This is a genomic window from Bacillus sp. 275, from assembly GCF_001999205.1.
In the GTDB taxonomy this organism is placed as follows: Bacteria; Bacillota; Bacilli; order Bacillales; family Bacillaceae; genus Bacillus; species Bacillus velezensis.
The window spans coordinates 1,209,464-1,392,500 of the sequence record NZ_CP019626.1 but is presented as its reverse complement, the minus strand read 5'-3'; the positions used below and the strand labels follow the sequence as shown (position 1 = coordinate 1,392,500).

Genomic DNA, 183,037 nt, shown 5'->3' with positions numbered 1-183,037 from the left:
TAGGTGCGGGAAAAACGACTTTTACAAAGGGTTTTGCCGAAGGACTGGGAATCACGAGAGTGGTAAACAGCCCGACTTTTACAATTATAAAAGAATACCATGACGGTTCGCTTCCTCTATATCATATGGATGTGTATCGTATGGAGGATGAAAGCGAAGACTTAGGGCTTGAAGAATATTTTGAGGGACAAGGCGTCTGTTTAATTGAATGGGCTCATTTAATTCAGGATCAGCTGCCTGCTGAACGGCTGCAGATCGTCATCACAAGAGCCGGTGATGAGGCAAGGGACATTACCTTTACGGCTTGCGGAACACGGTATGAAACGCTTTGTGAGGAGATAAATAAACATGACAATACTGGCAATTGATACGTCAAATTACACACTGGGTGCCGCGCTCGTTCGTGACAAAACGGTGATGGCGGAGTATATTACATATTTAAAAAAGAATCATTCCGTGCGGGCCATGCCTGCTGTCAATTCATTGCTGAAGGATTGCGGCCTAACACCGCAGGACCTTACGAAAATAGCGGTGGCGAAAGGACCGGGTTCGTACACAGGTGTCAGAATCGGTGTGACGCTGGCAAAAACATTGGCATGGTCGCTGAAGCTTCCGGTTTCCGCTGTCTCGAGTCTGGAGGTGCTGGCGGCTAACGGACGGCACTTTCAAGGACTGATCTGCCCGTTATTTGATGCCCGGCGCGGACAGGTATATACGGGGCTTTATGAATATCAGGACGGCCGATTACGATCCGTTATTCCTGATCAGAATGTCCTTTTGACTGATTGGCTCGGCATGCTGAAAGAAAAAGCGTCTCCGGTTTTATTTTTAGGGCACGATACAGCCATTCATGAAGAAACCATTCTTCATGAATTGACATCTCAAGCAGTGATTGGAACGGCTGCACAGCATAATCCGCGGCCGTCAGAGCTGGCGTTTTTAGGCTTGGAAAAAGAGGAAGCGGATGTCCACAGCCTTGTTCCGGATTATTTGCGTCTGGCAGAGGCTGAAGCGAAATGGATGGAATCTCAAAAATAGGGTGATAGGGATGAAAACGAAAACGGCGATTCGAAGCATGCGTCCGGAAGATATTGATCAAATTTATGAAATTGAAACAGCATCCTTTACTTCTCCGTGGACGAAGGATTCATTTTATCATGAGCTTTTGGAAAATCCGTATGCCCACTACCTTGTCATTGAAAAGGACGGCTGTCTGGCGGGGTATTGCGGAATCTGGATTATTATAGATGACGCGCAGATTACGAACATAGCCATTAAGCCGGAATATCGGGGCCAATCATTGGGAGAAGCGCTGTTTCGCTCTGCGATAGAATTGTGCAGAGAAAAAAAGGCAAGAAGGCTCTCTCTCGAAGTCAGGGTCTCAAATCATCCCGCCCAATCCTTATATAAAAAATTCGGTCTTCAGGCCGGAGGAATCAGAAAACAATACTATACAGATAACGGAGAAGATGCGTTATTAATGTGGGTGACATTACATGAGTGAAAAACAGGATATTTATGTATTAGGAATCGAAACAAGCTGTGATGAAACAGCGGCCTCAGTCGTAAAAAACGGGAATGAAATTATTTCAAACGTTGTCGCTTCTCAAATTGAAAGCCATAAACGTTTCGGCGGGGTCGTGCCTGAAATAGCGTCCAGACATCATGTGGAGCAGATTACCCTTGTAATTGAGGAAGCTCTTTCAAAAGCGGAGATGGGCTTTGATGATCTTGATGCGATTGCCGTAACGGAAGGACCCGGACTTGTCGGAGCCCTGTTAATCGGAGTCAATGCGGCAAAGGCGTTAAGCTTTGCCCATCAAATACCGCTAGTCGGCGTTCATCACATCGCGGGTCATATTTATGCAAACAGGCTGATAGGAGAGCTTCAATTCCCGGCGCTTGCTTTGGTTGTGTCAGGCGGACATACGGAATTGGTTTATATGAAAGAGCACGGTTCATTCGAGGTTATCGGTGAAACACTGGATGATGCCGCAGGCGAAGCTTACGATAAAGTGGCAAGAACGATGGGGCTTCCTTATCCGGGAGGGCCGCAGATTGATAAGCTGGCTGCTGTGGGAACGGATTCCATTCCGCTTCCGCGTGCGTGGCTGGAAGAAGGGTCTTACAATTTCAGCTTCAGCGGCCTGAAGTCAGCCGTGATTAACACGCTTCATAACGCCTCGCAAAAAAATGAGGTGATTCCTCCGGAGGATCTTGCCGCAAGCTTTCAGCAGAGTGTCATTGATGTACTGACGGCAAAAACCTCTAAAGCCGCGAAAGAATACGGGGTTAAACAAGTGCTGCTGGCAGGGGGCGTAGCCGCTAACAAAGGGCTGAGAGCCGCACTGCAGCAGGAATTCAGCCATTCGGGAGATCCCGAGCTTATCATCCCGCCGCTTTCTTTATGCACGGACAATGCAGCGATGATTGCGGCTGCCGGAACCGTTGCTTTTGAAAAGGGGATTCGGGGCTCATATGATATGAACGGACAGCCCGGTTTGGAATTAACATCCTTTGATCGTCTCACGTTGTAAAACGTGAGGCTTTTTTTTACTTATTAACAGATAATTCTAACATATCCACAGGATTGTGAATATATCCAAAAATCCAGGCTGGATAAGGGGCTGTAAGTTGTTAGTAAAGTGGATAAAGTCAGAAAATTTTGTGGATAGTGTGTATAAAACGTTTACCTACATGGCTGACAAGGAGGATAGCTGTGGATAAAAAAGCACCCCTTAAAGAGGTGCTTGACTTTTTCTATTCTTCTGAGGAGAGTTCCTCCCATTCTGCTAATAAGTTTTCGAGCTCTTGATTCAGAGCTTCATTCTCCGCGTGAATGGTCTGTACCTTTTCATGATCCTGATACACGTCAGGATCGCACAGCAGCTCCTCATTGGCGCTGATTTTCTCTTCGGCGGATGAGACGGCAGCTTCAATTTCTTCAATGCGTCTCAGGCGCTGCCGTTCTTTCTTCTTCCATTCTTTTTCTTCCTCGTAAGTTCTTTTCGTATCCTGTTTGACCTTGCCGGCAGGCTGAGCCTGCTCTTTTTCCTGCCGCTTCATTTCTTCCAGTTCCAGCTGCTGGGCTTTTTTCTCGGTGTAATAGTCATAGTCACCCAAATATTCTTCTGCATGATCAGGTGACAGCTCCAGCACTCTTGTGGCGATCCTGTTAATAAAGTAGCGGTCATGCGATACAAATAACAGTGTTCCCGGGTAATCGATCAGGGCGTTTTCCAGCACCTCTTTACTGTCCAGGTCAAGGTGGTTTGTCGGTTCATCAAGGATGAGGAAGTTTGCTTTTTGCAGCATCAGCTTGGCAAGCGCGACTCTTGCTTTCTCACCGCCGCTTAGAGAACGGACAGGTTTCAGGACATCGTCTCCGCTGAACAGGAAGTTGCCGAGGCATGTCCTGATCTCTTTTTCCGGCATGTCCGGATATTCATCCCACAGCTCGTCCAGCACGCGTTTGGACGAGGTCAGTTCAGCCTGCTCCTGATCATAATAGCCGATTGTGACATTGGAACCGTACGTGATCGATCCGGATTCGGGGCTGAGCGTGTTCATAATGGTTTTCAGCAAGGTTGATTTGCCGATTCCGTTCGGTCCGACGAGGGCGGCGCTTTCGCCTCTTGTAATGCCGAAGGTCAGGTTTTTCAAGAGCGGCGGCTGGCCGTCATAGCTGATGGAAACATCCTGTACGCGCAGGACGTCGTTTCCGCTCTGTTTTGTAATGTCAAAACGGAAGGCGGCTGATTTTTCATCACCGAGCGGCTTTGCCATGACGTCCATCCGTTCAAGCTGTTTTCGTCTGCTTTGGGCTCTTTTCGTTGTAGAAGCTCTGGCCAGATTGCGGTCGACAAAATCTTGAAGCTTGGCGATTTCGTCCTGCTGTTTTTCATACAGCTTCAGGTCTTTCTCGTACTGCTCAGCTTTTTGTTCTAAATAGGCGCTGTAGTTGCCGAGATATTTTTTACTTTCTGTCCGTGAGACCTCATACACTTGGCTGACGACTTTATCAAGAAAGTATCTGTCGTGGGAGACGATCAGAATGGCGCCTGAATATCCCTGTAAATAATGCTCAAGCCATGTAAGCGTATCGATGTCGAGATGGTTCGTCGGTTCATCCAGAATAAGCAGATCAGGCTGGGTCAGCAGCAGTTTTCCGAGCGCAAGTCTTGTTTTCTGGCCGCCGCTCAGGCTTTGCACTTTCACGGAATCGTCAAATTTTCCGAAGCCGAGGCCGTGAAGGATAGATCGGACATCCGCTTCATATTGATAGCCGCCTTTATCCTTGAAATCCTGCTGAAGCCTGTCATAGGTTTTCATCAGCGTCTCAAGCTCCGCGGGGGCGGCCGTGGCCATCTTTTCTTCAATAGAGCGCATCTCTTTTTCCATTGCTTTCAGGAAATCAAAAACGCTCAGCAGTTCTTCTTTTATGGTAAGCTGGGATTCCAAGCCTGTGTGCTGGGCAAGGTATCCCATCGTTAATTCTTTCGGTTTGATTAATTCACCCTTTTCATATGAAAGGTGACCTGCGATAATTTTAAGGAGAGTTGATTTGCCGGCTCCGTTTCTGCCTACTATGGCGATGCGATCCCGAGATCTGACTTCAAGCTTTATATTGTTTAAAATAGGATCAGCGCCAAAAGATTTGGATAGCTGATTAATTTGTAAGATCATCATATTATTTCACCTCTGTTATAATAAGTTAAGTGTAGCTTATCAACCTGCTGTCAGCAAACAATACATCAGAATTGGAACATTATAGGATAAGACATCAGGGAGAAAATAGTGTATGATCAGAAGTAAGGAGAGTTTAAATATGAATGGATTTTCTCATTTTAATGAAGAAGGCCGTGCCCGCATGGTGGATATAAGCGATAAATCTTCAACAGTCCGTACTGCCGCTGCGATATCCAGCGTACACATGAAGCATGACGTGTACAGCAGAATCAAAAACCGCGAGATCGGAAAAGGAGACGTGCTGGCTGTCGCACAGGTGGCAGGAATTATGGCCGCAAAGCAGACGTCAGCGATTATCCCGATGTGCCACCCGCTTTCTTTAAGCAGCGTCGACATTTCATTCGGCTGGGAGGAAAAGGATTCCGAAGCCGTTCTTCATATACAGGCAAGCGTAAAAACGAAAGGGAGTACAGGTGTGGAAATGGAAGCGCTAACTTCCGCTTCAGTCTGCGCTTTGACCGTGTATGACATGTGCAAGGCGCTGGATAAAGGAATGGTCATCGGCCCGACCTGCCTCATGGAAAAAACAGGAGGCAAAAACGGTGATTTTAAAAGAGATGCATCTGAGTATAAAGTGGAGGACCAATCATGAACAAGGATCAATCAAAAATTCCACAGGCGACGGCAAAACGGCTGCCGCTTTATTATCGCTTTTTAAAGAATTTACACGCGTCAGGAAAACAGCGCGTTTCATCAGCTGAACTGAGCGACGCGGTAAAAGTCGATTCGGCCACGATCCGCCGGGATTTTTCCTATTTCGGGGCGCTCGGCAAAAAAGGATACGGCTATAATGTGGATTACCTGCTGTCATTTTTCAGAAAAACACTGGATCAGGATGAAACGACGAACGTCATTTTGATCGGTGTCGGGAATTTAGGGACGGCGTTTCTTCACTATAATTTCACAAAAAATAATAACACAAAAATATCTATGGCTTTTGATGTGAATCAGAGTAAAATAGGAACTGAGGTAGGCGGTGTGCCTGTCTTTGATCTTAATGATTTAGAGCTTCACATTAAGGATGAACCCGTGGCGATTCTTACCGTTCCTGCGGTTGCCGCCCAGTCAATCACCGACCGGCTCGTGTCGCTCGGAATCAAGGGGATCCTTAACTTTACGCCGGCCCGTTTGAATGTGCCGGATCACATTCGAATTCATCATATAGATTTAGCTGTAGAGCTTCAATCATTGGTTTATTTCTTGAAGCATTATTCTGTTTTGGAAGAAATTGAATAGCGAAAGGAGGAGCTGCACATGATCGGTCCTGGAAGCCTGGCGGTTATCGGTGTGGTAGCGGTGATTATTTTCGGTCCGAAGAAGCTTCCCGAATTAGGAAAAGCGGCGGGGGACACGCTTCGTGAATTTAAGAACGCTACTAAGGGATTAGCCGGTGAAGAAGAGGAAAAAAAGAAAGAAGAACAGTAAGATAGGATGACGCGTATGAGAGTGAATCAAATGACGCTTGTGGAGCATATTGCCGAACTTCGGAAACGATTGCTGATTGTGGCGTTATCCTTTACGGTTTTCTTTATTGCCGGCTTTTTTCTGGCAAAACCTATCATTGTGTATCTTCAAAAAGCCGATGAAGTAAAAGAGCTCACCCTTAATGCTTTTAACCTGACGGATCCGCTGTTTATCTTTTTGCAGTTCGCGTTTATCATCGGCATCATTTTGACTTCGCCGATTATTCTCTATCAGATTTGGGCGTTTGTCAGCCCGGGCCTGTATGAGAAGGAGCGCAAAGTAACACTCAGCTATATTCCGATTTCGATCGTGCTGTTTGTCGGCGGTGTGTCGTTTTCTTATTATATTTTATTTCCGCTGGTCGTTGATTTTATGAAGCGGGTCTCGAATGACCTCGATGTCAACCAGGTGATCGGGATCACCGAGTACTTTCATTTTCTGCTGCAGCTGACGATTCCGTTCGGACTGCTGTTTCAGATGCCGGTGCTGATCATGTTTTTAACGAGACTCGGTGTTATCACGCCGATGTTTTTATCGAAGATCAGGAAGTACGCGTATTTTGTGCTGCTTGTGATCGCCGCGATGATTGCGCCGCCTGAGCTGCTGTCTCACTTGATGATTACCATTCCGCTTTGCATTTTATATGAGATCAGCATTCTTATCTCAAAAGCGGCGTATCGGAAAAGGCAGACCAGCAGTGAATCCGATCAGGACGTATCAGCATAAAAAAAGCCATTTCTCAATGATGAGAAATGGCTTTTCTTTTATTTTTGATTTTTCTTCACTTTAAATGAGAAAGCGAACATTTTAAACGAGATGCTGATATTATAAGCGGCGAAAACCATCAGCAGTATGGAATAAAAAGACCACATGCTTCCCGGAGAGCTTGCGGCCAAATACGTAAAGATACAGCCGACTGCGAAATAAATCAAGCCCCAAGTCATTGGGTTCCTCATACAAACAATCCTCCAATAATTAATTGCATTTGCTCACTATGCTGTTCAATATATTTTTGGGCGGGGCCGAGCTGCATGACCACGACAATGGTATTCATCATGACATGGGCGAATATCGGCACAATAATCCGTTTCGTCTGCACATACAAGAACGCAAAGGTAAAGCCCATGGCCGTATACAGCAGCAGGTGCGTGAGGTCTTGATGCACAATGCCGAAAATGACGGAACTGATCAGTCCGGCGATAAAGAAATTCGTTTTTTCATATAATACACCGAAAATGATCTTCCGGAAAATGATTTCTTCAAGAATCGGCCCGACGATAGAAGAAACGATAATCATGAGCGGCATGGCTTTAATAATGTTAAGAATGGCTTTCGTGTTTTCGGAACCGCTGCCCACATGAAAGACATACTGCTCAATCATCCCGGCGATTCCCTGAGAAAATAAAGCGAGCCATATTCCCGCGACCGCCCAGAGAATGGACATGCCGGCGGATGCTTTCTTCCCGTTTCTTAATGTCTGCTTCGGCGCGGTTCTCAAAATCAAGAGAACGATAATAAGGCAGATGAAAAAGCTTACGACGGAATAAATCCCCTGAGCCATGGTGAGATTCGCATTCGTAGGGTGCCCGCCCGCATAGCCGAATTTGTACATTAAAGGAATGCCGATCAATGCGGAAAGCTGCATGATAACATATGTCAAAATGATATACCAATACTGTTTTCTCAAATGATATGTACTCCTTTATCCTATAAAATCAACTTATTTGTTCTTATTGTAACACAAGTGAACTTGACGTGAAAAAAGGAGAAAATCAGTGTGAGAGAGAATCATGTAAGCGTGAAAATTTTTTATTCTTATGACTTGAAATTGGAAGTGAGATTCTTTATTATAATAACTGTGTTAGCACTCTTTAGAGCTGAGTGCTAAAATTACATATTCATACTATTGAGGAGGTTATTACATTGTTAAAGCCATTAGGTGATCGCGTTGTCATTGAACTCGTAGAATCTGAAGAAAAAACTGCCAGCGGAATCGTATTACCGGATTCTGCAAAAGAAAAGCCGCAAGAAGGCAAAATCGTGGCAGCCGGTTCAGGTCGCGTGTTGGAAAGCGGAGAGCGCGTTGCTTTAGAAGTAAAAGAGGGCGACCGCATTATCTTCTCAAAATACGCCGGTACTGAAGTGAAATACGAAGGTACTGAATACTTAATCTTACGTGAAAGCGACATTTTAGCTGTAATCGGCTAAGCAAATAAATATTTTTAAAAATTCGAGGAGGTTTCGTTAACATGGCAAAAGATATTAAGTTTAGTGAAGAAGCACGCCGCGCTATGCTTCGCGGTGTCGATGCGCTTGCTGACGCTGTAAAAGTAACTTTAGGGCCAAAAGGACGCAACGTGGTTCTGGAGAAAAAATTCGGTTCTCCGTTAATTACAAATGACGGTGTGACAATCGCAAAAGAAATTGAACTTGAAGATGCGTTTGAAAACATGGGTGCGAAGCTTGTAGCTGAAGTAGCCAGCAAAACAAACGACGTTGCCGGTGACGGTACGACGACTGCGACTGTACTTGCGCAGGCTATGATCCGCGAAGGCCTTAAAAACGTAACTGCGGGGGCTAACCCTGTCGGCGTGCGTAAAGGTATGGAACAAGCCGTGACTGTAGCAATCGAAAACTTAAAAGAAATTTCTAAGCCGATCGAAGGCAAAGAGTCTATCGCTCAGGTTGCTGCGATCTCTGCTGCTGATGAGGAAGTCGGAAGCCTTATCGCTGAAGCAATGGAGCGCGTAGGAAACGACGGGGTCATCACAATCGAAGAGTCTAAAGGATTCACAACTGAGCTTGAAGTTGTTGAAGGTATGCAATTCGACCGCGGATATGCGTCTCCTTACATGGTGACTGACTCTGATAAGATGGAAGCGGTTCTTGACAATCCTTACATCTTAATCACAGACAAAAAAATCACAAACATTCAAGAAATCCTTCCTGTGCTTGAGCAAGTTGTACAGCAAGGCAAACCATTGCTTCTGATCGCTGAAGATGTTGAAGGTGAAGCTCTTGCTACACTCGTTGTCAACAAACTTCGCGGCACATTCAACGCTGTTGCCGTTAAAGCTCCTGGCTTCGGTGACCGCCGTAAAGCAATGCTTGAAGACATCTCTGTTCTTACAGGCGGAGAAGTAATCACAGAAGACTTAGGCCTTGACCTGAAATCTACTGAAATCGGACAATTGGGACGCGCTTCTAAAGTTGTGGTAACGAAAGAAAACACAACAATCGTAGAAGGCGCCGGCGATACTGAAAAAATCGCTGCACGCGTCAACCAAATCCGCGCTCAAGTGGAAGAAACAACTTCTGAATTCGACAGAGAAAAATTACAAGAGCGTCTTGCGAAACTTGCCGGCGGCGTAGCTGTCATCAAAGTCGGCGCTGCGACTGAAACTGAGCTGAAAGAGCGTAAACTTCGCATCGAAGACGCCCTCAACTCCACTCGCGCAGCTGTTGAAGAAGGTATCGTATCCGGCGGTGGTACAGCGCTTGTCAACGTATACAACAAAGTCGCTGCAGTGGAAGCTGAAGGCGATGCGCAAACAGGTATCAACATCGTGCTTCGCGCGCTTGAAGAGCCGATCCGTCAAATCGCACACAATGCAGGTCTTGAAGGATCTGTCATCGTTGAGCGCTTGAAAAACGAAAAAATCGGCGTAGGCTTCAACGCTGCAACCGGCGAATGGGTAAACATGATCGAAAAAGGTATCGTTGACCCGACAAAAGTTACACGTTCTGCTCTGCAAAACGCAGCTTCTGTAGCAGCAATGCTCTTAACAACTGAAGCCGTTGTCGCTGACAAACCGGAAGAAAACGCCGGCGGCGCAGGAATGCCTGACATGGGCGGCATGGGCGGTATGGGTGGAATGATGTAATTAAACGGCGAAAACTCTTGATATAACAAGGGTTTGACCGTTGACTTCATCTGGAAAGCGCCAAATCCCTAGATTAGGATTTGGCGCTTTTTTCTTGTTTGACTCTCTACTTATTCGATTAGAATACTCCCATTCGTTTTGTTAAAGAAGCCTAATATCTCTAAAAAATAAAGGTGAGTTGTTCTTTTAGTTCGCGATATTTACTTCGACTTACATTTATAGTCTTTGGACAGTCTTTAATTTTTAAATTGTAAGATTTCATATAGGTGTCTTGGATAACCTCTTCAATTTTGTCCAATGGGACAAGAAATGACTGGTGGCTTCTAAAAAAGTTGCTGTCTTTTAACATTTCCTCAAGAATGGTCAACCCTTGGTTACATTCAATAATCCTTCCATTTTCAAGGTTGATGCATGATTTTCTTCCGACTTTTTCAATATAAAGAATGGATTCTATATCTATGAGATGAATTTTACCATTTGAGCTAATACTGATCTTTTTTTTTCGCCTACTTTTATGATTGTTCACTAAACTTACTGTCGATTTTAGTCTCAAAAGGTTAACAGGTTTCACCATAAAATCCATTGGATAATACTTATATCCATCTAACGCATAATCCGGAAGATAACTCATGAAAATAATACTGGTGAAGGGGTAATGAATATTTATATACTCAGCCACATCGAATCCATTATTTTGAGGCATATTAACATCAATGATGACTAGATCTACTTCTTGCGTAGATTCTAGATGTGAGATTAGATCACTTATCTTGCTAGTTATTAGATCAAATCTCGCTTGACTGATCTCATTTGAAATCTTCTTAAAGAAATTTAGTATCTCTTGATCATCGTCAATAACACATATTCTGACGGTCAATGTTCATCACTCTTTTGATTTTGGGGTAATTCGGGTTCATAAGCAAACCAGAAACAACTGCTTGCTGTTGTAAGCGAATTGAAAAACAAAGCGGTTAAGCCAATTATATAACTGATGCATTTTAACATACTCCTTACTCCTTTAACCATTTATTTAAAATCTCTTATCAAGTGATAAGAGGATTTTATCCCATATGTTAGTCAAAGTGATGCTTTGCAGGATAAGTGCCATCCATATGCCGTATTTATGATGGTCATCTCCCATAAGGCTGATTAATAGGAGACAAGAAAAAATGCCAATTGAACCAATTTTGAGCTTTTTCTTATGATCAGGAGTAAATAAATGTTTCTTTTTTTGAAGCTTTGGAGAATTTTTAAATGTGATAAAAAATGAAAAGACTAATAAAATTTTCAACACAGACTTAGTCCAGAAGGTGAAATGTGATTCAAACTCTATTGATATGTATGTTATAAACAAGATTTGCAGGGTGCTGAAGATTAAACATAAATTATAGTTTTTAAAATGGCTTCCCCCAGATATCATTCTAAATAATCCACCACTGGCTAAAACAATTAAAGCTTGTGCTAAATAACCGAAAAATTCTGCTAATATAATAACTATAAATACTTGATTGACAGTAGCAAGCATCCATTCTAAACCATAGCGTATGTTATCTTGCAGTCGGCGAAACTCAGGGTTAAAATGTATAATATGTTTTGATATTTTTTTCGCCAGTTTATGAGGTGTTAGATCAAACATAGTCTGCCTCCTTTGGTATCCTGACTTTGAAAATGATCATTCGATCAATGATTTCTGTAAAAATGAAACCATTATATTTCTCAACAACTGACTTTACAATATGAAGACCATAACCTCTACCTACTTTGTCTTTCGTGGAGAATCCTTCTTCAAAAATCCTCTCGATAACTTCTGAAAACCGTTCAATATCTCCAAAATTTGAAACATCAATTCTATAGTAATTCTCAGTTGCATTAATATGCACATATACTGCCCGTTTCGGGAGTTCATCTATTTCTTTAACAGCATCTAGTGCATTTGTAATTAGATTGCCTAATATTCTGTTTGTTTCAAATAATTTGCACGGAAAACCTCTTAAACTATCACTGATTTTGTATTGAATATGTATATTTTCTTTTAAACCTTTGTCTTTATAAGAAAGAAGTAATCCACTAATTGCCACTGAATGTAAAGGAAGAATATCACTTATTTGAGCAGAATCATTTAACACATCGCTGAGGTACTGATAACTTTCTTTGGAGTAACCTTTTTCAAGCATTTGCTTGATGGTAATAAGATGATGCATATGGTCATGGTTATGCCTTTGAATAAAGTGAATGTACTTACCCACCTCTTCATATTGTTCCTCTAAATAATCCTCTGCGTCCCGAAGGTTTTGAAGAAAGATACCTCTAATCATAAAAAAAATAAACATGGTCAATGTTATAAGTGCTACTCCCCAAAATAAATTAATGTATTCGTCAACTTTCTTATTTTTATATATAACGATGTAGTAGAGAAACAGTATGGAGAATGAAAGAATTGAAATTAATAATAATTGCTTACGTAATCTCTTAGTTTGTTTCTTTAGAATGATTAGACTTATCCTATATTTTCGAATCAGCCATAATATAAATGTAAGAATGATAAGGTGAGGCAAGGCGATGGCAAGAACTGGTGCCTCATTTAGATTTACACTGAAAAATGGTTGGATAGATTTTAATATTGAAAAACCAATGACTTCAGCTACAAGTAAACAAACTGAACCTAGTGAAATACAGATCATTGATAATGAGATTTTTAGTTTAAATAAGAATGACACTAAAAAACCAATTGCCCAAATTACTATGAATAAATATATTGGCGGAGGGAAAACGTTTTTTGCCAAAAATAAAACGATGCTTCCATAAAAACTTATAAGAAGTAGCGGCAGGAATTTTCTTTTACAGTCGAAATTCACTAGAGATGTTCCAATCGTAATGATTAAAAATGTTTCTAATAGACCTCCTATTAACTGGTTTATCAGATTCATTTCAACACTCCTACAATTTTTAAGTTATGCTTCAACCCAATTATACAAAAAAAGATAATATATGTAAATTTAAATTCGGATATTTTAATATATAGGGCAGAATTTTGTAGAAAATCGGCTGTTTATACATGAATTATGCCCAGATAAACCAAATTAATCCATAGTTCCTAAAAAAGTGTTAAGATAAAGCCAAGCTCCCAAAAAAAATTAAGAGGTGAATGAAAATGTCAATTATTGAAACGTGGAAAAACCCTGCTTTACGAATGAATAGTCAAGTAGTAAATCCAGCTGGTGATCTGATGGAAGAGCTATCAGACGATGAAATGGAAATGTTAGCGGGCGGGTGTGCTTGGTACGACATCAGTTGCAAGTTAGGTAATAAAGGTGCATGGTGCACTCTTACTGTGGAATGTCAAAGTAGCTGTAATTAGTAGAACTTAATTTAAGGCCGGTGTTTTTACCGGCCTATGAATATAAAGGTAAAGGTAAGGAGTGAAACAAGAGGTATGGACTTAGCACAGGAACATCAATCAAATTCCAATAAGTTGATTATTGGAAATGACGCCGCTCGAAAGCAGCAAATTGAATATTGGAGCAAATTCTTTTTCAATAACAGGGATTATATGGAAAGAAGTTTGAATGCTGTATCCAGAGTAAATACCGAGCAGGCGGTATCATTGAAGTTTACTGGTAAGGATCTGGAATCTGGTATAGTAAATTCCCACACCTGGTCTAAAGAATGGGATTTAATCTTAAATGGGGAACTTGAAGACTTGCCAGCCTCTTGGATTAAAAGGGAAAAAAAATTTAATACTTTCATCGAACAATTCATAAAACTGGCCTTTACTAAATTAAAAGATTTGCAGATATATAAACAACAATTGTTTTTACAAGATAGTTTTTTTTTAAATCTTCTAGATCATATAGGACATACAATTTATTCTTTGTGCAATAAGACCCTTGTACTTGAAATGAACGTATGCAGAGAGAAGGGGGTCCTGAAAGGATCCACTTCTGAAGAGCGCTATCACTTTTTTGAAAATGAAATATTGGCTGATCGTGATTTTTTATCATCAATAGCTAGCGAGTATAAGTGCCTTATTGCACTGCTAATAGGGACAGTGAATAACTTTGTTGATTTTATCAGAAATATTCTCAGGCATCTAGGTGAGGATTGGGGAATTTTAACTGAAGTTTTCGCTGATCTCGGAATGGTTAAGAAACTGCATCTTGGCAAGGGAGATACACATAACTGTGGAAAAAGTGTTTCAATATTAGAGTTTGAAAGTGGTCAAAAGCTAGTCTATAAGCCAAGATCTCTTGACGTTGATCAACAATATCAGGAGCTAGTATCCTGGTTGAACCAGCAGGAAAAAAGTACTCCTACTATCTATAATGTTAAGGTGATCAGTAAGGAAGATCATGGATGGTCTGAGTTTATACCTTATACAGCCTGCCAATCGGCCAAGGAGATCAAAGATTTTTATAGACGAATGGGTGCTCAGCTTGCCCTATTGTATGTGTTAAACGCAACAGATTTTCATTATGGAAATATTATCGCAATGGGTGAGCATCCAGTCTTTATCGATATGGAATCTTTGTTTCACCAAAATATATATGAAGATAACTATAAAGAGGATGCGCTTGGCAGGGCAGAGCACATGCTATCCAAATCAATTATGGCTTCCGGCATGTTGCCTAATTTGTTATATCAGCGGAATGATCAAGATAATTCAGGTATTGACTTAAGTGGACTAGGGGGGAAAGGAAACCAGCAGCTTCCTTTTCAAATTTCCCAAATTGCCGATAAGGGTACTGACCAGGCGTATTTGAAAAAAGGAATTGCTTTTTTAGAGGCAGGTCTTAATCTGCCAAGCTATGAAGGTGAGTTTGTGAATCTTCATGATTATGTACCAGAAATTATAGATGGTTTTAAAACTGTGTATAGGTTTATGGCAGAGAATAAAGAACAGCTTATTGCCCAAGTTGAAAAATTCGGAAGAGTCCCTGTTAGAACAATTTTAAGGCCGACCGCGATATACGGAGAATTCTTGCGTAGTTTAGTACATCCAGATTTGTTGAGAGATGAATTTGATCGGAAAGTGTTTCTGCACAGGCTGTGGCTTAAATGTTTGAATGTTCCGAAAATGGAGTCGGTTCTTATTGATGAGATGGAGGAGTTGCTTCGTTATGACGTTCCTTTATTCACGTCCAGACCTGGTGAGCGGCATTTATGGACTTCGAACGGAAGAGTGGTTACTGATTTCTTTTCCCGCCCTGCCTTTGACCTTGTTCTGGACAAAATTCGAAATCTTAGCGAATCGGACTTATACGGGCAGTTGCAAGTATTAAATATGGTAATGCTTGCCTCAAATGCGGATCATTATGCTGATGTTGAGCAAATTAGTCCATTTGAAAATAGGATATTGAAAGACAAGAAAGATTTTTTAGTACATGCAATGGATATAGGGGATTATCTATTAAAAACTAAGATAGAAGGCATAAATGGAATTGAGAAAGATATAACCTGGGTTAGTACGGTTCTGGAAGGTAGCAGAGAAGTAGCTTGGAATATTTCACCGGTTGGTCTTGATTTTTATAACGGTAATAGCGGAATAGCTCTTTTTTTGGCGTACCTTGCTCATTTTACAGGCGAAACACGATTTAAAGAGGCAGCAGCGCAGGCTTTGGTTCCCATTGTCAATGACATGAAGCAATATGGACAAAACCCGTCTTGGAGCTTAGGAGCTTATAGTGGTGTTGGAGGAAGCTTATTTACAGTTAATCTGATTGCTGGTCTTTGGAATGATAGTTCTCTTTATCAACAGGTGGAAGAGGCTTTGCCGGGGTATATTGAGATGGTTAATCAAGATACCATTTTTGATTATATTGGTGGCTCAACAGGTGCGCTCGATATTCTGCTGTGTATTTATCATCATACGGGAAATCTAGATGCTTTAAAAGGAGCTATTTTGTGCGGCGATCATTTAATAGCGCATAGTAAAGAAATGGAACATGGAGGGCTAGGCTGGCCTACTATGTTGAATGGCGTAGCACTGACTGGATATTCACACGGTAACAGTGGTATCGCAGCTGCGTTTTCCTCTCTTTATCAAGTAACGGAAAACAAAAAGTATCTTACATATATATCAAAAGCATTGGAATATGAAAGGACATTTTATGATGCAAAGGAAAAAAATTGGCGTACACCAGGAAGAGAAAAAATTTCATATGCTTGGTGTCATGGAGCACCAGGAGTTCTTCTTTCAAGACTTAGGTTAAAGGAAAATGGTTACCGCGATCATTTGCTTAATCAGGAGATTAAAGCTTCTCTTACGACCACCTTGGATAAGGGGTTTGGCAATAACCGATCCTATTGTCATGGTGACTTTGGACAGTTAGAAATTCTTCTTTACGCTGACAAAGTACTGCAAAATAATGATTTAAGTGTCAATATTCAGTCAGTAGGCTCGCAATTACTGGAAACAATTGATAAAAGAATGTGGAATTATGGGGTTTCTAGAGGAACTGAATCAAAGGGTTTGATGTGTGGTTTAGCTGGTATAGGGATGGGATTACTAAAGCAATATGACAGTGAAACCGTACCTAATATTCTTAATTTAGAAAACAGACTGCTCAAAAGGAGGTGAAGCTATGACAAAACAAGAAAAAGCAGCTATCTATCGTGATGTAAACAAGCATAGCGAGCTAGGGCTCGAGAGTCCTGTGGGGGAGGTCAACGAGGAAGAATTGAAAAACCTTGCAGGTGCTAAAAATGTGAATCAGGAAGAACCTCTTTCTTCATTCATACCCGGGCCCGGTACTTGTCTCACAGCAGCTATTTGCCCAACTACCGGGATGTGCAACATTTATTAATTGAAAGGAGGTGATATTATGTCAAATCGTGAAAAAGCAGAACTCTACCGTAATGCTAGTAAACGTACAGAGCTTGGATTCGTTAACCCAGTAGGTGAAGTGAGCGAGGATGAATTGCGAAATCTTGCAGGTGCAGCCGATGTTACTCCGCATACCACTCCTTCCTCACTGCCTTGCGGAGTATTTGTCACAGCAGCTTTTTGTCCTTCTACCAAATGTACATCAAGCTGCTAATCTTACCAATGATAAGTATGGGGAGGATTGGTAGGGAGCTCAATCCTTCTTCTTACATAACATTGAGACAGATCACAAAAAACAAAGAGCGGTTGGTCATGTTTATGCGCGACCAGCCGTTTCTTTATCTATTGTAATCGGCTTTTTAGAATTTATACATAAAGGAATGGAGAGGTTTTCATGATTGAGGCTTTTAAACGTTCTGCTTACCTAAATGAACGAGAGACAGTTCGCAAAACTACAACACTAGATCATATAAAAGAATTGAGTGAATGGACTAATGCAATTCCACATGAGATGCTCGAGAAGCGGCTCGAAAAGGATCATTTGACCAGAGAGCAACTAATGTTGCACATAGAACAGAAGGATTCACCTTTTATAAAGAAGGAATTAAAGTGGATTGAGACTTTTGAAGAACTTATGGATACATATGAAACTTCCCCTTTAGATTACCTCAGTTTTCAGTCTTTAATTCACCCTTTTATCATATATGCTAAAAAACAAATTGAATGTCTTTTTAAAAAAGTCACCAGCAATTTAATTAATATTGAAACGGTCACTCAATCGATTACAGATGCCCTTTATGCGCGACTTCATATCATGGTGATGAAGTGTGTAATTCTAGAAGTAAATATAGCCAGAAAGATAGAGGTCTTGGAAGGGGATACAAGTGAAGAGCGGTTTCAATATTTTATGCGTCAATTCAATGAGGACTCTGAAATGAGGATGGAGTTTTTTGAAAACTATCCAGTACTATCTCGGTTAATGACTGAGAGCACGAAAAACTATTTAATTATAACGGAAGAGCTTATAGAACGTTTTTTATGTGATTATGAAAAAATTAAAGATAATTTTGAAGGTGAATTTACTCGTCTTGAAAGGATAAAAATGGATTTAGGAGATACTCATCAAAATGGGAGAACTGTAGCAATATTAGAGTTCGAATCTGGCGAAAAACTTGTTTATAAGCCTCGGCAAATTTTGATATACAAATGTTTTGAATCATTACTGGACTGGTTGAATGATAGAGGATTGAAGCATAAGCTCAAAGCAGCTAAAAGTCTTGATTGTCAAACATATGGATGGCAGGAATTTGTTCCTTTTAAGGAATGTATTCTAAAAGAGGAAATACGTCGGTTTTATTATCGACAAGGGGTATATACAGCCTTGTTTTATGTATTGGGTTCCTCTGATTTCCATGCTGAAAATATTATAGCAAATAGTGAATACCCAGTTCCTATAGATCTTGAAACTCTCTTTAGTCAGAATCTTGAAATGACGAAAAAACTAAATTTTCAAAGTCAATTAGCTGTTGAATTAAACGATTCAGTCTTTTCTACTCTCATGCTTCCACTTCCGTCACTTGAACATTCAATTATTGATTTCGATCTGAGTGCGCTTGGGGCAATAGAAAACCAGGTATCAGAAAAGATAAAAAGCATAAGGATAGAAGGAGAGGGAACAGATGAAATTAGAATAACGCGCGGGCCTGCAAAATCAGGGCAGTATCATAATAGACCAGTGCTTGAAGGTGAAACACTTTCGCCTTCCGATTATATCACTGACCTTGAGGAGGGATTTACAGACCTGTACCGTCTGTTTCTTAAACATAAAAATGAGTTTATTAGCGATGATGGGCCTCTACAACCATTTGGCAAAGCCCATGTCCGTCAGGTCTTTCGTCCAACTCATGTGTACAGTGAATTTTTGCAAAACAGTTTACATCCTGATTATGTTCAAAACGGTCTTGATCGAGTGCAATTGTTTGATATTCTTTGGCAAATTTATAAACAATCTTCTAAGTTTGAAGAATTGGTTATCTATGAAACAAAGGATCTGCTAAGACATGATATTCCTTATTTTTATTTTAAGTTAAACAGTAGAGATCTCTATGATAGTAATGGAAATCTTATACCAAACTTCTTTACGGAAACAGGACTTGAGGCTGTTTTTAAAAAGGTCAGCCAACTCAATAGAATTGACCTTGAAAAGCAAAAACAATATGTGAGATGGTCTCTTGTATCCATGTTAGGGGAAGTATGGAGATTCCCAGAAAAAGTGTTAACATTTCAAGAAAGGACGGAAGAATCTAGTAGTTCTTTTACTCAAGAAGCTCTTGAAATTGGCCGTCTATTAGTGGATAGAGCAATAACTGAGGAAAACATGGAAGTGAACTGGATAGGATTAAATTTGAATGATAAGGCAGGACTCAGTGTATCTGTAAAGGGCCCTGATTTGTACGATGGATTAATCGGATATGCAATGTTTTTGGCTTACTTATCCAAAGAAACAAACAATCAAGAATACGAAAAAATGAGTCGAGGTGCAATTCAAACTGTGATACGTAAAGTTGGTAACAAACCACTTAACGAATCTATTTCGGCTTTTAGCGGTGAAGGAGCACTTATTTACGGACTAGTTCATTTAGGGTTACTTTGGAATGATCAGGAATTAATTAAACAAGCAAAGGTTAGGTTACATTATGTTTGTGATATCGTAAGAAAAGAAAAAAGCCTTGATTTTTCAGGGGGACTTGCTGGTTTTATTGTACTTTGCCTAAATATCTTTAACGAAATTAGGGATTATGACTATTTGAATGTGGCTTTGCAAGCTGGAGATCAACTGATGATTAAGATGGATGACACTGCCAGAAAACCAGGACTTGCACATGGAATAGCAGGATACGCTTGGGCGCTTGGTTTGCTTGGTGAAGTATCTCAGGAAGAGAAATACCAAATTGAGGCTCAAAAACTGCTTGTATATGAAAATACTTTTTATGATGGAAGCACGGGCAATTGGGAAGAAAGTGAATCCAAGAAAAAAAGTGAACGAAAAAGGGTCTATTGGTGTCATGGGGCGCCTGGCATTGCTCTTTCGCGGATAATGTTAAAAGACATTATAAATTCTAAAGACATTAAAGAGGATATTGACGTGGCCTTAAAGACGCTGATTTCAGAAGGAGGAATAGAAAGCCATTGTCTATGCCATGGGACAATGGGGAATGTCGACATTCTATTGACAGCTGCCAAAGAGTTGAATGAAGAATTGTTTATGATACAGGCATTAGAATTAACCAAAATTGCACTGGATCAGAAAAAGGTGCATGGTTGGGTTCATGGCTTGGATCCTCGTGCGGAAATGGATGGTTTTATGCTAGGGAGAACGGGAATCGGATATTGTCTGCTCAGATTGAAAAATCCGAGTATTCCTTCTGTACTTGCTTTGCAGTTACCAAAAGGAGAAAACTTATGAAGAAGAGGTCTCCTTTTAAAACACGTAGCCGCATTCCGTTTATAGAGCAAATGCAACAGACAGAATGTGCCCTTTGTTGTATGGCTATGATAGCGAGTTACTATAAAAATGATTTGTCCATGTACGAGCTTCGTGAGCGGCTGGGGAACGGTCGCGATGGTACAACCTTGTTGCATTTGAGGAATATGGCAAAACAATTAAAATTCGAAACTAAAACCTATAAAGCTGATACTAAACAATTAAGGAATCTCGTTTTGCCCGCTATACTTTACTGGGATAACAACCATTTCGTTATCCTTGAAAAAATCACCTCACATGCTTTAATTATCGTTGATCCTGGTTCTGGGAGAAAGAAGGTCAAGGAAAAGGATTTTACAGAAAAATATTCTGGATATGCGCTTACTTTGTATCCAGGTAATGGTTTTGAGCAACGGAAAAGAAAAAATATTTGGACATCTTTTTCTTTTTTAGTAACGAATCGGCCTAAAATCTTCAGCGCCATTCTGTTTCTTACGTTTCTTCTTCAACTGTTTACAGTGGCGATGCCTGTTTTAATTCAGTTTGTAATTGATCGCATTATTGTACCTGACTACAGGGAACTGCTTAATGCATTTTTGATAGGAATTTGTGGAATAATCTTGTTCCATTCCTTATTTTCTTTCATACGAGGTAAAATTCTCATTAACCTTCATAATGTATTAGATTACGATATACAGTCAAGATTTTTCAAACACCTACTCAAACTGCCATATCAATTCTTTTTATTGCGCTCCTTTGGAGATTTACTTTTTAGGGCAAACAGTATGAAGGTGATACGTGATCAGATTGTCAATCAGGTTGTTAAAGGTCTTTTAGATTCTGCTGTCATACTGGTGATCTTGCTGTATATGCTTATACAATCGCCATTATTGGCTGTTATTGTTTTCTTAATAGGCACTTCTAATGTATTGCTGATTGCGCTTAGCCAACGATACATTTCGGAAGCCAATCAGATGGAAATTAAAGGGCACACCGAAGTTCAGGGAGCCCAGACGGAAATGTTATATGGTATTTTCGGAGTTAAGACATCTGGTGTCGAGAAAATGATTTACGATAGATGGCTTTATCGTTTCAAAAATTTATTGTGTGCATATCGTAAAAAGGAAAATGTATTAAATTATGTAAATACAGCTAGCAGTACATTACAATTAATGGCTCCACTTATCATTTTGTGGGTTGGGGCACATCAAGTATTTACAGGAAGTATCACACTAGGAATGTTGGTTGCTTTCCATTCAATTTCAACCCAATTTTTTATGCTAAGCGGTAATATTGTTCAGACCATCAATTCTTTCATTTTGACTACTTCTTATTTAAAGAGAGTTGGGGATGTACTCGACGCTCCCACAGAATCAAGAGAAGACAAGATGAAGAAGACGCTAAATGGTGATATTCAATTGAAGAATGTCACTTTTGCTTATTCTAAATATAGTGAAAATGTAATAAATAATGTTTCCCTCAATATAAAAAAAGGGCAGAAAGTTGCTCTTGTAGGACAGTCAGGGGCAGGAAAGACGACAATAGCCAACATGATTATCGGGTTGTTTAGTCCGACTGATGGAGAAATCTATTATGATGGCATTAGTATTAATGAACTTGATCTGGGCCATCTTCGCCGTCAAATTGGTACAGTGCCGCAAAACGTAATGCTCTTTAATAGAAGCATTTATGATAATATTACTCTCCATAATCCTGAAGCGACGCCAGAGCAAGTAATTGAAGCTGCGAAGGCAGCTCAAATTCATGACGAGATTATGAATATGCCAATGCAGTATCATACGATGGTGTCGGAGATGGGGATGAACATATCGGGTGGACAACGGCAAAGAATTGCTCTTGCGAAGGCCCTTCTTGGGAAGCCATCAATTTTAGTTTTAGATGAAGCGACTAGTTCGTTAGATCACTTGAATGAGTCAAAAATTGACGCGTATCTGTCGGGTATAAATTGCACCAGAGTAGTAATTGCGCATAGGTTAACAACGGTGATGAATTGTGACTTAATTGTTGTTGTAGATAAAGGAAGAATCATTGAATCAGGTAGCCATCATGAATTGTTGCGAATTTCGAGTTTCTATAGCCAATTTTATAAAGAAATGATTTCTTGAAACGCTTCTTGATAAACAAGAAGCGTTTTCGGTTTGTAAAGTAGGCTTTACAAATAGTAAAATAAACGTTACAATTTAACTGAAATATCTAATTACGGAGGTTGATCACAATGAGTATTGAAGAAATTGCGAAATACGGAAATAGTATAGGAGGGGTAATTGTTCTCCTGTGTGTTGCAATTATTTGGGTAGTTTCGAAGCAGATGGGAAAGGATGAACGTTCAAACGCAATTTTCCTCAGAGTGTACTGCTTTATGTTTTATGTGCTGGCCGGACTTATTTTACTGAGTATTTTCTTTGAAATCGGTGAAGGTATCAGTGGTCAGGTGTACCAAGAGTTGACAGTTTTAATGTTTGCTCTAAGCACATTGTTTGGAACCATCTATCTGTTCATTTTGAAAAAAAAGTTCTGAATATGTTTTGTTTGTAAAACGATGGGTCAAAAATTCAGGCAAGGGACTGGTTAAATTTGGGTAGAAATCGATATATTGTAGAGACACATGGTTTAACGAAAACATATAGAGGAACAGATGTAGTTAAATCGTTGAATTTGAAACTTCGTGAGGGAGAAATTTATGGATTTCTTGGTCCCAATGGGGCAGGAAAAACGACGACAATTCGTATGTTGCTCGGACTCATCAATCCGTCAAAAGGGGAAACGAGAATATTTGGGAAGGAATTGAAAAATAATCGGCTTGAAATTTTACAAAGTGTCGGTTCACTTGTGGAATCGCCCTCCTATTATCCACATCTCACAGGCGAGGAAAATCTAGAGACTGTAAGAAGGATATTGAATATTCCTAAAAAAAATATAACTGATGTTCTCGAACTGGTTAGATTAACAAAAATGGCAGACAGGAAAGTCGGTGAATATTCATTAGGGATGAAGCAGCGCCTTGGAATAGCGGCTGCCCTGCTTGGAAATCCAAAGCTTGTAATTCTCGATGAGCCAACAAATGGACTTGATCCAGCTGGTATTCTTGAAATACGGAAACTGATCCTCAAACTGCCGTCTGAATATGGCATCACCGTTATGATCTCCTCACATTTGCTATCGGAGATAGAGCAGGTAGCCACTCAAGTAGGTATCATTGCCAATGGAGAGATGCTGTTTCAGGACGATATTGCAACCCTGCGTTCAAGGGCTGATACTAAGATTGTATTTTCGACAAGTGACTCGGATAAGGCGTTGAAAGTATTTTTAAAAGAAGGAGTAGAGGCAATCAAAACACAGCATGGTCTAATGATTGAAGAAAGAACGGATAAGGAAATTTCAGAACTTGCTAAAAAACTTGTTCATAATGAGATAGATATCTTTCGAATATCTGACGAAGCGAAGTCACTTGAAGATATTTTTCTTGAAATGACAAGAGGGGGAGAGACCTTGTGATCGCTAAATTGCTAAAATCAGAAATACTGAAAATTAGGAATCTGACATGGCTCATAGTCATCTTAGGCCCTCTTGGAGTAGTTGTGATGCAAGCAGCCAATTACACGATGCGATTTGATTATCTTATGTCTAAAAGCTCTGATAAATGGATGTTTCTATTAGAAAATATTCATTCTTACTGGCCCTCAGCACTCCTATTAGAGATTACAATTGTAAACTCTCTTTTGGCAGGTATAGAACACCATGGTGGGATGTGGAAGAAGATCTTTTCGCTTCCTGTTTCACATTGGAAAGTATATCAGTCTAAGGTAATTATAATTGTTACCATGTTGATAATATCGACAGTAATACTTGCAGGAGGGACCTTTCTGCTTGGAAAGTTGATCGGGTTTCACGAAACTTTTCCATTTGGGAGTACACTGAAAATGAGCTTTTATACATTTATTGCCGCTCTTCCTTTTGTATTTATGCAGTTTTGGCTGTCCATAAATTACCGGAACCAAGGGATTGCTTTAACAATTGGTATTGCAAGTGCCGTGTTTATCATGTATGCTCAGGGATTGCCTGATTGGATGCCATGGAAATGGCCAATGTTAATAGAGGGGATTGGAGAAAGTATCCTTTCAGTAATTAAAGGTTTGGTCTTCGGGCTGTTTTTATACTCAATTATTATGGTATCTCTGTCACGAAAGGATGTGGCTTAATTTGTTCTTTCAATTATTAGACACAGAGTGGCTGAAGTTAAAACATTCGAAGATCTGGTTTATTGTGCTAGCTAGTCCTGTTCTAGCTGCAATTATTGGTTTTTTTCCGGTTTTTAAAATTGGAACAAATGAATGGCTCACACTTTGCACTCAAATGATCCTAGCACACAGTGCGTTGTTTTTACCCTTATTGACGGGTGTTCTTGCTGCACTGATATGTAGTAACGAGCATGCCTATGGAGGGTGGAAGCAGTTGTTAGCACTTCCGGTAAAGCGTATTCAAGTATATGTGGCTAAATATGTAATAGTTATGTTCATGCTTTTGTGGACTCAGATCTTTTTCATTATCAGTGTTTGGTTTGTCGGAACAGTAAAAGGATTTAGTTCGCCGTTTCCTTGGAATGGTGTTATTATGAGCGCTCTTATGGGATGGGTGTCATGCTTTCCATTAGCTGCTCTTCAATTTTGGTTGGCAACATATTTTAGGAGTTTTGCGGGTCCTAGTACTGTCAATGTAATGTTAACATTGCCGGCCATTATCATTGCTAATTCAAAGTTTATGGGTCCGCTTTATCCATGGGCTCATCCAATGCTCAGCATGACACAGGCATTCTCGGCTGCCATAGGAGGGAATGCGGGCTTTTTAGAAAATGAACCTACTTTTTATGTAACGCTGATCGTAAGTTTCATTTTATTTTTCTTCGGCGGAGCTTTATATTTCCATAAGAAGCAATGGACATAGTTATGCAAACAATGGAGGATTGTTATGCAAAAAAATAAACAATCGAAAAAGTTGACGAATCGACTCCCTGAGTGGCGGGCACGTACTAAGTTGACGCAGCAGCAACTAGCGGAGAAAACTGGGGTTAGTAGACAAACGATTATCTCAATAGAAAAAATGAAATACACCCCTTCACTAGCACTCGCATTCGAAATTGCCCAAGCACTTAGTTGTTCGATAGATGACGTGTTCCAATATAATGAGGAAAATGAATAGAAAATTAGAAAGGAGAGAATATTTTTGATTATTGAAACGAAAGGTGTGACAAAGAGTTACAATCGCGTTGATGTCGTACATGAAGTTGATATGATGGTACCTGAAGGTGAAATATATGGGTTCCTTGGACCGAATGGTTCTGGAAAGACGACGATGATGCGGATGCTGCTTGGCTTGGTTCGACCGAATAGAGGGGTTATCCGTATGTTTGGAAAAAAGATGCCTGAAGATCGAATTTCCATATTAGCCAAAACAGGTGCCTTAATTGAGAAGCCTGCCTACTATGAACATCTGGATGGACGAGATAATTTAAGGGTATTAGCAGCACTGCGCGGTATCAATGATAATAAAACAATTGATCGGGCGCTAGAGAGGGTTAACCTCCATAGAGTCGGGAGAAAAAAAGTCAAATCATATTCGCTTGGCATGAAGCAGCGGCTTGGTATTGCAAGCGCCATGTTGCATAATCCTAGGATTCTTCTACTTGATGAACCAACGAATGGTTTAGATCCAGAAGGAATATTTGAGATTCGTGAACTAATTCGAAATTTGTCTGAAAAAGAAGGAGTTACTGTTCTTATATCTAGCCATCTGCTTGGAGAGATTGAGCATGCTGCTAGTCGGATAGGGATCATTTACAATGGAAATCTATTGTACCAAGGAAAAATGAATGAACTGCTTACACATCAAAAAATGGGTTCTTTTATTATCGAGTCAAACATGATCGAGCTAATCATCAATGCTCTGCAAGCATATGATATTCAAACTAGTTTAGACGGTGAAGGGAAGGTGCAAGTGCGGGGATCAGAAGCAGATAGAGATAGAATAAAAAAAATCTTGGTAGAGAAGGGATTAACCGATTTCCATATATATGATTCGATGAGGACTCTGGAAGAAGCCTACTTAGAATTAATCCGTTCACAAAAGGTGTCAGTATGAAAAACATCATTAAAGCTGAGTGGCGGAAAAAGAGATCGACTGTTTTTCTAATACCATTGTTAGTCGGATCATTACTGATTTTTGCAATCTGCGGTTCTATAATGCTTTCCTTGACAAAAAACGGACAATCAATTGATCGAGCATTTGAGGTGCTTTATGAGCTTTGTGTAACAAATTGGAACTATCTTGTCATTCTTGTTGTCATTACATTCTCATTGCTTGCTACTGAAATGGAGCATAGATTGGGTATGTGGCCGACTTTGCTTACTACGCCACATTCAAAGTGGAAACACTTTTTTGTGAAAGTAATTACTGCGGTTGGGTTTATACAGCTATTTGGACTATGTGTTTGTCTTTATTTAAGCGGTTTGGGCTTCTTATACGGAAAGTCTTTTTTTGAATATATAAAAATATCTTTGGAATTATTATATTTGCCCTTTCTTCTTGCAATCCCATTTGTAATCACCCAGACGCTTATATCGATTATAATAGTAAATCCTTATATCTCTGTAGGTATCGGCATGGCGGTTTTCCTTTTTCATGCTATGCTGCCTTATTGGTGGCTTCCTTGGGGAGCACTTGCTTACATGCAATCCAATACCAGAATAATAGAAGTTTTTCCGTTACTCATTTCGTTGTCATTGGGATATGGTGTATTATCCATTTTTGTTTTTTGCCGAAAAATGTTTTCTTCTGGGGGGGAGTGAATTGGTAGGTTTCCAACAGGTTTTTTTTGCGGAGTGGATTAAAATCAAAAAAAAGAAAAGTTTGCTTCTCATTATTATTTTGGTTGCACTTCCAGTTATATACGGATGGATTATTCATACAAAAGTCATGATTGAAACATATGGTTATGACGAAGGGAATTCCTGGAAGGTGCTAATCATGATGACTCAAATGTTTTATGGAACAGTTTTCTTTCCGATTATTATTTCTCTTGTAACGGGAACTCTAACTGGATATGAACAGCGAGCTAATAGTTGGGAGCATTTGCTGATGACTCCCGTAAAAGGGGTACTATTCTTTTTCAGCAAAATGGCTTGGGCTGGCATTATCATTCTGTCTACACAATTGCTTATGATAGGGTTACTGATCGTTCTTGGCTATACAGCAGGCTATACAGATAAGTTACCAATGGATATATTCTTATTCACAGTACTTTTTGGAACTGTGGGAGGAATAAGCCTTGGGACACTTTTATTTTATTTTTATTTACGAATGAAATCTATCAGACAGTCACTGTTGATCAGTATTTTTTTGAGTTTTCCTTCTTTTCTGGCATTTTCGAATAGTTCGGGATCCTGGATTCCTATGTTATATCCATGGGCTCTTCCTCTTTATGGAATGACGAATGTATACGCTGATTGGGGGAGGGTGGGTATATTTATCATTGTTTGCGTAACAATGACCATTGTTTTCTCACTTCTTAGTGTTAGGTTACTGAATCGAAAAGTTATAGACTTGAAAAATTGAAAAAAAATCTAAGATGATGAATAGCTTACTGAACCTCTAGGAAATTTTCACATCATGAAGAGATGAATAGTAGGCTTCGGGGGGAATATTCGCATTGAACCGAGTTTATATTTTAATGTTACTGCTTCTAGGATGTGTCTTAGTTATACCACATCATGCTTTAGCTGAGGACAATCGACTGAACACATACACGGTTTTTTTAAAGAGTCCCACTTATGAAAAAAACTGGATCAAAGCACTTGAGAGAAAGGGGATAAAACTTGAATACGACGTCGAAGAAATAGGTCTGTATGAGGTGAAAGCGGAACGTGAAAAATTTGAGGCTTTGATGGCTGATATAAATTATGTAGATAGTTACAATGAAGCTGTTTCAATAAAGCCGGCTGAGCTCACTAGGATTAGCAAAGAGAACTTTACGGACCAAGATGAAGATAATTCTTTGTGGGAATATCAGTGGGATATGAAAAAGGCAACAAATAATGGCAGAACATATGAAATTACTAAAGGGAGTAAGAAAACGGTTGTTGGCATAATTGACTCTGGCATTGATAAGAACCATCCCGATTTAAAAGATAATGTTCTTTCGGTCAGCAATTTTGTGCCGAAAGGAGGATTAAGAGGACAGGAACCATATGAAAATGGTGAGATTAATAACTCTACAGATTATCTGGGACATGGAACATTTGTAGCCGGACAAATAGCTGCTAATGGACAGATGAAAGGAATCGCACCGGAAACAGGGATCAGATCATATAGAGTATTTGGTGGAAAAAGCGCTGATACAGTTTGGATTATTAATGCTATCATTCAGGCTGCAAAGGATGACGTTGATGTTATCAATATCAGTCTAGGTACTTTCCTTGTTAATAGTAAAGGAAAAAATAATGGAAAACCAGTTACGGATGATTTGGCTGAAATCAAAGCTTTCAGAAAAGCGGTGGCTTTTGCTCATAGAAAGGGAAGTGCTGTAGTAGCTTCGATAGGTAATGAAGGACTTAATTTAAAGGATAAAAAAGCTGTATATGATTATTGGAAAAATAACATAAATCAAGAAGGGCGTTTTATGAATGCCAAAGTAATTTTAATTCCAGCTCAACTCCCAAATGTAGTGACTGTAGCCTCTGTTGGTCCAAATGGAAACAGATCGGTTTTTTCTAACTATGGTAAAAATATTGCTGATATTGCTGCTGATGGAGGGGATCATCGTATTTTGAATGAAGTTGGAGCCGAGAAGTATTATCAAGAAGGACTGTTTAGACAAGAATATATCCTAGGAGCGGCTCCGGGAAGCTCATACACTTTTTCGGTAGGGACTTCGATAGCAGCCCCGAAAATCTCTGGCGCTTTGGCTCTTTTAATCGACCAGCGCTATTTACATGATAAACCAGATAAAGGAATTCGAATTTTACTTAAAAACGCTGATAAATACGATTCCAATGACTATATTGGTAAGGGTGTATTGAATATTTATAAGGCATTAATTGATTAGATGTTAACATTAGAAATGTAATAGGATATCATTAATAAGCTAATAAATCTGTAATTAGGTAACAATCAAACTTTTAATTATACAAGAGTTTGATTGTTACTTTGGTCCTTTGTATAGTATCCAAGATGAAATTACGCTCTACACTGCCTGTCGAAAAATAGGCTACACGTATAAGAGGAATAGTACTAGCCCGTGTTAAACTCACTTATACAATCTATTACATTATAGGTAATTTATATCAATTTTTTAAATCGCTCCACCTCACCCCGAATCCCAATCCCAGGCTCCCACGAATCAATCAAACGCATCGCCTTCTGATTCGATTCCATCGCTTTCTTATTTTCTCCTTTACGATACAAGAGCTGTGCCATTCCGTAATAATAGTAGATGAGTTCAACTTGATTGGCGTTATGTTTGTCATAGAGCATTTGTTCAAAGGCTTTTTCCGCTTTTTCAAGCTGATCACACTTCACGTAAGCCATGCCGAGGTTGAAATAGGCTTCTATCGTTTTTTCGCCGCCGTATGCAGCGCTGGTTGTGTTTGCCGCTTCGTATAATGTGATGGCTTCTTCGTAGTGAGAGCGGGCGAAACTCAGGTCGCCGCGGACCAGAAGAACCCTGTGCCGGATAATGGGCGAGACGGGCTGATCTTTGATGCCGTCCAGCATTGCTGCCGCTTTGTCCGGTTCTCCGATTTTTAACAGCAGCCTCGATTGCAGGGCGGTTCCCCATACTTTCAAGTCGTCGTGATCCGGCGCGCCTGATTGTTCGAGTATCTTCAGGCCGGCTTCTATTTGCCTGAGAGCTCCGTCTGAATCATTGACTTCCATCAGCGCCCAGCCTGCCGTGTCGATCCGAAAGTAAGCTTCCCGCGTGTGTTCGCCTGATTGACGGGCGGCATCGGCGGCTTTTAATCCGTATTCGATTCGCAGAGGCAGGTTGATTCTGCTTAGAAAATGGCTGATGCGGATGATGAGTTTAATCAGGATGTCATGTTGTCCGGTTTCGCCCGACCATTCGATGACCTTTAGGATGTTCGGCCATTCCTTTTTCATTAGCTCTAAATTCCGTCCCAGCAGATAGCTCCAATAGACGGAATTCGGCTTTTCCCGTTTTATATGGGTTTCCGCATAATCCATATAATAATGCGCCCAGCGGCTTCGGGCTTCTTTTGCAAAATCATGATTTTCAGATAAGTGCTGTTCTCCGTAAGCGACAACGGTTTGATGGGCTGCGTATTGAATTCTTCCTGCGCTTCGTTCCGGCTGTATTAAAGCATATGACCGCATTTGCTCAATCGCGTAATGAAACCGCCGGACGTCTAATCCGGCCGCTTGAGCCAAGCTTTTTTCATCAGGGGGCTTAGCGAAAAAGCAAAGCGTCTGCCATAGTTTTCGTGTGTCTTCATGACATCTGTCCCATGTGCGGCCAAAGAGAACCTCAAACAATTCCAATAATGAGTAGCCCGCTTGTTTAAGTTCTTGAATGAGCTGCGGAGCGGGGATGTCGTCGTCTGACATGTAAGCGATGCTCAGTGCCATGGCCTTCGGGTTGCCGGCGGCTGCTAAGATGAATTCATTTTTAAGGTCAGGCGATAGCTCCAACAGCTGCTCCAGCTTTTCCCGTTTTTGCGGGAGGTTGCATGTTTGCAGACAGCGGTGCACTTCTTGATGGAAAAATTCAAGGGCATCCGTTTGTTCAAGGCCGCTCAGCTGGATGGCCGCCAGTTCCCCGAGGCCGTCCCGGTATGTCTGTTTTACGTTTTCCCGTGCGGTAAGGAGGACTTTTACGCCTTGCGGAAGGCCGATGATAAATTCGTGAATGTCACGTTCCGCTGTATCGATGCTGTCAACGATCAGCAATACCGGTTTTTTATTTGAATGAGCGGCTAATGCATTGCGGACGACGAACCGTTTTTCGTTGATTGATTTATCGATTTGTTCGGTGCGTCCGAGCTGATAGGCGATCGTGTTTAAAAAATCGCTGAAGCTCAATCCTTTCCAGTCAGCGCTGATCCAGATGATGCTGTTGAATGCTGGCCAGTCTGGTGAACTGCCGGCACAAAGGTAGGCTGCTTCAAGAGCGATCGTTGTTTTCCCCATGCCGGCCCAGCCTGTGATTAAACAGACCGGTGACGGAGACAGCATCCATTGCCGGATCGCCTCTATATCAAAGTCGCGGCCGATAAAGTTTCCCGTCCGGCGTGACGGTAAGTTATGCGTGACGGAGTTTCTTGTAAGCGCATTCGTTTCGTGGCTTGGTCTGTCATGAAACAGCCGCTTTACTGCTTTTTCAACATCGTCATCACTCGGCGCTCCGAATGATCCGTCTTTCCGGAGTATTTTTGCTTTTTTTAGACAAGACGCCGTCCAAACGGGCAATGCGGGTTTGATGACGGGAATGGTGGTGGTTTCCAGAAGATCGGTCAGCCATTCAGAATCCATATCAGTCTTTTCTATAATGATCCAGATCATGCCGAACAGCTTTCCGTCGTCAATTCGTCCGGGAATGTAGTTTCCGCCCATCTGTCCGATCCAGCTTTTGATCGTGTTAGAGGAAACGCCTAATCGGAGTGCGATTTGATCTATATAAGACTGTCCTGTTTTTTCGTTCTTTTTCCTTCTGACTTTATAATCAGGATGAAGTTTCAGCGATTTGACGGCAGGTGCCAGCAGTTCTGCAAAATGTGTCCGGTTTTCAAGTTCAGCCATTAGCCTGCACCTCCTATTAGTACTATTTTATCAATTCAGTGTTTTTTGTATATGAAAAAATAAAAAGTACAGTGCGGCTGTCCTTTTATACAGCAGGAAAGGCTGTTGAACGTATGGAAAAGCAGATAAAATAGGGACAGTAATAGAGAAAACAAAAATGTATGCACTTACATTTCAGAGCAGAGAAAGGATTTTGCCAAATGACTCACACAGTGCCTCAAAACATGAAAGCGGCGGTTATGCACAACACGAGAGAAATCAAAATCGAAACATTGCCCGTGCCTGACATCAATCATGATGAAGTGTTGATTAAGGTGATGGCTGTCGGAATTTGCGGATCTGATCTGCATTACTATACAAATGGCAGAATAGGCAATTATGTAGTGGAAAAACCATTTATCCTCGGTCATGAATGTGCGGGAGAAATTGCCGCCGTCGGATCGTCTGTCGATCAATTCAAGGTGGGAGACTGTGTCGCCGTCGAACCCGGTGTCACATGCGGACGCTGTGAGGCGTGTAAGGAAGGGCGTTATAACCTTTGCCCGGATGTACAGTTTTTGGCGACACCGCCGGTTGACGGCGCGTTTGTCCAATATATCAAAATGCGCCAGGACTTTGTTTTCTCGATTCCGGATTCACTATCCTATGAAGATGCGGCTTTGATTGAACCGTTTTCTGTCGGCATTCATGCGGCCGCGAGAACGAAGCTTCAGCCCGGTTCAACAGTTGCGATCATGGGAATGGGTCCTGTGGGGCTGATGGCCGTTGCGGCAGCGAAAGCATACGGGGCAGGCACAATCATTGTGACCGACTTGGAGCTGCTGCGGTTAGATGCCGCGAAAAAAATGGGAGCGACGCATGTCATTAATGTACGGGAACAGGACGCCGGTGAAGAAATCAAAACGATCACGAATGGCAGAGGCGTTGATGCTGCCTGGGAAACAGCGGGGAATCCGGCGGCATTGCAATCCGCACTGGCTTCCGTGCGCCGGGGCGGAAAACTGGCGATTGTCGGTTTGCCTTCTCAGAACGAGATTCCGCTCAATGTGCCGTTTATTGCAGATAACGAGATTGATATATACGGAATCTTCCGTTATGCGAATACGTATCCGAAGGGAATTGAATTTCTCGCTTCCGGCATAGTGGACACGAAGCATCTTGTAACGGACCAATATCCGCTGGAGCAGACGCAAGAGGCGATGGAACGGGCCTTTCAATACAAAAATGAATGCTTAAAAGTGATGGTGTATCCAAATCGCTGAGTGAACGGGGAGGATCTTTGCATTCTCCCTCTTGCTTATCAAAAATGAAAACGGATTCTTGGGGTGGGAAATGATGATTGAAACAGAAAAAGCAGCGGCAGTAAAGACGAAATATCGCGGCCTGTCCTGGATGGAACGGATCGGCTACGGATTCGGCGATATGTCGTACAATATTATCTTTCAGTTTGTAAACGCATACTTATTATTCTACTATACAGACGTCGGCGGCATTAAGCCTGCGGTCATCGCAGCTTTGTTTCTTATCGTAAGGGTGCTGGACGCTGTTTTTGACCCGATTATGGGCGTGATTTTAGACAAGACGAATACAAGATGGGGAAAGGCAAGGCCGTATCTTTTGTGGGTGGCGTTTCCTTTTGCGCTATTTACGTTCTTATGCTTCACGACCCCTCATTTCGGCGAGACGGGGAATATGGTTTATGCGTACATCACTTATATTCTGCTTGGGATGTCCTTCAGCATGCAGACGATTCCGGTCAACAGCTTAACGGGGCGGATGACGAATTCCGTGGAGGAACGGACGGTTCTGACGACGACCCGGATGATTTTGGTTTATATCGGAATTCTGTTATCGATTTCCTGTGCGACACCGCTTGCGGACGCCATCGGCGGGAAAGATCAGGCGTTTGGATTTCAGATGACGGCGCTCATCTATGCGGCTGTCAGCATCGTTTTGAATCTATTTAGTTTCTTTACTGTGCGGGAACGGATTCAGCCTGAAAAAAGAAAAAAACAAGGAGTGAAAAAGACGTTGTCTGTTTTGTTCCGAAACAAGCCTTTGCTCATTTTGGTTTCTGCATTTTTGGCGTTTGCGATTGGGTTTAACATTAAGCTCAGTACGATGGTGTACTATTTTACGTATAACGTCAGCCATAAGGAATTTGTGTTTTTAGGAACTGTATTATTTTTCGGCGCGGCGCTGATCAGCAATCTGTTTATTCCTTTCTTTTCTGAGAAGCGGGGCCGGAAGCAGGTTATGATCATCACGGCGGCGCTATCGCTGATTTCTTATGCGGGCCTTCAGTTTACATCGTATTCTTCGCTGCCGCTTATTTTCTTTTGGCTTTTCGTTTCGGGATTTTTCACAACGCCTTTAAATACGCTTGCTTGGGGAATGGTTGCCGATTGTGTCGATTATGCGGAATGGAAAACCGGAGTCCGGGCTGATGGCGTGGTGATTTCGAGTATGAGTTTCATCAATAAGCTCGGAGTTGCGTTAGCCGGGTCATTTTCGGCCGTTTATCTCGGAATCGCCGGATATGCCGCGAATACCGATCAGACGGCCTCGTCATTGAATGCGATTAAAAATATGAATGCGCTCATTCCGGGATTGTTCATTCTGCTGTCTATTATTCTTATTTCTTTTTATCCTTTAACTGAAAAAAAATATCAGCAGATGATGTCTGATCTGGAGCAAAGAGCTGCAAGATAAGTATACGTAAAATTTAAAATATTCTATGTAAACGGTTGTATTTATGACAGAAAGCACTATACTGAAACTATAATCGAGAATTGATAAATGAGTGTGATAATGTGGGAAGCCAATCTGTTATTTGTATTGGGGAATTGTTAATTGATTTCTTTTGTACCGATGTGGATGTTGATTTGACGGAAGGGCGCAATTTCTTAAAAAGTGCCGGCGGCGCACCGGCGAATGTGTCGGCAGCGATTGCTAAGCTGGGCGGAGACGCGGCTTTCAGCGGAAAAACAGGCAAAGATCCGTTCGGGTATTTTCTGAAGCAGACATTGGATGCCGCACATGTCGATACCTCTATGCTCGTCATGGATGAGAAAGCGCCTACAACGCTTGCGTTTGTTTCATTAAAACAAAATGGGGAGCGCGACTTTGTGTTTAACAGAGGAGCGGACGCTTTGTTAACTCTGGATGATATTGATCTGGAAAAGGTAAACGATGCGAAAATCCTTCATTTCGGATCAGCGACGGCATTGTTATCTGATCCGTTTTGCTCAGCCTATTTACGGCTGATGTCGATTGCGAAAGACAATGGACAGTTTATTTCCTTCGATCCTAACTACCGTGAGGATTTATGGAAAGGAAGAGTTTCAGAGTTTATAAACACCGCAAAAAAAGCCGTTGCCGTAAGTGATTTTGTGAAAGTCAGTGACGAAGAGCTTGAGATCATCAGCGGTGCGAAGGATCATAAAGAAGGTGTTGCGGTTCTTCATGAGCTCGGGGCCGGTATTGTGGCGGTGACACTCGGGAAAAGCGGGACCCTTCTTTCAAATGGGAAGGATATTGACATCATTCCGAGCATTCCGGTGACATCAATAGACTCAACGGGAGCGGGAGATGCGTTTGTCGGCGCGGCGCTGTTTCAACTGGCGCGCACGGATGAGATTCAGACGGCAGCCGAAGATTTTGCGAAGCTGCGTGATATTGTCTCATTTGCCAATAAGGTGGGGGCGCTCGTGTGCACCAAAATCGGTGCGATCGATGCTCTGCCGAGTTTAAAAGAGGTTGAAGTATCACTGTAAAGTATGGAGGATGTTTCTTGAAAGTCATCGGACTTCGGGAAGCATCCTCTTTATTTAGGTCTGAAACTCTTTACGATATACGGTATACTTTAGAAAGGCATCCAGTAAATTGAACCGATGTGAAGTACATACAATCACGTTTTTATCAGTTCTGAGTAAAACCAAGTTTCTGCTGCTGCCGTCATGTATAGTATGACGGCCTATGATATTGAACCGCGGAGGAATGTTTTTCATGAAACATGTTTTTCTTATTGTGCAATGCGCGTTTTCTGTTTTTTGTTTTCTTTGTCTCGCCGCTGTCAATTGGTATCAGGGGAGTGAGCTTGTTTCTGATTCGTTTGATTGGAATGATACGGCGAAATTTTCAAAGCTTTTGAATGGGACGGATACGATTACAAGTCCTGAACAGATTTCGCAGCTTGATTTCTTTGTGTATGCGGCGAAACATTATCCGTTAGTGAGCGGGTTGATGATCGGGCTGTTTGTTTATTTTTTGTTCTCACTGTATCTGGTCATAAAGAATTTCCGCCGGCACAAATGGGCTGAATGAGACTATTTTCATATAAAAATACATAAATTAAAGAGAAAATGAAACTTTTTTTGAAAAAAATCAGTATATATAACTGTGAACTTGTTACTATTTAATTTTGGGAGGAAAATGAAAAATGAGTATTTTAGGAAGATTTAAAGACATCATGTCAAGCAATATCAATGCGCTGCTGGATAAAGCTGAAAACCCTGAAAAAATGGTTGATCAATATTTGCGGAATCTGAACAGTGATTTAGGAAAAGTGAAAGCGGAGACGGCTTCTGTCATGGCTGAGGAACAGCGGGCGAAAAGAGCGTTAACAGAATGCCAGGCTGATGCCGAAAAGATGGAAAATTATGCGATGAAAGCATTGCAGGCCGGCAATGAAGCTGATGCGCGGACATTTTTGGAAAGGAAAGCGGCTGTTGAATCAAGACTGACCGAGCTGCAGACGGCTTATCAGCTCGCTTCTTCCAACGCGTCTCAAATGCGCAAAATGCATGACAAGCTTGTCGCTGATATCGGAGAGCTTGAGTCGCGCCGAAATGCCATCAAAGCGAAGTGGTCTGTGGCAAAAACGCAGGAGAGAATGAACAAATTGGGGTCCTCTGTGTCAAATGCGGGCCAATCGATGACAGCTTTCGGCAGAATGGAAGACAAGGTCAACCAAGCGCTTGATCATGCCAATGCGATGGCTGAGCTGAACGCGTCTCCGAAAGACGATATTGACGAGCTGACGGCTAAATATGACAGCAATCAAAGCAGTGTCGATGATGAATTGGCGGCGCTTAAGCAGAAAATGCTTTTCAGTAAAGATCAATAGACAGCGGGCTGCAGCTTTGTCCGATATAAAGAGAAAGTGAGAGAAACAGAATGATCATTTCTTATAAATGCCCGAACTGCGGCGATGATATGGTCTTTGACAGTTCATCCGGCATGCTGACATGTCACAGCTGCGGGCGGCAGGATCAGATTGAAAGCCTGCCAAAAGAGTATATAACGACGAGATTTTCAGAAAATGAGGCGAATGAGTACCGGTGTGAGAATTGCGGTGCGGTATTATTGACTGAGGCGGAAACGACGGCCACGACGTGCGGGTTTTGCGGAGGAGCCGCCGTTCTCGCCGACCGATTGTCGGGAAATCTCGCGCCTTCGATGGTGATCCCTTTTACGATCAGCAAGGAAGAAGCCATGAGCGCTTTTAAAAAGTGGTGCCGAAACGGCCGTCTGACACCGAAAGGATTTATGACTGCCGATCGGGTGAAGAGCATAACCGGCATGTACGTGCCGTTTTGGATGTTTGACTTAAACAGCAAGGTTCAGGTCAATGCCGTTTGTACGAGAGTGCATCACTATGAAGATGGAGAATACCGGGTGACGGAGACCGAGTATTACAACGCGTACCGCGATATCAATCTTGATTATCTCAAAATTCCGGTCGACGCTTCAGAAAAAATGAATGATGAATTAATGGACAAATTGGAGCCTTACTCATACAGTGAGCTGAAGGAGTTTAATACGGCCTATTTAGCGGGATATATAGCGGAAAAGTACAATTATACCGATGACGATCTCTTTCCGCGGGCGAAGGATAAAATCAGCCATTATATTGATTCTTATATCAGATCCACCTTCTCCGGATATACGACGGCTGACATTACGGATGAGCAGATTCAGACCGATAAAATCAGCAGCTTTTACGTACTGCTTCCGGTCTGGATGGTCAGCTACGACTATGAGCGGGCTGAACACATTTTTGCGATGAACGGGCAGACGGGCAAGGTTGTCGGCAAACCGCCGATCAGTGCCGGAAAAGTGGCCGCGTGGTTCGGCGGCATAACCGCCGGTGCGTTTTTAGCATTAAGACTCGTCTCACTTATGATAGGAGGCGGTTTTTGATGAAAGTATCGATAAAAAAAGCGTGTCTCTTCTGCTTCGTCCTTTTTCTGATGCTGTCTTTTGGTTTACATACATCGGCGTCTGCCGCGGAACAGAAGCAATATGTTTATGACAATGCTCATTTATTAACGAAGGATGAAACGAAGAAACTTGAGGAATTGGCCGGGAAGCTCGGGGCAAAGCGCCATACCGATTTTATCATTCTTACCGCAAACGGAACGGGCGGTAAGGACATCGAGCAGTACGCCGGTGATTTTTATGACAGTCATTTTAGCGGAAACACGGCGATTTTGACCATTGATATGAAAAATCGGGAAGTATTTATCTCCGGGTATAAAAAGGCGGAGACGTATTTGAATAACAGCCGGCTGAATACGATCAGAAATACGATCTCGTCAGATATTTCCGCAGGCCATTATGAAAAGGCGTTTCAGACCTACATCAAGATGGCTTATAAAGATATGGGGAAAAGCCCGGACGACAAGTCTGACAATCTGCTGCTCACATGGTGGTTTCAGCTGATTATTGCCGCAGCCGCGGCCGGAATCGCCGTCACCGTGATGGTGTACAATTCCGGCGGCAAGGTCACCGTCACCGGCAGCACGTATATGAATCACGATACGTCTGAAGTGCTGAGCCAGCACGACACATATATCCGAACCGACGTTACAAGGGAAAAAAAGCCTGATAAAGATAATGACAATGACGGCGGAGTCACGAGGGGCGGCACGAGTTACAGCGGAAGCAAGGGAAGTTTTTAATTATATGTAAAGGATTTGAGCATACATGGGTTTTTTCAGAAATCAGTTAGCAAATGTGGTGGAATGGGAAGAATTCAGAGACGACATGGTTTTCTATAAATGGAACAACCGTGAAATTAAAAAAGGCAGCCGTCTGATCATCCGGCCGGGACAGGATGCCATCTTTTTATACAACGGGAAGATTGAAGGGATTTTCCGTGATGACGGCGATTATGATATCGAATCAGAAATCATTCCGTTTCTATCTACACTAAAAGGGTTTAAGTTTGGCTTTAACAGCGGCATGCGGGCTGAAGTGCTGTTTGTGAATACGAAGGAGTTCACCGTGAAGTGGGGCACAAAAAACGCTATCAACATTCCGGCGGCAGGTATGCCGGGCGGTATGCCGATCCGCGCAAACGGCACATTTAACTTCAAGGTCATTGACTACATCGGATTGATTGATAAGATTGCTGGTGTCAAAGACAGCTATTTAGTGGAGGACATTAAAATCCGGATTACGTCTATTCTCGATCAGCTTTTGATGAAATGGATCACCAGAGAAGGAAAAGACATGTTCAATCTGCAGTCGAATTCCTTTGAAATAGGAAAAGGGATTCAAGAAGATCTTGATATGCAGCTGATCGGAGACGGCATGTCGATTACGGGCTTCAATATTATGAGCTTTAATTATCCGCAGGAAGTTCAGGATATGATTACGAAAAACGCTTCTTACGGCATGGTGGGCGATGTGAACCGCTATCAGCAGATTTCCATGACGGACGGAATGTCATCCGGCAAAATGAGCGGAAGCGGCGCCGCCTCAGACATGGCGGGCATGATGATGGGAATGAATGCGGCAAATCAAATGATGAACCAAATGAACCAAAATCAGCAGAACCAGCCGCAGCAAAATCAAAGTCAGCAGAATCAGGGGACGGCACCGGCGAACGGCTCGGAAGGAGCGGCTAAGCCGAAATTTTGTCCGAACTGCGGAACGAAAACGGAAGGCGCGAATTTTTGCCCGAATTGCGGACAGAAGCTTGCCTGACGATATACGAAAAAGAGGCCTTTTTGGGGCCTCTTTTTTTGTCATGATTTCATTGTTTGAACGATGAGGGATGTCAGCGCTTTAGACCCCTCAGGTATGAGATGGACGCCGTCCGGTGTGAAGTATTCAGGGTGCTGCAATGCTTTTGCGTGCCAATCGACAAGCGTCACATTTTTCCGTGACTCGGCTTGCCGGCGCAATGACTCGTTTACTTTGCTTTCCCACTGCCGCGGCACACGTGTGTTGACAAGATAGATATCGGCTTTTGAAAAGGAGCTGATCAGTGATTCAATTTGGCTGTTTGTGAAATAGCCGTTCGTCCCTAACTCGATGATGACCGCTTTGTTCGGCTGATTAAATGACGCATATTCCGAAGTGAGCTGGAGTGCTTGAGAGACTTGTCTTCCTACCTTTCCGTCGATGGTGACATGAGGGAGGGACTGCCGCAGGTATGACGCAATGTCCAGCATCACCGAGTCACCGATAGCCAGCACGTCTTGCTGAGGCTGTGTTTGTTTTGGATCAGCCGTTTTTTGAGATGACCGTTCCTTTTTCTCTTCGTTTTTCTTTGTATTTGATTTGTCTGTTGGTTCTTTCTTGTTTTTGTCTGACGCGGTGTCTGTTTTTTCGCCGCCGTGTTTTTTCTTGCTGTCATCTTCTTTTGCCGGTTGATCGTGATCGGCCGTCTTGTGCGAAGAGGCGGCGGTTTCTTGCTGATCATTTTGCGCGTACGTCCATTGCGGCTGTTTTTTCTCTTCGGCTATTCCTGACAGCCCGCCCGCAAATACGAGAATGGCGGCAAGAATGAGGCCGAGCGACATTCTGCTGATGACAGAGGACGTCTTCCATTCCAGAAAGCGGTTCAGAAACACGCGGCGTAAAAATGGCCGGAAGCCCGCAGTGCGGATCGGCTGTTCAATGAAATGGTAAGACAGCTCGGCAAGAATGAAAGTGGCGCCGATTCTGACGGCGCAGTGCCAATAAACCGGATTTCCGATTTCCTGCACGGGTGTGCTCAGTACGATAACCGGGTAATGCCAAAGATAGATTCCGTATGATCTCGTTCCGATCCAGCGAAGCGGCTTCCATGAAAGAACATGTCCCAAAAAGCTGCTCGGATGGCATAAACATGCGACAAGAACCGCTGCGGTGATGCTGATCAAAAGCATGCCGCCCTTGTACAGGAAGGGTTCATATTCATCCGTGTAAAAGACGCAAAGCAGCAGCGCGGCAAAAGCGGCAAGCTCCGTCCCGTGAAGCAGGTGTTTCATGCTGCTCGGCAGCCGTTTGGAAGATAATCGTTTCATCGGCCACACTAAAGCTAAAGCGCAGCCGATCAGCAATTCAAATGAGCGGGTATCCGTCCCGTAATAAACGCGGCTCGGATCTCCGCCGGGCACATACATCATACTCATTACGACTGCCGAACATAACGCGAGGAACATGACCGCGGCCGCAAGCCGGGCCCGTGTTTTACATATGTACATTCCCGCAAGCAGCAGGAAGGGCCATATGATATAAAACTGTTCTTCAATCGCCAGCGACCAAAGGTTTTTTAATGGCGAAGGGGAGCCGAAGCTGTCGAAATAAGAAAGCTGATGAAAGATAAACCACCAATTGCTTATGTAAAAAAGTGAGGAGACCGCATCCCCGCGTACGGTATGCAGGAGCTCGCTGTTAAACAATACGACCCAAATGACCGTCGTGATAATCATGAGATAAGCCGCCGGCAGAAGCCGCCTGATCCGGCGCACCCAAAAATCACGCAAATCAAGGGTGATGGCATTGCCTTGGGCAGGCAATATAATAGATGTAATTAAATACCCCGATAAAACAAAAAAGATATCAACACCAATGAAACCGCCGTCGGCCCAGTTAAAATTCAGATGATATGCGATAACTGCGAGGACGGCAAAGGCGCGAAGTCCATCCAGTCCGGGAATATAGCGGTGATGCAGTGACTTGTCTGACATGGTATTCCTCCAATAATGTGTGCGGAAATTCTCGCTGTTTTGCGGATGGCTATGGCAGATTTCTGTACAGTCTTCCATTTGTTCCGTTAATTAGACGCATTCGGAAGGGGATTTTGTTTCAGAAAAAATGAATGAAATGCTGTGATTTTCTTAAACTTTTCAGCCCCCGTCCGGCGTCTGTTATATGAAAAGGGTCCCTTGTGCATCTTGGCTGTTGTGGGACGAAAGAAAAAATCCATGATCTGCGGATATCATGGATTTTTTTCTTTCTTTATCTGATGTAGCGGTCTCCGACAAGCAGCTTGGAGATGATGGAGGTCGGTATTGTAAACTCTGTAACGCCCATATATCCGGGTGCCGCTTCATATTCGTCAAATGAGATGACAAGTTTGTGCTTATCTGTAATATAAAAATTCTGGTCGGCGCGGATGGCTTTAAAAGGCTCCGACATATCATTATCTTCGACCCAGTATATTTTATTCGGATCTTCTTTCATCTGTTTTTTCATTTGTTCTTTAATATTTTGGCTGATGACTTTAATATAACGGTCATCTTTAAATAAACTCTTTAACGTAAGCACGGCCTCATTCTTTTTATCAATCGTGATGTAACGGCTTTGCGTATAAGATGAAGCTTGCGTTTTTTCGATATCACGGCGGATTGAGATCAAATCCGCTGTGTCAGTAACGGTTTCATAATCGCTGTAAATACTAAGGTGGCCTTTTTTGCTTTTTGAGGTCGCCTTCATAAATTCCTGATACAGCTCTTTGCTTTCTTTCATATAATGCCGGTTGATGCTGTCTTCGAGTTTATGATCGGAAAGGCCGGACAGAGCGGGCGTTTTCACATCAATGCTTGATTGGTTCTTTTCTTCCTTCATCTCCGTGAATGTGATGGCTTGGACGACTTTGCCGATGACGGGGATTTTAGACATGGCTTGTGCGGCATCCGGGTTGATATTGACAACGGCGGTAAATAAGACGGCCGCAGCGACTGCCGCGGATGTCGGCCACATCACGATTCGTTTTTTCTTCGGTTTCTGCTGAAGGGCTTTTTCGACAATGCTGTCCAGTTCCTTAGGAATGGGCACACTTTTATACTCTTCTCTTAATTGTTCTAATCTCTTTTCCATTAAGAAAGATCCTCCTTCGTCAGCTGAATGCGCATGAGCTTCAGCCCCCTGTAAAGGCGTGTTTTGACGGTGTTGATGTTTTCCCCCGTGATGTCCGCGATTTCTTCTAATTTCAGGTCTTCAAAGAAACGCAGAATGATAATAGTTTTATATTGATGCGGCAGGTCATCAAGCGCTTCGTGAAGGTCGGTGTCTTTGTAGTGATCTTCCTTTCCGCGGCTTAAAAACTCGATCGTTTCATCGTCCATCACTTTCAGTTTTTTCTGTTTGCGGAGAAAATCAATGGCCGTGCGCACTAAAATTTTATAAAACCAGCTTTTGATCACATCGGGGTTTTTGACGGATTCGACCGATGTCAGCGCTTTTTGAATTGATTCCTGAACAATATCTAACGCGTCATCCTTGTTCTTTACGTAACTGTACGCAAGCCGGTAAAAGTCTTCCTTGCGCTCAGTTATGCACGTCACAAGCGACGCTTTGGCTGTTTCGTTCTTCATTGCTTCAAAGGGCTCCTTTTTTAAAAATACGTATCATAGGCTGCTGCCTAAGGATAGACGGGACAGGGTGAAAAATAGTTTGCGCAGAGGGGATCATTTTTAAAAGGAAAAGGAAGGAAAGACGAAGAGATGAAAAAAAGAGCCAGAACGGCTCTTTTTCCGATGTGTCCGGTATCAGCGGGACAACTTAGTTCGGTTTGACTAAGATTTTCACTTGGTTTTTCTCTTTGATTAAAGCGCCGAAGCCTTCTTCAATCAGATCGTCGAGCACGATTTTTTTCGTGACGAGCTTATCTGCTGAGAAGTAGCCCTCTTTCATCAATGCAAGAACGGAAGGGAAGATGTCGCGGTATCCGATAATGCCTTTTACGGTCCGTTCTTTGATGACGATATCGTTCGGATGAATTTCCGCTCCTTTTTCCCAGATGCTGACGATAACCGTTTCACCGGCAATGTTTGTTGACTGGATCGCCTGGCGGAGAACGACAGGAACGCCTGTTACTTCATAAGAAACATCAACGCCGCCGTTTGTGCGTTTAGCGATTTCTTCAACGACATCGTCCGTTTTTAACGGATCAATGATGATAGCGCCGAGTTCTTTCGCTTTTTCCTGACGTTCCGGTGAAAGTTCAATCGCGTAAATATCTGTGGCGCCGGCCGCTTTCAGGGCTTCAATCACAAGCAGCCCGATCGGTCCGCAGCCAAAAACCGCCGCCTTGTCGCCCGCTTTTAATTTGCTTTGGCGGACGGCGTAAAGCGCTACCGCTGACGGCTCAACAAGCGCGCCCTGTTCGTAAGAAAGCTCTTCAGGAAGCTTAAACAGCAATTCTTCGTCAACGGATACATATTCAGAAAATCCGCCGCCGCCTCCAGCTAAGCCTAAGAATCCCATTTGTTCATCAAGGTTATAGGCTCCCTGATGTCCGTGTGTGGCAAAAATCGGTTCCACGACGACACGGTCTCCGACGCTGTAATTTTTGACGCCTTCGCCCACTTCAACGACTTCTCCTGAGAATTCGTGACCCATCGTGACGGGCGCCATTTCGTTTGTTAACGGATGAGGTTTGCCGACCGGAATAAAGATCGGGCCTCCCAAATATTCATGAAGGTCGCTTCCGCAAATCCCGCACCATTTGACTTTAATTTTGACTTTACCCGGTTCTGCTTTAGGTTCATCAATGTTTTCGATTCGAATGTCTTTTTGATTGTGCCATCTTGCCGCTTTCATTGATTATCACTCCTAGTCTGATTGAAACGAGTATAGGTACATGATCAATATGAACCACGGTTAAAAGGAATAAAGTGCCTGCTTCCTAAAGCCTGATTTCTCAAAATATATCATATTATGCAACTATCAATAGGCCTTATAAAAAGTCCATATTGAATGCAGAAATACTCTATGAATATTATAACGCTAATGAATTAAATTTTGTAGTATAATTTACCATGGAATTATATAGAACGGGAAATTGTGCCGTCGTTATGTGCATGTCTCATCACGTTGTAATGAACATGTAAAGTGATTGAAATATTATAATCGTCTTCTTGGTGTATAATTTTGCCTAGAATAAAGAATCAGGAGGACGAAAGCTTGAAGAAGTTATTCTTAGCCTTATTGATTTTAGCAGGAAGCACGCTGGGAGCGATCAGTTACTCTTCTGATGCAAGTGCTAAAAAAGTGAACGGAAATATTACATGGTATAATGGAGTCGGTAAAAAAGGATCTTCCGGTAAAAAACTGGGGCACTGGGATTGCGCGACAAAATTAGGATTTGACGTTCCGAGAAACGGAACGAAAATCAGAGCTTATGCGAAAGCAAAACCGAAAAAGGTTATCACCGTATACAAAAATGATGTAGGCCGTCTGCCGAATGCCGTATTGGATGTCAGCCCGAAAGCGTTCAAAGCGCTCGGATATCCATTAAGCAAAGGAAGAGTATCCGGACACTACAGCTATTAAAATAGACCATCTTAAAAAGCAAGGACACTGATTCTTGCTTTTTCTGATTGACGGAGAGATTGATAATGAAGAAGAAACGATGGATCTGGATGTTGCTGGCTGCCGTTTTGGCGGCGGCGGTCATCGCGTCCGTTTTACTGATTAAAGGAAAAAGCGACGGCGGCGGGAAAGCCGTTGTCTCCGGCGGCCATGACAAGCTGCTTGTTTCCATTACAGACAAAGATCTGATGACGAAATATTACGAGGACGGCCGCGTGCTGTACGAGGAAAAGCTTTCGGCATATCCGGCGTTTGCGCTGGATGACGCCCATCAGGTGCTCTATTTTGTCGGGAATAATGACCAAAATGAGATGCGTCTCTATAAGCTTGATCTGAAGACGAAAAAGAAGACGGTGCTTTATAAAGGAACGGCAAGCGCTGACAGTCTGTTTTTATCAAAGGATCTGACGCACATTTATTTCCGTCTCGGAAAAGCGGATGAAGATATTTTCCGTCTCGCATCTTTTGATTTGAAAACGAAACGTTATGAAAATCTGTATCCCGCCGCCGATGAGAAAGACGACAGTGTGAGCAGCTTCTTTTATAACCGCAGCCAAAACGATTTTGCGCTTCTGCATTATTCCGTAAAAGAGGATTATCAAAAAACGGATGAGGCAAATGAGAAGGGGATTGACCCTGAACCGACGAATATCCGGTTTGCAGCAGGAGCGGGCGAACACCTTCAGGATCTGACAAACCTTGAACAGTTTATCAGCGACGTGGCGGTGTCACCGGACGGAAAGAACCTTGTCTTTACATCTTATACCCAAAAAGGGACGGAACAAAAAGCGTCCATCCGTCTGATGAATGTCAAAACGAAAAAAGATGAAACGATTATCTCAAACGGGAAGGACTTCGCTCCGCTGATTGATGCCCAGCCTCAGTTTTCTAAAGACGGCAGCATCATTTATTTCATGGCGGAAGCAAAAGGCGCTAAGCGTCTGAAGGATGAAACGGGGCGGAATGCGAAGGTCCGGACCATTTATGCTTATCATTTGGATACGAAAAAATGCGAAAAAGTCTGGGAAAATGACAACGGCATTATCAACAGTTTTTCCGTCATCCAATCATGAAAAAAACACTCAGCGCCCGCTGGGTGTTTTTTAATGAACAAAGCTGGCTGCGGCTGAGGCGAGCCATTTGAAAAAACGGAGAATCGGAACGGCAAAATGAAGCGTTTCGATGAATGACTGTGCGGCAAGGTTCATTTTCCGCCGTTTTGCCATTTCCTTCAGATCTTTCTGCTGCCGATCGTTTTTCATGTTCAATGCTCCTTTGCATCATAAAAGGACATGATAACGCAAAGGCCTCTCATGAGACATGGAGGCCTTCTCTATGTTGAGACTCGTAAAAGGGAGGTCTAACTTGATGCCGTTTGGTTATTGTTTTGGAGATTTACCAACGAACGGACGCCGTCGATCATTTTACTGCCGCAAAGGGGGCAAGTCGGGGTATCACTGCCGGCAAAATTCTTTCTGCTCCAGCCGATACAGTCCTCTTTTGTGCATTCCCACGTACTGACATCTTCTTTAGGCAGCGGTTCCTGATTACGTTTGTTGTAGTAAGACATAAAGTCACTTCTTCCCTTATGAATTTTCGTGCACTCCTTCATTGTCTCATACTTTTCCCTAATCTCCTAATTCCTTTTTCTATCCAGATTTCCAATGAGGGTGCATCGTCTTCCTGTTATTACAGTATATGCAAATAAGTGTCTTCTTATTTTTTCTTTTTGGATAAATAAAAAAGCCCCTTCTCTAAAAGGGGTGATATTTGTTTACTGCTTATCCGTGACGTCCATCGGTCTCATCATGTCGTAATCTTCATGTTCTAAAATATGACAGTGCCATACGTAGCGTCCGCTGTAAGGAGCGAAGGTCGCCGCGATTCTGATGACCTCTCCCGAGTGCGCCTGCACGGTATCTTTCCAGCCTTTCTCACTTGGAGGAGGCGGGACGGCGGGGCCTGTATACACAATGTCGCCGAATTTGTTATAACGCTCTAAGTCAAAAGGACGCCGGTCAAGGATTTGGAAGGAAACAAGGTGCAGGTGTATCGGATGGGTTCCCCCCATCGGATTGATAATCGACCAGATTTCCGTTGTGCCGAGCTTCGGCGCTTCTGTCACAGGATCATGCCATCGCTTGTTATTCAGCGTCAAAACGGGCCGGCCGTATTTGTCTTGCGTATTTGTAAGTTTAAGCGTCCTGATATTGTGTATTCTCTTTGATGTCACATTAGGCATTGTTGAAAGATATTTAGGCTTCCGGCTTGTCTCTGCTCCCTTCAGCGGTTTTGTGACGCGGAATTGCATCACATTGGCGTCTGTATCCGGATCGGCGTCGCCCCCGCAGCCGGTGCCGTTCGTTAAAATGATATGTTCTCCGTCAAAGGCGGAGAAATCGATGAGCACATCATACCGCTCTGCCGGGGCTAAGCTGATAGATTGTGTTTTGACAGAGCGGGGAAGCAGTCCGCCGTCAGAACCGATTTGGATAAACTTCCCGCCGTTATTGAGCGAGAGAGAAAATGTTCTCGTATTGGAGGCATTAAGGATGCGGAAACGATATGTCCGCGGTTCAACTTCCATATACGGCCACGCTTTACCATTGACGAGAATGGTATTTCCGCAAAAAAACGGGACGATGGAAGGGTCGGGCAGCGTTTCGGAAGGGTTAGCAGGTCCGCTCGGATAAGACAAGGAACCGTCGTCATTTAATGTGCGGTCCAAAATCATAAGCGGTACGTCGTACTCTCCGGAGGGAAGCTTCAGCTGCTTTTCTTTTCGCTCGCGGATGATATACATCCCGGCAAGCCCGGCGTACACATTGAGCCTCGTAATCGCCATGGCGTGATCGTGATACCATAACAGAGCCCCGCGCTGTTTGTTTGGATAATGGTATACCTCTCTCTCAAAATAAGGACCCGTTTCCTTAAAATCCTTTGTGAACCATGCTTCCGGGTAGCCGTCGCTGTCCGGCGGCGTTGCTCCGCCGTGTAAATGGACGACGGTTTTGACATCGGGTTCCTGATGGCCGCTTTCTGAATGGTGAATGGTATGATCCACTGGCAGAAAATGCTTATCCGGAAGGTCATTCATCCATTTAATATAGACGTTTTCATCTTGGTTCACGTCGATCGTCGGGCCGGGAAATAAACCGTTATACCCCCACAGCCGGGTCGGCGGGAGATCGCGGTGCAGCTTGTGAAAGCATTCCTTCATGGTGACTTCATAATACGTGCTGCCGTCTGATTTCTTCTGCGGCTGGAGTGTTTCGATAATCGGCAGTTCATCTGCAAATTTTTCTAGTGCCATTTTTCATCCTGTCCTTATCATTTATTGAAATCCTGTACTACAGTTAATGCTGCCTTGAACAGGTTGGTTAAAAAAACACCCGCCCTTTTTTGAGGGGGGTGTTTGCGGTTATTGCGCAATCCGGCTTTCGGAAGCGCTCTCTTTCGGTTTTTGTTTTTTGCGGAATACATATGAGGCAAGTACCAGCAGAGTAATAAATCCTGTCAGCAGAAATTCAGACCGCATTGAACTGATAAACAGCATAGATAACAAGATGGCGCAAATGGCGATGATCGTCAGGTAGGTTAAGTACGGATAAAACCACATTTTGATTTTAAGAGATTCAGGGTTTGTCCGTTCGATTTTCTTTCTCATTCTCAGATGCGAGACGGCGATGACGAGATAGACGAGCAGTGCGATCGCCCCTGATGAATTGACCAGGAACAAAAATACGGAGTCGGGAGAAAAGTAGTTCATAACAACGGCAATATAGGAGAAAAAGGTGCCGGCGATAATGGCTTGAACCGGTACGCCTCTTTTACTCAGTTTCATAAAACGCCGCGGCGCTTCATTTCGCTCCGCCAGTGAATACAGCATCCGTGACGTCGTATAAAGCCCGGAGTTCAGGCAGGACAGAACGGCTGTCAGGACGATAAAATTCATGATTTGAGCGGCAGCGGGAACCCCGATATGGCTCAAAACGGCAACGAAGGGGCTTTCCAAAATATTGGCTGAATCCCACGGCAGCAGTGTGACCACAACCGCAATGGAACCGACGTAAAAAATAATGATCCGCCAAACGACTGAGCGGGTCGCCTTTGTGACGGATTCGACCGGATTTGACGTTTCTCCCGCTGCGATTGCGACGATTTCAGATCCCATGAAAGAAAAAATGACAACGACGATGCCGAGCAGAACGGAACTTGGACCTTTAGGGAAAAATCCGCCGCTGCCCGCCAGATTTTCCAGCCCGACCGGCTTGCTGCCGGGGACGATTCCGAAAATGAACGCAAATCCCGCGATTAAGAAGACAACGATCGTCGCTACCTTCACTAAGGAAAGCCAGTATTCAAATTCGCCGAACGATTTAACTGAATAAATATTCGTCAGTGTTAACAGCACGGTCAGAAGCAGACTCGTCAGCCATAACGGAATGCCCGGGAACCAGTACTGTATGATTCCGGCGCCTGCAATGGCTTCAATGGCAATGACGATGACCCAGAAAAACCAATACAGCCATCCGATCGTAAAACCGGCCCAAGGACCGATGGCGTCATGCGCGTACTGTGAAAACGAACCGCTTGTCGGGTTGACGGAGGACATTTCCCCCAGCATTCTCATAATAAAAATCACTAATAATCCTGCTAAAGCGTAGGAGACAATCGCTCCGGGTCCGGTGGAATGAATGACGGATCCGCTTCCGACAAATAATCCGGCGCCGATCACGCCGGCAATTGAAATCATAGTCATATGCCGGGTTTTTAATCCCTTTGATAAAGAGTTAGGCTGATTCATTCTTTGCCTCCTTTTGGTTTGTTTATGCTGAATATTCCGACAAGTATTATTCTATCATAAATGCCACAGGCAGTTGAAAATGATGTAAGAAAATATGACATTTTTTCTCGTCCGTACAGCAGAAAGTGCCGGAAGGAAAAAAAATAATTTTCTGTTATTTCTGTGTTTTAATGGTTTTGAAAATAATTCCATGAACGTGGGTTGGCGAGAATCCTTGATACGATTGGGATGAGAGGGGTTTTGTGAATGAAAATAAGTTTCCTGAGTGCATAAATGTTCTATGCTTACTATTTTTCTGTGGAAAGTGAATCATGTTTCTATAGACCCACTGTGTCCTCGCTTTGTATGATAATGAAGGAAAAATTGAACGGGAAGGAGGATTTTCAGTGGAGAGATATCATGAATTGAAAAAAGGCGAAACCGGAGCGATTGTCAGTATTGGCGCATATGCGGCATTGTCGGCTGTGAAGCTTGTGATCGGTTATTTGTTTCACTCAGAAGCGCTTCAGGCCGACGGTTTAAATAATACGACTGATATCGCGGCATCTGCGGCTGTTTTCATCGGTTTGCGCATCTCTCAGAAACCTCCTGACGAAGATCATCCTTACGGCCATTTTCGGGCGGAGACCGTCGCGTCCCTCATCGCTTCCATTATTATGATGTTTGTCGGAATGCAAGTGCTGTTCAGCGCCGCGCAATCTATTTTTTCCGTTAAAGAGGAAACGCCGGATATGATAGCCGCCTGGACGGCCGCGGGGAGCGCCGTCGTGATGCTGATGGTCTGCCGCTATACGAAAGGGCTTGCCAAAAAGGTAAACAGCCAGGCCCTTTCAGCTGCGGCCGCTGATAATAAATCAGATGCGCTCGTCAGTATCGGCACGTTTATCGGAATTTTTGCTTCACAGTTCCATTTGGCTTGGGTGGATACGGTTACCGCGTTTATCATCGGGTTGATCATCTGCAAAACCGCGTGGGATATTTTTAAGGAATCCTCTCATTCGCTGACTGACGGTTTTGATGTCAAACATATTTCTGATTATAAAAAGACGATTGAACAGATTGCGGGCGTCAGCCGTTTAAAAGATATTAAAGCGAGATATCTGGGCAGCTCCGTTCATATTGATGTCGTCATTGAAGTGCCGTCAGATCTGAACATTAAAGAGAGTCATGAGATCGCAAATGAGGTAGAACGCAAGATGAAAGAGGAACATGCCATTGACCATTCACACGTTCATATGGAGCCTCTCCAGCTGAAATAAAGCTTCCTTTCTAAAGGGAGCTTTTTCCTTTTTTAGACTGGAAACAATTCGCTGGAAACGTTTTTTTATACTGTTTATATTTTGTGGTAAAGTTAGGTTACGATAATTGAAATTTGAGAGATGACTAGGAGGAGAAGAATGGCTTATAAAGAAGAGCTGCATCCGCTGCTGGAGAAAGCCGTTGAGCATATTGAAAACATCATCATAGGAAAACGGGATATCGCCATACTCAGTCTGGCCGCCATTCTCGCAAAAGGGCATGTGCTGCTGGAAGACGTGCCGGGAGTCGGAAAAACGATGATGGTCCGCGCTTTGGCCAAGCTGATCGGAGCTGACTTTAAGAGGATTCAGTTCACGCCGGATCTTCTGCCGTCAGATGTGACGGGTGTCTCTATTTATAATACGAAAACGATGGAATTTGAATACCGCCCTGGACCGATCATGGGGAATATCGTGCTGGCTGATGAAATTAACAGAACCTCTCCAAAAACGCAGTCTTCCCTGCTTGAGGCAATGGAGGAAGGGAATGTCACGATTGACGGAAAGACAATGCGGCTGGCTGAGCCGTTTTTCGTCATGGCCACACAAAACCCGGTTGAATATGAAGGAACGTATCCGCTTCCCGAAGCCCAGCTTGACCGGTTTTTATTTAAGCTGCGCATGGGCTATCCGACTGCCGAGGAAGAGCTTCAAGTTCTGTCTTTGCAGGAAGGGCGCAATCCGCTTGAAACAATCGAGCCCGTCATTTCTAAAGAACAGTTTATCAGCCTTCAGCAAAAATTGGAGCAGGTGCGGGTGGATGATGGAATTAAAGCGTATATCGTCGGCATTACTCAGCATACCCGCCGGCATCCGTCCGTACATCTGGGCGTAAGTCCGCGCGGTTCAATCTCATTAATGAAAGCCGCGCAGGCGTACGCGCTGCTTCATGACCGCGATTACGTCATTCCTGATGACGTCCAGTATTTGGCTCCGTATACGCTGCCGCACAGAATGATCTTGACCGCCGAGGCGAAATTTAACGACGTGACGCCGGAAGCGGTTATAGAAGACATCATGCAAACGGAAAAAGTGCCCGTTCAAAGGATGTCGGTCCGCTAATGAGAAAGAAGATGCATTGGCTTCTATATGGCTGGAAGCTGCTTATGTTGGCCGTACTGACGGCGGCTGTCTTTTCTTATGCCATGTTTCAGGGCGGATTTGTGAGCTGGTTTTTATTTTATGCGTTTTTGCCATTTACCGTTTACGCCGGGCTGGTCGCTGTGTACCCGCTGCGGGCGTTTCAGGTGACGCGTGACGTGTCCTCCGCCCAGTTAACCTCAGGCGACAGGCTGTCTGTCACCATCAGGCTGACGAGGCGCCTGCCGTTTCCGCTGACATATATGGTCATTGAAGATGTGATGCCGGAAACGCTTGGCGAGAGGCGCAGTGCGAAACAGCTCGTGTTTCCGTGGTTTCAAAGGAAGCTGACGTTACAATATGAGCTGCCGCAGGTGCCGCGCGGAGAGCATCATTTACATACGATAAGAGTGCGGACGGGAGATGTTCTCGGGCTTTTGGACAAGACGGCGTCGTTTTCCGTTACGGATACGGTTCTGGTTTTTCCGGCGTACGGGTCTGTTCACTATAAGCCGCAGGCCGCATCCGGAGAAGAGGGTGCGGCTGCCGGCGCTCCGTTTCAGGTACACCGCTCCGCAATGGCTGCGAGCGTCAGAAATTATCAGCCGGGCGACCGGTTTTCCGCACTTGACTGGAAAACATCGGCGCGGCGAAATGAGCTGATGACGAAGGAATTTGACCCGCTGCAGAGTGTGAATATGACTCTCCTTTTGGACTGCAGGCCGTCCCCATCGTTTGAAGCCGCGGTATCAGCTTCGGCATCCCTGCTTTACACGGCGCTTGTGAAGGGCTCTCCCACAGGATTTATTTCATTGGGGAGCGACCGGACCGTATTTCCCGTCCGGGAGGGAGACCGGCATTTCAGAAAGATGCTGCGTTACCTGGCATCAGCTTCAGAATCGGAAGAAGCCGATGCAGGCGGGCGTTTAGGAAAAGAGCTGGCGGATCCGCGCGTCCGCAAAGCTTCCATTGCCGTCGTGACGGGCAGTCTTACAGAAGACCTTCTCAAACAGGCTGAGCCCGGCCGTGCTGACATGACGGTGTTTTTGGCGAAAGAAACGAATGCCGCGCTTTCGGAGAAAGAACGGAAACTCGCTCTCATCTTCGCTCAAAAAAATATTAAGGTGCAAATGATCAGGGACAAACGGGTGTCCCATGTTGTTTAGAAAGAGAGGTGGCGCGCCATGCCGCATGACGAGAACCAGGGAAGCAGGCTGAGTCTGCTGCTGTTTTATTTTCTCGCTTTTTTATTGTTATGGGAATGGCTCAGGCCGCTGCACAATTTTACAGATACAAAACATACCGGTTTTTTCATCGTTTTTATCGGTTTGGCATTTCTGCTGTCATTCTTCCGGATGAGGTGGTACGTCACCGTGCCGTCCTGCATTCTGTTTACGTTGATCAGTATTCACATCTTGTTTTATAAAGGTTCGGTTTTTCAGCCGGAATGGCTCGTTTCTTTTTTGCGGGACGTGATGCAAAATGCCCGCCACATCGGGTCCGGAAGATGGAATGACATGAATCCGTCATTCCGCACATTGCTGTTTTTTGTGCTTTTATGGCTGCTCGTGTATTTGCTGCATTACTGGGTGATCTATCAGCGGAAAATATTATTCTTTTTTATCATGACGGTGGCGTATATCACCGTGCTTGATACGTTTACTCCTTATGCTGCCGCGTACGCCGTCATCCGGATCGTCTTTATCGGCTTTTTGATGATGGGGCTTTTGTATATGGAGCGCATCCGGCTTACGGAACACATAGCGTTTAAAAAAAGATTGATACTCAAATGGTTTCTGCCGCTGATGCTGTTTATCTGCGCTTCCGTCGTGTTCGGTCTGGCGGCTCCGAAATCAGACCCGAACTGGCCGGACCCCGTGCCGTTTCTTAAAAAAATAACAAACCACAAAGAAGTGCCCGCCGCCGAAAGCAAAATCGGCTACGGCAATCATGATGAAACATTGGGCGGCCCTTTTCAGCAGGATGATACGCCGGTTTTCACATGGAAGGGAAAAGAACGGGCGTACTTCCGGGTGGAAACGAAGGATACATACACGGGGAAAGGCTGGGTGGAGACCGATCAGGGCATGTCCTATAAACTGAACGGCGGCAACGTGGAAGATATATGGTTTGACCGGAGTGTGCAGACGAGACGGTATACGGCACAGGTGTCCATTGATGAAAATTATCTCTATAATCACGTCATGTATCCGATCGGCGTCTCCAATATTAAACCGAAGCACTCGATTCAGCTTGAAATGAACGGAAACACCGAGCAAATTACGCCGGTCAGTGAACAAGTGGGCAACATCCGCAATATGGGACGGTACACGGTGACTTTTCAGGCGCCCGTCTTTAAGCTGAATGATCTCAGAAAAGTGAAAGTGAAACGATACCGTGAGCAGAATCAATTCAATGACCGGTATTTACAGGTCCCCGACAGCCTTCCGAAAAGAGTGAGACAGCTTGCGGACAGACTGACACGGGATCACCATAATATGTTCGATAAAGCGAAGGCGATCGAGGATTATCTCGGATCTTCCGCATTTTCGTATAATACACAGGATGTCGCGGTTCCGGAGCACAATCAGGATTATGTCGATCAATTTCTGTTTGAAACGAAAAGAGGATATTGTGATAACTTTTCATCGGCAATGGCCGTGCTGCTCCGCTCTGCGGGAATCCCCGCCCGTTGGGTGAAGGGCTATACATCCGGCGAATATAAAGGGGCAGGCGACCATAACGGCCACATTTATGAAGTCACAAACAACAACGCCCATTCGTGGGTAGAAGTGTATTTTCCCGATCAGGGCTGGGTGACGTTTGAGCCGACAAAAGGCTTCACCAATCCGACGGAGTTTACGTCAGAGCAAAATCATACGGCGGCAAAAGACAGCGGAGGCTCAGCGGGAAATTCGGATGAACCGTCTGACAAGCAGCGTCAGGAAACAAAGCCGGAAAAAGAGGAAAAGCCGAAAAAGCGGGATCACAGCGCGGCACCGCAGCCTGTGATCCGCAACAAAACCGCGGCACAGCTATGGCCGTATGCAGCCATCGTCATCGTGATTTCAGCCGCGGCGGCACTCGCCTGGGTGCTCCGGGCGCGCTGGATTCCGCACGTTACAGCAGCCAGATTGAAGCGGCGTACGGATGAAGACGTCTTTTTCGACGCATATGCCGCGCTGCTCCGCCAGCTGAAACGAAAAGGATTCAGCAGGGGAGACGGAGAAACACTGCGCGATTTTGCCGCGAGGATTGACGAGGCGTACCATACAAACGACATGTCCGAGCTGACGCTGCTCTATGAGCGGGCCTTATACCGCAGGGATAATGCAGCGGAGCTTTGGAATGAATCGGGACAGTTGTGGGAAAATATAATTAAAACAAGATAGTCTTGACCGCATATCGTCCTGTTGTTAGAATAAATGAATGTTAAATGGGAGCCCGGGAGCGTTAAAAAGCCGGGCTTCCGGACAAGTCTTGCGCGACAGAGGGCTGAACGTTTGTCCTCCGTTTTTTCTGTGTCAAAAACTTAGAGGAGATTAGGTGACAACCATGACGAAGTTAGTGAATGAAATGATTCTTGTTCTTGATTTCGGCAGTCAGTATAACCAGCTGATTACCCGCCGGATCCGTGAATTTGGCGTATATAGCGAGCTGCACCCCCATACGTTGACAGCTGAGGAAATCAAAGAAATGAATCCAAAAGGAATTATCCTTTCAGGCGGACCGAACAGTGTATATGATGAAGGATCTTTCCGCTGTGACGAAAAAATCTTTGAACTAGATATTCCTGTATTAGGCATCTGCTACGGCATGCAGCTGATGACTCATTATCTCGGAGGAAAAGTCGAGGCGGCAAGCCAGCGCGAATACGGAAAAGCCAACATTCAGATTCAAGGAACTCCTGACTTGTTCAAAGATCTTCCGGAAGAACAAGTTGTCTGGATGAGCCACGGCGATTTGGTTGTAGAAGTTCCAGAAGGCTTCACTGTTGACGCAACAAGCCATCACTGTCCGAATTCAGCGATGAGCAAAGCGGACAAGAATTGGTACGGCGTTCAGTTCCACCCGGAAGTGCGCCACTCTGAATACGGCAATGATCTTCTGAAAAACTTTGTATTCGGCGTTTGCGATTGTGAAGGCAAATGGTCAATGGAAAACTTTATCGAAATCGAAATGCAAAAAATCCGTGAAACAGTCGGAGACAAGCAGGTTCTTTGCGCGCTAAGCGGCGGTGTTGATTCCTCTGTTGTGGCTGCTTTAATTCATAAAGCGATCGGCGACCAGCTGACTTGTATTTTCGTCGATCACGGCCTGCTTCGTAAAGGCGAAGCGGAAGGCGTCATGAAAACGTTCAGCGAAGGCTTTAATATGAATGTCATTAAAGTTGATGCGAAAGACAGATTCTTAAACAAGCTGAAAGGTGTTTCTGATCCTGAGCAAAAACGCAAAATCATCGGCAACGAATTCATTTACGTATTTGATGATGAAGCGGACAAGCTTAAAGGCATCGATTATCTAGCGCAAGGAACGCTTTACACGGATATTATCGAGAGCGGTACTGCAACGGCGCAAACGATCAAATCGCATCACAATGTCGGCGGACTTCCTGAAGATATGCAGTTTGAACTGATCGAGCCGCTGAACACCCTTTTCAAAGACGAAGTGCGCGCGCTTGGCACAGAGCTCGGCCTTCCGGATGATATCGTATGGCGTCAGCCGTTCCCGGGCCCTGGACTTGGCATCCGCGTACTCGGCGAAGTAACGGAAGAAAAACTTGAGATCGTTCGTGAATCAGACGCGATTCTGCGTGAAGAAGTGGCGAACCACGGCCTTGAGCGCGACATCTGGCAGTACTTCACGGTTCTTCCTGACATCCGCAGCGTCGGCGTCATGGGAGATGCGAGAACGTATGATTACACAATCGGTATCCGTGCCGTAACATCAATTGACGGCATGACATCTGACTGGGCGCGTATCCCTTGGGATGTGCTTGAAGTGATTTCGACACGGATCGTCAATGAAGTGAAACACATCAACCGCGTCGTGTATGACATTACGAGCAAGCCGCCTGCAACGATTGAGTGGGAATAGTCAAAAGAAGCTTAGAATCCTTGGTTTATAAGGGTTCTAAGCTCTTTTTTCTTTTATAGCAACAATTGATCCAATATTATTAATTGAACCGTGAATTTTAAAGAAAAAGTATTCCACAATGGGATAATAATTAATGTTGTTTTAGAATAAAGTTTGTTCAAATTAAGCAAATTAAAGAAACCCTCTATTCAAATACAACCATTTCTCCGACATCTATAAATCCAAATCGCTTATAGATATTTTTTCCATCCTCTGAAGCCTGTAATACAACTGGTTTTTGTTTATCCTTTGTTTGCTTTAGAAGAAATTGAAACATTTCACTGCCAATTCCTTTACCTCTAAATGTTTCTTTTGTCATCACATCATAAATACCATAGCTATCTTTGGTTTCTATTAATAAACCGGTAGTTACAGGCATTTCATCTATGCATCCAATAAACATCTGAACTTCTGAACCTAATTTTACTTGTGAAAACGTATTAAAATAACTTTCTAGTGCATCTTTTTCTGGTGTACCCTCAAATAAGCTCATGAATACGTCTATATATTTTAAAAGTTCTTCATCATTTTTCACAGCAGTAATCATAAGCTGATGGGAAATTCTTTGCCCAACATTAAGAGTATTTTCAAGTTTCATCATTACATTACGTTCCGCTTCTTTTAGATCATATTCTTGTATAAGTTTTGTCCAATCCTCAGTTAAATACTGAGCATCAATCCAAATACTAAAGGGATATTTTTTATATGAAAAATTATCGATTCCATGTCTGATCTTAACTGTATTTTTGATATTTGGAGATTTCGGTAATATTACATTGAATGTATCAGTGGGGATTTTTGTATTTGCTATGATGAAATCTTCTTCCTTTGTAAGCTCTCCGCTAACTGTATGGGTAAATGATTTTAATTTTTCTTCCAAATTGTTTATGACTAATTGTTGATTTGTAATCATGTTTTTGCACCTTTCAATTCGATTTAGTGCGCTTTTTTTATTATAAGGTCAACTAAAACACTAAATCACAGTATTTACCCCCTCCCATAATATTCAGAACACGGGGGAGCAATATTTTTAATGGTAACTTCTAAATCAAGGAACTACAAACCCCAAAAGGCTTGATATTCAATAAATTAATTCTTATAATGTTTAGAAAGCATTGAATGGGAATAAATCAAGATAAAAAAACGTCTCTTTTAAAAAAGAGGCGTTTTTTTTTCATCTTTTTGAAACCGTTTTGCCCTGATTCATATCTAACAGCATAGGAGGTGGATAAGGTGAAGGAAGAACGATTGATCAAAAAGGCGAAAAAAGGTGATGCCGCAGCCTTTGAAAAACTGATCACAGCTCATCAGGAGACTTTATATAAAACAGCTTATCTCTATTTGCATCACAAGGAAGATACGCTGGACGCAGTGCAGGAAACGGTTTACAAGGCTTTTCTGCATATCGCGCAGCTGAAGGAGCCGAAATATTTTAAAACGTGGCTGATCCGGATTTTGCTTCATACGATTTTTGCGATGAGGAAAAAGCACGGAGACGTCATCCCGTTTGAGCCGCAACATGATACACGCGCGGAGAATAAGAACATTGAAGAATACATAGATCTTCGGAATGCCCTGGAAACGCTTGACGAACATATACAGCTGACCATTCAGCTTTATTATTTTCAAGATTTCTCGATTGCTATGATCGCTGAACAGACCGGAATGGCGGAAGGCACTGTAAAAACGCATCTCCACAGGGCGAGAAAAGCATTGAAGCAGGAGCTGGAAAAGGAGGATAAATATATATGGAAAAGCATCAAATGAAGCAATTGTATCAGGACATTGACGTGCCGAAAGCTGAATTGAAAAACGTGATACACAGCGCTGCTGTCCGTGCCGGAAAAGAAGGCGCCGTCAGACGGAGATGGGGACGAAAAGTGATAAACGGCCTCGCGGTTGCTGCTGCTTTGTTTATTCTGTATTTGTCCTCAGGTTTATTCATGCCCTCCGTTAATACGGCTATGGGAAACATTCCTGTTGCCGGACAAATTTACAGTCTGTTTCAGGATAAGGCAGGTTCTGCGCTGTTTAAAAGCAATTTGGTGACAAAACTGAATGAGAAAGCGGAATCACGCGGGATTACGGTGACAGTGAAAAGTGTGTATTACGACAGCGGACAGCTCGTTTACAATTTTACCGTTGACAATTTGAAATCAGATGAGGACAGCATCTCTTTTCAAGTTGATTATAAAGATCCACGGAATATGTTAGCAGAGGATTATGACAGCAGTGATATGAAAAAAATGAAAGACGGACGGTACGCGGGGCAGCTTCGCCTGTTCACGGACGGCTCAAAGCTGAAAGACGGTGATAAGCTTCCGCTTGTCATTACACAAATTAAGGATATCCCCGGAAACTGGCGCTTTACACTTCCGATCAAAAAACAAAAGTCCGTTTCTCTTGAAGGAACGAAAGCTGTGAATGTAAATCACGGATTATACCGCTTTTTCGATATCCGGGCGGAAAACGGAACGATGGGATCGGCTCTCCTGTATTCTATCGACTTTCAAGATGCAGCTAAAAATGATGCCATCTCGATTGACGAAGCAACGGATGATGCAGGAAATCATTATGAAATGACGATGTCGAATATTGAACTTGGCGGCAGAAAGAATCTTCCCGGAGGCGGGAAAAGAATACGCGGCCAAACTCAATTCAGCAAACCGATAGACCCGAAAGCGAAAACACTTTTCATAACGGGTAATTTAAAATCAGAATCAGAGCCGGGAGAAATCGTGCTTCTGAAAACAAAACTGCCTGTCAGTTATGAAACGAAACATCATCATGTCGGCATTACCGTCAAAAAGATCAAACAGCAAGGCAGACGGGTGATCGTCGATTATCAATTCAGCGGAATTGATGTAAGCAAAACGGATAAAGATCAGCTGATCAATGTCGGTGAATCAATCGGTCTCGGCAATACGAAAAAAATGAAAACCTGGCCATCAGTTGATGAGTATGAAAAAGGCTATTATCTGAAAGGAAATAAGGCGAAAGTCACGAATCTTAAAACGGGTGAAATGGAATCCGTTTTTGAATTGGATGATTCATCCGATAAAGATTATTCATTGCGCGGTTTCTCATTCGATTCATACGCTTTGTACGTCAATCAAACGGTTATGAACTTGCTGGCGGATGACAAGGGGGTCACATTCGCGGTGCCGGTTCGGCCTGCGGACGGAAAATGATGTCTGGAAGGCGGCTTTTGCCGTCTTCCATTTTTGGTCAATTAACGAATAAACCAAATTTTTTTAACGGGATTGTTCGTTTTTTTTATTGAGTTTTCAAAATTGAATTGATACAATAGACTCAGAAATCAAATATGCAGATATCGTATAATGGCGGGGATATGGCCCGCAAGTTTCTACCAAGCTACCGTAAATGGCTTGACTACGGATCAATCTCAATCGTTTGATATAAATAATCCATTCTTATTTATTCAGACTGAACGTATGTAGTCAAGCGTCCCAAATGTATTTGGGGCGTTTTTTATTTGGCGGATAACGGGCAGAATAAATGGGAGAGAATGAAGGAGGCAATTGGCTTGAAGCAATTTTTTCAGTTTGATGAGCTGGGGACAAGCTATCGTAATGAAATCATCGGCGGTTTAACGACCTTTTTGTCAATGGCGTACATTCTGTTCGTCAATCCGCTGACATTGTCTTTAAACGGTGTGAAAGGATTTCCCGAAGCATTAAAAATTGATCAGGGCGCGGTGTTCACCGCTACAGCATTGGCATCTGCGGCCGGCTGTATTTTAATGGGGCTCATTGCAAAGTATCCGATCGCGATTGCGCCGGGTATGGGATTAAATGCGTTTTTTGCTTTCTCTGTCGTACTCGGCATGGGGATTTCATGGCAGGCTGCGCTTTCCGGCGTCTTGATTTCCGGAATTATTTTCGTGGCGCTTTCGCTGACGGGACTGCGGGAAAAAATCATTAATGCGATTCCGCCTGAGCTGAAATTGGCGGTCGGCGCGGGTATCGGTTTGTTTATCACATTTGTCGGTTTGCAGGGTTCGGGCATTATTGAAGCGAACTCATCGACTTTGGTGTCTATCGGCAATATTCACAGCGGCCCTGTGCTGCTGACGGTTTTCGGTGTTATTGTGACGGTCATTCTGATGGTGCTTCGCGTAAACGGCGGCGTATTTATCGGAATGCTTCTGACGGCGGTTGCCGGCATGGTCTGCGGACTGATTCCGGTTCCGACGCACATTGTCGGCAGCGTGCCGAGTCTTGCGCCGACTTTCGGACAGGCGTGGATGCATCTTCCGGATATCTTCTCCGTCCAAATGCTGATTGTCATTTTAACGTTCCTGTTCGTCGGGTTTTTTGATACGGCCGGTACGCTGGTAGCTGTAGCGACACAGGCCGGGCTGATGAAGGAAAACAAACTTCCGCGTGCGGGAAGAGCGCTTCTGGCGGATTCAACATCAATCGTTATCGGAGCCGTACTCGGTACGTCTACAACGACTTCTTATGTTGAATCCAGCTCAGGCGTTGCGGCGGGGGCGCGCTCCGGCTTCGCGGCTGTTGTGACGGGCATTCTCTTTTTGCTGGCGATGTTTTTCTCGCCGCTTCTGTCAGTTGTCACCACGAATGTGACGGCTCCGGCTTTAATTATTGTCGGCGCGCTGATGGTGGCGCCGCTCGGTAAGATCGCCTGGGATAAATTCGAGGTGGCTGTGCCGGCATTTTTAACAATGATTATGATGCCGCTGACGTACAGCATTGCGACGGGGATTGCGATCGGTTTTATATTTTACCCGATTACAATGATCTGCAAAGGAAAAGGAAAAAGCGTTCACCCGATTATGTACGGGCTGTTCGTCATCTTTATCCTGTATTTCATCTTCTTGAAATAACGGAAAAACCGGCTGAGGACAGCCGGTTTTTTGTTTTTGTCCTATTCCGTAAAACCAATACATACTATAAAACGTCATGTGGGTGTCCGGGTGAAGAAAACCGCTTGACTGTTTGAGGACGCTTCGGTACCTTATATAAGTGTTTTATTTTCTTGTTTAACAAATTCCGCCGTATTTTTTTGATAGGAGTTGCTGACATGACGGAAGAAAGAAAAGAAACGTTGGAAGAAGAAAAACAGCATCAGGGGACTGATGAAGAACCGCTGTCGAGAATGTCCAGAAATGCGGGACGTTATCAAAAGCAAAAGAAAAAAGATAAGGAACGGCGCCCGGCTCCGGCTTTTACGGAAAAACTCGCTTCTGCATGGGCCGCGGTTAAACGTTATTGCCGTTTCGCGCTGCGCATTTTGACATCACCGGTGAAGGTCGTTGGGGAAGACGGCTTTTCCCGCTTTAAATATGCTCTTATTTCAATGCTTGTATTCAGTATCTTTTTCTCAATCGGAAATTGGTTTCAGCTGAGGGCAAGCCAGCAAAGGCCTCTCGGATACGGAGAGCGGCATCATACGTTTTTTGACGGTTTTACCGTCGTTCTCGTGTATACGCTCGTCTTTTTTGCCGCTGCGGCCGGCGCGGTCTGGCTTGTATCACGTTATATGATGAAACAGAAAATCACGATGCGGGATGCGGCCGCGGGGGTCGGATCACTTTTGGTTCCGGCTGTCGCCTGCTCTATCGTGTGGATGATTTTCGCGATATTGAATCTGCCGGTCATCACCGTGGTGTTTACGGCGCTGACCTTGTTTCTGGCCGCCTCGGCGATGGTGCAGTTTGTGCAGATTCTATACAAATCGGCTGAAAAGCCTGCGGCTGACGTGATGTACTGTATTTCCGCGGCGGTCATCATCATGCTCGTTTTTACGGCTGTGACATGGCCGCTTATTTCAGAGTACTTTACTGCTTCGCTGATCCCTTTATAAGTCGAAATTTGTCTTTCACAATGTTTACAAATATTTCTAATAAAGCGTGTTGTTTTGAAAAGCCGTCCGATATATGATGGGATCAACAGAAATTGGAAAGCGGCATTAATCTTTATGATTCGGAAAGGGATGATGAAGATGGCCCCGTTGTTGCGAGAAGCCATTAATCGGAAAAAACAGCACCTGAGGACAAAACTGATCCGCTCAGGGTTTTATCAAGACCATGTTCAGGAACTGTCCGGATACACGCTGAGTGAACTTGAGAAGGAATATGAAGCCGTCAAACGATTGAAAAAAGCCGAGCTTCACTGATAAGAGCTTGAAAGTCTGCCTTGCGGGGCGGGCTTTTTTTTCTTTTGAAAATGATGAAAAGAGGGTAAACTATCCTTAATTGAAAGATTGGCTTTTCAAATTATCAGAGGAGGGGGAATCAATGATGCAGACGATTTTATCCAACAGTATAGGTATGGTTCTCATTATTCTCATCATTAACATTATATATGTCTCTTTCTTTACGATCAGGATGATTCTGACATTAAAGGGACAGCGCTATTTCGCCGCAGGCATCAGTACGATTGAAATCCTTGTGTATGTAACCGGCCTGAGTCTCGTGCTCGGCAATCTGAATCAAATTCAAAACGTCATTGCCTATGCGCTCGGCTACGGCCTCGGCGTCATAGTGGGAATGAAAATTGAAGAAAAACTGGCGCTCGGCTACATAACAGTCAACGTCATTACGAAAGAGCTTGATCTGGACCTGCCGAAACAGCTCCGGGAAAAAGGATACGGAGTCACAAGCTGGGTCGCGGGCGGCCTTGAAGGGGACCGGACCGCCATGCAGATTCTGACGCCGCGCAAATATGAGCTTCAGCTGTATGATACGATTAAAACGCTCGATGAAAAAGCGTTTATCATCGCTTTTGAGCCGAAAGCGATCCACGGCGGATTCTGGGTGAAAGCAGTGAAGAAGAGGAGAATTAAGGAATGACAAAGCCAAAGAAGAAACGGTTTGAAGTAACGGAACATGAAACGATCGACACCATTCTCACTTTAATGAAGGAAGAGGGTTATATGCCCGTCCGGCGGATGGAAGAGCCGATCTTTACAGAAAAGAAAGAAAATGGATCAATTCAAGTCGTTCCTTGCGGGAAAAAAATCGTATTTGAAGGGAAATTGATCTAAACACGAACATTAAAAGAAAGAATTTTTATATCGTTCGATTATGTCGTTGACATTATCCAAGTCCGTTGTTAAGATAAACATGAAATCAAAACACGACCTCATATAATCTTGGGAATATGGCCCATAAGTTTCTACCCGGCTGCCGTAAACGGCCGGACTATGCAGGAAAGTGATAAACAGCTGACATGGATATCGCAGAAGCGAACGACTGACGATACGCGCGCCATGCCCGGTTTGTATTGCTTCCTCATAGTTGCAATATAAGCCGGGCTTTTTTTTCTGAAAAACAAAGCATGAGAAGGTGGGAACAGAATGCAGCCGCTAGCAGGAATCATCATGGGAAGCACTTCCGATTGGGAGACAATGAAACATGCATGCGACATACTTGACGAACTTCACATTCCTTATGAAAAACAGGTGGTATCCGCGCACCGGACGCCTGATTTGATGTTTGAATATGCAGAAAGCGCCAGAGACAGGGGCTTAAAAGTCATTATTGCCGGAGCCGGGGGAGCGGCGCATCTGCCGGGTATGACGGCGGCCAAAACGACACTGCCGGTGATCGGCGTACCGGTTCAGACAAAATCGCTTAACGGGCTTGATTCTCTTCTGTCTATCGTACAGATGCCCGGCGGCGTGCCGGTCGCGACGACTGCGATCGGGAAAGCGGGCGCAGTGAACGCGGGTCTGTTAGCCGCGCAAATTTTGTCGGCATTTGACGATGACATTGCGGATAAACTAGAGGCGAGAAGAAATGCGACAAAACAAACGGTGCTGGAAAGCAGTGATCATCTTGTCTGATAAAAAAACGATTTACCCCGGCGCCGTCATCGGCATTATCGGAGGCGGACAGCTCGGAAAAATGATGGCTGTCGCCGCAAAACAGATGGGCTATAAAGTCGCTGTCGTCGATCCCGTGAAAGACTCGCCATGCGGACAGATCGCCGATATTGAGATTACCGCCCAGTACAATGACCGTGAAGCGATTCAAAAATTGGCCGGAGTCAGTGACATCATTACGTACGAATTTGAAAATATCGATTACGAGGCGCTCAACTGGCTCAAAGAACATGCATATCTTCCCCAGGGAAGCGAGTTGCTGCTCATCACCCAAAACAGGGAAACGGAAAAAAAGGCGATCCAGTCAGCAGGCTGTCAAGTCGCGCCTTATCGGATCGTAAACAGCGGACGGGAGCTTGAGGAAGCCGTTCAGGCACTGGGGCTCCCGGCGGTGCTGAAAACATGCCGCGGCGGATATGACGGCAAAGGCCAATTTGTCATTAAGGAAGAAGGACAGACAGATGAAGCGGCTGCGCTGTTAGAAAACGGCACGTGCATACTGGAAAGCTGGGTATCGTTCCGGATGGAGCTTTCCGTTATCGTGACGAGATCGGTGCACGGTGAGATTTCAACCTTTCCGGCTGCTGAAAATATCCACAAAAATAATATTCTGTTCCAAAGCATCGTGCCCGCGAGAGCGGAGGAAACGGTTCAGAAGCGGGCAGAGGCGCTTGCCGTTCAGCTCGCGGAGAAATTGGAACTTGTCGGGCCGCTTGCGGTGGAAATGTTCGTCACGGAAGACGGAGACCTTTTGATTAATGAACTGGCGCCGCGTCCTCACAATTCAGGGCATTATACGCTCGACCTTTGTGAAACGAGCCAATTCGAACAGCATATCAGAGCGGTCTGCGGACTTCCTCTCGGCAGAACCGATCTTCTCAAACCGGGAATGATGGTGAATCTGCTCGGTGATGAAGTGAAGCTTGCGGAGGAGCATACGGAGCTTTTAAAGGAAGCCAAACTGTACCTGTACGGAAAACATGAGATTAAAAAAGGCCGCAAAATGGGGCATATGACATTTTTGCGGAAGCCTGATGAAACATGGATTCAAGACATCACGAACATATGGATGAAAAGAGACGGAGGACGAGCATAATGATCGAACGTTATTCAAGACCTGAAATGTCCGCGATCTGGACGGACGAAAACAGATACCAGGCATGGCTGGAAGTCGAGATTTTAGCCTGTGAAGCCTGGGCTGAGCTTGGCGTCATTCCGAAAGAAGACGTCAAAGTCATGCGCGAAAACGCGTCTTTCGACATCAACCGCATTTTGGAAATCGAGCAGGATACGCGCCATGACGTCGTTGCATTCACCCGCGCGGTTTCAGAATCATTAGGCGAAGAAAGAAAATGGGTTCACTACGGCCTGACGTCAACAGATGTCGTGGATACCGCTCTTTCCTATCTATTAAAACAGGCGAATGAGATCTTGCTCAAGGACATTGAGAGATTTGTTGACATTATAAAAGAAAAAGCGAAAGAACATAAATACACGGTCATGATGGGCCGCACGCACGGCGTACACGCGGAACCGACGACATTCGGCCTGAAACTCGCGCTTTGGCACGAAGAAATGAAACGCAACCTTGAACGTTTCAAGCAGGCAAAAGAAGGGATCGAAGTCGGGAAGCTTTCCGGCGCGGTCGGCACATATGCAAATATTGATCCGTTCGTAGAACAGTATGTCTGTGAAAAACTCGGCCTGAAAGCGGCGCCGATTTCCACTCAGACATTACAGCGCGACCGACATGCGGATTACATGGCGGCACTGGCTTTGATCGCGACGAGCATTGAAAAATTCGCAGTGGAAATCCGCGGTCTGCAAAAGAGTGAAACACGTGAAGTGGAAGAGTTTTTTGCTAAAGGACAAAAAGGCTCATCGGCTATGCCTCATAAGCGGAATCCGATCGGGTCGGAAAATATGACGGGCATGGCGCGTGTGATCCGCGGATACATGCTGACGGCATACGAAAATGTACCGTTATGGCATGAGCGTGATATTTCTCATTCATCAGCTGAGCGCATCATTCTCCCTGACGCGACAATCGCGCTGAATTACATGCTGAACCGATTCGGCAATATCGTCAAAAACTTAACGGTATTCCCGGAAAATATGAAACGCAACATGGACCGCACACTCGGTTTGATCTATTCTCAACGCGTGCTGCTTGCTTTAATCGACACGGGTCTGCCTCGTGAAGAAGCATATGACACGGTTCAGCCGAAAGCGATGGAAGCGTGGGAAAAACAAGTGCCGTTCCGTCAGCTTGTCGAAGCGGAGGAAAAAATCACGTCCCGTCTCACACCGGAACAGATTGCCGATTGCTTTGACTACAATTATCATTTGAAAAACGTCGACTTGATCTTTGAGCGTTTAGGTTTATAGAAGAAGCCAGCCGGAGGCGGCTTCTTCAGCCGCTATAGATTGAATATTCCCAACATTCGGGTTAGGAGGCCTTCCGTGAATATTGTGAACAATAATCTTCTTTATGAAGGAAAAGCGAAACGAATTTATCAAACTGAAGACGAACAGATTCTCCGCGTGGTCTACAAGGATTCCGCAACAGCCTTTAACGGTGAGAAAAAAGCGGAGATCAGCGGAAAGGGCCGTCTGAACAATGAAATTTCAAGCCTGATTTTCAAACATCTGCACGCCAAAGGAATTGACAACCACTTTGTGGAGCGTGTTTCAGAATCAGAGCAGCTTATCAAAAAAGTGACCATCATTCCCCTTGAAGTCGTGGTCAGAAACATTGCCGCCGGAAGTATGTCGAAACGTCTCGGCATCCCGGAAGGAACTGAGCTTCCGCAGCCGATTATCGAATTTTACTATAAAGATGACGCACTCGGCGATCCGCTCATCACAGAAGATCATATCTGGCTTTTAAAAGCGGCGGCTCCTGAGCAGGTGGAAACGATCAAATCGATTACAAAACAGGTGAATCAAGAGCTGCAGCATATTTTTGAAGACTGCGGCGTCAGATTAATAGATTTTAAGCTGGAATTCGGCTTAGACGCAGAGGGACGGGTGCTTTTAGCGGATGAAATTTCTCCTGACACGTGCCGTCTGTGGGACAAAGACACAAACGAAAAGCTTGATAAAGATTTGTTCAGACGGAACCTGGGAAGCTTAACCGACGCATATGAAGAGATTTTCAAAAGACTGGGAGGCATTTCATAATGTATAAAGTGAAAGTTTATGTCAGCTTAAAAGAAAGTGTGCTCGATCCTCAAGGAAGCGCGGTGCAGCATGCATTGCACAGCATGACCTACAATGAAGTGCAGGATGTGCGCATCGGAAAATACATGGAGCTGACGATTGAAAAATCTGACCGCGATCTTGACGCGCTCGTGAAAGAAATGTGTGAAAAGCTTCTTGCCAATACAGTCATTGAAGACTACCGATATGAAGTTGAGGAGGTTGTCGCACAGTGAAATTTGCGGTGATTGTGTTACCCGGCTCCAACTGTGATATTGATATGTTCCACGCCGTAAAGGACGAACTCGGCGAAGAAGTCGAGTATGTCTGGCACGAGGAAACAAGCCTTGACGGATTTGACGGCGTGCTCATCCCCGGCGGGTTTTCATACGGCGACTACTTGAGATGCGGCGCCATCGCCAGATTCGCAAACATCATGCCGGCCGTGAAAAAAGCAGCTGCCGAAGGAAAACCGGTTCTCGGCGTCTGCAACGGATTCCAGATTCTGCAGGAGCTCGGACTTCTGCCCGGCGCGATGAGACGCAACAAAGATTTAAAGTTCATCTGCCGACCGGTTGAATTAATCGTGCAGAACGGCGGCACGTTATTCACATCTTCCTATGAAAAAGGACAATCGATTACGATTCCGGTTGCCCACGGCGAAGGCAATTTCTACTGTGATGACGAAACGCTTGAAAGATTAAAAGAAAACAATCAAATCGCCTTCACATACGGCGGCGATATTAACGGAAGCGTCAGCGGCATTGCCGGCGTCGTGAATGAGAAAGGCAACGTATTAGGCATGATGCCTCACCCTGAGCGCGCAGTCGATGAACTGCTCGGCAGCGCAGACGGTCTTACATTGTTCCGGTCTATCGTGAAAAATTGGAGGGAAACTCATGTCGCTACTGCTTGAACCAAGTAAAGAACAAATAAAAGAAGAGAAACTCTATCAGCAAATGGGTGTCAGTGATGACGAGTTCGCACTCATTGAATCTATTATCGGAAGATTGCCGAACTACACGGAAATCGGGATTTTTTCCGTCATGTGGTCAGAGCACTGCAGCTATAAAAACTCAAAACCGGTTTTACGCAAATTCCCGACTAGCGGCGAACGCGTGCTGCAGGGTCCCGGAGAAGGCGCGGGAATCGTTGACATCGGTGACAATCAGGCGGTCGTGTTCAAAATTGAATCTCATAACCATCCGTCAGCGATTGAGCCATACCAAGGTGCTGCGACGGGAGTGGGCGGCATCATCCGTGACGTTTTCTCAATGGGCGCCCGTCCGATAGCTGTATTAAACTCTCTTCGATTTGGTGAGCTCACTTCACCTCGTGTGAAGTACTTGTTTGAAGAAGTAGTGGCGGGAATCGCGGGATACGGAAACTGTATCGGAATTCCGACGGTCGGCGGAGAAGTGCAGTTTGACGCAAGCTATGAGGGCAATCCGCTTGTCAATGCAATGTGCGTCGGCTTAATTGATCATAAAGATATTAAAAAAGGCCAGGCGAAAGGTGTCGGCAACACGGTCATGTACGTCGGCGCTAAAACGGGCCGCGACGGCATACACGGCGCTACTTTCGCATCGGAAGAAATGTCAGATTCATCTGAAGAAAAACGTTCCGCGGTGCAGGTCGGCGATCCTTTCATGGAAAAACTTCTCCTGGAAGCATGCCTTGAAGTCATCCAATGCGACGCCTTAGTCGGCATTCAGGATATGGGGGCGGCCGGTCTGACAAGTTCGAGTGCTGAAATGGCAAGCAAAGCCGGCTCAGGCATTGAAATGAACCTTGATCTCATTCCGCAGCGGGAAACAGGTATGACCGCTTACGAAATGATGCTTTCCGAGTCTCAGGAACGCATGCTTCTCGTCATTGAACGCGGACGTGAACAGGAAATTGTCGATATTTTTGATAAATATGATCTTGAAGCGGTTTCCGTAGGTCATGTTACGGATGATAAAATGCTCCGCCTCCGCCATAACGGAGAGGTTGTTTGCGAGCTTCCGGTCGACGCGCTGGCGGAAGAAGCGCCTGTATACCACAAGCCGTCAGCAGAACCCGCGTACTACCGCGAGTTTCAGGAAACGGAAGTTCCCGCGCCTGAAGTAAAAGATGCGACAGAGACGCTTTTTGCCCTGCTGCAGCAGCCGACAATTGCCAGCAAAGAGTGGGTGTACGATCAATATGACTACATGGTGCGCACAAATACGGTGGTCGCTCCGGGCTCTGACGCGGGAGTGCTCAGAATCCGCGGCACGAAAAAAGCGCTGGCGATGACGACGGATTGCAACGCCCGTTATTTATATCTTGATCCAGAAGAAGGCGGGAAAATCGCCGTTGCCGAAGCGGCGCGCAACATCGTATGCTCAGGCGCCGAACCGCTTGCGGTCACGGATAATCTGAATTTCGGAAACCCGGAAAAACCTGAAATTTTCTGGCAGATCGAAAAAGCGGCCGACGGCATCAGCGAGGCGTGCAATGTTCTCAGCACACCCGTCATCGGCGGAAACGTATCACTTTATAATGAATCGAACGGAACGGCGATCTACCCGACGCCTGTTATCGGCATGGTCGGCTTAATTGAAGATACCGCTCATATTACGACACAGCATTTCAAACAAGCGGGGGATCTTGTATACGTGATCGGCGAAACAAAACCTGAGTTTGCCGGAAGCGAACTGCAAAAAATGACAGAAGGCCGCATTTACGGCAAAGCGCCGCAAATCGATCTTGATATAGAGCTGTCACGCCAAAAAGCATTGCTTGACGCGATTAAAAAAGGCTTCGTTCAATCAGCGCATGATGTGTCTGAAGGCGGCTTAGGCGTAGCGATTGCAGAAAGCGTCATGACGACGGAAAACCTTGGCGCCAACGTGACTGTAGAAGGGGAAGCGGCATTATTATTCTCTGAATCTCAATCCCGCTTCGTCGTTTCAGTGAAAAAAGAACACCATGAGGCGTTTGAAGCGGCTGCGGCCGATGCGGTTCATATCGGCGAGGTAACGGCTGACGGACTTCTGGCGATTCAAAACCAGGACGGACAACAATTGGTTCACGCGCAAACGAAAGAACTTGAGCGCGCGTGGAAAGGAGCTATTCCATGCTTGCTGAAATCAAAGGCCTGAATGAAGAATGCGGTGTGTTTGGCATCTGGGGACATGAAGAAGCTCCGCAGATCACATATTACGGCCTGCACAGCCTCCAGCACAGAGGACAGGAAGGCGCGGGAATTGTCGCGACTGACGGTGAAAAACTGACGGCGCATAAAGGACAGGGGCTTATTACCGAGGTTTTTCAAAACGGCGAACTGAGCAAAGTGAAGGGAAAAGGCGCGATCGGGCACGTCCGTTATGCGACGGCAGGCGGAGGCGGATATGAAAATGTCCAGCCGCTCCTGTTCCGTTCGCAAAACAACGGCAGCCTCGCGCTCGCCCATAACGGCAACTTGGTCAACGCCACACAGTTGAAGCAGCAGCTTGAAAACCAAGGGAGCATCTTTCAGACTTCCTCCGATACGGAAGTGCTGGCTCATCTGATTAAACGCAGCGGACACTTTTCGCTGAAGGATCAAATCAAAAATTCGCTATCTATGCTGAAAGGCGCTTATGCCTTTTTAATCATGACTGAAACAGAAATGATCGTAGCGCTTGACCCGAACGGACTCAGACCGCTGTCAATCGGCATGATGGGCGATGCTTACGTCGTCGCATCAGAAACATGCGCATTCGATGTGGTCGGCGCGACATACCTTCGCGAAGTAGAGCCGGGCGAAATGCTGATCATCAATGATGAAGGCATGAAATCAGAGCGTTTCTCCATGAATATCAACCGTTCCATCTGCAGCATGGAGTACATTTATTTCTCAAGGCCTGACAGCAATATCGACGGCATTAACGTGCACAGCGCCCGGAAAAACCTCGGGAAAATGCTTGCCCAGGAGTCCGCGGTTGAAGCGGATGTCGTCACAGGCGTGCCTGATTCCAGTATTTCTGCGGCCATCGGCTATGCCGAGGCAACGGGCATCCCGTACGAACTCGGTCTCATTAAAAACCGTTATGTCGGCAGAACGTTTATCCAGCCGTCACAGGCTCTCCGTGAGCAAGGCGTGAGAATGAAGCTGTCCGCCGTCCGCGGTGTTGTCGAAGGAAAACGGGTCGTCATGGTTGATGATTCCATCGTGCGCGGGACGACAAGCCGCCGGATTGTCACAATGCTCAGAGAAGCGGGGGCGACAGAGGTGCACGTCAAGATCAGTTCACCGCCGATCGCTCATCCGTGCTTCTACGGCATCGACACATCAACCCATGAGGAGCTGATCGCTTCTTCTCATTCCGTGGAAGAAATCCGCCAGATCATCGGTGCCGACACGCTTTCTTTCTTAAGTGTAGACGGATTGTTAAAAGGAGTCGGCCGAAAATTTGAAGACACCAATTGCGGACAATGCCTCGCTTGTTTTACGGGCAAATATCCGACGGAAATTTATCAGGATACAGTGCTTCCTCACGTAAAAGAAGCGGTGCTGACAAAATAAAATGTGAAAATGACATAAAGGCAGCGGGAATTCAGGCTGCCTTTCTCTTTCTGCCTTTTAAGGAGAAACGAATTGACAAGGAGTGATAGGGATGTCTGATGCTTATAAAAATGCCGGAGTTGACATCGAAGCCGGGTATGAAGCCGTCAAACGAATGAAAAAACACGTGGAGCGCACGAAAAGGCTCGGCGTTATGGGAAGCCTGGGCGGTTTTGGCGGAATGTTTGATCTGTCAGAGCTTCCGTATCAAAAGCCTGTTTTAATTTCCGGAACAGACGGTGTCGGCACCAAGCTGAAACTCGCATTTTCAATGGATAAGCATGACACGATCGGCGTCGATGCGGTCGCGATGTGTGTAAACGATGTGCTTGCCCAAGGAGCGGAGCCGCTGTTTTTCCTTGATTATTTAGCGGTCGGCAAGGCCGATCCGGTAAAAATTGAGCAGATCGTTCAGGGCGTGGCGGACGGATGCGAGCAGTCAGGATCAGCGCTTATCGGCGGTGAGACGGCGGAAATGCCGGGGCTGTATACGGCTGATGAATACGATATTGCGGGCTTTTCAGTCGGCGTCGCGGAAAAAGACGAAATCGTCACCGGTGAACATATCGAAGAGGGGCATCTCTTAATCGGACTTACTTCAAGCGGCCTTCACAGCAACGGGTTTTCCCTAGTGAGAAAAGTGCTTCTTGATGACGGCGGACTTGATTTGGAGACTGTCTATGAACCGTTTGCGCGTCCTCTCGGAGAAGAATTGCTGGAACCGACGAGAATATATGTGAAGCCGGTGCTCAAGGCGGTGAAAAGCGGTAAGGTGGACGGCATGGCGCATGTGACAGGCGGAGGATTCATCGAGAACATCCCGCGGATGCTGCCGGACGGATTGAGCGCGGAAATTGATCACGGATCATGGCCGATCCCGCCGATTTTTCCGTTTCTGCAGGAGCACGGCAAGCTGAAAGAAGAAGAAATGTTCAATGTCTTTAATATGGGCATCGGTTTTGTCCTTGCTGTTAAAGAAGAGGACTTGACAGACGTTATCGACACGCTTGAAGCTCAGGGCGAGAAGGCTTATTTGATCGGCCGGGTCAAGCGGGGCGAAGGCATTTCTTTCGGCGGTGCGGCTCTTTCATGAAAAAGTTTGCGGTATTTGCTTCAGGAAACGGATCGAACTTCGAGGCCATTGCCAAACGCATGAGAGAAGAGAAGTGGGATGCGGAGCTCTCGCTTCTCGTGACGGATAAGCCTCAGGCAAAGGCGGTGGAAAGGGCGGAGGCTTTACACATTCCGTCATTCGCCTTTCAACCGTCATCTTTTGAAAACAAAGCGGCCTTTGAACGGGCCGTTATTGAACAGCTGCGCCTGCACGGGGCGGAATTAATCGTTCTCGCCGGCTATATGAGACTGATTGGAGATACGCTGCTTGAAGCATACGGGGGCCGCATTATTAATATACATCCCTCGCTTCTTCCGGCATTCCCCGGGATTGACGCTGTCGGACAGGCGTATCGGGCCGGTGTGAAAGTGGCGGGCATTACCGTTCATTACGTCGACGAAGGCATGGACACCGGACCGATTATCGCGCAAAAAGCATTCGAAATACAGGAAAACGATACGCTTGAAAACATAGAGCATACAATACACGAGCTTGAGCACAAATGGTATCCGAGCGTTGTGAAACAGCTGCTGGGACTAAATAACAGAGGTGAAAAGGCATGACAATCAAACGCGCACTAATCAGTGTTTCTGATAAAACAAATCTCGTACCTTTCGTAAAGGAACTGACAGAGCTCGGCGTCGAAGTCATTTCGACCGGAGGAACAAAAAAACTTCTTCAGGAAAACGGTGTGGATGTCATCGGCATTTCAGAAGTGACCGGATTTCCTGAAATTATGGACGGACGGTTAAAAACGCTCCATCCTAATATTCACGGCGGACTGCTTGCCGTAAGAGACAATGAAGAGCATATGGCGCAGATCAATGAGCATGGCATTGCCCCCATTGACCTTGTGGTCGTCAACCTTTACCCGTTTAAAGAAACGATTTCGAAAGAAGACGTAACATACGATGAAGCGATAGAAAACATTGATATCGGCGGTCCCGGCATGCTGCGCGCCGCATCGAAAAACCATCAGGATGTGACGGTCATCACAGATCCGGCCGATTACAGCTCCGTGCTCAATGAGATGAAAGAACACGGCGGCGTTTCGCTTAAAAGAAAACGCGAGCTTGCGGCCAAAGTATTCCGCCATACCGCGGCATATGACGCATTAATCGCTGATTACTTAACACGCGAGGCCGGTGAGAAAGACCCTGAGCAATTCACCGTTACATTTGAGAAAAAACAATCGCTCCGCTATGGTGAAAACCCTCACCAAGAGGCTGTTTTCTATCAAAGCGCACTTCCCGTCTCCGGTTCCATCGCGGCGGCAAAACAGCTTCACGGCAAAGAGCTTTCTTACAACAATATTAAGGACGCAGATGCGGCCGTTCAAATCGTCCGGGAATTTACAGATCCCGCAGCTGTTGCCGTTAAACATATGAACCCGTGCGGAGTCGGTACGGGAGCTTCAATTGAGGAAGCATTCAATAAAGCGTATGAAGCTGATAAAACCTCCATTTTCGGCGGCATCATCGCGCTGAACCGTGAAGTTGATCAGGCAACGGCTGAAGCCCTTCACGGCATCTTTTTAGAAATCATTATCGCCCCTTCTTTCAGTGAAGAAGCGCTGAACGTACTGACGGCGAAGAAAAACCTTCGTCTGCTCACGCTTGACGTGTCCGCATCAGGGAAGAAAGAAAAACAGCTGACATCCGTACAGGGCGGCCTTTTGATTCAAGATTTAGACGTCCATGGATTTGATGACGCCGACATCAGCATCCCGACAAAAAGAGAGCCGAGCGAGCAGGAATGGGAAGATCTGAAGCTGGCCTGGAAAGTCGTCAAACACGTGAAATCCAACGCGATCGTTCTTGCAAAAGACCATATGACGGTCGGTGTGGGAGCGGGACAGATGAATCGCGTCGGTTCAGCTAAAATCGCCATTGAGCAGGCCGGAGAAAAAGCAAAAGGCAGCGCGCTCGGATCAGACGCGTTTTTCCCGATGCCGGATACAGTCGAAGAAGCCGCAAAAGCGGGCGTCACGGCGATTATCCAGCCCGGCGGATCGGTCCGCGATGAAGATTCGATTAAAAAAGCGGATGAATACGGGATCGCCATGGTATTCACCGGCATCAGACATTTCAAACATTAAGAGGGGGAACGAAGCGTGAATGTATTGATTATCGGAAAAGGCGGCAGAGAGCACACACTGGCTTGGAAAACGGCGCAAAGCCCGCTTGTTGACACGGTGTACGCCGCGCCCGGAAATGACGGTATGGCAGACTGCGCGACGCTGGTCAACATTGAAGAAAGCGATCATGCCGCACTCATTGCGTTTGCGAAAGAACATCATGTCGGCCTGACGATTATCGGCCCTGAAGTTCCTCTGATTGAAGGGATAGCCGACGAGTTTGAAAAAGCCGGACTGCTTGTTTTCGGACCGTCTGAAAAAGCGGCTATCATTGAAGGGAGCAAACAGTTTGCCAAGGATTTAATGAAAAAATACGGCATTCCGACGGCGGAGTACGAGACGTTTACTTCATTTGAAGAGGCGAAAGCATATGTGCAGCAAAAAGGCGCGCCGATTGTCATTAAAGCGGACGGGCTTGCCGCCGGAAAAGGTGTCACGGTCGCGATGACGGAAGAAGAAGCGATTGAATGCCTGCACGATTTTCTTGAGGATGAGAAATTCGGGGAGGCGAGCGCATCTGTTGTCATTGAAGAGTTTCTCGCCGGCGAAGAATTTTCTTTAATGGCGTTTGTAAAAGGGGAGACCGTCTATCCGATGGTCATCGCTCAAGATCATAAACGCGCCTTCGATGGAGACAAAGGGCCGAATACGGGCGGAATGGGAGCCTACTCACCGGTGCCGCACATTTCCGATGATATCGTCAGAAGCGCAGTCGAAACGATTGTGAAGCCGGCGGCAAAAGCAATGGTCAAAGAGGGGCGCTCCTTCACGGGCGTGCTGTACGCGGGGCTGATTCTGACGGAAAACGGATCAAAAGTCATTGAATTCAACGCGCGCTTCGGAGATCCGGAAACACAGGTTGTCGTGCCGAGAATGGAATCCGACCTCATTCAGGTGCTCTTAGATCTTCTGCATGAGAAGGATGTTGACCTAAGGTGGAAGGATACGGCCGCCGTCAGCGTTGTGCTGGCTTCTGAAGGCTATCCGGAAGGCTATGCGAAAGGCACTCCGATCGGCAGTTTGACGTCCGCTGAAGACGGGATCGCCGTTTTTCATGCCGGAACGAAAAAAGACGGCGGACAATTTGTTACAAACGGCGGCCGGGTCGCCAATGTCACGGCATTTGCTGAGACATTTGAAGCGGCGAGAGATAAAGTGTACAGCGCCGTTTCAGGGCTGACAAAACCCGGACTGTTTTACAGAAGCGACATCGGCGCCCGTGCGCTGAAAGCATCGCAGCGATAAAGAGGAAACCCCCGCGTCATATAAGATGCGGGTTTTCTTCTGAAAAGACGACTAAGACTGTCGGCTTACCGTGTGACACGCAGTCATCGATGAAGTCTTCCGGCGTATAGACGGATTCTTCTCAGACTCGCGGGACAGGAGAAATTAAATAACAAGCCGAAACGGCTTGTTATTTTTCTTGCTGATGGCTGTCATCCTGATTCATTCCGGTTTGGAACATATATGTCACCGGACAGAAGCGGAGGATGCCGGATGCCGCTTTCATCGCGCCCATCATCATACAGAAGAGATGCATCTTGCACCAAGGTTTTCTCGTGTATTTCGCTGAAGCAGCAGACAAAATGGTGAGGCCGCAAGTGATGCGCATAACGGCATTTAATAAACTGATATTCGGTTTCATCATTTCAGCTCCCTTAGAAAAAGTTTTTCATTCATCTTCAATAATTTGTAACGTTTTAGCCGTGCGATAATTGTGCGGATGTGATACGATGGGTCTAATATAAGCGAAGGAGAGTATGTGAATGTCCGAACGTACCTTTAACTGGAAAAATAAAGACATCAGATCACAGGCGGATGTTGTAGACTCAAAGCTGCTTCCAACGCTACTTTTACGGGATGCTCTCGTATTAAATCCTTTTTTAAAACAATGGCTGAAAAAGAATGTCTGGATTTACGGAGATCGAATTGTATATGTTGGTCATGAGCTTCCTGATGCAGCAGAGCACATTCATACCATAAATTGTGAAGGAAAATACATTGTGCCAGGTTACATTGAACCGCATACACATCCTTTTCAAATATATAATCCCCAAACGCTCGCCGAATATGTGTCTCAATTCGGAACAACGACGTTTGTTAATGATAACTTGTTTTTTCTTTTGCACAGCGGTAAAAAGAAAGCGCTTACTATATTGGAGGAACTGAAAAAACAGCCGGTGCAATATTTCTGGTGGTCCAGATATGATCTGCAGACTGAAGTGCTGAATGAGGATCAGCTTCTTTCTTTTGATGTCCGAAAGCAATGGATTGAGCACCCGGATGTCATTCAAGGCGGAGAATTGACCGGATGGCCGCGCCTCATGGACGGCGATGACCTGATGCTTCATTGCATGCAGGCGACAAAAAAACTGCGCAAACGGATAGAAGGGCATTTTCCCGGAGCCTCTGAAAAAACACTGACGAAGATGAAACTGTTCGGAGCTGATTCCGACCACGAGGCGATGAATGGCGGCGAGGTGATGAGACGGCTTGAATTGGGCTACTATGTTTCGCTCAGACATTCATCCATCCGCCCTGATTTGAGAACGATTTTGCAGGATCTCCATCAAAAAGGCTTCCGGCATTATGATCATTTCTTCTACACGACGGATGGAGCGACGCCGCATTTTTATAAAGGCGGCATGACGAATGAATTAATCAAAATCGCTTTGGAGGAAGGAGTTCCGGCGATCGATGCCTACAATATGGCCTCCTTTAATATCGCGAAGTATTATCAGATGGACGACTATCTCGGTGTGGTCGGTCCGGGACGGCTTGCTTCATTGAACATTCTCGATGACCCGATGAATCCGGACCCGGTCACGGTGATCTCCAAAGGCATCCTGCTGAGGGAAGACGGCCGAAATATGAATGCGTTTACAGAAACGGATTGGAAAAAGGGCGGTCTTGTCCCTCTTGAGCTTTCATATGATATGACGATGGATGATTTACAGTTTTCAATGCCGATGGGTGTGACCATGCGCAACGCGGTCATTATGGAGCCGTATATGATTGCGATTGATAATTCTGTTGACCAGCTTTCTTTTGATCATGATGAATGCTATCTCACGCTTCTCGATAAGCATGGAAAATGGCGGGTCAATACAATGCTGAAAGGTTTTGCCGATCGGGTGCAGGGCTTTGTCAGTTCCTACACGACAACCGGAGATATTATCGCTGCCGGAAAAAATAAAGAAGATATCCTGCTCGCTTTCTCACGGATGAAAGAAATCGGCGGCGGAATCGTGCTTGCCGAAAACGGGAAGATTCTGCATGAGATTCCCCTCGCCTTAAACGGTTCTGCATCTGCGGAGAAGTATGAAGAAGTGCTTGAGAAAGAGCAAAAACTGAGGACGCTGCTGGAGGAGCGGGGCTACCGATTCTGCGATCCGATCTATACGCTGCTCTTTTTGCAGAGCACACACCTGCCTTATATCCGCATTACGCCGAGAGGAATATTCGACGTGATGAAAAAAACTGTACTCTTTCCATCGATAATGCGTTAAAATATAAAAGCAGGGAGCCGACATATGAAAAGATGGAAAACCGTTTGTATGCTTTGTTTTGCGTTTTTGCTGCTTGCCGCCTGCCGGCAGAACAATGCCGATCAGGTGCAGCCGAAAGAAGCGGAAGCTCCTTTAACGGGGCTGAAAACTGAGCAGAAGCTTGCAGAACGCCGTCCGATTGCAGTCGCAGTGAACAATCATCCGAAGGCGAGGCCCCAATCCGGGCTGTCAAAGGCGGATGTTGTCATCGAAGCGCTCGCGGAGGGCCGGATTACGCGGTTTCTCGCGATTTTTCAAAGTGAGATGCCGGAAACGGTCGGGCCTGTGCGGAGCGCGAGGGAATATTTTGTCACGCTCAGCAGCGGGTTTAACAGCATATTTGTCCATCATGGCTGGAGTCCCGGCGCAAAAAAGCAGCTGGAGTCCGGAGCTTACGATTATATAAACGGTTTGGATTTTGACGGAAGCCTGTTTTGGAGAGCCGATTTCAGCAAGCCGCCCCACAATTCCTACACGTCGTATGACAATATCAGGAAGGCGGCGGAACAAAAAGGATACAAGCTGAACGGAAAAACAGAACCGCTCCCATTTCAGACATCAGATGCAAAACCAGGAAATGAAACCTACAATATTCGGATAGATTATGGAACACAAAACATTACAAATCTTGTCGAATACGATTATGATAAAAAAGCTGATGCTTATACAAGAAGCTCTGATGGTGTGAAAGCGACAGACCGGGAGACCGGAAAGCCTTTAGCCATGCACAACATTTTTATTGTTGAAGCCGGCCATCGCATGACAGACAAAGATGGAAGGCGGGCCATCGATATTCAGTCAGGGGGGAAGGGCCTCCTGCTTCAGCACGGCGATGTTATAGAGTCAGACTGGGAATATAAAGACGGCCGTATTCTGCCCGTAAAAGGCGGTGAGATTCTTCCGTTTGTGCCAGGAAAGACATGGATTAATATCGTGCCTGATCTCGATGCAGCTTCCATTAGTAAAGGAGAAGGTGTTTGACGATGCAAATCGATAAATTACGCGGAAAAGAACTGGACCAGTTATTTTTATCTATTTTATCGCTGAAAGATCTGGAGGAATGCTATCGTTTCTTTGACGATCTTTGTACGATTAATGAAATCCAATCGCTGGCGCAGCGTTTGGAAGTGGCAAGAATGCTCCGCGAAGGAAATACGTATCACAAAATTGAAAGCGAAACGGGTGCTTCCACAGCGACGATTTCCCGGGTGAAGAGATGCTTAAATTACGGTAACGACGCCTATGAAATGGCGCTTGACCGCGTAAACAAAGGAGAATCCTCCTCAGCTACGTAAAAAACCGCTCTGCCGATGACGGCAGGCGGTTTTTTTATGCGTGCTGATTCAAAAGGCCGGGAAGTTCCCTCAGGCTTCCGTCTTCCTCCCGGTATACAATGTGTTCAGCTGAAAAATGAATCGGTGAGCTGATGCCCGCCGCCGCGGCGAGGTGAAACAGCCCTTCACGCAACGAGAGCACGTAGTTGCAGACGCGGTGCTGTTTATCCTCGATACTGAGCGCGCGCTGAAGTTTTGGGTCGGTTGTCGCCACTCCGACAGGACAATGATTGGTGTGGCATACTTGAGCGCGGATACAGCCGACTGAAAACATCATTCCCCGGGCAATATTGACAAAATCCGCGCCTAACGCGAGGGCAACGGCAATCTTATCCGGAGTGAGCAGCTTTCCGGATGCGAAAATTTTCAGCTTATCTCTTATCCCGTATGTCTTCAAAAGGCCGTCAACAAGGGGAAGGCCGGTCAGAATCGGCAGGCCGACAGAATCCGCCAGCTCATGGAAAGAAGCTCCCGTTCCCCCTTCACTGCCGTCAATCGTAATAAAGTCGGGAAGTTTGCCTGATGAACTCATACAGGAAATAAGGTCTTCAAGGTCTTTGCGGCTGCCCGGGACAATTTTGATGCCGACCGGTTTTTCACCGACAGTCCTTAATTTCTCAATGAAATCAAGCATGTCCGGAACATTTGAGAACTCGTTGAATCGGTTTGGGCTGTCAATGGATTGTCCGGGCTGCACATTTCTGATGGCGGCAATTTCTTCGGTCACCTTTGAACCGTCAATATGCCCGCCTCTTGCTTTCGCCCCTTGCGCAAGCTTTAATTCAAAGGCTTTAATCTGCTCGAGGCGGCTTTTTTTCTTGAATTCTTCCCATGAAAATTCTCCATCTTCAGTGCGCACGCCGAACAGCCCGGGGCCGATTTGGCAGATAATATCCGCGCCGCCTTTCAGGTGATACTCAGACAGGCCGCCTTCGCCTGTATTCATCCATGTGCCGCCGGCCTGGTGCAGCCCTTTTGACAGGGCGGTGATTGCCCTGTCGCCAAGTGAGCCGTAGCTCATCGCTGATTGTCCGATTAACCCTTTCACATAAAACGGCTTCTTGCATGTGTCGCGGCCGATCACTTGCACATCGTCCGGATGCAGGTAATAAGGGTCCGCTTTTGCCTTTTCGCGGTGTTCGCTGCGTTTCAGCAGGTTGTCTTTGTCAATCTTGTATACCATCGTGTCGATCTTCGGCGTCTGATCTGCGCGCAGCTCCTCCCTTTGTTTCGGGAAGAGGGCGTTACGGATATAATAGCCTGGCTGATTGAAATCCCGTTCTGAGCCGAAGCCCATCATTCTGCTCTTATACTTTCCCGACATGACCGTCTGTTCATATTCTCTCCGGGAAAACGGCTGTTCTTCGTTATCATTGCTGAATAAATACTGCCGCAGCTCAGGTCCGATTTTTTCAAATATGTAGCGCAGTTTTCCCGCTACGGGATAATTGCGCAGCACTGAATGTTCTTCCTGCTTTTCGTCTCTTATGTATATCCAGAGAAACAATGCGGCGGGAACTAAAATAATAAAAATCAATATACAAATCAGTACGATAATGGCTTGTTCCATTGAGATCAGACTCCTTGTCTTTTTTCTCTTTGACATTCCACATATTGTCTGTTTTCAAACATAGCCGTTTCCCGTCCGGCGGAGCGCAATCTTTTTTTGTGAATCAGGTGAATGACGTCTTTTTCCGTTTTTCCGGGCCAAACGAATTTGTTATAATGTTTAAATGGCAAGAAACGAATGGAGGAACGAAAACGCATGTACGATGTTAACGAGTGGAAGCATGTTTTTAAACTCGATCCGAATAAAGATTTACCGGATGAACAGCTGGAACGGCTTTGTGAATCAGGGACTGACGCCATTGTGATCGGAGGAAGCGACAATATCACCGAGGACAATGTGCTGAGACTGATGTCAAAGGTGCGGCGGTTTTTAGTGCCGTGCGTACTTGAGGTGTCGACGATTGATTCCATTGTGCCCGGGTTTGATCTTTATTTCATTCCGAGTGTGCTCAACAGCAAAAAGGCGGACTGGATTGTCGGCATGCATCATCAGGCGATGAAAGAATACGGAGAGCTCATGTCAATGGAGGAAATCGTGACGGAGGGCTACTGCATCGTCAACCCCGATTGTAAGGCGGCCGCTTTGACGGAGGCGGATACACATATAGAAACAGAAGATATTCTCGCCTATGCGCGGGTCGCGGAACATTTGCTTCATCTCCCGATTTTTTATCTGGAATACAGCGGGATGCTGGCGGACATAGAAACGGTGGAGAAAACGAAGGCTGTGCTGGACAAGTCCGTCCTGTTTTACGGAGGCGGCATTAAAGACGCGGAAACGGCGGAACGGTTCGGCCGTCATGCCGATGTCATCGTTGTCGGAAATGCCGTATATGAAGATTTTGATCAGGCGATTAAAACGGTGGCGGCTGTAAAGACAAAGTAGCCAAGCGGACGAAATTGATTTATGATAGAACATATGTTTGATAGGCGGTGAACGGATATGAATTACATTAGCAATCAATTATTAAGCGGATTAAATCCCGTTCAGCAGGAAGCGGTCAAGACGACGGACGGTCCGCTGCTTCTGATGGCGGGCGCGGGAAGCGGAAAAACACGTGTGCTGACGCACAGAATCGCATACTTAATGGCGGAAAAACACGTGGCGCCATGGAACATTCTGGCGATTACATTTACAAATAAAGCCGCCAGAGAAATGAAGGAGCGGGTGGAGAGCATTCTCGGACCCGGCGCGGATGAAATCTGGATATCCACTTTCCACAGCATGTGCGTGCGGATTCTGCGCAGGGATATTGACAGAATCGGCATCAACCGAAATTTCTCCATTCTTGATACGGCTGATCAGCTTTCCGTTATTAAAGGGATTCTGAAAGAGCGGAATATCGATCCGAAAAAGTTTGATCCGAGAAGTATTTTAGGCTCCATCAGCAGCGCAAAAAACGAGCTGATCGAACCTGAGGAATTCGCAAAATCGGCCGGCGGCTACTACGATCAGGTCACGAGTGACGTGTATACCGATTATCAGAAAAAACTGCTGAAAAACCAATCGCTCGATTTTGATGATTTAATCATGACGACGATTAAGCTTTTCGAGCGTGTGCCGGAAGTGCTTGAGTTTTATCAGCGCAAATTCCAGTACATTCACGTAGACGAGTATCAGGATACGAACAGGGCGCAATACCTGCTTGTGAAGCAGCTTGCGGCCCGTCTTGAAAATATCTGCGTCGTCGGTGACTCCGACCAGTCCATTTACAGATGGCGCGGGGCGGATATCGCGAATATCCTTTCCTTTGAAAAAGATTATCCGAGCGCAAACGTGATTCTGCTCGAGCAAAACTACCGCTCAACAAAGCGGATTCTGCAGGCGGCTAACGAAGTGATCAAAAACAACTCAAACCGCAAGCCGAAAAACCTGTGGACGGAAAATGACGAAGGCATCAAGCTTTCTTATTACAGCGGCGACAATGAATTCGGCGAAGGCCAATTCGTCGCGGGCAAAATTTACGAGCTGCACAGCTCGGGCCGGCGGAAGCTTTCCGATATCGCGATTTTATACCGGACAAACGCCCAGTCGCGCGTCATTGAGGAAACCCTTTTAAAATCCGGACTGAACTACAATATCGTAGGCGGAACCAAGTTCTACGACAGGAAAGAAATTAAAGACATTCTCGCATACCTGCGCCTTGTGTCAAACCCGGACGACGACATCAGTTTTACGCGGATCGTCAATGTGCCGAAGCGGGGCGTCGGCGCCACTTCGCTAGAAAAAATCGCTTCATATGCGGCGATGAACGGAATGTCAATGTTCCAGGCGATCAAACAGGTTGATTTCATTGGCGTCAGCGCGAAAGCGGCAAACGCGCTTGACGGCTTTGGCGCGATGATTGAAAATCTGACGAACATGCAGGATTACCTGTCCATTACGGAACTCACGGAAGAAATTCTCGAGAAAACGGAATACAGAGAAATGCTGAAGGCCGAAAAATCAATCGAAGCCCAAAGCCGCCTTGAAAATATCGACGAGTTTCTTTCCGTGACGAAAAACTTCGAACAAAAAAGCGAAGACAAGTCTCTCGTCGCGTTTCTGACTGATTTGGCGCTGATTGCGGATATTGACCAGCTCGACCAGAAGGAAGAGGAATCAGGCGGAAAGGATGCCGTCACTTTAATGACACTGCACGCCGCTAAGGGGCTTGAATTTCCTGTCGTGTTCTTAATGGGCATGGAAGAAGGCGTGTTCCCGCACAGCCGCTCCCTGATGGAAGAAGCCGAGATGGAAGAAGAACGCAGGCTCGCATATGTAGGCATTACGAGGGCGGAAGAAGAACTGTATTTAACGAATGCCAAAATGCGCACCTTATTCGGCCGCACCAATATGAATCCGGAATCCCGCTTTATCAGGGAAATACCTGGCGATTTATTGGAGAACCTAAATGAGAAGAAAACACCCCGCATGCAGCCGGGAAGAAAAGTGCAGCCGAAACGCGGGCCCGTATCCCGTCCCGTTTCCTATGCGAACAAAACAGGCGGCGACTCGCTCAGCTGGGCGGTCGGCGATAAAGCGGGCCATAAAAAATGGGGCACCGGAACGGTTGTCAGCGTAAAAGGAGAAGGCGAAAGCACCGAGCTTGATATCGCATTCCCGAGCCCAGTCGGCGTGAAGCGTCTGCTTGCCGCTTTTGCGCCGATTGAAAAGCAGTAACCTGAAGAGGAAAGGAAGAACATGATGGACAAAGAAACAGCGAAACACCGGGCAGAAGAATTGCGCCGCACCATCGATCAGTACAGTTATGAATATTACACCTTAGATGAACCGAGCGTGCCGGATTCCGAGTACGACAGACTGATGCAGGAGCTGATTGCCATAGAGGAAGAGCACCCGGAGCTCAGAACGCCTGATTCGCCCACACAGCGGGTCGGGGGAGCGGTGCTTGAATCGTTTCAAAAGGTGCAGCACGGCACGCCGATGCTCAGTCTCGGCAACGCATTTAACGATGATGATCTCCGCGATTTTGACCGCCGGGTCCGTCAGGCTGTCGGTGACGGCGTCGCTTATAATGTGGAGCTGAAAATAGACGGTCTTGCTGTTTCTCTCCGTTATGAAGACGGCTATTTCGTCAGAGGCGCGACAAGAGGAGACGGAACGACGGGCGAAGATATCACGGAAAACTTAAAAACGATCCGCAACATTCCGCTGAAAATGAAACGGAATCTTTCCATAGAAGTGCGCGGAGAGGCGTACATGCCGAAACAGTCATTTGAAGCGCTCAATGAAGAAAGGCTGAAACATGAAGAGGAGCCGTTCGCAAATCCCCGGAACGCGGCTGCGGGCTCACTCAGACAGCTCGATCCGAAAATTGCAGCGAAACGAAATCTTGACATCTTCGTCTACAGTATAGCGGAGCTTGACGAGATGGGTGTGGAAACACAGAGTCAGGGCCTGAATTTTCTGGATGAGCTCGGTTTTAAAACAAACCAGGAACGGAAAAAATGCGCCACGATAGATGAAGTCATTGAAATGATCGAAGAGCTGCAGGCGAAGCGGGCCGATCTCCCGTATGAAATTGACGGAATCGTCATCAAAGTCGATTCGCTCGACCAGCAGGAAGAGCTCGGGTATACGGCAAAAAGCCCGCGCTGGGCGATTGCTTATAAATTCCCGGCGGAAGAGGTCGTGACAAAACTGCTCGATATCGAACTGAATGTCGGAAGAACGGGCGTCATTACGCCGACCGCCGTTCTGGAACCGGTAAAAGTCGCGGGAACGACGGTCTCAAGAGCATCCCTTCACAACGAAGATTTAATTAAAGAGAAGGATATCCGCATTCTCGATAAAGTGGTCGTCAAAAAAGCGGGCGACATCATCCCTGAGGTCGTCAATGTCTTAATCGAACAGCGGTCCGGGGAAGAAAAGGAATTCAATATGCCGACCAGCTGCCCTGAGTGCGAAAGCGAACTTGTCCGCATTGAAGGGGAAGTCGCGCTGCGTTGCATCAATCCGGAATGTCCGGCGCAGATCAGAGAAGGCCTGATTCACTTTGTCTCACGCAACGCGATGAATATTGACGGACTCGGAGAACGTGTCATCACACAGCTTTTCCGTGAACATCTCGTCCGTAATGTCGCTGATTTGTATAAGCTGACGAAAGAGCAGGTCATCCGGCTTGAGCGGATGGGGGAAAAATCAACTGACAATCTGATCAGCTCCATCCAAAAGTCGAAAGAGAATTCGCTGGAGCGCCTGCTGTTCGGTCTCGGCATCCGTTTTATCGGCTCAAAAGCGGCCAAAACACTCGCCATGCATTTTGAAAGCCTGGAAAATCTGAAACAAGCCACGGAAGAAGAGCTGCTTGCGGTAGATGAAATCGGCGAAAAGATGGCCGATGCCGTTATCACCTATTTCCGCAAAGAAGAAATGCTTGAGCTATTGAATGAGCTTGAGGAACTCGGTGTGAACACACTCTACAAAGGCCCGAAAAAAGTAAAAGCGGAGGACAGCGACTCTTATTTTGCCGGCAAAACCATCGTATTAACCGGAAAGCTTGAAGAGCTGTCCAGAAATGAAGCCAAGGCGCAGATTGAAGCGCTCGGCGGAAAGCTGACGGGATCTGTCAGCAAAAAAACAGACTTGCTGATTGCCGGAGAAGCGGCCGGAAGCAAGCTGACAAAAGCGCAGGAATTAAACATTGAAGTATGGAATGAAGCACAGCTATTGGGAGAGCTAAAGAAATAAGAGGAGTGTTTTCTATTGAAAAAGATGTTGGCATTGGCGGCGACGGCAACGGCGGCAGTACTCATGCTGTCGGCCTGTTCGCCGAGTTTCGGGGGAAAAAAAGAGGAAGAGATCACGCAGAAAACGGCAAAGTCTTCTGAAAAAGCGATCATACCGAAATATAATATCTCTGATTCCTACTATAAAATGGTGCTCCCGTTTAAGGCCGGAAAAGCGCGCGGCCTGACCGCGGACCGGCTGAACACGAGGCTGGACATCGATGAATTCGAGACGGGTCTGATGCGGCTCGCTCAAGACACGTTCCCGACGGATGACTATTTGTATCAGGAAGGCCAGTATTTAGATGAGGACACGGTACTCAGCTGGCTTGACCGCAAAAAAGAGGGCAGTGATCTGAAAAAGGCGAAAAAGGCAGACGCCAATTTCCAGAATCTCGGCTTAAACCCCGTGCTGCCAAGCTCGGGATCGGCAAAAGAGAAAAATGAAAACAGCCCGATTTACTTAGCGTCCATGCTTGAGCAGGATTACTTAGTAAGAAAAGATAAAAATTCCATCCAGCTTGGCGGTATCATGATCGGTCTCGCTCTCAACTCTGTATACTATTACCGTGAAAACACAGGTGATCCGCAGCAGGAAGTGGAGCTCAGCGACAAAACGATCCGCAGCCACGGTGAAGAAATCGCCCAGGAAGTCGTTAACCGCCTTCGGAAAATGGATAACCTGAAAAATGTGCCGATTACCGTCGCCCTTTATAAACAAGCGCCGAAAACATCAATCGTACCGGGGAATTACATTGCAAAAACAGAAGTCAAAGCCGGCTCATCCACCATTTCAAACTGGGATGATGTCAAAGAAAAGTACGTCTTCTATCCGGCGGATACAGACACGGCAAAGAAATACCCTGATGATTCCGAAGTATTTAAACGCTTCAAAAACGCCATCGACAGCTACTTCCCGAATTACACCGGAGTCGTCGGAACGGCAATGTACGAAAACGATGAAATGAGAAAAATGAAGATTGAAATCCCGATGCAATTTTACGGGAAAAGCGAAGTCATCGCCTTCACCCAATACTTAACAGGTGAGCTGATGGATTATTATTCAAAAGGCTCAGTTGATGTCGAAATTAACATTACCTCGTCTGACGGGCAGGAAGCGCTGATCGTCCGCAATGCGGGTGACAAAGAACCGACCGTCCATATTTACGATTAACCAAGATGCCCTTGTTCATTTCTGTATGAGCAAGGGTTTTTTTATTGTGAATATCGTTGGAGCGAGGAATGAGGTATGTTAAGATATTTGTATAATCAGGAATTAACAGGAAAACACATTTCATTTCTAAGCGGATGTTACTAATCTGCTGTGAAAAAAGAAGGGCAGGAATGTTGATGAATGACATTTGCTGAGTACACACACCGCCTACAAACGTTATGAAAAGGGTGAATCAGCATGCATAAAGATATTAAAGCGATTTTTGAGGAAGATAAGGTGCTGGCTGAGGCCGGTGAAATATACGGCTTTACCAAATTTCAATTTATTGCGGACGCAGAGAACTACGTATATGAAATTGTGAAAGATAACGAACCGTATATCTTAAAAATTACGCATACGATCAGAAGAACACCGGAATATATTCTCGGAGAAATGGAATGGCTTCATCATCTGGCAAGGGGAGGGCTTTCAGCAGCAAAGCCGATTCCTTCATTAAATGGCAAAGATGTCGAAGAAGTGCCGGATGGAAAAGGCGGAGCGTTTTTAGTAAGAGTCTATGAAAAAGCGCCCGGACGCAAAGTGGAGGAATCAGACTGGAACGGAACCCTGTTTTACGAGCTTGGAAAGTACACGGGGAACATGCACCGGCTGACGAAAAGCTACCGTCTGAGCGATCCGTTATATAAAAGGCAGGAATGGGATGAAGAGGAGCAGCTGAAGCTGAGAAAATACGTACCCGCAGATCAGCATCTCGTATTTGAGCGGGCGGATGCTCTAATGGAAAAACTGCGCCGTTTGCCGAAGAACCCTGAAAACTACGGCCTTGTGCACGCCGATCTGCACCACGGCAATTTCAATTGGGACAACGGAAAAATCACTGCTTTTGATTTTGATGATATCGGCTACAATTGGTTTGTGAATGATATCAGTATTCTGCTGTACAACATGTTGTGGTATCCGGTCATCCCGTATGAAGACAAGGCCGCGTTTACGGGTGAATTCATGACTCACTTTATGAAAGGCTACAGAGAAGAAAATGACCTTGATCCCGCCTGGCTTGAACACATCCCGGATTTCCTCCGGCTGCGCCATATGCTGATCTACGGATTATTGCATCAGGCGTTTGACCTCAATGCACTCGGGGACGAGGAACTTGAGATGCTGAAGACCTTCAGGCGCGATATCGAAAACGAAACCCCGATTACGGAGTATAACTTTTCTGCATTCGTATAAATAGAAAAACGCCGGCTGAATCCAGCCCGGCGTTTTTTATAACGTATCACACTTCACTCCGACGACACCCTGAATTTCTTTAATATCATAATAGACGTCAGTGGTGTAGCGGTTTTTATGAACACTGACTTTCACTTCCATAATCGGAAATTCTTTTTCGCCCAGATCATCAATCCGGACGGAGTGAATGCGGAGCTGTTTGCTTTTCATTTCCTTTAAAATCTCGGTCATTTTGTCTTTATCGGAAAGAGACATTCTCACGCGGATATCTTTTTCCTTCAAGCGGTTGGGACCGATTTTTCTGATCAGCCACGGAAGAAATTCGACACTGATCAGGATAAACAAGAGGCTTGCGAACGCCTCTTTATAAAAGCCGGCGCCTGTAGCCAGACCGAGCCCGGCTGCGCCCCAGATGATGGCCGATGTCGTCAGGCCGGATATGACGTCATTGCTCTTACGCAGGATCACGCCCGCGCCGATAAAACCGACGCCGGAAATGATTTGGGCGGGAAGGCGGAGCGGATCCATCATGATACGGTAATATTTTGGGAAATGATATGCCGCATTAATGCTGACGATCGTCAGCATACAGGAGCTGACGGCGATGACGATACAGGTTTTCAGTCCGAGCGGTTTGTTTTTCAGCTCGCGTTCAAGACCGATGATCATGCCGATCAGCGTGGCAATGCCCAGCTTTAATAAAATGTCTGGTTCGATAGGCCAGCTCAATTTGCACAGCACCTCCGCAATTTTTCTTATAATAAATTGATATGATTTTCTCACAGTATTTATAGCAGGACAAGTGCGGAAGAAAAAAGCCGTCAGGGATAAAATCTGACGGCTTTTTGTCTATTTCTTGTTTTTCAAAAGAGCTTCCATCCGGCTGAACAGCTGATAAGAAGCATCGGCCGGTTTTTTGGTCAGCAGGCTGACGGCAATACCGGCAATCAGACTGAGGAAGAACCCCGGAATGATTTCGTATACGCCGGTTGAAGCGGCAAGCCCTGTCGTGATCCAGATTAAAACGGCCGCGGCCCCGGTAATCATCGCCGCAAGCGCTCCCCATTCATTCATCCGTTTCCAGTACAGACTGAGCAAGAGCGCCGGGCCGATAGCCGAACCGAAGCCTGCCCACGCATATCCGACCAGATCAAGAATGGTGCTGTTCGGATTCATGGAAAGCAAAATGGCGATAACGGCCACGATCAATACCGACAGGCGTCCGGTCATGACCAATTCTTTATCGCTCGCTTCCCGTCTGAAAAAGGCGCGGTATAAATCTTCCGTAATGGCGCTTGCCGTTACGAGAAGCTGTGAGGAAATGGAACTCATGATCGCCGCTAAAATCGCGGACAGCAAGAAGCCCGTAATCAGCGGATGGAACAAGATTTTAGAAAAAATAATGAAAATCGTTTCCGGATCTTTTACGGAGACTCCGAAGTGATGAGAATACGCAACCCCGATAATCCCGGTAAGCAATGAACCGACAACTGAAATAGCCATCCAGCTCATCCCGATTCTGCGGGCGGGTTTTAAATCTTTCACTTCTTTAATCGCCATAAATCGTACGATGATATGAGGCTGGCCGTAATAGCCGAGTCCCCATGCCAAGTATGAAATAATGCTAATGACGCTCGCGCCTTTAAAGATATCCAATAGTTTCGGGTTAACGGCGTTGATCGAATCAATCGTCGTTGAAACGCTCCCGAGCTGGGTAAAAGCAACGATCGGCACAAGCACTAATGCCGCAAACATGATCGCTCCCTGTACAAAGTCAGTCAGACTGACAGCGAGGAAACCGCCAAACAGCGTGTAAAGCACAACAACACAGGCCGTTAAAAACAAACCGAATTTGTAGTCGGCGCCGAATGCCGATTCAAATAACCTGCCTCCGGATACCATCCCGGACGATGTGTACAGTGTGAAAAAGATCATAATAATCACGGCGGAAACAATTTTCAGCAATGATGACGAGTGGCGGAACCGTTTATCGAAAAAATCGGGAATCGTAATCGCATCATCCGCAACTTCCGTGTAAGCGCGCAGCCTCGGAGCAAGCAGCAGATAATTTGAATACGCGCCGATCGTCAAACCGAGCGCCAGCCATAAGGTCGATAACCCCGTTGCGAACATTGCGCCGGGAACTCCCATCAGCATCCATGCGCTCATATCGGCCGCACCTGCGGACAGCGCCGTTACGAACGGGCCGAGTCCTCTTCCGCCCAGCATGTAATCATTAATATTCGTTGTCTTCCTGAATGCGTACCAGCCGATTAACAGCATGGCAGCAAAGTAAATGCCAAGAGATATAATTAGTTCAATACTCACGTTTTTGGACCCTCTCTTCTTTCATGTAAATGTTGCATCACCTCTGTAGATTAGTAGTGCCGGAATATGCGCCGGCGATCCAGCCTTTAGTCATCATTCCATGCGGATCGCATGATTCAGTGCTGGCTATGGTTACTAAACCTAACAAAGTATCCCCGATCAATCAACTCTCGAAACCTGGCCCGCTCAAGGAAAAAACCCCCGCCAACATAGAACAGCTTAGAGATGAAAACGCTACCAATAAATTATAAAAGTAAAAATTTTCTGACATATAATTCGTTTCTCTTTCTCCCCGATTTAGGATAAAATAGAGAGGGTTTCATCATGCCTCAGAAGGCGGCGTTTTGTTGCTTTAGAGGGCTCGTTTTTGATATGATCAGTATTATATGACGAAACGGAGAATTATGCGGAGGTGGATCTTATGTCACGAATTTCTATAGAAGAAGTAAAGCATGTCGCTCATTTGGCGAGACTCGCCATTACGGATGAAGAAGCTGAAATGTTCACAGAACAGCTTGACAGCATCATCTCGTTTGCCGAGGAGCTTAATGAAGTGGACACGGATAACGTGGAACCGACAACACACGTGCTGAAAATGAAAAACGTAATGAGAGAAGATGAAGCGGGTAAAGGCCTTCCGGTCGAGGATGTCATGAAAAATGCTCCCGATCATAAAGACGGCTATGTCCGTGTGCCATCTATTCTGGATTAAAGGAGGGAGACAGTATGTCATTATTTGATCACAAAATCACAGAACTGAAACAAATGATACATAAAAAAGAAATCAAGATTTCCGATCTTGTTGATGAATCTTACAAACGGATCGCATCCGTGGATGATAAGGTGCAGGCGTTTTTACAGCTTGATGAAGAAAGAGCCCGCGCTTACGCGAAAGAACTTGACGAAGCGGTTGACGGACGGTCTGAACACGGTCTTCTCTTCGGAATGCCGATCGGCGTCAAGGACAACATCGTGACCAAAGGGCTTCGCACAACATGCTCAAGCAAAATCCTCGAAAACTTCGATCCGATTTACGATGCGACGGTTGTGGAGCGCCTTCAAGCCGCTGAAGCCGTCACGATCGGAAAGCTGAATATGGATGAGTTCGCGATGGGTTCTTCTACTGAAAACTCCGCGTACAAAGCGACGAAAAACCCTTGGAATCTCGATACGGTTCCCGGCGGATCAAGCGGCGGTTCCGCAGCGGCGGTTGCCGCGGGCGAAGTGCCGTTTTCACTCGGATCTGATACGGGCGGCTCCATCCGCCAGCCGGCTTCTTTCTGCGGCGTCGTCGGATTAAAGCCTACATACGGACGCGTGTCGCGTTACGGTTTGGTCGCTTTTGCGTCTTCACTGGACCAGATCGGACCGATCACAAGAACCGTAGAAGATAACGCATTCCTGCTTCAGGCGATTTCAGGCCCGGACAAAATGGACTCTACGAGCGCCAATGTCGAAGTGCCGGACTTTCTTTCTTCATTAACTGGCGATATTAAAGGCTTAAAAATCGCCGTACCGAAAGAATATCTCGGAGAAGGCGTCGGCAAAGAAGCGAAAGAATCGGTTTTAGCCGCTTTAAAAGTGCTTGAAGACCTCGGAGCGACATGGGAAGAAGTATCTCTGCCGCACAGCAAATACGCGCTTGCGACGTATTATCTGCTGTCTTCTTCCGAAGCGTCTGCAAACCTTGCGCGCTTTGACGGCATCCGCTACGGCTACCGCTCAGACAATGCGGACAACCTGATCGACCTTTATAAACAGACACGCTCTGAAGGCTTCGGCAATGAAGTGAAGCGCCGCATCATGCTCGGCACCTTCGCGCTCAGCTCCGGCTACTATGACGCGTATTACAAAAAAGCGCAAAAAGTGCGCACGCTTATTAAGAAAGATTTTGAAGACGTATTTGAGAAATACGATGTCATCGTCGGACCGACAACGCCGACACCGGCATTCAAAATCGGCGAAAAAACCAGCGATCCGCTCACAATGTACGCCAACGATATTTTAACGATCCCTGTCAACCTCGCGGGTGTGCCGGGAATCAGCGTGCCGTGCGGATTTGCGGACGGACTGCCGCTCGGACTGCAAATCATCGGAAAACACTTCGATGAAGGCACTGTATACCGCGTCGCTCATGCTTTTGAGCAGGCAACAGATCATCATAAAGCGAAACCTGAACTGTAAGGGGTGAAATGAAGTGAACTTTGAAACGGTAATCGGACTTGAAGTCCATGTGGAATTAAAAACAAAATCTAAAATTTTCTCAAGCTCACCGACGCCATTCGGCGCGGAAGCGAATACCCAAACGAGCGTCATCGACCTCGGCTATCCCGGCGTGCTGCCCGTTTTGAACAAAGAAGCGGTCGAATTCGCGATGAAAGCCGCAATGGCTTTGAACTGCGAAATCGCAACGGATACGAAGTTTGACCGAAAAAACTATTTCTATCCGGACAACCCGAAGGCATATCAAATTTCTCAATTTGACAAGCCGATCGGCGAAAACGGCTGGATCGAAATCGAAGTCGGCGGAAAAACGAAAAAAATCGGCATTACCCGTCTTCACCTTGAAGAAGATGCGGGAAAACTGACGCATACGGGCGACGGCTATTCCCTCGTTGACTTCAACCGCCAGGGCACGCCGCTTGTCGAGATTGTATCTGAGCCGGATATCCGCACACCGGAGGAAGCTTACGCATATCTCGAAAAGCTGAAATCAATTATCCAATACACAGGCGTTTCCGACTGTAAAATGGAAGAAGGTTCACTGCGCTGTGACGCCAACATTTCCCTCCGTCCGATCGGCCAGGAGAAATTCGGCACAAAAACGGAGTTGAAAAACCTGAACTCCTTCGCGTTCGTGCAAAAAGGACTTGAGCATGAAGAAAAACGCCAGGAGCAGGTGCTTCTGTCAGGCGGAGTCATTCAGCAGGAGACGCGCCGTTACGATGAAGCGACGAAAAAAACCATTTTGATGCGTGTCAAAGAAGGTTCGGACGACTATCGCTATTTCCCTGAGCCTGACCTTGTCGAGCTCTACATCGATGACGAATGGAAAGAACGCGTAAGAGCAACCATTCCTGAGCTTCCGGACGAGCGCCGCAAGCGTTATATCGAAGAGCTCGGCCTGCCGGCTTATGACGCAATGGTTCTGACGCTGACGAAAGAAATGGCTGATTTCTTCGAAGAAACGGTCAATAAAGGCGCAGAAGCCAAGCAGGCATCAAACTGGCTGATGGGTGAAGTCTCAGCTTACCTGAACGCCGAACAAAAAGAGCTTGAGGATGTCGCACTGACTCCTGAAGGCCTTGCCGGCATGATTAAGCTGATTGAAAAAGGAACCATCTCGTCTAAAATCGCGAAGAAAGTCTTTAAAGAATTAATTGAAAAAGGCGGCGACGCAGAAAAAATCGTCAAAGAAAAAGGCCTCGTGCAGATTTCTGACGAAAGCGTGCTTCTGAAGCTGGTAACAGATGCGCTTGACAGCAACCCGCAGTCAATTGAAGACTTCAAAAACGGAAAAGACCGCGCGATCGGCTTCCTTGTCGGGCAGATTATGAAAGCCTCAAAAGGACAGGCCAACCCGCCGATGGTCAACAAGATCTTACTTGAAGAAATCAAAAAACGATAAAAAAAGCAGCCGCCTCTAAGGGCGCTGCTGACACGGAGACCGGTAAGCGCCGGTCTCTTTTTTTATAAGATGAAATAGGTTTCAATGGAAGCCTGCAGCGTTTCAATCTGCTCATTTCCGCTGCCTGCCAAGTTGGACAGCATTCCTTTAATAATCGGTTTTCGCGGCTCTTCCTTTGCACATTCCTCTTCAATGACTTCAAGCGATACGAGGACGTCCTCAGGCAGCCCCTGCTGTGCTTTTATCTTTTGAATATCCGCAAGCAGTCTTTCTCTGTCCGCCGCGGGCTGAGTGAAGATATCCTCAGGCAGCAGCGGATCGGGATTGTCTCTTATCAGTCCCGTAATCAGATCATCAATTCTGGCAATCAGAAAGGCCGCCACGTTTTCCGTCCGGAATGCCGTATGTTCATTAAAAATCAAGAAATGAATATAGGAGCTCACAATTCCTTGCGCCATAACGGACGCATCCGCTAAAAACGGTGTGACGGCATCTCCGTAAACGGAGAGCAACGCATCCCGATACAGCATGTTAAATTGAATATTGGCCTCATGAAAATACTGTTTGACCTTTTGATTTTCAGGAATGACCTTTTCGCTCAGCAAGAGGATGATAAAGTCCTTGTGTTCCATAAATTCCTGGAATTGATATGCGATTTGTTTTCGGAATACGTCCTTAGGCGGTTTATGCTGATGTTCTGTTTTGATTTTCTTTATTTCTTCCATAGACATGCCGATGTAATACTCACATGCTGACAGCAAAAGGTCTTCTTTTGATTTGAAATGGAGATAGAAGGCTCCTTTTGAAATTCCGCATTCGCCGGCGATTTCCTGAATGGTTGTTGAAGAAAACCCTTTTTTGGCAAATAAATGGATGCCTGTTTTTATGATTTTCTCTTTTTTTTCGTTCATGACGTGCTTCCCCTTAATCCTGAAAAATTTAGAAAAATTTACTGCCTTATTAGTTGACGATGTTGAGTTATACCGTTTAGTATTATATAGAATGACCAGTCAGTCAATAAAAATTAACGGAGGACATGATGAACCACATTATTAACTTTGTACTGAAGAACAAATTCGCAGTTTGGCTGATGACGATTATCGTTACTGTAGCAGGGCTGTATGCCGGTATGAATATGAAGCAGGAATCCATACCGGACGTCAACATGCCTTACCTTTCAGTAAATACGACTTATCCCGGAGCTGCTCCGAGTCAAGTTGCGGATGACGTGACAAAACCGATCGAGCAGGCGGTCCAGAATTTAGAAGGAGTGAGCGTCGTAACGTCCACATCCTCTGAAAACGTCTCATCGGTTATGATTGAATATGATTACAACAAGGATATGGACAAGGCGAAAACCGAAGTCGCTGAAGCGCTGGACAGTGTCAGCCTTCCTGACGACGCGAAAAAACCTGACATTTCCCGTTACAGCCTCAACTCTTTCCCGATTTTGACGCTCAGTGTGACAAGCGGCAAAAGCTCGCTTGAAGACCTGACCAAAAATGTGGAAAACACTCTCGTTCCTAAGCTTGAAGGCATTCAGGGCGTTGCGTCTGTGCAAGTTTCCGGACAGCAGGAAGAGCAGGTGGAATTCTCTTTCAAAGACAAAAAAATGAAAGAGTACGGACTTGATGAAGATACCGTCAAGAAAGTGATCCAAGGCTCTGACGTCAATACGCCGCTTGGATTGTATACGTTCGGCAACAAAGAAAAATCAGTTGTCGTTAACGGAGATATTACGTCAATTAAAGATCTGAAAGATATGAGGATTCCGGTCACATCTTCTTCTGCCGCTCAAGGTCAAGCGGGCGGAGCCGGTGCGGCATCTGCGGCGGACGCTCAGGCTATGCAGCAGGCACAGCAAAGCGCGTCAGCAGGGGTGCCGACAGTCAAGCTTTCTGACATTGCCGACATTAAAGATGTGAAAAAAGCTGAATCCATTTCCCGCACGAACGGAAAGGACAGCATCGGAATTAATATCGTAAAAGCCAATGACGCCAACACGGTAGAAGTGGCCGATGCGATTAAAGATGAACTGAATCAATACAAAAAAGACCATAAAGGGTTCAAGTACAGCTCGACTCTTGATATGGCAGAGCCGATTACAGAGTCGGTGGATACGATGTTAAGCAAAGCGATTTTCGGCGCGATTTTTGCGGTCGTGATCATTCTCTTATTCTTAAGAGATATTAAATCAACGATGATTTCTATCGTTTCCATCCCGCTGTCACTGCTGATTGCGCTTCTTGTGCTGAATCAGCTTGATGTCACATTAAACATAATGACGCTCGGTGCGATGACGGTCGCCATCGGACGGGTAGTCGACGACTCGATTGTCGTGATCGAAAACATTTACCGCCGCATGAGGCTGAAAGATGAACCTTTACGCGGGAAGCAATTGGTGCGTGAAGCGACGAAAGAAATGTTTAAACCGATCATGTCATCAACGATCGTAACCATTGCCGTATTCCTGCCGCTTGCCATGGTCGGCGGACAGATCGGCGAACTGTTTATGCCGTTTGCATTAACAATCGTCTTCGCGCTTGCCGCATCACTGTTGATTTCGATCACACTGGTGCCGATGCTTGCGCACAGCTTATTCAAAAAATCGCTCACAGGCGCGCCTGTTAAAGCGAAAGAGCATAAGCCGGGCAGATTGGCCAATTTCTATAAAAAAGTGCTGCATTGGTCATTAAGACATAAATGGATTACATCTATCATCGCGGTTCTGATGCTTGTCGGCAGTTTGTTCCTCGTACCTCTGATCGGCGCGAGCTACCTGCCTGCGCAAGCGGACAAAACGATGCAGCTCACATACACGCCTGAACCGGGCGAAACGAAAAGCGAAGCTGAAAAAGCTGCGCAAAAAGCGGAAGACATGCTGCTTAAACGCAAACATGTCGATACCGTTCAGTATTCATTAGGCTCGCAAAGTCCGCTCGGCGGAAGCTCAAACGGCGCATTGTTCTACGTGAAATACGAGGATGACACGCCTGATTTTGACAAAGAAAAAGACAATGTCTTAAAAGAAATCAAAAAAACATCCAGCCGCGGCGAATGGAAATCACAAAATTTCAGTTCGTCAGGCAACAACAACGAATTAACGTACTATGTGTACGGAGATTCAGAGTCTGATATTAAAGGCACGGTCAAAGACATCGAAGGCATCATGAAAAAGCAGAAAGATCTGAAAGACGTCAACTCAGGCCTTTCCAGCACATATGATGAGTACACGTTCGTCGCTGACCAGGAGAAACTCAGCAAGCAGGGCCTGACGGCTTCGCAAATCTCCCAAGCCCTGATGTCCCAAACGTCACAGTCTCCTTTGACAACGGTGAAAAAGGACGGCAAAGAGCTTGATGTGAACATCAAAACAGAAAAAGACCAGTATAAGAGTGTAAAAGAATTAGAGGATAAAACCATCACATCGCCTGCAGGCCAAGAAGTAAAAATCGGCGATGTGGCGAAAGTGAAAAACGGCACGACATCCGATACCATTTCCAAACGCGACGGCAAAGTGTACGCTGACGTAACGGCAACCGTCACTTCTGACAACGTCACGAAGGTGTCATCAGCCGTTCAAAAGAAAGTTGACAAACTGGATCACCCGGACAATGTATCGATTGATACCGGCGGTGTATCAGCGGATATTGCTGATTCCTTTACGAAACTCGGCTTAGCAATGCTTGCCGCAATCGCCATCGTATACCTCGTTCTTGTGATCACGTTCGGCGGAGCATTAGCGCCGTTTGCGATTCTGTTCTCGCTTCCGTTTACAGTCATCGGCGCATTAGCCGGACTGTATGTATCCGGAGAGACGATCAGTCTGAATGCCATGATCGGTATGCTGATGCTGATCGGAATCGTCGTCACAAATGCGATTGTGTTAATTGACCGCGTCATCCATAAAGAAGCGGAAGGCTTATCGACGAGAGAAGCGCTCCTGGAAGCCGGCTCTACGAGATTGCGTCCGATTCTGATGACGGCGATCGCGACAATCGGCGCCCTGCTTCCATTGGCATTGGGCTTCGAAGGCGGAAGCCAGGTCATTTCTAAAGGACTCGGTGTCACTGTTATCGGCGGTTTAATCAGTTCGACTCTGCTTACCCTTCTGATTGTGCCGATCGTATATGAAGTATTAGCGAAATTTCGTAAGAAAAAACCTGGAACGGAAGAAGAGTAAGACAGCGGGCCTTGGCTCCTTAAACGGAGCCGGGGCCTTTTTTCTTCTGGCAATTCCTGTACATATTGTTGCGATTTTCTCAAGTCATAGTATAATTAAAGGTTGTTAGTGTTAATAATGGATCGGATACTCTTAAGTAGGATGATGAGATAATGAAACGTGCACGCATAATATACAATCCGACTTCAGGACGGGAGCTTTTTAAGAAAAATCTTGCCCAGGTCCTGCAAAAATTTGAACAAGCCGGTTATGAAACCTCCACCCATGCCACCACATGCGCGGGGGATGCCACCAACGCCGCAAAAGAAGCCGCTTTGCGGGAGTTTGACTTGATTATCGCAGCCGGCGGAGACGGAACGATTAATGAAGTCGTCAACGGCCTTGCGCCGTTAGACAAACGCCCGACACTCGGCATCATTCCGGTCGGCACGACAAATGACTTCGCCAGAGCGCTGGGCATTCCGAGAGAGAATATACTGAATGCCGCTGATACCGTCATTAACGGCGTAGCCCGCCCGATCGACATCGGACAGGTGAACGGTCAGTATTTTATCAACATCGCCGGCGGAGGCCGTCTGACGGAGCTGACGTATGATGTGCCGAGCAAACTGAAAACGATGCTCGGCCAGCTTGCTTATTATTTAAAGGGAATGGAAATGCTGCCTTCACTTCGACCGACAGAAGTCGAGATTGAATATGACGGCAAGCTGTTTCAAGGCGAAATTATGCTGTTTTTAGTGACGCTGACCAACTCGGTCGGCGGATTCGAGAAGCTGGCCCCTGATTCCAGCCTAAATGACGGCATGTTTGATTTAATTATTTTGAAAAAAGCCAATCTCGCGGAGTTTATCAGAGTCGCGAGCATGGCGCTCAGAGGCGATCATATTAACGATCAGCACATTATTTACACAAAAGCGAACCGTGTGAAAGTCAATGTATCAGAAAAGATGCAGCTGAACCTGGACGGCGAGTACGGCGGCATGCTGCCGGGCGAATTCGTGAACCTGTACCGGCATATTCACGTCATCATGCCGAAGGAGAAAGCGGAACAGCTGGATGATTAATACGCGGACAAAATCCTAAAACAGTATTCGTTTTAGGATTTTGTCATCTTTTCAGCGTGATCGGAAACCTTTGAAGGCTGACATTGAATTTGAAGGTTTGCCAGCACGCTGAAACAAGGCTATTGGTAAAACTAGAGGTGATTATAGATGAAAATGAAACCCCCGATAGAAAAAAATGAATACTATGATGTGACATTTGAGGATTTGACGCACGAAGGAGCGGGCGTCGCAAAGGTTCAGGGCTTCCCGATTTTCGTGCCGAACGCCCTGCCTGAGGAAAAAGCGCAAATCAAAGTGACACGCGTCAAAAAAGGCTTCGCTTTCGGCCGCTTAATCGAGCTGAAGGAAGAAAGCCCGCACAGAACGGATGCCCCGTGCCCAATCTACAAACAATGCGGCGGCTGCCAGCTTCAGCACATGACCTATGAAGGCCAGCTCTTGTTTAAACAGAAACAAGTCAAAGACGTCTTAGAACGGATCGGCAAGCTGGATCTGTCCAATGTCACCGTGCACCCGACGCTCGGCATGGAAGACCCGTGGAACTACAGAAACAAAGCGCAGGTGCCGGTAGGAGAAAGAGAAGGCGGACTCGTCGCCGGATTCTATCAGCAAAGAAGCCATGACATCATCGATATGAGCGCCTGCCTGATCCAGCAATCCAAAAACGACGAAGCCGTTCAAGCTGTCAAAGATATTTGCGCCTCATACGGCGTCAAAGCCTACAACGAAGAACGCCACAAAGGCTGGCTCCGCCACATCATGGTCAGATACGGCGTCGTCACGGGCGAAATGATGATCGTCTTCATCACAAGAACAAGCGATTTCCCGCATAAAGCGAAGATCATCGAAGACATCACGACGCAATTCCCGCACGTCAAATCAATCGTGCAGAACATCAACCCAAATAAAACAAACGTCATCTTTGGGGACGAAACAAACGTCATCTGGGGCGAAGAATACATCTACGACCTCATCGGAGACGTCAAATTCGCCATCTCCGCCAGATCGTTCTATCAGGTCAACCCGGAACAGACAAAAGTGCTCTACGACAAAGCGCTTGAGTACGCGGAGCTGCAAGGGGAAGAAACCGTCATCGACGCCTACTGCGGCATCGGAACGATTTCTCTCTTCTTAGCGGAGCAGGCGAAGAAAGTATACGGCGTCGAAATCGTGCCGGAAGCCATTGAGGATGCAAAACGCAACGCTGAGCTGAACGGCATCACGAACGCGGAATTCGCAGTCGGAGAAGCGGAAACCGTCATTCCAAAGTGGTACGAAGAAGGCATCACGGCAGATACGCTAGTCGTCGACCCGCCAAGAAAAGGCTGCGACGAAGCGCTGTTGCGCACAATCATCGACATGAAACCGAAGCGGGTGGTGTACGTCTCCTGCAACCCAGGAACGCTTGCAAGAGATCTGCGGGTGCTTGAGGATGGCGGGTATCAGACGCTCGAAGTGCAGCCTGTGGATATGTTTCCGCATACGAATCATGTGGAGTGTGTGGCTGTGCTGGAATTAAGAGAAGGCAACTAACCCTTAGGGATGGTTGCCTTTTTTTAATCCGCATTTTTTTGCATTCAGGACGAACTCGTGACATGAGAGGAGTACCAGAAGATGTTTGGCTAACGCCTATAATATAGCTTTCTATACATCTCTTTATGTAATAAAGGGTACCTTTTTAGGAACCCTTTATTAATATTCATCTAGAGGGGCAGCTTTTTTAATACACTTTCATATCTTGTTTTTTCTCCTTACTAATCATTACTTTTTCTAAATAACTCTTAAGAAATACATTATCTATCCTATCCGGAATGTAACCCAGACGTTTATTTAATATATTCTCTATGATATACATTTTCTTTGTGTAATATTGGTAACTATCCGTTGCAATTTGAACATTTTCTGATTCATTTCCCTTTTCTGATTCAAGTCGAGATTTATATAGCTGATCATACTTCTGTTTGCGTATTTTTCTTGAGAGCCGCAGTAAATGAAATAATTCAATTGTTGGCAGAGTCATTAGTTCTGGTGTAGACTTATCCAAATCTAATTCAGAAGTATGCTCACGATATTCTATGATTTCACGTTTGCCATCTCTCTGAACATTATGTATGTACATTAAGCAAAAACTACAGTAATACTGATTATCCTTTTGAATTGAAGTTGCACAATAAGGGCATGTTTCCATTACGTTCTCCTTTCTGAATATTCTAAGATAATATGTATTTCGGTTACAAACAAGAATTTTAAATAGTATTAGAGATTCTTAACAAAACCCTTTTTATGATAAAGGGTTTATTGATTACAGCATGTATAAGTTTCATGCAAAATCAATAAGTGATCCCTATGTATAGAAAATCCACCGAGCCTAAACCCAATAACAAAACGCGAAAATAATAAATTATATTGTTATAATCATGATAATTATTTATAAAAAGATAATAAAGTTGGATAAAAATGAGAAAATCCTGGCGGAAATGACGATATAAAGTTAGTGAACAACGGTATAGACTCTTACTTTTCGAGGTGAACAGAATGGGAGAAGAACAAGACATTATTACAGTAACCGATCTGCGCAAAAAATATGGATCATTTGAAGCAGTGAAAGGGGTATCCTTTTCTGTCAAACGCGGCGAGCTGTTTGCATTTCTGGGAACGAACGGTGCAGGGAAATCGACCACTATCGATATTCTCTGTACGCTGATTAAAAAGACATCCGGAAAAGTGGTAATAGACGGTTATACGCTTGGTGAGGGGAAAGAGAATAATCATATCCGCAAAAAGATTGGGGTTGTCTTTCAAGAGAGCATTTTGGATGAACGATTGACCGTTTATGAAAATATCATGAACCGCGGACAATATTATCATTTAAGCAAGGCACAAGTGCAAGAGAACTATCAGTTTGTAACAGACTATTTAAAATTGGATGATATTAAGGAGAAAAAATACAGCGATTTGTCAGGCGGACAAAGAAGAAGAGCGGATATTGCCCGTGCTATCATCCATAAACCGACAATATTATTTTTAGATGAGCCTACTACAGGCCTTGATCCGCAAACGAGAGTTTTTGTTTGGAATGCGATTAAAAGGCTGCAGGAAGAAACAAACATGACGATCTTTTTAACGACCCATTACATGGAGGAGGCCGCTGTGGCTGATAACGTTGTGGTCATCAAAGAAGGACGTCTGATCGCAGAGGGTACACCGAGTCAGCTGAAAGATCAATATGCGTTTGACAGTCTGCATATGATGTTTAAGCAAGGCGTTGATCCGACTGCATGGTTTGAAAATAAACAACTGGATTTTACGGTTAAAAACTCTATTTATTCCCTTCGTGTAGAGTCCACTCTCCAAGCGTTTGACATTTTGAAAGGTCTTGAAGGAAAAATCGAATCTTTCGAGGTGATTAAAGGGAATATGGATGATGTGTTTATCCATATTATCGAAGAACAAGGAAGCAGTTTGCCAGTAAAGGGGAGCATTGCATAAATGAAGTCTTTATCCAGTTTAATCAGCAGAAATATAAAAATATACTTCCGTGATCGAACACTTTTGCTTCTTTCTTTGCTGTCAGTATTTATCGTCATTCTGTTATATGCCGTGTTCTTACAGCAGACACAGCTGGACGCCATTAAGGCCTTGGTCGGTTCGACAGATGATTCCAAAGCAATGGTGAACGAATGGATGGTGGCGGGATTGCTGTCCATTACAGCTGTGACAACGACTTTAGGCGCTTTCGGAATTATGGTGAAAGATAAAGAAAGCAAGAGAACGTATGACTTTTTAACAGCTCCTTTATCAAGGGCGACCATCCAATTGAGCTACGTCATTCATTCATTTGTCATCGGCTTGATCTTTTCATTCATCGCCTTTTTAGGCTGTGAAATTTTTCTCGTTTCAACAGGCAGCAAACTTTTAAGCGGAACAGATATACTTGAAGTATTGGGGATCATTATTCTTTCAGTTGCACTGTCAAGTTCCATAAATTTATTTTTAACGCTGTTTATTCATACACAAAATGCATTTTCGACGTTAAGTACGATTGTCGGAACAGCCATCGGTTTTTTATGCGGAGTATATGTGCCGATCGGCGGCGTACCGGTGTTTGTGCAGAAGATTATTATGTACTTCCCTATCAGCCACACCGCCGTTCTGTTCAGAAAAGCGTTTATGACAGACTCAGTTGATAAGGTATTTAAACATGCCTCTGCGGACCAAATACAGGAATATGAAAAGCATTACGGGATCGTCTACAAGTTAAACGGCCATTTTATCAGTACGGCAGCAAGCTTGTGGATCATTGTCATTACAGCCATCATATTTACCGTCATATCTATTTTCATATTTAAAAAACAAAATAAATAACTTCTTCAGACGATACATAACGATGTAACAGGCAGCATCCGTTTACTGGATGCTGTCTGTTTTGTTTATCATTATTCTTTTTGTGCTCAATTCTAAAGAGTTCTCGGATTTCTCTTGAAAAGTGTTGAAGATATCTTTATTTACACTGTATCGGGCTGGTATATCTTGTGAATAAATAAGTTGATGTTTTTCTGGTGTCGTGAAGTGAAAGAGGACCATGGTAGAGTCACTTCTGCATAAAGATATATTTTTGTCCATTCACAAGGTATGATGTCATTTAATTTCTTACTAATAAGCTGGTACAGATCTTGCATTTTCCAACCTTTTCACCTTCAATCGTCGAGAAATCCTAGTTATAAAAAATAGCCCAGCAGAGAAGCGCTGAGCCATTATTGATTTATAGACCGAAGTAGCTTATTACAAATTCTTTATCGTCCTCATCTTCAGGCAAAATCCCCAAGTTTTGATATTCCCATATTGCGATTCTTTCATATCCATCTAAATCTGATGCTAAAATATCATCATAATTATAATCTAATTGGAATTCTCCGCTACGATCCAATGTTAGTGTAAGGTTAGTCCAAACATCATCGTTATTATTTCTGTGTTCAGTTTTTAATTCTTCAAAAAGTTCTCTTAGTTCTCTTAACAACGTCTTGAAAATGTCCTTGCTTACGTTGTAATGGCTAGGTATATCTTGTGAATAAATAATTTGATTATTTTCGGGTGTTCTGAAGTGAAAAAGAACCATTGTGGAATCATCTAATACTTCTGCATAAAGATATATCTTTGTCCATTCACCAGGTATAATGTCATTTAGTTTTTCTCCAATAAGTTGATATAAATCTTGCATTCTCTTAGTTTCCATTAGGTTAACCCCCTCGCTGATTTTTAATAGAGACGCTTATTTCTTTTCTGCTCCCAATTTTGTAGGTTACATCGAAATATGATGGTCTAAGTGAATCTCCAGAATAGACTGGTTCTATTTGAACTGCTACTTTTTTAGGTGGTTTTTTGCTTAGGGCTTTTGCCCACTCTTGCTCCATCTCGTACCATTTCCCGCCGCTCCTATTAATCTGAGAATTCATCGGCACGATGTTGTCGAACTGGCCTGAGCCTTTGAATTGGGTGGCGATTAGGTGGCCTCCGTCGTCATCTGTCAGACGGTCTGGTTTACCTGCTTTTGACTGTGCATATTGGTTGCGTTTTGTTTCTCCCAGCTGCAAGTCTGCTTTGACACTTGTAATTCTACCATAGTTGTCAGTGGTGTACGTGTAGCCTTCTTTTGTTTTGTAGATGACATTCGGCTTCAATACTTTCTTTCTGGTCCATTTCGCAAAATGCTCGCCGTATTTGACCGTTACCGGCGGTACATGCGGTGCCGGTGTCCGTCTGCCGCTTGCGGAGGTTCCGTACGGTTTCGGCAGGATGACCTTGGCGAATTTCTGAAGTCCTTCTTTAAGTGTGACCCCGTTGACTGCGTTGTAAGGAACGCCTGCCGGCACTAAGTCGTGACGCGGATGATACGGGAGAATATCAGCCAGGGTGAGATCTCCGATTTGATTTAACTTGGTTTTGACACGTTTTTTTGATACTTCGATGCCTGTGTTTACTTTTTGTTTGATGTGATCAACGGTTTGTTTTGAGACCGTTATCGCTTTTTGTGCTGTGGCGGATTTGCTTGCTGCTGTTTTGACTTTGGTTGTCACTTTGGCGGCTGTGCCTGTTTTTGAGACGGCGCCGACGCCTTTTGTGCCGACAACTGATGTCACAACGGTGCCCACTGCATATGACACCCATCTTGCTCTGGAGTAGGTGTCGCCATTCACCATGTCTTTTTGGTACGATTCTTCGATTGCCGCTGAAATGGCTTCATACGTTTTGATCGGGTGAGCCACCGCTCCTGTAATGGCTTCAACCGTTCCGCCCGGATCTGTGACCATATCCCACAGGCCTGTGACCGCGTCTTTTCCGGAATCATAAAGGCCGACGGCAACGCCTTTGAAACCGTCTGTAAGTTCACGCGTGTTTTCAATTTGAGTGAAGTAGCGCTGCTGTTCTTTTGTCAGGTTTTTATAGCCGATTGTTTTGGCCATTGAGTAGAATTCATCGGCATTCGCATAATCGTAGTTTTTCAGTCTTTCTTTCAGTTTTTCAATCTCCCGCTCTTTCGCCTCTTCCTTCTTAATCGTCAAATAAGCATCCGAATGTCTTGCAATCTCGTCTTTTTTCTTATGGATGTCGCTTTCACGGTACGCTTTGGCGTTGTAGTGAAGCGGCGTGGCGCTTTTTCCTTTGCCTGTTGCGTTTTGAAGCTGCTGGAAGTCAGCTTGGATAAAATGTTCATTTGCTTCGGTTTCTGCGTATTCTTTCGTTAGATCGTGATCAAGCTTGCCGAGCTTATGTATCGTTTCGCTTCTTTTTTTGTCAGCTGAAGAGAGCTTCTGATCTGTGCTTTCGGTTGAAAACAGATCAAGCGAGATGATGTCTTCGATCTCTCCGAGGATGGAGCGCATGTCCTTTTTCTGCTCTTCCATAATCGCCTTTGATTTACTGAGGGCGTGGGTGAGCTCATGCTCCAGAAATGATTCCTCCACATGCGAATTAGAAAGTCCGGCATCTTCGACCTTACCGGGAAGGCTTGTGAGAAATGCGATTTTCATATCGATCAGATCAAGCCAGCTGTCTGTGACGCCGGCGTGGTCCTTGAAAAAAGCTTTGATGTTATTGGCGCCCCGGCCAGAGAAATCATTGTCACCAAGATCAGCCATACCTTGAAACGCTTTTTTTAGATTGACCATCTGGCCGCGCAGTTCTTTGTATTCACTCGCACGCTGTTTGGCAGCTGTCAACAAGCTGTTTGCTTCGAAAACTTTCATGACCATATCCTTTCTTTTGTTCGATATCAAAATTTTACCACGTAAGTCAGGATATACAGTGTAGGAAATAGGTAATAAGAATAAAATGAATCTTTTGGCTTGCGACTTCCTTCCTGTATGAAGGGAGGCTTTTTATGTTTTGTATAATAACCCTCACATTCGGCTTACTGTTTTAAGCGTGCCTGTTTTTTCTAATGTCTTACACTCGAAACAACCCAACCGCTGAGGTATAATAGAAGCAGAGTATTTATCATACAGATTCAATTCGTGAAAGAGAGTGGAACAAAATGGGCCGTAAGTGGAACAATATTAAAGAAAAGAAAGCATCGAAGGACGCAAATACGAGCCGGATTTACGCGAAGTTCGGCCGTGAGATTTATGTGGCGGCAAAACAAGGCGAGCCAGATCCGGAATCGAACCAGGCGTTAAAAGTGGTGCTTGAGCGCGCGAAGACGTACAGCGTGCCGAAAAATATTATTGAGCGTGCGATTGAAAAGGCGAAAGGCGGCGCGGAGGAGAACTTTGACGAGCTGCGTTACGAAGGTTTCGGGCCGAACGGTTCAATGATCATCGTTGATGCGTTAACGAATAATGTAAACCGCACGGCGCCTGAAGTGCGCGCCGCATTCGGGAAAAACGGCGGAAATATGGGTGTGAGCGGGTCTGTCGCTTACATGTTCGATGCGACTGCCGTTATCGGCGTTGAAGGCAAGACGGCGGATGAAGCGCTGGAATTGCTGATGGAAGCTGATGTGGACGTGCGCGATATTTTAGAAGAGGATGACAGTGTGATCGTGTATGCCGAGCCTGACCAATTCCATGCCGTGCAGGAGGCATTCAAAAATGCCGGCGTTGAAGAGTTCACGGTTGCGGAGCTGACGATGCTTGCGCAAAATGAAGTCGAGCTTCCGGAAGATGCGAAAGCTCAATTTGAAAAGCTGATCGATGTGCTGGAAGACCTCGAAGACGTACAGCAGGTTTATCACAATGTAGATTTAGGCGAATAAAGACAAAAAGGCCGGGGCGGCATAAGTCCCAGCCTTTTTATTTTGCTTAAGCGGTCAGCCTGTATCGTATTTTTCTCCGTAAGCAATTATTGATTATTTCGCCAAAACTGGGCGGATGCCCATACGTTTCCTTCCGGATGTCATAAACTGGACTGTAACCTATGTGAAGGAGCGATAAATCATGAATGAAAGAAGACCGATTTACGGCGGCGGCTATGGCGGCGGCTATGGCGGCTACGGAGGCTACCCGGGGTACGGTTTTGGCGGCTACGGCGGCTTCGGAGGATATCCGGGATACGGTTTCGGCGGAGGCTACGGCTACCCGGGATACGGTTTTGGCGGTTACGGCGGCTACGGCGGCTACGGAGGCTTCGGGGGATATCCGGGATACGGTTTTGGCGGCTATGGCGGAGGCTACGGCGGCTATCCGTTCCATCATCATCATCGGGAAAGCCAATATATCTGACCATTCGGGAAAAAGCACTCTTGGAACAGCAAGAGTGTTTTTTTGTGACCGTTTCTAAGCGCTGGCTTTTTTATTATCTTACAGGGCATAAATGCCGATACGGATTCATACCTATTAAGGTCATGGTTTAGGAAAGGAGGATCGTAATGAAAGAAAATCAGCCGTTTACACCGGTCAAATCCTATAAACCCTTCCACAGCCGGTTTGATCCCTGCCCGCCGATCGGGAGAAAATACTACAGAACGCCGCCGCATCTTTATATGCGGTTTCAGCCGTATCACTTGGAGCAGTTTTCTCCGATGGAGGCATTGAGAAAAGGGACCCTTTGGAAGGATCTTTACGATTTCTATGATAATCCTTATCGGGGGGGAATCGAATATGGCGAAAAAGATTGATGATGAATATTATCGGCTGCTGGAGCAAATCCAGGCGGCGGACTTTGTCTTGGTGGAGCTGACGCTTTATCTGGATACGCATCCCCATGACCGTCTCGCGCTTCAGCAGTTTCATGAATATTCCCGGTACTCAAGACAGCTGAGAAAGCGGTTTGAGCCTGAGTACGGACCGCTTCTGCAATTCGGCGTGAGTCAGGTCGGCGCTCAATGGGACTGGGGCCGCGGTCCTTGGCCATGGCAAGTATAAGGAGGGATCTGTAAATGTGGGTATATGAAAAAAAGCTGCAGTATCCGGTTAAAGTCAGTACATGCAACCCGATGCTGGCTAAGTTTCTCATTGAACAATACGGCGGGGCGGACGGCGAATTGGCCGCAGCGCTCCGGTACTTAAACCAGCGTTACACGATTCCTGACAAGGTGATCGGCCTGCTGACGGATATCGGCACGGAGGAGTTTGCGCATTTAGAAATGATTGCGACGATGATTTATAAGCTGACAAAAGATGCGACCCCGGAGCAGCTGCGTGATGCAGGGCTCAGCGATCATTACGTCAACCATGACAGCGCGCTGTTTTATCACAATGCGGCCGGAGTTCCGTTCACAGCGTCTTACATACAGGCGAAGGGAGATCCGATCGCTGATTTATATGAAGATATTGCGGCTGAAGAAAAGGCGAGAGCGACGTATCAATGGATTATTGATATTTCCGATGATCCTGACCTGAATGATTCACTCCGTTTTCTGCGTGAGCGTGAAATCGTCCACTCTATGCGTTTCAGGGAAGCGGTTGAGATTTTAAAAGAAGAACGTGATAAGAAGAAAATTTTTTAAACGGCCCTCAAACATGACGGCTGTTTTTTTCCTTTCTGCGTTTGGTCTATAATGAAGGTGTCGAATATTCTGATTACGGGAGGCTTTTATGACACCATTTACGATCACGGAGGAGAAGGCGGGGGCATTCCGGGTCACCTCCGCCCGGAAAGATGATGCAAAAGAGGTCATGGATCTGCTCGTGCAAGCGGCAGAATGGCTTCGCGGTAAAGGGTCGAACCAGTGGAGCGGCCTTCTGCAAGGGGAAGATACCCACAATATGCGGGAGGCGATCGCCCAAGGGTATGTTTTTTTATTCAGGCAGAATGAAGAGCTGGCCGGCGTCGTCATGCTGCTTCCCGAAGCAAGCGGGTGGGACAGACGTCTTTGGGGCGATGAAGGACATGAGGAGTCCGTATATCTCCACCGGCTGGCGATTAACAGGCGGTTTGCAGGGGCGGGGCTCGGCCGGACAATCATGACTTGGGCGGAAACGGGTGTGTCTTGTCCGGGAAAAACGAAAATCCGGCTCGATTGCGTGTCCGAAAACAAGGCGCTTCAGTCGTTTTACAGCGGAATGGGTTACGAATCAAAAGGACCCGCGCCGGGTTATCATTTGTTTGAAAAAAAGGTGAGTAAATAAAAAGCTTCTCATGACGGAGGTAAAAGATATGGGTTTTTTTTATCTGATCTGTCTGGCCGCATTTTGTCTTAACTTTGCCGTATCGGCTGTGCTCCGCAAGAAATGGCCGAAAAAGATGTGGCCTGAGTGCCTTTTGGCGGTGCTGGGCCTGACTGCTTTCGGTACGGTTGTTTACAGCATTTTCGGTGTCGGCGGCTGGGAAGGAATGGGCTTGGGGCTTGCCGCGATGTTTGCGGGTTCCGGAGCGGCCGCCGGTTATGCCGCTGAGGTGTGCTTACGGGTCGTCAGATCGAATCAAAAACAGTAAGCAGAAGTGAAAAAACGCGGCCGCGGCTGCGTTTTTTTGTGTGTTGCCGGCCGCTGTATAGAAAACAGGCGAATGTCCATAATGGTAATGACTTTTAAGAAGAAGGTGCGAATATGGGACATTTACTTACAGTGGCTTGGGAGTTAGTATGCGGTTTGGGTATTTTATTTGTGATTTTAAAATTGCTTGGAAAAACTCAATTCTCACAAATTACGCCGTTTGATTTTATTTCCGCGCTCATCCTCGGCGAACTGGTCGGAAATGCGGTGTATGATAAAGGCGTCAGGATTTTTGAAATCATTTTTGCCTCTCTGTTATGGGGGGGTTTAATTTATCTCATTGAACTGATTACGCAGAAAGTAAAAAGCTCCAGAAAGCTGTTGGAAGGCGAGCCGAGTATTATCATCCATAAAGGAAAACTGAAATATGGTGTGCTGAAAAAGAATAAGCTGGACATTAATCAATTGCAAAGCCTTCTCAGACAGGCGAATTGCTTTTCCATACAGGAAGCGGAGTACGCGATTTTAGAAACAAACGGGATGGTCAGCGTCCTGCCGAAATTTCAATATGACACGACGAAAAACGGCGACATGCAAATAAAGCCGAAGCAGGTCTCTTTGCCGGTCACGCTGATTATTGACGGCGAAGTGCTGTATGAAAATCTGAAAGAAGCCGGGCTGGAAGAAAAGCAGCTGAATCAGGAGCTGAAAAAGCTGAACATCAAAAAAACGGAGGACGTGCTGTATGCGGAATGGAAGCCCGATAAACCGCTGTTTGTCCTGCCGTATGAGGAGAAAAAATAAAAAGAGCATTGCCCTGGGGCAAATGCTCTTTATTATTTTTCGTGTACGCCTGTTTTAACGGCTCTGACATGATACATACCGACATCCGTCCCAAGCATATAATCAGGTTTCGGCTTGCCTTGGTTTGCTTTGTGGGCCGCGATGTGGTCTTCGCTTTTTTCCCATTGTTTCCAATGGTCTTCTGACTCCCAGCGGATTAACACGACGACTTCTTCATCACCGCGGCGGACTTTTTTTTCCAGGACCGTTACGTCTATCAAACCTTCCTGCTTTTCAATCACGCCTTCTGAACTGAAGCGTTCGATTACTTTGTCGGCATGTCCTTCTTTTACGGTCATTTTTCTGATTTGCACGAACATCTGGCAACTCTCCAATCCTTTTCACGCTTTATCCAACATTTTAAATGAAAATGATTCTCAAAGTCAATTAAGATGCCTGACGGATTACGATTTCAGGAGAAAGACATGACCATCCTCATCTTTAAATTGCACGAAGCTGCCCCATTCCATTTGTTTCGGTTCATCTAAAAAGGTGATACCGTTCTTTTTCATCTGTTCGTATGCGGCAAAGACATCTTCACACTCAAATACGATAGAAGCCTTCATATGCTCGGCTCCTTTCATCATTGATTTCGGATAAATCACCAAATGAGTGGCGGCCCCTTTGGGCGCTACCTCAAGCCAGAAGGCGCCCGGGCCCATCGGATGCTCGGCGACGGTTTCAAACCCCGCTTTTTCCGTCCAGAATGTTTTCGCTTTTTGCTGATCATCAGTGTATACGGCGACTGTCGCAATTTTTTTGATCATCATACTGACCTCCTGTTTCATTTCTTTTATAGTGTATCCTCCTGCCGAAAAAAGCAATCAACAGCTTTAATGTGCAGGTTTTTTTAATTTCTCTAGTGCGATCGGCGATTCCGATTTATAATTTAGACAAAAGTACATATTCTTGAAAGAGGAGACGGCAGTGAACAAAGACCAATTACTTCATGATTATATTATTACACATTCGGCAGAGCTGACGGAAAAATGGCTCAAGCTGAGACGGAAGCTGAGAGGGCGTTTTTATTCTGCGGATCAATTAAGTGAGGAAATGAAACGGCTGCTGATCGAGCAGCATACCTTTACAAACACGGTCATCGCAAGCGCTTTTTTGGAAGATCCGGCCGTTTTTCAGCATAACAAAGAAAAATGGGCCGCACAGGTAGCGAAAAGCAGAGTGGAGCAAGACGCGGAGGTTCATGAGGTCGTTGAGGCGATCGGCAATTCAAGAACCGTCTTTTGGGAGGCGGTCACCCGTTTTATGGATGAGCATCAGGACATCGTAACAAACGAGGATGCCCGCCGCTGGAATCACCTTGTCAACGGCTCGTTTGATCAGCTGATGACGGATTTTACTGAACAGTTTCAGAAATTAATGATCGCGAGGCTGTCATCTCAGCAGGAGCTTATTTCCGAATTGAGCTGTCCCGTTATTTTAATCGCGGATACGATCGGCACTCTGCCGCTCATCGGCGCGATTGATACGAGACGGGCGCGCGTGATTTTGGAGTCGGTGCCGGAAAACTGTGTCTCCAAACGGATCACAAACCTTGTGATTGATCTGTCCGGTGTGCCCATTGTCGATACGATGGTGGCGCAGCAATTGTATATGCTGTCGAAAACGTTATTTCTACTCGGCATCAGAACCGTGTTTTCCGGCATTCGGCCTGATGTGGCACAGACTTCTATCCAATTGGGGCTTGATTTTTCAGAGTATCAAACTTACGGCTCCCTGGAGCAGGCGCTCGCCAGCATGGGTGTCACATGTGTGATCGAGGAAGCAAAAGCATAGGAAAAAGGTGCTCCGGCCAGAGGCGGGGCGCTTTTTTTTGTCAGCGGAAAACAATGTAAATATGTCGGAACGTGAAGATTGCGTTCTTAAAAACAGCTATATGACGCCTTGGGAGTCGATTTCGGGATGACACGGTTTATATCAAAGCGAAGGAAGTGACAGTTTTCGCAAAGAAAACATATCCAAAAATTGTGTAAATGTTATTGATTTCTGAATGAAAACATAATAGTATAATTATATATTTCTTATCAGAATAGTATGAATTAAAACACTCATTGTCAAAAGACGCACGGCCAGACATAAAGGGGGAGCATGATGACGTCCAAAGGAAACGTAGATCCGCATGTGATCGAAAAGATTATCAGCGCGCTGGAAACGCTCGATTTCGGGACAGTTCAGATTACGGTTCATAATTCCCAAGTGACACAAATTGATAAGGTGGAGAAATATCGATTTTCCCTGAAGAGCAAAGAAGTAAAACAATCTTAAAAAACAGCCAATGACAGGAGGCGGTACATATGAAGCATTCAACTGTTCCTTTCCGGGAGAGCCGGTATCTGCACCTGCCCGAAGTGCGCTTTCTGCATTGGTGCACGAAGCAATACGGCATTAACAAAGGCGTGCTCAATACAATTGACGGCTGGTTTTATGATGCGGGCGTCATTCCGATTCCCGTCAGGCGTCTTTATGTGCTGGCATTTCTCGATTTCGCGAAAACGCCGGGGCAGAAGGGGAAGATCCGATTCGGGCACGGCGGCTTGACGAAAAAACTGCATGATTTCATGGATATGCAGGAATGCGCAGCAAAACGTCAGGCCTGACATCCTTAAAATCTTCTTAAAATCATACAAATTTCTCCCATTTTATTTATAATAGACCTATCAAGATCATTTTTTTGGGAGGACTTTTGACATGCAAACTGCTGCTTATGAGAGCAAACAATCTATTATGCAGCGCATTATAACGGTATTTGTGTTTACACTGTTAGTTGCGACAATCGGCCTGTATACGGGCCAGTTCATTCCGCCGGCATTGATGCTGCCGCTGTCGGTCTTAGAGGTCGTCATGATCATCGCCGCATTTTGGCTGCGCCGAAAAAAAGCCGTCGGATATGTGTTTGTGTTTTCATTCGCTTTCATTTCCGGAATGACGCTGTTTCCGATTATCAGCCATTATGCGTCCGCGGCGGGGGCCTATGTCGTATTGGAGGCATTCGGTTCATCGTTTGTGATTTTTGCGGTGCTCGGCACGATCGGCGCTAAGACGAAAAAGGACTTGTCGTTTTTATGGTCCTTCTTGCTTGTCGCTGTTATCGCGCTTCTCGCAGTGGGGATCTTTAATATTTTCAGCCCGCTGAATTCCGCCGCCATGATGGCGTATTCCGTCATCGGAACGATTGTGTTTTCAATGTACATCTTATACGATCTGAACCAGATCAAGCACCGGGACATCACGGCTGACCTGATTCCTTTGATGGCATTGACGCTTTATATCGACTTTATTAACTTGTTTATCAACCTGCTACGGTTTTTCGGAATTTTAAACAGTGATGATTAACCGCGCGAAAAAGGCGCCCTGCTGAGAGGGGCGCCTTTTTATGTTCTGCCGCCGGAAAACAGCAGAAGCTTATCAAATAATACTTCAAGCATTTTTGTCAATTCCGCTTTTTGTTCAGCGGTGAAGCTTTCCATGACTCCTGAAATATTGGAGAAGTGGCCGGGAAGAAACAGCATCAGCTTTTCTTTTCCTTCTATTGTGAGTTCGATGCTGATTTTTCGTCTGTCGCCGGTATGCCGGCTGCGGTTTACAAAGCCGTCCCGTGCGAGTCCGTCGATCAATCCGGTGATGGTCGCTTTGGTGACATTGGATTTTTTTGCCAGCTCCGTCGGACTCAGGCTGTGGCCGGGTGCGTCAAACAGAAACATTAAAATTTTGAATTTCCCTTCGGACAATCCGTGACTTGAGAAATAATGCTCCATGACCTGATTCATTTTTTTAGACATATCAAATAACGTCAAAAATGTTTTCAATGATTCAGCATCCATATCGGCGTAAATCTCAGCGCGTCCGGCAATCTGCGAGTAATCCGGCAAATGTCTCAACTCCATTTTTGTAAGCCTCCGTACCATTTTAGTGATTCAAAGTATAAGCTTGCCGGATTCAAAAGGCAACCTATAAAGATTGACAGTTTTTCAGCCTATATAGTAAGGTGGCTAATAGTTAATAAGTGATAAATAAATAGAGAAGGCGGTATCGTGATGAACCATGAAGTGAAAAAGATCATCATAGCGGGCGGAGGGATCGGCGGCCTGTCCGCAGCGATTTCTCTCGGCAGAGCGGGTTTTGAAGTGACCCTTTGCGAGGCGGCGTCCGGCATGCGAAAAAGCGGAGCGGGCATTCTCCAGCCTCAAAATGCGCTGCGGGTGCTTCGGGAAATCGGTGTGTATGATGAATGCTGTCAACACGGCTTTCAAACGGAATGGCTGAAGCAGCATGATGAAAACGGAACGCTGCAGTTTAAAGTGAATGAGGCGTTTTTAGATGATTCATTGCCGGGGCGGAATAATATATTGCGGCAAACGTTAAACGATATCCTCAAAAAGCATGCTGAAGCGGCGGGGGTCACGATTCTGCTCGGTAAAAAAGTCGTGTCTTACGAAGAAACGGCAGGTGAAATAACGGTGCATTGTGCAGACGGAACCATGATGACGGCTGACATTCTCGCCGGCTTTGACGGCATCCGCTCCGCTGTCCGCGATCAAATGCTGCAAAGAGAAGTGAAAACAGAGTATCTCGGCATGGGAGCGCACAGATTTTACATTTCTTTTCCCGAGCCGATATTTCATGATTCGACACTGATGTATAAAAAAGGGCAGACGCAGGTCGGAGTCGTGCCGCTCTCTGAAAAAACAGGATACGTATTTATCATCCGGCCGTATGACGCTGACTTCAGGGATGACGAGGACACGCGTTTTGAACGGGTGAAAGACTTGCTGCGCAGAATTCCGGGAGTAAAGTTTGTGACAGAGAATATGTCAAAGGAATATCCCGTTTTGTTTCATAAGATTGAGCAGATGGCGGTCAAAGAACCGTGGCACAGAGGCCGCGTCGTTCTGGGCGGGGATGCCGTCCATGCAGGAGCGCCGACATTGGCGCAGGGAGCGGCGATGGCGATTGAAGACGCGATTGTGCTTAGTGAAGAACTGCGAAAACACGAAAACCATGAAACTGCATGTCAAGCATACTTCGAAAGACGGGCGGAGCGGGCATTACAGGTGCAGAATCTCTCATCTGAAATCGTCCGCCGCGAGATAAAGGGAACGCCCGGCGTCCAAGACATCATCGGTGCATGCTATCGATTGCTCAAAGAGCCTTATTAAATAAAGAAAGTCCAGAACATGGCGTCTGGACTTTTGTCAGTCTTGTTCAGATTTATTCCGTATCCGTTCAATCACCTCATGCAGCCCCTCAGGCTTGTGAAACTCCACCGGCGAACTGCCTTTTTCAAACGAGATCGTCTCCGCCTCAATGAGCGCGACATAGCGCCCGTTCACTTTTGCGAGATGGATGGATTCGCCGAAATCAGCCAGTAATCCTTTAATCTCTGTTTCTCCTACTTTCATTTTCAGCTCGGCTTCCGGCGTGTGTTCAATGATCTGCGCGGATGCCTCGATGACTTGATGGGTGTCGAGGCGCTCCTGAATTTCCCGCTTTTCACTTGCTTCCCAAATTTCAATGTCGTGCTCAAACTGCTGAAGCTCTTCGCTGTTTTCTTCAAAAGTTTCATACACGTGTTCCTGCACCATGTTCATGACTTGGCTTTTCATGATTTCCGGCATCGATTCGCCATATTCGACAAATTTGAGAAAATCTTCGAAATAACGGGCGTGCGAGGCCTGGTGGATTTTCAGCTCATGCTCTTCCGTCATGCCTTCTTCCGGCATATACGGATATTGAATGCTTTTCATGTTTTTTGTCGTGATGGCCATTTCGACCTTTTTAATGAGAGACGAGGCGTCTGAGATGCGGGCGACCTTCGGCTCGAAATCGCATTTCATCATAAAGACGAATTTGTCTTCAAAATACTTGCGCGGAACGGCCGATGCCACGATAAAAACACCGCCGCGCACGGCGCTCGTGTCAAGGTAAGTGCGGACGAACTGCTCGCTTGCTTCGATAAATGCTTCCTTCGTATCCGCAAGTCTGGCGCGGTTGAAAAGGTTGTAATTCGGATTTGAATCAAGCTCATGGCCCGGCTCCGTGATAAAATGGCCGATTTTTGTTGGGACTTGCTCGGATTGCGGATGCCGTTCGGCTTTCCGTTTGACGATTTTCTTCAATTCCCCGTCAAGAAAATCCTTCAGCTCGCTTTCTTCAAATTCTTCCGTGTCAAGGGTCTGGAAATGTTTGAACTGTTTGTTTGCCTGTTCGTCTTTTCCTTCCACTTGAATGACATAAAACGATAAAAACTTGATTTCAAAATCCATATGTGAACTCACCTTATTTCTGTATTTAACAAGCCTCTCCAGTATAGAAAAAACCGTTATCGATCGTCAATCCGATGATTGATCCGTGACGGCGGATAATCGGCCGGTGAAAAGGGCACTGTAGTTGGAAGGAACGCATCAATGTGTTAGAAAGGGTGTTATTCATGAAGGAAACAGGTCCGATTCCGCAGCCGAAGACATTCGGCCCGCTCGGCAATCTTCCTTTGCTTGATAAAGACAAGCCTACAATGTCGCTAATCAAACTGGCAAACGAGCAGGGGCCTATTTTTCAGCTGCATACCTCGGCGGGCGCCATTATCGTCGTGTCCGGCCATGAACTGGTGAAAGAGGTTTGTGATGAAGAACGGTTCGATAAAAGCATTGAAGGAGCTTTGGAGAAAGTCCGGGCGTTTTCCGGTGACGGGCTGTTTACAAGCTGGACGCATGAGCCTAACTGGCGAAAGGCGCATCATATTCTGATGCCGACTTTCAGCCAGCGCGCGATGAAAGATTATCATTCGATGATGACTGATATCGCGGTGCAGCTGATTCAAAAATGGGCTAGGCTGAACCCGGATGAGGCCGTTGATGTGCCTGCTGATATGACCCGCCTGACGCTTGATACGATCGGGCTTTGCGGCTTTAACTATCGATTTAACAGCTATTACAGGGAAACGCCTCATCCGTTTATCAACAGCATGGTGCGCGCCCTTGATGAAGCGATGCACCAAATGCAGCGCCTTGATGTTCAGGATAAGCTTATGATCAGGACGAAGCGCCAATTTCATCATGACATTCAGGCGATGTTTTCGTTAGTAGACAGTATTATCGCAGAGCGCCGGTCAGGCGGCCGGGATGAAAAGGATCTGCTGGCCAGAATGCTGAATGTGGAAGACCCGGAAACGGGCGAAAAACTTGATGATGAAAATATCCGGTTTCAAATCATCACGTTTTTAATTGCCGGCCATGAAACGACAAGCGGCCTGCTTTCCTTTGCCATCTACTTTTTGCTGAAACATCCCCGTGTTTTGGAAAAAGCCTATGAAGAAGCTGATCGGGTATTGACCGATCCCGTTCCTTCATATAAACAAGTGCTGGATCTTACTTATATCCGAATGATTTTGCAGGAGTCATTGCGCTTATGGCCGACCGCGCCTGCGTTCAGCCTTTATGCGAAAGAGGATACGGTGATCGGCGGGAAATATCCGATCACGCCGAAAGACAGAATTTCCGTCTTAATTCCCCAGCTTCACCGTGATAAAGACGCGTGGGGAGACAATGCGGAGGAATTTTATCCGGAGCGGTTTGAACATCCTGATCAAGTGCCTCACCATGCGTATAAGCCGTTCGGAAACGGTCAGAGGGCGTGTATCGGTATGCAGTTCGCCCTGCATGAAGCAACTCTTGTTCTGGGGATGATTCTGCAGCATTTTACCTTTATCGATCACACCGATTATGAGCTCGATATTAAACAGACACTGACGATCAAGCCCGGCGACTTTCATATCCGGGTGCGGCCGAGAAACAAAGAAGCCGTTGCGGCTGCTCTCCCGGCGGCTGAAAAAGCGGCGGAAGACGTCGAAAAAGAAAAACGGGAAACAAAAGGCGCATCCATTATCGGGCTTGATAACCGACCGCTTCTGATTCTGTACGGCTCAGATACGGGAACCGCAGAAGGCGTGGCGCGGGAGCTTGCCGATACTGCCGGGATGCACGGCGTCCGGACTGAAACGGCGCCTTTAAATGACCGGATCGGAAAACTGCCGAAAGAAGGAGCTCTCTTGATCATTACGTCCTCTTATAACGGAAAGCCTCCGAGCAACGCGGGACAATTCGTTCAATGGCTTGAAGAAGTCAAACCCGGGGAGCTGGAAGGCGTCCGGTATGCCGTCTTCGGCTGCGGTGATCATAACTGGGCGGCGACATATCAGGCTGTGCCGAGACTGATTGATGAGAAGCTTGCCGAAAAAGGGGCGGAACGCTTTTCCTCCCGAGGCGAGGGGGACGTCAGCGGCGATTTTGAAGGAAAGCTTGATGAATGGAAAAAAAGCATGTGGACGGACGCCATAAAGGCATTCGGTCTCAAGCTGAATGAAAATGCCGAAAAAGAGCGAAGTGCGCTGGGCCTTCAATTTGTCAGCGGGCTTGGCGGGTCTCCTTTGGCACAGACGTATGAAGCGGTTTACGCATCCGTTGCGGAAAACAGGGAACTTCAGGCGCCGGAAAGCGGCCGGAGCACAAGGCATATCGAAATCACTCTGCCGAAAGAGGCTGCCTATCATGAAGGGGATCATCTCGGCGTGCTGCCGGTAAACAGCAAAGAGCAGGTCAGCCGTGTTCTCCGCCGGTTCAATCTGAACGGGAATGATCAAGTGCTGCTGACGGCCAGCGGACAGAGCGCGGTTCATCTCCCGCTCGATCGGCCGGTCAGGCTGCATGATCTTCTGAGCAGCTGTGTCGAATTGCAGGAAGCGGCATCAAGGGCTCAAATCCGGGAAATGGCCGCTTATACGGTCTGCCCGCCGCACAAACGGGATTTGGAAGATTTTCTGGAGGAGGGCGTCTATCAGGAGCAAATCTTAACATCGCGCGTCTCGATGCTCGATCTCCTTGAAAAATATGAAGCGTGTGAACTTCCGTTTGAGCGATTTCTGGAGCTTTTGCGCCCGTTGAAGCCGCGGTATTATTCGATTTCAAGTTCGCCCCGGAAACATCCCGGGCAGGCTTCAATTACCGTCGGCGTCGTTCGCGGCCCCGCCCGGAGCGGTTTGGGGGAGTATCGCGGTGTCGCTTCGAATTATTTAGCGGACCGCGGCCCTGAGGATGGTATCGTAATGTTTGTCCGCACTCCGGAAACACGATTCCGGCTGCCGGAAGATCCGGAAAAACCGATTATTATGGTCGGTCCCGGCACAGGAGTCGCCCCGTTCCGCGGATTTCTGCAAGCCCGGGCGGCGTTAAAAAAAGAAGGAAAAGAGCTGGGGGAGGCTCATCTGTATTTCGGATGCAGAAACGATCATGATTTTATTTACCGTGACGAGCTTGAAGCTTATGAAAAAGACGGAATCGTGACGCTTCATACGGCTTTCTCCCGCAAAGAAGGCGTACCGAAAACGTATGTGCAGCACTTAATGGCGAAAGACGCCGGTGCTTTAATTTCCATCCTCGGCCGGGGAGGGCACCTCTACGTATGCGGCGACGGCAGCAAAATGGCGCCCGATGTAGAGGCAACGCTGCAAAAAGCGTATCAGTCGGTCCACGAAACAGACGAACGGCAAGCGCAAGAATGGCTTTTGGACCTCCAGACAAAAGGCATTTACGCAAAAGATGTTTGGGCGGGGATTTGACAGGTAAAGGACTGGATGACTCCAGTCCTTTTTTTACATCAGCCAAAAAAACCTTCAAGTTTTTCAACCCCTTTGCATACAATAACTTCAGCCCGCCTGTTGGGCGGCTGTCTTTGATATTCATTTTTCGTTTTTAGAAGTTTGTGTTATTCTTATATTTGGTATCTCCTATTTTCAGACCCGGTCTGATACGGTACCTTTTAATGCCAGAAAAAAATGTGAAACGAAGAACGGATATCCTGCGTCTAATGGCTGGCGGGATAAGATGTTCAATGGGCATGACACGAATGATAAATATATCGTTTTTATAAATGGTGTGTTTATGGGGCTGTGTGATGCTTTCGTTTTGCTCGGAAAGCAGGAATTGAAGCAAAAAGTAAGAATACAGATTTAAAGTGTTTAGGAAAGTAGAGGTTGCCATGAAGAAATTATTTTCTTACAGACTTAGTTTTTTTGTACTGGCTATTATTTTGTTTTGGGCCAAAACGTATTTAGCCTATCATGCTGAATTCAACCTTGGGGTGAAGGGTCCGACGCAGCAGTTTCTGCTTGTGATCAATCCGTTCTCAAGCGCCATTTTCTTTTTAGGACTGGCATTGTTTGCGAAAGGCCGCAAATCAGCGATTATCATGGTGATTATTGATTTCATCATGACGTTTATTTTGTATGCAAATATCCTATTCTATCGATTCTTCGATGATTTCTTGACATTCCCTAACTTAAAGCAATCCGGTAATGTGGGAAATATGGGAGACGGCATCTTCAGCATTATGTCCGGCCATGATATTTTATACTTTGTTGATATTATTATTTTAATCGCGCTTCTGGTGTGGAGACGTGAGCTGAAGGAATTCAAGCTGAAAAAACGGTATACGTCATTAATTATCGTGACGGGTATTGTTTTGTTCTTCGTGAACCTGGCGATTGCCGAAGAGGACCGCCCGGAGCTGCTGACAAGAACGTTTGACCGCAATTACATTGTAAAATACTTAGGCCTTTATAATTACACGATTTATGACGGCGTACAGACGGCGCAGACGGAATCCCAGCGGGCATATGCCAGCAGCGATGACCTGACGAGCGTTGAAAACTACACATCGTCGCATTATGCGAAGCCGAACGCCGAGTATTTCGGCAAGGCCAAAGGCAAAAACATTATTAAGATTCACTTGGAAAGTTTCCAATCGTTTTTGATCAACTACAAACTTGACGGAAAAGAAGTCACGCCGTTCCTGAATAAACTCGCCCGCGGCGGAGAGGACATGACGTACTTTGATAACTTTTTCCACCAAACGGGCCAAGGTAAAACATCTGACGCCGAGCTGATGATGGATAACAGCCTGTTCGGACTGCCTGAAGGGTCAGCCTTCGTGACAAAAGGGGAAAACACGTATCAATCGCTTCCTGCCATCCTTGACCAAAGTGAGGGCTATACAAGCGCCGTTTTACACGGTGACTACAAATCATTCTGGAACCGTGACCAGATTTACAAACATATCGGCTACGATAAATTCTTTGACGCCAGCACATACGATATGTCTGATGACAACCTTGTCAATATGGGACTGAAGGATAAACCATTCTTCAAAGAATCCATTCCGAAGCTTCAATCGCTGAAACAGCCGTTCTACGCGCATTTGCTCACGCTGACGAACCATTATCCGTTTACGCTTGATGAAAAAGACGCAACGATCGAAAAAGCGAAAACGGGCGACGCGACTGTGGATGACTATTTCCAGACGGCGCGTTATCTCGACGAGGCGCTTGAACAGTTCTTTAAAGATCTGAAGTCATCCGGTTTATATGACAACTCGGTGATTATGCTTTACGGAGACCACTACGGAATCTCTGAAAACCATAACCGCGCGATGAAAGAAATTCTCGGCAAAGAAATTACGCCTTATCAAAACGCGCAGAATCAGCGTGTGCCGCTTATGCTTCGCATCCCCGGCAAAAAAGGCGGGGTGAACCATACGTACGGCGGTGAAATGGACGTTGTGCCGACGATCCTTCACTTGGAAGGCATCGATTCTAAGAAATATATTAATTTCGGCACCGATCTCTTCTCGAAAGACCATGATGATACGGTGACGTTCCGTAACGGAGATTACGTCACGCCGAAATATACTTCCATCTCCAATGTCGTATACGATACGAAGACAGGAAAAGAACTGAAAGGCAATCAGGAAACGAAAAACCTGAAAGCCAGAGTCACAGAGCAGCTGAAGCTGTCTGACAGCGTGATGTACAAAGACTTGCTCAGATTCCACAAATTGAGCGACTTTACGCCGGTTGATCCGTCTAAATATCATTACGGCAAAGAAAAGCTAAATCAGGATAATAAATAATAGAAAGAGCCTTACGGAATTTCCGTGAGGCTCTTTTTTTTGTGTGTATCTTCACCAATCTGAAAAAAGAGAGAGCTTTTGGTCACAAAGGGCGCCAATCTCTCATATCTTACAGTAGATTTTGAAACCGGTGATAGAGAATCGGACAAATTATCGGGTTGGTTTCTCTTATACGGGCGGTTTCGAATCCAATATTCACAGAGAAGAGGGGTAGAGATGAAAGCAGTCATTCTCTGCGGCGGAAAAGGAACGAGAATGAGCGAAATCACCAATGAACGTCCCAAACCGCTCGCCATGATAGGCGGCAAACCGATTCTATGGCATATTATGAAACTCTATCAATACTATGGCGTGAACGAATTTATCCTGCTTCTTGGTTTCAAAGGAGAGATGATTAAGGAATATTTCTTAGATTATGACTGGAAGAATCACAGCATGACGCTGGACAGCTCTACCGGAGAAGTACGGATATTGGGAAAATCCGAGCCGTGGAAAATCACTTTTTTAGACACGGGGGAACACACGCAGACAGCGGGGCGGCTTTTACAGGCAAAGGACATCATCGGTGATGAAACCTTTCTTATGACGTACGGGGACGGACTGGCCAACATCAACCTGTTTCATCTGATCAGCTATCATCAATCAAAAGGGGCAGCGGTGACCGTCACCGGTATAGAAAAGTCCTCGCAATTCGGAACGCTGACGGTTGAAGACGGCATGGCGAAAAGCTTTTCTGAAAAAACCTCGAGTGACGGCATCATCAACGGCGGATTTTTCGTGCTCAGCCCGAAGGTATTTGATTATCTGCCGAAAGACAGGGATGTCATGTTTGAAGAAGAACCGCTGAAGGAGCTGGCGAAAGACGGCGAATTGGCGGTATACCGGCATTACGGTTTCTGGACGGCGATCGATACGTATAAAAACCTGCTGGAAATCAACAAGATGTGGGACCGGGGACAACATGTATGGAAGGTATGGTGATCAAGTTTGAGTTTCTGGAAAAATAAAAATGTGTTTGTGACGGGATGTACAGGTCTTTTAGGAAGCTGCTTGGTGAAGGAACTGATCGATCAGGGGGCCAATGTGACGGGACTTGTCCGTGACACTGTGCCCAAGTCGAACCTGTATCAGGGAGAACAAGTGAAGCAAATGAATATCGTGCAGGGTGCGCTTGAAGATCTGGATGTGATTGAGCGGGCGCTGGGCGAATATGAAATTGACACGGTCTTTCATTTAGCCGCTCAGGCGATCGTCGGCGTCGCAAACCGCAATCCGATTTCCACATTTGAAGCCAATATTCTCGGCACATGGAACATCCTTGAAGCGTGCCGCAGGCATCCGCTCATCAAGCGGGTGATCGTCGCGTCCAGTGATAAAGCGTACGGCGACCAGCCGACACTGCCGTACGATGAAAACATGCCTCTTCAGGGCAAACATCCGTATGACGTATCAAAAAGCTGTGCCGATTTGTTAAGCCACACATATTTTAATACGTACGGACTTCCGGTCTGTATTACGCGCTGCGGCAACTTGTACGGCGGCGGAGATTTGAACTTTAACCGGATTATTCCGCAGACGATTCAGCTCGTGCTGAACGGTGAAGCGCCGGAAATCCGCAGCGACGGCACATTTATCCGTGATTATTTTTACATCGAGGATGCGGTCGAGGCATACCTTTTGCTGGCGGAAAAGATGGAGGAGCTCAATCTTGCGGGAGAAGCGTTCAACTTCAGCAATGAGATTCAGCTGACGGTGCTGGAGCTTGTAGAAAAAATTCTTAAGGCCATGGACAGTGACCTCAAGCCGAAAGTGCTCAACCAGGGAAGCCATGAAATCAAACACCAATATTTATCGGCGGAAAAGGCGAGGAAGCTTCTGAATTGGACGCCCGCGCATACCATTGATGAAGGATTGGAAAAAACGATCGAATGGTATAAAGCCTTTTTTCAAAAGTAACAGAAACAGAGGTGAGAGAAAGACGTGACAAGCGCATATTGCACAGTTTTATCAAAAGGAAGGCTGTATCAGGCTATCGCTTTGTTCGGCTCATTGAAAGCGGTTCAGGCGGACGCCCCCATTTTTACTTTGTGTATGGACCAAGACACCTATGACGTGCTTCAGGCAATGCGGCAGGATAATGTCACCTTGATTCAGGTGTCCGCACTGGAAAATGAGGAGCTCCTTGAACTGAAGCGGACGAGGGATCAGAGCGAATACTGCTGGACGGTGAAGCCGGTATTTCTCGAATTCGTGCTGGACGGACATCCGGAATTAGAGCGTGTCACGTACATTGATGCCGATTTGTTTTTCTTCGCCGATCCGCGCGCGATTTTTGACAATCAGCCGGATTGTTCGGTGCTTCTGTCACGGGGCGATATCGTCATTCCCTCATTTGGAAAACAGGAAATCGACATGCTGCAGCGTCTTTTAGGCCGGTATAATTCCGGTTTTCTCAGCTTCAAAACCGACAGTGCCGGTACAGATTGTCTCAGATGGTGGAAAGAACGCTGCCTGGAAGAATGCAAAAATGCGCCGGGCGAAGGAAAATTCGGAGATCAAGGCTACTTGGATTACATGTCCGGCCTGTTCCCGAATGTGTGTGACATCACCACGCCCGGCGTGAATATCGGCCATTGGAATTACGGCCGCCACACGTTTTCATGGAAGGACGGGCGTCTTGTGCTCGAAGACGGAAGTCCGCTGATTTTCTATCATTTCAGCGGATACCGGATCGTTACAGCCGGCGACATTCGGCAGATTCATGAGGCGGACCGGACCGACCTGCCGTTTGTCCATCAGCTTTATCAGGACATTCTGAAGCGGGTGATCGGGACGGTCAGCGCCGTCTGCCCGGAGTTCAGCGGCTTTGCATCTGAGGATGATAACAAATAAATGATCATATACAGGAAGTGAACGAAAAGTGAAGGCAAGCGTCATTGTTCCCGCATATAATTCCAAGGAGCGGCTTTATAACAGCCTGCTGTCCCTGAATGAACAGGAATGCACAGAGCCGTTCGAAGTGATTGTGGCTGACAACGGTTCGGAAGACGGAACCTTATCCATGCTTGAATCATTCAGCGCGAATTTTCCGCTGATTTTTGTGAGAATTAAAGAAAACAGAGGGATCGCTTACGGACGGAATCAGGCGGTCCGCAATGCCCGAGGCGATATTTTGATCTTCCATGACAGCGACATGCTTGCCGAAAAGGATTTGGTGGCGAAGCATATCAAGGCTCATGAGAACCGGGACGATCTTGTCGTATGCGGTATGTTCTGGAAGCGGATTTACAGCTTTTATTATGACCGTTTTGAAAAAGAGCATAAAGAGAAACTCGCCGAACTGTATGAAGAGCTGCCGGGCGATAAAGAGCCGCTCCTTGATGAAAGTGATATCAGAGACGGAAGTTTTCTTGACCAATGCTTTGATTTAGATACCGACTTTATCCGTGTGCTGAAAAGCATTTTGGAAAAATACGGAGATGATTTGAAAGGCTACCGTCTGCCGTGGCGTTTTTTCATTACGAACAATTCGTCAGTCAAGAGACAGCACGTGGCAGATCTCGGGCTGTTTGATGAAGGCATTGTCAGATACGGCTTTGAAGATTATGATCTCGGCATCAGGCTTCATCAGTCGGGAATGAGATTTCAGCTGCGGCGCGATATCATGAGCGTCCATCAGGAGCATCCGAGCAACTGCGCTTCCGTTGATGATATCAGGGCGAATATCGCGTACATGTGCGACAAGTACAATGACATTCATTCGCTTGACGTGCACCTCGCGTTTAACGGCCCGTTTGACGCGGAGTTAACCAACAGCATGATGGCAGACATCGAAGTGCTGCTTGATTATGAGAAATATGAAAGCCTGCTGCACATTTTTCTCGAACTGCTGCACGCGGTTAAAGACCGCAACCTCGACCCGGACTGGAAGACGAAAAGCCCGCGGATCACGGCGAACAGCTTCAATCTGCCGGAGGTCGGAAAGCTTTTGGCAAAAGCGGAAAAAAAGCTGGGCGTCACGCACTTTGCAAGGGCGTTCAAAGCGCTGGCTGCTGATTTACTGCATGTGGATCTTAAATAAATTGGATGTGATATGGTGAGTAAATATCATTTTTCAACCATTGTTTCCAGAACGCATATCTTTAAACTGATGCCGATGATTCATTCTCTCCATGAGCATTGCCGGGATTTTCATCTGTATGTGCTGTGTGTCGATCAGAAAGCGTACGAACTGCTTCAGCAGGTGCCGTGGGAACATATCACGGCGGTTCAGCTCCATGAAATGGAGGACCCGGAGCTGCTTGAAGCAAAGGGCGGCCGGACGTTTCATGAATATTGCTGGACGCTGAAACCGGCATTTCTGTTCCATGTGATGACGGAGTATGATGAAGCCGAATATTTTGCCCACTTGGACACCGATCTCTTTTTCTTCTCAGATGCGGGCGAGCTGTTTGCGGAAAAGCCGGATGCTTCCCTTTTTCTGACGGATCACCGCAATTCAGAACGGTTTGCGTCTTATTACAAGCTGACAGGGCAGTACAACACCGGGTTTGTCGGCGCGCGGAATACCGGGGAAGCGTACCGGGCGGTCTGGCAGTGGAGGCAGGATTGCATCTCCTATTGTACGGTGGAGATGAATGAAGAAAAAAAGACATACGGTGATCAAAGGTATGTTGAAAAGTGGCCCGCGCAGTTTGAAGACGTTCATGTCACGGAGTCGATCGGCGCGAATGCGGCGCTGTGGAATATTGAGCAATATGACGTCAGCCTGCGCGGCGGGGCTGTATATGTCAATGACACCCCGCTGATTTTTTATCATTTTTCAGGCTTTACGCTCGTCACGGAGAACGAATTCAATCTGTGCTGGTACTATCACATTGATGACGAGGCGACAGTCAATATGATTTACGTACCGTACATCAAAAACGTAAAAAAATGGATTGATGAAATTCAAAAAGCGTTTCCTGATTTCAAAGACGGGTTTATTCCGAAATACGCGGTTCCTGATACTCATTTTTATACGGTTGAAACATAAAATCCCTGCCTTTTCGGCAGGGATTGTTTTTATGAATGCCATTCTTTTAATGTTTTGTCGCTCGGCAGGACAAAGGCGAGCAGACCTAAAACGGGCAGAAAGGCGACGGCTGTCATGGTCGGCGTCAATCCCGCTGAATCAATAAGAGCTCCGAGCGCAACGGCTCCGATCGCGCCCATTCCGAAGGCGAGCCCGACCGTAAGCCCTGACATCGTTCCGATTTTGCCTGGAACAAGCTCCTGCGCGTAGACAACCGTCACGGAGAAGCTGGACATCAGAACAACGCCGATCAGCGCCAGTACGCCATAGGCGATGACAGGCCCCGCAAACGGAAGGAAAATCGTCAAGGGAGCCGATGCTATCATCGAAACGATGATGACGTTCCGCTTTCCGAAACGATCTGCAAGCGGCCCGCCGAGAAACGTTCCGACAGCTCCGAAAAATAAAAAGACGAAGATATAGCTCTGTGCCTGCTGAATGCTGACATGATAGGCATTCATCGCATAGAACGTATAAAAGTTGCCGATCGCGCTCACATACCAGGAGCGCGCGAAAATTAAGAAGATAATCATGATAAGGGCGAGAATAATCGGTTTTGTAATCACGGTCTGCACGGCGGAGGCCGGTGATTTTTTACTTACGGCGCGCAAATGAATAAGGCGGCCTTTATACCATTTGGCGATATAAATGAGAAACAGTACAGCGATTGCGGCGACTAGCGTAAACCAGACAGAGCCGAATTGACCGAGCGGAACGAGAATCAGCGCGGTAATCAAGGGCGCCATCGCCTGGCCGGTATTCCCTCCGACTTGGTAAATCGATTGCGCCAACCCGCGCTTTTCGCCGGCGGCCATGTAGGCGACACGCGATCCTTCAGGATGAAAGACGGCGGAGCCAAGGCCGATAAAAAAGACACAGCATAAAATCGTCAGAAAAGACGGGGCGAACGCGAGACCTAAAATGCCGAGCATGCTTGCGGTGAGTCCGAGCGGCAAGGCATACGGCATCGGGCGTTTATCCGTATACCAGCCGATGACGGGCTGCATCACGGAAGACACCATATTCAGCGTAAAGGCGATCATTCCGAGCTGCGTAAATGTAAGATTCATGGAACGTTCCAAAATCGGAAACATCGCCGGAATCACCGCTTGCAGTGAATCGTTCAGCAGATGACAGATCCCGATAATGAACAAAATAGAATACATGGTTGTCTCGGGACGATGGACAGGTTTTTCTTTAAGCGGGGCGGCAATTGCCAAAGTGATTCTCCTCCTTTTTATGTAAACGAAGCATACACCATATTATTCATAAGGTGAATGAATTATCAAGTGCAAAAAAGGCTCTTCTTTCTCAAACAGAAAAAAGAGCCTTCCTTTTTTATTTATTTAACAAACTGTGTTTTCTCGAATACATCATATAAACGACGATCCCGGCGGCGATCCAGATGACAAAGGCGAGCCATGTCACGCCCGGCAGGCTGCTTGCGAGATACAGGCATAAGCATGCGCTGATGATCGGTACAAAAGGCACGAAAGGAACACGGAAGGAAGATTTGATCTCCGGATGTTTCTTTCTTAAAACGATGACGGCGATCGCAATGACCGTAAAGGCCGCCAAGGTTCCCATGTTGACGAGATGCGCCAAGGTTCCCAAATCAATAAAACCCGCGATCCCGGCGGCAGCGATCCCCGTCACCCATGTGTTTTGAAACGGTGTTTTAAAACGCGGGTGAACTTTGGAAAACATGCGGGGCAAAAGGCCGTCTCTGCTCATCGCAAATGTAAGGCGCACCTGAGCGTAAAGCAGAGCGAGCATGACCGTTGTAATCCCGATAATCGCGCCGACGGAAATAATGCCTGCTATCTTGTTCTGGCCGACAAATTGGAGCGCGAAAGATACCGGATCTCCGACATTCAGCTTAGTGTACGAAAGCATTCCCGTCAGGACGAGCGATACCGTAATGTAAAGGACGGTGCAGACGGCGAGCGCGCCGATGATTCCGACCGGCATTGATTTCTGCGGGTTTTTCACTTCTTCCGACGCGTTTGATACGGCATCAAATCCGAGATACGCGAAGAAAACGGTCGCGGCGCTCGTGATGACGCCTTTCATTCCGAACGGCATAAACGGCGACCAGTTTTCCGGTTTCACGTAGCCGAAACCGACGATGATAAACAGCAGAATGATCGCAATTTTCATCAATACAATGACATTGTTAAAGCGGGTGCTTTCTTTCACGCCCCTTGAAACAATCGCGGTAATGACCAAAATAATGATAACGGCCGGCAGGTTGAACACGGCACCCGTTTTGCTGCCGGGTGCGGCGGTCAGCGCCTCCGGAAGATGCAGCCCGAAGCCCGCAAGAAGCGACTGGAAATAGGATGACCAGCCGGTTGCGACGGCGGCGAGCGCGATGACATATTCAAGCATTAAGTCCCATCCGATTAAAAACGCGAGACACTCCCCGAGAGTGACATATGAATACGTATATACGCTGCCTGAAATCGGAATGGATGAAGAAAATTCCGCATAACAAAACGCGGCGAGCGCGCAGGCAAGGCCCGCGAGCACAAACGACAGAATCAAAGCCGGTCCTGCGCCTGTCGCGGCCACAGTCCCGGTAATCACAAAAATCCCCGTGCCGACAACACAGCCGATTCCGAGCAAAACCAAGTCAAAAGCGCTTAACGAGCGGGACAGACTGGTCTGTTTGCTCTGAGCCTTTAAGTCGGCCAGCGGCTTTTTCCGAAATAGTAAAGACATATGGGTCCTCCTGAAAATTCATAATATTCTTATCATTATATACACTGACGTTTGTATTATATTGTCGAAATTTCTCGCAGTCAATTAAAGAATTTTCCACTTTAAAAGGACAAAGCTAAAAAGCGTCGATGCACGGAAGGAACGGGAATTTTATTGTGAAATAGTTCAATTTTCTCACCTTAAGACCGATACAAAAGATGACTCATCAACTAATTTCAAGTTTCGGTGAAAGGGAGATGTTTTTACATGTTTCAATATGAAGAACTAAATAAGCAGTTTATCGGCGGCCGATGGAGGGATGGGAGCAGCCGGAACGTATTGGAAAACAGAAATCCTTATACTCAAAAAGTCATCACCTCATTCCAAAAAGCGACGTCTGATGATGTGGATGCGGCATATCGCGCCGCGGCTCTTGCGAAACAAGAATGGGACAAAGTAAACCCTTTTAAAAAGCGGGCCATTTTGGAAAAAGCCGTTTCTTTCATTGAAGAGCACGAAGAAGCGATTATTTACTTAATCATGGAGGAGCTTGGCGGAACACGGCTGAAGGCTGAGTTTGAAATCGGACTTGTCAAAAATATGATAAAAGAAGCCGCAACATTTCCGGTGCGGATGGAAGGGAAAATTCTCCCGTCCACGATTGACGGAAAAGAAAACAGACTGTACAGAATACCCGCCGGAGTCGTGGGGGTGATCAGCCCGTTTAATTTCCCGTTTTTCCTTTCGATGAAATCTGTTGCGCCGGCACTCGGCGCGGGGAACGGCGTCGTGCTGAAGCCTCATGAAGAAACACCGATCTGCGGCGGAACGCTTATCGCGAAAATTTTTGAAGCGGCCGGCGTACCGGACGGGCTGCTGAATGTTATCGTGACGGATATCGGGGAGATCGGCGACAGCTTTGTTGAGCATCCCGTCCCGCGGATTATCTCATTTACAGGCTCAACCGGAGTGGGCAGCTATATCGGACAGCTTGCGGTCAAACACTTTAAAAAACCGCTGTTGGAGCTTGGCGGAAACAGCGCGCTGATCGTGCTTGAGGATGCTGATCTTGAATACGCCGTCAATGCGGCCGTATTCAGCCGGTTTACGCATCAAGGCCAGATCTGTATGTCGGCGAACCGCGTGCTCGTTCACACATCTGTATATGACAAATTTACAGAGCTTTACGAAGCGAAAGTGTCATCGCTGAAAGTCGGCGATCCGATGGACCCTGATACGGTTATCGGCCCTTTAATCAATGAGAGACAGGCGGAAGGTCTGAGACGGTCTGTCGAAAAAGCGATAGAAGAGGGAGCGGTTCCGGTGCTGTCCGGCCGATTCAGCGGAACGGTCGCTGAGCCCGTCATTTTAAAAGATGTGAAACCTGAGATGAGCATTGCGAAGGAGGAGCTGTTCGGACCGGCCGTCTGCATCATGCCGTTTGAAACGGAGGATGAAGCGGTAAGCATCGCAAACGCGACACCGTTCGGTTTAAGCGGAGCCGTGCATACGGCAAACGTTGAGCGCGGCGTTGAGTTTGCTAAGCGGATCGAAACCGGCATGATTCACGTCAACGATACGACCATTAATGATGAACCGAACGTCGCGTTCGGCGGCGAGAAGCAATCAGGTCTCGGCAGGCTGAACGGCGAATGGAGCCTAGAAGAATTCACCACGCTGAAATGGATTTCGGTTCAGCATGAAAAACGGCAATTCCCATATTAAGAAGGAGTGAAAGAAATGAGTATACAGACGGAGCAGCAAACGCACAGCCTGCTTGACGCATTTGTCAAAGTTGCGCCTTTTTTAAACAGCCTGATCCAAGATGACATCACCATCGGAATTTATGATACAGAAAAATTAATCGTGAATATTCCGGCTAAAACGTTTTCTCTTAACGTAAAGCCGGGAGACCCGCTGCAAAAAGGGGACATCATTACAGACGCGATCCGCATGAATCAGAAGAAGACAAGCATGGTGCCGAAAGAGCTGTTCGGATTTCCGCTGATCGCCAGAGCGATTCCGCTTCACGATGAAAACGGAAAAGTCATCGGCGGCGTCGGTCTCGGCACGAGCCTTGAAAAATCAGCCAAGCTTCATGATGTCGCTGAAAGCCTGTCCGCCGTCGTGGAACAGACCGCTTCGGCCATCGCGGATATCTCAGAATCCATCAGCGGTTTCTCAGCACAGATGACCGGGATTTCCGTTCAGGCGAAACAAGTCAGTGAAAGCGCGGGAGAAATCGCCGACATTTCCGTCACTGTCAAGGGCATCTCGGATCAAAGCAATCTGCTCGGTTTGAATGCGGCCATTGAAGCCGCGAGAGCAGGAGAATCCGGCAAGGGCTTTTCCGTGGTGGCGGATGAGATCCGCAAGCTTGCCACTCATTCAAAAGACAACGTCGGCCAAATTGACCAGATTACGAAAAAAATCCACAGCCTGCTGAAAGGGCTGGAGGACTCTATTGAATCCATCAACCAGAACACGGACGGCCAAGCGGCGGCGGTTGAACAAATTTCTGCCACGATGCAGGAAATTTCGGGAAGCGCCCAGCATTTAGCGAAAATGGCTGAAAACGTACTCGGAGAGTCATAAAAAAAGGGAGCTTACGGGCTCCTTTTTTGTTTTTCCTTTATCAATCGGAAACTGCACTTACACGTTTGATCCGTCATGCTAAAGGGGTACACATACGAATACATCACCAATGATAAAGGAGAGTCTTGTATGTCTGATGCAAATCTGCACAACCCGCTGACGAAATATGATCATGATGAATTTCCAAAACAATATCAAGAACCGCCCGGTTTGCAAAAAGAGATGAAGCCTGTGCCGGACTGCGGTGAAACGAGCTATAAAGGAGCCGGCAAGCTGAAGGGAAGAAAAGCCCTCGTCACCGGCGGCGATTCAGGTATCGGCCGGGCCGCCGCGATTGCTTATGCCCGGGAAGGGGCGGATGTGGCGATTAACTATCTGCCTGAGGAACAGCCGGATGCTGAAGAAGTGAAAGCGTTAATTGAAAAAGAGGGAAGAAAAGCCGTTCTGCTGCCGGGAGATTTAAGCGATGAAGCGTTTTGCGGAGAATTGGCGGAAAAAGCGTATCAAGAGCTTGGCGGTCTTGACACGCTCGCTCTTGTCGCCGGCAAACAGCAGGCAGTGGATGATATCAGCGATCTTACTACAGAACAAATCTATCAAACATTTGAAGTCAACGTATTCTCGCTGTATTGGCTCGTCAAAGCCGCGCTTCCGTATCTGCCGGAAGGCGCGTCTATTATCACGACAACGTCCGTAGAAGGTTATAATCCAAGCCCGATGCTGTTGGATTATGCCGCGACGAAACATGCCATTATCGGTTTTACCGTCGGCTTAGGAAAACAGCTGGCGAATAAAGGAATCAGAGTCAACTCGGTAGCGCCGGGGCCGATCTGGACGCCTCTGCAGATTTCGGGAGGACAGCCCGGTGAAAACATTCCGAAATTCGGCAAGGAAACACCGGCCGTTCCATTAAAGCGCGCCGGACAGCCGGCGGAGCTAGCAGGGATTTATGTCTTTTTGGCCTCAGAAGAATCGAGCTATGTGACATCCCAGATTTACAGTGTAAGCGGAGGAATTCCGACAGCGTAATCAATAAGGAGCTGCCCTTCATACGGGGCAGCTCTTTTTTTCGATGTTATGTGCCGAGCACGTTTTGATTATACAGGACACTCGGATGTGACGGATGATAGGAGGCGGCTTTGTCGTTATGAATCTTCGCTTTTTCTCTGTCGCCGAGCTGCCAGTGGCAGACGCAGAGCTGCAGATGGGGATACCAGGTGGAATATTCGAGCTGGGTAAAGCCTGCATCACTGCTTTTGGCGGATAGGGCGAGCTCATACCAAAACACACCCTGCAGGTATTGCCGTTTCTCCGCAAAATAGTCGCCGAGCCTGCAGCAGAACTCCGGCCGCGGACAATCGATCAGAAATGATTTTAAGAGAGACGTCATGGCGGCCTCTTCATGGCCGACCGCCCTGTAGCAATCGGATAGATATTGGCACGTTCTGATCTCGTCTTCGATCCAGCACTGTTTTGTGGAAAGAAAATGGTGATAATACGTGATGGCGCGCTGATACTGGCCGTGATCCTTTAATTCATTCGCGAAGTAAAACAAATCGCGCGGTGTCATCGTTTCACTGTTTTCCGCCATTTTCTCATAAATCTTCAAGTTGCGGTCTGAGGGAGGCGAGTGCTTTTTCTCGGATTTCCGGTGTGTGACGGCAATATCGGTTTCTATGATGTTTCCGTATACTTCAAGATACTCATGCACGGCTCCGATCCAGCGGAACCCTTTTTCACGCTTGACGAGTCGGTTGCGGCGGTATCTGAAGCTGACCTCTCCCCGTGCATCAAAGCCGACGTGATAATACATGGATACCGCGTCCACCTCTTTTGTAAGCGACGCCTTCAGTTCAATCAGCTTTTCACGGTCCTTTTCCGTCAATATATCGTCGGCGTCCAGCCACAGAATATAATCCATTTCCGCTTTCGAAAACACAAAGTTACGGGCGGCCGCAAAGTGATCGATCCATTCAAAATCATAAATCTTATCCGTATAACGGGCCGCGATTTCTTTCGTCCGGTCGGTCGAGCCCGTATCAGCAATCACAATTTCATCCGCAATGTCTTTGACGGAATCAAGACAGCCCGCAAGCACTTCCTCTTCATTTTTCACGATAACGCACAAACTGACGCTGATCATGTCATCACCTCTTCACCTCCAGTGTATAAAAGGAGAGGCGGAAACATTCTTCGGACAAAATGATCTCTTCCAAGAAATTTGTCTGTCCTTTTACTAGTTTTATTCCAGCGCCTGATTTAAAATGAACACATGAACTTACGTGAGGATTGATAGGGACCATGAGCATCATAAAAGCGGAAAACCTTTATAAAACATACGGAGATAAGACATTATTCGACCATATCTCCTTTCATATTGAAGAGAATGAAAGAATCGGTTTAATCGGCCCGAACGGAACGGGGAAGTCTACGCTTCTGAAAACCATTGCCGGCCTTGAATCAACGGAGGAAGGCGAGATTACGGCCTCAGGAAACGTGCATATTGAGTTTTTGCATCAGGACCCTGATCTTCCGGCCGGACAAACCGTTCTTGAACATATTTATTCCGGCGGATCAGCCGTCATGAGAACGATGAGAGAATACGAAAAAGCGCTTCAGGCGCTGAATGAAGAACCGGAAAATGACCAGCGCCAGAAACAGCTGCTTGATGCGCAGGCCCGAATGGACGCGAATGATGCGTGGGAGGCGAATACGTTAGCCAAAACGGTTTTAACCAAACTTGGCGTCACCGATCTGATGAAGGATGTCAGCGAGCTGTCCGGCGGCCAGAGAAAGCGCGTCGCGATTGCGAAAAACGTCATCCAGCCGGCTGACCTGCTCATTTTGGATGAACCGACAAACCACTTGGACAATGAAACGATTGAATGGCTGGAAGGCTACTTATCGCAATATCCGGGCGCCGTTATGCTTGTCACGCACGACAGATATTTTCTGAACAGGGTGACGAACAGAATTTACGAGCTTGAGAGAGGCAGCCTTTATACGTATAAAGGAAACTATGAAGTATTCCTGGAAAAACGGGCCGAACGGGAAGCGCTGGCGGAGCAGAAAGAAACAAAACGTCAAAACCTCCTGCGCCGCGAATTGGCGTGGCTCAGAAGAGGGGCGAAAGCGCGCTCGACGAAACAAAAAGCGAGAGTGGACAGAGCGGAGGCGCTCAAAGAGCAAAAAGGGCCGGCAGTCTCCGGATCACTCGATTTCGCGATCGGCTCCCACCGTCTCGGAAAACAGGTGATCGAAGCCGATAACGTCACCATTACCTATAACGGCCAAGCGCTGATCAGCCGGTTTAATGAGCTTGTCATCCCGGGGGAACGAATCGGCATCATCGGGCCGAACGGAATCGGGAAAACGACACTTTTAAACAGCCTCGCCGGCAGAATTCAGCCTGACAGCGGCAATATCACCATCGGGCAGACGGTCCGGATCGGCTACTACACCCAGGACCACAGCGAAATGAACGGTGATATGAAAGTCATTGAATATATAAAAGAGACGGCTGAAATCGTCAAAACGGCGGAAGGCGATGTCATCACCGCGGAACAAATGCTTGAGCGTTTTCTGTTCCCGCGTCCGATGCAGCAGACGTATATCAGAAAGCTGTCGGGCGGGGAAAAGCGCCGTCTGTACTTGCTGAATGTACTGATGCAGGAACCGAATGTGCTGTTTTTAGATGAGCCGACCAATGATCTGGACACGGAAACATTAAGCGTGCTCGAAGATTATATCGAACAGTTCCCGGGCGTCGTCATCACCGTATCCCATGACCGCTATTTCCTTGACCGCGTCATTGACCGCCTGATCGTATTTGAAGGACAAGGCGTCATTTCCCGTTTCCAAGGTTCGTACAGTGAATACATGGAATACGCAAAAGCGAAGAAGACGGCGGTAAAACAGCCGGCCGAAGAGAAAAAGGCGGAGGAAGAGCCGAAGAAAAAGCGCAAAAAGCTTTCATATAAGGATCAGATCGAATGGGACGGCATCGAAGACAAAATCGCCGGCCTTGAAGAAAAGCATCAGCGTCTGGAAGCGGAAATCGCTGAAGCGGGAAGTGATTTCGGAAAGATTCAAGAACTGATGGCCGAACAGGCAAAGACGGCTGAAGAGCTTGAAGCGGCGATGGAGCGCTGGACCGAATTGTCACTGATGATTGAAGAACTTGAGAATTAAGAAAAGCCGGTACGGCCCCCGAGAAAGATGGCGGGTCATACCGGCTTTTTTTATCTTACACAGATGTCTCCCGGCGCTTTAAAGACAAACGTTTTGTCCAAGCAAAGTTTATCAAGCATAAAAAGTTAACGTTTACGTTAAGGTTCAAATGGTGTATAATAGAAACAGATACGACAAGAGGGGGATTCACCTTGGAATGGATGAAGATTGATCAAGTTGCCAAGCGAAGCGGATTGACAAAACGAACCATTCGTTTTTACGAGGAGATTGGTTTGATTCCTGCTCCTAAACGGACAGAAGGCGGCGTCCGGCTTTACTCTGAAGATGATATGGAGGAGCTCGAAAAAGTCACCAGCACAAAAGAAGTGCTCGGTTTTTCCCTTCAGGAGCTTCAGCAGTTTATGGAGATGAGCCGTCAGCTGGAATTAAACAAAGAGGGGTACTTGTTGTCACTGGATCCGAAGGAACGGAAAGAAAAGCTGGAAGAGATTCAGCACGCTTTGAACCACCAGCTTGAGATGATTGATGAGAAGATCAGCACATTTCAGCATTTTAAAACGCGCCTTAACGGAATGAAAGAAAAAGCTGACCGCGCCATTCAATCAATCGAATGATTTTGCTGTAAACGCTATGGATATAGCGTTTCTTTTAATGGATGAAACAGGAGGTCTGGTCAAATGGATACATCATCACAACAGAAAACAGGCTTATTCAGCCAGCCGAAAGCAGTTTGGGCGGTTGCGTTTGCCTGTGTTATTTCCTTTATGGGAATCGGTCTTGTCGATCCGATTCTTCCGGCGATCGCCGCACAATTACATGCTTCACCTAGTGAAGTATCTCTGTTATTTACAAGTTATTTGCTCGTTACCGGTTTTATGATGTTTTTCTCCGGCGCGATTTCCAGCCGGATCGGCGCGAAATGGACGCTGCTTCTCGGACTTATTTTTATCATTGTGTTTGCCGCCCTCGGCGGAAGCTCAAGTTCAATCGCTCAGCTTGTCGGCTACCGCGGCGGCTGGGGGCTTGGGAATGCTCTCTTTATTTCAACCGCGCTTGCCGTCATTGTCGGGGTATCAGTCGGCGGCAGCGCCAAAGCCATTATTCTGTATGAGGCTGCGCTCGGTTTGGGGATTTCCGTCGGGCCGCTTGCCGGCGGAGAGCTTGGCAGCATCTCATGGCGCGCTCCGTTCTTCGGAGTATCTGTCCTTATGTTCATAGCGCTTTGCGCGATTTCACTCATGCTGCCGAAGCTGCCGAAACCGGCGAAACGCGTCGGTGTGTTTGATGCGATGAAGGCGCTCAAATATAAAGGCCTTTTGACAATGGCAGTATCTGCATTCTTATACAACTTTGGATTTTTTATTTTGCTTGCTTATTCTCCGTTCGTGCTGGATTTAGATGAACACGGCCTTGGATATGTCTTCTTCGGCTGGGGGTTATTGCTGGCAATTACGTCAGTCTTTACGGCGCCGCTCGTGCACAAAGCGCTGGGAACAGTGGGTTCGCTCGTCGTTCTCTTTATCGCGTTTGCGGTCATTCTCATCGTCATGGGGATCTGGACTGACCATCAGACGTTGATCATTACATGTATCGTTGTCGCCGGTGCTGTTCTCGGTATGGTGAATACGATCATGACAACCGCTGTGATGGGTTCTGCGCCGGTTGAACGTTCAATCGCGTCTTCAGCCTACAGCTCAGTCCGTTTTATCGGCGGTGCGCTCGCTCCGTGGATTGCGGGAATGCTGTCAGAACACTTCACCGCAAGCACTCCATATACAGTAGGCGGGATCGTCGTTTTTGTCGGCATGCTTGTCCTTCTCATGGGACGCAAACATCTCGCCGGAATAAAAGCCGGACATTAAGAAAAAAAAGGAACTTCCGCACAGGCGGGAGTTCCTTTTTGTGTTTACAGCACTTTCGTCGTCCAAGATTCACAATTCCATGTTTCCGTCGCGATATCCATGTAGAACTCGGGTTCGTGGGAAATCAGCAGAATGGAGCCTTTGTATTCTTTCAGCGCGCGTTTCAGCTCTTCTTTCGCATCGACATCCAGGTGGTTTGTCGGTTCGTCAAGCACGAGCAGGTTTGTTTCTGAATTGATCAGCTTGCACAGTCTGACCTTCGCTTTTTCTCCTCCGCTGAGAACGGAGACGCGGCTTTCAATGTGTTTGGTCGTCAGGCCGCATTTGGCGAGGGCGGCGCGGATTTCATACTGGGTAAAGGAAGGAAATTCGCTCCACACTTCTTCGATGCACGTATTGTTATTGGTTTCTTTCACTTCCTGCTCGAAATAGCCCGTGTATTGATGCTCGCCCCGTTCCACCGTGCCTTCCAGCGGCTGGATTTCACCGAGCAGGCTCTTTAACAGCGTCGTCTTCCCGATGCCGTTTGCGCCGTACAGGGCGACTTTCTGTCCGCGCTCCATTCTGAGATTGAGCGGGCGTGACAGCGGAGTATCGTAGCCGATGACTAAGTCCTTCGTTTCAAAAATGAGCTTGCCTGACGTTCTCGCAGGCTTGAAATGGAATTCCGGTTTCGGTTTCTCGGCCGCCAGTTCGATCATATCCATCTTATCAAGCTTTTTCTGGCGGGACATCGCCATATTTCTCGTGCTGACCCGCGCTTTGTTACGGGCGACGAAATCTTTCAGCTCAGCCACTTCCTGCTGCTGTTTTTTATAGGCGGCTTCGAGCTGCTGTTTTTTCACTTCGTAGACTTCCATAAACTGATGGTAGTCGCCGACATAACGAGTCAGCTCCTGATTTTCCACATGATAAATCAAATTGATCACGCTGTTTAAAAACGGAATGTCGTGAGAAATTAAGATGAACGCATTTTCATATTCCTGCAAATAGCGTTTCAGCCATTCAATATGCTGTTCATCAAGGTAGTTGGTCGGTTCGTCCAACAGAAGGATTTCCGGTTTTTCCAAAAGCAGCTTGGCGAGCAGCACTTTCGTCCGCTGTCCGCCGCTTAAATCAGTGACGTCGCGGTCAAGTCCGACATCCTGCAGGCCGAGGCCGCGGGCGATTTCTTCAACTTTGCTGTCAATCACGTAGAAGTCATTGTTTGTCAGGGCGTCTTGAATGACACCGACATCTTCAAGCAGCTGCTCAAGCTCATCAGGGTCCGCTTCGCCCATTTTGTTGTAAATCTCATTCATTTCCTCTTCCATCGCAAATAAGTAATGGAACGCATCTTTCAGCACGTCGCGGATCGTTTTTCCTTTTTCAAGCACGGTATGCTGATCGAGGTAGCCGACGCGCACGTTTTTCGCCCATTCAACTTTACCCTCATCAGGCTCAAGCTTCCCGGTAATAATATTCATAAACGTTGATTTACCTTCGCCGTTTGCTCCGATTAAGCCGACGTGCTCCCCTTTTAAAAGACGGAACGATACATTGTTAAAAAGCGCACGGTCACCAAAGCCGTGGCTTAAATCTTTTACGGATAAAATACTCATCATTACACCTCTATCGTTATCAGACACGCATTTTTTATCTTGTGTCTTTCTCATTTATGATTATAAAGGAGGAGACCGTTTGTTAAAAGGCTTGGAAGGAAAAAGAAAATTGCGTTTGGCGCTTGCATTTGAGATACTATGGAGTAGATTTTAAGAATTGAGGAGAACGACATGACCCAAACATGGCCATTTTTACAGCATACACAACCATTTATCGCCGAAAACTGGGAGGCGTCAGGTTTTCAGGAGCCGACCGTTATTCAGGAAAAAGCCGCTCAGGTGATTATGGAAGGGAAAGACGTCATCGCCGAATCCCCGACGGGAACGGGAAAAACATTGGCGTACACGCTTCCGGTTCTGGAGCGGATCAACCCGGAACAGAAACATCCGCAAGTGATCATTTTAGCACCGTCCCGCGAACTTGTGATGCAGATTTTTCAAGTGATTCAGGAGTGGATAAAAGGCTCTGATCTTCGCGCTTTGTCTTTGATCGGCGGAGCAAACGTGAAAAAGCAGGTGGAAAAGCTCAAAAATAAACCGCATATCATTGCGGGCACACCGGGCAGGGTGCTCGAATTGATTCAGGCGAAAAAGCTGAAAATGCATGAAGTCAAGACGATCGTTCTTGATGAAGCGGATCAGCTCGTGACACAGGAACACCGCGAAACGATGAAAAAAATCATTAAAACGACGCTGAAAGACCGACAGCTTTTAAGCTTTTCCGCTACGCTGCAGCCGGAAACAGAACAGGTGCTGAATACCATCGCACACGAACCGGCCGTTTTGAAAGTGGAGCGGAATACGGCGGAAAAAGCGCGCGTCACGCATCAATATCTCGTCTGCGATCAGCGGGATAAAGTGAAGCTATTGCAAAAGCTGTCACGGCTGAACGGCATGCAGGCGCTCGTGTTCGTCAGAGATATCGGAAATTTAAGCGTCTATGCGGAAAAACTCGCCTATCACCATGTGGATCTCGGCATCCTGCACGGAGAAGCGAAAAAAATGGAGCGGGCAAAGATATTATCAGCGTTTGAACGGGGAGAATTTCCGCTGCTTCTGGCGACTGACATTGCGGCGCGCGGACTCGATATCGATGATCTTCCGTACGTCATTCACGCGGACATCCCGAATGAAGACGGGTACATTCACAGATCAGGCCGGACGGGGCGGGCCGGTAAAGAAGGAACCGTACTCAGCCTTGTCACGCCGATGGAAGAATCCAAATTGAAAAAAATGGCCAAATCACTCGGAATTGAGCTGAAAGAGGCCGTTTATTCAGGCGGAAAACTATCTGAGAAATAAGAAACGGAGGGCGGGAAGCCCTTCGTTTTTTGTTGTAAAATAATAGAAAAGGTTCAGGCGGGGGCGGGAAGATGGTTTCAATAGACAGATTTCAAATATTGAAGGAACGTGAGCTGAAAATACTTGAACACTGGTTTAAGAACGATAATATCAGACGGAGAATGGATGCGATGCTGCCATTAGACGTGTGGTATGCACGATTGAGTAAAGATGAAGACGATACTGTCATTATGGCATATGACGGGGAGTGTCCGGCAGGCATGGTCTCTATAGAGTTTGTGGAGGAGCGGGCGTATATCGGATTGATCGTCAATCCTTTGTACCAGCTTCAAGGGTACGGAAAACAGATCTTGCAAAAACTGCTGACTGATCCTGGGTTTACCAGCGTACGGGAATGGGCGGCAAGCATCGAAAAAGGCAATCAAATCAGTTTAGCCTGCTTTCAAGCAGCAGGATTCACTTTGGAAGATACGGAGCCTGATGAAGACGGCTTTCTTACTTTGATTCTTCGCGGCTGATCCGAAAAAAAGAAAAGGAGGGGACAAAGCCCTCCTTTTTTCATCATCATGTTAACTTAGATCACTGACTTTGATGATCTGTTTGCCTTTGTTTTCTCCTTTAAACAGACCGAGGAACGCGTCAGGAATATTGCTGAATCCTTCCGTAATCGTTTCTTCATAATGAAGCTTTCCGTCCTTAAGCCATTCGGCCAATTGTTTCGCACCTTCGGAAAAGCGATCAGCATAATCACTGACGATGAATCCCTGCATCAGCGCTTTTGTTTTGATCAGCTTCGGCTGGACGCGGGGGCCCATGTCTTCTTCTTCACTTTCGGTATTGTACGATGAGATCGCTCCGCATACCGGAATGCGGGCGAATTCATTCAGCAGGTTTATCACCGCATCTGAAATCGGTCCGCCGACATTGTCAAAATAGACATCGACGCCGTCAGGACATGCCTGTTCCAGCGCTTTTTGAATATCATCCGCCGTTTTGTAATTAATGGCTTCATCAAATTGAAGCTCCTCTTTCAAATACGCGATTTTTTCATCAGATCCGGCGATGCCGACAACCCGCGCGCCTTTGATTTTGGCAATCTGTCCGACTGTTGAGCCGACGGCGCCCGCCGCGCCTGAAACGACGACGGTTTCGCCTTTTTTCGGACGGCCGATATCGAGCAGCCCGAAGTAAGCGGTCAGTCCGGTCATCCCTAAAATGCCGAGATACGCCTGGGCGGGTGCGATATCCGTATCCAACTTGCGGAGGGCGGACTCGTTGACGGCTGAATATTCCTGCCACGCGAGATTTCCGATCACAACATCTCCTTTTTTCAGCTTATCGCCGTCTGTCAGAACCTCGGCAATCACTCCGCCTGTTATGGCTTCATCTAAAGCGAACGGCTCTACATATGATTTTGTATCCTGCATCCGTCCGCGCATGTACGGATCAACGGACACATAACTCGTTTTCACAAGCACTTCGCCGTCTTTCGGTTCGGGCACGGCAATCGTTTCAAAGCGGAAATCGTCATGGGCGGGAACGCCTTTGGGGCGTCTTGCCAATTGAATTTGCTGCTGATGATTCGGCATACTGAATCCTCCTTCAAGATAAGTGGTTGTTCCAAATGTAACACGAACCATTTCCCGAATACAAAATCAAACCGTCCGCCGGCAACAAAAAAAGAAGGGCCCGGGCCCTTCTTTCCTTATATGCGTATTTAAAAGAATAACCGGTACACATCGGTGTTTTTCTCATGTTCCAAATATTCATAGGCATTCGTTTTTGAAGAATGAAGCATGTCAGCGGTAATGACGGGCTGAAGCGCGGTCAGATAAGAACCCAGCTTATTTTCAATTTCTTTCGGCAGAACGGATTCGATATCACCGATATTGATAATGATAGAGAAAACGAAATCGATATTAATATGAAAAGTATCTTCAGCAAAGACCGTAAGCTCTTTTATTCCATCCGGGCAGCGGGTATGCCGGCGGAATACCTGCTTCACTAAATCACTGACAACCCAAGCGTTAAATCGCTGTTCCGGTGAAAAGTAATGAATAGGAACCACCTCCCTGCTTAATCGGCTCATGAAGATTTTTATTTTTCTGATAAATGTAGCTTTCCCTACTGTAACATGTCCCGCCGGAAAATATCCAGCGACAATCTGCCCGTTTTTTCCCGGAACTCTCTTTCTTTTGTTTGACCTTTGGTTGAGCGGGTAAACATCCAATATACAAAAACAAAAGGGAGGACTTATCAATGAAACCGGTAGTAAGAGAATATACAAATGATCAAAAACTGATGCAGGACGTAAAAGAGCTTCAGCAATTGGGTGTCGCAAAAGAAGACGTATATGTGCTTTCTCATGATGACGACAGAACGGACCGCCTGGCAGATAATACTGATGTCAATACCATCGGAGCGAAAGAAACGGGCATTAAACACGCGGTCGGCAATATGTTTAATAAAAAAGGCGACGAGCTCCGCAACAAAATTCATGAAATCGGCTTTTCAGAAGAGGAAGCATCACAATTTGAAAAGCGCTTAGATGAAGGAAAAGTTCTTCTGTTTGTCACGGATAACGAAAAAGTAAAATCATGGGCGTAAGCTGAACAGATCCCAAGGGGTTTTCGGTCCCTTGGGATTTTTTTGCGGTTTCCGCAATAAAACCGAAAGGCACATGCTGTACATTTTCGGTGCCGTTTCTCAACTGATTTGATAGAATTCAATTGTAATAAATTGGAATGAAAAATCAGGAGGAGCACAATTCATGAAAAAAATGTTATTTATGCTGGCGGTTTGTTTATGTATGATCCCTGCGGACGTCTATGCCGCTGACCTGGGACGGCAGACGTTAGGAACAAATGACGGCTGGGGAGCCGCTTCCGGCGGGACAACCGGCGGCGCGAAAGCCTCTTCATCGAATGTCTACACCGTATCAAACAGACAGCAGCTCGTTTCTGCATTAGGGGGAAGCGCCAACAGCACGCCGAAGATTATTTACATACAAGGCACAATCAATATGAATACGGACGACCGGAATAAAACGCTCGGCTTTAATGATTATAAGGATCCGGCATATGATCTCAACGCTTATCTGAAGGCGTACGACCCGGACAAATGGGGGAAAAAAGCGCCGTCAGGCACCCAGGAAGACGCCAGACAGCGATCTCAAAAAAACCAGAAAGCACGGGTCGTGATTGACATTCCTTCAAATACGACGATCATCGGTTCGGGTTCAAATGCCAAAGTGACAGGCGGAAGTTTTAATATAAAGAACGGCGTCGACAATGTCATCATCCGCAACATTGAATTTCAAGACGCTTACGACTATTTTCCGCAATGGGACCCGACGGACGGCAGCAGCGGCAACTGGAACTCGGAATATGACAATATCACCATTAACGGCGCGACGCACATCTGGATCGATCATTGCACCTTTAATGACGGATCGAATCCCGACAGCGGTTTTCCTTACTATTACGGGAGAAAATATCAGCACCATGACGGCCAGACGGATATAGCCAACGGGGCGAATTATATTACATTGTCCTATAATAAATATCATGACCATGACAAAGGCTCCGTCATCGGAAACAGCGACAGCAAGACGTCGGATGAAGGAAAACTGAAGGTGACCACTCACCATAACTATTACCAGAACATCGTCCAGCGCGCACCGCGGGTCCGGTACGGGCAGGTTCATATTTATAATAATTTTTACGCAGGCTCTAAAAGCGCCGCATACCCGTTCAGCTATGCGTGGGGCGCAGGCCACGCGTCAAAAATATATGCCCAGAATAATGTCTTTGAAGTGCCGGGACTGGCTGCTGATAAAGTCATCAGCGTCTTCAGCGGCGGAAAAGCGCTTCATGAAGACGGCACTCTTTTAAACGGCGCCGCAATTAACGCGTCAGCCGCCAACGGATTAAGTCAGTCCGTCGGCTGGACACCGTCATTGCACGGTTCCATCGGCTCATCATCAAATGTAAAATCAGATGTTATATCTAAAGCCGGGTCGGGTATATTAAAATAATAAACAAGAAGCACAAAGGAAAATATTCCTTTGTGTTTTTTAATTAACAAAAACGTTTATTAACTTAGTTAAGTAGTAAAATGGGATAGGGGATGGAAGACAACAAAATAGGAGGAGACCTGTAATGGCTTCAGAAAAAGACGCAAAAAAACAGCAGGCAGTAAAAATCATTCCTTTGCTTATTACTGTTGCTGTGGGATTAATCATTTGGTTTATTCCCGCGCCGTCCGGACTTGAACCTAAAGCATGGCATTTGTTCGCTATTTTTGTCGCAACAATTATCGGCTTTATCTCCAAGCCCTTGCCAATGGGCGCAATTGCAATTTTTGCATTGGCAGTCACCGCGTTAACGGGAACGCTATCTATTGAAAATACGTTAAGCGGATTTGGAAACAAGACAATCTGGCTGATTGTCATCGCCTTTTTTATTTCCCGGGGATTTATCAAAACCGGGCTCGGCGCCAGGATTTCTTACGTATTCGTACAACGGTTCGGGAAGAAAACACTCGGCCTTTCTTATTCACTGCTTTTCAGTGATTTAATTTTATCACCTGCCATTCCGAGCAACACGGCACGGGCGGGCGGCATTATTTTTCCTATTATCAGATCATTATCCGAAACTTTCGGATCAACGCCGGCAGACGGAACAGAGCGGAAAATCGGCGCTTTCTTATTAAAAACCGGTTTTCAAGGAAACTTGATTACGTCTGCGATGTTTTTGACGGCAATGGCGGCGAACCCGCTGATCGCCAAGCTGGCCCACGATGTCGCAGGGGTGGACATCACATGGACAAGCTGGGCAATCGCGGCCATTGTACCGGGATTGGCGAGCTTAATCATTACGCCGCTCGTCATTTATAAGCTGTATCCGCCGGAAATTAAAGAAACACCGGACGCGGCTAAAATCGCAACGGAAAAATTGAAAGAAATGGGTCCGTTTAAAAAATCCGAACTCTCCATGGTCATCGTCTTTTTATTGGTGCTTGCGCTGTGGATTTTCGGAGGAAGCTTAAATATCGACGCAACGACGACGGCCCTGATCGGATTATCCGTTTTGCTTTTGTCACAGGTATTAACATGGGAGGACATCAAAAAGGAACAAGGTGCATGGGATACGCTGACTTGGTTCGCGGCGCTTGTGATGCTGGCGAATTTCCTGAATGAGCTCGGCATGGTGTCTTGGTTCAGCGATATGATGAAATCATCTGTTTCCGGTTTTTCATGGATTGTGGCATTTATGATTCTGATTGTCGTGTATTATTACACGCATTACTTCTTTGCGAGCGCAACCGCGCATATCAGCGCCATGTATGCGGCATTTCTCGCCGTCATCGTGGCGGCAGGCGCTCCGCCGCTGTTGGCGGCGCTCAGCCTGGCGTTTTTCAGCAACCTTTTCGGTTCGACGACGCATTACGGATCAGGAGCGGCTCCGGTCTTTTTCGGAGCGGGTTATATATCGCAAAGCAAATGGTGGTCCATCGGCTTTATCCTGTCAATCGTCCATATTGTGACATGGCTTGTGATCGGCGGATTATGGTGGAAAGTATTAGGGTTATGGTAGAAGAAAAAAGGCAGACTCAGGTCTGCCTTTTTTTATTTCTGTAAGGAATGGGAAGGGCCTGCACATGATGACTTCAGTGCGAATAGAATATTGCCGGGGTGATAATATGAGCAGCGGCCGTAATCAATACATGATATTGAAACAGAAACCTTACAAATATATGAGCAGACATATGAAACGCCGGTATGAACAATTACCATGTGAACATGAAAGTCCGGAAACAGGGACGGAAAAACGGTTTCCGTCTTCAGATGAAGATCGATCTGCCTTGTGCGTACCCGGGCTGCGAGGTCCCGAAGGCAAAAGAGGACCCGCCGGCTCCCGCGGTCCGCAAGGGGAGGCGGGTCCGCCCGGTCCCCCGGGGCCTGAGGGGCCGCCGGGAGCGGTTCCTGCGGTAGCTTTTCAAAATACAGCAGAACTAATGACGATTCCGTTAGAAGGAACACCGATAAACGTGTTAAGCGCAGTGATAGCTGCGCCGACAGATCAATTGGTGAAAACGGATGCCGTCATACAAGTAAATGTGGAATTAGATCCGCTCGCGTCTCATTTCTCATTGGTCTTAGCTGTCGAGCTGCAAAGAAATGGCGTATCGATACAAACACAGAGACAAGAGAGGAACCTCTTTTCTTCAGGCGGGCAAATCATAGGAATTCCTTTTACGTACATCGACGGAATGATGGCGGATGAAACAGCCGCGTATCAGCTCTATTTATCCGTCCTTTCTTCGAACTACGTAACACAAGTCGCAGCGGCAAACCGCTCCCTCATTGCGACGGGATTCCCCATTCAAGGATCGGATTAAGGTGATGAAAAGAAATCACCTTTTTTATTTAGGTTGTCAAAACACAGCCCGTATTAATATGCTGTCTTAATAAGTAAGACGGTCAACAACGGGAAGGAGAGGGAAAAAGATTGAATGAATAATCCGATTATAAACGGAAGCTTTGAAACCGGCACATTAGCGGGGTGGAGTTCGGCAAATACCCAGATTAACAGTTTGTTTGCACATTCAGGGAGATATTCTGCGCAATTTATTGGAGCTCAGCCATATGCTTACCTCAGTCAAATCGTTCCCATTTCAGCCAAGTCAGTGACTCTATTCGTATCACTCGCAACGCTCGGAAATGAGCCAAGTCCCCAAGTCACTCTCCAGATCATCTATGTCAGCGCAGCAGGTGAACAAATCAGTTCCATTCAAGAAAATATCACACCCGGAAATTTGCCGAACGTGCTCTTTCACACATGGTCTGAAATCTATAAAACAAGCAGTGTGCCTTCTGGCGCGGCCTCTGCCGTCATTGTATTAAGTAAAGTTTCTTCCGGAACGGTTTTAATAGATGACGTTTCATTGGCGCAAACCGGGGGTGAACCTGGCGTAACAGGAATTACAGGTCCCACAGGAGTGACGGGTCCCACAGGAGTAACCGGAGCAAGAGGAGCGACCGGAGTAACTGGTGCAACGGGAGCAACTGGTGCAACGGGAGTAAGAGGAGCGACGGGTGTAACCGGCCCAAACGGAGTAACTGGTCCGACAGGAGTAACTGGAGCTACCGGCTCGACTGGTGTAACAGGAGCAACCGGAACCACGGGCTCGACCGGAGTGACTGGAGTAACAGGCTCAACCGGTGCAACCGGAGTAACCGGAATAACGGGCTCAACCGGAGTGACTGGTGCAACAGGATCGACAGGAGCAATTGGTTCAACCGGACCGACAGGCTCAACGGGAGCAACGGGAGCAACCGGCCCCATCGGAGCAACGGGTGCATCCGGGGCGACAGGCGCAACGGGAATAACGGGAGTAACCGGCTCGACCGGTCCAACGGGAGAGATCGGCCCAACCGGAGTAACGGGTCCAACGGGAGAGATCGGTCCAACTGGATCGTCAGGCTCAACTGGGATTACCGGCGCAACGGGATCGACAGGAGAAACAGGCGCGACTGGCTCAACAGGAGTAACTGGAGCAACGGGTGTAACCGGTTCAACCGGCGCAACCGGAGCGACAGGTACAACAGGCCGAACTGGTTCAACGGGAGAAACCGGAGCAACTGGAGTGACTGGTGCAACGGGGATAACAGGAGCGACTGGAGCAACCGGAACCACGGGCTCAACTGGAGTAACAGGGGCGATTGGAGCAACCGGCTCAACCGGAGTAACGGGTCTAACTGGTGTAACGGGCTCAACTGGTGTAACAGGAGCAACGGGATCGACAGGCTCAACCGGCACAACCGGTGTAACGGGAGTGACTGGGTCAACGGGGATAACCGGAGTAACAGGCGCAACTGGGATAACCGGAGCCACTGGGATCACCGGAGCAGGCGCGATCATTCCTTATGCTTCAGGTCTTCCCACTGCCGTGACGACCATTGCCGGCGGATTAATCGGAACGGTGAGCCTTGTCGGGTTCGGCAATTCTGTGACGGGCGTCAATGTCGGAGGGGGAGGCGCAATTGATCTTACCGGGGCTGGAGGAACTCTGCTGAACTTTGCTTTTTCTGCTCCGAGAAGCGGAACCATTACATCAATTGCCGCCTATTTCAGTACAACCGCAGCATTGTCGCTTGTCGGCTCGACTGTTACGATAACCGCACAACTATACAGTTCTACTGTGCCGAACAATACGTTCACGCCGATCCCCGGAGCATCCGTCACTTTAGCTCCTCCCCTCACCGGCGTATTGTCAATCGGCAGCATCAGCAACGGAATCACGACAGGACTGAACATTGCGGTAACTCCTCAAACCCGGCTGTTAATGGTATTCTCCGCCACTGCTACAGGCCTTTCGCTTATTAATACAGTGGCGGGATATGCAAGCGCGGGAGTTACAATTTCCTGATAGATTGCAGACTGACTTCGGTCAGTCTTTTTTATGTGTTATATCAATTGTGTAAAAGTAAATATATACCTATCATCACCTTTTTGGTAAGCCGCAAGAGAAAAAGATCACGAAAATTCTCAAAAATGAGAAATAAAGATTTAAAAAATGGTATGATTTTAGGAGGAAAGGACGGCTGGTGCTGTGTTGGAAGCGAAGCGGTTTTATGTCTCTCTGCAAATGAAAATCGCCGGATTAATTACGGCTTTATTAATACTTGTCATCGGAACGCTCACGGTTATATTTGCCTTTCAGCAATTAAAGGAAGGGCAGAAGCAGGCTGAACAGCTGGCGGTGCAAACGGCAAAAACCATTTCATATATGCCTCCCGTAAAAGAGGCGTTCCGGCTTGCGGATCAAGAGGCTTTTACAAAGTTAGATGTCATTGAACAAATGAAAGAACAGGCAGGCGTGCACGCCGTCTACATCACTGATCAAAAAGGGCATGTTGCATTTCATTCGGCCCGAAGCAGTATTCCGAAAGAAAATCAAAATCTGCAAAACAAAACCGTCATGTTCGGCGGGTCTCCGGTTTCCGACGGAATGAAGGCCGTCCGGGGAAGCGCCCCGGTTATTTTGGAGGAAAAAAATCATAACGAAGTCGTCGGAACGGTGACAGTCGAATTTCTACAAGATGAGATAGAAAAAGATATGAAAGCGCATCTGCGGCATTTAGGCTATTTTGCATGTTTGGTGTTTCTTATCGGCATCGGGGGAGCGGCGGCGCTCGCAAAAAGCATCCGTAAAGATACACTCGGCCTTGAACCGCATGAAATTGCAGCGCTGTACAGGGAACGCAATGCGATGCTCCTTGCGATGAAAGAAGGGATTATCGCCGTAAACAAAGAAGGCGCGGTAACCATGATGAATTTATCTGCGGCTGATATGCTGAATCTTCCGGAACCGATGATCGGAAGGCATATAAAAGAAATCATGCCGGGCGCAAAGCTCATGCCGGTGTTGGCAGGGGGAGAATTACCGCCGAACGTGGAGGTGCGTGCCGGAGATAAAGTATTTATCTTAAACGTGAAAGAAATGAAGCAGACCGGACAAGTATACGGAGCGGTGATCAGCTTCCGCGAAAAAACGGAGCTCAAGAAACTGATCAACAAGCTGACTGAAATGAAAAAATACTCGGAGGATCTCCGGGCGCAAACGCATGAATTCTCGAATAAGCTTTACGCGATACTCGGTCTGTTAGAGCTGGGAGAATATAATGAAGCCATTGAACTGATAAAAGAAGAGTACGCCATCCAGAATGAACAGCATGAAATCCTCTTTCAAAACATTCATTCACAGCGGGTTCAGGCCATACTATTAGGAAAAATGGGAAAGGCGTCTGAGAAGAAAGTGAAGCTTTCAATAGATGAAAACAGCTTTTTAGAATCGCTGCCGGAGCATGTGGGTTCATCCCAGCTCATTACGATCATCGGAAATCTTATTGATAACGCTTTCGAAGCCGTCGCCGAAAAAGAGAAAAAAGAGGTATCCTTTTTCATGACCGATATCGGCAGGGATATCGTCATCGAAGTGGCGGACTCAGGAGACGGCGTGCCTCAGGAAAAAACAGAAACGATATTTGAAAAGGGCTACTCTTCAAAGGGGACAAGGAGAGGATACGGCTTAGCCAATCTGAAAGAAGCCGTCAGTGAATTGCAGGGATCGATAGAGATTTCGCAGCAAAAGAGCGGCGGTGCTGTATTTACGGTGTTTATACCGAAAGAAAGGCCAAAGGGGGAATCGGTGTGATTAACATCGCGATTGCAGAGGACGACTTTCGAATAGCGCAAATTCACGAAAAATTTATCGAACATCTTGATGGATTCAATGTCATCGGCAAAGCAATCAATGCCAAAGACACCATATCGCTGCTTGAGAAACGGCAGCCTGATCTGCTGCTTTTGGATATTTATATGCCGGATGAGCTGGGGACAGATCTGCTCCCGCTTATCCGCGGCCGTTTTCCTTCCGTTGATATCATCATTATTACGGCTTCTGCCGAAACAAGGCTGCTGCAGGAAGCGCTCAGATCAGGCGTTTCCTACTATGTCATAAAACCGGTGTCGGCACATAAATTTACAGAAGTGCTTTTGCAGTACCGTGAAAAAAGAGAATGGCTGCACTCACAGCCGGAGCTGAGCCAGTCCGTGATCGACATGTTTTTCGGAAGCGGTCAGAAAGAACAAAAACAGCACAATGATCTGCCGACAGGCATTAATTCGATTACGCTTCAAAAAATCAAAAACGCGCTCAGGGCGTCCCAAAAAGGGATGACGGCTGAAGAACTGGGCGAAAAAATGGGCGCCTCCAGAACAACGGCGCGGCGCTACGCCGAGTTTCTCGTTTCTCGGGAAGAAGCTCTCGCTGAATTAGAGTACGGCATTATCGGCAGGCCGGAACGGAAATATTATTTAGCACATGAATAAGGGATGGGAGAAATGAAGCGGTTGGGAGTGCTTCTTGTCATGCTGGCGGCGCTGGTTTCTTTTGACGGACGGCAGATGGCGGGCATCCGTTCAGCTGAAGGGCCGGTTGAAATTGTCGTTCCGGCAGCGCCTCAAGGGGGCTGGGACGTAACGGCAAAAGCTTTGCAATCGGTAATAGAGCGGAAGCAAATATTAGGCCGGCCTGTTAAGATCGTCTATAAACCCGGCGGAGGCGGAGACAGCGGCTGGAAATATGTAAACGAACGAAAAACGGATGTCATCAGTATGAATTCAAGTCTGCTGTTAAGCAATGAAATTTTGGGACAAAGCCGGCTGAAGGCAGCTGATTTTACGCCTTTGGCCATTATCGCAAAAGAGTGGCAGATCGTCGCTCTTCCGAAGGATTCAAAGATAAAAAGCGGAAGGCGGCTGCTCGGCGATATTAAAGCACATCCGGGCGGCATAAAAATCGGATTTGCGCCCGGCCTCGGAAATGATGACCAGCTCTCCTTTGCGAGAGCGGCGGAAATGGCCGGAATTTCTCCATTTGATATCCGCTTTTTTCAATACGGAAGCAGCAATGAAGTCATTGAAGCTCTTATCAGTCACGAGATAGACGCCGCCTCAATGACCATTTCAGAAGCGAGAGACGTCTATCGGAAAGGGAAAATCACATTGGCGGCCGTTACGTCTGACAAAAGGCTCTCCGGCTTCAGCGATGTGCCGACATGGAAAGAGCAGGGGGTGCCGTTTGTCTTTGCGCACTGGAGAGGCATCATGGGGCCGAAAGACATGACCGAAGGCGAGATCGCCTATTGGGATCAGGCTTTGAAACAGATTACCTCATCTGCGGAGTGGAAGCAAATGTTGAAAAAACGGGATTGGGAGAGCTTTTATAAAAACAGCAGCGGCGCAAAACGCTTTTTAGAAGAGCAGACCGAGTTCTATAAAGAGATGATGAGCAGCGAAAAATAAGCCTTCCGCATATTTGCGGAAGGCTTTTGATTTATAAATGAACAAAATGAACGAAAAGGTTATAAAAAATTAAAAATCTTTAAAATCCAAAATATTTACTTCAATATCCAATTCTCATAAGATAGCAAAAAGGCGGATAAAGGGGATCGGGCCTTTAAAATGTAAGCGTATTCATAATAAGGGGGACATACTGTGTTAGCAATCTTAGGCTTTCTTATGATGCTTGTTTTTATGGTGCTGATTATGACAAAACGGCTTTCAGTGTTAACGGCGCTCGTATTAACGCCGATCGTGTTTGCGCTGATTGCCGGGTTTTCTTTTAACCGGGTCGGCGAGATGATGATCTCCGGCATTGAACAGGTGGCGCCGATCGCAGTGATGATTATATTTGCGATTCTTTATTTCGGCATTATGATTGATACCGGTTTATTTGATCCGATGGTGTCGCGTATTTTAAAGCTGGTTAAAGGCGACCCGCTCAAAATTGTAGTCGGAACAGCCGTTTTGACCATGCTTGTCGCACTGGACGGAGACGGCTCGACGACGTATATGATTACGACAAGCGCAATGCTGCCTTTGTATATCATGCTCGGAATCCGTCCGATTATTTTAGCGGGAATCGCCGGGGTCGGCATGGGTATCATGAACACGATACCATGGGGCGGCGCGACGCCGCGTGCGGCGAGTGCGCTCGGCGTTGACCCGGCAGAGCTGACGGGGCCGATGATGCCCGTCATCGCGAGCGGAATGGTGTGTATGATTGTGGTCGCTTATGTACTCGGAAGGATGGAAAGGAAACGGCTCGGGGTGATCGAATTAAAACAGCCGTCCCATACAAATGAAACGGCTGCGGCTGCGGAAGATGAATGGAAGCGGCCGAAACTGTGGTGGTTCAATTTACTGTTGACGCTTTCTTTAGTGGGATTTTTAGTGTCAGGAAAAGTGAATTTAACCGTGCTGTTCATCATTGCGTTTTGTATCGCGCTGATTGTCAACTATCCGAAACTTAACGATCAAAGGGAGCGCATTTCAGCCCATTCGAGCAATGTGCTTGCGATCGGTTCGATGATTTTTGCCGCAGGCGTGTTTACCGGAATTTTAACGGGGACGAAGATGGTTGATGAAATGGCCATTTCCCTCGTATCGCTTATTCCGGAACAGATGGGAGGTTTTATTCCGGCGATTGTTGCCTTAACGAGCGGTATCTTTACGTTTCTGATGCCTAATGACGCCTATTTTTACGGCGTGCTGCCCATTTTATCTGAGACCGCCGTGGCGTACGGTGTAGATAAGGTGGAAATCGCCCGCGCTTCGATTATCGGCCAGCCGATTCATATGTTAAGCCCGCTCGTGCCGTCGACGCATTTATTAGTCGGGCTTGCCGGGGTCACCATTGATGAACACCAGAAATTTGCGATGAAATGGGCGGTTCTTGCCGTTATCGTCATGACGGCCTTTGCGCTCATCATCGGCGCAATCACGATTTTTTAACATAAAACACCCGGTTCGTCGCACACTAAAGGCATCAGAGGAGGTGCCATGATGAGTGATCCGTTTATGCCGCTTTTTTCAGTGAGAAGCGGCGCCGGTTTTAAAGCGGCGGATGGCGTTTACGGACTGACCGTGCAGATTGCGAATGTTTACTTTATCGAAAGTCCCTCAGCTCCGCGGGAAATCATTCTGGTTGACGCGGGAATGCCTCAATCGGCGGAGATGATAACAGAAGAAATGAAACGCCGATTCAAAGAGGGGTATGAGCTGAAGGCGGTCATTTTGACACACGGTCATTTTGATCATGTCGGTGCGATTGAAGAACTGCTTGAGCTTTGGGATGTGCCGGTTTACATTCATGAAAAGGAGCTCCCGTACGTCACGGGGAAAGCGGATTATCCGCCTGCCAGGCCCGATGCGAAAAAAGGGCTTGTCGCAAAGCTGTCACCGCTGTTTCCGCGCCATACGATCCGCATTCCGTCCGTTCAGGCACTGCCTTCAGACGGTACCGTTCCGTTTCTTGAGGAATGGAGATGGGTGCATACGCCCGGCCACACACCCGGCCATATTTCATTATTCCGGGATAAAGACCGCGTGCTGCTTGCCGGTGATGCCTTGATCACTGTTGAACAGGAATCGCTTGCGGACGTTGTCATTCAAAAGCAAGAGCTTCACGGGCCGCCCGCCTATTTTACAGCGGATACGCAGACGGCGGCCGCATCCGTTCAGAAACTGGCGGAACTGGAGCCGGAAGCGCTTTTGACGGGTCACGGAATTCCAATGACGGGAAAAAACTACCGTGAGGATTTGCTTACACTGGCTGAAAAACTGCATTCCGTTTTGTGAAACACCTGCGAAAATCACAGGTGTTTTTTCTTTGCAGTTTCCAGTATGATACAAAAAAACCATTGTGTTCACACCTAAAAACGATACAATGGGAAACAGATGTAAATTGAAGGAGAGAGTTTTTTGAAACATACGGAAATACTTTGGGATGAGGCGAAGGATTTTATTGATGTCTGCTATCGGGAACTCGGAATGGAATCGCAAATCAACGCGCGACTGCACGCGATAAAAGATGAGATAGAGCGGACGGGAAGTTACGTCCATACGGCGGAAGAGCTTGAACACGGGGCGAAAATGGCGTGGCGCAACAGCAACCGCTGTATCGGGCGTCTGTTCTGGCAATCGCTGAACGTCATTGACCGGCGCAATGTGAACACGAAAGAAGAGGTGCGTGACGCATTATTTGAACATATTGAAATCGCCACGAACGGCGGAAAAATTAAACCGACGATTACGATTTTCCCTCCTGAGAAGAACGGGGAGAAACAAGTGGAAATCTGGAATCACCAGCTCATCCGCTATGCGGGATATGAGACTGAAAAAGGAAGAGTCGGTGATCCGGCATCATATGAGCTGACGGCTGTTTGCGAAAAACTCGGCTGGCGCGGGAAGCGGACCGATTTTGATATTCTGCCGCTGCTTTTCCGGATGAAAGGGGACGGGCAGCCGGTCTGGTATGACCTGCCTCAGACGCTCGTGAAAGAAGTGCCGATCACCCATCCGGATATTGAAGAGTTTGCCGATTTAAATCTCAGATGGTACGGGGTTCCGATTATCGCCGATATGAGGCTTGAAATCGGCGGACTGTCGTACAACGCGGCGCCTTTTAACGGATGGTATATGGGAACCGAAATCGGCGCAAGGAATCTTGCTGACGAAAAGCGGTATGATATGCTCAAAAAAGCCGCTTCGGTCATGGGGATTTCCGCCAGCCTGAATACTGACCTGTGGAAAGATCAGGTGCTGGTGGAACTGAATAAGGCAGTGCTCTATTCATACAAAAAACACGGTGTCAGCATTGTCGATCACCATACGGCCGCGAATCAATTTAAGCGCTTTGAAGAACAGGAACAAGACGCGGGCAGAAAGCTGACGGGCGACTGGACCTGGCTGATTCCGCCGATCTCGCCGGCTTCCACCCACATTTTTCATAAATCATATGACGATACGATTGTGAAGCCGAATTATTTTTATCAGGACAAGCCTTATCAGTAACTGATGGAAAAGGTGCGGTACCCTTTCAGACGGTGTGATTCTTCGATGGTTACGTTTGTGACATTTGAGAAGGGGCTGCCTTTTCTGACCGCTTCGGCAAATTGTTTTAACGACTCTTCAGGGCCTTCGGCAAGGATTTCCACCCGGCCGTCATCACGGTTTTTTACCCAGCCGGCTATCTTATGTCTGTCGGCTTCCATCTGGACGAAGTAGCGAAAACCTACGCCCTGAACCCGGCCGTCTGCAATCATATGATACTGAAGCATGGAAAAACCACCTTTTTCTTACTATGATAAAGGAAAGATAGGATATTTCGCAAAGGATGTGAACGAGATGACGCAAGACTATTCTGTCTTATCTATCAATCTCGGAAAGCCCGCAATTCATGAATTTGCCGGCAGACAAATCAATTCAGGCATCATCAAGCGGCCCGCAGATTCTCCCGTCATGCTGTATAAAACCCATTTTGACGGGGACGGGCAGGCTGATCTGAAGCATCACGGAGGTCCCGATAAAGCGGTGTGCGTGTATCCCGCCGAGCATTATTCATATTGGGAAACAACGCTCGCGAGAAAACTTCCCGCCGCCGCGTTCGGAGAGAATGTAACGGTCAAAGGACTGGCCGAACAAGACGTGTGGATCGGAGACGTCTTTCAGCTGGGGGAAGCCGTCGTTCAAGTAAGCCAGCCGCGCCAGCCCTGCGTCAAACTCGCGCTCAAATATGGCATCAAAGATATGGTGCTCCGTGTACAGCAGACGGGATTTACCGGCTTTTATTTCAGGGTGCTTGAAGAAGGATATGTCGATCCGCGTCCCGTTCTCAAGCGTCTGTCGAGAGGCAAAGAAAGCATTTCCGTCTGGTATGCGAACGAAGTGAAATACCGTGATTCAGGCAATCTGTCAGCGATTGAAGAAATACTGCGGGAAGAAGCGCTGTCAGAAAGCTGGAGGGAGTCCTTCCTTAAAAAAAGGGACAGGCTCACTAATGTATAGAAAAAAAGCCGTGCTGCACTGACAGCACGGCTGATTTACGTTATGCTTGTTTCTTTGTTTCCAGCAGATTGGCAAGGAAGTACTTTTTGAAGCTTTGAAGCTTCCTTCCTTCATAGTGGGTAATTCCTTTTTTCTTTAACTCTTCTACATACCAGCCTTTACTGCCATAATGCATGTCAGAAAACTCCTTTCTCCGTTCTCCCGCTGGGGAGAGTTTCTTCAGTTTTTGCCAAACTTTTGGCATTGTAACATCTATAAAAAGACGCTGAAAAGGGATAACGCAAAAACTGAGCCTTTCGATTCAGAGATGTAAAGCTTTCTTACATATATATGTAAAGGGCGGTCTTTTCATACTTAATGGCCGGTTAATTTTAACAGCACCGTTCCGAGTGTCATGATTCCGAAAACGACGCCGAAATAAATCAGCATCCCCTTCTTTTTCTTCACTCCGTAAACGGTGAGAATGATGCTTTCAATAAAGAAAATAAACCCGAAGATAATAAACCACATGTTGAAAAATGGCTCCTTTCACAGACATATGTCCAGTGTAGCACAACTCTTATAACGGAGCATAAAAAAGCCGGGCACTGTATCAGTGTCCGGCAAGTTTGACGAGAAGCTGGGCCAAATGCTGTTTTTCATTGTCATCCGCAATGTCCCACAGTTCTTGTAAGAGTTTTTCTTCCGCATTGCGGGGCTCCTCGTGTTTGGCGAGATAGTCCCCGAGGATGGCGGCGCTTTTGATGATTTTGCTGTCATCCAGACCCAGTTTTTTTCCGGCGGAAATTTTCTGATGAAGGTACGCCTTAAATTCCTCGAAATCCTCTAAAATCTGCTGTTTCGTTACGCCGTGCATGGCGTGTATTTCGTTTTCGATTTTGATTTTTTCTTTATCTTTTTTCATGCGTCTCCCTCCTTCGGGTTAGTTGTTGTATACCTGTTTGGAAGGGAGATGAAACATTACAATGCAGTTAAAATAATCGGTTTGTCTTTTGTGATCACGATGGTGTGTTCTACTTGGGCGACAAGGCTTTTATCCGGCGTTTTAAACGTCCAGCCGTCTCCCGCTTCAACAATCGTTTCCGCTTTCGTGGAAATAAACGGCTCAAGCGCGATCACGGTTCCGTTTTTAAACAGCGCGTTATCAAACGGATCGTAGTAATTCATGATGTGGTTCGGCGCTTCATGAAGGTTTCTGCCGATTCCGTGGCCCGTCAGCGTTTTAATAACGGTAAATCCGTTGGAGCGGGCTTCATGGTAGACGGCTCTGCCGATCTGGTTTTGGCGTTTGCCGGCTTTTGCCTGATCCAATCCTTTCTGAAATGCGGATGCTGCGCAGTTACAAAGCTTTTGCAGACGTTCATCGCCTTCTCCGAGTACAAATGAAATTCCCGTATCGGAATAAAAACCGCCGAACTCCGCCGAAATATCGATATTTACAAGATCTCCGGCTTTTAAGATTTTAGAGGCGCTCGGGATGCCGTGAGCGACTTCGTCATTTACGCTGATGCATGTCACGCCCGGGAAATCGTATTCCTTCTCCGGAGCGGAAGCGGCTCCGTGCTCGTCAAGCACAGCCTTTCCGATCAGGTCAAGATCTTTCGTGCTCATGCCGGGCTCGGCTTTTTTCTTCATTTCTTCACGCGCCAGCGCGACGATTCTGCCGATTTTTTTAAGGCCTTCTAATTCTTGATCGTTCGTTACAATCATTGTCATTCCCGCTTTCTATTTTTAATCATCTGATTCAAGCTTACCACAACTGGATTATAAATAGAAAACCAACAAGCCTTATGTGAATAAATGAAGGAAAATTGGTATAGATCACTAGATAACTTATGTGGTATATTTAAGAAAAAAGAAGGGGGATGGGTAAAATGCTTCAATTTTTGCAAAAACTCGGAAAATCATTTATGCTTCCGATTGCCGTTCTGCCCGCCGTTGGTATTATTTTGGCCATCGGCAGAGAGGACTTATTAAATATTCCGTTCATTTACGCGGCGGGGACCGCGGTATTTGATCATCTGCCGCTGATTTTCGCGATCGGAATCGCGATCGGGATTTCGAAAGACAGCAACGGGGCCGCCGCTCTGTCGGGAGCCATTTCTTATATCATGCTGGACGCGGCTGTAAAATCAATCAATTCGACAAATAATATGGCCGTTTTCGGAGGGATTATCGCGGGGTTAATTGCGGGATACACGTATAATCGCTTTAAGGATACGAAGCTGCCCGAATATCTCGGGTTTTTCAGCGGGCGCAGGCTCGTTCCGATTGTAACGGCGCTGATTACCATTATTTTGGCGGGGATCTTCGGATTTGTGTGGCCGCCGATTCAGTCGGTGATTACGTCTTTCGGGGAATGGATGATCGGGCTTGGCGGAATCGGCGCCGGGATTTACGGGATTTTTAACCGGCTTTTGATTCCATTCGGTCTTCATCATGTGCTGAATAATATTTTTTGGTTCCAATTTGGCGATTTTCACGGAAAAACGGGAGATCTGGCCCGCTTCTTTGCGAAGGATCCGACGGCGGGAACTTATATGACGGGATTCTTCCCGATTATGATGTTCGGGCTTCCGGCCGCATGTCTGGCAATGATTGCCGCGGCTAAGCCAAGTAAGCGCAAAGCGACGGCCGGAATGATGATCGGTCTCGCGCTGACGGCATTTATTACCGGAATTACAGAGCCGATTGAATTTGCATTTATGTTTTTATCACCGCTTTTGTACGGGGTTCATGCTATATTAACCGGGTTCTCTTTATTTATCGTGAATGTTCTCGGAATCAGGTCAGGTTTTTCATTCTCGGCGGGGGCGATCGATTATCTCCTCAGCTACGGCATTGCCGAAAAACCGCTTTTGCTGCTCGTTGTCGGGCTTTGTTATGCAGTGATCTATTTTGTCGTATTCTATATGCTCATCAAAACGTTAAACTTGAAAACGCCGGGACGGGAAGATGATGAGGAAGAGGAAGAAGTGCTTAGTGAAGATACGGCCGGTTCCGTCGAAGAACATGCCATGCTCAAGGGGCTCGGCGGCAGGCAAAACCTCGAAACGATTGATCACTGTGCGACCCGCCTCAGGCTGACCGTGCAGGATACGTCTCTCATTAATGAGGCGGCGCTTAAAAAAGCGGGAGCAAAAGGGGTTATCAAAACGGGGAATAAAACGGCACAGGTCATTATCGGGCCGAACGTCGAATTTGTCGCGGAAGAGCTGAGAGAAGCCGTCCGCCTTGACGACCGGAAGCAGACTTGAAAAATCCGGATCACCTATGTGATCCGGATTTTTTTTGAACATATATCAAGTTTCACATAATGTACAAAAAACAACGTTTTCTTCTATGTTAAGATTCATGTAGAACAAGTATGGAGATGATGTAAGGTGACATGGATTGCAGTTGTTTCAATTGTTGTCATAAGCCTGATTAAGATTGTGCTGACATGCCTTCCTACCGGAGCGGTGGAATGGATCCTCCGCAAGTTTGAAACCCATTCAAAGCTCAGTGACGCGTCCGCTGCCGTTTCCCTCGGCGGAAAACGTCTGGAAGGCGAAGACAAACGCCGGGTGATTGATGATTTTAACGAAGCCGTGTTTATCGAACGGCATTATATATACCCAGGGGATGAAGAGCGTTATCTTCATCCGCAAAACGGAGCCGATCCGCTTGTCATTAAGACGAGAAAAGGAAAAAAAGATGTGACGGTGTTTGTATACAGCTACGAAGATCATGTAGATGTCGTCAAACAGCAGAAAAAGAAAGTCGTCGCTTATTCAGTTCTTTCCGACAGCCTGCAAAAGCGCTCTATGGCCGCCGCCGGGAGCTGAACATAAAAAAGCCAGATCATTGATATGATCTGGCTTTTGCTTATTCTTTTTGATCGTCTGCTGAGGAATCTTCACGTTTCGTATAATCAAATTGTGAAGGGTCCACTTTCTTAAAGCCTTTCGGCTGATAGAAACGAAGCAGATCGCCGTTGATGATCTTATCAGACATTTCAAGCTCAGTCTTGACGAGAGAGTCTTCTTTTTTGTCGACTTCTGAATCATCTAAAAGTCTTCCGGTTTTCGTATCGTAATACTTGCCGGACACTTTCGTATAGTTCGGTGAGATGAAGTCTCCGTTACGGAACGGAATGACTTCTCTGTGCTCTTTCGATAAGATATCTGAACCTGACATGAGATAATCTTTCGTATCGACGCCGAGCAGATGAAGAACGGTCGGCGCGACATCGACTTCACCGGCAAATTTGTGATTACGGCCGCCTTTCACGCCGGGAGCGTGGATAAAGAGCGGCACCCGCTGAAGCTGGGCATTGTCGTATTCAGTGATCTCATCTTTGCCGAGCACTTTCGCCATCGCTTTATTATGGTTTTCGGAGATGCCGTAGTGGTCTCCGTACATCACGATAATCGACTTATCGTACAGGCCGTCTTTTTTCAGGTCATGAAAGAACTGTTCAATTGATTCATCCAGATAGTTCGCGGACTGGAAGTAATTATTAACGACTGAATCGCCAAAGTCTCCCGCCGGGAAGTCCGTGTCTTCTTTATCCATTCCGAACGGGAAGTGGTTGGACAGCGTAATGAACTTCGTATAGAACGGCTGCGGCAGGCTCTTTAAGAGCGGCATGGATTCTTTGAAATACGGTTTATCTTTCATGCCGTAGTTTTTCGTGTTTTCTTCGCTCATGTCATAATAAGCGGAATCGAAAAACTTATCGATGCCTTCCGCTTTGTACATTTCGTTACGGTTCCAGAAAGTCTGCGTATTTCCGTGGAAAGCGGCAGACGTGTACTTTTTGCCTTTTAAGATCGCAGGAACGGACTGCAGCGTGTTTTGCGCTTTATTGACGAAAACCGAACCTTGCGAAAGCGGGTACAGAGAGTTCTCCATCATAAATTCCGCATCAGATGTTTTACCTTGTCCCGTTTGGTGGAAAAAGTTATCAAAGTAGAATGTTTGATTATCGTGCGCCAGTTTGTTTAAAAACGGCGTCACTTCCTTGCCGTTAATTTTATAGTCAATGATAAAGGATTGCAGAGACTCTAATGAGACGTAGATGACGTTTTTTCCTTCGGCTTTTCCGAAGTAGACGTTATTCGGCACGTCATAGTTAGCCTTCATATAGTTTTCCACATCCGTTACATCGCTTGAATCGGCAAGCGCGCGCTGGCTGTTTGATTTCACATTCTGCACGGCATCGTAAATCGTAAAGTTGTACGTGCCCAAGTATTTCACCAGATAGTTACGGTCAAATGAGCGTGTCAAAAGCTCAGGACGGTCGGATTCCGCGACGGCGAGGTTGATCAGGAACATAAGCACGGCGGAAGCCAAAACGATTCTGAATGATTTCTTCGCCGGTTTTTCAGCCGGTTTTTTCATCTTAAGGGCCAAAATAATCAAAATGACGGTATCCAGGAAGTAGAAGGCGTCTGTCCATCTCATTAACGAGAACGCGCTGTCTCCGAGCTGGCCGCCGTTTGTCTTTGCCTGCATCATGACCGGGATGGTAATGAAATCATTAAAGAATCTATAATAGACGATGTTTGCAAAAAGCAAAAAAGACAATAAAAAATGAATCACAATAATGGCTGTCTGCTGTAATTTTTTCTTGAAAAGAAGCCCAAATCCAAGAAAGAACAAGCTGGAGCTCAGCGGATTCACAAAAAGCAATATTTTCTGGATCGTGTTGTCTATGCCGAGGTTAAAGTTTAAAATATAAGCGACATATGTTTTCACCCACAATAACACGACCGCTATCAAGAAGAAGGCAAGTCCTCTTTCTTTTATAAATGTTTTCATTGTTACACTCCTTTTTTCCGATCACGGTTTACACGGAACGATAGAAAAAACGAACGTAATCAATATACCATGAAACCAGCAAATAGAAAAGGTGGAAAAGGCTCATCGGAAAAAGGGCGAAAAACGCTGTCGCAACGGGGGTTGATCTGTTGAATGACAGCTTTAAAACATATAAATGGCACAAACTGGGCTTTGTGTTTCCGTTTAATCATACCCGGTTCTATTGAAAAAAGAGGTGAACAGTGATGGATATTGCCCATATCGTGGCTGAAGATAAAATCAAGCGCGCCATTAAGGATGGAGAGTTCGCCGGCATCAAAGGAATGGGAAAGCCCCTGCCGAAAGACGATGCCGCACATCTTCCGGAGTCGCTCAGAATGGGCTACCGCATATTAAAAAACGCCGGGATCGCCGAGGATGAGGGCGCGCTGAAGAAAGAGCTGATGACGCTCGATTATTTGATCGCCAAGTGCCGCAATGAACAGGAGCGGGATCACCTGCGGAACAAACGGACGGAAAAACAAGTCAGACTCGACAAACTGACGGAGGAGAAAGCCATGTTTTCAAAACCCGCATCTTCTCATTATAAGGAGAAAGTGTACAGACGGCTGGGCCGCCCGTAAGCCGGCTCTTTAGATTTTTTTCTGAAAAGGAATGTGCTCCATAAGGCGCGGGTAGGAAATGTGGAGCAGGCCGTTTACGCACTGCGCCTGTAACAGCTGGGGCTCAGCCGGTTCAGGAAGCTCAATCGTCTCATCGATTTCCCCGTAATAACGGTTTTGGCAGACGCCCATGTTCTTCGGAAAAAGGGGTGTGATGTTTCCTCTTATATGCAGCCGTGTTCTTGACAGCAGCCTCAATGTCAATTCTTCTTCGTAAACGCCGGGCATTTCCACAATGACAAATGTGTGCTGTTCATCCTGATAAATATCATAAGTCAGGGTGTTTTTTTGTAAGGAGAAAAAATCTTCGGGAGATTTCCGTTTCAGGACATTGGTCCAAAAGTCGCTGGGCTTGTGCTCGTTCGTAATCTCAAGCCACTTTCTCATTTTTTCGATATCCACTTCGGCAGAACCTCCCTATATTTGATTTGCGATCGGCATTGACGGGTTGGCGATCTGATCCTGATCGCTCACGTCAGGGTCAAGATGGCCCGAATTCAAACATCCGGCGGCCGGCGAAAAATCCCCTAAAGAAAAGTTTGCGCCGACAAATTTGCTGTTGGCGGTGTGGCTGTTTTGTACGGTCTGACCGATATCGACGTTTCCGTTTTGCGTTGCTCCGTTTACTTTTATATTGACGACGTTAATTTGGTAAGGCATTCATAAAAACCCCTTTAATCTATAGTCGGCGGTACCGGCATAACATTTGCGGTATCTGCGGTTCCGATTTCTGTCTGGTCGTTGACATCAGGATCATTTAACAAGTTCTCCATCATCGATTCTATAGGTGACGTATCGCCGAATGAAGAGTTCAGTCCTTGTGATTTGTTATTTGTGGTGGGACTGTTGTATGCCGCTTCCCCAATCGTAATAGATCCGTTGCCAGAAATACTGTTAATCTTCAAATAGTACAGGTTGATAACAGTGGATGGCATCTCTTCACACCTCTTTAACTTAGTTGTACAGTACTGTATGCTTTTTGTGCTCCTGTTGTGAATTCCGCCCGGACATGTTCCCGACCAAACAAGAAGTCAAGGCCCGGTTCCGGAGGGCTTTTTTTTGTTTCAGGGTCTTTCGCAGTATATTTGTGATGAAAGCGCTATAAAAATAGATTGACGACATGTATATACATCATTACAATAGAGTCATAAACATGTATATACAAGTTTGCGAGACAAAATGAAAACGGTTACGGAGGGGTTGGCATGGGTGAGTTTAACCGGGCTGCGCGGCAGATCGCTGAAGCTGTCGGCGGAATTGAAAATATTGAGGCGGCGACTCATTGTGTGACGCGTTTGCGGTTTGCATTAATAGATGAAACCAAGGTAAACCAAAAAATGCTTGATGCAATAGACATTGTCAAAGGATCTTTTGCGGTAAACGGGCAGTTTCAAGTCGTGATCGGGCAGGGGACGGTCAACAAAGTATATGCGGAATTAGTGAAGGAAACGGGGATGGGTGAAGCGTCCAAGGATGACGTGAAGAAGGCGGCAGCGCAAAAAATGAATCCTTTGCAGCGTGCTGTGAAAACGCTTGCGGACATCTTTATTCCGATCTTGCCGGCGATCGTTACGGCCGGGCTGTTAATGGGTCTGAACAATATCTTAACGGCGGAAGGCATTTTCTACAGCACGAAATCGATTGTCCAAGTGTATCCGCAATGGGCGGATCTCGCCAATATGATTAATCTGATTGCGGGGACGGCCTTCGCTTTTCTGCCGGCTTTAATCGGCTGGTCGGCAGTGAAGCGGTTCGGAGGAAGCCCGCTTTTGGGTATCGTGCTCGGGCTGATGCTGGTGCATCCTGATCTGTTAAACGCATGGGGCTACGGGGCCGCCGAGCAGAGCGGCGATATTCCGGTGTGGAACCTGTTCGGCCTTGAGGTGCAGAAAGTCGGGTATCAAGGTCAGGTGCTTCCGATTCTGCTGGCGTCTTATTTACTTGCCAGGCTTGAGCTCTTTTTGACGAAACGGACGCCGGAGGGCATTCAGCTGTTGGTCGTCGCACCGGTGACGCTTTTGGTCATCGGTTTTCTATCCTTTGTTATCATCGGTCCGATCACCTTTGCGATCGGTAACGCGCTGACGGCGGGATTGATTGCCGTTTTCGGCCAATTCTCCGCCATCGGAGGCCTGCTGTACGGAGGGCTGTATTCGGCGCTTGTGATCACGGGGATGCATCATACGTTTCTCGCGGTCGATCTTCAATTAATCGGATCAAAGCTCGGCGGCACATTTTTATGGCCGATGCTCGCATTATCAAATATCGCTCAAGGATCGGCGGCTCTGGCCATGATGCTGATTACAAAAGATAAAAAACAGCGGGGGCTTTCACTGACGGCCGGCATTTCCGCATATTTGGGCATTACAGAGCCGGCGATTTTCGGCGTGAATCTGCGTTACAAATTTCCGTTTGTGATCGCTATGATCAGTTCGGGGATCGCGGGGATGTTCATCTCCGTCAAAGGCGTTCTCGCAAGCTCGGTCGGAGTCGGCGGCGTGCCGGGGATCTTCTCCATTATGAGCCGGTACTGGGGTCCGTTTGCGATCGGAATGCTGATTGTGCTGATTCTCCCGTTTGCGGGAACATACGGGTATGCGCGGCTGAAACGGCAAAAATAGAAACCTGCGGGGCGCCTTCTAACAGGCTGTCCCTTTTCCCTTTCCATTCAAAACAATACAGGCGGTGAAGAAAAATGAAAACAGACAGCACACCATGGTGGAAAAAGGCAGCGGTATATCAAATTTATCCGAAGAGCTTTAATGATACGACGGGAAACGGGATCGGTGATCTGAACGGTATTATCGAGAAGCTTGATTATTTGCAGAAGCTTTTGATTGATGTCATTTGGCTTACGCCGATTTACGATTCGCCGCAGAATGACAACGGTTATGACATTCGCGATTACTGCACCATTTATGAAGAATACGGAACGATGGAGGATTTTGAACGCCTTCTTGATGAAGCGCACAAAAGAGGAATCAAGGTCGTCATGGATCTTGTCGTAAACCATACATCAGTCGAGCATCAATGGTTCAAAGAAGCGGTCTCGTCACCCGACAGTCCGTATCGGGATTTTTACATTTGGAAAGACGGAAAGGAAGACGGCCGGGCGCCGAACAACTGGGAATCAAAATTCGGCGGTTCCGCTTGGGAGCTCGACCCGGCGTCAGGCCAGCACTATCTGCATTTATTCGATGTGTCGCAGGCCGATTTGAACTGGGAAAATGAAGAGATGAGAAAACAGGTTTACGACATGATGCATTTTTGGTTCCGAAAAGGGATCGACGGTTTCCGGCTGGATGTGATCAACCTCATTTCTAAAGACCAATCGTTTCCTGATGCCGAGGATGGCCGTGACGGGCGCCCTTATTATACGGACGGGCCGCGCGTGCACGAATTTCTTCATGAGATGAACCGGGAAGTGCTTTCGAAATATGACAGCATGACGGTCGGTGAAATGTCCTCGACAACGGCTGACCACTGCATCCGGTACACAAACCCTGAAAATAAAGAACTCGATATGACCTTTAACTTTCATCATTTAAAAGTGGATTATCCGAATGGTGAAAAATGGGCGCTCGCTCCGTTTGATTTTCTGAAGCTGAAACGGATTTTAGCGTTTTGGCAGACGGAGATGCAAAAAGGCGGAGGCTGGAATGCATTATTCTGGTGCAATCATGACCAGCCGCGGGCCGTATCCAGATACGGAGACGACGGCGTATACCGGACGAAATCAGCCAAAATGCTGGCGGCGGCCATTCATATGATGCAGGGCACGCCTTACATTTATCAAGGTGAGGAGATCGGCATGGGCAATCCGAAGTTCGATGACATCGGCTCATACCGCGATGTCGAATCACTGAACATTTACAAAAAGATGAAGGAAGAAGGCGTGTCAGAAAAAGACATTATCGCCATTTTAAAAGAGAAATCAAGAGACAATGCAAGAACCCCCGTTCAATGGAACAGCGGACCGCACGGCGGCTTCACGACGGGAACGCCTTGGATTCCGGCGGCGGATGATTATCGGGACATTAACGCGGAAGCGGCTTTGCGGGACCCGGATTCAATTTTCTACCATTATCAGAAGCTCATCAAGCTCAGAAAGGAATATGACATCGTGACTGAAGGAACGTTTGAACTGCTTGCTGAAGATGATCCGGCGGTTCTGGCGTACGTCAGACACGGCAAGGATGAAAAACTTCTGTGCATCAACAACTTCTACGGGAAAGAAGCGGACTTTACGGTTCCGCTTAAAGACACGGACGGATGGCGGTTTACGGTGCTGCTGACGAATGATGAACCGAGGGAAGGGCGGCCGGAACGATTGACGCTCCGTCCGTATGAATCGATCGTTTATCATCTGACAAAAGCGTGATACACTAATCTGGGTGGTCATGAATGAAAGTGAATAAATATATCACAATCTATAAAGATATGGTGCGGCAGATTGAAAGCGGCCAGCGGAAGGCTGAAGACGTTCTTCCGTCTGAAAATGATTTGTGCGATCAATACGGCACATCACGAGAAACCGTCCGTAAAGCGCTCAATATGCTGGCGCAAAACGGCTACATCCAGAAAATCAAAGGCAAAGGCTCCGTCATATTAGACAGAGAAAAAATGCGCTTTCCCGTCTCAGGCCTGATCAGCTTCAAAGAGCTTTCGGAAACGCTCGGAAAAGAGACGAGAACGGAGGTTCACCGTCTCGGGCTGATCCTGCCTCCCTCAGAAGCCGCAAAAGAGCTTGGTACAGAAGCGGATGAAAAGGTGTGGGAAGTCGTCAGATCAAGACGGATTGACGGAGAACATATTATTTTGGACAAGGATTACTTTGTGAAAAAACATGTGCCTCAATTGACGAAGGCGATTTGCGAAGATTCGATCTATGAGTATCTCGAAGGAGAGCTCGGCCTGTCCATCAGCTACGCGCAAAAGGAAATTGTCATGGAGCCGGCGGGGGAGGAAGACCGGAAGTATTTGGATCTCGGCGGGTTCAGCCATATGGCGATCGTGAAAAACCGCGTCTTTTTGGAGGATACCAGCCTCTTCCAATATACGGAAAGCCGGCACAGGCTCGATAAATTCCGTTTCGTCGACTTTGCGAGAAGAGAAAAATAAAAACGGACTGCCGCGGCAGCCCGTTTTTTTGTCAGTATCAAAATGAATACTATCCAACAAAAATGTGCGTACTGGTACTTTCAAAAATAATGGCTACAATAGTACATAACGAGATGAAAAGGAGAGATCATGAATGTCAGATAAAAAACAGCAGATCATCGAAGCGTATCAATTCAGACACGCTACAAAGGAATTTGATCCTGAGAAAAAAATTTCAGAAAGCGATTTTGAATTCATTTTAGAAACGGGAAGATTATCCCCAAGCTCACTCGGTTTGGAGCCTTGGAAATTTGTCGTCGTTCAAAATCCGGAGCTTCGTGAAAAACTCCGCGAGTTCACATGGGGGGCGCAAAAGCAGCTGCCGACCGCAAGCCATTTCGTACTTCTGCTTGCCCGGACGGCAAAGGATATCCGTTTTGACGCCGATTATGTCAAAAATCACTTGCGGGAAGTCAAAAAAATGCCGGAAGATATGTATGAAGGCTATATCAGCAAAACGGAAGAATTCCAGAAAAATGATTTCAATCTGCTTGAATCAGATCGCGCGCTGTTTGACTGGGCATCCAAACAGACTTACATCGCCCTCGGCAATATGATGACAGCCGCTGCGCAGATCGGCATCGATTCCTGTCCTGTAGAAGGCTTCAACTACAAAGAAATCCACCGGATTCTTGAAGAAGAAGGGCTTCTGGAAAACGGAAGTTTCGACATCTCTGTCATGGCCGCATTCGGCTACCGTGTCAGAGAACCGCGCCCGAAAACAAGATCTGCCTCAAAAGACGTTGTAAAGTGGGTTTAAGATAAAAAAAGCTGCCGGGCGTGTCCCGGCAGCTTTTACTGTTTATTTGGTTTTGCTAAAAAACAGGCGGTGATCCAGGACGTAACGGGAATGATGATGCCGATCCCGATTCCGGCGCAAAGAATGGTGACGGCTTCCGCACTGAATACTTTTGAGTTCACTATTTTTTCAGCTGAGTATGATAAGTCTTTAAACCAGATAATTAAAGCCAAATAGCTGCCGAAAAAAGCAAAGAATAACGTATTCGTATTCGTTCCTAAAATATCTCTCCCGATGCTTAATCCGAATATGTACAGTTCTTTTCTGCTCATGGACGGATTATGACTGTAAATTTCCCGCATGGGTGAAGTAATGGAAATCGCGACATCGGTAATCGCTCCAATCGTGCCCATGATGATCATAGCTGCGGTAACCTTCACAAAATCCACCCCGACAAACAGTGTGAATATGCCGATATCCCCCAATTCTTCTTCACCGAATCCCTGAATCGAAGTATGTTTTGTTACGGACATAATAAAAAACAGCAGCAATGAAATGGTCAGCATTGCAGAAATAAAGGCGGTTACGGTTTTGACGTTTCCTCCATTAATATAAAAAAGAGTAATGCTGCAAATCACGGCGGAAGAGAGCAATGTTAAAACAATCGGATTGATATGCGGGTCTGTCATGAAAATAATGGTGAGAAAGAGAACACCGAAATTTAAGAATAACGCAATAAAAGACCTCGCTCCTTTTTTTCCGCCGATGATGACCATTAATAGAAATAAAATCGCCGCGAGAATTACGATGACATTCATGAGCTTGCCTTCTTTCGTTTAATAAAAAAGACAGAAGCATACAGACTGGCGGGTATGGTTAATACAATTCCGATCCCCCCGGCCAATGCTCTGGCTATTTCCAAGGAAATGTTCATAGAAAGAGTGAATCCTATCGGGGAATCATTTTTCAAATACAAAAGCATCATCGGAATAGAGCCGCTTATATAAGCAAAAAACAGAATGTTGGTCATCGCCCCCATGATGTCTTTTCCGATCTCCATCCCGGAACGTCTGAGAGCTTGTAATGAGATACCCTTGTTTTCTTCATATAATCCGAAGACAGATGACGTCATGGTAATGGCCACATCCATGACCGCTCCCAGTGATCCGATAAATACCCCGGCCATAAACACCGTGTGATAAGGGCGGGTTAAATACTGCATTTCCTCATATCTGAGACCTTTCTCTCCGGTTGCCAGCATTACCAGATACGTAATCAGCAGGGAAACGAACGTGCCTGCGAGTGTCGCGGCTATGGCGGCGTATGTTTTCGCGTGAAAACCGCTGACAAGCAGCAATGAGATGACCGTAAAGATGAGAATACAGATACCGCAGATGAAAATTAACCCTATATTAGGATGCTTCCTGTACAAATCTAATGCAAACGACAGTAAAACGGCATTAAACATCAGGCTGACGATCGAAAAGAAGCCTTGTTTTTTGCCGACGATAAGCAAGGTGAAGATGAAAACCCAGGCGATCAGCAAAAGCTGTTTATCCCGTTTTTTATCTATAATGCTTCCCGATAGATCTTTGTTTGATGGTTTCCCTTTATCAATAGAAACGAATACTTCATCGCCAATCGAATATTTCTGATCATTTGCTCCGGATAAAGAATACTGATTGGACAAATGAATGAGCTGTCCTTTCTGACTTCCGTTTTCAAGTCTGGCTGTGATCGTCTGAGTGAAAATCTTATCTTTGTTTTTATGCATGTCCTGTACGTCAGACTGATGTTCCAATGTTGTTTTCGTCACTTTGGCAATCGGCCGCTCATAAAAAGAAGCGTTGTGAGTGACAAAAATGAGCGAGCTGATAAAACAAAGCGCTGTTATCACGTAAAACAGCTTTTTCTTGTAAGACATGCGGTTTCGTTTGTTTCCTGTAATCTTCAAAAAAAGTCCTCCAAACAGGCGGCGCCGTGTGAAAGAGAGGCCCTGCCGTGAAGTGTTGAACGATGCGGATGCAGTCTTTCGCGAATAACGTTCATATTTTATCACTCGGCCGTATGGCTGTCGACTCAGAGGGGGACCGGCAGAAAAAGCTCTCCTGATATCAGATCAGGAGAGCTTTTGGGATGAACCGCCTGATAAAAGCGGCCTTTTTATGCTTCGTTCACTTTTTTTGCTTTTCTTCTTTGATACAGATACAGTGCCGTTCCGAGCGCGCTGATGAGTAACCCGGCAAGAAGGATGGAATACATCGTTGTGGCCGTATCAGGAAGCAGGCCGCCCGGCGATACTCCGTCCTGCGCAGGGCCGGATGACGGTTTTTGTCCGCTTGGCTGCTTTCCGGAGCCGTGATCTCCGCTTGTCGGCGGCGCGCTCTTCGTGTTTGCGTTTAATATGGTGTATTCACTGAAATGATTTGTATAGCCCGTGACGAGATCGTGTGAAACCGAACCGTTGTCTGTTTTTGTATAGACGTTCTTTTTCCGGTCTACATGATAAATGCCGGGCTGTTTCGCCTTTTTCATATTCTCAATGCGCAGGGTGAGCTTTACCGGCGCTTTGAATGTTTTGATGTCTTTGTTTTTCTGCTTCATTGTAAAGTCGTATACATTTGAAAGCGCCCCGCTAACTTTTCCTTTCGGCGTCACACCGAATCGTGTATCAGCTGAAGCAGGGTTTGCCATCGGCATTTTCATGCTGAACTTGTCATGCAGGATCGTAAGGGAAGAATCCGATGTTCTGTCCTTTAACAGGCCGATTTGTTTTTTGGTCACGCTGAGATCAATCGGCTTTTTGGCGCCGTCATTCTTATCGTAATACACGATCGGCGTGTTGGCGTTTTTGGCATAGGCGGCAAATGCGCTGTCATCTTCAAGCGTCCACGAACCGTTTTTTTGTTTCGTCGGCAGATACACTTCCTGCGCGCGGCCGTCAACTTCCGGTTCCACCGCTTTTCCCGCTTTTTCAAGCTGCTCGGTGAAGACCTCATAGTCGACAAAGCCAAGGTCTTCTTTATGGGACGCTTCGTTAAAGACGGAATATCCGTCTCCGCCTTCACCGACAAAGTTACTGGTGGCGACTCTGTATGTCTTCTTATCAGAAATCGGCTTTACGCTGCCGTCATCCTGTACGGCCGCAGCTTGAAGAACGCGGTGTCCCGGCTTTTTATTCAGTGTAAACGTGTATGTTAAACCGGCAACTTGAGGGAAGGCGCCGCCTTGAGCCTCAATTCCGCTTAACCCTTGTTCCAGGGCTTGTTTGATCTGTTTTCCGGTTAAATCCGCGACGTAAAGCGTGTTGCCGAACGGCATCACATTCAGCACATCGCCGAGTGTGATGTCTCCTTTATCAATGCCCGCGCGGATGCCGCCCCCGTTTGTGATAGCGATTTGGGCGCCGGCCGCTTCCTTCGCTTTTTGCAGCATGCCGTCCGCGATGAAGTTTCCGAGATTGGTTTCTTTGGAGCGGACATGCTCGCGCTGGCCGTCAAGTGCGACCTTCGTTGAGCCGACTTTTTCATTTTTGACTGAGACGAGCTCTTTTTTAAACGGATCAAGCTCTTTTTTCAGATCCGGGTCTTCTTTCGTCTGCTCGTTCACCGGAATCGCCTGAAGAGAGGATTGTTCCGGCAGGACGATGCCGTTTTTGTCAAATGCGACATCGACACGGCCTAAATATTCGCCATATTCTTTTGCCTGGGCGACGATGGTCGGCTCTTCGTTTTTAACAATTTCCATTTTATCTACAAGCGTATGCGTATGTCCGCCGACGATTAAGTCGATGCCTTTTACTTTTTTGGCGAGATCGAGATCACGCTGATGCCCGATATGGGTCAGGGCGATAATTTTATTGACATGTTCCTTGTTCTGTATTTCTTTTACCGTATCTTGTGCGGATTGGAAGGCATCATGAAAGACAATGCTTTTTCCCGGGCTTGATGTGACAGACGTATCTTCTGTCGTTAAGCCGAATACGGCGACTTTTTCTCCGTTTACATCAAGTAGAATGTATGGATAGATGCCTGCTTTTTTCTTTTTCCCTGCCGTAAATGTGTCTGCTTTTTTCATGAATGGTCTGAGTTTTGACTCTTTGGACACATCGACATTTGAGCTGACGAGCGGAAAGTCAGGCGCTTGAAAATTGTATTTTCCGGACGGGTCAGCCGCGCTCCCGTTACCGCTCAGGAAGCTGGCGAGAGCACCCGGGCCTTTATCAAACTCATGGTTTCCGAAGGTCATTGCGTCGTAGCCCATGCTGTTCATCAACTTTAAATCAGCCAGCCCCTGCCACTTTGTGAAATAGAGATCGCCTGAGAAAACGTCTCCCGCATCCAGCAAAATGCTGCGGTCGGTTTCGCTTCTGATTTCTTTGATTTTCGTCATCCGCCTCGCCGCGTTATCAAGGTGGGCGTGCGTGTCGTTTGTATGCATAACGGTGAGTTTCCATGCATTATCTTTCGGCGGATCTGTGCCCGGTTCATCATCTTTGAATTGGAGCTTGTACTGTCCGTAGCCCGCGTTTTGTGATTCACCGATATAGGCGACGTCATCTGCGCGGTCGGCAAACGGCTTTGCAGCCAAGGAAGATTCAAATGTCAGGTTTGTCCCTTTGACCGGAAGGATGGACCAGTTATGATCAGCCTGCGGATTAATCGTTTTCTGCTGGATGATGTAATCCATTAAGACCTGCCTGTTCTCATCGGCAGAAGAGTATACGATTTTATCATTGCTTAAGTGAGGGAATCCCCCGCCGCCTGAAGCGCGGTAATTATTTGTGACGATCAGAAATTCCTGCTTGGCGCTGACGGGCTTTCCTTGATAAGAAAGGTTGACGATCCGGCTTGCATCGGGATGAATGACTGTTCCGTTTTCGTTGTATTTCGCCGGTTTTGTGACATCGACCTGATAGGTGACACCGTCAATGACATCAAAATTGTATGAGCGGTAGGCGTCATTTAAAAGCGCTTGGCTGCCGCCTTTTGCCTGATCGATCTGATTAAATTGCCCCGCGGACATTTCGAGCCAGTCTTTCACTTCGCTTCCGTTCAGCTTGACGATCTGAACCGTGTTGTCATACAGGTACAAATCGCCGATATTTTTGATGGCGAGGTCGCCAGCGGAAATGTTTGTATAGTAGTTTGAGCCGTTCCGCCCGCCGGCTTTAAACGGGGCGCCCGCCGAGAGGATAGGCAGATCTTTGTATTCCGTATCCTTCATCTTATTTTCGGCGTACCATTTTTGCGCATCCGTTACGATTTGAATGGACGGATCATCTTTGACTTGGGCGAAGAAACTGTTGATATCGGCTTTTGTCTGGCCGACGGGTTCTCTGATGTATTTCAATGTGCCTTCGTGCGCTTTTTTGACGGTATTGACGACGGTTTCGTTTTCCGACGTCACATTGCCGGCAATCGGCTCGATGCTGCCTTTTGCATCTTCCACATGCCACGCGCTGTCAGTTTTTTCAAGCCGGAGGTCGATGACGCCCGCATATTTGCCCCAGCTGCTTGACATGACAACGGGGATGCCGTTAATCGTGCCTTGATCGACGTCAAATTGATCAGCGCCTTTATATTCGGCATCAGGGAAAAGCCCGTGCTGATGGCCGGATACGATCGCGTCAATTCCGCTGACTTTCGTTGCCAGGTCAAAAACGGCGTTTTCCGCTCCGGAAGACTGCGCTTTTTTTTCGATGCCGCTGTGGGCGAGGGCGATGACGATATCGGCTCCTTCAGCTTTCATTTTCGGAACGGTTTTCTTTGCGGATTCCACAATGTCTTCGACCTGAACGCGGCCTTCGAGATTTTTCTTATCCCACGTCATGATTTGGGGAGGAACAAAGCCGATGTAGCCGACTTTTATCTGATGCTTGCCGCCGTTTTCATCCGTGACGGTTTTGTCTTTTATGACATAAGGCGTATAACGGTTTTCGCCGCTTAATGTTTTCACATTGGCGTTAACGATCGGATAATCAGCGCCTTTGATTGTCCCGTCCAGAAATTCAAGCCCGTAATTAAATTCATGATTGCCGAGTGTTCCTGCGTCATAATGCAGACTGTTCATCACTTCAATGATCGGATGGGTCTTTGCGCCTGAAATGATATCATTTTTCTCATATTTTACGGCGTATTCTCCGAGGGGATTCCCCTGAATCAGGTCTCCGTTATCGACAAGCAGCGTATTCGGGTTTTCGCGCCTGTGCTTCTCAATAAGCTGAGCCGTTCGGGCCAGCCCGAATTCCGTTGTCGGTTTGTCGCTGTAGTAATCGTAGTCCATCATGTTAGCGTGAACGTCAGTTGTGGCTAGAATGCTGAGATTCACACTGGAGGATTTGTTTTCTTCTGCTTTAATGGGTGATGTTGGGAGGATTAGACTAAGTATCATAACTAGGGGCAGCAGAATACGGAGTGTCATATTGACGCTGCATCGTCTTTTCTGTATTCTCACCTGTTCTCCACCTTTCAACAAATTTTGTCATGCAGTACCATTGTAAGAATATTTTGTGAAAGTTTATATAGATTTCATGATGATTCTTGTAAAAAGATGAAAAATGAGGATAATGACCTATGTAAAACGGATGAGCGGCAAACGCGTTACCTATGTTTGATGTTAGTGTGGCTGGGGTACATGGATTTATGTAGACTTCATCAAGCAGGAGGTAGTAACTATGGGTAAAAAAATTGCAGTTGTATTAACCGATTATTTTGAGGATGTCGAGTATACTGAACCTGCGAAAGCTTTTAAAGATGCGGGTCATGAATTAACCGTAATTGAACAGGAAAAAGGAAAAACAGTCAAAGGCAAACAAGGGGAAGCCGAAGTGAAAGTGGATGAGTCCATCGATGATGTAAATCCGAAAGACTTTGACGCATTGCTGATCCCGGGCGGATTCTCTCCTGACATGCTGCGTGCGGATGACCGTTTCGTCCAATTTGCCAAAGCGTTTATGGATGACAAAAAACCGGTGTTCGCCATCTGCCACGGACCTCAGCTTCTCATCAACGCGAAAGCATTGGACGGGCGCAAAGCGACAGGGTTTACATCAATCCGAATCGACATGGAAAACGCGGGCGCAAATGTGGTGGATGAAGAAGTCGTCGTCTGCCAGAACCAGCTGGTCACAAGCCGCACACCGGATGACATACCGGCATTCAACCGCGAATCATTAAAACTGCTTGCGTAATATAAAAGCGGAGCGCCGTATCAGGCGTTCCGCTTTTTTTGTGAAGATTCCCGGATAACCAGCTCAGGCGCCAGAATAATGCGTTGTTTTTTGTGCTGGGAACTGGTGATTTTATGATGCAGCAATTGAGCCGCTTCTTTTCCCGACTGCCGCGGAAAGGAAGAAACGGTTGTAAGCGGGGGATAAGAAATTTCAGCTTCCGGCACGTTATCAAAGCCGACAATGTCAATATCTTCGCCCGGAATGAGCCCGGCTTTTCTGATCCCTTGCATGACGCCGAACGCGACCAAATCACTGAAGCAGAAAATCGCGGTCGGGCGCTCAGACCGGCGGAGGAGCTCCGTCACGGCTTCACAGCCTGCTTCGCGGGTCGGCGCGCTGTCAATGACATAGTCATTTTTCACTTCCAGATCCGCTTCACGGAGCGCTTTTTTAAACCCTTTCATGCGCTTCGTCCATGTTGACGAGTGCTTCACGCCGCCCAGAAACGCAATCTCCTGATGGCCTTTCTCAATGAAATGACGCACTGCCTTATAGGTGCCTTCCTCATAATCGGCTCCGACAAAATCACAGTCGGCATCGGCAATCTCCCTGACGGCGAGCACGACCGGAATGTCAAGCTGCTCAAGGCGGGAAAGGGTTTCCTCAGCCGTACCTGAAACCGGGCACAAAATCAATCCGCCGACCCTGTGCTCCAGCATGGTTGAGATCAGCTGCTCCTGCTTGGCGACGGAATCAAATGTCGTGCCTAACAGCACCGTTAATCCGACTTCCTCAAGCGTATTCTGAACGCCGATCAGAAACTCTGAGAAAAACGTATTGGAAATGTCAGTAATAATCAATCCTACCGTTGTGGACGTCTGTGATCGTAAATTCGCGGCGACCCGATCATATACGTACCCCAGCTCCCGCATGGATTGCAGCACTTTCTCACGGGTCGCTTCGGAAATTCGCGGATTATTGCGGACGATTAATGAAGCGGTGGATGTTGAGACGCCGGCATGTTCAGCGACCTGCTGCAATGTCACCCGGCGTTTTTTTTGCTGTTTCATACGTCGCATTCCTCACTTGGTTTTTATTCGTTACATCCATTATAAGCGTTTTGGCGCATGAGAAGAAAGAGAGAGGGGAGAAAATGACAAAGCGCCGGAAGACGGATTGTCCTTCGGCGCTTATGTCACAATAGGTTATTCAAACATTTGCTCTTTAATATACTGAACCGGCATTTCACGGCCTGTCCAATATTCAAACGCCATGGCGCCCTGCCAAAGCATCATGCCGCGGCCGTTAATGGTGTTGCAGCCGGCCGCTTGAGCTTGTTCAAGCAATTTCGACGTAACGGGGTTGTAAACGACGTCTGTCACAATCAAATCCGGACGGAGCATGGATGTATCTTCAATGACGCTCAAGCCTTCAAGCGGTTTCATGCCGACACCCGTTCCGTTTGTGAAAATATCGCTTGAAGCGATTTCAGCACGCAGCGCATCTTGATCTTCGAGCGGGAAGACTTTCGCTTTGCAAGAAGATCCCTTCATTTCTTCATTGATAATGCGGACGTTTTCTTCCGCTTTTTCGAAAAACGCGTCATTGCGGGCGAAAATAGAGATTTCTCCGAGGCCTTCCAATGCGGATTGAATCGCTATCGGAGTGGCGGCCCCGCCGGAACCGACCAGCGTCATTTTTTTGCCCGTGATATCGATACC

General features: G+C 46.3%; 172 protein-coding genes, 1 pseudogene and 2 riboswitches (2 of these 175 cut by a window edge). Of the genes and pseudogenes, 123 read left to right on the top strand and 50 right to left on the bottom strand.

Annotated features, from left to right (window positions below; all coding sequences use genetic code 11):
• The 4 genes in view from tsaE to tsaD are tightly spaced (at most 10 nt apart) and all read left to right on the top strand, a layout consistent with a single transcriptional unit that may run on beyond the window.
• A protein-coding gene (tsaE, locus tag BZ167_RS06480; protein WP_007408853.1) for a tRNA (adenosine(37)-N6)-threonylcarbamoyltransferase complex ATPase subunit type 1 TsaE crosses the window boundary here: on the top strand, positions 1-368 show its 3' portion. Its footprint begins 109 nt before the window's first position; only the last 368 of its 477 coding nucleotides appear in the window; the start codon falls outside the window, past its left edge; it ends in the stop codon at positions 366-368.
• The gene (tsaB, locus tag BZ167_RS06475; protein WP_033574938.1) at positions 349-1,038 is read left to right on the top strand and encodes a tRNA (adenosine(37)-N6)-threonylcarbamoyltransferase complex dimerization subunit type 1 TsaB; all 690 of its coding nucleotides are present in this window, start codon (positions 349-351) and stop codon (positions 1,036-1,038) included. Before tsaE ends, tsaB begins: the two co-directional genes overlap by 20 nt.
• A gap of 10 nt (positions 1,039-1,048) precedes the next feature.
• Positions 1,049-1,504, top strand: coding sequence for a ribosomal protein S18-alanine N-acetyltransferase (rimI, locus tag BZ167_RS06470; RefSeq protein ID WP_003155993.1), 456 nt, complete (start codon positions 1,049-1,051; stop codon positions 1,502-1,504).
• Positions 1,497-2,537, top strand: a complete 1,041-nt coding sequence (gene tsaD, locus BZ167_RS06465; RefSeq protein ID WP_007408855.1) for a tRNA (adenosine(37)-N6)-threonylcarbamoyltransferase complex transferase subunit TsaD — start codon at positions 1,497-1,499, stop codon at positions 2,535-2,537. Before rimI ends, tsaD begins: the two co-directional genes overlap by 8 nt.
• A gap of 223 nt (positions 2,538-2,760) precedes the next feature.
• On the opposite strand, the gene BZ167_RS06460 is transcribed toward tsaD, so the two are convergent.
• On the bottom strand, positions 2,761-4,689 hold the full coding sequence (locus BZ167_RS06460) for an ABC-F family ATP-binding cassette domain-containing protein (protein WP_015239290.1): 1,929 nt from the start codon (positions 4,687-4,689) through the stop codon (positions 2,761-2,763).
• A gap of 139 nt (positions 4,690-4,828) precedes the next feature.
• Between BZ167_RS06460 and moaC the strand changes: the two genes are divergently transcribed.
• From moaC to tatC, 4 genes are read left to right on the top strand one after another with little or no spacing between them, the layout of a single operon-like run.
• Positions 4,829-5,341: a cyclic pyranopterin monophosphate synthase MoaC gene (moaC, locus tag BZ167_RS06455; RefSeq protein ID WP_003155986.1), complete on the top strand. Its 513-nt coding sequence runs from the start codon at positions 4,829-4,831 to the stop codon at positions 5,339-5,341.
• Positions 5,338-5,985 carry a redox-sensing transcriptional repressor Rex gene (locus tag BZ167_RS06450; RefSeq protein ID WP_003155984.1) on the top strand — a complete coding sequence of 216 codons (648 nt, stop codon included), beginning with the start codon at positions 5,338-5,340 and terminating at the stop codon, positions 5,983-5,985. The genes moaC and BZ167_RS06450 overlap by 4 nt, the downstream gene beginning before the upstream one ends.
• An 18-nt stretch (positions 5,986-6,003) precedes the next feature.
• Complete coding sequence (locus BZ167_RS06445; RefSeq protein ID WP_003155981.1) at positions 6,004-6,174, top strand: twin-arginine translocase TatA/TatE family subunit; 171 nt, start codon at positions 6,004-6,006, stop codon at positions 6,172-6,174.
• Between the two features lie 6 nt (positions 6,175-6,180).
• Positions 6,181-6,939 (top strand): twin-arginine translocase subunit TatC, encoded by a 759-nt coding sequence (tatC, locus tag BZ167_RS06440; RefSeq protein ID WP_094032596.1) that lies wholly within the window; start codon positions 6,181-6,183, stop codon positions 6,937-6,939.
• A 38-nt stretch (positions 6,940-6,977) separates the two neighbouring features.
• On the opposite strand, the gene BZ167_RS06435 is transcribed toward tatC, so the two are convergent.
• Positions 6,978-7,169, bottom strand: a complete 192-nt coding sequence (locus BZ167_RS06435) for a YdiK family protein (protein ID WP_003155975.1) — start codon at positions 7,167-7,169, stop codon at positions 6,978-6,980.
• Positions 7,166-7,900 carry a CPBP family intramembrane glutamic endopeptidase gene (locus tag BZ167_RS06430; RefSeq protein ID WP_060674399.1) on the bottom strand — a complete coding sequence of 245 codons (735 nt, stop codon included), beginning with the start codon at positions 7,898-7,900 and terminating at the stop codon, positions 7,166-7,168. Before BZ167_RS06430 ends, BZ167_RS06435 begins: the two co-directional genes overlap by 4 nt.
• Before the next feature lie 236 nt (positions 7,901-8,136).
• On the opposite strand from BZ167_RS06430, the gene groES reads away from it, so the two are divergent.
• Together groES and groL are read left to right on the top strand one after the other, a co-directional pair.
• A complete protein-coding gene (gene groES / locus BZ167_RS06425; protein ID WP_003155970.1) occupies positions 8,137-8,421 on the top strand; it encodes a co-chaperone GroES in 285 nt (94 codons plus the stop codon).
• Positions 8,422-8,462: 41 nt separating this feature from the next.
• On the top strand, positions 8,463-10,097 hold the full coding sequence (gene groL / locus BZ167_RS06420; RefSeq protein WP_003155941.1) for a chaperonin GroEL: 1,635 nt from the start codon (positions 8,463-8,465) through the stop codon (positions 10,095-10,097).
• Between the two features lie 160 nt (positions 10,098-10,257).
• Here the strand turns inward: groL and BZ167_RS06415 are convergent, their stop codons facing one another.
• From BZ167_RS06415 to BZ167_RS06405, 4 genes are read right to left on the bottom strand one after another with little or no spacing between them, the layout of a single operon-like run.
• Positions 10,258-10,974: a LytR/AlgR family response regulator transcription factor gene (locus BZ167_RS06415; RefSeq protein WP_060674401.1), complete on the bottom strand. Its 717-nt coding sequence runs from the start codon at positions 10,972-10,974 to the stop codon at positions 10,258-10,260.
• Positions 10,971-11,102 (bottom strand): AgrD family cyclic lactone autoinducer peptide, encoded by a 132-nt coding sequence (locus BZ167_RS20720; RefSeq protein ID WP_157673321.1) that lies wholly within the window; start codon positions 11,100-11,102, stop codon positions 10,971-10,973. The genes BZ167_RS06415 and BZ167_RS20720 overlap by 4 nt, the downstream gene beginning before the upstream one ends.
• Positions 11,103-11,127: 25 nt before the next feature.
• Positions 11,128-11,733 (bottom strand): accessory gene regulator ArgB-like protein, encoded by a 606-nt coding sequence (locus BZ167_RS06410; protein WP_043858029.1) that lies wholly within the window; start codon positions 11,731-11,733, stop codon positions 11,128-11,130.
• On the bottom strand, positions 11,726-13,024 hold the full coding sequence (locus BZ167_RS06405) for a sensor histidine kinase (RefSeq protein WP_060674403.1): 1,299 nt from the start codon (positions 13,022-13,024) through the stop codon (positions 11,726-11,728). The genes BZ167_RS06410 and BZ167_RS06405 overlap by 8 nt, the downstream gene beginning before the upstream one ends.
• A gap of 224 nt (positions 13,025-13,248) precedes the next feature.
• On the opposite strand from BZ167_RS06405, the gene BZ167_RS06400 reads away from it, so the two are divergent.
• From BZ167_RS06400 to BZ167_RS06330, 15 genes are all read left to right on the top strand, one after another.
• Entirely contained in the window at positions 13,249-13,455 is a 207-nt protein-coding gene (locus BZ167_RS06400; protein ID WP_060674405.1) for a plantaricin C family lantibiotic, read from the top strand.
• Positions 13,456-13,530: 75 nt separating this feature from the next.
• Positions 13,531-16,674 (top strand): type 2 lanthipeptide synthetase LanM family protein, encoded by a 3,144-nt coding sequence (locus tag BZ167_RS06395; protein ID WP_060674408.1) that lies wholly within the window; start codon positions 13,531-13,533, stop codon positions 16,672-16,674.
• Between the two features lie 4 nt (positions 16,675-16,678).
• Positions 16,679-16,900 (top strand): class II lanthipeptide, LchA2/BrtA2 family, encoded by a 222-nt coding sequence (locus BZ167_RS06390; protein WP_060674410.1) that lies wholly within the window; start codon positions 16,679-16,681, stop codon positions 16,898-16,900.
• 18 nt (positions 16,901-16,918) lie between these two features.
• Positions 16,919-17,134 carry a class II lanthipeptide, LchA2/BrtA2 family gene (locus BZ167_RS06385; protein WP_043858027.1) on the top strand — a complete coding sequence of 72 codons (216 nt, stop codon included), beginning with the start codon at positions 16,919-16,921 and terminating at the stop codon, positions 17,132-17,134.
• A gap of 180 nt (positions 17,135-17,314) precedes the next feature.
• Entirely contained in the window at positions 17,315-20,386 is a 3,072-nt protein-coding gene (locus tag BZ167_RS06380) for a type 2 lanthipeptide synthetase LanM family protein (protein WP_043858026.1), read from the top strand.
• Positions 20,383-22,530, top strand: coding sequence for a peptidase domain-containing ABC transporter (locus BZ167_RS06375; RefSeq protein ID WP_060674412.1), 2,148 nt, complete (start codon positions 20,383-20,385; stop codon positions 22,528-22,530). Before BZ167_RS06380 ends, BZ167_RS06375 begins: the two co-directional genes overlap by 4 nt.
• 110 nt (positions 22,531-22,640) lie before the next feature.
• Positions 22,641-22,943 (top strand): hypothetical protein, encoded by a 303-nt coding sequence (locus tag BZ167_RS06370; protein ID WP_043858024.1) that lies wholly within the window; start codon positions 22,641-22,643, stop codon positions 22,941-22,943.
• 56 nt (positions 22,944-22,999) lie between these two features.
• A complete protein-coding gene (locus BZ167_RS06365; RefSeq protein ID WP_060674414.1) occupies positions 23,000-23,920 on the top strand; it encodes an ABC transporter ATP-binding protein in 921 nt (306 codons plus the stop codon).
• Positions 23,917-24,624, top strand: a complete 708-nt coding sequence (locus tag BZ167_RS06360; protein WP_043858022.1) for an ABC transporter permease — start codon at positions 23,917-23,919, stop codon at positions 24,622-24,624. Before BZ167_RS06365 ends, BZ167_RS06360 begins: the two co-directional genes overlap by 4 nt.
• A 1-nt stretch (position 24,625) precedes the next feature.
• Positions 24,626-25,366 carry an ABC transporter permease gene (locus tag BZ167_RS06355; protein WP_060674416.1) on the top strand — a complete coding sequence of 247 codons (741 nt, stop codon included), beginning with the start codon at positions 24,626-24,628 and terminating at the stop codon, positions 25,364-25,366.
• Between the two features lie 51 nt (positions 25,367-25,417).
• The gene (locus tag BZ167_RS06350) at positions 25,418-25,621 is read left to right on the top strand and encodes a helix-turn-helix transcriptional regulator (RefSeq protein ID WP_043858253.1); all 204 of its coding nucleotides are present in this window, start codon (positions 25,418-25,420) and stop codon (positions 25,619-25,621) included.
• Positions 25,622-25,645: 24 nt separating this feature from the next.
• A complete protein-coding gene (locus BZ167_RS06345; protein WP_043858020.1) occupies positions 25,646-26,560 on the top strand; it encodes an ABC transporter ATP-binding protein in 915 nt (304 codons plus the stop codon).
• Positions 26,557-27,267 (top strand): ABC transporter permease, encoded by a 711-nt coding sequence (locus BZ167_RS06340; RefSeq protein WP_043858019.1) that lies wholly within the window; start codon positions 26,557-26,559, stop codon positions 27,265-27,267. Before BZ167_RS06345 ends, BZ167_RS06340 begins: the two co-directional genes overlap by 4 nt.
• A gap of 1 nt (position 27,268) precedes the next feature.
• Entirely contained in the window at positions 27,269-28,033 is a 765-nt protein-coding gene (locus tag BZ167_RS06335) for an ABC transporter permease (RefSeq protein WP_043858018.1), read from the top strand.
• Between the two features lie 94 nt (positions 28,034-28,127).
• Positions 28,128-29,522, top strand: coding sequence for a S8 family peptidase (locus BZ167_RS06330; RefSeq protein ID WP_060674418.1), 1,395 nt, complete (start codon positions 28,128-28,130; stop codon positions 29,520-29,522).
• Between the two features lie 233 nt (positions 29,523-29,755).
• Here the strand turns inward: BZ167_RS06330 and BZ167_RS06325 are convergent, their stop codons facing one another.
• Positions 29,756-32,233 carry a tetratricopeptide repeat protein gene (locus tag BZ167_RS06325; RefSeq protein ID WP_061861216.1) on the bottom strand — a complete coding sequence of 826 codons (2,478 nt, stop codon included), beginning with the start codon at positions 32,231-32,233 and terminating at the stop codon, positions 29,756-29,758.
• A 200-nt stretch (positions 32,234-32,433) separates the two neighbouring features.
• Here BZ167_RS06325 and gutB point away from each other — a divergent pair, with 200 nt between their 5' ends.
• The 8 genes from gutB to BZ167_RS06285 all read left to right on the top strand — a co-directional run bounded on the left by gutB (position 32,434) and on the right by BZ167_RS06285 (position 40,228).
• A complete protein-coding gene (gene gutB / locus BZ167_RS06320; protein WP_015416947.1) occupies positions 32,434-33,495 on the top strand; it encodes a sorbitol dehydrogenase in 1,062 nt (353 codons plus the stop codon).
• A 73-nt stretch (positions 33,496-33,568) separates the two neighbouring features.
• On the top strand, positions 33,569-34,945 hold the full coding sequence (locus tag BZ167_RS06315; RefSeq protein ID WP_015416948.1) for an MFS transporter: 1,377 nt from the start codon (positions 33,569-33,571) through the stop codon (positions 34,943-34,945).
• A 101-nt stretch (positions 34,946-35,046) separates the two neighbouring features.
• Complete coding sequence (locus BZ167_RS06310; RefSeq protein ID WP_033574941.1) at positions 35,047-36,009, top strand: carbohydrate kinase family protein; 963 nt, start codon at positions 35,047-35,049, stop codon at positions 36,007-36,009.
• Between the two features lie 232 nt (positions 36,010-36,241).
• The gene (locus BZ167_RS06305; RefSeq protein ID WP_015239299.1) at positions 36,242-36,559 is read left to right on the top strand and encodes a YjdJ family protein; all 318 of its coding nucleotides are present in this window, start codon (positions 36,242-36,244) and stop codon (positions 36,557-36,559) included.
• 115 nt (positions 36,560-36,674) lie between these two features.
• Positions 36,675-37,361, top strand: a complete 687-nt coding sequence (locus BZ167_RS06300) for a PspA/IM30 family protein (protein ID WP_015416951.1) — start codon at positions 36,675-36,677, stop codon at positions 37,359-37,361.
• 50 nt (positions 37,362-37,411) lie between these two features.
• A complete protein-coding gene (locus BZ167_RS06295; protein WP_033574942.1) occupies positions 37,412-38,437 on the top strand; it encodes a TFIIB-type zinc ribbon-containing protein in 1,026 nt (341 codons plus the stop codon).
• Positions 38,437-39,198, top strand: coding sequence for a TPM domain-containing protein (locus tag BZ167_RS06290; RefSeq protein ID WP_039252509.1), 762 nt, complete (start codon positions 38,437-38,439; stop codon positions 39,196-39,198). The genes BZ167_RS06295 and BZ167_RS06290 overlap by 1 nt, the downstream gene beginning before the upstream one ends.
• A 25-nt stretch (positions 39,199-39,223) precedes the next feature.
• Positions 39,224-40,228, top strand: coding sequence for an SPFH domain-containing protein (locus BZ167_RS06285; RefSeq protein ID WP_020955434.1), 1,005 nt, complete (start codon positions 39,224-39,226; stop codon positions 40,226-40,228).
• 41 nt (positions 40,229-40,269) lie between these two features.
• Here the strand turns inward: BZ167_RS06285 and BZ167_RS06280 are convergent, their stop codons facing one another.
• From BZ167_RS06280 to BZ167_RS06265, 4 genes are all read right to left on the bottom strand, one after another.
• Positions 40,270-42,201 (bottom strand): acyltransferase family protein, encoded by a 1,932-nt coding sequence (locus BZ167_RS06280; RefSeq protein ID WP_061861218.1) that lies wholly within the window; start codon positions 42,199-42,201, stop codon positions 40,270-40,272.
• A gap of 271 nt (positions 42,202-42,472) precedes the next feature.
• Positions 42,473-43,333 carry an anti-sigma-V factor RsiV gene (gene rsiV, locus BZ167_RS06275; protein WP_077391979.1) on the bottom strand — a complete coding sequence of 287 codons (861 nt, stop codon included), beginning with the start codon at positions 43,331-43,333 and terminating at the stop codon, positions 42,473-42,475.
• Entirely contained in the window at positions 43,333-43,830 is a 498-nt protein-coding gene (locus tag BZ167_RS06270; RefSeq protein ID WP_003155802.1) for an RNA polymerase sigma factor SigV, read from the bottom strand. Before BZ167_RS06270 ends, rsiV begins: the two co-directional genes overlap by 1 nt.
• 187 nt (positions 43,831-44,017) lie before the next feature.
• Positions 44,018-45,058, bottom strand: a complete 1,041-nt coding sequence (locus tag BZ167_RS06265; RefSeq protein ID WP_077391978.1) for a 2,3-butanediol dehydrogenase — start codon at positions 45,056-45,058, stop codon at positions 44,018-44,020.
• 363 nt (positions 45,059-45,421) lie between these two features.
• Here BZ167_RS06265 and BZ167_RS06260 point away from each other — a divergent pair, with 363 nt between their 5' ends.
• Positions 45,422-45,790 carry a cell wall metabolism protein WalM gene (locus tag BZ167_RS06260; protein WP_007408877.1) on the top strand — a complete coding sequence of 123 codons (369 nt, stop codon included), beginning with the start codon at positions 45,422-45,424 and terminating at the stop codon, positions 45,788-45,790.
• 65 nt (positions 45,791-45,855) lie between these two features.
• Complete coding sequence (locus tag BZ167_RS06255; RefSeq protein WP_007408878.1) at positions 45,856-46,902, top strand: TolB family protein; 1,047 nt, start codon at positions 45,856-45,858, stop codon at positions 46,900-46,902.
• A gap of 30 nt (positions 46,903-46,932) precedes the next feature.
• Here the strand turns inward: BZ167_RS06255 and BZ167_RS20315 are convergent, their stop codons facing one another.
• The 4 genes from BZ167_RS20315 to gabP all read right to left on the bottom strand — a co-directional run bounded on the left by BZ167_RS20315 (position 46,933) and on the right by gabP (position 50,636).
• Positions 46,933-47,091: a hypothetical protein gene (locus tag BZ167_RS20315; protein WP_003155794.1), complete on the bottom strand. Its 159-nt coding sequence runs from the start codon at positions 47,089-47,091 to the stop codon at positions 46,933-46,935.
• Positions 47,092-47,189: 98 nt separating this feature from the next.
• Entirely contained in the window at positions 47,190-47,399 is a 210-nt protein-coding gene (locus tag BZ167_RS06250) for a cold-shock protein (RefSeq protein ID WP_007408879.1), read from the bottom strand.
• A 204-nt stretch (positions 47,400-47,603) separates the two neighbouring features.
• Entirely contained in the window at positions 47,604-49,142 is a 1,539-nt protein-coding gene (gene cotA, locus BZ167_RS06245) for an outer spore coat copper-dependent laccase CotA (protein WP_015239305.1), read from the bottom strand.
• 108 nt (positions 49,143-49,250) lie between these two features.
• Entirely contained in the window at positions 49,251-50,636 is a 1,386-nt protein-coding gene (gene gabP / locus BZ167_RS06240) for a GABA permease (RefSeq protein WP_007408881.1), read from the bottom strand.
• 386 nt (positions 50,637-51,022) lie between these two features.
• Between gabP and BZ167_RS06235 the strand changes: the two genes are divergently transcribed.
• The 5 genes from BZ167_RS06235 (at position 51,023) to guaA (ending at position 58,111) form a co-directional block, all read left to right on the top strand.
• Complete coding sequence (locus tag BZ167_RS06235) at positions 51,023-51,895, top strand: cation diffusion facilitator family transporter (protein WP_077391977.1); 873 nt, start codon at positions 51,023-51,025, stop codon at positions 51,893-51,895.
• A gap of 138 nt (positions 51,896-52,033) precedes the next feature.
• Positions 52,034-52,996 (top strand): AAA family ATPase, encoded by a 963-nt coding sequence (locus tag BZ167_RS06230; RefSeq protein ID WP_007408884.1) that lies wholly within the window; start codon positions 52,034-52,036, stop codon positions 52,994-52,996.
• A complete protein-coding gene (locus tag BZ167_RS06225; RefSeq protein WP_061046482.1) occupies positions 52,996-54,180 on the top strand; it encodes a DUF58 domain-containing protein in 1,185 nt (394 codons plus the stop codon). The genes BZ167_RS06230 and BZ167_RS06225 overlap by 1 nt, the downstream gene beginning before the upstream one ends.
• Positions 54,181-54,198: 18 nt before the next feature.
• Positions 54,199-56,406 (top strand): DUF4129 domain-containing transglutaminase family protein, encoded by a 2,208-nt coding sequence (locus BZ167_RS06220; RefSeq protein WP_061046483.1) that lies wholly within the window; start codon positions 54,199-54,201, stop codon positions 56,404-56,406.
• Between the two features lie 163 nt (positions 56,407-56,569).
• Complete coding sequence (gene guaA / locus BZ167_RS06215; RefSeq protein WP_007408887.1) at positions 56,570-58,111, top strand: glutamine-hydrolyzing GMP synthase; 1,542 nt, start codon at positions 56,570-56,572, stop codon at positions 58,109-58,111.
• 184 nt (positions 58,112-58,295) lie between these two features.
• Here guaA and BZ167_RS06210 read toward each other — a convergent pair whose 3' ends face one another.
• Entirely contained in the window at positions 58,296-59,063 is a 768-nt protein-coding gene (locus BZ167_RS06210; RefSeq protein WP_042634923.1) for a GNAT family N-acetyltransferase, read from the bottom strand.
• Between the two features lie 320 nt (positions 59,064-59,383).
• Between BZ167_RS06210 and BZ167_RS06205 the strand changes: the two genes are divergently transcribed.
• The 19 genes from BZ167_RS06205 to purD all read left to right on the top strand — a co-directional run bounded on the left by BZ167_RS06205 (position 59,384) and on the right by purD (position 78,292).
• The gene (locus tag BZ167_RS06205; RefSeq protein WP_061861220.1) at positions 59,384-59,917 is read left to right on the top strand and encodes a sigma-70 family RNA polymerase sigma factor; all 534 of its coding nucleotides are present in this window, start codon (positions 59,384-59,386) and stop codon (positions 59,915-59,917) included.
• On the top strand, positions 59,899-61,341 hold the full coding sequence (locus BZ167_RS06200) for a DUF4179 domain-containing protein (RefSeq protein ID WP_077391976.1): 1,443 nt from the start codon (positions 59,899-59,901) through the stop codon (positions 61,339-61,341). Before BZ167_RS06205 ends, BZ167_RS06200 begins: the two co-directional genes overlap by 19 nt.
• A gap of 123 nt (positions 61,342-61,464) precedes the next feature.
• A riboswitch (purine riboswitch) is annotated at positions 61,465-61,566 on the top strand.
• Between the two features lie 131 nt (positions 61,567-61,697).
• A complete protein-coding gene (locus BZ167_RS06195) occupies positions 61,698-63,020 on the top strand; it encodes an NCS2 family permease (protein ID WP_007408891.1) in 1,323 nt (440 codons plus the stop codon).
• 197 nt (positions 63,021-63,217) lie between these two features.
• Positions 63,218-64,000 carry a DUF6574 domain-containing protein gene (locus BZ167_RS06190; RefSeq protein ID WP_015416966.1) on the top strand — a complete coding sequence of 261 codons (783 nt, stop codon included), beginning with the start codon at positions 63,218-63,220 and terminating at the stop codon, positions 63,998-64,000.
• Positions 64,001-64,138: 138 nt separating this feature from the next.
• Complete coding sequence (locus BZ167_RS06185) at positions 64,139-64,312, top strand: Fur-regulated basic protein FbpA (RefSeq protein ID WP_003155777.1); 174 nt, start codon at positions 64,139-64,141, stop codon at positions 64,310-64,312.
• 121 nt (positions 64,313-64,433) lie between these two features.
• Positions 64,434-64,988 carry a DUF2179 domain-containing protein gene (locus BZ167_RS06180; protein WP_007408893.1) on the top strand — a complete coding sequence of 185 codons (555 nt, stop codon included), beginning with the start codon at positions 64,434-64,436 and terminating at the stop codon, positions 64,986-64,988.
• Positions 64,985-65,182 (top strand): NETI motif-containing protein, encoded by a 198-nt coding sequence (locus tag BZ167_RS06175; RefSeq protein WP_003155772.1) that lies wholly within the window; start codon positions 64,985-64,987, stop codon positions 65,180-65,182. The genes BZ167_RS06180 and BZ167_RS06175 overlap by 4 nt, the downstream gene beginning before the upstream one ends.
• A 78-nt stretch (positions 65,183-65,260) precedes the next feature.
• A riboswitch (purine riboswitch) is annotated at positions 65,261-65,362 on the top strand.
• A gap of 132 nt (positions 65,363-65,494) precedes the next feature.
• On the top strand, positions 65,495-65,983 hold the full coding sequence (gene purE, locus BZ167_RS06170) for a 5-(carboxyamino)imidazole ribonucleotide mutase (RefSeq protein ID WP_061890460.1): 489 nt from the start codon (positions 65,495-65,497) through the stop codon (positions 65,981-65,983).
• Entirely contained in the window at positions 65,937-67,118 is a 1,182-nt protein-coding gene (gene purK, locus BZ167_RS06165) for a 5-(carboxyamino)imidazole ribonucleotide synthase (RefSeq protein WP_061890461.1), read from the top strand. Before purE ends, purK begins: the two co-directional genes overlap by 47 nt.
• Entirely contained in the window at positions 67,118-68,410 is a 1,293-nt protein-coding gene (purB, locus tag BZ167_RS06160; RefSeq protein WP_061890462.1) for an adenylosuccinate lyase, read from the top strand. The genes purK and purB overlap by 1 nt, the downstream gene beginning before the upstream one ends.
• Before the next feature lie 75 nt (positions 68,411-68,485).
• On the top strand, positions 68,486-69,205 hold the full coding sequence (gene purC / locus BZ167_RS06155) for a phosphoribosylaminoimidazolesuccinocarboxamide synthase (RefSeq protein ID WP_015416969.1): 720 nt from the start codon (positions 68,486-68,488) through the stop codon (positions 69,203-69,205).
• Positions 69,205-69,459, top strand: coding sequence for a phosphoribosylformylglycinamidine synthase subunit PurS (purS, locus tag BZ167_RS06150; RefSeq protein WP_003155758.1), 255 nt, complete (start codon positions 69,205-69,207; stop codon positions 69,457-69,459). Before purC ends, purS begins: the two co-directional genes overlap by 1 nt.
• Positions 69,456-70,139 carry a phosphoribosylformylglycinamidine synthase subunit PurQ gene (purQ, locus tag BZ167_RS06145; protein WP_007408898.1) on the top strand — a complete coding sequence of 228 codons (684 nt, stop codon included), beginning with the start codon at positions 69,456-69,458 and terminating at the stop codon, positions 70,137-70,139. Before purS ends, purQ begins: the two co-directional genes overlap by 4 nt.
• Positions 70,123-72,351 (top strand): phosphoribosylformylglycinamidine synthase subunit PurL, encoded by a 2,229-nt coding sequence (purL, locus tag BZ167_RS06140; protein WP_061890463.1) that lies wholly within the window; start codon positions 70,123-70,125, stop codon positions 72,349-72,351. The genes purQ and purL overlap by 17 nt, the downstream gene beginning before the upstream one ends.
• Positions 72,327-73,757 carry an amidophosphoribosyltransferase gene (gene purF / locus BZ167_RS06135; protein ID WP_007609856.1) on the top strand — a complete coding sequence of 477 codons (1,431 nt, stop codon included), beginning with the start codon at positions 72,327-72,329 and terminating at the stop codon, positions 73,755-73,757. Before purL ends, purF begins: the two co-directional genes overlap by 25 nt.
• A 91-nt stretch (positions 73,758-73,848) precedes the next feature.
• Positions 73,849-74,889, top strand: coding sequence for a phosphoribosylformylglycinamidine cyclo-ligase (gene purM / locus BZ167_RS06130; protein ID WP_061861223.1), 1,041 nt, complete (start codon positions 73,849-73,851; stop codon positions 74,887-74,889).
• Entirely contained in the window at positions 74,886-75,473 is a 588-nt protein-coding gene (gene purN / locus BZ167_RS06125; protein WP_015416971.1) for a phosphoribosylglycinamide formyltransferase, read from the top strand. The genes purM and purN overlap by 4 nt, the downstream gene beginning before the upstream one ends.
• The gene (purH, locus tag BZ167_RS06120; protein WP_015416972.1) at positions 75,470-77,008 is read left to right on the top strand and encodes a bifunctional phosphoribosylaminoimidazolecarboxamide formyltransferase/IMP cyclohydrolase; all 1,539 of its coding nucleotides are present in this window, start codon (positions 75,470-75,472) and stop codon (positions 77,006-77,008) included. Before purN ends, purH begins: the two co-directional genes overlap by 4 nt.
• Before the next feature lie 15 nt (positions 77,009-77,023).
• Entirely contained in the window at positions 77,024-78,292 is a 1,269-nt protein-coding gene (gene purD, locus BZ167_RS06115; RefSeq protein WP_015416973.1) for a phosphoribosylamine--glycine ligase, read from the top strand.
• Positions 78,293-78,461: 169 nt separating this feature from the next.
• On the opposite strand, the gene BZ167_RS06110 is transcribed toward purD, so the two are convergent.
• Positions 78,462-78,692 carry a YgaP family membrane protein gene (locus tag BZ167_RS06110; RefSeq protein WP_017419030.1) on the bottom strand — a complete coding sequence of 77 codons (231 nt, stop codon included), beginning with the start codon at positions 78,690-78,692 and terminating at the stop codon, positions 78,462-78,464.
• A gap of 121 nt (positions 78,693-78,813) precedes the next feature.
• Here BZ167_RS06110 and BZ167_RS06105 point away from each other — a divergent pair, with 121 nt between their 5' ends.
• From BZ167_RS06105 to BZ167_RS06095, 3 genes are read left to right on the top strand one after another with little or no spacing between them, the layout of a single operon-like run.
• Positions 78,814-80,556, top strand: coding sequence for an adenine deaminase (locus BZ167_RS06105; RefSeq protein ID WP_015416974.1), 1,743 nt, complete (start codon positions 78,814-78,816; stop codon positions 80,554-80,556).
• Between the two features lie 24 nt (positions 80,557-80,580).
• Positions 80,581-81,576, top strand: a complete 996-nt coding sequence (locus BZ167_RS06100; protein WP_012117003.1) for a DUF3048 domain-containing protein — start codon at positions 80,581-80,583, stop codon at positions 81,574-81,576.
• A 2-nt stretch (positions 81,577-81,578) separates the two neighbouring features.
• Positions 81,579-81,890 carry a YerC/YecD family TrpR-related protein gene (locus BZ167_RS06095; protein ID WP_003155745.1) on the top strand — a complete coding sequence of 104 codons (312 nt, stop codon included), beginning with the start codon at positions 81,579-81,581 and terminating at the stop codon, positions 81,888-81,890.
• 34 nt (positions 81,891-81,924) lie between these two features.
• On the opposite strand, the gene BZ167_RS06090 is transcribed toward BZ167_RS06095, so the two are convergent.
• Positions 81,925-83,499 (bottom strand): FMN-binding glutamate synthase family protein, encoded by a 1,575-nt coding sequence (locus tag BZ167_RS06090; protein WP_012117004.1) that lies wholly within the window; start codon positions 83,497-83,499, stop codon positions 81,925-81,927.
• A 195-nt stretch (positions 83,500-83,694) separates the two neighbouring features.
• Here BZ167_RS06090 and BZ167_RS06080 point away from each other — a divergent pair, with 195 nt between their 5' ends.
• The 5 genes from BZ167_RS06080 to BZ167_RS06060 all read left to right on the top strand — a co-directional run bounded on the left by BZ167_RS06080 (position 83,695) and on the right by BZ167_RS06060 (position 91,137).
• Positions 83,695-84,384 (top strand): heptaprenylglyceryl phosphate synthase, encoded by a 690-nt coding sequence (locus tag BZ167_RS06080; protein ID WP_015416977.1) that lies wholly within the window; start codon positions 83,695-83,697, stop codon positions 84,382-84,384.
• A 57-nt stretch (positions 84,385-84,441) separates the two neighbouring features.
• Complete coding sequence (pcrA, locus tag BZ167_RS06075) at positions 84,442-86,661, top strand: DNA helicase PcrA (protein ID WP_020955453.1); 2,220 nt, start codon at positions 84,442-84,444, stop codon at positions 86,659-86,661.
• Positions 86,662-86,685: 24 nt separating this feature from the next.
• Entirely contained in the window at positions 86,686-88,692 is a 2,007-nt protein-coding gene (gene ligA, locus BZ167_RS06070) for an NAD-dependent DNA ligase LigA (RefSeq protein ID WP_061890465.1), read from the top strand.
• A gap of 15 nt (positions 88,693-88,707) precedes the next feature.
• On the top strand, positions 88,708-89,904 hold the full coding sequence (locus BZ167_RS06065) for a CamS family sex pheromone protein (RefSeq protein ID WP_040238424.1): 1,197 nt from the start codon (positions 88,708-88,710) through the stop codon (positions 89,902-89,904).
• A gap of 237 nt (positions 89,905-90,141) precedes the next feature.
• Positions 90,142-91,137 (top strand): phosphotransferase enzyme family protein, encoded by a 996-nt coding sequence (locus BZ167_RS06060; protein ID WP_015416981.1) that lies wholly within the window; start codon positions 90,142-90,144, stop codon positions 91,135-91,137.
• Positions 91,138-91,173: 36 nt separating this feature from the next.
• On the opposite strand, the gene BZ167_RS06055 is transcribed toward BZ167_RS06060, so the two are convergent.
• Positions 91,174-91,806, bottom strand: coding sequence for an MgtC/SapB family protein (locus tag BZ167_RS06055; RefSeq protein ID WP_228841468.1), 633 nt, complete (start codon positions 91,804-91,806; stop codon positions 91,174-91,176).
• A gap of 180 nt (positions 91,807-91,986) precedes the next feature.
• Positions 91,987-93,465, bottom strand: a complete 1,479-nt coding sequence (gene putP, locus BZ167_RS06050) for a sodium/proline symporter PutP (protein ID WP_015416982.1) — start codon at positions 93,463-93,465, stop codon at positions 91,987-91,989.
• 421 nt (positions 93,466-93,886) lie between these two features.
• Here putP and gatC point away from each other — a divergent pair, with 421 nt between their 5' ends.
• From gatC to gatB, 3 genes are read left to right on the top strand one after another with little or no spacing between them, the layout of a single operon-like run.
• The gene (gene gatC, locus BZ167_RS06045) at positions 93,887-94,177 is read left to right on the top strand and encodes an Asp-tRNA(Asn)/Glu-tRNA(Gln) amidotransferase subunit GatC (RefSeq protein WP_003155732.1); all 291 of its coding nucleotides are present in this window, start codon (positions 93,887-93,889) and stop codon (positions 94,175-94,177) included.
• Positions 94,178-94,191: 14 nt separating this feature from the next.
• Positions 94,192-95,649 carry an Asp-tRNA(Asn)/Glu-tRNA(Gln) amidotransferase subunit GatA gene (gene gatA, locus BZ167_RS06040; RefSeq protein ID WP_007408915.1) on the top strand — a complete coding sequence of 486 codons (1,458 nt, stop codon included), beginning with the start codon at positions 94,192-94,194 and terminating at the stop codon, positions 95,647-95,649.
• A 13-nt stretch (positions 95,650-95,662) separates the two neighbouring features.
• Positions 95,663-97,093: an Asp-tRNA(Asn)/Glu-tRNA(Gln) amidotransferase subunit GatB gene (gatB, locus tag BZ167_RS06035; protein WP_003155730.1), complete on the top strand. Its 1,431-nt coding sequence runs from the start codon at positions 95,663-95,665 to the stop codon at positions 97,091-97,093.
• Between the two features lie 62 nt (positions 97,094-97,155).
• On the opposite strand, the gene BZ167_RS06030 is transcribed toward gatB, so the two are convergent.
• Complete coding sequence (locus BZ167_RS06030) at positions 97,156-98,004, bottom strand: TetR/AcrR family transcriptional regulator (protein WP_015416983.1); 849 nt, start codon at positions 98,002-98,004, stop codon at positions 97,156-97,158.
• A gap of 128 nt (positions 98,005-98,132) precedes the next feature.
• Between BZ167_RS06030 and BZ167_RS06025 the strand changes: the two genes are divergently transcribed.
• The 3 genes from BZ167_RS06025 (at position 98,133) to rlmD (ending at position 103,873) form a co-directional block, all read left to right on the top strand.
• On the top strand, positions 98,133-101,276 hold the full coding sequence (locus tag BZ167_RS06025) for an efflux RND transporter permease subunit (RefSeq protein WP_015239326.1): 3,144 nt from the start codon (positions 98,133-98,135) through the stop codon (positions 101,274-101,276).
• A gap of 152 nt (positions 101,277-101,428) precedes the next feature.
• On the top strand, positions 101,429-102,340 hold the full coding sequence (locus tag BZ167_RS06020; RefSeq protein ID WP_015239327.1) for a diacylglycerol kinase: 912 nt from the start codon (positions 101,429-101,431) through the stop codon (positions 102,338-102,340).
• A gap of 147 nt (positions 102,341-102,487) precedes the next feature.
• The gene (gene rlmD / locus BZ167_RS06015) at positions 102,488-103,873 is read left to right on the top strand and encodes a 23S rRNA (uracil(1939)-C(5))-methyltransferase RlmD (RefSeq protein ID WP_077391975.1); all 1,386 of its coding nucleotides are present in this window, start codon (positions 102,488-102,490) and stop codon (positions 103,871-103,873) included.
• 187 nt (positions 103,874-104,060) lie between these two features.
• On the opposite strand, the gene BZ167_RS06010 is transcribed toward rlmD, so the two are convergent.
• Positions 104,061-104,528: a hypothetical protein gene (locus BZ167_RS06010; protein ID WP_015416986.1), complete on the bottom strand. Its 468-nt coding sequence runs from the start codon at positions 104,526-104,528 to the stop codon at positions 104,061-104,063.
• A gap of 347 nt (positions 104,529-104,875) precedes the next feature.
• On the opposite strand from BZ167_RS06010, the gene BZ167_RS06005 reads away from it, so the two are divergent.
• A complete protein-coding gene (locus BZ167_RS06005; protein WP_003155721.1) occupies positions 104,876-105,829 on the top strand; it encodes an ABC transporter ATP-binding protein in 954 nt (317 codons plus the stop codon).
• Positions 105,830-106,705, top strand: coding sequence for an ABC transporter permease (locus BZ167_RS06000; RefSeq protein WP_007609910.1), 876 nt, complete (start codon positions 105,830-105,832; stop codon positions 106,703-106,705).
• Between the two features lie 67 nt (positions 106,706-106,772).
• Here BZ167_RS06000 and BZ167_RS05995 read toward each other — a convergent pair.
• The 3 genes and pseudogenes from BZ167_RS05995 to BZ167_RS05985 all read right to left on the bottom strand — a co-directional run.
• Positions 106,773-107,019, bottom strand: a pseudogene (locus tag BZ167_RS05995) (TIGR01741 family protein); the annotation flags it as partial.
• An 83-nt stretch (positions 107,020-107,102) separates the two neighbouring features.
• The gene (locus BZ167_RS05990) at positions 107,103-107,558 is read right to left on the bottom strand and encodes a TIGR01741 family protein (protein ID WP_094032660.1); all 456 of its coding nucleotides are present in this window, start codon (positions 107,556-107,558) and stop codon (positions 107,103-107,105) included.
• A 19-nt stretch (positions 107,559-107,577) separates the two neighbouring features.
• Entirely contained in the window at positions 107,578-109,584 is a 2,007-nt protein-coding gene (locus tag BZ167_RS05985; RefSeq protein WP_077391974.1) for a T7SS effector LXG polymorphic toxin, read from the bottom strand.
• Between the two features lie 287 nt (positions 109,585-109,871).
• On the opposite strand from BZ167_RS05985, the gene BZ167_RS05980 reads away from it, so the two are divergent.
• The 8 genes from BZ167_RS05980 (at position 109,872) to BZ167_RS05945 (ending at position 114,015) form a co-directional block, all read left to right on the top strand.
• Positions 109,872-110,591, top strand: a complete 720-nt coding sequence (locus BZ167_RS05980) for a YebC/PmpR family DNA-binding transcriptional regulator (RefSeq protein ID WP_003155709.1) — start codon at positions 109,872-109,874, stop codon at positions 110,589-110,591.
• A 181-nt stretch (positions 110,592-110,772) separates the two neighbouring features.
• Entirely contained in the window at positions 110,773-111,057 is a 285-nt protein-coding gene (locus tag BZ167_RS05975) for a hypothetical protein (protein WP_061861236.1), read from the top strand.
• A gap of 146 nt (positions 111,058-111,203) precedes the next feature.
• Positions 111,204-111,452 (top strand): spore coat-associated protein CotJA, encoded by a 249-nt coding sequence (gene cotJA / locus BZ167_RS05970; RefSeq protein ID WP_003155704.1) that lies wholly within the window; start codon positions 111,204-111,206, stop codon positions 111,450-111,452.
• Positions 111,436-111,699, top strand: coding sequence for a spore coat protein CotJB (gene cotJB / locus BZ167_RS05965; RefSeq protein WP_007408934.1), 264 nt, complete (start codon positions 111,436-111,438; stop codon positions 111,697-111,699). The genes cotJA and cotJB overlap by 17 nt, the downstream gene beginning before the upstream one ends.
• Before the next feature lie 14 nt (positions 111,700-111,713).
• Positions 111,714-112,283, top strand: coding sequence for a spore coat protein CotJC (gene cotJC / locus BZ167_RS05960; RefSeq protein WP_003155700.1), 570 nt, complete (start codon positions 111,714-111,716; stop codon positions 112,281-112,283).
• Positions 112,284-112,371: 88 nt separating this feature from the next.
• Positions 112,372-112,905 carry a GNAT family N-acetyltransferase gene (locus BZ167_RS05955; protein WP_061861237.1) on the top strand — a complete coding sequence of 178 codons (534 nt, stop codon included), beginning with the start codon at positions 112,372-112,374 and terminating at the stop codon, positions 112,903-112,905.
• Between the two features lie 28 nt (positions 112,906-112,933).
• On the top strand, positions 112,934-113,212 hold the full coding sequence (locus BZ167_RS05950; protein WP_017419062.1) for a YesK-like family protein: 279 nt from the start codon (positions 112,934-112,936) through the stop codon (positions 113,210-113,212).
• Between the two features lie 113 nt (positions 113,213-113,325).
• The gene (locus tag BZ167_RS05945) at positions 113,326-114,015 is read left to right on the top strand and encodes a YetF domain-containing protein (RefSeq protein WP_015416992.1); all 690 of its coding nucleotides are present in this window, start codon (positions 113,326-113,328) and stop codon (positions 114,013-114,015) included.
• 32 nt (positions 114,016-114,047) lie between these two features.
• Here BZ167_RS05945 and hmoA read toward each other — a convergent pair whose 3' ends face one another.
• Together hmoA and BZ167_RS05935 are read right to left on the bottom strand one after the other, a co-directional pair.
• The gene (gene hmoA, locus BZ167_RS05940) at positions 114,048-114,374 is read right to left on the bottom strand and encodes a heme-degrading oxygenase HmoA (RefSeq protein WP_003155696.1); all 327 of its coding nucleotides are present in this window, start codon (positions 114,372-114,374) and stop codon (positions 114,048-114,050) included.
• An 84-nt stretch (positions 114,375-114,458) separates the two neighbouring features.
• On the bottom strand, positions 114,459-114,821 hold the full coding sequence (locus BZ167_RS05935) for a VOC family protein (RefSeq protein ID WP_007408938.1): 363 nt from the start codon (positions 114,819-114,821) through the stop codon (positions 114,459-114,461).
• 160 nt (positions 114,822-114,981) lie between these two features.
• Between BZ167_RS05935 and BZ167_RS05925 the strand changes: the two genes are divergently transcribed.
• The 4 genes from BZ167_RS05925 (at position 114,982) to BZ167_RS05910 (ending at position 117,405) form a co-directional block, all read left to right on the top strand.
• Positions 114,982-115,848 carry an STAS domain-containing protein gene (locus BZ167_RS05925; RefSeq protein WP_061861238.1) on the top strand — a complete coding sequence of 289 codons (867 nt, stop codon included), beginning with the start codon at positions 114,982-114,984 and terminating at the stop codon, positions 115,846-115,848.
• 315 nt (positions 115,849-116,163) lie between these two features.
• A complete protein-coding gene (locus tag BZ167_RS05920; RefSeq protein ID WP_003155693.1) occupies positions 116,164-116,337 on the top strand; it encodes a YezD family protein in 174 nt (57 codons plus the stop codon).
• Between the two features lie 29 nt (positions 116,338-116,366).
• Entirely contained in the window at positions 116,367-116,669 is a 303-nt protein-coding gene (locus BZ167_RS05915; RefSeq protein WP_015416995.1) for an FMN riboswitch-binding regulator RibR, read from the top strand.
• A gap of 91 nt (positions 116,670-116,760) precedes the next feature.
• Positions 116,761-117,405: a Bax inhibitor-1/YccA family protein gene (locus tag BZ167_RS05910; protein ID WP_007408941.1), complete on the top strand. Its 645-nt coding sequence runs from the start codon at positions 116,761-116,763 to the stop codon at positions 117,403-117,405.
• Positions 117,406-117,443: 38 nt separating this feature from the next.
• Here the strand turns inward: BZ167_RS05910 and BZ167_RS05905 are convergent, their stop codons facing one another.
• Positions 117,444-117,956: a MarR family winged helix-turn-helix transcriptional regulator gene (locus BZ167_RS05905; protein ID WP_061861239.1), complete on the bottom strand. Its 513-nt coding sequence runs from the start codon at positions 117,954-117,956 to the stop codon at positions 117,444-117,446.
• A 150-nt stretch (positions 117,957-118,106) separates the two neighbouring features.
• On the opposite strand from BZ167_RS05905, the gene BZ167_RS05900 reads away from it, so the two are divergent.
• Complete coding sequence (locus BZ167_RS05900; RefSeq protein WP_077391973.1) at positions 118,107-119,228, top strand: FAD-dependent oxidoreductase; 1,122 nt, start codon at positions 118,107-118,109, stop codon at positions 119,226-119,228.
• 36 nt (positions 119,229-119,264) lie between these two features.
• Here the strand turns inward: BZ167_RS05900 and BZ167_RS05895 are convergent, their stop codons facing one another.
• Positions 119,265-120,335 carry a DUF3900 domain-containing protein gene (locus BZ167_RS05895; protein ID WP_007609950.1) on the bottom strand — a complete coding sequence of 357 codons (1,071 nt, stop codon included), beginning with the start codon at positions 120,333-120,335 and terminating at the stop codon, positions 119,265-119,267.
• A gap of 164 nt (positions 120,336-120,499) precedes the next feature.
• On the opposite strand from BZ167_RS05895, the gene BZ167_RS05890 reads away from it, so the two are divergent.
• The 7 genes from BZ167_RS05890 to BZ167_RS05860 all read left to right on the top strand — a co-directional run bounded on the left by BZ167_RS05890 (position 120,500) and on the right by BZ167_RS05860 (position 131,065).
• A complete protein-coding gene (locus BZ167_RS05890) occupies positions 120,500-123,682 on the top strand; it encodes a bifunctional cytochrome P450/NADPH--P450 reductase (protein WP_077391972.1) in 3,183 nt (1,060 codons plus the stop codon).
• 419 nt (positions 123,683-124,101) lie between these two features.
• Complete coding sequence (locus BZ167_RS05885) at positions 124,102-126,030, top strand: lipoteichoic acid synthase (protein ID WP_003155677.1); 1,929 nt, start codon at positions 124,102-124,104, stop codon at positions 126,028-126,030.
• A 216-nt stretch (positions 126,031-126,246) separates the two neighbouring features.
• Complete coding sequence (locus tag BZ167_RS05880; RefSeq protein WP_015417001.1) at positions 126,247-127,011, top strand: glucose-1-phosphate cytidylyltransferase; 765 nt, start codon at positions 126,247-126,249, stop codon at positions 127,009-127,011.
• Positions 127,012-127,017: 6 nt separating this feature from the next.
• A complete protein-coding gene (locus BZ167_RS05875; RefSeq protein WP_012117042.1) occupies positions 127,018-127,986 on the top strand; it encodes a GDP-mannose 4,6-dehydratase in 969 nt (322 codons plus the stop codon).
• 24 nt (positions 127,987-128,010) lie between these two features.
• Positions 128,011-128,922 carry a putative nucleotide-diphospho-sugar transferase gene (locus tag BZ167_RS05870; protein WP_061861242.1) on the top strand — a complete coding sequence of 304 codons (912 nt, stop codon included), beginning with the start codon at positions 128,011-128,013 and terminating at the stop codon, positions 128,920-128,922.
• Between the two features lie 28 nt (positions 128,923-128,950).
• Positions 128,951-130,111, top strand: a complete 1,161-nt coding sequence (locus tag BZ167_RS05865) for a glycosyltransferase family 2 protein (RefSeq protein ID WP_031379279.1) — start codon at positions 128,951-128,953, stop codon at positions 130,109-130,111.
• A 15-nt stretch (positions 130,112-130,126) separates the two neighbouring features.
• Positions 130,127-131,065 carry a putative nucleotide-diphospho-sugar transferase gene (locus BZ167_RS05860; protein WP_060674503.1) on the top strand — a complete coding sequence of 313 codons (939 nt, stop codon included), beginning with the start codon at positions 130,127-130,129 and terminating at the stop codon, positions 131,063-131,065.
• A gap of 29 nt (positions 131,066-131,094) precedes the next feature.
• Here BZ167_RS05860 and BZ167_RS05855 read toward each other — a convergent pair whose 3' ends face one another.
• Both BZ167_RS05855 and BZ167_RS05850 read right to left on the bottom strand, forming a co-directional pair.
• Positions 131,095-132,324 carry an MFS transporter gene (locus BZ167_RS05855; protein WP_061861244.1) on the bottom strand — a complete coding sequence of 410 codons (1,230 nt, stop codon included), beginning with the start codon at positions 132,322-132,324 and terminating at the stop codon, positions 131,095-131,097.
• Between the two features lie 118 nt (positions 132,325-132,442).
• The gene (locus BZ167_RS05850; RefSeq protein ID WP_077391971.1) at positions 132,443-133,828 is read right to left on the bottom strand and encodes a branched-chain amino acid transporter BcaP; all 1,386 of its coding nucleotides are present in this window, start codon (positions 133,826-133,828) and stop codon (positions 132,443-132,445) included.
• Between the two features lie 246 nt (positions 133,829-134,074).
• Between BZ167_RS05850 and BZ167_RS05845 the strand changes: the two genes are divergently transcribed.
• The 3 genes from BZ167_RS05845 (at position 134,075) to BZ167_RS05835 (ending at position 137,431) form a co-directional block, all read left to right on the top strand.
• Entirely contained in the window at positions 134,075-135,532 is a 1,458-nt protein-coding gene (locus BZ167_RS05845) for a benzaldehyde dehydrogenase (RefSeq protein ID WP_007408954.1), read from the top strand.
• A gap of 15 nt (positions 135,533-135,547) precedes the next feature.
• Complete coding sequence (locus tag BZ167_RS05840) at positions 135,548-136,402, top strand: methyl-accepting chemotaxis protein (RefSeq protein WP_077391970.1); 855 nt, start codon at positions 135,548-135,550, stop codon at positions 136,400-136,402.
• A 129-nt stretch (positions 136,403-136,531) separates the two neighbouring features.
• Complete coding sequence (locus BZ167_RS05835) at positions 136,532-137,431, top strand: SDR family oxidoreductase (protein WP_007609985.1); 900 nt, start codon at positions 136,532-136,534, stop codon at positions 137,429-137,431.
• Positions 137,432-137,477: 46 nt separating this feature from the next.
• Here the strand turns inward: BZ167_RS05835 and BZ167_RS05830 are convergent, their stop codons facing one another.
• Entirely contained in the window at positions 137,478-138,545 is a 1,068-nt protein-coding gene (locus BZ167_RS05830; protein WP_062623265.1) for a tetratricopeptide repeat-containing glycosyltransferase family 2 protein, read from the bottom strand.
• A 158-nt stretch (positions 138,546-138,703) separates the two neighbouring features.
• Between BZ167_RS05830 and BZ167_RS05825 the strand changes: the two genes are divergently transcribed.
• From BZ167_RS05825 to BZ167_RS05815, 3 genes are all read left to right on the top strand, one after another.
• Complete coding sequence (locus BZ167_RS05825; RefSeq protein WP_062623266.1) at positions 138,704-140,593, top strand: ABC-F family ATP-binding cassette domain-containing protein; 1,890 nt, start codon at positions 138,704-138,706, stop codon at positions 140,591-140,593.
• Positions 140,594-140,784: 191 nt separating this feature from the next.
• On the top strand, positions 140,785-141,207 hold the full coding sequence (locus tag BZ167_RS05820; RefSeq protein WP_003155658.1) for a MerR family transcriptional regulator: 423 nt from the start codon (positions 140,785-140,787) through the stop codon (positions 141,205-141,207).
• Positions 141,208-141,270: 63 nt separating this feature from the next.
• Positions 141,271-142,455: an MFS transporter gene (locus BZ167_RS05815; RefSeq protein ID WP_007408959.1), complete on the top strand. Its 1,185-nt coding sequence runs from the start codon at positions 141,271-141,273 to the stop codon at positions 142,453-142,455.
• Between the two features lie 44 nt (positions 142,456-142,499).
• Here the strand turns inward: BZ167_RS05815 and BZ167_RS05810 are convergent, their stop codons facing one another.
• The gene (locus BZ167_RS05810; protein WP_012117051.1) at positions 142,500-144,056 is read right to left on the bottom strand and encodes an ABC-F family ATP-binding cassette domain-containing protein; all 1,557 of its coding nucleotides are present in this window, start codon (positions 144,054-144,056) and stop codon (positions 142,500-142,502) included.
• A 171-nt stretch (positions 144,057-144,227) separates the two neighbouring features.
• Here BZ167_RS05810 and BZ167_RS05805 point away from each other — a divergent pair, with 171 nt between their 5' ends.
• Together BZ167_RS05805 and BZ167_RS05800 are read left to right on the top strand one after the other, a co-directional pair.
• The gene (locus tag BZ167_RS05805; RefSeq protein ID WP_015239365.1) at positions 144,228-145,358 is read left to right on the top strand and encodes a DEAD/DEAH box helicase; all 1,131 of its coding nucleotides are present in this window, start codon (positions 144,228-144,230) and stop codon (positions 145,356-145,358) included.
• Positions 145,359-145,429: 71 nt separating this feature from the next.
• Positions 145,430-145,876, top strand: coding sequence for a GNAT family N-acetyltransferase (locus BZ167_RS05800; RefSeq protein WP_062623267.1), 447 nt, complete (start codon positions 145,430-145,432; stop codon positions 145,874-145,876).
• A 51-nt stretch (positions 145,877-145,927) separates the two neighbouring features.
• On the opposite strand, the gene BZ167_RS05795 is transcribed toward BZ167_RS05800, so the two are convergent.
• Both BZ167_RS05795 and BZ167_RS05790 read right to left on the bottom strand, forming a co-directional pair.
• Positions 145,928-146,947, bottom strand: a complete 1,020-nt coding sequence (locus tag BZ167_RS05795; protein ID WP_015239367.1) for an NADP-dependent oxidoreductase — start codon at positions 146,945-146,947, stop codon at positions 145,928-145,930.
• A 128-nt stretch (positions 146,948-147,075) separates the two neighbouring features.
• Positions 147,076-147,426 (bottom strand): DUF3212 family protein, encoded by a 351-nt coding sequence (locus BZ167_RS05790; RefSeq protein WP_050515827.1) that lies wholly within the window; start codon positions 147,424-147,426, stop codon positions 147,076-147,078.
• A gap of 191 nt (positions 147,427-147,617) precedes the next feature.
• Here BZ167_RS05790 and BZ167_RS05785 point away from each other — a divergent pair, with 191 nt between their 5' ends.
• From BZ167_RS05785 to nosA, 11 genes are all read left to right on the top strand, one after another.
• Complete coding sequence (locus tag BZ167_RS05785; protein WP_003155650.1) at positions 147,618-147,965, top strand: YflT domain-containing protein; 348 nt, start codon at positions 147,618-147,620, stop codon at positions 147,963-147,965.
• Between the two features lie 163 nt (positions 147,966-148,128).
• Positions 148,129-149,394: a pectate lyase gene (locus BZ167_RS05780; RefSeq protein WP_033574969.1), complete on the top strand. Its 1,266-nt coding sequence runs from the start codon at positions 148,129-148,131 to the stop codon at positions 149,392-149,394.
• 124 nt (positions 149,395-149,518) lie between these two features.
• Complete coding sequence (locus BZ167_RS05775; RefSeq protein WP_015417012.1) at positions 149,519-150,955, top strand: anion permease; 1,437 nt, start codon at positions 149,519-149,521, stop codon at positions 150,953-150,955.
• A 106-nt stretch (positions 150,956-151,061) separates the two neighbouring features.
• The gene (locus BZ167_RS05770; RefSeq protein ID WP_031379289.1) at positions 151,062-151,760 is read left to right on the top strand and encodes a hypothetical protein; all 699 of its coding nucleotides are present in this window, start codon (positions 151,062-151,064) and stop codon (positions 151,758-151,760) included.
• Between the two features lie 114 nt (positions 151,761-151,874).
• Positions 151,875-153,791, top strand: a complete 1,917-nt coding sequence (locus tag BZ167_RS05765; protein WP_033574970.1) for an NTTRR-F1 domain — start codon at positions 151,875-151,877, stop codon at positions 153,789-153,791.
• Between the two features lie 183 nt (positions 153,792-153,974).
• Complete coding sequence (locus tag BZ167_RS05760; RefSeq protein WP_033574971.1) at positions 153,975-155,579, top strand: sensor histidine kinase; 1,605 nt, start codon at positions 153,975-153,977, stop codon at positions 155,577-155,579.
• Positions 155,576-156,256: a response regulator gene (locus tag BZ167_RS05755; RefSeq protein ID WP_015417016.1), complete on the top strand. Its 681-nt coding sequence runs from the start codon at positions 155,576-155,578 to the stop codon at positions 156,254-156,256. Before BZ167_RS05760 ends, BZ167_RS05755 begins: the two co-directional genes overlap by 4 nt.
• A gap of 12 nt (positions 156,257-156,268) precedes the next feature.
• Positions 156,269-157,231 carry a tripartite tricarboxylate transporter substrate binding protein gene (locus BZ167_RS05750; protein WP_033574972.1) on the top strand — a complete coding sequence of 321 codons (963 nt, stop codon included), beginning with the start codon at positions 156,269-156,271 and terminating at the stop codon, positions 157,229-157,231.
• Between the two features lie 192 nt (positions 157,232-157,423).
• On the top strand, positions 157,424-158,722 hold the full coding sequence (locus BZ167_RS05745) for an Mg(2+)/citrate complex secondary transporter CitM (protein ID WP_015417018.1): 1,299 nt from the start codon (positions 157,424-157,426) through the stop codon (positions 158,720-158,722).
• 51 nt (positions 158,723-158,773) lie between these two features.
• A complete protein-coding gene (locus BZ167_RS05740) occupies positions 158,774-159,568 on the top strand; it encodes an MBL fold metallo-hydrolase (protein WP_033574973.1) in 795 nt (264 codons plus the stop codon).
• A gap of 123 nt (positions 159,569-159,691) precedes the next feature.
• The gene (gene nosA / locus BZ167_RS05735) at positions 159,692-160,783 is read left to right on the top strand and encodes a nitric oxide synthase (RefSeq protein ID WP_015417020.1); all 1,092 of its coding nucleotides are present in this window, start codon (positions 159,692-159,694) and stop codon (positions 160,781-160,783) included.
• Here nosA and BZ167_RS05730 read toward each other — a convergent pair.
• Positions 160,777-161,049, bottom strand: coding sequence for an acylphosphatase (locus BZ167_RS05730; protein ID WP_003155611.1), 273 nt, complete (start codon positions 161,047-161,049; stop codon positions 160,777-160,779). The genes nosA and BZ167_RS05730 overlap by 7 nt on opposite strands.
• A 67-nt stretch (positions 161,050-161,116) precedes the next feature.
• Between BZ167_RS05730 and BZ167_RS05725 the strand changes: the two genes are divergently transcribed.
• The gene (locus BZ167_RS05725; protein WP_015239385.1) at positions 161,117-161,776 is read left to right on the top strand and encodes an MOSC domain-containing protein; all 660 of its coding nucleotides are present in this window, start codon (positions 161,117-161,119) and stop codon (positions 161,774-161,776) included.
• A 40-nt stretch (positions 161,777-161,816) separates the two neighbouring features.
• Here the strand turns inward: BZ167_RS05725 and BZ167_RS05720 are convergent, their stop codons facing one another.
• The 4 genes from BZ167_RS05720 to map form a co-directional block, all read right to left on the bottom strand.
• Complete coding sequence (locus BZ167_RS05720; RefSeq protein WP_003155609.1) at positions 161,817-161,951, bottom strand: YflJ family protein; 135 nt, start codon at positions 161,949-161,951, stop codon at positions 161,817-161,819.
• A 179-nt stretch (positions 161,952-162,130) separates the two neighbouring features.
• Positions 162,131-162,286, bottom strand: a complete 156-nt coding sequence (locus tag BZ167_RS20100) for a hypothetical protein (protein ID WP_003155608.1) — start codon at positions 162,284-162,286, stop codon at positions 162,131-162,133.
• An 82-nt stretch (positions 162,287-162,368) separates the two neighbouring features.
• Complete coding sequence (locus BZ167_RS05715) at positions 162,369-162,680, bottom strand: DUF3243 domain-containing protein (RefSeq protein ID WP_003155607.1); 312 nt, start codon at positions 162,678-162,680, stop codon at positions 162,369-162,371.
• A 56-nt stretch (positions 162,681-162,736) separates the two neighbouring features.
• On the bottom strand, positions 162,737-163,486 hold the full coding sequence (map, locus tag BZ167_RS05710) for a type I methionyl aminopeptidase (RefSeq protein ID WP_007408490.1): 750 nt from the start codon (positions 163,484-163,486) through the stop codon (positions 162,737-162,739).
• A gap of 164 nt (positions 163,487-163,650) precedes the next feature.
• On the opposite strand from map, the gene nagE reads away from it, so the two are divergent.
• Both nagE and BZ167_RS05700 read left to right on the top strand, forming a co-directional pair.
• Positions 163,651-165,033, top strand: coding sequence for an N-acetylglucosamine-specific PTS transporter subunit IIBC (nagE, locus tag BZ167_RS05705; RefSeq protein ID WP_061861257.1), 1,383 nt, complete (start codon positions 163,651-163,653; stop codon positions 165,031-165,033).
• A gap of 126 nt (positions 165,034-165,159) precedes the next feature.
• The gene (locus BZ167_RS05700) at positions 165,160-165,603 is read left to right on the top strand and encodes a YfmQ family protein (RefSeq protein WP_007408492.1); all 444 of its coding nucleotides are present in this window, start codon (positions 165,160-165,162) and stop codon (positions 165,601-165,603) included.
• Positions 165,604-165,643: 40 nt separating this feature from the next.
• On the opposite strand, the gene BZ167_RS05695 is transcribed toward BZ167_RS05700, so the two are convergent.
• Positions 165,644-167,581, bottom strand: a complete 1,938-nt coding sequence (locus BZ167_RS05695; protein ID WP_020955498.1) for a lipoteichoic acid synthase — start codon at positions 167,579-167,581, stop codon at positions 165,644-165,646.
• A gap of 245 nt (positions 167,582-167,826) precedes the next feature.
• Here BZ167_RS05695 and BZ167_RS05690 point away from each other — a divergent pair, with 245 nt between their 5' ends.
• The gene (locus BZ167_RS05690; protein ID WP_007610033.1) at positions 167,827-168,204 is read left to right on the top strand and encodes a DnaJ family domain-containing protein; all 378 of its coding nucleotides are present in this window, start codon (positions 167,827-167,829) and stop codon (positions 168,202-168,204) included.
• A 9-nt stretch (positions 168,205-168,213) separates the two neighbouring features.
• Here BZ167_RS05690 and BZ167_RS05685 read toward each other — a convergent pair whose 3' ends face one another.
• From BZ167_RS05685 to BZ167_RS05675, 3 genes are read right to left on the bottom strand one after another with little or no spacing between them, the layout of a single operon-like run.
• Positions 168,214-168,645, bottom strand: a complete 432-nt coding sequence (locus tag BZ167_RS05685) for an Hsp20/alpha crystallin family protein (protein ID WP_033574975.1) — start codon at positions 168,643-168,645, stop codon at positions 168,214-168,216.
• A 15-nt stretch (positions 168,646-168,660) separates the two neighbouring features.
• Entirely contained in the window at positions 168,661-168,903 is a 243-nt protein-coding gene (locus tag BZ167_RS05680; RefSeq protein WP_003155595.1) for a spore germination protein, read from the bottom strand.
• Between the two features lie 14 nt (positions 168,904-168,917).
• A complete protein-coding gene (locus BZ167_RS05675; protein WP_014417185.1) occupies positions 168,918-169,178 on the bottom strand; it encodes a spore germination protein in 261 nt (86 codons plus the stop codon).
• Between the two features lie 270 nt (positions 169,179-169,448).
• On the opposite strand from BZ167_RS05675, the gene treP reads away from it, so the two are divergent.
• The 4 genes from treP (at position 169,449) to BZ167_RS05655 (ending at position 174,163) form a co-directional block, all read left to right on the top strand.
• Entirely contained in the window at positions 169,449-170,864 is a 1,416-nt protein-coding gene (gene treP, locus BZ167_RS05670) for a PTS system trehalose-specific EIIBC component (RefSeq protein WP_020955500.1), read from the top strand.
• A 74-nt stretch (positions 170,865-170,938) separates the two neighbouring features.
• Positions 170,939-172,624, top strand: coding sequence for an alpha,alpha-phosphotrehalase (gene treC, locus BZ167_RS05665; protein ID WP_033574976.1), 1,686 nt, complete (start codon positions 170,939-170,941; stop codon positions 172,622-172,624).
• A 23-nt stretch (positions 172,625-172,647) separates the two neighbouring features.
• Positions 172,648-173,364, top strand: a complete 717-nt coding sequence (gene treR / locus BZ167_RS05660) for a trehalose operon repressor (RefSeq protein ID WP_031378880.1) — start codon at positions 172,648-172,650, stop codon at positions 173,362-173,364.
• 133 nt (positions 173,365-173,497) lie between these two features.
• The gene (locus BZ167_RS05655) at positions 173,498-174,163 is read left to right on the top strand and encodes an NAD(P)H-dependent oxidoreductase (RefSeq protein ID WP_031378881.1); all 666 of its coding nucleotides are present in this window, start codon (positions 173,498-173,500) and stop codon (positions 174,161-174,163) included.
• Between the two features lie 35 nt (positions 174,164-174,198).
• Here the strand turns inward: BZ167_RS05655 and BZ167_RS05650 are convergent, their stop codons facing one another.
• The 3 genes from BZ167_RS05650 to BZ167_RS05640 form a co-directional block, all read right to left on the bottom strand.
• The gene (locus BZ167_RS05650) at positions 174,199-174,960 is read right to left on the bottom strand and encodes a YibE/F family protein (RefSeq protein WP_031378882.1); all 762 of its coding nucleotides are present in this window, start codon (positions 174,958-174,960) and stop codon (positions 174,199-174,201) included.
• Entirely contained in the window at positions 174,957-176,096 is a 1,140-nt protein-coding gene (locus BZ167_RS05645; protein ID WP_033574977.1) for a YibE/F family protein, read from the bottom strand. The genes BZ167_RS05650 and BZ167_RS05645 overlap by 4 nt, the downstream gene beginning before the upstream one ends.
• Before the next feature lie 209 nt (positions 176,097-176,305).
• On the bottom strand, positions 176,306-180,598 hold the full coding sequence (locus BZ167_RS05640; RefSeq protein ID WP_156886061.1) for a multifunctional 2',3'-cyclic-nucleotide 2'-phosphodiesterase/3'-nucleotidase/5'-nucleotidase: 4,293 nt from the start codon (positions 180,596-180,598) through the stop codon (positions 176,306-176,308).
• Positions 180,599-180,818: 220 nt separating this feature from the next.
• On the opposite strand from BZ167_RS05640, the gene BZ167_RS05635 reads away from it, so the two are divergent.
• Positions 180,819-181,334: a type 1 glutamine amidotransferase domain-containing protein gene (locus BZ167_RS05635; RefSeq protein WP_064107437.1), complete on the top strand. Its 516-nt coding sequence runs from the start codon at positions 180,819-180,821 to the stop codon at positions 181,332-181,334.
• A gap of 20 nt (positions 181,335-181,354) precedes the next feature.
• On the opposite strand, the gene BZ167_RS05630 is transcribed toward BZ167_RS05635, so the two are convergent.
• Both BZ167_RS05630 and BZ167_RS05625 read right to left on the bottom strand, forming a co-directional pair.
• Positions 181,355-182,386, bottom strand: a complete 1,032-nt coding sequence (locus tag BZ167_RS05630; RefSeq protein WP_015417030.1) for a LacI family DNA-binding transcriptional regulator — start codon at positions 182,384-182,386, stop codon at positions 181,355-181,357.
• Positions 182,387-182,521: 135 nt separating this feature from the next.
• Positions 182,522-183,037 carry the 3' portion of a shikimate dehydrogenase gene (locus tag BZ167_RS05625; protein WP_077391969.1) on the bottom strand. The gene runs 369 nt beyond the window's last position, so only the last 516 of its 885 coding nucleotides appear in the window; the start codon falls outside the window, past its right edge; it ends in the stop codon at positions 182,522-182,524.

Bases quoted from the DNA above. Each gene is read 5' to 3' on its own strand.
- BZ167_RS06295 (WP_033574942.1), top strand. From the start codon at position 37,412: ATGATCATTTCTTATAAATGCCCGAACTGCGGCGATGATATGGTCTTT.
- purF (WP_007609856.1), top strand. From the start codon at position 72,327: ATGCTTGCTGAAATCAAAGGCCTGAATGAAGAATGCGGTGTGTTTGGC.
- BZ167_RS06445 (WP_003155981.1), top strand. From the start codon at position 6,004: ATGATCGGTCCTGGAAGCCTGGCGGTTATCGGTGTGGTAGCGGTGATT.
- BZ167_RS06200 (WP_077391976.1), top strand. From the start codon at position 59,899: ATGGAAAAGCATCAAATGAAGCAATTGTATCAGGACATTGACGTGCCG.
- BZ167_RS05920 (WP_003155693.1), top strand. From the start codon at position 116,164: ATGACGTCCAAAGGAAACGTAGATCCGCATGTGATCGAAAAGATTATC.
- hmoA (WP_003155696.1), bottom strand. From the start codon at position 114,374: ATGTTCGTGCAAATCAGAAAAATGACCGTAAAAGAAGGACATGCCGAC.
- BZ167_RS05810 (WP_012117051.1), bottom strand. From the start codon at position 144,056: ATGAGTATTTTATCCGTAAAAGATTTAAGCCACGGCTTTGGTGACCGT.
- BZ167_RS05825 (WP_062623266.1), top strand. From the start codon at position 138,704: ATGAGCATCATAAAAGCGGAAAACCTTTATAAAACATACGGAGATAAG.
- BZ167_RS06080 (WP_015416977.1), top strand. From the start codon at position 83,695: ATGTACGATGTTAACGAGTGGAAGCATGTTTTTAAACTCGATCCGAAT.
- BZ167_RS05915 (WP_015416995.1), top strand. From the start codon at position 116,367: ATGAAGCATTCAACTGTTCCTTTCCGGGAGAGCCGGTATCTGCACCTG.
- BZ167_RS06450 (WP_003155984.1), top strand. From the start codon at position 5,338: ATGAACAAGGATCAATCAAAAATTCCACAGGCGACGGCAAAACGGCTG.
- BZ167_RS05805 (WP_015239365.1), top strand. From the start codon at position 144,228: ATGACCCAAACATGGCCATTTTTACAGCATACACAACCATTTATCGCC.
- BZ167_RS05845 (WP_007408954.1), top strand. From the start codon at position 134,075: ATGTTTCAATATGAAGAACTAAATAAGCAGTTTATCGGCGGCCGATGG.
- rsiV (WP_077391979.1), bottom strand. From the start codon at position 43,333: ATGGAAAAGAGATTAGAACAATTAAGAGAAGAGTATAAAAGTGTGCCC.
- gatC (WP_003155732.1), top strand. From the start codon at position 93,887: ATGTCACGAATTTCTATAGAAGAAGTAAAGCATGTCGCTCATTTGGCG.
- BZ167_RS06400 (WP_060674405.1), top strand. From the start codon at position 13,249: ATGTCAATTATTGAAACGTGGAAAAACCCTGCTTTACGAATGAATAGT.
- purB (WP_061890462.1), top strand. From the start codon at position 67,118: ATGATCGAACGTTATTCAAGACCTGAAATGTCCGCGATCTGGACGGAC.
- purN (WP_015416971.1), top strand. From the start codon at position 74,886: ATGAAAAAGTTTGCGGTATTTGCTTCAGGAAACGGATCGAACTTCGAG.
- BZ167_RS05885 (WP_003155677.1), top strand. From the start codon at position 124,102: ATGAAGAAATTATTTTCTTACAGACTTAGTTTTTTTGTACTGGCTATT.
- BZ167_RS05730 (WP_003155611.1), bottom strand. From the start codon at position 161,049: ATGCTTCAGTATCATATGATTGCAGACGGCCGGGTTCAGGGCGTAGGT.
- BZ167_RS06185 (WP_003155777.1), top strand. From the start codon at position 64,139: ATGGCCCCGTTGTTGCGAGAAGCCATTAATCGGAAAAAACAGCACCTG.
- rimI (WP_003155993.1), top strand. From the start codon at position 1,049: ATGAAAACGAAAACGGCGATTCGAAGCATGCGTCCGGAAGATATTGAT.
- BZ167_RS05840 (WP_077391970.1), top strand. From the start codon at position 135,548: ATGAGTATACAGACGGAGCAGCAAACGCACAGCCTGCTTGACGCATTT.
- purK (WP_061890461.1), top strand. From the start codon at position 65,937: ATGCGACAAAACAAACGGTGCTGGAAAGCAGTGATCATCTTGTCTGAT.
- BZ167_RS05850 (WP_077391971.1), bottom strand. From the start codon at position 133,828: ATGTCTTTACTATTTCGGAAAAAGCCGCTGGCCGACTTAAAGGCTCAG.
- BZ167_RS05800 (WP_062623267.1), top strand. From the start codon at position 145,430: ATGGTTTCAATAGACAGATTTCAAATATTGAAGGAACGTGAGCTGAAA.
- gabP (WP_007408881.1), bottom strand. From the start codon at position 50,636: ATGAATCAGCCTAACTCTTTATCAAAGGGATTAAAAACCCGGCATATG.
- BZ167_RS06370 (WP_043858024.1), top strand. From the start codon at position 22,641: ATGAGTATTGAAGAAATTGCGAAATACGGAAATAGTATAGGAGGGGTA.
- BZ167_RS06410 (WP_043858029.1), bottom strand. From the start codon at position 11,733: ATGTTTGATCTAACACCTCATAAACTGGCGAAAAAAATATCAAAACAT.
- BZ167_RS06000 (WP_007609910.1), top strand. From the start codon at position 105,830: ATGAAGTCTTTATCCAGTTTAATCAGCAGAAATATAAAAATATACTTC.
- BZ167_RS05890 (WP_077391972.1), top strand. From the start codon at position 120,500: ATGAAGGAAACAGGTCCGATTCCGCAGCCGAAGACATTCGGCCCGCTC.
- BZ167_RS06210 (WP_042634923.1), bottom strand. From the start codon at position 59,063: ATGATTACAAATCAACAATTAGTCATAAACAATTTGGAAGAAAAATTA.
- BZ167_RS06095 (WP_003155745.1), top strand. From the start codon at position 81,579: ATGCAAATCGATAAATTACGCGGAAAAGAACTGGACCAGTTATTTTTA.
- purS (WP_003155758.1), top strand. From the start codon at position 69,205: ATGTATAAAGTGAAAGTTTATGTCAGCTTAAAAGAAAGTGTGCTCGAT.
- BZ167_RS06395 (WP_060674408.1), top strand. From the start codon at position 13,531: ATGGACTTAGCACAGGAACATCAATCAAATTCCAATAAGTTGATTATT.
- BZ167_RS05695 (WP_020955498.1), bottom strand. From the start codon at position 167,581: ATGAAAACATTTATAAAAGAAAGAGGACTTGCCTTCTTCTTGATAGCG.
- BZ167_RS06055 (WP_228841468.1), bottom strand. From the start codon at position 91,806: ATGATCATCGGTCTTGAACGCGAGCTGAAAAACAAACCGCTCGGACTG.
- BZ167_RS06285 (WP_020955434.1), top strand. From the start codon at position 39,224: ATGGGTTTTTTCAGAAATCAGTTAGCAAATGTGGTGGAATGGGAAGAA.
- BZ167_RS06110 (WP_017419030.1), bottom strand. From the start codon at position 78,692: ATGAAACCGAATATCAGTTTATTAAATGCCGTTATGCGCATCACTTGC.
- BZ167_RS06375 (WP_060674412.1), top strand. From the start codon at position 20,383: ATGAAGAAGAGGTCTCCTTTTAAAACACGTAGCCGCATTCCGTTTATA.
- BZ167_RS20100 (WP_003155608.1), bottom strand. From the start codon at position 162,286: ATGTGGTTTATTATCTTCGGGTTTATTTTCTTTATTGAAAGCATCATT.
- BZ167_RS05945 (WP_015416992.1), top strand. From the start codon at position 113,326: ATGGGACATTTACTTACAGTGGCTTGGGAGTTAGTATGCGGTTTGGGT.
- BZ167_RS06435 (WP_003155975.1), bottom strand. From the start codon at position 7,169: ATGAGGAACCCAATGACTTGGGGCTTGATTTATTTCGCAGTCGGCTGT.
- tsaB (WP_033574938.1), top strand. From the start codon at position 349: ATGACAATACTGGCAATTGATACGTCAAATTACACACTGGGTGCCGCG.
- gatA (WP_007408915.1), top strand. From the start codon at position 94,192: ATGTCATTATTTGATCACAAAATCACAGAACTGAAACAAATGATACAT.
- BZ167_RS05675 (WP_014417185.1), bottom strand. From the start codon at position 169,178: ATGCCATCCACTGTTATCAACCTGTACTATTTGAAGATTAACAGTATT.
- BZ167_RS06385 (WP_043858027.1), top strand. From the start codon at position 16,919: ATGTCAAATCGTGAAAAAGCAGAACTCTACCGTAATGCTAGTAAACGT.
- BZ167_RS06225 (WP_061046482.1), top strand. From the start codon at position 52,996: ATGAGAAAGAAGATGCATTGGCTTCTATATGGCTGGAAGCTGCTTATG.
- BZ167_RS06010 (WP_015416986.1), bottom strand. From the start codon at position 104,528: ATGGAAACATGCCCTTATTGTGCAACTTCAATTCAAAAGGATAATCAG.
- purE (WP_061890460.1), top strand. From the start codon at position 65,495: ATGCAGCCGCTAGCAGGAATCATCATGGGAAGCACTTCCGATTGGGAG.
- BZ167_RS06380 (WP_043858026.1), top strand. From the start codon at position 17,315: ATGATTGAGGCTTTTAAACGTTCTGCTTACCTAAATGAACGAGAGACA.
- BZ167_RS06270 (WP_003155802.1), bottom strand. From the start codon at position 43,830: ATGAAGAACGAAACAGCCAAAGCGTCGCTTGTGACGTGCATAACTGAG.
- BZ167_RS06020 (WP_015239327.1), top strand. From the start codon at position 101,429: ATGAAACGTGCACGCATAATATACAATCCGACTTCAGGACGGGAGCTT.
- BZ167_RS05985 (WP_077391974.1), bottom strand. From the start codon at position 109,584: ATGAAAGTTTTCGAAGCAAACAGCTTGTTGACAGCTGCCAAACAGCGT.
- BZ167_RS05655 (WP_031378881.1), top strand. From the start codon at position 173,498: ATGTCAGATAAAAAACAGCAGATCATCGAAGCGTATCAATTCAGACAC.
- BZ167_RS06280 (WP_061861218.1), bottom strand. From the start codon at position 42,201: ATGTCAGACAAGTCACTGCATCACCGCTATATTCCCGGACTGGATGGA.
- BZ167_RS05935 (WP_007408938.1), bottom strand. From the start codon at position 114,821: ATGATCAAAAAAATTGCGACAGTCGCCGTATACACTGATGATCAGCAA.
- BZ167_RS05770 (WP_031379289.1), top strand. From the start codon at position 151,062: ATGAGCAGCGGCCGTAATCAATACATGATATTGAAACAGAAACCTTAC.
- BZ167_RS05775 (WP_015417012.1), top strand. From the start codon at position 149,519: ATGGCTTCAGAAAAAGACGCAAAAAAACAGCAGGCAGTAAAAATCATT.
- groL (WP_003155941.1), top strand. From the start codon at position 8,463: ATGGCAAAAGATATTAAGTTTAGTGAAGAAGCACGCCGCGCTATGCTT.
- BZ167_RS05690 (WP_007610033.1), top strand. From the start codon at position 167,827: ATGGATATTGCCCATATCGTGGCTGAAGATAAAATCAAGCGCGCCATT.
- BZ167_RS05900 (WP_077391973.1), top strand. From the start codon at position 118,107: ATGAACCATGAAGTGAAAAAGATCATCATAGCGGGCGGAGGGATCGGC.
- BZ167_RS06180 (WP_007408893.1), top strand. From the start codon at position 64,434: ATGATGCAGACGATTTTATCCAACAGTATAGGTATGGTTCTCATTATT.
- BZ167_RS05765 (WP_033574970.1), top strand. From the start codon at position 151,875: ATGAATAATCCGATTATAAACGGAAGCTTTGAAACCGGCACATTAGCG.
- BZ167_RS05785 (WP_003155650.1), top strand. From the start codon at position 147,618: ATGAAACCGGTAGTAAGAGAATATACAAATGATCAAAAACTGATGCAG.
- tatC (WP_094032596.1), top strand. From the start codon at position 6,181: ATGACGCGTATGAGAGTGAATCAAATGACGCTTGTGGAGCATATTGCC.
- BZ167_RS05750 (WP_033574972.1), top strand. From the start codon at position 156,269: ATGAAGCGGTTGGGAGTGCTTCTTGTCATGCTGGCGGCGCTGGTTTCT.
- purH (WP_015416972.1), top strand. From the start codon at position 75,470: ATGACAATCAAACGCGCACTAATCAGTGTTTCTGATAAAACAAATCTC.
- BZ167_RS06290 (WP_039252509.1), top strand. From the start codon at position 38,437: ATGAAAGTATCGATAAAAAAAGCGTGTCTCTTCTGCTTCGTCCTTTTT.
- BZ167_RS06030 (WP_015416983.1), bottom strand. From the start codon at position 98,004: ATGAACGAAAAAAAAGAGAAAATCATAAAAACAGGCATCCATTTATTT.
- BZ167_RS06255 (WP_007408878.1), top strand. From the start codon at position 45,856: ATGAAGAAGAAACGATGGATCTGGATGTTGCTGGCTGCCGTTTTGGCG.
- BZ167_RS06460 (WP_015239290.1), bottom strand. From the start codon at position 4,689: ATGATGATCTTACAAATTAATCAGCTATCCAAATCTTTTGGCGCTGAT.
- BZ167_RS05830 (WP_062623265.1), bottom strand. From the start codon at position 138,545: ATGATCAGCGTCAGTTTGTGCGTTATCGTGAAAAATGAAGAGGAAGTG.
- BZ167_RS05630 (WP_015417030.1), bottom strand. From the start codon at position 182,386: ATGAAACAGCAAAAAAAACGCCGGGTGACATTGCAGCAGGTCGCTGAA.
- BZ167_RS06060 (WP_015416981.1), top strand. From the start codon at position 90,142: ATGCATAAAGATATTAAAGCGATTTTTGAGGAAGATAAGGTGCTGGCT.
- BZ167_RS05905 (WP_061861239.1), bottom strand. From the start codon at position 117,956: ATGGAGTTGAGACATTTGCCGGATTACTCGCAGATTGCCGGACGCGCT.
- BZ167_RS06250 (WP_007408879.1), bottom strand. From the start codon at position 47,399: ATGTCTTACTACAACAAACGTAATCAGGAACCGCTGCCTAAAGAAGAT.
- cotJB (WP_007408934.1), top strand. From the start codon at position 111,436: ATGGCGAAAAAGATTGATGATGAATATTATCGGCTGCTGGAGCAAATC.
- BZ167_RS06390 (WP_060674410.1), top strand. From the start codon at position 16,679: ATGACAAAACAAGAAAAAGCAGCTATCTATCGTGATGTAAACAAGCAT.
- map (WP_007408490.1), bottom strand. From the start codon at position 163,486: ATGATTGTAACGAACGATCAAGAATTAGAAGGCCTTAAAAAAATCGGC.
- cotJC (WP_003155700.1), top strand. From the start codon at position 111,714: ATGTGGGTATATGAAAAAAAGCTGCAGTATCCGGTTAAAGTCAGTACA.
- gutB (WP_015416947.1), top strand. From the start codon at position 32,434: ATGACTCACACAGTGCCTCAAAACATGAAAGCGGCGGTTATGCACAAC.
- BZ167_RS06100 (WP_012117003.1), top strand. From the start codon at position 80,581: ATGAAAAGATGGAAAACCGTTTGTATGCTTTGTTTTGCGTTTTTGCTG.
- BZ167_RS05635 (WP_064107437.1), top strand. From the start codon at position 180,819: ATGGGTAAAAAAATTGCAGTTGTATTAACCGATTATTTTGAGGATGTC.
- purL (WP_061890463.1), top strand. From the start codon at position 70,123: ATGTCGCTACTGCTTGAACCAAGTAAAGAACAAATAAAAGAAGAGAAA.
- ligA (WP_061890465.1), top strand. From the start codon at position 86,686: ATGGACAAAGAAACAGCGAAACACCGGGCAGAAGAATTGCGCCGCACC.
- BZ167_RS06325 (WP_061861216.1), bottom strand. From the start codon at position 32,233: ATGGCTGAACTTGAAAACCGGACACATTTTGCAGAACTGCTGGCACCT.
- BZ167_RS05835 (WP_007609985.1), top strand. From the start codon at position 136,532: ATGTCTGATGCAAATCTGCACAACCCGCTGACGAAATATGATCATGAT.
- BZ167_RS05725 (WP_015239385.1), top strand. From the start codon at position 161,117: ATGACGCAAGACTATTCTGTCTTATCTATCAATCTCGGAAAGCCCGCA.
- BZ167_RS05680 (WP_003155595.1), bottom strand. From the start codon at position 168,903: ATGCCTTACCAAATTAACGTCGTCAATATAAAAGTAAACGGAGCAACG.
- BZ167_RS05815 (WP_007408959.1), top strand. From the start codon at position 141,271: ATGGATACATCATCACAACAGAAAACAGGCTTATTCAGCCAGCCGAAA.
- cotJA (WP_003155704.1), top strand. From the start codon at position 111,204: ATGAAAGAAAATCAGCCGTTTACACCGGTCAAATCCTATAAACCCTTC.
- guaA (WP_007408887.1), top strand. From the start codon at position 56,570: ATGACGAAGTTAGTGAATGAAATGATTCTTGTTCTTGATTTCGGCAGT.
- treR (WP_031378880.1), top strand. From the start codon at position 172,648: ATGAAAGTGAATAAATATATCACAATCTATAAAGATATGGTGCGGCAG.
- BZ167_RS06305 (WP_015239299.1), top strand. From the start codon at position 36,242: ATGAAACATGTTTTTCTTATTGTGCAATGCGCGTTTTCTGTTTTTTGT.
- purM (WP_061861223.1), top strand. From the start codon at position 73,849: ATGTCTGATGCTTATAAAAATGCCGGAGTTGACATCGAAGCCGGGTAT.
- BZ167_RS05740 (WP_033574973.1), top strand. From the start codon at position 158,774: ATGAGTGATCCGTTTATGCCGCTTTTTTCAGTGAGAAGCGGCGCCGGT.
- BZ167_RS06190 (WP_015416966.1), top strand. From the start codon at position 63,218: ATGACGGAAGAAAGAAAAGAAACGTTGGAAGAAGAAAAACAGCATCAG.
- BZ167_RS05980 (WP_003155709.1), top strand. From the start codon at position 109,872: ATGGGCCGTAAGTGGAACAATATTAAAGAAAAGAAAGCATCGAAGGAC.
- BZ167_RS05990 (WP_094032660.1), bottom strand. From the start codon at position 107,558: ATGCAAGATTTATATCAACTTATTGGAGAAAAACTAAATGACATTATA.
- BZ167_RS05910 (WP_007408941.1), top strand. From the start codon at position 116,761: ATGCAAACTGCTGCTTATGAGAGCAAACAATCTATTATGCAGCGCATT.
- BZ167_RS06265 (WP_077391978.1), bottom strand. From the start codon at position 45,058: ATGAAAGCGGCAAGATGGCACAATCAAAAAGACATTCGAATCGAAAAC.
- BZ167_RS05795 (WP_015239367.1), bottom strand. From the start codon at position 146,947: ATGCCGAATCATCAGCAGCAAATTCAATTGGCAAGACGCCCCAAAGGC.
- BZ167_RS05650 (WP_031378882.1), bottom strand. From the start codon at position 174,960: ATGAATGTCATCGTAATTCTCGCGGCGATTTTATTTCTATTAATGGTC.
- BZ167_RS05780 (WP_033574969.1), top strand. From the start codon at position 148,129: ATGAAAAAAATGTTATTTATGCTGGCGGTTTGTTTATGTATGATCCCT.
- nagE (WP_061861257.1), top strand. From the start codon at position 163,651: ATGCTTCAATTTTTGCAAAAACTCGGAAAATCATTTATGCTTCCGATT.
- treC (WP_033574976.1), top strand. From the start codon at position 170,939: ATGAAAACAGACAGCACACCATGGTGGAAAAAGGCAGCGGTATATCAA.
- cotA (WP_015239305.1), bottom strand. From the start codon at position 49,142: ATGGCACTAGAAAAATTTGCAGATGAACTGCCGATTATCGAAACACTC.
- BZ167_RS06025 (WP_015239326.1), top strand. From the start codon at position 98,133: ATGAACCACATTATTAACTTTGTACTGAAGAACAAATTCGCAGTTTGG.
- BZ167_RS06405 (WP_060674403.1), bottom strand. From the start codon at position 13,024: ATGAATCTGATAAACCAGTTAATAGGAGGTCTATTAGAAACATTTTTA.
- BZ167_RS06220 (WP_061046483.1), top strand. From the start codon at position 54,199: ATGCCGCATGACGAGAACCAGGGAAGCAGGCTGAGTCTGCTGCTGTTT.
- tsaD (WP_007408855.1), top strand. From the start codon at position 1,497: ATGAGTGAAAAACAGGATATTTATGTATTAGGAATCGAAACAAGCTGT.
- BZ167_RS05895 (WP_007609950.1), bottom strand. From the start codon at position 120,335: ATGGATTTTGAAATCAAGTTTTTATCGTTTTATGTCATTCAAGTGGAA.
- BZ167_RS05715 (WP_003155607.1), bottom strand. From the start codon at position 162,680: ATGAAAAAAGATAAAGAAAAAATCAAAATCGAAAACGAAATACACGCC.
- pcrA (WP_020955453.1), top strand. From the start codon at position 84,442: ATGAATTACATTAGCAATCAATTATTAAGCGGATTAAATCCCGTTCAG.
- moaC (WP_003155986.1), top strand. From the start codon at position 4,829: ATGAATGGATTTTCTCATTTTAATGAAGAAGGCCGTGCCCGCATGGTG.
- BZ167_RS06230 (WP_007408884.1), top strand. From the start codon at position 52,034: ATGGCTTATAAAGAAGAGCTGCATCCGCTGCTGGAGAAAGCCGTTGAG.
- BZ167_RS05880 (WP_015417001.1), top strand. From the start codon at position 126,247: ATGAAAGCAGTCATTCTCTGCGGCGGAAAAGGAACGAGAATGAGCGAA.
- BZ167_RS20720 (WP_157673321.1), bottom strand. From the start codon at position 11,102: ATGTTAAAATGCATCAGTTATATAATTGGCTTAACCGCTTTGTTTTTC.
- BZ167_RS06105 (WP_015416974.1), top strand. From the start codon at position 78,814: ATGTCCGAACGTACCTTTAACTGGAAAAATAAAGACATCAGATCACAG.
- BZ167_RS05975 (WP_061861236.1), top strand. From the start codon at position 110,773: ATGAATGAAAGAAGACCGATTTACGGCGGCGGCTATGGCGGCGGCTAT.
- BZ167_RS20315 (WP_003155794.1), bottom strand. From the start codon at position 47,091: ATGAAAAACGATCGGCAGCAGAAAGATCTGAAGGAAATGGCAAAACGG.
- BZ167_RS06005 (WP_003155721.1), top strand. From the start codon at position 104,876: ATGGGAGAAGAACAAGACATTATTACAGTAACCGATCTGCGCAAAAAA.
- BZ167_RS06175 (WP_003155772.1), top strand. From the start codon at position 64,985: ATGACAAAGCCAAAGAAGAAACGGTTTGAAGTAACGGAACATGAAACG.
- BZ167_RS06300 (WP_015416951.1), top strand. From the start codon at position 36,675: ATGAGTATTTTAGGAAGATTTAAAGACATCATGTCAAGCAATATCAAT.
- treP (WP_020955500.1), top strand. From the start codon at position 169,449: ATGGGTGAGTTTAACCGGGCTGCGCGGCAGATCGCTGAAGCTGTCGGC.
- BZ167_RS05950 (WP_017419062.1), top strand. From the start codon at position 112,934: ATGGGTTTTTTTTATCTGATCTGTCTGGCCGCATTTTGTCTTAACTTT.
- BZ167_RS06340 (WP_043858019.1), top strand. From the start codon at position 26,557: ATGAAAAACATCATTAAAGCTGAGTGGCGGAAAAAGAGATCGACTGTT.
- BZ167_RS05955 (WP_061861237.1), top strand. From the start codon at position 112,372: ATGACACCATTTACGATCACGGAGGAGAAGGCGGGGGCATTCCGGGTC.
- BZ167_RS05720 (WP_003155609.1), bottom strand. From the start codon at position 161,951: ATGCATTATGGCAGTAAAGGCTGGTATGTAGAAGAGTTAAAGAAAAAA.
- BZ167_RS06090 (WP_012117004.1), bottom strand. From the start codon at position 83,499: ATGGAACAAGCCATTATCGTACTGATTTGTATATTGATTTTTATTATT.
- rlmD (WP_077391975.1), top strand. From the start codon at position 102,488: ATGAAAATGAAACCCCCGATAGAAAAAAATGAATACTATGATGTGACA.
- BZ167_RS06315 (WP_015416948.1), top strand. From the start codon at position 33,569: ATGATTGAAACAGAAAAAGCAGCGGCAGTAAAGACGAAATATCGCGGC.